Below are 230,686 nucleotides of genomic sequence, written 5' to 3'. Positions count from 1 at the left end.
GCGCCAGCAGCCAGACATAGCCGTTTGTCAGCATCGCCTTCAGGCTGCTGTCAACTTTTCCCTGACCCGAACGCGCGCGGTTGGCCGCGTCTTTTGCCAGATCGTTGATCACGACTTGTTTTTCAGCCTCGCTCAGCCAGCGGGCCGATTTGACATCGTTATCGAGGTAGCGCAGCACGACAAAAGCCAACAGGAAAGAGGGGATAGCCTCCACCAGGAACAGCCACTGCCAGTTATGCAGGCCGTCTACGCCTTCAAATACTTTAAGGATCAACCCGGAGAGTGGACTGCCAATAATGGTCGAAAGAGGGGTAACCAGAATAAACAGGCCCAGCGTGCGGGCCGAACGCCAGGACGGGAACCACAGGGTGAGATAAAACACGATGCCCGGGAAGAAACCCGCTTCCGCCACGCCCAGCAGAAAGCGCAGTACGTAAAACTGATTCGGCGTGGAGACAAAAACCATCGCCGCAGAGAGTAGCGCCCAGGTGGCCATAATCCGCGCGATCCAGAAGCGAGGCCCGAAGCGCTGCATCAGCAAATTGCTGGGCAACTCAAACAGGAAATAGCCAATAAAGAAGATCCCGGCCCCCAGGCCATAAACCGTATCGCTAAAGTTCAGCGCATCCTGCATATGTAATTTGGCAAAACCGACGTTGACGCGATCCAGATAGGCAAAGAAATAACAGAGGATCAAAAACGGGATCAGGCGTCGGGTGATCTTGCCATAGACCAGACTCTCCAGACCTGAACCAGTCGGGCTGTTTTTTGTGAGCTTATTCATAGCATTGCCTCCAGGGTAAGGGACCTGCGCGGTGGCAGGTCACATCAGCTCAGTGTGCGGTGAGGGGATCTTCTGAACGCGGATCGTGGCTGCGCAGGCCAATATCGCGTAGCGCTTTGCCGCGCATCAGATTGCGCTCGATGTTTTCCAGAGAGATGTTTTTGGTTTCCGGTACAAACAGAATGGTCAGCACGATACACAGGAGATTCAGTGCGCCGTAAAGCCAGAAGGTATTGGGGCTGCCGATGGTGTCGATCAGCGTCAGGAAGGTGGCGCCGATGATCATATTGGCGATCCAGTTCGCCATGGTGGAGCAGGTGACGCCAAAATCACGCCCGGCCAGCGGCTGGATCTCAGAGCATAAAACCCAGATCAGCGGGCCGGCACTCATCGCAAAGCCGGTGATAAAGATCAGCAGCACGATAACGGCAACGTACTGTTCGGTCGGGCTGGTGATGCCGCTGTGGAACATGTAGCCCAGTATACCCATGCACACCGCCATGCCGGCAAAGCCCAGCTTGAGGATCGGTTTACGTCCCCAGCGATCGACCAGACCAATCGCAATAAAGGTGGCCAGTACGTTAGTCAGACCGGCAATCACCGTGCCCCACATCTGTTCATGGGTGGTAGAGAAACCGGCAATTTCGAAGATTTTCGGCGCGTAATACATGATCACCGTCATGCCGGTGAACTGCTGCATAAACTGCAACAGCACGCCCATGTAGGTGGAGCGGCGGAAGTTCGGGTTGTGGCGGAAGAGCTGCCAGCCGCGCTGCTTCATCTTGACGCTTTCGCGGATCTGATTCAGCTCGTCCTGCGCTTCTTTATCGGAATTACGCAGCAGCTGTAAAACTTTACCTGCCAGTTCGTGACGATCTTTCATCGCCAGCCAGCGCGGGCTTTCCGGCAGCGTTAACACCCCGATAAAAAGGATCAGGGCCGGGAAAGTGATGATACCCAGCATCCAGCGCCAGTGTCCGCCTGTGCTGAATGCGGTGTCGGATAAGAAAGCCGCGAAAATACCGATGGTAATCATCAGCTGATACAGCGAGATCATGCTGCCGCGAATGCGTTCCGGGGCAATTTCCGACAGGTAGAGTGGGGCCGTAAAGGACGCCATGCCAACCGCCAGGCCAAGAATAAAGCGAAACACCGTCAGCGCGATGATGCCGTCGGCAAAGGCACAGCCCACGGAGCCGATCACAAACAGAATCGCCCCCAGCAGCAGGCTTTTGCGGCGCCCCAGGCTGGAGGACATCGGCCCGCTACACAGCGCGCCAAGCGCCGCGCCGAACATCATCACGCTGACCACCATCTCCTGATGGTGGCTACTTAGCTGAAATTCACTGGCAATAAACGGCAGAGCGCCGGCAATCACCCCCATATCCAGGCCAAACAGCAGGCCGGCAAGGGCGGCAAGAAAGCAAACAAGGAATGTTTGCCGGTTCGTTTTTGTAGGGTTCAACGCTGTGTTCATCATGACACCTTTTTTTATGTTGACGTTGTTATAAGCGCAAAAGAGCGGCGTGAAGCGCAGCAGGCGCGGTTACGCGCGATCATGGCCGATAGTTTTCACACCCGAGGTGACGAGGTGTTTCATCAGCGAGATTCCGCGCACTCACGCCAGGCCTGCTGATAAGCCCGCGCGCGTTCACGGAGAACACTCATACTCATTCCCGCCTGATACAGTCCTCCGCCCAGGCCAAACCCGTTCGCACCGGCACGGATATAGCTGCGCATTTGCCCGGCATCAGGCTGAATACCGCCCACCGGCAGGCAGATCACATCCGGTGGAACCACGGCGCGAAAGGCTTTGGTGATAGTCGGGGTGACGTGTTCGGCAGGGAAAAGTTTCAGCGCGCTGGCCCCAGCGCTAATCGCGCTGAAGGCTTCCGTCGGCGTCATCACCCCCGGCATACTGATTAAACCCAGCTGGCTGGCGCGGCGGATCACCGCCGGGTTGCAGTTCGGGGCGATAATGAGCTGTCCACCCACCTCGGCGACGGCATCGACCTGTTCGGGTTCCAGTACCGTACCCGCTCCCACGTAACCGCGTTCGCCCACCACTTCGCGCATGATGCAGATAGATTTCAGCGGAGATGGGCTATTGAGCGGCACTTCCAGATAGTGAAAACCGCATTCCAGCAGGAGTTCTGCGGCCTCGACGGCCTGTTCCGGCCCAAGGCCACGCAGAATGGCCACCAGCGGTAGCGGCTCGTCTTGCCAGCAAGTTAAAAATTGTTGCCGATTCATTGCGCTGCTCCTTGAAGAAGAGAATAGAGATGGCTAAGGCCATGGATAAAGCAGTCGTCACCGTTGACCGGCGTAAGTTGCAGATCCAGCAGCGTTGACGCCAGCCGGTAGCGCTCCGTCAGGGTGGGACTTCCTACCACCCAGGCCTGCTGCCCGGCAGGTATCGCCAGCATTTCAGCGCCAATCGTCAGGCCGGAGAGATAGCTGTGGATATGCGCGGGCGCGATTTCTCCCGCCAGGCGGCGGGTACGGGCGGAGAAGATAAGGTGGGTAAATGGCGCACCGCGAAGGGCGGTTTTCACGCCGAGTAAAAAGGTGGGTTTATCGTCCTGCTGTTCGGGTAACCCCTTGCCGAGGAGGGAGTGCTGGCTCAGGAGGGAGAACACTTCACCGCTCATAAAGGTTGAGAAGTCAGTGATGTTGCCCCCTGCCAGATGGGCATGTTTGCTGTGCGTGCCGGGAAGCAGGGCAAAGTGCTTCTCTGCCGGATGCAGTTGGCTCAGCCCTAAAAGCTGCACTTCTTCGCCACGCATCACGTCCGGCTGACCGAACGGGCTGGTGCCGCTGACGCCAGGGATAATCCAGGCCGGGCTTCCCCAGGTGGTAGTAAAGGAATACGTTCCGCCGAGCAACGCACGCGCGGTGCAGGGGAGTGGCGAGTAAGGGACTTCATGCCAGCCCTGCTGCGATCCCACCATCCCGGCCATCACCACGGGTAACACTCCATGCTCCTGAAGCCAGGGCTGCAGGAGGTGATAAAGGGTGGCGGCAAACTCTGTTTTTTCTACCGAGAGCAACCCGCAGGCGTGATGAATGTGATCGAGGCGCTGCGCGTTATCCATCAGAAAAGCGCGGAAATTGGTGGTTCCCCAGTCAACGGCAATCCAGTATTTTTTCATTTCAGGTAATACAACCTAATCAATCTTGTAATACAAGATAAGTTAGGGCAAAAAATCCCCACGAACTGTGAGGCGGATCGGAATTATTTTAAAAGGGGATCAGGCGATAAAGCTGAAGAGTTCCGGGAGGTCTTTCCAGATGTGTTTACGGGCTGCATTAATCAGGATGGTGCGCATTTGCTTGCGGGCCTCTTCCGGGCGTTTTAAGCGAATGTTTTCAAACAATAAAAAATGATCATCAACGGCGGCATGCGACTCTCGCACATCTTTTTCCAGCGTCTGGCGGAATGAAAGAACCATCGCGGCGGAAAGCGCATTACCCAGAGCCAGCAGGAAAGGGTTATGGGTCGCGCGTAACAGCGCCTGATGAAAAGCGAGATCGCCCTCTTCAAACAGGGCCCGTTTTGCTTCTGTCTGCCCCTGGCGCATCAGACTGAGCGCATCTTCCAGCGCGGCAAGATCGTGACCCGTGGCATTCAGCGCGGCAAGGGTGGCCACATCGGGTTCAAAAATCAGCCGTGCAACCATCAATTGCTCTACCAGTTCCGGCCCGACGTCGCCTTCTGCGAGCCAGTTCAGTACATCTGCATCCAGCAGATTCCACATTTCGCGGTTATTGACCGTCGTGCGTTTTTTGGGCTGGATGGTGATAAGCCCCTTGGCGGCCAGGAACTGTAGCGCATTGCGCACCGACGTGCGGGAAACGCCGTATTCCGCTGCCAGTTCATTTTCGCCGGGCAGCGAGCGTCCTGGGTGGAGGTCACCGTGAAGAATACGGCAGGCGATATTCTGCGTGACGGATTCGGCAAGTGTGGTTTGCGGTAGGCTCATGGTATTCCGACATAAATAATGAATGACAATATAGTACGGTATCCTGGAAGGGGGGACCAACAAAGAGTGCGGCGATGCCTGCTCAAAGCGTTGATTCAGGCGGAAAAGCCAGCGTTGCGCGTTTTTCCTGCACCGGATAAGCGTTAAAAGGGCAGCGGAGCTGTCGTCATCAGGTGCGGGTAAGGCCCGCTCATTCTATTCGATATGGCTAAACACAGCTGTTCGCATCTTTTCTCGCTAATAAAGCGTTTTCGTGGAGCTAGCCCAGCATTGTTGGGGGTAAGCAACGGCGCTATCGTAGCTGTCCTGATTGGCGGAACGTTTTGTAGCTGTGTTAAAGAGGGGGGAGTAATTAGCCAATACCCGTTACATCAGGATCCACTTAGGGCCAACCTATGGGGGAGGTAAACAGCAATTTTTAGGATTATTTAAACGTTATGGCTCAATTTGGGATTGATTATCCCTCTGTGTTTTAAACTGCTGCTATATACTTACAGATATGAAATGGCTGGTTTTTTACATTTTATTAATCACAAGTTCTTTTAGATATCACTATCCTATTTTCTATAGGATATTCAGTATGTCACAGATGGTTTTTTATGAGGTAGCAGGGGTTTTAATTGAAAATAACAATAATGAATATTTAAATAATTCAACGTCATTAATGTGATGAATTATACTTTTATCTAAAAATATATAATTGTTAGGTTTTTTGTGCTGTGTTTGTTATTGCTTATAGTCATAAAGGTTGATTACTGCATGTCCTACGAATTAAACAAGCCAGAAACGACGTTTTCTGGCTGATGCGCTGATGATTTCTGCCATCAGTGAAGCATACTTGTTAGTTGGTGTGATAAAAGATCTTTAAAATCAGAATGATACATAATTGTCTAAAAGTGTATTTCTTTTCATTTGGTTTTTTTTACTACATATAATAAATTACTCGAAGTTCGATTTAGATAACAAATTAATGTTAATCTTACTGGAACTAAATCATGTGAAAAATTTGCAAACTGCATTCAGCTTGAAATAGTTTGTTTAGGCTATGTTCTTGCACTTGTGCATTTATGCCCTTATTTATAAGTGACACAGATAGAACTATGCAGGATGCAGGTTATTTTTAGCAAGGTATTAACTTAAATTCAGAATCACAAGAAGTGGTTCTCGCAGGAGTTTTCCAAATGAAAAAAACAGTACTGGCCATGATGGTCGCAGGTGTTTCTTTAATGGCTGGCATGTCTGCTGCTAACGCGGCGTCTACTACTACTGTTTCTGGTGGTACCGTGCAGTTCCAAGGTCAGGTTGTTGACGCAGCATGTGCTGTATCTTCTGATTCCGTTGATCAGGTTGTTACTATGGGCCAGGCGCGTACCGCAAGACTGAGCACCGTAGGCGAAGCCGCAGGCCAGCCAGAGGATTTCACTATCATACTGGAAGATTGTGACTCAACTGTTAGCCAGAATGCTGCAGTCATGTTCAATGGTCAGGGTGATGCTACTCTGGATGGCGTGCTGGCTAACACTGCAGGTGCTGGTGCAGCGAAAAACGTAGCTCTGCAGCTGTACGGCCCGGACGGTAATATCCTGGCGATGGGTGAAACTTCGTCTAAAATTATCCTTGTAGACGGCGAAAATATCATTCCATTGAGCGTTGATTATATTGCTACCGGTGAAGTTACTCCAGGTAAGGTAGAAGCCACCGCTACATTCAATATGATTTATTCCTAATATATTTGTAGTGTGTATTCCCTCCTCCTTGCAGCAGTGTGAGGAGGGGATTTTACTAGCTAAGTGCAAAGGAGTGTGCATGCGCCGTAATGCGCGTAACGGATCTTATTGTGCGCTTGTGCTTTTTGTATCAGCTTTTTTTATTTCTCCCGTACAGGCCAAAAAACCTTTCGTCAATGTTTATGGTGGTGACGTGCACTTTTACGGTCAGGTTGTACATGCAGCTTGCTCAGTCAGTGCAGACAGTCGTAACCAAATAGTGCAAATGGGGCAGGTACGCAGCAATGAATTTCAAAATTCAGGGGAATGGGAAGATCCCGTATCATTCCAGATAAAGCTTGAAGACTGTAGCGCGATGGTCAGTCAGTCAGCGGGGGTTATTTTTACCGGTCAGTCGGACGGCAAGGACCCGCAAGTTTTTAGAGCAGGGGATGGAGCCGGTGCTGCCCAGGGTATCGGAATAGGCATCTTTGATGCAGCAGGACATTTATTAGTGCCAGATTCACAGCCTCTGTGGTTTGCCCCATTGCAGGATGGTGAAAGCGTGCTGAGTTATATCGCTAAATACCGCGCAACCAGTACGGTAGTAAAAGCTGGTGATGCAGGAGCACAGGTGTGGTTCAACGTGGTGTATCAGTAAATTGATGATTAACCCATTCGGGTTGTGAACGAGTGAAAAGTGAAAACGTATGAACACTGAAAATAATCTTATGAAATCAGTAACCCCGATGGCGTCTATGATACGTCGCTTGCTGCCTATTATGGTCGCAGGAGGAATGGCAATAAGTGCCTCAATGCCGACCTACGCTGGCGGTGTTGCGCTGGGTGCGACCCGCGTCATTTATCCACAGGGTGAAAAACAAGTTTCGCTGCCGATTACTAACTCATCTGAAAGTAATTCGTTTCTCATTCAATCCTGGGTAGCCAATGTTGATGGAACTAAATCATCTGATTTTATTCTGACACCACCGTTATTTGTTATACATCCAAAGAAAGAAAATACGTTGCGTATTATGTATGTCGGCCCGGCATTAGCAGCGGACCGTGAAAGTGTCTTTTACCTGAACAGTAAGGCTATACCGTCAGTAGATAAAAGTAAGCTTCAGGGCAATACATTACAGATTGCTACACAGAGCGTTATAAAATTATTTATTCGACCGAAAAACTTGCCAACACCTTCGGTTCAGGCTCCAAACACGCTACGCTGTAATGTTTCTAATGGCAAACTGACAGTTAATAATCCATCACCTTACTATGTTTCATTGATTCAATTATTTGTTAATGGAAAGAAATTGCCAAATTCCATGGTAGCACCTAAAGGTAGCCTAACTGTCAATGTGCCGGGTGGCGGCAGCGGTAAAGTCACCTTGCAAACGGTTAATGATTACGGTGCAAATACGGCAACACAGACCTGTTCAGGTTAAAATAACGCAGGATAACATGATGTGCCTGTAATATCCGGTGACGAAGAAAGTGAATTTAGTAAGGTAGGGAATGCATGAAGTCTAAAAATCTAATAATAAAGCATCCGACCGCCTGTACCCGGTTGACTCAATTGGCATTTGCTTTGTGTGGAATTCTGGGCGCCCATGACGCCTGGGCGGATAACTATTTCAACCCGGCATTTCTTTCATCCGATCCAGCTGGCGTAGCGGATCTTAAACGGTTTGAAAGTAATGGGCAGGCGCCTGGCAATTATCGCGTCGATATTTACATGAACGGCAATTTCGTGGCGACACGTGATATCACTTTTAAAGCCGCAGATAAAGCAGCAGATAATACCGCTGAAGATAAATCCTTGCCCTCCGTGTTGGAAAGCACTCCAGAATCAGTGACCACGACTGCGGAATCCACGGAAAAGTCCTCAGTGCCAAACGTATCGCAATCAGCTAATAAGGATGATACTGGGCTATTTGCGTGCCTGACCCCCAAATCTCTGGAGGCCATGGGCGTCAATCTTCAACCTTTTGTAGCGTTGGCAAAAAGCGATCCTGACGGTTGTATCAATATTGCAACTGTTATTCCTGCGGCTTCTGCCATATTTGATTTTGAGCAGCAGCGTCTGGATATTAGTATTCCTCAAGCGGCTATGCGAAATAGTGCTCGCGGTTATATTTCACCAGAACAATGGGATGAAGGAATTAACGCGCTATCCTTAAACTATAATTTGACTGGCTCCAACAGTAAAGATCATAGTGAGGGTGGAACGACGGATAATAGCGACTTTCTTGGTCTAAATAGCGGACTCAATTTGGGGCCGTGGCGTTTACGTGATTATTCTACCTGGGCCTATAACAGCAATGCTGAAGGCAATAAGAGTAGCGTCCAACATATTAGTACTTATGTTGAGCGAGCTATTACTGTATTAAAAGCTGAGCTAACCGTTGGTGATAGTTATACGCCATCTGAAGTCTTTGACTCTGTTAGCTTCCGTGGTGTGCAGTTGGCTTCTGATGACAATATGGTGCCAGACAGCATGAAAGGGTTCGCACCAACTATCCGCGGTATAGCCAAAAGTAACGCTCAGGTAACGATTAAGCAAAACGGCTACATCATCTATCAAAGTTATGTACCGCCAGGTGCGTTTGAAATTAACGATTTATTTCCAACGTCATCAAGTGGTGACCTGACGGTTGAAGTGAAAGAGTCTGATGGAAAGATTAATAGTTATAGTGTGCCTTATTCAGCTGTACCACTTTTACAGCGCGAAGGTCGTCTGAAGTATGCCGTTACGGCGGGGCAATATCGTAGTAATGGTGGTGCTCAGGAGGATGTCGATTTTGGCCAGGCCACACTTTTATGGGGCTTGCCACATGGCTTCACCGTTTACGGCGGAACACAGGTTTCAAATGATTACACCGCAGTTGCGCTGGGGACAGGCCTCAATATGGGAAATCTTGGCGCCGTCTCGGTGGATGCTACCCAGGCAAGAAGTACTTTGGCGGATGGCAGCACACATGAGGGACAATCTGTTCGTTTCCTGTACGCAAAATCTCTGAACAGCGTGGGGACCAACTTCCAACTGCTGGGCTATCGCTATTCTACCTCAGGGTTTTATACCCTGGATGAGACCGCGTATAAGCATATGGACGGTTACACGACGGAGCCGGAAAGTGGTAAGGATGGCGGCAAGCCGGACTGGAGTGATTATTACAACTTGTACTACACCAAACGAGGTAAGGCGCAGGTCAACATTTCACAACAGCTCGGAGAATATGGGTCACTTTATCTCTCAGGTAGTCAGCAGACTTACTGGCATACGGATGAAAAAACCACGCTCTTGCAGTTGGGATACAGTGGAACGGCTGCCGGTATTTCGTACAGCCTGAGTTATAATTACAATAAATCTCAAGGGCAGCTCGAAGGTGATCAGATTTATGCTTTCAATATTTCCCTGCCACTTAGCCAGTGGATGCATCCTAATGGCGACGTGATGCAGCAGAACAATAATGCTTACGCGACTTATAGCGCCAGTACTGATAAGCACGGGAATATGAACCAGAACGCGGGTCTGAACGGCACCTTACTGGAAGATAACAACCTGAATTACAGCGTACAGCAAGGTTATCAGAACCATAATGAGGGCGGTGCCAGCGGTAACGTCAATATGCAATATAACGGCAGTTACGGTAATGCTAATGCCGGTTATAACTACAGTGATAACGGTGATTATCAGCAGTTTGTCTATGGCCTGAGCGGCGGGATTATTGCCCATCGCAATGGTATTACCTTTGGTCAACCGCTGGGAGACACGAACGTGTTGATCGCGGCGCCGGGCGCTGATGGCGTTAAAGTAGAAAATGAAACCGGAATTCATACTGACTGGCGGGGTTATGCGGTAGTGCCTTATGCTTCTACTTATCGTATGAATCGTATGGCCCTGGACACGAATTCGTTGAACGATGAAACCGATATTGATGATGCGGTGGTCAATGTGGTGCCGACTCAGGGGGCGATTGTACGTGCCAACTTTAAGGCTCATGTTGGTAAGCGAGCCCTCTTGTCTCTTACGCACAATGGCAAGGTCGTGCCGTTCGGCGCAACGGTCAGCCGTAGCGACAATGGCGGAGACAGCATTGTCGGTGATGATGGTGAAGTGTACCTGTCGGGTCTGGCACTCACGGGAATTTTGAACGTGCAGTGGGGAGAAAGTGATGATCAACAATGTCAGGTTAAGTATCAGATCCCTTATAGCGAACAGCCGCTGATTCGTCAAAAAATGGAGTGTACAGCAAAATGAAATGGCTCAACTATAACTGTCTGATACTACTTATTAGTGCGCTTTGGTGTTCTTTCGGGTGGGCAGGTAGCTGCACTTCTAATGGGGGTACGCATGTATTTAGCTATGATTTTGGCGTCAAAACCGTGACCGATCCTGACGACAATGCCGCGGGGACAATATATAAAAATGCTTACACGTGGGATCTGAGTAGTCGGTATGACGCAACCTGCTCCTGTAGTGGCACTTATAAAGGTGTTTATTTTACTACAGTAACTAACCTCGCCCCCGGACATAATGACGGAACCAGCCAGTTTTATAAAGTTAACGACTATCTGGAAGTCTCAACACAGGTGTACATTGGCGGCGGACTGAATACCTATGTCAACACGCCTATCACTGCTCTGTATAATAATGATACTGCGAAAACTAATTGTGGTACCACAACACAGTTTGCTGCAGGAGCGAAAGGAAAACTTTCTTTATATATCGCCAAGCCATTTGTTGGTGAAACGCGTATTTTGGGCGCAACGGTTTTCTCTTTGTATGGAACGTCTGCGTCCGAGGACTCTTTACCAGCTACGGCTCTGAGTAGTGTCAATTTATCAGGCACAGTCATTGTCCCGCAAAACTGTACTATTCAGGCTGGCCAGGTCATCGCGATTGACTTTGGCACTTTGTATAGCGGAGATTTCAAAGCGGCCAGGCAGAAACCTGATAATGCCAGGGTTAGAACCTTTATTGTTCCCATCAAGTGTACCAATATCGATGCTCCGTCAAATCTGACGCTGCGCTTGCAGGCCACGGCAGACACTCATTACCCGCAGTCTATTGCAACGGATAATCCGGATGTTGGCGTGGTGGTCACCGACAGCCAGGGATCGATTTTGAACCCAAATGACACTACCAGTGTGATCCCATTTGCCACAGATACTTCCGGGAATGCGAATGTGACGTTGCAGGCTTATCCGGTTAGTACGACGGGTGAAGAGCCAGCTGAAGGCGTGTTCACCGCACTGGCCTATCTGCGTGTGGATTTTGCATAAGGAGCAACGGCGATGACGAAAAAGTATCTCAGTGCTCTGCTGGCGTTTGTACTAGTAGCTATGTGTTCCGTATGCTCAGATGTGGCTGCTGCAGAAACCCCTTATAACCTGAAGTTTACCGGCAAGATTACAGCCCAGACCTGTGACGTTGATAGCAATAGCCTTCAGCAAACGGTTGAAATCGGTCAGTTTTCCACATCTGACTTCCCGACCGTAGGCAGTGTGACAAGTGCTGAATCCTTTGACATTAACCTGAAAAACTGCACGAAGAACAGCGTTGGCTCCAAAGTCTGGTTTTCTGGGGTTGCAGATAATGACAATCCTGCACTGTTGAAACTAACGAATACCGGTATGGGGTCGTCAGGTATTATTGCTACCGGAATTGGTGTGGAGATTTTGGATAATAACCAGTCTCCAATTGCAATTAATAACAGTGATTCGACGGTGTTTCCACTCAAGGCAGGGGCCAATACGTTGACGTTCTATCTGCGTTATAAGTCCACGCTAGAGGCGGTAACAGAAGGGGATGCCACAGCGGTGATGTATTTTGACCTTGAATACCAGTAGGAGCGAAGATGAAACTTATTACAATTATGGCTTGTACTGGTGCTCTGATAGGCTGTTTGGCTGGTGGCGCGTGGGCCTCAGGCACAGTGCAAATTACCGGCACCATCACGGGGAAGAGTTGCACAGTTTCGCCTGAGTCTAGTGACTTTACGGTAGAAATGGGCAATGTGAGTAGCAAGGATTTTGCTCGAGCTGGGGATGGAACACGTTATGAACCTTTTGTGATTAATCTGGAAAAATGCGGTGGTTCGGCAAGCGGGGTCACAGTCAGCTTCCAGGGGAACCAGAATAGTTTAAATCGAGATTTGCTGGCGCTTGATGGTGGTACCGGCTACGCAGCTGGAATGGGAGTGGGTATTTACAACGCTGACAAAAGTCTGATCCCGTTGGGTGAGGAAAGTGGGCTGGCAAAACTGACACCAAATCAGATGGCGGTTAAGATTAACTTTTATGCTCGCTATATTGCTGACGGGGCAAAAGTAAGTCCCGGGAATGCCAATGCCTCTGCCACTTTTATGCTCACATATGCTTAACGACAAATCTTGCCTGTTCCGCCGGCTAATGATGCCAGCAGTGCTTTACTCTGCTGCGGTACTCATGCTGGTTAATGTCACTATGGTGCATGCTGGTGTGGTCATCGGCGGAACCCGGTTTATTTACGGTGAACAACTGCGAAGTATTACGTTTTCTGTTCGTAATACATCTGAAACGGCATATCTGCTAAATACGAAAGTATTCTCAGGTGGTGCCTGGGCAGGATCGGATCGGCCGATAACTGCACCAGCGCCATTTATTGCCACACCGCCATTATTTCCCCTGGCGGGAGGGCGTGAAAATAGCATCAGGATTGTTCGTACCGGTGGTGAGCTTCCGGCAGATCGTGAAAGTTTGTTTACGTTGAGCATTTCCTCAATTCCATCTGGCAGAGGTGGACCGGACTCAATACAAATGGCGGTGCGCTCCAGCCTGAAATTATTCTATCGACCTGCGGGTTTGAAAGGTGATCCGGAAAACGCATATAAACAACTGAAATGGTCGCGCGCAGGCAAACACGTTATTGTTGAAAACCCAACCCCTTATTACGTGACATTATTTCAATTAAAAGCCAACGGTCGCGAATTTGACAACGCGGGTCTGGTCGCGCCTTTTTCCCAGAGAAAAGAAAGCTGGTGTGGTGAGACGGCAAGCTGTCAGCTGTATTGGCAGACCATTAATGATTATGGCCGTGTGATGCCTGCAGTCTCACTAATGGTTGAGACGGGAAAAGCGAACAGCGTGGTCGAACACAAATAGTAACCATCTGAATAGCAATGAAATTTTGAAATATTCATTCTTCTTTACTCTCGGCTCGTTCTTCGGAAATTAGATGTTAATCCGGAACGAGAATTAACTGTATTAAATCAAGTGAGAATAAAATAATGTTATTACAATCCTCTTTAAAATCGCCATTGTCCCGTACCGGTTTGGCACTTTTAATGACATTGAGTGGCTTTATGTCAGTGATGTCCACCGCTAGTGCGGCAGATGCCGCTCCTGTCGCGGATACTGCTCCTGCATCAGGCGCATTAACCCCCACTCAGATTGGTCAGATTGCCGAAGAGTATCTGGTTGCGCATCCTGATAAACTGGGGGAAGTCATGGCGACCTATCTTGCTGAACACCCTGAGTTCCTGGTCGCTGCTGGAGAGAGTCTGCGTCAACGTCAACAGATCTCGCAACAGCAAATGTTTGTACAGATGGCAGTGACTAAGCAGGCCACTTTGCTGGATTCACAAAGTCCTTCTGTAGGGCCTGCCGATGCGAAAGCAGCTGTTGTCATGTTCTTCGATTATCAGTGCTCCTATTGCGGCAAGATGGCTCCGGTGGTAGAGGCGCTGATCAAAGCCAATCCGGATGTACGCTTTGTTTTTAAAGAATTTCCAATATTTGCTTCTCGCTGGCCGGTATCAGCCCTGGCTGCGCGTGTTGGCGAGCAGATTTGGCTGAACAAGGGCGGAGCGGCGTATCTGGCCTATCATAATGCGCTCTATGCTACTGGCCATGTAGAAGGGCAAATGACGGAAAAAGATGTGCAGGAAGCGGCAAAACCTTATCTGAACGAACAGGCCCTTAAGGCTATCGAGCTGGCGCAGAATGAAGGCCCGGTTCATGACGCACTACAGGCGAATGCCGATCTTGCTAAAGAGATGAATTTTACGGGTACTCCGGCGTTCGTGGTCATGCCGCAGGCCCAAAATCCAGATGCGCAACGTATTTCCGTAGTACCAGGCAGCACTTCGCAGGAAATGCTGCAGATGGCTATTCAGAAAGCCAGAGGCTGAGTTGATGGGCTTGTCTGCCATTCCGGCCATCTTCAGATCTGAAAAGTCGTCACTGGCGTCGCTTTGGCTCATAGGTGGTTTAGCAATCTGGTGGCTGTGTCTAGTACATCTTCCCTGGAATTATAACGGCGGATGGGGAACGGATTTACCTTTTAATCTGCTGGCTTGCGCATTTGTTTGTGTAGTGATCGCCGTTTGTTGGGTTTTTCTACCAGCTCGCGGGATACCGTTGAGTAGCATCGGTGGGTTGTTCCTCGCCGGTGCTATTCTGATGACGCTACCACTACTGTGGTCCCCTTCGGCTTTAGCACGTGCAATTACCTTTCCACGTGTAGCCGGGATGTGGGGAGGAGTACTGTTTTACCTGACTTTGCGTCAATGTCGAATATCCGGGCGAAACACGCTACTACTGGCGTCGTTTCTTGCCATGGCGGGAGGAATCCAGGCAACTTATACAATTGTTGAGCTGTTTGCTCCACGCTCCTGGTTACCAGAAATTTCCCAGCTGTTGCTGGATAAATATGGGCGTATTGGCGCCGGTATTTTCGGGCAGGCTAATGTTACTTCCAGCTTCATTGCGATGGCCCTGGGCGCGATGTTGTTCTTGTTGGGACTGCGTAGCGCGGCACTCATCTCGTCTAAGGCAGAATGGATTCGCAGGGGAGCGCTTGCTGCGGGGATTATCCTCTCTTGCGTGAGTCTGGTGTTGCTAAAATCCCGTACAGGGTGGTTAGGTGGTATTACCGTTATTGGCGGCATATTTATATTACTGAGACTTTCACACTTTCGTTTTGCCGGGTGTCATCAGCGGGCCTTATTAATACTTCCCCTTATTGGTATTTTGATCGGAACGTGGCTGATGAATGTTTCACCGATCGAGACATTGCGCGAGCATGCAGGTTCTAATCATCAACGGCTGTTAACGTTGTATCACACGTTAATGATGATGAAAGAGCACCCGCTTGTTGGTTTTGGTGCCGGGACGTATGAAGCAGTATACCAGGACTATGTTGCCTCTTTACCTGGCGGTAATCCTGGGCTTGAAATGATGAACCATCCTCATAATGAAGTGTTGTATCAATATGCGGAGGGAGGCATTCCGGCGTTAACCGGCATCTTAATTTGGGGTCTGGCCTGGCTGCTACTCTGGAGACGGGCACGCAATGTTCGCCAGCTTGGTATGTTGCTCTGTACTCTACCTGTTTTGCTGCATAGCCAATTTGAATTCCCATTTTATTATTCGGTATCGCATGGAATGGCTGTACTTCAGTTTGTGGCATTGGCTGAACAACCGGAAAAGCTGAGACAACGATCGACTGAAAAATCGACCGAGCGAGTGGGTCGAGGAATTGTGGCGAACGTTATGCTTAAACTGCTCATTGTCTTCACTATGGTGTATGGCGCTATTGTGGCATGGCAGTCCCTGCGCGCCGCCCAGGTCATGGATAAATTCGAAGCATCCACTCTTTCTGATCCGGAAAGTATTACTCAGCTGGACGTTCCATGGGTCGTTCAGCCACGTTTTCAGCATGATTTGAGTTTGTTGCGGCTGATACGCTTCAGGACGGTCCCGGATACTGACTCTCTGCGTCAGTTTACTGTTGAAAATGCAAAATGGTTGTCGGTTTATGCTGATGATGACATGTATCGCAATCAGATTTCGGTGCTGAATTATTTACAGGACTCGCAGCAGGCAGCGCTCTGGCGCGAGAAAGCAGAGAAAATGTTCCCGTGGAAATGGCAGAGTTTTGAACAATAATATTAATCTGACGTTCTACTTTATTTCTTAGCAACAGGTTTCAGGTTTTTCAGCAAAATGTTGTTAATTCAATCCGCGATCGTTGCATTAACGCAGTTGGGGTTAACTGATATCTTCGCGTCATTTAAATAACCTTCAACAAACCAAAAAACGGACAGACCGCACGCACGAAAATAACGATTTCTAGGGTGCAGCTGTCCGCCATTATCCCGTTATTCGTGAACGATAGCTCCGGCATCTTTTTTAATCGCCGGGCCTTCTTTCACTTTCAAATTGAGGCCTTTGGCCTCCAGTTCGGCGTTGCGAATGCGCAGACCCTGAGCGGCTTCGATATTGACGTTGGTAAAGTGGAATCCGTTGAGTGGTGCTTCCGGGGTGCCAATGATATAGGCCGCCGCTTTGCTGTCGCCGGTGGAGGTCAGGTTCTCCACGGTAATATTACTGAAGTGTGGCGTGGTGTGTTTGTCGAATGGCTGTTTTGGATCGCTGTCCGGCGGATAGATCTGCTCGCCGAGGGTAAAACCGCCCGCCTGAAGCAGCTTGTCGACTTCAGCCTCGACAATTGGCGCGGCCTTATAATAAGCGGAGAACACCAGCGGTACCTCGACGTTATGCATTTTGGTATTGCGGTAAACGATGTTTTTTACCTCGCCCCCTTTTCCTCGCGGGCTTTTAATACGGATGCCGTACATCGAACCTTCAAAGGTATTATTTTCTACCAGCACGTTATTAACCCCGCCCGCACTTTCACTGCCGATCGAGATCCCGCGCCCCTGTTTCAGGGTGTTATTGGCAATATAAATATTATCCACCACACCCTCAGGGAAACGTGGATCCGCTTTTTCAGCTTTGATCGCGATATGATCGTCGTTGCAATCAATGTAGTTGTTGGTGATCCGAATATTCTGGCTGTCGATAGGATCGATGGCATCGGTATTGGGCGCATGCCACGGCGAGAGAATACGCGTGCCGTTAATATCAACATCATGCGCATAGCGGGTCACCACGTGAAAACTTGGCGAATGAGTCAATGTGACGCCGTCGATAAGCACGTTGTTTGAACGGGTGATGTAGATCAGTCGTGGCCTGTCTGTACCGCCTTTCTTTCCGGTCGCGCGGATATTTTCCCTCCACCGTTCCCACCAGACTGCGCCCTGACCGTCGATAGTGCCTTCGCCGACGATAGCGACGTTTTGTGCATCCGCGATGCTGATAAACGGCAGCCAGCCATTTTCCGCTTCGGCATATTTCGATTTTTCATCTGCACGATAGGCGGTGACTTCGGTTGACGCGACCAGGGTGGCGTCTTTCTCCAGCTTCAGCTGGATATTGTTTCTCAAAAACAGTGGATTAGTTAAAAAATTGCCCTTGGGTATCAGTACCGTTCCCCCTCCGGCGGCGGCACAGTCGTCTATCGCCTTTTGAATGGCCTCGGTATTGAGAGCAATTTGCAACCGATGGCCTTCTGCGCCGTACTGCGTGATATTGCAGACTTTATCGGGAAATTTAACTGAACTCGCAGCCTGTGCGAAGTGAAGGGGAACTATGCCAACCACAGCCGCGGCGGCCCACAGAGGAAGAGTGCGGGGTGTCATCATTTTATCCTTTTTATGGTATATCGTTTTGTAAAATTAGCACCGTCGTTTCTTTTCTGTGAGTGTGGCGATCACGGTTTACAGGATGTCGTTCTTTTGCCTAAGAATAGTGGTGAAATTTTGGGCAGATGAACAGTTAAGCTTTCAGGCGTAAGAATCTCAATCGCTGAACAGATAGCGGGCGGTTTGAGGAAGCAGGGGCGTTACCAAAACGGTTACGGCTCTGGTCTGTAAAGCTCTCCGTTCTGGATTTTCAGCATAACCTTAAGGCAAATCGGGTCTTGTTCGACCAGGCTTATCCCTTTTGTTCAGAGGGATACAAGATGATGAAACGTTTGTTTATGTCGATTTTTGCCAGTCCGGAATCGTTGCTGCAGGTGATGAGTCAGCAGGAAATCATTGAGGCCGTGGAGGATGGCGATCGGATTATTATCGATCAGGATGGTAACGCCTCCGTCAACTATAAAAGCAACGAGGTGCGACAGGACTTCCTGCGCCATGTTAATGCGCTGAAGAGGGCATAATATGGGCACGGCGATATTTATGGTGCTAATGGTTTGCGGGTACTGGTACACCAGTCGCGACCTGTCTACCCGTTTTAAAATTAAGCGATCGTTTGGCTGGGATGTCTATTTTCTCGTCGCGCTTTATGGCTGTATCTTCGTCTTGCAGGGCGTGTTCGCCACCGGGCTGCTCTGGCTGCTCCTGCTTGCGCTCTCTTTCGCCGACAACACCTTCCATCTGACATCACAGAACTACGCCAACTGGCAAATTGACTTTATGAACTGGAGCTTTCTGGGTATTCAGGCTCCGGTGGTGGTGATGCTGGCCTTTGCCATATTGTTTTGTCTCTATCGTTCTAACTGGGCGGGTAGCGCGAGGCTGGATGGCGAGGGCCGGAAACTGCTTTATAAGCGCCTGGCGCGATCGAGCGGGATTGAGCAGTTACTTTACCAGTGTATGGAAGAGGGCGAACTGGCGTTGGTGACGCTTAAGTCGAGGCGGATATATGTTGGGATGATACATACCGCGTCGCTGGAATACGAAAAGACGGCAAATATCGTCCTCATCCCGATGCTAAGCGGCTATCGCGACGGCAAGGAAATGAGTCTGTGTATCGAGCATAATTACAGCAGGTGGTATGCCGAACATGACATTACTCTCGATTCGGAACCCAGGAGCGCAATGGCCTTCAGACGGGTCATTATGCTGGATCAGATTGAGAGCCTTTCACTCTTTGATCCCGCCAGCGCCAGCGCGCTGGCCATGGAGCAGCGTTCCGAGAAAGCGGAGTAAACCTGTCATGTCTTACTCGTATCAGCCATCCAGATAGCGGGTAACCTGTTCCTGACAGAAATCGAGATACGCGCGGATAATACTCGAGGGATGACGATGTGAGGGATAGACCAGGTGAAGCGTTTGCTCAGGCAGCGGAAAGGCAGGAAGCACCGCACGTAATCTTCCTGCCGCCATCTCTTTTTTTGCCAGAAAAGGGGGAAGTTCGGTAAGGACCTGGCCCGCCACGGCGCGTTGACACAGCAGAAAATAATCGTTGGCCACAAGAACCGGTTTGGGTTCAAAAAGCTGTTCTCCAGTCTGCCAGACGCGGCGAGTGCCGGGAATGGCCGCCCAAATGGCACAAGGAAATTTCTCCAGATCCGCCACCGTCGTGGGTTCTCCAACGTGCTCCAGCAGCGCGGGCGATGCCACCAGCATATGGCGGTAAGTGAATATACGGCGCGCAACCATTGATTCATGCAGAATATTGCCCACCCGCAGGGCAACGTCGACGCCATCCTGGATGAGATCCACCCGGCGATCCGTCGAAAAGATGCTCACGTCAATCTCCGGATAGCGCGCCTGAAACGCACCAATCAGCTCCCACCACGGCTCAAAAGCCGGGGGCATCGACAGCCGCAAGCGACCTTTTAGCCGGATCTGGTCATCCATCAACGACTTCTGCGCCTCGTTGAGATCCTCAATGGCGCGGCTGGCCTGTTCGTACAGCCGGTTTCCCGCACTGGTCAGCCTGATACCCTGGGAGGAACGCTCCATCAGCTGCACGTTTAACTCCCGCTCAAGCTCACGAATGCGCCGACTGAGCGTCGGTAGAGGAACGTTGATCTTCTCCGCCGCGGCGGAAAGACTGCCAGCCTGTGCGACAGCAACGAACATTTTCGTGGCGTTCAGATCCATATCATCACTCTTCTCATTTTTGAGAGTCAGATTATCAATTATGCGTATTCCGCAGCAATATTGGTAGGCGTAAGGTTTGAGCTATCAGCGATGTTTGAGCGCTGACTCACTCAACAACACATCTGGAGAACCCTCATGAGAGCCTACGTTATTGAACAAGCGGGTGGACCTGAAGTCATGACCCTGCAAAACATCCCCTCCGCTGCGCCTCAGGCGGATGAAGTCCGCATTAAAGTGCGCGCCTTTGGTCTTAACCGTGCCGAAACCTATCGCCGTGCAGGGAAAATGGGGCCGATTACCGCGCCAGTGGTCCCCGGAATTGAAGCCGTCGGAGAAATCCTGAACGATCCTTCAGGGACATTCCGGCCCGGTCAGCGAGTGGCCACCGCCATGGGCGGGCTGCAGTTTACGCGTAATGGCAGTTATGCCGAAGAAGTCACGGTGCTACGCAGCAATGTCATTAACCTCGAGGGGGTGACGCTGTCATGGGAAGAGCTGGCTGCTCTGCCTGAAAGCTATCTGACCGTGTGGGGCGCTCTCGGTAGGTTGATTGATACCACGCCCGGCCAGACGGTGCTGGTGCGCGGCGCGACCTCTTCCGTAGGGCAAGCGGCGGTGGTTTACGCAAAAGCGCGCGGACAGCGCGTGATTGCTACCACCCGCTCAACCGAGAACAGGGCCCGACTTTTACAGATTGGCGCGGACGCTGTGGTGATTGATAGCGGTGAAATAGCAAAGCAGGTGCGCGCCGTATCACCAGAGGGGATTGATGTTGTACTGGAGGTTGTCGGTGCCGCAACGGTGCTGGATAGCCTCAGGTCGCTCAAACCTTTCGGGACGGTGGTCGTGATTGGCCTGCTCGGCGGAGCCCCGGTGCTGGAGAATCTGCACCTGATGAACGACCTGCCCAATGCCACCCGGCTGGCCTTTTTTGGCAGCGGGCTGTTGGGAACCCCGGCATTACCCCTCACCGACGCCCCGCTGAAATGGATTGCGGAGCAGGTGGCGAGCAAGGCCATGCCTTCACTCCTGGTGAAAACGCTCACGTTTGATGAGTTACCACAGGCTCACCGCTTGATCGAAAATAATCAGGCGCAAGGTAAGCTGGTGGTTCGTCTTTGACTGAATGACGCGCGGCTCCCGGTATGGGGGCCGTTTGCTAATTCTACTTTTCGGCTTCAGCGCTCACGCTTTCCTGTCACGCCCCACGAGAATCGTGCTGGTCACCTTATCTTCGGAAGGCGTTATAACTCACTTTCGGTTTAAGAACCGGCCTCCCTGTGTCGCTTTTACTCCACGTTGAAGATGCAGGGCAGGGAAGATAACTCTCTTTCGCCCCGCATTTCGTGGATGGCCAGGGAGGGGAAGGGTTATGAAAAATGACGTAACGTGCAGCATTATCATTAATAAAATTATTCAGGATAAATTTACGGCGGTGGTCGATTTTTATCTGCAACCTGTCTTTGATCTCTCTTCTTTTCAGTGTGTGGGCGCAGAAGTATTAATGCGAGGCGTTCACCGGCATCACATTGTTTCTCCGGGGCTTTTCCTGCCGCAGCTGGGATCGTCCGAGAGTATTATTCATATCGGCCAGCATATCATCCGCGAGGCCTTTCAGTTTTTGCATGAAAAAATTCTGCCGCTAAAACCCGATTTCTTTTTATGCATCAATATGGCAACGCATCAGTTAAACGCCCCGGGATGCGCGGAGCATATTATTCAGCTACAGACGCAATTACAGATCCCGGCGTCGGCGCTTATTTTTGAAATTACCGCCTCGGAAGAGGCGCTGGATGATACCGGAAAACACAATATCGCCGCGCTGCAGGACGCAGGGCTTGGCATCGCCTGGGATGATGTGGCCACCACTGAAAACGTCATGGAAAATATGACGTCTGTCGCCAGCGATTACATCAAGCTCGATCGCAGCTGTCTCAATCCAAACAAGAAAGAGAGCACTTCAGCGGTTATTTCACTGATCCAGAACCATCAGGTGTCGATTATTGCGGAAGGGGTCGAGACGATGGCGCAAACCTCTATGTTGCTCAAACACAATGTCAAACTGGCGCAAGGTTTTCTTTTCTCCAGACCCATTAAGAAAATGGAATTTATCAATAGCTTTTTAACGGCTCGCTAAAAATGGAAATGAATACAAAAAAAAGGACTGTTAAACCCGTGGCGATTCAGGACGACGTCTTCGTAGATAATCTAAAAAAACTGTTATTAGTAGCAGCCAAAATCAAGGTTCGCTTCTGGCACGGAACGCACCTTCATTGACGCTATACCAGACCTAAATTAATGCTCAGCAGGGATATTAACGCCTCCATTAACTTCACTTAATGGAGGCGTAGCAGTCGCTGGGAAAAGTTGGTTGGTGGAGAGTTGATAACCGATTTTATTGAGAACCGTGAGCAAGGCCTGGAATCTTTTCCAGGATTGTGAGCGGTTGAGCAAGCCTACCGGCGTGGTAGAGTTTTGCACATATCAGAATCGAAGCGATGACACTTTCCCACTCCAGACCGGACAAAGACCGGATTCTGCCTTGCTGTGATGAATCCATCAGACAGATATACAAGCCGGAATAGTGTTTATTGACCGTTTGAAGCCGAACAGACAACGACACAGTGACCGGAAGGGCAGGGAGTAACTAAAGAGATATGCTCAGGCTGGATGGGAGAGGTAAAGCAGCAGCATCAGTGGCTAAGACAACCAGAAATCTACCGGAATCCTGAAAAGCAAAAACCCGCCTTTTGGGCGGGTTCTTTAAATAGTGGTGCCCGGACTCGGAATCGAACCAAGGACACGGGGATTTTCAATCCCTTTAAAAAAGGCCAAATGATCCAGCAGAACTAACAGTCTTTTACTGGTTAACCTTGAGATAAAATTTTAGTTGAGTGTCATATACCTAAACTCACACTCAAAAAAAGGCATTCGAGACTACCAGATCTCTACCATTGATTACGAACCATTTTTAAGGCCCCTTCATTCTTAGTCATTCTCTTTATTATTGAGATAAAATATAGGATTTTATTCTGAGAAAGTAAGGCGATTACATACCATTTATGGTTGGCCGTTCAAGGGGGGGGATATATGGCATAGACAGTAACAGTTAATTTTTAGTGATGAAAGAAGCTGGGGGAATTGGTTATAAATTATTAAAAAAAACGTTTAGCTTGATGTTACAGTGTCCTCTGTTGCCACTACTATTCTAGCGACCCTAAGTAGTTTATCGATATTTTGTAAATACGTACTGGGTGTTTAAGAAACTAGATCATAACTATAAATAGCCGAGTTATGATTTTTTAATTACATTCAAAGCTATGAGAGTAAATTTACTCTCATAGCTTTACTAACATTTCACCTTGAGCTACTCGTTGTTTTTGGTAGAGTCATTCAATGATTCCTTAATGAGCGATGAGATCATTGCTAAAGTGGATTTTTTGCTATTTCTATTTGATAATTCCATTCTTTCCTTTGAAATTATCGCATTTTGAGTTTCGGTAACAATTTCCATTACAGTACTCCAGTCATCAGGGACTGGTATAATTATATTTTGTATATGACGAGCTTCTAAATGTTGTTGGATGGTTCCATATTCATTTTTTAACATTTGCTGATAGGCAAAATTACTTTGTAAATATGCGTAAACATAAAAGCGTAAATTTTCTTCAGTAATGCGAACTCGAATCATATCATCCGATAAAATTTTTCCTGCAATGCGTTTGGTGGCGTAAGAAACACGACCAATAGTTCCTGAACGTGTTATTAATATATCACCATGTTGTACACGTAAATCTCTAATTGCCGCTATTTGCTTCTTGTTAGCCTTACTAATATCGAGGATTTTGGACGCATCCCCTTTCTCTTGTAAAACTGATGATGGTGTATTATAAGTCTCACACCATTCATTGATGAAATCCTCAACAATTAAATTTTCCGTTTTCATCCTTGGAGCTTTGAATATTTTTATACCTGTTGATGAGACTTGGCTTAATGTTGTTACTGACCAGCCTTCATGTTGGTCGATTGACTCAATTTCTTTGATTGTATTATTAATGCTTGGTAGATAAAATTGTGGATTAATATTTAAATCAGTTGAGCTAATATCATCACTACTTACGGAAAAACGATATTCAGATTCAGTTAGTTCGTTAGCTTTGAATTTAGTCCAATCATTAAGAATATCAGACAAATCTTCATCTAATAGTTCCGTTTGCTTATTGTTGCTATCGAATTTGAATATAGGCACCCCTTCACTGTCTTGTCCTATTTTTCTAGATAAAGCCATGTAAATAGGGTAGGGCTTTGCATATTTAGTCTTTTTTTCCGGTTTTTCTATAAAGAGAATACAAGTTCTTACACCTGTATGAGGTTGAAAAGTATTTTTATTACATATAATTACGGACAATAGCTTATAATCGTTTAAAAGAATACTTCTTGCAGGAAGATATGTTTTTGTATCTAAAAAAGACTTAGGCATTACTATGCCAATTTTTCCGCCAGGAGCGATCCAATCTAAGCATCGCTCAAAAAATAACATTTCTGGTGGCACACCATCTTCATAAATTTCGGAAGCTTCCAGCTTTCCATCACGAGATGTCCATTTCATGCCACAGCTATAATTATTTAGTATTTTTTCGTCGGTAATACGTCCTTGACCAATACCGGCAAATGGTGGGTTAGTTAAAATGATTGTGGGCATACTCTTTCCTGAGTATGCTTGTAATGATTTATCTAAATCATCATAATTAGATAAACTATTCCCATGAGTAATTCCGGCATGACCATCTCCGTTCAAAATCATTGCCGTCTTAGCTATTTTCACTAATCTTTTATTTATTTCAACCATGAATAATTTAGTTCTATGGTTATCTAATTGACGTTGACTGGCAATTTTATTTTGATGTCCTTCCTTCAATCGTTTAAGTATTTTCCTTCTAACATAACGCATTGATGACGTTAAAAACCCTCCAGAACCACCGGCCGGATCAAGAATAATATCATCATAGTCAGGGTCTAAAAATCTAACCATAAAATCAGTCACAAGTCTGTTTGTGAAAAATTGCCCCTGTTGTCGTTTTAAGTATGAAGCGGTGTATTGTTCGTAAGCATTCCCCATAATATCCCAATCATCGGAGGAATATAAATCTGACAGCAAACGATAATGTTGCAACTCGATGATAACATCACAAATTAATTTGTCACTAATTGCTATTTTTTCGTGTTCGCTAAATACGCCTTTATTATCGTTTGCAACCTCCTTGAAAAGTTTTTTTACTCGATCTGCGGCATTCTTTGAGCCTGTCTCAGTAAGATATTCTTCTGGCGTGCAATAAAATAAGGCTTTGTTACCTATTTTTTCTTCATCGCGTGCTTTTGCTAAGATAATCCTAACAATATCCATTGTTAAGTCAGATTCATCACTATCATTACCTTTAGCATGAATTTTATTGTGGCACCGTCTTAAAATCCCTTTAATATCTTTTGGCCTAATTAACTTTGATTTTGAAATAAAACCTAATGAATCCCAACTCTCTCCACTGTGAGGAATTCCAACCCATGATACAAGTTTATTTTCTGGTGAAGAAAATCTTCTAAAGTATTCTGGATCGTCGATATTGTTACACCATACTGCGCCATTGGCACTTGTGTTAAATATATATGATGCTAATTGGTCCATTCCATCCTTCTTTGATGGAGCTTTGCATTCTACAATCAATGAAATTTTGTGTTGTAATCTATCCTTACAAGATTTTACATCCTCGTAAACTACAATGTCAGCTCTTACATTCTTACCAGTATAATCTTCTGACTTTCTTCCATAATATATTGCAACCTCTGTCGCCATTCTGTTTTTAGGATATCCATACTCAAAATGGAGTTTTTTTAGATATTGTTGCCTAACAATTTCTTCTGGTTTAGTTAATAGCGTGTTGCCGGTTAAAAAATCAATGATTTTGCCTTCTTCATCGTAATCAACATCAAATAGTTCATCGAAGTAACCTGTTCTATTTTCTAGTAACAGATCACTAGAGCTTTTTTCTACTGAAACTGCCATAACTAAACCCTTATACACATGAAATAAATAGCTATTTTATCATTTATCCCATGTGTAGTAAATAATCAATTCATTGGTAATTAAAATAATGAATTCAACTTGTCATTTGTTGACAATGTTTTAGAAGTTAGCGTGTTTTATGATAATGCCCCATTACTGAAAAGATAGTTATGTGACATAAGTTATCCCAATAAATATGCTGAGAGTATGGAGGTTAAAAAATTCTTTTATTGGCGGATATTATAAAGGGTAGGTTTTTTAGTTAATGCATCTAAATAATTGGTAACTTGGTTTGTGATTTGCATTCGGATACATTCTCATCGCTGATAAACAAAGAGATGAAACCTGTTTTGCTATATTTTTACCAAAATTAATAAGAAGACCATGCTTGATCTTTTCGCTATTCGTTCTGACTTTGATGACAAAGCTGAACTGATATACGATTACCTCAATGAGGTCATTGCCAAACGTCACGCTGGCAGCCTTGTTTATCTCACTTTCATAATCTCTCAGGTCAGTGTTAAGTCTTGCTGTTGCATCTACAAGTGCGTATTCTTTATCGATAATCATAACTTTCTAACTTATCATGTTAATGTGATTTAATCATCACTAATAATATGTTGTGATTTTAATTTCGATTATTCGTCTGTTTGCTTCCGTAATGCATTATCTGATGAATAATGTTCATGTGGGGTAACGCTTCCATAAATTCAGACTGTTCAATCAGCGAAATGAGCGCATTATCGATTTCAAAGATTGTATCCGGTAATACCTCAATCAGCCTGATTCGGGACAGGGAAATAACGAACACGCCCGATAAAGCACACCCGGCAAGAAACCACTCCGCATGGCTGCAAAGCAGACGATAGGGATGAACGGTATGGCTGACGTTTTCGTCGGTTTTGATACGCACCTTGGTCTGGTTAAGTATGGCGAGCGTTAGTCTGCTGAAATCACCGAACAGCGTGGGTTTCTGGCGCGGCTCCGGAAGCATAATCCTGTAGGGCGAGGGGCGTTCCCCGTCAAGCATCAGGCTCAGCAGTTTGGCGTCCATCGCGGGTAACAGACGGTCAAGATGTAGCAACCTCGCCAGTATCTTCATATCCCGTTCCGTGCGGCGGCGAAAGTAATGCGAAGCAAGCTGATACACGCCGTTGCTCTGTTCAATATCAAGGTACGTCAGACGGACATTGAAATCCCGCCGCAGCGTTCGCGTTGTCACCCCGAATTCTTCTGCCAGCGTCCCGATATGCAGCTTTTCACCCTGAAATAAACGGCTCAGTATGATGGAAAGGCGGGTTGCCAGTCTGTCATGTTCGTTTTCTTGTGTTATCAGTGTCATACATCGTTCCCGAATTTTGCCGGGAAATGATGCCAGCAGTAGCGGACAGGATTTGTCCGCCCTCTGAAGTTTTTTTTAAAGCCTGAAAATCTTAAATGTAAGTGCTAAACGTCAGTATTCTCAGGTGAATAAAGATGCTTCTGGCGCATGTAGGCAATAAAAATACAGGATGGTAGCGTCACCCGGTATGCGGGACCGGCTAAATCTATCAGCAGCCAGAGAGAACTGAGCACCCAGCCCACGGGACCGGCAAAAGCGCCCATAGTCCGCGTCAGCATGGCATTTCCTGCAACGGTCAGCCCTCTGCCTAACAGAGCTTTTGCCACACCATTCGTCACCACAAGCGCCATCTGATAGGCTGCAAAACCGGATGTTTTGATCCCAGCCTGTATTGCCATGGTCAGCAGCTCCGGCGTGGGATTGCTGTAGCCTGTCTGCAATTCTTCCGCCACGGTCTTTAGCTGATCGGGCGTCATCTTCTCAAGGCTTTTCTCCAGGATCTTCATCAGCAGATTCATTTCAATGGTTTCAACACTGGATTTGCTGTTGTAGTTCACCTTCATTTTATCGCAGGCATCGGTAAGAATTTCACGGTACAGCACCCCTTTACCCCAGCGGAGCAGCGTGGCGAAGCTGTTCGCCCCAAATGTCTGAACCTCAGCGGCAATGGCATCCCAGTAGCGCGGATGGTTGGGCTTGTGTTTTTTATATTGAGGATCGTAAGTCAGCGTTTCCGTAATACGTGCCAGCCCGTCTTTCGGATCGCAGATAAGCACAGAAACCAGTAAATCCAGATCGTCACGATGGCAGTGGCGCAGAAACTCAAGGTCAGGGTCGTGTCGGTAGGTAGCCATATTTCACCTCATTGCAGATATTGGACCTGACAGTTTAAGGAAGCCCCCGGACAGGGTCTGTCCGCCTGAAAAACAAAAAAGTAAAAAAAAACCTGCCCGGAAGCAGGTTTCTGTTCACCGGATGGAGGTATAACGCGTCGGGATTACTTTCCGCGCCATTCCTTTTCCACTTTATCCGCAAAGGCATCGCACTGCCGGGCATATTCCGGGTTATAGAGCAGCTCCGACTGCGAAAGCTGCATGGCGGTCATGCTGCCGTTACGGGCATTTGATTCGAGCCAGGTTCTGCCATAGGTTTTGTTCATCACCTGAAGTACCCTGTTGAATACCGGTCCGTTGATGCGGGCATTGAGATTGACGCCTTTTACCTGAAGGCCGCTGTCACTGGTCTGGGTCAGGCGGGTGGAGTACATCGCACAGAAGGTAGAGTTGGTTATCATCTGAGCGTCAGCCTGCTCGTCGGCAAATGCGCTGTGGCTGAAGGCTGAAAGCAGAAGTGTGGCGGTTAACAGTTTAGAAATTTTCATTATGTTCCCTTATGGATTGAAAAGCGGAGACAGCCTGCCATACGGGGTGGTCAGGATATGTCCGGCAGAGAAAAAAGTCAGGGTTTCAGAGAGGGAGCCAGTCGCCAGAGGTGAGGGCCAGCGGATTCCAGCACAAAGGCCAGATGGGTGAGGTCCCGTCTTGCTGTACGGGGAGACACGTCAAACTGCCGGATGATGTAGCGAACAGATATTGTCTGACCGTAAAACAGGGCCATGGTCAGTCGGATAAGCCGTTCGCCCTGTCCGGTGACACGTTGCCTGCAACGGCTGGCTTTCATCGTTGCCATACGCGCCATCGGTCCCCTTTCTGAAAAGAATCGAGGTGTCTGGCAAGCCAGATATCAGGGCACGAATCGCCGGTAACGCAGCGGGCAGTAAACCGGTGGCAGTTAAAGTCGAGCAGGCTATAAGGATAGCGCTGACCCACTGCCGCCTTTGCCCGTTCAGCGGCACGCGCACAACCCTGAGGCGTCAAATCCATACAGTCGGTATACACCGAGATAGCGGAGTTCCAGCCATCGAGCCGGTCAAGAAACCCTTTGGCCTTACTTTTGATAACGGTTCCATCTCCATCAAGATGAACAATATCGCCGTTACCCACATAGATACCGCTGTGTGCGGCAAGGCCAAAAAGCAGTTCGCACTGCACGATACCGCCGTAAGCCGGTTCATCGACGCAGGACAGAATGCAGTTATTGATAAATGAATCCACGAAGTTAAGCAGCAGAAGCCGGTACATAATATTCAGTTCCTTACTACGGGGGAGAGGGGGGATGCGGGGAAACGTAGTGAATACTCAGCTTTCCCACAAAATACGGACCGTGAAAACCCCCATCTCGTGGTAAGCCATAAAGTTACTTTCCCATAGCGACCAGAACTCACGGGCGTCGATATGAGAGATATCGCCACAGCGGGAAAGCCACGTGTACTGATGCGCCCAGCTCATATCGACATCTTTTTCAAGCTCAGGCCACGGATGCCCTGCATAGTGAAAATCGGTGACGTAATCGAGCTGCCAGTTTTCTCCGGCAGGGATGAGGCGTATTTCTACCGGATGCCAGCCGCCCTTTTCCGGTGAGTATTCAGGGTCACGGAAGTTAATGGTTAATCCGGTGATGGGGTGACGATGAGGCGGTTTTTGCGCGACGATGTCTAGAAGCATTTGGGTGAACGACCGGGAGAGCGGCAGCACATAGCCGCCCTGCAATATTGCGGGTGATGACATAGTGAATATCCTGATTTTTGGTTAATGGAACACAGAAAAAGCGGGGATTAGCCCTGGCTGAGCGTAGCAAGCTGCGTCATACGATGTTGCCAGTCGGCATAACAACGGTGCATAAAGAGTCTGCTGCTGTCCGCTTCAATAAGGCAGATATCCGGGCTTCTGAGTACGGCGGCAAGAAACCCGGCGTTGTTGGTGCTGCCCTGACCAAACAGCGGGCGGAAGACACGGGACGGAAAGCTGTCCTGCTGCTGTTGCAGAATGGTGTGAATCGCATCAAGCGTTATCCATTCACGGGAGAACAGGCCTCCTTCGCCATTGGCGGTTAAGCGCAGGGCAAGGCTTCTGGTTTCATCCTCTTTACCCAGCTCATACGCCAGCAGTCCCTTGCTGTGGGGGCTGATTTTCTCGGCTTCACCACTGTAGAACACGGCATAGTTTTCGCTGACAGCAACTTCGGTAGCGGCTTTTTTCTTACTCATGGTTCAGTGCCTCAATCAGATTCTGTAGCTCAGTGATAACGGTTGTTTCCGGGAAAACCAGATAGATACCCTGACCGTTATCACAGACGATACCGAGCAGGAGATACCAGCCATCATCAAGTGCGGTGACGTATTCCGGGTTAGCCAGTGCCACTGCCAGCAGCGGGTCTTCGGGGAGTGAGTCATCGTGGTTGAGATGCCAGAGCAGGGTTCCCGTCTCGTTCCAGAAGGCGGTAAACAGGTCGATATCATCGACGGGGCCAAGAATTTCATTGCTGAGGGCTTCCAGTGCGGAGGCGGGCAGATTGAGGAGAGGGATACTGGTGGGGGTAGTGAGTTTAAACATGGTTTTCTCCACATATTATTGATATTCAATGAAATAATATATTTCCCATGCTGTTGTAATTACGGATCTTAATTAACCAGATAATTTTTTTGAGTACATGAAAAAAAACGATGAATATTCTGGAGGCCATATTTTTGGAAAACGAACACGATCCGTTTTGACAAGGTTCTTCAGGGCGAAAACGATCTCACAAGGATTTCCCCCCCGAACTTCAGGATATTTATACGGAAATCAATTTAACTGATTGATTTTAATAGAAAATAAATTAATGAAATTAATTGTCATTTTGTTTTTTTATTCTATTAATCAATGGTTTTAGTGGTTGTTGGCAGAATATTACGCTGCCACATCAATTTGCTGTAGCAATTAGTCATGAGTAGTATTGCATCATCGCTGGCCAGCGTCTCATGTGACTTTTTTCTGACGATTTTTAATGAGATGAACGCGATATGAAGTTATATCCCTCCACAAAAAAGGCGAATCAGCCATTAACTAAATCCGTGATTGCGGAAAGCTGTGCCCGTGCGTTGCATGAAGGCCGGGCAGTCGAAGTCAGTGATACTAAACTGACGGGTCTGAAGATAATTGCCTCTCCTGTTAGTAGAGGTGAAGCCACTTTTATCGTTCGCAAAAGTATCTGTGGCGAAAATATCTATGTGCGTATTGGACGATATCCTGAGATGTCTGTTGCAGAGGCTCGTGAAACTGCATCTGAAGTTATGACCAGCCTGAAAGATGACCGTAAAAAGCACGGTAAAGATTACCGTAAGATTAAAAAAATGGACTTTAATGGCCTGCTGAAAAAGTACGTTGACGGGGTTCTGAACAAAGGTATTAAGCGCTCAGCCAGGACCGATCTGTCTAAAATTCATAAGTATCTGCTCCCCCGTCTAGGCGACAAAAAAATCGCTGATATGACGGAGGCGGACATTGTGGCCTATCTGTGTGATCTCGATCTCAAGCCTGCCACACGCAACCGCCATCTGGCGCTCATTAAAGCTGTGTTTACCTGGTCTACACGCATGGGATACATCAGCCGCTCTCCGGCGCTTTATATCAAGGCGCTGCCTGAAGTGACGTCAGATCGCCGCGCCATGGATGACTCACAGCTTCAGCGCTGGATGGAAGTCTGTGAGAACTGGCGTAATGCTAAACCCGATCATGAAGCCCTTGCTTTGCTCAGGTTCCTTGCCCTGACGGGGCTGCGTCTGGGGGAAACCCGTCATCTTCGCCTTGAGGATGTGGACTGGAGCCACAAGATGATTACCCTTCGGCATACCAAAAACGGCAAACTCCGCCGTGTACCGGTATGTGATAAGGCATTTGTTCTTCTGACAGAACAGCATCAGCATCTGGGTGATAAGGGCTGGGTATTTCCGGGTAATGGGACCGACAATCCGGTTTCTGAGCCGCGTCGACTGCAAAAACGGCTTTGTGAGGCTGCGGGTATTCCACCGTTCACCATCCATGAGATGCGTCATACCTTTGCGACAAAGCTCATTGAGAGCGGCGCCGACATAAATATCGTAAAAGACTTACTGGGTCACAGCACGATAAAAGTTACGGAGCTTTATGTGCACAGTTCGCCCGCGCGTTACCACGAAGCCGTTAATCACGCGATGGCAAATTTGAACCTTTAACAATGACTCAATGCAAGCATTCATAGAGCAGGACATGGCTTATACCGTTATATATTTTACAGGACAGAATTAATGACAATTGAAACTAAAACATTATCAACGCTACCACCTGGGCTTTCACCACTCGCGAAAATTATGTCAAATATGCATCGTGAAAAAACCGACAGGTCAGATGTAAAGAAGCTGCTGAGAAAAGCTTCACAACATAAAGATATCGATCTTTCCGTTATCAAAGAAATGGTATTCCGTGAGGGATTGCCGGAGGGTTATGGAGCCAGTGCAGAAGCGCTTTATTCACTCTCAGGTAAGGTCCCGGTACAGTTTACGTTTACACCTGTATTTCCTTATGCGAAATGCTTTTCTGCTGATAGTCAGTCTGATATGCAGCTATTGCTGGTTGCAAGGAATCAGGCTGGAAAGATTATTTCTATTCGCATCAAAATGGATGAAATGTATGCCGATATTGATCGGGTAATGGCCTCTCTCGCTCACAAAGGCGTTGCGATTGATCCTGCTCGTAAAAATGAACTGATTAGATTCATTCTCAAGTGCATGGATATGACGTTACCGTGTTATCTGGTGACGCCATCTATGGGGATGATCGATAAAAAAGCTGCCTTTTTGCACGGAAAAACCCCTATTTTCTGTGACCTTGACGGATTTGAAAATATTATCCCTGCTTCTGTAAAGCGTATCCCCGAAGGGATTAAGGAATACGGTGAGTTAGATCAGTGGCAGGAACTTATTGTTGAACATGCCAAAGGTGATTATCAAATTTTTGCCATCATGCTCTCTCTTGCATCCCCTTTGCTTGGGCTTGCCGGGCAGGATATTGCTATATTCCATTTCTATGGTCTTTCCACTACAGGAAAAACAATCCTGCTGCAACTGAGTGCATCGTGTCACGGGTATGGAGGAGATGCCGGAAGTAACGGCCCGTCGCTCATTGCCCGGTGGAATGCCACAAGCAACGGTATCGAGAGTCATGCTGCTTTACAATCCGGTACTGTGGTATGTCTTGATGAATTAGGAGCATTTTCCGGAAAAGAGCTTTCCTCCCTGATCTATAACCTGACATCCGGTGTCTCAAAAATTCGTATGGATAAAACGCAGGAGATGCGCGAACCGTTAAGGTGGAACTCGTTCTTTGTGTCTTCCGGCGAGATATCATTTTCCCATAAGCTGCGAGAAAAAAAACAAAACCTGCAGGGCGGTCATGAGCATCGGGTTATCAATCTCCAGATTTTCCCGGAAGATGCCGGAGCTCCCGGAGAGGGACCGGAAATTATTCGTCAGCATGCTGACAAACTTAAATCGGGACTTGAGCACTTCTGTGGGACGGCTGGACCCGCTTTTCTCCGTAGTCTGCTTTCTCAGACTGATGAAGAGGGGCTTCCCGTGAGTTATCAATGGTTACATGAATCCGTTAAAGCTAGGATATCAGAATGTGAAGGCCTGCTTCTGGCTGAGCTGGTTGATGAACGGTATCTCCTGACGGATGTTCAACTCCGTGCGCTTCGACGCTTTTCTTTCGTAATGGCTGTAGGTCTGATGGCGCAGGAACTGGGTATATTGCCTTACTCTCCGGAACGAATTGCGACCGCCGTCTGGGAAATAGTTATTCGTTGGCTGAGTGATACCTCTGTGCAATATAACCCGGTCCAGCAAGCATTGGTTGATATTCAGCGTGATCTTGTAAAAAGGGAAGGGGCACATTTCATCGGCCTGAAAGATCGTGAGAGCCGTAAACCCGGAAACCACTGGGGATATATCCATCATACTAATGAGGATTTTTTAATCTTTGCTCCTGTCTTTGAAGAGTGGTGCCAGAAACATTCATTAAGCGCTCGAGAAGTCGCTAAGGAGCTGGTACGTCGAAAACTTCTGCGGGTAGAAAGTAAAGGGCATTACAAAAAGCGTCCTCTTACTGGTATGGATAAGTGTTACTACCATATTAAGCGGGAGTTTATCAGTGCTGATTTGAATTGTGCTTAGAGCATTATCTGAATGTAGTTAACTAACTTATCTTTAAACTTATCATTCTGAATAAATTAACAGAAGGGGAACCCCATGACTGAATTCTGCGAATTAAATGAGACTCACACTTTTCCTGGTGCTATTACAGACTGTGAAACTATTCGCCCACCATTTACGCTTTATGGTCTTATCATGACGCAGGCTAAATGCAATTTCTATGATATCTGTAGGGAAGTGACAGACAGTGAGTATCCTGAATTAAAAGCAATGATTAACCGGAATGAAAATATTCGTTTCTTTGCCAGTTATATTTTCAAAGGTAACGTTCGTTATGATTATCTTGGCGAATTTCCAACACTATCAATCGATCAGGCTCGCAATAAAGCCCGATATCTTGCCAGAAGTAATGAGGATGAGACCGCTTATGAATACATCCCATTCTGATTGATAAGTTTACCCTCAAAAAAAGCAGGGGCATTTGCCTCTGCTTTTCATTTATCGCAAAGAAGATAGCTGAGCTGTTATCCTTTCCGCCAGAAGTTGGCTGGTGTTCTGTAAGCGCTGAGGATGAAGGTGCGCATAACGCTGTGATGACTGACTACTGCGATGACCTAACTGCGCCTGAACGTCATACAGCGTTCCACCATGGGAAACGATGAGCGCCGCAACCGAATGGCGGCAGGTATGAATACACACTTCTTTGTCGAAAATTCCCGCCCGACGCACGATACGCTGAAAGGCTTTGACCGGATTGTTCAGCGGCATTCCTTGTTTTTTACCGATAAACAACCACGGATTTCCACGCTGTGTTGGCAGCGTTCTGATTACGTCCATCGCCAGTGAGTTAAGATGAACAATCCGTCCATAGCCATTCTTGGTTTCCGGGAGCCACAGGGTGCGTTTAACCGGGTCAACATGCTCCCACCTTCCCAGACGCAGCTCATCACGACGAAGGCCGGTCAGTAACAGCAGCTTGACATAGCGGGCAGCGACGGGGCTTGTATCATCATCGGCGGAGAGAAAAATACGACGAATTTCGTCTTCTGTGAAATAGCGCTGTCGGGCGTTGTTCTCCCTGAGAAGCTGTACCACTCTTGCCGGATGGATAGAGGTAATGCCTTGCCTTCCAGCCCAGGTAAACACCGCTTTAATCAGTACGATGACACGATTACAGGTTGCTGCTGACAGTGAAATGCTTAACGTCTGCTGGAGGCGGAGAATGCTGGCTGGTGTGATATCACTCAGTAGCATCTGACCTAAGGCGGGACGTATATGATCCCGGTAGCGCTGGAAATCCTTTCCCCAGCTACGTTTAGCAGATTTTGCCCATACCAGATAATGCTGGTTAAAGAGTTCATCGAATGTCATTTCTTGTCTCTTGTTTTCACGTTCCTGCTTAGGGTCAGTTCCGGTGGCAAGTGAGCGTTTATGCTCCATGGAAATCTTACGGGCTAAGGTGACATCCACCTCAGGCCAGTGACCAATAGCTATGGCGCGTTTTCGTCCATGATAGAGGTAGCGGAGCAAAAATTTTTTACGTCCTTCCCCTTTGCTGACCAGACACTTCAGGCCAGAAATCTCGGTATCGCTGTATTCGGCATCGGTGCTGCGTGAATCTGATGTGTTAGGGGGCAGGGATTTAATGAGCTGATTAGTAAAACGGAAGCGTTTCGGGCTGGACATATTACCTCCAGTGACTGGTGTAAAGAACGTCAGGGTTGACCCATCCCCGGCACGGCACTTTTTTATTGGGGAATTGATTTTCTGGTGTGGCGAAGGGAATGCTGGTGCCACATGGTATGAATTAATACGGGAAATGCAGAAAGAGCAGGCTTTACGGTCTGGTTCTGGTCTTAAGAGGAAAGGACTGCCGTTGGGGGGAGTTCACAGAAATAATATGTGTTTAAGTCTGATACAATTACCTGCCATCAGGGCAGGGACCGTTGTCCATATGTTGCTGGTTTTGGTGTCGGCTATGTGCCAGGAGGGACGTGACGAGTAGTTTTTTATTTTCGTTTGGAGTCTGGAAAAATCTCTCAGGTTGAGATAATTTTTAATTGGTAGCCGGTGGCATCATTTGCCTTTAAGCGATGTAGATAAATTAAAATGGAATGAGCTTTATGAAATTAATCCAGAAACACTTAAAAAACCATACGGCATCTTTGGTTTCAGCATTTAATTTGTCATCCATAACGACGAACGGGAGTAGCAAAGGAAGTGCTAGAGAAATTGTAATAAGGGAATTTTTAAAAGCAAATCTCCCTAGTAATTTAGATATTACATCAGGACAGGTTTTTGACTCTAAGGATAATCTCTCAAGTCAGATGGATATTATCATATACTCGAAACACTCTTTAAAACTTAGTTATGATAAAGATCAGTGTATGGTCCCTGTCGATTCAGCTTTAGCGTTAATTGAATGTAAATCTTCATTAAACACTGGCTCAATGACCGAAGGAGCTTCAAACCTTAAGACAACCTTAGATGCTTGCGTTAGGTCAAAAGGTTTGGTAAGAATCAATCCAATCGGTATTGACGATGGTTATTTTATGAAAGAAAATATTCCCCAAAATACAGTGCAATTAGTAGAGGAAATCTCAGGGATGTGTGCAACCTTGAGAAAAACACCATTCTTACTACTAGCCTTCCAAGGTCCAGAGGAAAGTACCTTACGAGATTCGCTGTTTAATTACATGACTGGAAATAATATCGATTTAGATGATATGCCTGATGTAATTACAATTTTAGATAGAGGGTATTATTTGGTAAAAAATAATGGTTTCCTCATCCGGAAGGTGCCTGGGCATGTTCACTATTCGAGAGGGGAAAGCGAGAACAGTGCTCTGTTGGGATTCTATATTTATTTGGTTAAAATTGCTGAATCCCAAAAGTTGTCAAAAAATTTCTTTCCTTTAGGGGAATACTTGAAACCCTAGCAACAGGGTAGCTACGAAGAAATCTGGCTCCGTGTTTTGAAGGTTCCCCAGTAAAAACAAAAATATTGATTTAAAATAGCATAATCGCAAGTGATCTTGTTATTTTAATTCCTAGAATATTTGCTTTTAATTTAAGTAAAATACACTATGGACTGAGAATTAATTGACTTGTGCTGGAATGTTAGGGAAATTATGGCATTACATTCAAGAACATCTTTGCTGGAGGGTTTGATACACTTAAAGCAGAACTTCCGCTCCTCGCTCATAAGGGACAACCATACTCAAATCTCCCACATTTCAGGATATTTGAGTATGAAAACGTCACCGTGGACACTTACTGTTAGATTGAAACTACTAACCTAAACTGTCATGTCAGATATAAGCCACTACTTATAACACTACTAAAAATTAGTTAAGTTAATTAACTTTGCCAATCATCAGCTATTGGTTGCCAATTAACTTCGCGAGGCTCTTCTGTAGTGTTAGACCACACATCCCAAAAATCGGGATCGTCAGATTGTGGTCTTTGTTTTTCAGTAAGCTCTTTCATTCTAACTAAAACCGGAAGTTCAGAAGCCCATCCTAGTAGAATGGCATGCCGAGATGGTAGCGATGGCAACTCCCTCAACAACCCCCTCATGTTATCGGGAACAAGTCTATGGACTTGCTCTTGATCTCTATCATTACTAATCCTGTGCAACAAAAAAGTATTACATTGAGATAACACAGTCGGAGATAGCTCTGAGGGTCGTTGGGAAGAAACTACAAGACCTAACCCAAATTTCCTGCCTTCACGTGCGATCTTTTCAAACACTTTGCAGCATACGTCAGAGACTGACTGACCCTCACTATCTTCTTTGTAGCGTTTAATAAATGTATGCGCTTCTTCTGCAACCATAACTGTTGGTAGTGGTTTCCCCTTAAGTCTTCGATAACGTTGTAATGCTTCAAAAGTTACTCTGGAAATTACAGCAGTTACCAAATGTATTATTTCATTAGGGACTAGCGATAAATCGATAACAGTTATGGAACCTTGTCCATCTCTACCGAGAAAAGTGTCTAACCAATTAGTTAAACTGATAGGCTGTTCCGAATCATTTGTTACTGCACTTATACGGGTGTCACCTAGCATTGTTCGAATACGAGTCAAAAGGAATTCAACGAATTGCTCTGTGCCTGTCTCTTGAGCTAGAGCTTCTAGGTATGCGACAAAATCATCCCCTTTAAAACGAATAGGCGAATCTTCACTTTTTGGAAGAAGTCCTTGTTCATCACCTCCAAGCGTTTCATATGCATTTTTTAATTCATTAATCAACTGATCAGTATCTGAAACTTCAGGTTTTTCAGGCCATTTTATTCCTATACGAGAGGAAAGATACACATTCATCGTGTTTATTAGATTATCGAAAGGTTTGTTATCGATTTTGTCGTTTAATGTGGACAGACTATTATTCCAAGACGTTAAACTATCAACGAAACCTTTGGCATGGCCGCCATTCACATATATCTGGCCTTGGCTTGATAATTGTCGTATGGATACGAGGAGGATACCGCAGAAGTGTTTCGCTTGGATTGTCACATCATCTTCTGATAAAACATCATTTCTCATCGCCCTCAAAGCTCGGCGTAGTAAAGGAAGTTGAACTTTTGAACTCGCTTGAGTGAAAGCACCCCACTCAGAGCTATTCCATAACCATGACGGAACTTTAAGATCTATCTCTCCAGCACCAGTGTTAGCTTCTACACGTAATAGCTTACCCTTGTATTTTGATTCTGGGCCGAATGCCCTACTGTATTCTCCATTTGGATCAAGTATTATGAACCGAGCATTTGGAGTTTGTCCCTGTTGTAAAACAGCATCTAAAGACCATTGAATTAACCCCGCAACCGAGCATGATTTACCACTACCTGTATTGCCCAAAACAGCTAAATGTCGTCCAAAAAGCCTATCAGGGTCCACTTTTATTTCCGCATTGTTAGCTAGGGGGCTGTCCCCTATTTTTACTCTTCTATTGTCACCTGATTCTATTATTGATTTTAATTGCCGGTCAGTAGGCAGGAGCACGGAGTCACCAACCGAGGGAAAAGCATCTGTTCCTCTTGTGAACTTGTAATCTTCGTTTTTTCTATCGACTCTCAAAGTACCAACGGGATTGATATTGAAGTGGAATACTAAATCTGGCCACCTGAATAGAGGTGATATCATCACCTCATAGTCAAAACAGGTGACATTATGACCGGACGTAACAGACGCAATTTTAGCCCCGAGTTCCGACTTGAGGCTGCCCAGCTTGTACTCGATCAGCACTACACCGTTGCCGCCGCTGCAACGGCAATGAATGTCGGTAAATCCACGATGGATAAATGGGTTCGCCAGCTTAAAGAAGAACGCGCAGGTAAATCCCCAAAGGCCTCTCCGATGACGCCTGAGCAACTTCGCATTCGTGAATTAGAAAAACGACTGCAACGTGTTGAAATGGAAAACAATATATTAAAAAAGGCTACTGTAGATTCAATTGGTCAACGCAACAGTCATGTGAAAACATGGGGTTGCGGAGGGTTTTTGAATGAGACGGACATTTACAGCAAAGGAAAAAGCATCTGTTTTTGAACTGTGGAAGAACGGAACAGGCTTCAGTGAGATAGCTAATATCCTGGGTTCGAAACCAGGAACAATCTTCACCATGTTAAGAGATACTGGCGGCATAAAACCCAATGAGCGCAAGCGGGCTGTAGCTCACCTGACGCTGTCTGAGCGCGAGGAAATACGAGCTGGTTTGTCAGCCAAAATGAGCATTCGTGCGATAGCGACTGCGCTGAATCGTAGTCCTTCGACGATCTCACGTGAAGTCCAGCGTAATCGAGGCAGGCGCTATTACAAAGCTGTTGATGCTAATAACCGGGCCAACAGAATGGCGAAAAGACCAAAACCGTGCTTACTGGATCAGAATTTACCGTTGCGGGAGCTTGTCCTGGAAAAGCTGGAGATGAAGTGGTCTCCAGAGCAAATATCAGGATGGTTAAGGCGAACGAAGCCGCGTCAAAAAACACTGCGAATATCACCTGAGACAATTTATAAAACCCTGTACTTTCGTAGCCGTGAAGCGCTACACCACCTGAATGTACAGCATCTGCGCCGGTCGCATAGCCTTCGTCATGGCAGACGCCATACCCGCAAAGGTGAAAGAGGCACGATCAACATAGTGAACGGAACGCCAATTCACGAACGCTCCCGGCATATCGATAACAGACGCTCTCTGGGGCACTGGGAAGGCGATTTAGTATCAGGCACAAAAAACTCGCATATAGCCACACTTGTAGACCGAAAATCACGTTATACGATCATCCTTAGGCTCAGGGGCAAAGATTCTTTCTCAGTGAATCAGGCTCTTACCGACAAATTCCTGAGCTTGCCGCCTGAACTCCGGCAATCACTGACATGGGACAGAGGAATGGAGCTGGCCAGGCATCTGGAATTTACTGGCAGCACCGGAGTTAAAGTTTACTTCTGCGATCCTCAGAGTCCCTGGCAGCGGGGAACAAACGAGAACACTAATGGGCTAATTCGACAGTACTTTCCTAAAAAGACATGTCTTGCCCAATATACTCAACATGAGCTGGATCAGGTTGCAGCTCAGCTAAACAACAGACCGAGAAAGACACTGAAGTTCAAAACACCGAAAGAGATCATTGAAAGGGGTGTTGCGTTGACAGATTGAATCTACAACCGCGCTCTTGATGTCAGACTCTCTGAACAATTCTCGTTAGTTGAGAAACTCAGGACGCGGTTTCCTGTTGCCTTTATTTGCAATGTGTTCGGGATCCATCGCAGTAGCTATCGGTACTGGCTAAGCCGACCGCAGAAACCTGATGCAAAACATATCGTTATACTTAGCCTGGTTCGTGAAGTTCATCATGCCAGTAATGGCTCTGCGGGGGCCCGGAGCATTGCCGATATGGTCGGCGCAAAAGGTGTTCCGTTGAGTCGCTGGCGGGCCAGTAAGATAATGAAAGAGCTGAATATTGTTAGTTGCCAGCAACCGGAGCATCGCTACAAAAAAGCCACAAAAGAGCATGTGGATATCCCTAATCATCTGGATCGCCAGTTTGCAGTAACGGAACCTAATCAGACCTGGTGCGGCGACGTGACCTACATCTGGACGGGCAAACGGTGGGCTTATCTGGCGGTTGTTCTGGATTTATTTTCCCGCAAGCCAATAGGCTGGGCGATGTCGTTTTCTCCGGACTCAGCCCTGACAGGAAAAGCATTAACGATGGCCTGGGAAGCCAGGGGGAAACCGGCTGACGTTATGTATCATTCTGACCAGGGAAGTCACTATACCAGCAGGGAATTCAGACGGTTACTGTGGCGTTATCGTATAAAGCAAAGCATGAGTCGACGTGGGAACTGCTGGGACAACAGCCCAATGGAACGATTTTTTCGCAGCCTGAAATCAGAATGGGTACCGAACTGTGGATACGCTAATTTTAGCGAAGCAAATAGATCAATAACGAATTACATCATTGGTTATTACAGCCAGCTCAGACCCCACCAATATAACGGTGGCTTAACACCCAATGAATCAGAGCGATTGTTCTGGAAAAACTCTAAAGCCGTGGCCAGTTTTTGTTGACCACTTCAGTGACACTGAATCAGGGGAGTCAATCTCTAAAGAAACTCTAATTTCATTAGGTGATACAAATCCAACAGATCCAATTCTTAATTGCTCTAATCTTTCTATTGGTAAGTAACTCATTGTGATACCTCGGAGCCAGTTGAATTACCTAATTCTTTAGGCTGGATAAATCCTCTTTGCTTAAGCAATTCAGTCATTTTTATTGATGCTTTATCAATAGCTGGTTTAGGTAAATAGTTATCAACTAAAGTCTTGAGGTCTCCTAAATGGTCTCCCATTAATAGGGTGATCTGTGCTTTTCTTCCACTCTTACTAATGAAATTTATGATTCTTCCAAGCGGATCTCCGAAGGCAATTATGACTACATGAGTCGAAGGCACTGTAAGCATGTCTTCAATTACCCTGTTGATATGCTCATCACCAAAGCTATAGCCATAGGTGACTAATGTGCTATTTGGACGGCTAGTTGCTGCGGCTAGATCTCGAAATAGCTCAACATAAGGGTACTCGGCAGTTTCTCTATCTTTTACTGAGTTAGGGTAAATCATAAGTTGTTCAAAGCTGTTGCTTTGATGGCCTTCAGCTTCTAAAAAAGGTTCAACAGAACGTGCTCCAAAAGGTAAACCAAAGCGCCTAATCGCGCTATTTTGTTCATGCCAATCAAGGGATCCATGAAGCTTAGTAAAACGCGCTACGCCTTCTAAATATCTTGGTTCGCCACGAATTCCTGGAGGATTATAGTGATAATCAACCTCCAATCTTGAAGATCGAAACACTGGAGCGATACTTCCTACAAAGCGATCTATAAGTCTCAAACCAGCAAGCTCAGCACCTACTTCAATAATGCGATCATAGTTTGTTGTAAAAATATGCAACCTATCGCGAGTAGCGGTCCTACTTGCAAAGCTCATCAAGAAACTAACTAGATAGTTGAAAGTTTCCTCTTTACGCTTTGGTTCAGCAGTTTTAATCAAGTATTCTCCGGCACTCACAGATCTTGAAAACTCACCTAGGCAGCGAGAAAGCTCTCCCTTGAGTATTTCTAAATCCGTTTTTAGATTCCTATAAGCAGCATGAGGAGCTGGAGGATTTTCAGGTTGAGGGGTATTCAACACAGTCAGAATTTCAAGCCCTTTAATAAGTTCATTAATAGCTCTAATTTGATCTTCTATATTTCCGTTATCGCGACCTGCAGCTTTGGCAGCCTGAGTAGAAAATGCATCTATTTCACTTTTACATACGGCTAGATCGCTGATCCAACCCATTCCAGCTGGAGGTGAATCTGTAGCCGATATTTGAATAGATGTGCTTAAACCCGCACCTATCAATAAATTTAAATGTTCGGATTGGAAGAGAGCTGTTAGCCAAGGCTCGATATTTTGGCGTAATCTCTCTATTGATATTTCTGCTCCCTGTTCTCCCCATGCACTGTTTGCCGATAGGATGAAAGGATGAGAATCAGCCTGCTCGCTAGAGTTTGGTAATAGCTCAATAATTTCAGGTACACTGCCAACCTTAATTTGCTGAGTATTCATAAATACACTTCTTTTATTTGTATGAAAAATATAGGTTTGTAGGCGAAAACTAGAGCCACTTGCGTGACTATCAATAAACTATTGGCTTTGAACCTTACGCCTCACAAGCCTCCAAGATCCTTAGAGTATCATCGATACGATCCTAAGGTACTCAATGCTTTTTCTAACTTAGCATGGCTAAATTGTAATCGGAAAGCACATAAATTCTTGGGATTCTACGTAGATGGAAGAGGAAAGCGGTTCGAGTCCTCTGACCTGCTCTTCGTTGATTAGTACACCCTGACGTTAGGAAACGCTTCATTACCTATGTGAGAAGTTCCGCTTTTCGCTCACAGCGGACACTCAGGTTCAACAGTCCATTACGTTAAGCTTACGGATAAATCATTTTATGATGGCGTGGAGAACGGGGGATTCTGAAAACGGTAAGAAGTGAAAGGGCAAGAAGAGCTTGTTGTAGGTGGACGGACTGGTGAAGATCCCCATGTGAATGGTGGAGGGGGTATGCTGCCAGATTTCCCCGCTTGCTATTGGGGATTTCCCCACCTTATTCCCCGCGACAAAATCACGTTAAGACCAGCGGATTAGGGCGAAATGATAATTCCCCCGTTTTCCCCGTATTTTCTACTTCATTATGAATGCTATGAGAGAAAGGAATCGTAGAGGACCGTAGAAAGACCGTAGCTGTGAGGTTAGGAAAAGGTACATCAAAGGATGTTGAGGTGTCTAAAAGTAACGAACAACTGCGAAAATGGCGAGAAATCCAGCAAACAAATAACGTGTTGCAACGACCAGAAGTCAACCGTAGCCAGAAAAGGAAAAAGCCCCGCTTTGCAGCGAGGCCTTATGAATAGTGGTGCCCGGACTCGGAATCGAACCAAGGACACGGGGATTTTCAATCCCCTGCTCTACCGACTGAGCTATCCGGGCAACGGGGCGCATTAAACCCGATCACGCTTCTGGCGTCAATGAAATTTATTGTTTTCGCTACGGACTGCACACTCTCTCGCCAGTTTGCTGTCAACTCAGGCGAAAAAGTGCGTCCACAGGGCTGACAGCGGCATCGCCAGCACCAGCGCTGGCAGCATATTCACCACCGCAAACATCTTTATGCCGCAGATTCTCAAGCCTGTCGCCAGCAACAGCAACCCGCCCACAGCCGTAAAGTCTGCCATCATCGCGGGAGTGGTCAGCGGTAAAATCAGCGTGGCGCAGGTGGCAAGTGCAAGTTGAATCATCAGCATCGGGACGCAAATCGCCGCTACGGCAATACCCAGCGTTGTGGCGAAAATCGTCGCGGTGAAGAAATCCAGAAATGCCTTAGCAATCAGAATACTGGGATCGCCCGTCATCCCTTCCTGCATCGAACCAAAAATCCCCGTCCCGCTGGCGCAAAACAGAATAATGATGGCGACATAGTTTTGGATAAACGTCTCGTGGGAGCCGCTTGCCGCTTTGCCAGGACGTGAGATGAGATTTTTGGCTCTGCTCACCGCGCGGTTAATCCCTTTTTCCAGATAACAGAATTCACCAATCAGCGCGCCGAGCAGCGTTGCCAGTACCATCACCGGTAAATTGGCGCATTTGATGACCAGCAAAATACCGATGCCTAGCGACGCAAGGCCAAAAATTGAGGGCATGGAAGTGCGAATACGCTCAGGTAAGCGCTGACTTAATACAGCGCCCAGTACGCCGCCCAGCAGCACGGCACCGGCATTAATAAACGGTCCAATTACCACAATTCACTCCCGCTATTTAATCATTGATATTGCATTATTATTGCACGCATAAGCCGATAAACGGTCTGGTCTGTGCAGAAAAAATGCATAAAGATTCTTTCTTGCGCCTAAAAATAAAAGGTGACATTATTGCGCGAAATTTCCCCTACGGATAACGGAGCCGCCAAAGATGATGAAGTCTGCCACTGTGCGAAAACCTGTCCGTATCTCCGCTTTCTATTCTACGCTCACCATGCGGTGAGGGTAACGCAGGTTCATTGCAGGACATCATTAAAACCAGACGCGTTCTGCTTTTACTGATGTCTGGCGATCGGAGCTGAAATCCCGTCAGACACATTCGTTGGGCAGATTGCGACGCTGTCCGGGGCTTTTTACTCCCCTGAAACGGGTATGTGTGCATATGAAATCATTAAAAATTGCCGCCAGCCATGAGCTGGTTTCCGCTCTTTCCACACACCGGGAAGTGGTGATGCTGGATGACACCGATTTTACGGATGTGGCGGCAGTCGTCATTACCGTGGCTGAGAGCCGCAGTGGGATTCTGACACTCTTAAAACGCTCGGGATTCCAGCTGCCGGTGTTCATCTTCTCGCAGGAAAAGACCGACGCACCCGAAGGTGTGACGGCGGTGATAAGCGGTAAAGCGCAGGAGTTGCTGGAACTGGAAGCGGCGGCCTGTCGCTATGAAGAGAACTTACTGCCTCCCTTTTTTGACACCCTGAGCCAGTACGTGGCGATGGGAAACAGCACCTTTGCCTGTCCCGGACATCAGCACGGTGCGTTCTTCAAAAAGCATCCGGCGGGGCGACAGTTCTATGACTTTTTTGGTGAGAACGTGTTTCGTGCCGATATGTGCAACGCCGATGTGAAGCTGGGCGATTTGCTGATCCATGAGGGTTCTGCCAAAGATGCGCAAAAGTTCGCGGCAAAAGTGTTTAATGCCGACAAAACCTACTTCGTACTCAACGGCACTTCTGCGGCGAATAAAGTTGTCACTAACGCGCTGCTGACGCGTGGCGATCTGGTGCTGTTTGACCGCAATAATCACAAATCTAACCATCACGGGGCTCTGATTCAGGCTGGCGCGACGCCGGTTTATCTGGAGGCGGCGCGTAACCCGTTTGGTTTTATCGGCGGGATTGATGAGCACTGTTTTGACGATACGTATCTGCGCAATCTGATCCGCGATGTCGCTCCAGACAAGGCTAACGATGCTCGCCCGTTTCGGCTGGCGGTGATCCAGCTCGGCACCTATGACGGGACGATCTATAACGCCCGGCAGGTGATCGACAAAATCGGGCATCTGTGCGACTACATTTTGTTTGATTCCGCGTGGGTGGGCTATGAGCAGTTTATCCCGATGATGGCGGACAGTTCGCCGCTGTTGCTGGAGCTGAACGAGAACGATCCGGGCATTTTCGTGACGCAATCGGTGCATAAGCAGCAGGCCGGATTCTCGCAAACGTCGCAGATCCATAAAAAGGATAACCACATCCGTGGACAGGCCCGTTTCTGCCCCCACAAGCGTCTGAATAATGCTTTCATGCTTCACGCCTCTACCAGCCCGTTTTATCCGCTGTTTGCCGCGCTGGATATCAATGCAAAAATTCATGAAGGCGAGAGCGGGCGCAGGCTGTGGGCGGAGTGTGTCGAGCTGGGGATTGAAGCGCGTAAGGCGATTATCGCCAACTGTAAGATGATCAAACCGTTTATTCCGCCTGTTGTGGCGGGGCGACCGTGGCAGGACCATCCGACTCACGCGATTGCCAGCGAGCGTCGTTTCTTCAGCTTCGAGCCGGGTGCGAAGTGGCACGGTTTTGACGGTTATGCCGATGAGCAATATTTTGTCGATCCGTGCAAGCTGCTACTCACCACGCCCGGGATCAACGCGGAAACCGGTGACTACACCGCGTTTGGTATTCCGGCAACGATCCTCGCTCACTATCTGCGTGAAAATGGCATTGTGCCGGAGAAGTGCGATCTCAACTCGATCCTTTTCCTGCTGACGCCTGCCGAGAGTCCAGAGAAAATGGCGCAGCTGGTGGCCATGCTTGGCCAGTTCGAACAGCATATCGAAAATGACACGCCGCTTGCGGAGGTATTGCCGACCATCTTCAATAAATACCCGGTGCGCTACCGCGATTATACCCTGCGTGAACTGTGTCAGGAGATGCACGATCTGTACGTCAGTTTTAACGTGAAAGATCTGCAAAAAGCGATGTTCCGTCAGGAGAGTTTCCCGCCCGTGGTGATGAACCCGCAGGATGCGAACCGGGAGTACATTCGCGGTAACGTGGAGCTGGTGCGCATCAGCGAAGCCGAAGGCCGTATCGCCGCGGAAGGGGCGCTGCCCTATCCGCCGGGCGTGCTGTGCGTTGTGCCGGGCGAAGCCTGGGGCGGGGCGGTCCAGCGCTATTTCCTGGCGCTGGAAGAGGGCGTGAATCTGCTGCCGGGCTTCTCACCGGAGCTGCAGGGCGTCTACAGCGAGAAGGATGCAGATGGGATTAAGCGGTTGTATGGCTATGTTTTGACGTAAGGGCGACTGCTTTTCCCCTCACCCCGGCCCTCTCCCCACAGGGGCGAGGGGGAAGATGAGTCCCCAAAGGGGTGAGTGGGAAGAGACCGCACCGGGACGTTCCGTCTCCCCAAAGGGGTGAGTGGGAAGAGACCGCACCGGGACGTTCCTTCTCCCCAAAGGGGCTGGGGTGAGAGGGATTAACTGGCACTGCGCCGGTACATCCGCCGGGGATGTCCAATCTTGCCGTACAGCATTTCCACGCTCAAAAAACCGGCCTCTACGCAGTGCTCCAGATAGCGCCGGGTCGTCGTTTTACTCAGCCCGGTTTCACTCACCACTTCATCCACCGAAAAACAGTGTGACGCCTTTTCGTTGAACAGCGTCTGCACCCGCGCCAGCGTGTTCTCTTCAATTCCTTTACTGCCGCTATCCTGACGGTAGTTTTTAGCCTGTAGCTGATAGAGCGAATCCACGTTCTGCTGGTCAACAATTTTCCACACCCGCTGCTGTTCAGCAAACTGCACAAAGCGCTCAAGGGACTGGCTAAGCCGTTTCCAGGAGACCGGCTTGAGAATGTAGTCAAACGCGCCGTTGCGAATAGCCAGACTACAGGTATCCATATCGCTGGCAGCCGTAATGAAAATCACCGAGCAGTTTGCGTGCACCAGCAGCGGATTACTGATCAGCGTAATCCCTTTACCGTCGGGTAAATAGTTATCCAGCAGAACGAGCTGCGGCTGCAGGCTGGAAAGCATGGCCTGCGCTTCAGCCAGGGACGAAGCAATGCCCACCAGTCTCAGACGGGGATGTTTACTGATAAGCTCTGCGTGAAGTTGCGCCAGCTCGTTCTCGTCTTCAACAATCAGTACGTCGATATGTTCATGTTGCATAGTCAGTCTCTTCGAGTTCCTGAACGGGACGCCGGAGGGGTCCCGTGGTGGGAATAAATAGCGAGAAAATCGCGCCCCGTGGCATGTTATCGGCAACTTCTACGCAGCCGCCAGCCTGGGTGACATAACTGTCGATCAGGTACAGGCCGATACCGTGATCGCCATGCGTTTTGGTGGTGATGCCGCGTTCAAATATACGCTCGCGGATTGCCGGATGAATGCCGACGCCCTGGTCTGCCACTTCAATAATCAGCTCACGTTCGTTGAGTTTGATCAGCACTTCCACCGGTTGATGCGGGAGCGGGGCGCGCTGCGTGGCTTCAATGGCGTTATCCAGCAGATTCCCAATGATCGAAATCAGTTCAGCTTCCGAAAGCGAGGTAAAGGCGTTGTCCATGCGACAGGCGGGATCAAAACTCAGCGCGACGCCTTTCTCACGCGCTCGCGCAGCTTTACCCAACAGCAAACCGCACAACGTAGGCGAGCTAAACCGCGCGGAGATAAAGTCCAGCAGCTCCTGGGCATGTTCAGACTGGGCCTGAATATAGCCAATCGCCTCCTCGTAACGCCCCATATGCAGCAGGCCGGAGAGCGTTGTCATCCGGTTTAGCTGCTCGTGGCGCATAATACGCAGATTATCGACATAGCGTTTTACCTGGCTCAACTGGGCGCTAAGCGAGTCGATCTCATTACGATCGCGGAAGGTGATCACCCAGCCCTGAAGCAAATCCTCCAGCATGATCCGTACGCGGCTGGCGATCACCGTCAGATCGTTAAAGCGGCAGATCTCATCGTGGGTATCTTTAGCCAGCATGGTTTTTGGCAAGAAAAAGGCAACGGGGTTAATGACCTGGCCAATCAACTGCCCGCGCAGTTCGCGGGCGGGCTGGGATAACCCGAGCAGCTTGCGGGCCGCCTGGTTGATCACCTCGATCCGCAGGTTATCGTCGATGGCGATCACGCCTTCGTAGATCGACTCCATCATCGCTTTTTGCTGGCGCACCAGCAGGCCAATTTCGCGCGGCTCCAGCGAAAAGATCTGCTTCTTAATGCTGCGGGTGAAAAACCACGAAAAAACGAACAGCGCGATAAGCAACAGCACGGCGGCAATCAGGATATTGACCACTTTATTGACGGTGATGGTATCAAGATAGCTGGTGAGATAGCCCACCGAGACAATGCCCACCACCTGCCCGGCATCGTTGAAAATAGGCGCTTTACTGCGCAGCGAGATGCCCAGCCCACCTTTGCGGATGGTGGTGATACTTTTGCCGTGCAGCACCGCGTCGTTGTCGCCGCCGATCAGCGTTTTGCCTGTGCGGTCCTCAAACACCGAGTGAAAAAGATGCAGACCGTGATTGTCGCCAATCACAATAAAACTCGCGTCGCTGTGGGACGCTATTTGATGCATGAAGTCATGGATTGCCTTGATATCTTTTTCTTCAACTTTTTTCCGTAAATCAGGAATAAGTGCAATCTCTTCCGCCTGTATTTTGGCGCGGGCACTCATTTCCTGATATAGCTGTTTGCCCACATCGACATAATAATATCCGCCGAGTAATGTGAAGAGCACGGAGAAGAAAGCGACGAGGGAAATAAATAATTTAATTTGAAATGACACTTTCATGACTGGCACGCACGGTATCAACGGATTATGACAATATATCATCTTTTCCCCGCCTGGCAGCGGGTTTGCCTGAAACTTGTGATCCTTTGCACAGCGCGCTTCACAAAAGAATTATCTGAATAACAGGTACGCTGAACGAAAATGAATAAATGTTATTTTTTATGTTGCATCTGGAAAAGAAACCATTAAAACCACGCAAATAAATAAGGCATTAATCACATTAAATAAAAGAAACCATTAAAACCATAGAGGCCATTAAAACTTCGGTTTTAATATGCCTTTCCTCACATAAAGTAAGCCTTTGTGACTCTACGCTGAAAGCACAAATAACCAAGAGGCTTAATTATGAGCACTACTGACGATTCTTTCTCTGTGACCCACGACCCGATAGATATTCAGCGTCCATCGTTCAAAGAACGCTGGTGGCACATTATGGATACCTGGAAAGTCGGCATTATCCCCCTGCCATTGTTTGTCCTGGCGGGAGCGTTGATCGCGATTGATTGTCTGGGCGGCAAGCTGCCGAGCGACATCGTGGTGATGGTCGCGACGCTGGCGTTTTTCGGCTTCGCCTGTGGTGAGTTCGGCAAACGTCTGCCGATTATTGGCAAGCTCGGTGCGGCGGCGATTTGCGCCACTTTTATTCCGTCAGCAATGGTTTATTACGGCCTGCTGCCGGACGTCGTCGTGGAGTCCACCACCAAATTCTATAAATCGACCAACATTCTCTATCTCTACATCTGCTGCATTATCGTTGGCAGCATCATGAGCATGAATCGCACCGTGCTGATTCAGGGCTTCTTACGCATTTTCTTCCCGATGCTGTGCGGCGAAATTGTCGGCATGCTGGTGGGAATGGGCGTCGGTCTGGCGCTCGGTCTTGAGCCCTTCCAGATCTTCTTCTTTATCATTCTGCCGATCATGGCGGGCGGGGTAGGCGAAGGGGCGATTCCGCTCTCCATCGGTTACGCCACGCTGTTGCACATGGATCAGGGGGTGGCGCTGGGCCGCGTACTGCCGATGGTCATGCTCGGTGGTTTGACCGCCATCATCATCTCTGGCTGCCTGAATCAGCTCGGTAAACGCTATCCGCACCTGACCGGCGAAGGTCAACTGATGCCAAACCGCGCGAATGCTGATGCAGGCACTTCTCAGCCGGCTTTCTCGGGCAAAGCGGATGTGACCACTATTGCCTCCGGGGCGCTGCTGGCGGTGCTGCTCTACATGCTGGGCATGCTCGGTCACAAGCTGATTGGCCTGCCTGCACCGGTTGGCATGCTGTTTGTGGCGGTGCTGGTCAAGCTGTGTAACGGCGCATCCCCACGTCTGCTGGAAGGCTCGCAGGTGGTGTACAAATTTTTCCAGACCTCCGTGACCTATCCGATTCTGTTTGCCGTTGGCGTCGCGATCACCCCGTGGCAGGAGCTGGTGAACGCTTTCACCGTCAGCAACCTGCTGGTGATTGTCAGCACGGTTTCCGCGCTGGTGGCCACCGGTTTCTTCGTCGGTAAAAAGATTGGTATGCATCCGATTGATGTCGCCATCGTCTCCTGCTGTCAGAGCGGGCAGGGCGGTACCGGCGACGTGGCGATTCTGACCGCAGGCAACCGCATGAGCCTGATGCCATTCGCCCAAATTGCTACCCGTATCGGCGGCGCGATTAACGTCTCCGTCTCGCTGCTGGTTCTGGGCAACTTCCTCGTCTAAGTCTTCAGGAAAGAACAATGAAACTCGCAAGTTTTCTGTATCAGGGTCAACGCAGCTACGGCATCGTCAAAGCCGAAGGTGTGGTGGATTTAGGTCGCCGCTTGGGCGACCGCTACAGCGACCTCAAAGCGCTGTTAGAGGGTAACGGGCTGGCGGATGCCACCCGCTATCTCAACGATACCGTTGATGTACCGATGGAGGCCATCACCTTTTTACCGGTGATTGAGCACCCGGAAAAAATTCTCTGTGTGGGCATGAACTACGCCGACAAACGCAAAGAGTTTGACCAGCACAATCCGGCTCCAACGCTGTTTGTTCGCTTCCCGGACTCGCAGACCGGCCACAACTCACCGGTCTTAAAGCCGCGCCACTCCAGCGAGTTCGATTATGAAGGCGAGCTTGCGGTGATTATCGGCAAAGGCGGCGAGAACATTTGCCGTGAAGAGGCGCTGGATCATGTGGGTGGATACAGCTGTTATATGGACGGCTCCGCTCGCGACTGGCAGCACACCTGGTTTACCGCCGGTAAAAACTGGCGGCAGACCGGCGCGTTTGGCCCGTGGATGGCGACCGCCGATGAGATCCCGGATCCGCATCAGCTGGCGATCCGCACCTGGCTGAATGGCCGCATGGTGCAGGACGATAACACCAGCAGCATGATCCATAAGGTGGCGGAGCTGATCGAGTACATCAGCACCTTTACCCGCTTAAGTCCGGGCGATGTGATCATTACCGGATCGCCGGGCGGCGTAGGCAAAAAGCGTAACCCACCGCTGTTTATGCAGGAGGGGGATCGCATTGAGGTCGAGATCGAAAACATCGGCCATCTGAGCAATGTGATCATGGAAGCGCCAGCGCAAACGCTGGCCGCAGCGCACTAAGGAAGGCGGCATATGCACTCGCAACCCACTATCGACTTTCGCCTCACGAACGTGGTGAAACAGCCGGAACGGTTAAGCCAGATTCGCTACCTGCTGGCCGATAGCGGGCTGGGGCTGGATAGCGACATCACGCTGTTTGTTGAAGCCTGGTCCGGCTTGCAGCTGGTGGGATGTGCGGGGCTGGCCGCCAATGTCATCAAATGCGTGGCGGTTGATGAGCAGCTGCGGGGGGCGAATCTTAGCGCACGCCTGCTGGCAGAAGTGGAAAATGCCGCGCTGGCTCGCGGTCATTTCCACCTTTTCCTCTGCACGCGGCCCTGCAACAAAGAGCGCTTTGCCCGCAGCGGCTTCTGGCCGATTGCCCAGAGCGGGAACAATGCGGTACTGCTGGAAAACACCCCGCAGGGGATAGAGCGTTACTGTCGTTCGCTGCAACGACTGCGCCAGCCGGGCGAGAAGATCGGCGCAATAGTGATGAATGCCAACCCGTTTACGCTTGGGCATCGTCACCTGGTCGAGCAGGCAGCAAAACAGTGCGACTGGCTGCACCTGTTTGTGGTGCGCGAGGACGCGTCTTTTTTCCCGTTCTCCGGCCGTCTGGAGATGGTGCGCGCGGGCGTGGCGCATTTGCCGAATGTGACGGTGCATGAAGGATCGCAATACATTATTTCGCGTGCGACATTTCCGGCCTATTTCCTCAAAGAAACGGGAAAAGTGCAGCAGGCATGGAGCGAAATCGACGTGCTGGTGTTTCGCGATTTTATCGCTCCCGCGCTTGGGGTAACCCACCGGTTTATCGGCTCTGAGCCGTTTTGCGATATTACCCGCCAGTACAACCAGATGCTGCATCAGCTGCTTGCCACGCAAATCGCGGTGATGGAAATGCCGCGCATCAAGGCGACAGGAAACGCCATTTCGGCGTCGGAAGTCCGCCGCTTACTCAAAACAGAGCAGTTTTCTCGCATTCGGGAGATTGTCCCGGAATCCACTTTCGCGCATCTCGAAGCGCACTATTTTGAAGCGCACCAAAACACTCGCGCAGAAGTGGCATAACGATCAGGAATTTATCATGAAAATTGTAAGGGAGTCGCTGGCCGGAACGCAGGAGTCCAGCGACCTGATGGTGAAAATCGCCCCCGCCGACGGCGAGCTGGAGATTGTCATCCACAGCGAAGTAATTAAGCAGTTTGGCGAGCAAATCCGCCAGGTCGTCGACGAAACGTTACGCGCAATGGACGTGCGCCAGGGGTTAATTATTGTCGAAGACAAAGGGGCGCTGGACTGTGTGATCCGCGCGCGTTTGCAAAGTGCGCTGCTCCGCGCGGCAGAAGATCAGGCGATCGACTGGAGAAAATTATCATGAACAAACTCCGTCGCAGCATGCTGTTTTTACCCGGTGCGAACGCCGCCATGCTCTCTACCGCGTTTATCTATCGTCCGGACTCCATCATGTTTGACCTCGAAGATGCGGTTGCCTTGCGCGAGAAAGATACCGCGCGACTGCTGGTCTTCCACGCGCTACAGCATCCGATGTATCAGGATATCGAAACCGTCGTGCGCATTAACCCGCTCAGTACGCCGTTTGGTCTGCTGGATCTGGAAGCGGCGGTCCGGGCGGGCGTGGATGTAATACGTCTGCCGAAGACCGACACCCCGGACGATATTTTTGAACTGGAAGGACATCTTGAGCGCATTGAGCGTGAATGTGGCCGGGAAGTGGGCTCGACCCGCGTGATGGCCGCCATTGAATCAGCGATCGGCGTGATTAACGCCGTGGCGATTGCCCGTAGCTCTCCCCGCCTGATCGGCATCGCGCTGGCGGCGTTCGACTATGTGATGGACATGCAAACCGAACGCGGCGATGGCACCGAGCTGTTTTATGCCCGCTGTGCGGTGCTGCACGCCGCACGCGCCGCCGGGATCGACGCCTTTGACGTGGTGTGGTCAGACGTAAACGATGAAGCCGGATTCCTGCGCGAAGTCGAATTGATTCGCAAGATGGGCTTTAACGGTAAATCGTTGGTTAACCCGCGCCAGATAGATCTCCTGCATAACGCCTATGCGCCAACTCAGCACGAAGTGGATCATGCAAAACGGGTGATCGAAGCCGCGGAAGAGGGCGAACGCAACGGCCTGGGCGTGGTGTCGCTCAACGGCAAAATGGTGGATGCCCCGATTATTAACCACGCGCAGATGGTGCTGGAACGCGCGGCTGCCTCCGGCGTGCGTCGTTAAGGATAAAAAATGAATCAGACAGAACTGCTCCACGTTAACTTTCCCCATTTGCGGGATTTAAAACCGTTTGATAGCGCCCACAGCGCGACCCCGTGGCTGGCTGACGCCGGGACAAAACAGCACCGTAAACTGTGCGAATCGCTTGAAGATGCCGTTGTGCGAAGCGGTTTGCAGGACGGAATGACCATTTCATTTCATCACGCCTTTCGCGAGGGCGACCGGGTGATCAACAACGTCGTCGCGCTGCTGGCGAAGATGGGCTTTAAGAATCTCACCCTGGCGTCCAGCTCGCTGATGACCTGTAACGACGCGCTGATCGAACATATCGAAAGCGGCGTGATTGCACGCATTTACACCTCCGGCATGCGCGGCAAGCTGGCGGATGCCATCTCCCATGGCCTGATGGACGAGCCGGTGCAAATCCACTCCCACGGCGGGCGCGTAAAGTTATTGCAGGATGGCGAGCTGAATATCGACGTGGCGTTTCTCGGCGTACCGTGCAGCGATGAGTTTGGTAATGCCAACGGTACGCACGGCGCCTCCTGCTGCGGTTCGCTGGGCTATGCGATGGTTGATGCCCACTTTGCCCGTAAGGTGGTGCTGCTGACGGAATCGCTGGTGCCGTTTCCCAATATGCCCGCCAGCCTGGTACAGGATCAGGTGGACTTTGTCGTCCAGGTGGAGAGCGTGGGCGATCCGGCAAAAATCAGCGTCGGGGCGGCTCGCGTCACCAGCAATCCGCGTGAATTGATGATCGCTCGCGATGCGGCGGAGGTGATTGAGCATTCGGGCTACTTTAAAAACGGCTTCTCAATGCAGACCGGATCCGGCGCCGCGGCCACCGCCTGCACCCGTTTTATGGGCGAAAAAATGGCGCGTAGCGGTATAAAAGCGCGTTTTGCGTTGGGCGGGATCACCGGTAGCCTGGTGGATCTGCACGAAAAAGGGTTGATCGAAAAACTGCTCGATACCCAGTGTTTTGACGGCCAGGCGGCCGCTTCGCTGGCGCGTAACCCGAACCATGTGGAGATCTCAACCAACGTGTACGCCAATCCGGGCAGCAAGGCCGCCAGCTGCGACCAGCTCGACGTGGTGATTTTGAGCGCGCTGGAGATTGACGTCGATTTCAACGTTAACGTGATTACCGGTTCTGACGGCGTGATGCGCGGCGCCTCTGGCGGGCATTGCGATGTGGCGGCGGCGGCCAATCTGACTATTGTCGTCGCGCCGCTGCTGCGTAGCCGTATTCCGACGGTAGTGAAACGGGTCACCACCCGCTTAACGCCGGGTGAGAGCATTGATGTGCTGGTGACCGATCACGGCATTGCGGTGAACCCCGCTCGCCCGGAAATACGCGAGCGCCTGACGGCGGCCGGGCTGAAAATTGTCGATATCGACGCGCTTTATACGCGGGCGGTATCGCTGACCGGAATGCCAAAACCCATCGAATTTACCGACAAAATCGTCGGGGTGATCCGCTACCGAGACGGCAGCGTGATCGACACCGTTCGCCAGGTAAAGGAGTAAGAAACATGACGACTGCGACACCCGTGCGTGCGGGTGTCAGCCTCGAAGCGATGTTAGCGGCGAAAGAGAGCCGCGCGGCGCGTCAGGCTGGCTGGCTCACGCATTATCAACAACCGGTGATCTCACTCACGCTGGTTACGCCCGGTGAAATCAAAGACAGCCTGCGCTATCGCAACACGATGGCTGTGGCCTTGCAGATGGGCGATCAGCTGCTGTGGGAACACCGCTGGCAGGTGCTGGACCGTCAGGTTATGTGGCTGCCAACGGGACCCGAGGCGCTGTGGTGTGTGGCGCATCCGGCGACGGAAATCAAAGCGCACTGCGCAGCGCTGGAGCAGTCGCATCCGCTTGGCAGGCTGTGGGATCTGGATGTGATCTGCCCGCATGCGGGCCATGTCGGGCGACGCTCGCTGGGCGACAATCTGCGCCGCTGCCTGCTGTGTGACGAGCCCGCGCACGCCTGTTCCCGCTCGCGTGAGCATCCGGTGGAGCAGGTGGTCGCCTGCGTGGAGAAGATGATCGATGACTGGTTTGCTCGCGACTAAAACGCGCTCCGCTAATGTGCCGCAGCTGGCCGAAGAGGCGCTGTGGCTGGAGCTGGCGCTCACGCCAAAGCCTGGGCTGGTGGATAAGCATAATAACGGCGCTCATCGGGATATGGATCATGCGATGTTTGCCCGCAGTATCGCCGCCATTGCCCCGTGGTTTACGCGCTTTGCGGAACTGGGCGCGGAACAGGCCGGAAAACCCGCGGCGGAACAGTTGCATCTGATTCGCCCGATGGGAATCGCCTGCGAACAGGCGATGTACGCGGCGACGGGAGGCGTTAATACTCACAAAGGCGGGATTTTCGCGCTCGGGCTGCTTTGCTTTGCTGCCGGGCGCGTTGACCATGTGACTTCACACGGTCTCTGTTGTGAAATTAGTCACATCTGTCGCGGACTGGTGGCGCGCGAGCTGGCAGGCCGAAGCGGCAGAGCGACGGCAGGCGAACGACAGTATCAGCAGTTGGGCTTAGCGGGTGCGCGAGGGGAGGCCGAAAGCGGGTTTGCCACGGTGCGCCAGGTATTGCCGCAGTGGAATGGCTATCAGCTACATGACCTGTTGCTGCGCTTAATGGCGGTAAATCAGGACAGTAATCTGGTGTCGCGCGGCGGGATGGACGGGCTGCGCTATGTACAGGGATACGCAAAAGATTTGCTGGCGAACGGCTGGGATCGGCAGGCGCTGGCAGTGATGGATAACGCCTTGATAGCCCGTAATTTGAGTCCGGGAGGCAGTGCGGATTTACTGTCGGTGGGGATTGTGCTGAAGGCGTGCGGCTGAAAAGTAACAGCAGGCCGGGTGAGGCGAAGCCGCCACCCGGCACAAAAACATCACATCTTAGTGCGCAACAGGCTGTGCGCCATTTGGCACGCGAACGTGTTTGTATTTGAACAGCGCGATGAAGGCAAAGAACAGCACCAGCGAGTAACCGGCAAAGATCAGCCATACTGGCTGCCAGTCGGTAATCCCGTTCGTGGTATACATTTCAACGACTTTGCCGCTCACGATACCGCCCAGGATACAGCCGAAACCGTTGGTCATCATCAGGAACATACCCTGAGCACTGGCGCGAATTTCTGGATTCACCTCTTTTTCGACAAACACCGAACCGGAGATGTTGAAGAAGTCGAAGGCGCAGCCGTAAACGATCATCGACAGAACCAGCAGCACAGTACCGAACGGCGTTGGGTCGCCGTAGGCAAACAGCCCGAAGCGCAGCATCCACGCAAAGATACTGATCAGCATGACGTTCTTAATACCGTAGCGGCTCAGGAAGAACGGAATGGTCAGAATGAACAGCGTTTCAGAAATCTGAGAAATCGACATCATCACCGACGCATGCTCAACGATGAAGCTTCCGGAGAACAGCGGATTGTTATCGAAGCTGTGCAGGAAGGTATTCCCGAACATGTTGGTGATTTGCAGCTCAGCGCCCAGCAGCATGGAGAAAATAAAGAAGATCGCCATACGTTTGTTTTTAAACAGCGCGAAAGCATCCAGACCCAGCATGGTGCTCCAGCTCTGTTTTTTCTGCTGATTAGAGACCGGGATATGCGGCAGCGTCAGGGTGAACAGCGCCAGCACAACCGACAGCGCGGCACCGATGTAGAGCTGCATATGGCTCAGCTCGAATCCTGCGAAGCTCACGCCCCACATCGCCATGATAAAGCCGATGGTGCCCCAGATACGAATCGGCGGGAAATCAGTCACGATATCCAGACCCGCAGATTTAATGCGGTAGTAAGAGATGGTGTTGATCAGGCCCAGGGTTGGCATATAAGCCAGCGAGTTAAGCAGGATCACCATGAACATCGCTCCCGGCGTGGTAACACCGGCCGCCAAAAATAGCGTACCCGCGCCGACCAGATGGCAAAGCGCGTAGAGCCATTTCGCGCTTATCCATTTATCCGCGACTATCCCCAACAGCGTCGGCATAAAGACCGCTGCAATACCCAGTGAGCTATACACTGCACCGATAGACGCGCCATCGAACTTGAGCGTCACAAACATGTAGGAGCCGAGCGTGGTTAGCCAGCTCCCCCACAGACAGAACTGCAGAAACGACAATATTTTAAGCTGCAGCTTAAGGTTCATGTTACTTTCCTCACAATTGAGCGGGAGATATGTTGATATGGGAACATTCAGGGTTGTTATTTGATGCAATTCTACCAGCAGGCAACGTTATGTTTTGTTACCTCCCGCAAAAAAATGCAATCCACATTAATTTGCAGTTTGGATTGTGATGCAAATAACATTTTCGTATGGATGGGGTGGCCTGATGCCCTCACCCCGACCCTCTCCCACGGGGAGAGGGAGAAAACACTAAAAAAAGGTCACTGGCGTGGCCGTTTTGCTTTTGCCTTGTGGGGCCTGATGCCCTCACCCTCTCCCGCAGGGAGAAGGTGAGGGGAGGGGAAAACTATCGGCGACGATAATTCTTTTGCGCCGTATTCACCTTATACAGGTAGCGACGGGATTCAGCGGACGGATGGCGAGTGGTCAGGGTTGAGTAAACGTCACCCGGCGCCATGCTATTGATAATGCTTGCGGCCTTAATTTTATCGCTGGAGAACACGCGCAGCACGCTGCCTGCACCGCCGTTGTACGCGGTGATCACCGCATAACGCCGTGACGTTGGGTTATCAATGCCGCCCAGGTAAACGTTGTTCAGCATCGCCAGATAGGCGGTGCCGGTATCAATATTGCTGGCCGGATCGAACAGGAAGCTGCGGCTAGGCATTCCGGATCTGCCCTGCGAGCGGAACACATCTTTGCCCGCGCTGTGCTGAACCACCTGCATCAGGCCTAACGCGTCGGAACGGCTCACCGCATACGGGTTAAAGGACGATTCGGTCTGCATAATGGCCAGGATCAGCGATTCGTCCACGCCATATTTGCGCGAGGCCTGGCGCACCATGCCAATATATTTATGCGCACGCTTGTCGAGGTGGTTCGGAACCAGATTAATGGTCACGCTGTAAATGACCCGCAGACCGTTGCTGCGGCTTTTAAGACGTGTTTGCAGCAGATAGTCGGCGAAGCTGGTGGCTCGTCCTTCCCAGCGAATTGCCTGACCCGTCTGATCCACCACCTGGCCATACAGGAACGGCTCTTTGGAAATGGTGACATCGTCGGCGTCGGAATAGAGATCGATAGAGCCAGGATCGTCACCCATCAGCAGGGTTTTGACGATCGCCTGACGCAAATGCGCCGCCGGTTCGGTGCCTGCGATGGTTTCGATCGTGATCGTACCGTCATCAAAGTTGATGTGGCTACGCGTCTGGTAAGCGTCGGTATATTTAACGTAGTCCTTCGGTCCCGCGATAAGAACTTCGTTAAATCCCCAAATGTTTTCGATGTTGTGGGCAAACTGCCCCATCAGAATGTCAAAACCGTTTGTGTCCTTAACCCAGGCTTCGTTATAGCTATCGCCTTTTTTACTGGAACAAGACACAAGCAACGGCGCAACAATGGCTAGCGCTAATAATTTTTTCATCATTCCGGGAGTGCGTGTTGTGTTTGCTGGAACGGCGGGGTCACCCCCGCACGAGATTATTTTTCGGGCGGCGTATAGCCTTCAATGTGGACATCTTTGCCTTCAAACAGGAAGTTCACCATCTCCTGTTCCAGCAGCTTGCGGTGTTCCGGGTTCATCATCGTGAGTTTTTTCTCGTTGATGAGCATGGTCTGCTTCTGCTGCCATTGGGCCCACGCCTCTTTGGAAATCTCGTTATAAATGCGTTTTCCCAGGTCGCCCGGATAGAGCTGGAAGTCCTGCCCTTCGGCGTCGCGCTGCAGATAAGTACAAAAAATTGTTCTGGCCATTCTCATTCCTCATTGTCTGACCGAAGCTAAACCACCGCTCCGGCGCGTAATTGCTGTAACAGGCGCTCCACGGGAGCCGCCAGCCCGACTGATGGCGGTTGCGCTAAGTTATACCAGAGACCCGTTCCTTCATCCATGCATGAGGCAAAGGAGGACACAGGAAGCCACATTGGCACAATATCCAGATGGAAATGGCTAAACGTGTGGCGAAACGCGGTCAGTTGCGTCAGGTTGTCGGCGTTAATCTGCCGCTGCGTCAGCCACTCCCGGAGGGCTTCTTCCGTTTCAAACTGCGGAAAACAGAACAGCCCTCCCCATAATCCGCTCGGCGGACGCTGGGACAAAAACACCTCATCGCCATGCTGCATCAGCAATAAAATGCCCGTGCGTTCGGGGATCGTCTGCTTCGGTTTTTTACCCGGATACTGCGCCCAGGAGTGGTTGGCATACGCCACACATAGATTGTTCACCGGGCACAGTTCGCACTTGGGCTTAGAGCGTGTACAAACGATAGCACCCAAATCCATCATTGCCTGGTTGAATCGTTCTACGCCTTTGGCGGGCGTCACGGCCTCGCTAATTTCCCACAGCCGTTTCTCGACATCTTTTTTGCCCGGCCAACCGCCCACCGCGTAACAACGCGCCAGTACGCGCTTAACGTTGCCGTCGAGGATCGGGAAATGTTTGCCTAAAGAGAGGGACAGAACGGCCCCCGCAGTGGAGCGACCGACTCCAGGCAGCGCCGCCACTTCGTCGAAGGTTTCGGGGAATTTGCCCTGGTGAAGTGTCGCCACCTGCTGCGCGGCTTTGTGCAGATTGCGCGCACGGGCGTAATACCCAAGCCCTGTCCACAGATGCAGCACTTCATCTAAAGGCGCATTGGCGAGATCGGTAATGGTCGGGAAGCGCGCCATAAAGCGCTCAAAGTAGGGGATCACTGTCGCGACCTGCGTTTGTTGCAACATCACCTCGGAGAGCCATACTTTATAAGGCGTTTTTTCAATTTGCCAGGGCAGGGTTTTACGCCCGTATTTGTCGTACCAGTCCAGCACCTGGGCTGAAAATTGAGAGGCTTGCATGGTCATCGATTCGCTTAATCAGGGACGCCGATTGCAGCACAGCGTCATGCGACTGTAAACCGGATCTTTCCCATGCTTGCATACAGGGCTTAACTTTGGATAATGCCCGTTTCCCGAACACTCTCACAAGCAGACTACTCTTTTATGAAAAACGACGTCATTTCACCGGAATTTGATGAAAACGGTCGCCCGCTGCGCCGTATTCGCAGCTTTGTCCGCCGTCAGGGCCGCCTGACAAAAGGGCAGCAACACGCGCTGGATAACTACTGGCCGGTGATGGGCGTTGAATTCAGCGAACAGCCGCTCGACTTTGTCGAACTGTTTGGCCGCGAGGCGCCGATCACGCTGGAGATCGGTTTTGGCATGGGGTCATCGCTGGTGACGATGGCGAAAGCGCGTCCGGAGCAGAACTTTATCGGCATCGAGGTTCACTCGCCTGGCGTAGGCGCATGCCTTGCGACAGCCCATGAAGAGGGCGTAGAGAACCTGCGCGTGATGTGCCACGATGCGGTGGAAGTGCTGCACAAAATGATTCCTGACAATTCTTTAAACATGGTTCAGCTCTTTTTCCCTGACCCGTGGCACAAAGCACGTCATAATAAGCGCCGTATCGTTCAGGCAGAATTTGCTGAGCTTGTGAAAAGTAAGCTTAAACTGGGCGGTGTCTTCCATATGGCAACCGACTGGGAACCTTACGCGGAACATATGCTGGAAGTCATGTCGTCGCTTGATGGCTATAAAAACCAGTCAGAAAGTAACGACTATGTACCGCGACCGGATTCACGTCCGGTAACGAAATTTGAACAGCGTGGCCATCGTTTGGGTCACGGTGTATGGGACTTAATGTTCGAGAGGGTGAAATAATGGCAAAGAACCGTAGCCGTCGTCTGCGTAAAAAAATGCACATCGAGGAATTCCAGGAAGTCGGTTTTTCCGTCGCATGGCGTTTCCCCGAAGGCACCAGCGTAGAAACCATTGATAAGGAAGTTGACGCCTTTATCGATGAAGTGATCGAGCCAAACAAACTGGCGTTTGATGGCAGTGGTTACCTCTCCTGGGAAGGTCTGATCTGTAAGCAAGAAATCGGCCAATGCACCGAAGAGCAGCAGGCAGCAGTGCGTAAATGGCTGGAAGACCGCAAATTCGAAGAGGTCCGCGTCAGCGAACTTTTCGACATTTGGTGGGACTAACTAGCAAAGGGCCGGCAATTGCCGGCCCGTTTTGTCTTGAGGGATATTTATGATGCGCAAAACGCTGCTGGCTGTGGCATTGATGACCACCGCGTTAACTGCCCATGCAGAGTACAAATGTGAAGTCACACCGCGCGACGATGTGATTCTGAGCCCGCAAACCGTTCAGGTAAAAGGTGAGAACGGTAACCTGGTTATCACGCCTGATGGCAATGTGATGTACAACGGCAAACAATATACCCTGAGCGCCGCACAGCGCGAGCAGGCGAAAGATTACCAGGCGGATCTGCGCTCGGCGCTGCCGTGGATCGACGAAGGTGCCCTGACCCGCGTCGAGAAAGGCCGCGTGGCGCTGGATAAAATTATCGCCAAAGAGGTGGGTGAGAGCAGCAATATGCGTACCCGCCTGACCAAGCTGGATGCCCAACTGAAAGAGCAGATGAACCGCATTATCGAGCATCGTACCGATGGCCTGACGTTCCACTATAAAGCTATCGATCAGGTGCGTGCCGACGGACAAAACCTGGTTAACCAGGCGATGGGCGGCATCTTGCAAGACAGCATCAATGAAATGGGTGCGAAGGCCGTACTGAAAGGCGGCGGTAACCCGTTGCAGGGCGTGTTAGGCAGCCTGGGCGGATTACAGACTTCGATTCAGAATGAATGGAAGAACCAGGAAGCGGATTTCCAGAAATTCGGCAAAGACGTGTGTAAACGTGTGGTCACCCTGGAAGACAGCCGTAAGGCACTGGTCAGTACGCTGAAATAATTATCACTGATCTTCTGCGCGCAGTGCCCCTCACCCTGGCCCTCTCCCCAAAGGGGAGAGGGGATAGATAGAAGCCTCTTCAGGCGTGAAGTCGGTTGAGTGTCTTCACCCCCTGGAAGACAGCCGTAGGGCTCTGGTCAGTATGCTGAAATAATTATTACTGATCTTCTGCGCGCAGGGCCCCTCACCCTGGCCCTTTCCCCAAAGGGGAGAGGGGAGAGATCGAAGTCTTTTCAGGCGTGACGTCGGTTGAGTGTCTTCACCCTCTGGAAGACAGCCGTAGGGCTCTGGTCAGTACGCTGAAATAATTTTCACCGATCTTCTGTGTGCAGGGCCCCTCACCCTGGCCCTCTCTCCAAAGGGGATAGATCGAAGCCTCTTCAGGCGTGAAGTCGATTGAGATTCTTCAGGCGCTGGAGAACAATTGAGTGCTCCAGACACTGCCGCTTTTCCCCCTCTCCCTTTTAGGGAGAGGGCCGGGGTGAGGGTAGATGTGTTTGCAGTGTCTCAAGTATTCTCTCTAACACCGCCTCTTCGTTATTCAAGAGTTCATTGTTCCAGAACCGAAGTACACGCCAGCCTCTCTTATTCAGCCAGAGAGTCCTTCGGCGATCATATTCCTGACGCTCATCATGCTGCCCGCCATCCAGTTCAACCGCCAGCCGAGCTTCGCAGCAGGCGAAATCCAGAATGTAGTTATCCACGGGATGCTGTCGGCGAAATTTATACTGAGAGAGCCGACGGCTGCGAAGCAAGGTCCAAAGGCGCCTCTCTTCCCTTGTCAGTTGGCGTCTGAGCTGTTTTGCATGAGAACGAATCATTTCCATCCCCACACTCTGCCAGCCTTTCTCTTAGCTGGCAGAACGGGATGCAAAATCCTGAATCTGTCTTCAGGACTCTTCGGCGAGGAACAGTTCGAGGAGGGAGTTGAGGAATAATTTACCGTGTTCGGTTATCTGCCAGAACGCCTCACATTCCGTCAAATACCCTTGCGCCAGCGCTTCATCAATTTGCGGACGAATCACGCTTTCCGGCAAGCCGGTAAACAGTGCAAACTCTGCACGCGGCGCGGCTTCCAGCAGACGGAAGCGGTTCATGAAGAACTCAAACGGTTTATCTTCTACTGCAACATCGTGCTGACGCTCCAGATAGCGGCCTTCCATATACCCGCGCGGATGACGGGTTTTGGCGGTGCGCAGAATACGCCCGTCCGGGAATGTCACTTTGCCGTGCGCGCCGCAGCCAATACCCAGGTAATCGCCAAAACGCCAGTAGTTCAGGTTGTGCTGACACTGATAGCCCGGCTTTGCGTAGGCGGACGTTTCGTACTGCTGATAACCCGCCGCCGTCAGCAACTGATGCCCCTGCTCAAAAATATCCCACAACGCATCGTCATCTGGCAGCTTAGGCGGACGTGAACCAAACAGCGTGTTGGGCTCAATGGTCAACTGATACCATGAGAGATGCGGGGGATTCAGTTCGATAGCCTGACGCAGATCGTCCAGCGCCTCTTCCAGCGACTGATCGGGCAAACCATGCATCAGATCGAGGTTAAAGCTACGCAGCCCCAGACCGGTCGCCAGCCTGGCGGCACGTTTAGCCTCTTCGGCGCCGTGGATCCGCCCCAGACGCTTCAGCTTTGGTTCACTAAAACTCTGCACGCCGATAGATATGCGGTTCACACCAGCGCGCTGGTACTCCACAAAACGATCGGCCTCAACGGTGCCGGGGTTGGCTTCCATTGTAATTTCAGCATCGGCTGCCAGATTCAGACGCGCACGCACGCCATCAAGCAGGGTCTGCATTGCCGGACCAGAAAGCAGGCTCGGCGTACCGCCACCAATAAAAATGGTCTTAACTTCACGTCCCTGTGCGTAAGGTACGTCTGCATCCAGATCGCTTAACAGATGCTGAACGTAGTCGTCATGCGGCACTTCGCCTTTCAGCGCGTGCGAATTGAAATCGCAGTACGGACATTTCTGCACGCACCACGGGATGTGAATATAAAGACTCAGGGGTGGCAAATTAGCCATTACGTAATGCTTCCAGTAACAGTTTCAACGCGCGTCCACGGTGGGAGATCGCGCTTTTTTCTTCACGGGTGAGTTCCGCTGCGGTTTTACCCTCAGACGGGACAAAGAAAATCGGATCGTAGCCAAAGCCGCCATTACCCGCTGATTCGCGCGCAATCACGCCCGGCCAGCTGCCGTGGCAAACAATCGGCGTCGGATCTTCTGCATGGCGCATATACACCAGCACGCAATGGAACTGCGCCTGACGCTGTGCGTCCGGAACGGATTTGAGTGCTTCCAGCAGCTTTTCCAGATTCTGCTGGTCGGTGGCGTCTTCGCCGGAGTAACGCGCAGAATAGATGCCTGGCGCGCCGCCCAGCGCATCGACCGCCAGACCGGAATCATCCGCAATAGCCGGAAGACCGGTGATCTGTGCTGCATGACGCGCTTTAAGAATCGCGTTCTCAATAAACGTCAGGCCCGTTTCTTCAGCAGAATCCACGCCCAGCTCGGTCTGTGCGACCACCTCCAGACCAAAATCATTTAATAGCGAGGCCAGCTCACGCACTTTACCGGCGTTACCGGTCGCGAGAACAACTTTTTGCATCATTTAATCCTGTTGTGTCAGTGCCGCGACTTCCGTCGGGATGTGTTGCGGATTGAGGATTTTTACCTGTTTGTGACGCCCCAGTTCACCTTTTTCAATGATGACCTGGCTTTTCGCCACGCGAAACTGTTTTGCCAGATATTTGGTCAAATGCGCGTTTGCCTGGCCGTCTACGGGTGGGGCGGTAATGGCGACTTTAAGCTCGTCGCCATGTAATCCAACAAGGCTATCGCGGCTGGCTTTAGGCTGGATATACAGCCGTAAAACCAGCCCGTCGGCGCAGGTGCTGACGGCACTCATAGCGCCATCCACAGCCCCGGCAGCAGCATGTTGCCTGTTGACTGCAACAGCTCTGCGATACCCATATTCAGGACGTACAGCAACAGAACCAGAATCATCGGCGAAAAATCAATTCCGCCCATTGAAGGCAGCAGGTTGCGAATAGGGCGCAGCAGCGGCTCGGTCAACTGAATCATGGCGTACTCGACCGGACTACGGCCACGGCTCACCCAGCTCATCACTGCCATCACCAACAGCACCCAGAAGATGAGCAACCCGATGGTTTTCAACAGGATTAATACCGCCGCGATCCAGATAATCGGCTGGAACGTGACCACCATAAACAGCACGATGGCTTTGATCACACTCAGTACAAAGGCGATCAGCAGAGAGGCGCTGTCAATCGGCCCCATCGGCGGGATAACGCGGCGCAGCGGCCCAATGACAGGTTGCGTGATTTTGACGACAAACTGCGAGAAAGGGTTATAAAAATCACAACGAGCCCACTGCATCCAGACGCGTAATAGCAGCGCCATCGTATACAGTTCAATGACCGTTGAGAGCAGGAAAGTCAACGTCTTCATGGCGTTCCTCAGGTTTCCTTATTTTTTGGTGTAATCGCGCGCACCGAAAATTGCTGTGCCGATGCGCACCATAGTGCTGCCTGCCGCAATTGCGGCTTCCATATCGTCCGACATGCCCAGTGAAAGCGTGTCCACGGTTTTATAGCGCGCTTTAAGCGCCTCAAATGCTACAGCCATTTGCTGTGCCACGGCAAACTGCCTGTCGTAATTTGGTTCCGGAGCCGGAATTGCCATCAGTCCGCGCAGAGTCAGACCGGGCAGTTCCGCAACCTGTTCCGCTAGCGCATCCAGATCCGCAAGAGCGATACCTGACTTGCTGTTCTCATCACTAATATTGATTTGAATCAGAACGTTAAGTGGATCTTTGTCGGCAGGGCGCTGCTCGCTCAAACGCGTGGCGATGCGCAGGCGATCGACGGTATGGCACCAGTCAAAATGCTCGGCAACCAGACGACTTTTGTTCGACTGCAACGGGCCAATAAAGTGCCATTGAAGATTCGTCTTCTCCGTTTGCTGGAAATAACGAATTTTGTCCACTCCCTCCTGAACGTAGTTTTCGCCAAACGCACGCTGTCCTGCCTCGATGGCTTCTGCGATGGCGCTCGCAGGCTTAGTTTTGCTGACTGCAAGCAACGAAACTTCTTCTGAAGCACGGCCGCAACGTGTTGCAGCGGCTGAGATTTTATCCCTGACCTGTGCCAGGTTATGCGCAATGTCGTTCATGAGTCCGAGGATGGTTGTATGGATATGGAAGAAATTGTGGCCCTTAGTGTAAAGCATAATGTCTCGGATCTACACCTGTGTAGCGATGCGCCGCCGCGCTGGCGTCGATTAGGTCAGCTGGAACCCGCCCCCTTTCCGCCACCCGATGTCGCGCAGTTACTCAAAAAATGGCTGAACGACGAACAGCAAACCGCCTGGTGGACGAATGGTCATGTGGATTTTGCCGTTGCATTGAGTGGCGGAGAGCGCTTACGCGCCAGCGCATTCTCCCATATTCATGGCGTCTCGCTGACGCTCAGACTTTTGCCCGTCTCGTGCCCACAGCTTTCCGGACTAGGCGCTCCACGGTTAATCCCTGAACTGCTCTCCAGCGACAATGGACTGATTTTGGTGACAGGCGCAACCGGTAGCGGCAAATCCACGACGCTTGCGGCCATGGTCGATTATCTCAACGGCCACTCAAACGGGCATATTCTGACGCTGGAAGACCCCGTGGAGTACGTTTATCAAAGTCATCAGTGTTTAATTCAGCAGCGGGAAATCGGTTTGCACTGCCGCTCATTTGCCCAAGCGCTCCGTGCCGCTTTGCGGGAAGATCCGGACGTGATACTGCTGGGGGAATTGCGTGATAGCGAAACTATCCGGCTTGCGCTCACGGCCGCAGAAACCGGTCATCTGGTGCTGGCAACATTGCATACTCGCGGAGCCTCTCAGGCTATAGAGCGCCTGGTCGATACGTTTCCGGCCGAAGAAAAGGATCCGGTACGCAACCAACTGGCTGGCAGCTTGCGGGCGGTGCTGGCGCAAAAACTGCTGCGCGATACGCAGGGCGGACGAGTTGCACTTTTCGAACTGCTGGTGAACACGCCCGCATCGGCTAACCTCATCCGCGAAGGCAAAACCTGGCAGCTGCCCGGCGTCATTCAAACCGGGCAGCAGTCGGGGATGCAGAACTTTGAGCAAAGTCTTGCGGAGCGAAAGGCGCAGGGACGGCTTTAGCGAATATTCAACGCATAAACCGCAGGCCGCGCGCCCGCCGTATCCAGAATTTCTAGTTTGATTGCCCTGGTGCAGAGCGGGGAGGCAAAGCGATGTTCACACACGGAGTGGTGATTATGCTCAACGTCCGCAATGATCTGGTCGTCGGCCCACAGTCGATAGCGGGTAATACAGTGCGGAGTGACGGCCCTGTGATGGCCCATCTGCACGGTCTCCATTGCATTGTCGAAGTCGTTATCCTGCACCAGCGTCAGGCTGTGAATAGTTTGCGGCGTTTCCCAGCGCCAGATCACCTGCGGCGCCGGGTCGTCATCCGCGGGGCTCCATGCATTGGTTTGCTGTTCAGGGCGCAGACGGCCATTGAGCAGATTGTCCGGGGCATAACAGTGCAATGGCCTGTCCAGTCGCAGAGCCGGGAAAACCTGGTGTGGGTGTCGGCGCGGCAACCAGAAATCAAATTCGTCAACGCCGTAATCGCCGTCAACGATTTGCCGGGTGTGTTTCGCCACCCGTTCATTCAGACGATTAAATACGGTCATCATTCCCGGCAGGCGGGATTCGGTAAGTGCAATCTCCATGTCATCGCAAGCGTCAAAAGCGATAAACACATACTGGTCACGGTCGCATTTCCAGCCAAACGTGCTGCGATATTCCTTCTCGCCGTTAACATCCAGGATGCATTCATCGTACTGAATATCAGGGGTGAAATTCCCCGCTTTTTCACTGCCCAGCAGCGAAATCGTCAGTCGGTGAGGTTTGCGCGAACGCAGGCGGAAGGTGATTTCTGGCAGCGTTTCGCCCCTTTTTACAGGCAAAAGCACAGCCATACGGGCGTCAAGCGCCAGCCATTCGCCATTAGGCTCAAGCGATGTCAGGACATACTCACTGCTGGTGGAGACGGTGGCATTGAGCGCCGGATTGTCGAGCCACTGGCGGGGAATGTAACACCCGTGTACCTGCAACTGCTGTTGAAGAGCACCAATTTGGCTTGGCTGTGCCAGGGTTTTTGGGGAGAGGCGCTGCATGTGGCAGAGCGCCGCGGCGCGTCCGACGATTTCCCCCAGCAGACCGCAGGTACACATTACGCGTGCGCTGCCAAAGGCGACGTGCGAGGCGGAAATCAGTCTGCCCGTCAGAAACAGGTTATCCAGCGAGCGGCTATAGAGCGAGCGGAAGGGAATGGTGTAAGTGCCTTTGCTGTGAAACTGACGGCAGCCATCATGGGTGCTGTAGACACCGTCGGCAGGATGCAGATCAATCGACCAGCCGCCGTAGGCAACCGCATCGTAGTGGTCGCGTTGTTCGATAATATCTTGCTGGCACAGCAGATGATCGCCGATAAAACGCCGACTTTCACGCTTGCCAGGAATCGCACCCACCCACTCAATGGTCAGGTTTGCGGCATCCGGAAATTCACCCGAATTTTTGATGTAATTCCAGACGCCCCAGACAATTTTCCACAGCTCCCATTTGATCTCTTCACTCTGATGAACGGTATCAAGGCGACCTCCCCATTCCAGCCACCACAGGTCACAGCCGTTCAGCGTCGAGGTCAGGCGTTTGTAGCGAGGGATCTCCGTGATGTCGTCGAGCGCAAAAGAGGGGGCCACAAAATTCACCGGCTCGGCGGTGCGCTTGGTATAGAAATAGATAGAGTGCCCGAGCTTGTGCCCAAACTGATCGCCAGGGGCCATTTTCTCGCCCAGTTCGTCAATCTCTTCTGCCCCTTCGCGATACTCCGCACCGGCCAGAAAACCGAGCACGCCGTCGCCAGTGGCGTCGCAAAACTGCGTCGCCTGCACGTGATAAAATGTCTCGTTGATCGCGTTAAAAGCGCTGACGGCGGTAATGCGCGAAGCCGTTTTCTCAACGTCATAGACGGCAGTATTGAGCAGCAGGGTAAGGCCGGGTTGGCTTCTGGCGAGATCGAGCAGCACCAGGTCAAACATCACCGGGTTGCCCTCTTTATTACGCCAGAGATTCTCTTCAAGGATCTCCCCCATAATGCCGCCTTCGCGCGCCCAGCGGTTGTTATTACCCATGTGTGACGTTGCCCCGTTGGCCCACAGCCGCACTTCGCTGGAGGCATTGCCGCCGGGAACGGGCCTGTCCTGAATCAGCACCACTTTCAGCCCATCGCGGGCCGCCGCCAGGGCGGCGCATAATCCGGCAAGACCTGCGCCTGCAACAACCAGGTCGGCTTCGAGTCGTGACACGGGAAAGGCTCTGGCATCATTTTGGGGATAGATTTTCATTACCTTGTATCCTTTTGAACTGGCGGTAGAATCGAGTCATTCATCTCTTAAACGAACGAAGCTTGCTATGTCATCACAACCTAACCAAAGCTTGATCGACGGTATTCGCTGTTTGCAATATCTGGTTTCCAGTGACCGGGCTATTGGATGCCGCGAGCTATCGCGCCTGATGGGCATCAACACCACCCGTGTAAACCGTTTGCTGATGACGATGGCTTCTATCGGCCTGACGATGCAGGACGAACAGCGTCGCTACTTGCCCGGACCCGGTATCCACGCTTTGGCCGCACAGGCCATTCGCGGTTCCGAGCTGTTTTCTCGCGCGTTGCCGATGCTGGAGCGTCACGCGCCACGCGATATCGTTGTGGCACTGGGTGTGCTCTGGGAAGACCAGGTCATCTACATCTGGCACTCCGTTCCCGGCAGCCCTACCAGTCAGGCGCTGGCCGGTTTTCATATGTTGCCTGCCTGGCGCTCGGTGATCGGCATGTCACTGCTGGCTGCCGAGAGCGATGAACAGCTGATGGCACGATTCGCGCCTGAACAGTGGGCTGACCTTGCTCCACACATTACTCAGCAGCGCGAGCGCGGGCATGTCATCTGGCATCACGCAGACGGTGAAGTCTCCATGGCGCAGCCGGTCGGTGCTCATCACGCTGCACTGGCTTTTGCCGGTATGTGGCAAATTGATGACAACGCGTTGCAGGCTCGCCTGAAAGAACTCACGACGCTGAATGCCAGGCTGCTTGAAAAAGCATAATCACACATGTTTCTTTTATAGAAACACTCGTTAAAATGCAAAAAACGTCATAGTGAAATGTGAACGGGATCGAGAGATAAGAAGATTTTGCCCGACGGAGCGGGCAAATCAGAAGGGCGTTAGAAACCCTGTTCGAAGAAACTTTCGAGAATAATCACTGCGGAAGCTGAGTCGATGCTGCCTTTGTTGAGGGCGCGAAAACCACCATTTTGAAACAGACCCGCGCGGGCTTCCACGGTGCTCAGGCGCTCGTCGTGGAGTTTTACAACCACGCCAAAACGTCCGTGGATCTTGTTGGCAAATTTACGCGCTCGCGCGGTGAGCGGCTGTTCGGTACCGTCCATATTGAGCGGTAGCCCAACAATTACGGCTTCGGGTTGCCACTCTTTTAGCAGGCGTTCAATGATCGTCCAGTCTGGAGTGCCATCCTGCGCTTTCATCGCGGTGAGCGGGCGCGCCGTGCCAGTAATGCGCTGACCAATCGCCACACCAATACTTTTGGTACCAAAATCAAAGGCCAGAAGCGTTCCGCTCATTATGCGTGCCCCGCAACGCCAGGCATGGTCTGGATGTCGATTCCAATCAGCTTCGCCGCATCGCGCCAGCGATCGGCAATCGGTGTTTTAAACAGAATATTTAAATCGGCAGGGGCAGTGAGCCACGCATTATCAAGGATCTCCTGCTCCAGCTGGCCTTTCTCCCAGGAGGAGTAGCCCAGCGCAACCAGCACTTCCGAGGGCTGATTATGCGTACCCAGCGTTTCGAGCACATCACGCGATGTGGTGATCACCGTGTTATCGGAAACGCGAATACTGGAAGAGAACCCCGGAGGGGTATGCAGGATAAAACCGCGATCTTCCGCCAGCGGGCCACCCAGCATCACTGGCTTATCGAGTCGGATTTCAGGCGCACGTTCTTCTGGCGTGATCTTGAGTTTTTCAAGAATGCCTTCAATTTGCAGATTTTCCAGTGGCTTGTTGATGATAATCCCCATCGCGCCGTCTTCACTGTATTCGCAGATATACACTACGGAGCGGCGGAAAATCGGGTCCTGGAGAGCAGGCATGGCAATTAGAAAGTGATGCTGTAAATTCATTGTCAGAGGTTCTGTTTCCTGGTTTAAAAAGCAACAGCGGCCAGTATGCGTAGAAACCAGGCCGCTGTCACTAAGCGTCAGGCTCATTAAGCTATTTAGCGTGCCATTTAGAACCCGAGCGGGTCGTGTCCAAACGGTCTGCGCCCATTAAGCCTGATGAACCTGCCTTAACAGATGTGATCATTATTGCTGCAGGCGCTTTTCAATCGCATCCATCAGCATGCCGGTAATGGAAACCGGGAATTCCGCTTCGATCTCGCGGATGCATGTTGGGCTGGTGACGTTAACTTCCGTCAGGCGATCGCCGATGATATCCAGACCGACGAAAATCAGCCCTTTGGCTTTCAGCATCGGGCCGACGCGGCGCGCAATTTCCCAGTCGCTTTCGGTCAGTGGACGCGGCTCACCGCGGCCACCGGCTGCCAGATTACCGCGGGTTTCGCCACCCTGCGGAATACGCGCCAGGCAGTAAGGCACGGGCTCGCCATCGACAACCAGCACGCGCTTGTCGCCATCGACAATGGCGGGAATGTAGTTCTGCGCCATGCAGTAGCGAGTGCCGTGCTCGGTCAGCGTTTCTGCGATAACGCCCAGGTTTGGATCGCCTTCTTTCACGCGGAAGATCGACGCACCGCCCATACCATCCAGCGGCTTCAGAATGATATCGCCATGCTTCTGCCAGAACGCTTTCAGCTGCGCTTTGTTACGCGTTACCAGCGTGTCAGGCGTCAGGTCGGAGAACCAGGCGGTATAGAGTTTCTCGTTACAGTCGCGCAGGCTCTGCGGTTTGTTGACGATAAGCGTGCCTTTCTCTTCTGCGCGCTCAAGAATATAAGTGCAGTAGATAAACTCGGTATCGAACGGAGGATCTTTACGCATCAGGATCACATCAAGTTCGGCGAGCGGTAAATCCTGCTCAGAACCAAACTCATACCATTTCTCGTAATTTTGCTCGACGTTAACGATTCGGGTACGCGCCCGCGCTTCACCGTTGTTCAGGTAAAGGTCGGCCATTTCCATGTAATGAAGCTGGTAGCCGCGACGCTGTGCTTCCAGCATCATAGCGAAGCTGGAATCTTTCTTGATGTTAATGCTTGCGATGGGGTCCATCACGATGCCGAGCTTAATCATTGTTCTTCTCCGTTAATGCTTCAACCCAGATCGCCAAAACGCACCTGAAGCGCAGTAATGGCAGTGAGTGCAGTCGTCTCAGTACGTAGAACGCGAGGTCCCAACAGAATATCAGTAAATTGATAGCGCGCCGTCATGGCGATTTCATCCGCCGAGAGTCCGCCTTCCGGGCCAATCAGCAGACGCACGCGCTCAACCGGCAGCGGCAGCGTATTAATGCTGGCACTGGCGCGAGGGTGAAGATTGAGCTTTAGCCCGTTCTCTTCTTCGGCACACCATGCTTCCAGATCCATCGGTGGGCGGATCTCCGGAATGCGGTTGCGGCCGCACTGTTCACACGCCGCAATGGCGATTTTTTGCCACTGCTGGATCTTTTTGTTCAGACGTTCAGCATCCAGTTTAACGCCACAGCGCTCAGAAAAAAGTGGCGTAATGAGGCTTACACCGAGTTCGATCGATTTCTGGATGGTGAATTCCATTTTTTCACCGCGTGACATCACCTGGCCCAGGTGAATATGCAGCGGGGATTCACGGTCATCCACTTCGCCGCGTAGCACGTTAACCTGCACACTTTTTTTGTCCGCGCGGGTGATTTCAGCGTCAAAGACCTGGTTGCTACCGTCAAACAATTGAATCGCCTGGCCGGTTGCCATGCGCAGTACGCGACCGACGTGGTTTGCGGCTTCATCGGACAGGGCGATTTCACTGCCTGCGGCAATCGGTTCCGGGTGGTAAATGCGAGGGATGCGCATAGTCAGTATTCCATCTCAGGCGGAGGCCCTGGCTCGTTCTTTTTCCTCTCCCTGTGGGGGAGAGGGGTTGGGTGAGGGGCGTTTATCAGTTGCCGCTAGTGTAGGTTAGCTCTTTTGCGCCTGGCAAGCCCGCTGCACGTATGGGTTGTGATTCCCCTGTACTTTCGCGATACGGGCATCGCGTTCGCATTCCCACTCCGTCACGGGATACTGTTTATCCCAGGCGTTGAAAAGCTGCGTTTGCTGACGAGAAAGAGTCAGATCGTAGCGATCGCGCATATAGAAGTAAGTGCGGGCAATACTGCCGCGCGCGCGGGTTGGCGGCTCGGCGACTTTCTCTTTGAAATCGACTTTCATTGCGCACTGGCCGTACTGGCCTTCGCCGCCGTTCCACTGGCTGTACATAAAGTTGCCGCGGTCGCCATTGACCTCGCCAACCGCAGGCTGCAGGTTGTGCATATCGCTTTCTATCTGACGATATACCGGATCTTTGGCGCAGTTTTTACGCCCGCCATCCTGCCAGCACTGGCGCTGATGGCCAAACTGCCACGCCGGAACCACGTGTTCCCATTCGATACGGTTGGCGCGGTTTTCATTTTTACGCACTTTGTAGCCGCAGGATTCGAGATCAACGACCCCTTTTTTGCCCTGCCAGTTAATTTTACAGCCGCAGTAGAAATCACCCGGTACATCGGCGTTGATTTTGACTCCCGCGGCCTTAGCCTGGGAAAAACTGTTGATACCCTCGGCCAGCAAAGGGCCAGAAAGCGTTGTCGCCAGAAAAACGACAGCAAAAGAAAAATAACGGGACATCTCGGACTCCGTGTCAAAACGAGCCCGCAACGTAGCGAAAGTTGTTCTTGTATGCAATCAGGATGATCAGGAAAGTTCCTGATTGTGCTGTTAATTATTCTGCGACTAACGGCTCGCCGCATTTGACACAGCGGTAGGTGGCTTCGCCGCGTACCACGCGATTGTGGCGTCGGACGGTTAGCTGATGTTGCTGACACTGGCAACGATAGGGGAAGGTGTTGCGTCGTACCGATTCCAGCTCAAACTGATGCGTGCGTCGGGCCGGAACGCCGAGCACGCTTTCCATCATCCACTTCCACTCTTTGCCGTGCGGCGCAACGCGGCCAAAGTGTTTCCAGACCAGAAGATGCGCCAGCTCATGAGGCACCACTTCGTCGATAAAGGCCTGCTGATTTTCCATCATCAACACCGGGTTAAGCCTGATTTCGTAAGATTCAAGCCAGGCTGTGCCTGCCGAGGTGCCACGCTGTTGATAGGCCAGTTTGGGTTCAGGGTAGTTACGCCCCAGTTTCAGGTTCGCTTGCGCGAGTTTATCCCGCAAAGTGCGCATAACGGCTTGCTGAATGGCGATGGGAAGACGGGGTGTTTTCATAGCGCAAAAGGATAGTGGAAGCCGGGGTAAACAGTAAAGCCTTCTTGAGGTAAACACCGAACCAGACAGTCCCCTCTCCCTTGAGGGAGAGGGTTAGGGTGAGGGGGAGTCTTGTGCGGTCTGATGCCCTCACCCCCGGGGAGAGGGAGAACACCGCTGAAACTAACCGCTTAGTTCTGCGCACCAATCTCGCGCAGCGGACGACCTTTCATCAGGTTACGTTCGATGTGTTCCAGCGAGACATGCTTGGTTTCAGGAACAAGCCAGAGCGTCAGAACAATAAAGAACAGGTTCAGACCGCCGTAGACCCAGAAGGTGTTGGCGTTGCCCAGCGTATTCAGCATGGTCAGGAACGTTGCACCGACAATCATGTTGGCGATCCAGTTGGTGGCGGTGGAGCAAGTGATACCGAAATCACGCCCTTTCAGCGGCTGGATTTCAGAGCACAGTACCCAAATCAGCGGACCGGCGCTCATCGCGAAACCGACGATAAACATCAGCAGCATTGCGACGGCAAAATACTGTGCGGTTGGTGAGTGAATGCCCACATGCATCATTGTGCCCAGCACGCCCATACCGATCGCCATCACCAGGAAACCGAGCGTGAGCGTAGGTTTACGACCCCAGCGGTCCACGAGTCCGATGGCAATGAAGGTCGCCAGCACGTTGGTTAAGCCCACGATGACCGTACCCCACATCTGCTCGGTGGTGTTGGTATACCCGGCCAGTTCAAAGATTTTTGGTGCGTAATACATGATGACGTTCATCCCGGTGAACTGTTGCATTACCTGCAGCAGCACGCCAAGAAACACCGCGCGACGGAAGTTGCTGTTCTCTTTGAACAGCGCCCAGCCGGTCTGTTTGACCTTCAGGCTCTCGCGGATTTCATCCAGCTCATGTTTGGCCTCTGCGCTGGTGTCACGCAGGCGCATCAGTACACGTTCTGCGTCGTTAAAGCGTCGTTTGGCTGCATACCAGCGCGGGCTGTCTGGCAGGAAGATGACGCCAATCAGCAGCAGAATTGCCGGGATGATGATAACGCCAAGCATCCAGCGCCATGCGCCGCTGTAGCTAAAGGCGGTGTCGGACAGATATGCGCCAAGAATACCGATGGTGATCATCAGCTGGTACATTGAAATCATGCTGCCGCGAATTTTTTCCGGCGCAATTTCAGACAGATAAAGAGGTGCAGTATAAGACGCCACGCCGACCGCCAGGCCAAGCAGGACGCGGGATATGATCAATACCTCAACGTTTGGCGCGGCGGCGGAGCAGAGCGAGCCGGCAACAAACAGAATGGCACCAATCATCAGGCTCTTTTTACGCCCGAGGCGATAAGAGAGCCAACCACTGCCGACGGCACCGACAGCCGCCCCGAACATCATGGAGCTGACCACCCATTCCTGGGTGTGAGCGCTAATCTGGAATTCGTCGGTGATGAAGGGTAAAGCACCGGCGATGACGCCGATATCCAGGCCGAAAAGAAGTCCTGCCAGGGCCGCGAGAAAGCAGACAAAGAAGGTCATGGCCTTGTTGGACGTACGCCCCTGTTTTTTATTGTCAGGCATTCTGCCCTCCAGTTGGGTTATCAGTTTTTTCAATGTAAAGGGTAGGTTAGTACAGCGTAAAAATATGTGATGGATCTCACAGTGGTGTAATCGGTTACACTGGTGCTGTACTGTAAGTTTTATTAAAGCTCTGAAAATATAGTGATAAATTCATTGAAGCGCATCCCGTTTGCTGCAGTTTCAGACTTAACTGAAATGAAATGTAACAGCAAAAAAAGTCGAAACATGCAAAGAGATTATTCTGAAAGCGTATGCTGAATATGCTCGTGTAAGCGCTTTCATTGATAGCCGATTGGTACGAAAAGTGAAGAGAACAGCGGGCGGGGGAAGCGTTGGCAGAAAAGCAAAAGGCCAGCGCGAGGCTGGCCTTTTCTCAATGCATGACAGTCTTTTATTTCAGACCGGCAGCTTCACGCAGCAGATCGGCTTTGTCGGTCTTTTCCCATGGGAAATGTTCACGACCAAAGTGACCGTATGCAGCGGTTTCTTTATAGATTGGATGCAGCAGATCCAGCATCTGGATCAGGCCGTATGGACGCAGGTCGAAGAACTCGCGCACCAGCAGGGTCAGTTGCTCCGTTGGCACTTTTTCAGTACCAAAAGTTTCCACCATGATGGAGGTCGGTTCTGCCACGCCGATAGCGTAGGAGACCTGAATTTCACAGCGATCGGCCAGGCCTGCTGCGACGATGTTTTTCGCGACATAACGTGCAGCGTAAGCAGCAGAGCGGTCCACTTTAGACGGATCTTTACCGGAGAACGCGCCGCCACCGTGACGAGCCATGCCGCCGTAGGTATCAACGATGATCTTACGACCGGTCAGGCCGCAGTCGCCCATTGGGCCGCCGATAACAAAACGCCCTGTTGGGTTGATGAAGAATTTGGTCGACGCGCTCAGCCATTCGGTCGGCAGAACCGGCTTGATGATCTCTTCCATCACCGCTTCTTGCAGGGATTTCTGGTCGATATCTTCAGCGTGCTGGGTGGAGAGAACCACGGCATCAATACCGACAATTTTGCCGTCATCGTACTGGAAAGTGACCTGGCTTTTCGCATCCGGGCGCAGCCACGGCAGCGAGCCATTTTTACGAACTTCAGCCTGACGCTGCACCAGACGGTGCGCGTAAGTGATCGGCGCTGGCATCAGCACGTCGGTTTCATTGGTCGCGTAGCCAAACATCAGGCCCTGGTCGCCCGCGCCCTGTTCCAGCGGATCGGCACGGTCAACGCCCTGATTGATATCCGGAGACTGTTTGCCAATGGCGCTCAATACGGCGCAAGAGTTGGCATCAAAGCCCATATCAGAATGCACATAGCCGATTTCACGCACGGTATTACGGGTGATCTCTTCGATATCAACCCATGCGCTGGTGGTGATTTCGCCGCCCACCAGAACCATGCCGGTTTTGACGTAGGTTTCGCATGCTACGCGTGCTTTCGGATCCTGTTCGAGGATTGCATCCAGGACCGCATCGGAGATTTGGTCAGCGATTTTATCAGGATGTCCTTCTGATACAGACTCGGACGTAAACAGGTGTTTTGCCATGTTTTATTTCACCTAAGGAGAATTTGGTTAGCTCAAACTGCTGTGTGGGGTAGCCATAGAAGATAATTCCACCAGGACCAGCAGGTAAATAACCACTGGCAGTCTGAGTGTTAATCAGTATGGATGGATTAACATCTGGATGGCTATTTTAGGTCACTTCTTCGCCCGATTTCCAGTTTTTTTTGACTGTGCTCTCACTGTGTTGAAAACAGGGGTGGAAATTTTTCCTGACGGGGGTGGCAAGGCGTGCAATTTTGCTTTGCAATTTGCCGTTCATATCGGTATAAAACGCGGCGCGCGGCTCACACAAAAAAGCGTCCGATGATCTCATCGTGTCGCCACTTCCAGCCGGGTTGAGCAGTGAATACTTAGCTTTGGCTTGAGGTTCGTCTTCTGAAGGCGACCGTGGAGGTGATATCCGATAATGAACCATTGTTTTCCGCTAACTCAGTTACGCCGTTCTGGCGTGCGTCTGTTTCCCGCAACCCGCATTTCTAATCTGCAAACCTGCCGATGTTATACCCATTTCGGTGCTTCTCAGGATTCCAGGGCTGGTCATCCGCTTGGTGAAAACTGAACAAGGGCGCTCTTGTTAATTCAGGAGTTATCTCGTGGTTTCGCCGAACCTTGCCATACAGAGTTCGGATACGTGTTTTACAATGATATGAATAAGAAACCGGTCGCGCGGTCTGGATTTCAGCATACTCTGCTGGAAGATGGGGCCGTTTATGGGTTGTTATCGCAGTATGAGACTGCGATAGTAGTCAACTGTTTTACACTTAATACAAAGAGTTGAGGTTCGCTATGTCTGACGACATGTCTTCGGTTTCGCCTTCGTCAGCGGGCGGACAGGGTGTACTACGTTCTATGCAGGAGGTTGCGATGAGCTCCGAAGAGGCCAGCAAGATGCTGCGCACATACAATATTGCCTGGTGGGGTAATAACTATTACGACGTTAATGAGCTGGGCCACATTAGCGTTTGCCCCGATCCTGACGTACCGGAAGCTCGCGTTGATCTTGCCAAACTGGTGAAAGCGCGCGAAGCGCAAGGGCAGCGTCTGCCTGCATTGTTCTGCTTCCCGCAGATCCTGCAACACCGTTTGCGCTCAATTAACGCCGCGTTTAAACGCGCGCGTGAGTCCTATGGTTATAAGGGTGATTACTTCCTGGTTTATCCGATTAAGGTGAACCAGCATCGTCGCGTCATTGAATCACTGATCCACTCCGGTGAACCACTGGGTCTGGAAGCCGGTTCAAAAGCGGAGCTGATGGCGGTACTGGCTCATGCTGGTATGACCCGTTCGGTGATCGTCTGTAACGGCTATAAAGACCGCGAATATATTCGTCTGGCACTGATTGGCGAGAAGATGGGCCACAAGGTCTATCTGGTCATCGAAAAGATGACGGAAATTGCTATCGTGCTGGAAGAGGCCGAGCGCCTGAATGTGATCCCACGCCTGGGCGTGCGTGCGCGTCTGGCGTCGCAGGGCTCCGGTAAATGGCAGTCCTCCGGCGGTGAAAAATCCAAATTTGGCCTCGCGGCGGGTCAGGTACTGCAGCTGGTGGAAATGCTGCGTGAGCGCGGTCGTCTGGATAGCATTCAGCTTCTGCACTTCCACCTCGGTTCGCAGATGGCCAATATTCGCGATATCGCTACTGGCGTGCGCGAGTCCGCACGTTTTTACGTGGAACTGCATAAACTCGGCGTGAACATTGAGTGCTTCGATGTAGGCGGCGGTCTTGGCGTGGATTATGAAGGGACGCGTTCGCAGTCTGACTGCTCCGTAAACTACGGCCTGAATGAGTACGCTAACAACATTATCTGGGCAATCGGCGATGCCTGTGAAGAAAACGGTCTGCCGCATCCGACGGTGATTACCGAGTCTGGTCGCGCAGTGACGGCGCATCACACCGTGCTGGTTTCTAATATTATCGGTGTTGAGCGTAGCGAAAACACGGAAGCCACACCGCCGCAGGATGATGCTCCTCGTGCCCTGCAAAATATGTGGGAAACCTGGCAGGAGATGAACGAACCGGGCACCCGTCGTTCATTGCGTGAGTGGCTGCACGATAGCCAGATGGATTTGCATGACATTCATGTCGGTTATTCATCAGGAACCTTTAGCCTGCAGGAACGTGCCTGGGCTGAACAGCTGTATCTGAACATGTGCCACGAAGTTCAGAAACAGCTCGACCCGAGCAACCGTGCGCACCGTCCGATTATCGACGAGCTGCAGGAACGTATGGCGGATAAAATTTACGTCAACTTCTCGCTGTTCCAGTCGATGCCGGATGCCTGGGGTATCGATCAGCTGTTCCCGGTTCTGCCGCTGGAAGGGCTGAATCATGCGCCGGAACGCCGCGCGGTGCTGCTGGATATTACCTGTGATTCCGACGGTGCAATCGATCACTACGTCGACGGTGACGGGATTGCCACGACGATGCCAATGCCGGAGTACGATCCAGAAAACCCGCCGATGCTGGGCTTCTTTATGGTCGGTGCATATCAGGAAATTTTAGGCAACATGCACAACTTATTCGGTGATACCGAAGCGGTTGACGTGTTTGTCTTCCCTGACGGCAACGTGGAAGTAGAGCTTTCCGACGAGGGCGACACCGTGGCGGACATGCTGGAGTACGTGCAGCTGGATCCGAAAAAACTGCTGACGCAGTTCCGCGATCAGGTGAAAAACACCGATCTGGACGCTGCCCTACAGCAGCAATTCCTTGAAGAGTTTGAAGCAGGGCTATATGGCTACACTTACTTAGAAGACGAGTAATTAGCGCACTGGGGTTGAGGACCGATTCGGTTCTCAACCTTTTTTATTGCTTATAAAGCCGCTGACAGTGTTTTCCTGATAATCCGTATTTCATCATTCTTTTTAAAATCAGTGTTATACAATATTATATTCTTATAAGTAGCCCCCTTTACGGTTACTCTGGTAATGGCTGTTGATGAGTGCAGATCAGCCAGTTTACGGGGTAATATGAGCATTCCTTTCTTTTGTAATACCGAATAAAACATAGTGGAAATATCAGCTTCAACTTCTTTAAAAAAGATAAGAGGCAGAGTGTCTTTTAATAGTTCAGAAACTCTGGATTTAATTTCTGGAACATAACTACATGGACGGATAAGTATTGGTATGTTTCTCATCAATTCGACATCATGAAAATCGTCCTGAGTCACTGAGGCTGCCATTATAACTTCTATGGTATCTTCATTGATGGTTTCTTTAGTGACCCCGTCAATCGTTTTGAAATCTCTCATCGAAATAATAATGGTTGAATTGCTGTTTTTTACTCGCAATATAATGTCTTGATCGACCAATACCCGCGAGTGAGTAAAATTCAAATCATCCTCTTGTAGTGAATAGATGATGGATTTATAAAAATTGTAAGGGAAAGAAATGTCAAAGATAAGTTCAGGGTTTTTTCTTTTTCCGTACAGATGAAAACGACTCTCAATTAATGACATGCTTTCATAAATTGGCTTTAATTGATTGTAAAGCTGAGTGGCAATAGTTGTTGGGATTAATTTATTGTAGTTTCGGTCAAAAAGCTTACAACCGATTAACTCTTCAAGCTCGCCAATTATCTTGATTAATGGTGAACGCGTGATAAATAATTTCTCCGCAGCGGTGTTAATACATCGTTCTTCCACTGTTACGATAAAATATTTCATCTTCTTTGATAACAAAAAATTCATTAGAACTCCTTTTCCTGTATCCATTATGCGGTGTGCATAATGGATGGCTGTGTTCAAGAATAATAGTGGTCACAAACAAGTAGACGTTTATTTTTCCTTTATGTTTTAGCTGGTGTTATCTACTTTTAACATTAGACCGGTTTTTCACAAAGACTATTAAATACCTAATAACGATTCAACTAATAGACAATCATTCGGGAATTACGCTGTAGATTAATCCGTGCCAGCAAACGATGGCTGGTCACTAACTTTAATTTTCTACGGAGTCATTATGTGTACGAAATATCCAGTGGTATTGGTTCATGGTGTATTAGGTTTTGATAAAATATTGGGCTATCCCTATTTCTTTGGTGTGAAAGAGGCACTAGAGCGTAAGGGCGCAGAGGTTTATACGGCTTCCCTTTCCGGCGTTAATTCTGATGATGTCAGGGGCGAGCAGCTCTGGGACTTTATTAAGGATGTAAAACGTAAAAGCCGAAAAGATAAAGTTAACCTGATTGGCCACAGTCAGGGCGCTCTGGACAGTCGTTATGTCGCTGCCAATTATGCTGACAGCGTTGCCTCTGTGACTTCCGTTGATGGCGTTAATTTTGGTTCAGAATCGGCAGATGCATTGCGTGCCGCTCTTGAACCGGGAAGTTGCAAGGAGGGCGCGGTTGCACTGGCATTCGAAGCATTTGAAAAAGCCATCGCTTTTGTAACGGGTCACCCATTTGAACCGGAAGATGCTGTTGCTGCACTCGATGCGTTGACGACGGCAGGTGTAGAGGAGTTTAACAAGAAATACCCGCAGGCGCTGCCAGACGTATGGGGAGGCGAAGGTGCCGAAATTGTCAATGGTGTGAATTATTATTCATGGAGTGGGATCATCAAAGATGGTCTTTGCGAACAAGGTTTAAATGAACTGGACCCTCTTCACCTGTGGATGAAACATAGTTCGAAAACGTTTGTGAAAGAAGCCGACCAGAATGACGGGCTGGTGGGGCGTTATAGTTCGCATTTAGGCAAAGTGATTTGCTCAGATTATTCGATGGACCATCTGGATGCGATTAATCAGATCGCAGGCATCCGCACGAATACCGTCGATCCTATCGAACTTTATACTGACCACCTTGAATTTTTACGTTCAAAAGGTCTGTGATTCTTCAGGGCTAAATGAATTTTTTAAAATTATATTAATTTTCAGGAGAATAATATGTGTACTCAATATCCCGTTGTGCTGGTTCATGGGTGGTCGGGTTTTTCTACTATCTTAGGTTATCCTTATTTTTTCGGCGTGAAAGAGGCGCTGGAGAAAAAAGGGGCTGATGTTTATACCGCTTCACTGTCAGGTGTAAATACCGACGATGTTCGGGGTGAGCAGTTGTGGGATTTTATTCAGGACGTTAAAAGGAAAAGTGGCAAAGAGAAAGTTAATTTAATTGGCCATAGTCAGGGGGCGCTGGACTGCCGCTATGTTGCTGCAGTCTATCCGGAGAGCGTGGCGTCCGTGACATCGGTTGATGGTGCAAACCATGGCTCGGAATCCGCCGACGCATTGCGCGCATCTTATGAACCGGGCAGTTGCAAAGAGGGCATCGTTGCCCTTGCTGTCAACGCGTTCGAAAAAGCCATTGCTTTCATGAGCGGCCATCCTTGTGAACCCGAAGATTTTATTGCCTCTTTAGATGCTCTCACGACAGAAGGCGTGCAGGCATTTAATCAAAAATATCCACAAGGTTTACCGGAAGTCTGGGGCGGGGAGGGGCCGGAAAATGTTAATGGTGTTTATTACTATTCATGGAGTGGAATTATTAAAGACGGAATTTGTGAGCAGGGGTTAAATGAACTGGACCCTCTCCATTTGTGGATGAAACACGGCGCTAAAACATTCGTCAATGAGGTTGACCAAAATGATGGACTTGTGGGGCGATATAGCTCTCACCTTGGTAAGGTTATTCGCTCAGATTATTCTATGGATCACCTCGATGCTATTAATCAACTAGCGGGCATTCGGACAAACACGGTAAATGTGATTGATCTTTACACCGAACACCTGGATTTTTTACGCTCGAAGGGCGTCTAGTATTTATGTATCGAGTCATTTCAGACATCGTGTTCTATACTGTTTTGTATGTAGCCCAGGCTATTGAACCCGAGCGAAATTAAGGCGATAATCTGCGCCAACAAGCAGTCTGAATGAATACAATCCCTTCCTCGTCGGGTTTAACGACGCGGAAGGGATTTTTTTTCATTTTTTTTTAATACATCGACTCTGAAAGAGGTCAGGACATGAGCACTTTAGGTCATCAGTACGATAACTCTCTGGTATCTAACGCGTTTGGTTTTTTACGTCTTCCGATGAACTTCCAGCCGTACGATAGCGACGCGGATTGGGTGATCACCGGTGTTCCGTTTGATATGGCCACTTCTGGTCGTGCCGGTGGCCGTCACGGTCCGGCGGCGATCCGTCAGGTTTCCACTAATCTGGCCTGGGAACATAACCGTTTCCCGTGGAACTTCGACATGCGCGAGCGTCTGAACGTCGTTGACTGCGGCGATCTGGTGTATGCCTTCGGCGATGCGCGTGAAATGAGCGAAAAATTGCAGGCACACGCAGAGAAACTGCTGGCGGCAGGTAAGCGTATGCTCTCTTTTGGCGGTGACCACTTTGTGACGCTGCCGCTGCTGCGCGCGCATGCGAAGCACTTTGGCAAAATGGCGCTGGTGCATTTCGATGCCCATACCGACACCTACGCGAACGGCTGCGAGTTTGATCATGGCACCATGTTCTACACCGCACCGAACGAAGGCCTGATCGATCCAAACCACTCGGTGCAGATTGGTATCCGTACTGAGTTTGATAAAGACAATGGCTTTACCGTGCTGGACGCAGGTCAGGTGAACGATCGCGGCGTGGACGATATTATTGCTCAGGTTAAACAGATCGTCGGTGATATGCCTGTCTATCTGACTTTTGACATTGATTGCCTGGATCCGGCGTTTGCTCCGGGTACCGGTACACCGGTTATCGGCGGCTTGACCTCCGATCGCGCAATCAAACTGGTTCGCGGTTTGAAAGATCTGAATATCGTCGGGATGGATGTTGTGGAAGTGGCTCCGGCCTACGACCAGTCTGAAATTACTGCGCTGGCCGCTGCGACGCTGGCTCTGGAAATGCTCTATATCCAGGCGGCGAAGAAAGGCGAGTAATCAGGGCCATTTGATTCGCCATTTTGAATCCGGGCAGCGCTCGCCATCCTCACGTACTCTCTGTACGCTCCGCTGGCTGCGCGCTGTCCGTGTCCAAACTGACTTCGCCAATAACCTCTAATTAATTATTGGCGTTGCTTTTCACTTAATCCCATCTGCCGTCATGCGATCGCGAATATGCTGCGCGCGTTCAGCCGAGGCTGGGTGATCGTCAAACATCGAGCTTTGACGGCCTGCTTCCAGTTTCGCCAGTTTCTCGAAGCTGGTTGCTAAACCTGACGGATTAATTCCGCGTTTGCGCAACAGATCGTAAGAGTAGTCATCTGCTTCGGATTCCTGACGCTGGGAGAACTGGGAGTTGACCAGCTTTTCGCCCACATCGCCAAGCTGGGATTGCGACAGACTGCCGACGATACCGCCAGCGGACGCTGCTGCTGCACGTACAGCGTTAGTGCCTAACGCAACCTGCATCCCTTTCTTCACGTGACCGAGTGCGACGTGGCCCATTTCATGGCCGATTACCGCTTCGACTTCGTTATCCGTCATCATATCCATCAGCCCGCTGTAGACGCGGATACAGCCGTTGGCCATCGCAAACGCGTTGACATCTTTCGCCATGTAGACTTTGTAATTGACGGGCTGACCGTTGATGTTATCGCCAAGCGCGGCGGCAATCTTATTCAGACGTTGCGCATACGTACTGTTGGCGGGGGCAATGGTCGCTTTGCCGTCCATCTCTTTACAGGCCTGATCGCTGAGCGCTTTGACCTGTTCGTCGCTCAGGGAATACGCCTGGAAAGCTTCCGCGCCGGAACTCATAAGACCGTTAGAATCCATATTCTGACAGCCGCTAAGCAGGATCGTCGTACCTAAGGCCAGCGCTATTGCTCGCATTTTCATGATGTTGCTTCCGCACCCGTTGATCTGAAAAAAGTCTGAAAAATTTACGGCAGCGAAGCCGTAGTCGGGCTAAGTATAAGGAATATCGGGAGGCGCGGGCGAGTAGATTGCGCAACATGCGAGCATGATCCAGAGATTTCTTAAACGGCAAAAGAATGCTCCATGTACATGCTTTGTCGCTTGGGTTACATTGTTGGCACTTTTTTCTGGCATAGCCCAAAACGCGCTGTCGTCAAGGGCATGGCCTTTAACAGTCCGATCTGGAGTTTAAATGTCCTCACGTAAAGAGCTTGCTAATGCCATTCGTGCGCTGAGCATGGACGCAGTACAGAAAGCCAAATCCGGTCACCCGGGTGCCCCTATGGGTATGGCTGACATTGCCGAAGTCCTGTGGCGTGATTTTCTGAACCATAACCCACAGAATCCGTCATGGGCTGACCGTGACCGTTTCGTGCTGTCCAACGGCCATGGCTCCATGCTGATCTATAGCCTGCTGCACCTCACTGGCTATGCGCTGCCAATCGAAGAACTGAAAAACTTCCGTCAACTGCACTCCAAAACTCCGGGTCACCCAGAAGTGGGATACACCGCTGGCGTTGAGACCACTACCGGTCCGCTGGGTCAGGGTATTGCGAATGCGGTTGGTATGGCGATTGCTGAGAAAACGTTGGCGGCGCAGTTCAACCGTCCTGGCCACGACATCGTTGACCACTTCACCTATGCATTCATGGGCGACGGTTGCATGATGGAAGGCATTTCTCACGAAGTGTGCTCCCTGGCAGGGACTCTGAAGCTGGGTAAACTGGTCGCATTCTACGATGACAACGGCATCTCCATTGATGGTCACGTTGAAGGCTGGTTCACTGATGACACCGCTAAGCGTTTTGAAGCTTACGGCTGGCACGTAGTGCGTGGCGTTGATGGCCACAATGCTGATTCGATTAAACGTGCAGTTGAAGAAGCGCGCGCGGTTACCGATAAACCGTCCCTGCTGATGTGCAAAACCATCATTGGTTTCGGTTCCCCAAATAAAGCGGGTACGCACGATTCTCACGGCGCGCCTTTGGGCGATGCAGAAATTGCACTGACCCGCGAACAGCTGGGTTGGAAACACGCGCCATTTGAAATTCCGTCTGAGATTTACGCTCAGTGGGATGCGAAAGAAGCGGGTCAGGCGAAAGAGTCCGCCTGGAACGAGAAGTTCGCTGCCTATGCCAAAGCCTTCCCTCAGGAAGCGGCTGAATTCACCCGTCGTATGAAAGGTGACATGCCGGAAGATTTCGATGCGAAAGCGAAAGAGATCATCGCGAATCTGCAGGCTAACCCTGCAAAAATCGCCAGCCGTAAAGCGTCTCAGAATGCAATTGAAGCGTTCGGTCCGCTGCTGCCAGAATTGCTGGGCGGTTCCGCTGACCTGGCTCCGTCTAACCTGACTATCTGGTCTGGTTCTAAAGCGATCAACGAAGATACCGCTGGCAACTACATCCATTACGGTGTGCGCGAATTCGGTATGACCGCGATCGCGAACGGTATCTCTCTGCACGGTGGTTTCCTGCCGTACACTTCTACCTTCCTGATGTTCGTCGAATACGCACGTAACGCTGTTCGTATGGCTGCGCTGATGAAACAGCGTCAGGTGATGGTCTATACCCACGACTCAATCGGTCTGGGTGAAGACGGCCCGACTCACCAGCCGGTTGAGCAGGTGGCTTCTCTGCGCGTGACGCCAAACATGTCCACATGGCGTCCATGTGACCAGGTTGAGTCTGCGGTGGCGTGGAAATATGGCGTTGAGCGTCAGGACGGTCCTACCGCGCTGATCCTCTCTCGTCAGAACCTGGCACAGCAGGATCGTACCGAAGAGCAGCTGGCTAACATCGCTCGTGGTGGTTATGTGCTGAAAGACTGCGCGGGTCAGCCACAGCTGATTATCATCGCGACCGGTTCTGAAGTGGAACTGGCTGTGGCATCGTGGGATAAACTGTCTGCCGAAGGCGTGAAAGCGCGCGTGGTCTCCATGCCGTCTACCGACGCGTTCGACAAACAGGATGCGGCATACCGCGAATCCGTACTGCCGAAAGCTGTTTCTGCTCGCGTGGCAGTGGAAGCGGGTATCGCTGACTACTGGTTCAAATATGTCGGTCTGAACGGCGCGATCGTTGGGATGACCACCTTTGGTGAATCTGCACCAGCAGAACTGCTGTTCGAAGAGTTCGGCTTCACCGTTGAGAACGTCGTCGCGAAAGCCAAAGAGCTGCTGTAATTGCGCTCATGCCCGCTGGCGATTTGCTGCGCGGGTAAATGAAATTCAAGCCGGACATCTGTCCGGCTTTTTTGTGTCCGCTATTCCAGGACAGTGTAAATCCATTGTGAATTATTCCATCAAAAATGTGACGCATGTCATATAGCTGGCTTATTGGGTGGGACGAACATTCCTTTTATTTCCCGTTTCGCTTATTCTTGCTGAAGCGTTTCAGTCGATTATTTGTTCGACAATTGACCAATCAGTCGCAGTTTGTGACAGGCGAGGATTCCCCTCTGAGCGTTGCTGCATTACTCTTTCAGCCACCTCAACTCAGGGATAGCCTTGCAGGAGACCTATGACCGTACGCGTAGCGATTAATGGCTTCGGTCGCATAGGACGCAACGTGGTTCGTGCTTTATATGAATCCGGGCGTCGTGCGGAGATCACCGTAGTGGCAGTCAATGAACTGGCGGATGCTGCGGGTATGGCGCATTTATTGAAATACGATACCAGCCACGGACGCTTTGCCTGGGATATTCGCCAGGAGAGAGAACAGCTGTTCGTGGGTGACGATGTCATTCGCGTATTGCATGAGCCCAGCATTGAACATCTGCCGTGGCGCGAATTGGGTGTGGATGTGGTTCTTGACTGTACCGGCGTCTACGGTAACCGCGAACACGGTGAGGCGCATCTGGCTGCCGGTGCGAAAAAAGTTCTGTTTTCCCATCCCGGCGGTAACGATCTTGATGCGACGGTCGTCTACGGCGTAAATCATCAAGAACTGCAAGCCGAACACCGTATTGTCTCCAATGCTTCCTGCACCACCAACTGCATTATTCCGGTCATTAAACTGTTAGACGATGCCTATGGCATTGAATGGGGCACCGTCACCACGATCCACTCTGCGATGCACGATCAACAGGTCATTGATGCCTATCACCCGGATCTGCGTCGCACGCGCGCGGCGAGTCAGTCCATTATTCCGGTGGATACCAAACTGGCGGCGGGGATCACCCGTATTTTTCCGCAGTTTAACGACCGATTTGAAGCCATTGCGGTTCGCGTGCCGACGATAAATGTCACCGCAATTGACCTTAGCGTGACGGTCAAAAAACCGGTAAAAGCTAGTGAAGTCAACCTGTTGCTGCAAAAAGCGGCACAGGGTGCATTTCATGGTATAGTTGACTATACGGAATTACCGTTGGTCTCAGTAGATTTTAACCACGATCCGCACAGTGCCATTGTCGATGGCACGCAAACGCGGGTCAGCGGTGCTCACCTCATCAAAACGCTGGTGTGGTGTGATAATGAATGGGGTTTTGCTAACAGAATGCTCGACACCACGTTAGCAATGGCCGCGCAAGGTTTCAGGTAGAGCGCAGAATGCGCTTGCAAAACTTTAAGAATCAACGAGAGGATTCACCATGTCTGTAATTAAGATGACCGATCTGGATCTGGCAGGTAAACGCGTTTTCATCCGTGCTGATCTGAACGTACCCGTTAAAGATGGCAAAGTGACCAGCGACGCGCGTATCCGTGCTTCCCTGCCAACCATCGAACTGGCACTGAAGCAAGGCGCGAAAGTGATGGTTACGTCTCACCTGGGTCGTCCGACCGAAGGCGAGTACAACGAAGAATTCTCTCTGCTGCCGGTTGTTAACTACCTGAAAGACAAACTGTCTGCTCCGGTACGCCTGGTGAAAGATTACCTGGATGGCGTAGAAGTCGCTGCAGGTGAACTGGTGGTTCTGGAAAACGTTCGCTTCAACAAAGGCGAAAAGAAAGACGACGAAACGCTGTCCAAAAAATACGCGGCACTGTGTGACGTGTTCGTAATGGATGCGTTCGGTACGGCTCACCGTGCTCAGGCTTCTACCCACGGTATCGGTAAATTCGCAGACGTCGCTTGCGCAGGTCCACTGCTGGCTGACGAACTGGAAGCACTGGGTAAAGCACTGAAAGAACCTGCTCGTCCAATGGTTGCCATCGTCGGTGGTTCTAAAGTTTCTACCAAACTGACCGTTCTGGATTCTCTGTCCAAAATCGCTGACCAGCTGATCGTTGGCGGCGGTATTGCGAACACCTTCGTTGCCGCTCAAGGCCACAACGTAGGTAAATCCCTGTACGAAGCAGACCTGGTTGACGAAGCAAAACGTCTGCTGACCACTTGCGATATCCCGGTCCCGACTGACGTTCGTGTAGCGACTGAGTTCTCTGAAACGGCGACCGCAACCCTGAAATCTGTTAACGACATCAAAGATGAAGAGCAGATTCTGGACCTGGGCGACGTGTCTGCACAGAAACTGGCAGACATCCTGAAAAACGCGAAAACCATTCTGTGGAATGGCCCGGTTGGCGTGTTCGAGTTCCCTAACTTCCGTAAAGGGACTGAAATCGTGGCTAACGCTATCGCAGACAGCGAAGCGTTCTCCATCGCTGGCGGCGGCGACACTCTGGCAGCTATCGACCTGTTCGGTATTTCCGACAAAATTTCCTACATCTCCACTGGTGGCGGCGCATTCCTCGAATTCGTGGAAGGCAAAGTCCTGCCAGCAGTAGCAATGCTCGAAGAGCGCGCTAAGAAGTAAGCCATTCATGGGCAGGGAAACCTGCCCAAATTTCAGCGTGCTTTTTAGAGCTCGCACCTTTTCTAACGGCCGAAGATACAGGACTACGTAACATGTCTAAAATTTTTGATTTCGTAAAACCTGGCGTGATCACTGGTGATGACGTTCAGAAAGTGTTCCAGGTAGCTAAAGAAAACAACTTTGCTCTGCCGGCAGTTAACTGCGTGGGTACCGACTCCATTAACGCCGTACTGGAAACCGCTGCAAAAGTTAAAGCTCCGGTTATCGTACAGTTCTCCAACGGTGGCGCAGCATTCATCGCGGGTAAAGGCGTGAAAACTGACGTTCCTCAGGGCGCGGCAATCCTGGGCGCTATCTCTGGTGCGCATCACGTACACCAGATGGCTGAGCACTACGGTGTTCCGGTTATCCTGCACACTGACCACTGCGCGAAGAAACTGCTGCCGTGGATCGACGGTCTGCTGGACGCAGGTGAAAAACACTTCGCTGCAACCGGTAAGCCACTGTTCTCTTCTCACATGATCGACCTGTCTGAAGAGTCACTGCACGAAAACATCGAAATCTGCTCCAAATACCTGGCGCGCATGTCCAAAATGGGCATGACCCTGGAAATCGAACTGGGTTGCACCGGTGGTGAAGAAGACGGCGTGGACAACAGCCACATGGACGCTTCTGCACTGTACACCCAGCCAGAAGACGTTGATTATGCGTACACCGAGCTGAGCAAAATCAGCCCGCGTTTCACTATCGCTGCGTCCTTCGGTAACGTTCACGGCGTTTACAAGCCAGGTAACGTTGTTCTGACCCCAACCATCCTGCGCGATTCCCAGGAATATGTTTCTAAGAAACATAACCTGCCGCACAACAGCCTGAACTTCGTCTTCCACGGCGGTTCCGGTTCTTCTGCTCAGGAAATCAAAGATTCCGTAAGCTACGGTGTAGTGAAAATGAACATTGATACCGACACCCAATGGGCAACCTGGGACGGCATCCTGCAATACTACAAAACCAACGAAGCTTACCTGCAGGGCCAGCTGGGCAACCCGAAAGGCGAAGACCAGCCGAACAAGAAATACTACGATCCACGCGTATGGCTGCGTGCTGCACAGACCTCTATGATCACCCGTCTGGAGCAGGCATTCAAAGAGCTGAACGCGGTTGACGTTCTGTAATTTGAGCTGCTGGTAGCTTGAGAAAGGTCCGCATTTGCGGGCCTTTTTTTATGGTTTTCAATAAGCTGTCTGCGCAGATTTTGTGATCTGTTTGGCATAATCCGCGCTTTTTGTTTACCCTTTACTGACCTGCCTGTCTCCCTGTGGGATGGTTTTTTTTGGTTTGCATTAGCATAAGGAAGGATAAATGGAAGATCTCGGTGTTGTAGATGGCATAAATAATGCGGGTACCTGGCTGGTGCGTAACCAGGCGCTGCTGCTGAGTTATGCGGTGAATATCGTGGCGGCGATCGCGATTATTATCGTGGGGATGATCGTGGCGCGTATTGTGTCCAATGCGATTAACCGTGTGATGCTCGCCCGCCATATTGATGCCACGGTTGCAGATTTCCTCTCCGCGCTCGTGCGCTACGGCATTATCGCTTTTACGCTGATTGCCGCGCTGGGCCGAGTGGGTGTACAAACCGCGTCGGTGATCGCTGTGCTGGGTGCTGCCGGCCTGGCCATTGGTCTGGCACTGCAGGGTTCATTGTCGAATCTGGCGGCCGGCGTGCTGCTGGTCACCTTCCGCCCGTTCCGTTCCGGTGAATATGTTGATTTGGGCGGCGTTGCCGGGACCGTATTGCAGGTGCAGATTTTCTCCACCACCATGCGTACCGTCGATGGCCGTATCGTTGTCATCCCGAACGGTAAAATTATCGCGGGCAATATCATCAACTTTTCCCGCGAACCGGTGCGCCGTAACGAGCTGATTATTAGCGTGGCCTATGATTCAGATATCGATCAGGTGAAAGCGCTTATCACCCGGATTATCGAGTCGGACGAACGCATTATCAAAGATCGCGAAATGACCGTTCGCCTGAACGAACTGGGTGCCTCCTCGATCAACTTTGTGGTGCGTATCTGGAGCAAAAGCGGTGATTTGCAGAATGTGTATTGGGACGTGCTGGAGCGTATCAAACGCGACTTCGACGCACACGGCATTAGCTTCCCGTATCCGCAGATGGACGTTAACTTCAAACGTGTGAAAGAGACTGAAGCATAAGTTTCCCCGGCCCGGCAGGCGACAACGTCGCCGGGCATTTTCATTATTAGCATGGCTAATTGCCAATTAATATTATCCATTTCCTCTAATGAAGATCCTGCAGTATAGTCTCGCCTAAACGACAACTGTGTGAGATGTTTCCCATGTTATCCTACTATTTTCAAGGTCTTGCATTAGGCGCGGCCATGATTTTACCGCTCGGTCCGCAAAATGCGTTCGTTATGAATCAGGGCATTCGTCGTCAGTATCATCTGATGATTGCTCTGCTTTGCGCGGTCAGCGACCTTTTGCTCATTTGCGCCGGGATTTTTGGTGGCAGTGCACTGCTGATGCAGTCCCCGTGGCTGCTGGCTTTGGTGACCTGGGGAGGCGTGGCATTTCTGCTGTGGTATGGCTTTGGTGCGTTGAAAACGGCTATGGGCAGCAATATTGAACTGGCCAGCGCTGAAGTCATGAAACAGGGGCGCTGGAAAATCGTTGCCACTATGCTGGCCGTGACCTGGCTGAATCCGCATGTTTATCTCGACACCTTTGTGGTGCTGGGCAGTCTCGGCGGTCAGCTGGATGTGGAGCCTAAGCGCTGGTTTGCTCTGGGCACGGTGAGTGCTTCATTCCTGTGGTTCTTCGGCCTGGCGTTGCTGGCGGCATGGCTCGCACCTCGTTTACGTACCGCCAAAGCGCAGCGGATTATTAACACGCTGGTGGGCCTGGTGATGTGGTTTATCGCTTTCCAGCTAGCGAAAGAGGGCATCAATCACGTACAGGTATTGTTCAACTAAGCGTTGTCTTATGGACAACTGAACCAGACCCGCTAAGCTTGCTGGCATGCGCCCCGTTAATGGGCACTCTTCGCAACATGGAGGAATAACAGTGAAGTTTAAAGTGATGGCCCTGGCGGCATTAGTGAGTGTTGGCGCAATGTCGGTACAGGCAAACGAATTGCCAAACGGACCGCACATTGTCACTTCCGGTACGGCGAGTGTGGATGCGGTACCTGATGTCGCAACGCTCGCGATTGAAGTGAATGTGGCCGCGAAAGATGCCGCGTCAGCCAAAAAGCAGGCGGACGATCGCGTTGCGCAATATCTCTCCTTCCTTGAGCAAAATAGCGTAGCTAAAAAGGACATTAACTCGGCTAATTTGCGCACTCAGCCGGATTATGATTACCAGAACGGCAAAAGTATTCTGAAAGGCTATCGCGCGGTTCGTACCGTTGAAGTGACCGTCCGTCAGCTTGATAAGCTGAATTCCCTACTGGATGGTGCACTGAAGGCTGGCCTGAACGAAATCCGTTCGGTGTCACTGGGCGTTGCGCAACCAGAGAAGTACAAAGACGAAGCGCGTAAAGCGGCGATTGACGATGCCGTGCGTCAGGCTCAGCAGCTGGCTTCTGGCTTTAACACCAAACTGGGGCCGGTCTATAGCGTGCGCTATCACGTCTCTAACTATCAGCCAAGCCCGATGGTTCGCATGATGAAGGCGGACGCAGCACCGGTTTCTGCACAAGAAACCTACGAGCAGCCGACGATTCAGTTTGACGATCAGGTGGATGTGGTGTTCCAGCTTGAGCCTGCTCAGGGCCAGCAAACGCAAGCACCGGCGGCAGATAAAGCGCAGTAATTCTGACGTCGTAAAGGTTAAAAAGCCGGGGATGCGAACGCGCGACCCGGCTTTTTTATTAATCCTGTCTCAACACCTTATGCCCGTATGCCAGCAGTGCATCGGTGACGTTACGCATCATGCGGCTCTCTGGCGCAAAACGATGCCAGTACAACATCCTGCGCTGATACAAGCCGGGCGTGAGATCGATAAGCTCACCGCTCTTCAACTCTTTCTCAATCTGCAAATGCGGGATCATGCAGCAGGTAGTGCCCTGGCGCGCCAGTTGCACAAAGGCTTCCGACGAGTTGACGATATGGCACGGCACGCTACCCGGCGGCAGATCGAAGTTTTGCTGTAAGAATGCCTGATGCATATCGTCGAGATGGTCGAACGCTACGGCTGGCGCTTTTAGCAGCGCTGCGCGGGTCACGCCATTCGGGAAATAACGGTCGGCAAACTCTTTTGAGCCGACAAACAGATAATCCAGCGCGCCAAGCTGATCGACCAGACAGCTGGGTAGCGCTTGCGGCTGGATACTGACAGCTCCCACCACTTCGCCCCGACGCAGTCGTTCCTGGGTGCGGGTTTCGTCCTCGACCTGGAGATTGAGGCGGATAGGCGAGTCAGCCAGCACGGTCGCCAGGGCTGGCAGCAACCAGGTGGCCAGACTGTCGGCGTTGACGGCCAGGGAGAGTAGCAGCGGCGTGGAGCCGGTTTGTTCATCGCCGAGCCACTCTTCTTCCAGCAGCTCAACCTGACGTAGCAGCGCGAGTAACTTCTGCCCTTGCTCAGTGGGACGCGGTGGCACGGTACGCACCAGCAGCGGTTGTCCGAACATATTCTCAAGCTGTTTGATACGTTGTGACACGGCAGATTGAGTGATGCACAGCTTTTGCGCTGCGCGCTCAAAACCTCGTTCACGAATGACGGCATCAAGCGCCTGTAGTGTTCTGTAATCCGGACGTTTCATTGCGGGGCAGCACTCCTGAAATTTGCTTATTCTGCACTATGACACAAATTTATCTTTGTGGCAGACGAAATCCGACCACATCGGATCTGTCAGCGCTTTACGCGGTAATGTGACACTGGTCACAGGGACATTTCGGGTCTCCGTGTTCTATAATGCGGCCTGAGTTATCACACCACAGGCAAAACGATCATGACGCAGGATGAACTGAAAAAAGCAGTAGGATGGGCCGCTCTCCAGTACGTGCAGCCAGGCACGATTGTTGGCGTGGGGACAGGATCAACCGCCGCACACTTTATTGATGCGCTTGGGACGATGAAAGGGCAGATTGAGGGCGCCGTTTCCAGCTCCGATGCCTCTACGGAAAAGCTGAAAAGCCTCGGTATCACTGTCTTCGATCTTAACGAAGTCGATCGCCTCGGGATTTATGTGGATGGTGCCGACGAAATTAACGGTCATATGCAGATGATCAAAGGCGGTGGCGCGGCCCTGACGCGTGAGAAGATCATTGCCTCCGTAGCGGATAAATTCATCTGTATTGCCGATGCTTCCAAGCAGGTTGATATTCTGGGTAATTTCCCGCTGCCGGTAGAGGTCATTCCGATGGCGCGTAGTGCCGTCGCTCGCCAGCTGGTGAAGCTGGGGGGACGTCCGGAGTACCGTCAGGGCGTGGTGACTGACAACGGTAATGTGATTCTGGATGTGCATGGCCTTGAGATTCTGGATGCGGTGGCGATGGAAAATGCCATTAATGCCATTCCAGGCGTAGTGACAGTAGGGTTGTTCGCCAATCGTGGCGCGGATGTGGCCCTGATTGGGACTGCTGACGGTGTGAAAACCATCGTAAAATGATCTGACGGGGGGAGCTCTCCCCCCACGAAATATTTTTCAAAAGCTAAATTCGGTGACTTGTGTCACGTTTTTCACCCTGTCCTGACGATCCTGCCGCTTTCCCAATTATCCACAGCATTTTCCTCTGACATTTCGCCCTGGATGACTTTTCTTCAGAGTGCCGACGCAAACGTTCATATTGCTGCAATAGTTTTTTTTGATATGTTGGCTGGAGCGGATTCAAATCCAGCACAACATCAGTTCAGACAAAACAGGGTCGGGTAAATGGCAAAGGTATCACTGGAGAAAGACAAGATTAAATTTCTGCTCGTCGAAGGGGTGCATCAGAAAGCACTGGATAACCTTCGTGCAGCAGGTTACACCAACATCGAATTTCACAAAGGCGCGCTGGATACTGAACAACTGAAAGAATCCATCCGTGATGCCCATTTCATTGGCCTGCGATCCCGTACCCATCTGACTGAAGACGTCATTGCAGCCGCGGAAAAGTTGGTGGCTATCGGCTGTTTCTGCATCGGTACCAACCAGGTTGATCTGAATGCAGCGGCTAAACGCGGTATTCCGGTCTTTAACGCGCCGTTCTCGAACACCCGTTCTGTTGCGGAACTGGTCATTGGCGAACTGTTGCTTCTGCTGCGTGGGATTCCGGAAGCCAACGCCAAAGCGCACCGCGGCGTGTGGAACAAACTGGCGTCAGGCTCTTTTGAAGCGCGCGGTAAAAAACTGGGAATTATCGGCTACGGCCATATCGGCACCCAGCTTGGCATTCTTGCTGAATCGCTTGGGATGCACGTATTCTTTTACGATATCGAAAACAAACTGCCGCTGGGGAATGCTACCCAGGTTCAACACCTTTCTGACCTGTTGAACATGAGCGATGTGGTCAGTCTGCACGTGCCGGAAAATGCCTCCACCAAAAATATGATGGGCGCAGAAGAGCTGGCGCTGATGAAACCTGGCTCACTGCTGATCAACGCCGCTCGCGGAACCGTTGTCGATATTCCTGCGCTGTGTGATGCCCTGAAGCGTAAGCATTTGGCAGGGGCGGCCATCGACGTCTTCCCGACAGAACCGGCCACTAACAGCGATCCGTTTACCTCTCCGCTGTGCGAGTTCGATAACGTGATTCTGACGCCGCACATCGGTGGCTCGACTCAGGAAGCACAGGAAAATATCGGCCTGGAAGTGGCGGGTAAACTGAGCAAATATTCCGATAACGGTTCAACACTTTCTGCGGTGAATTTCCCGGAAGTGTCTCTGCCGCTGCACGGGGGGCGTCGCCTGCTGCACATCCACGAAAACCGTCCGGGTGTTCTGACTGCCATCAACCAGATCTTTGCAGAGCAGGGCGTAAACATCGCCGCACAGTATTTACAAACGAACTCTCAGATGGGTTACGTGGTGATTGATATTGAAGCGGATGAAGATGTTGCCGAGAAAGCGCTGCTGAGCATGAAGGCGATTCCAGGAACGATTCGCGCGCGTCTGCTGTACTAATTGTGTCGCGGCTTCGGCCCACTCTCACGTGAGACGATGAATCACTAAAAACGGTAACCCGCGTTACCGTTTTTCTTTTACCGCCACTCCCACACCTTCGATGGCGTAACCACCGCAGGCAGCGGAATATCCCATTTCTCAACAGGTAGCGTCTCTACGCCCTGACAATCATGCGCATATCCCACCGGATGTAAGCCGTACTGCTGCCATTTTTGCAGTGTACGATCGTAAAAACCGCCGCCCATGCCCAAACGCTGACCGCTCTGGTCGAATGCCACCAGCGGGGTGATGAGCACATCCAGATCCGGCAACGGCAGAACATCGCGAACGTCCAGTTTTGGCTCGGTGATTTTCAGGCGATTCACCACCACTTCGCTGTGCGGATGATAGTGTAAGAACAGCAGATGACCGGGGCTGAACGGATGTAACACCGGCAGATAGACTTTTTTTCCTGCCCGCCAGAGTTGTTCGATCAATGGCTGGGTGTCGAGTTCGCCATCAAACGACAGAAACAGCGCGACCGTATGGGCCATTACCACAGGGGAATAAGCCATCATGCGGGCAGCCGCCTGTTGGGCAAAATGAGTCTGTTGTTCGGGCGAGAGCGCGCGACGTTGCTGGCGAATTAACTGGCGGATTTGTTGCCGGGATGCAGGAACTTCAGGAAGTTGCGTCATGATGCTTGAGGGTAGAAAAGAAGGGGAATCTCCGAGATGCCGCCGCAGGCTGTAACCCTTGAACCCTTGGTTCAAGGTGAATGTGTCGTCATAGTCTTAAGGCTTCTCGGACGAACCGAGCATGCTCACCGACCATGGAGCGCCACATTCTTGTGGTATGAAATATCGGCTCAGGGGACTGGCCCGCTTGCGAACATCTCAGAGAAATTTTGTCTTCACAGTCACTCTACCATAGTCAACTGCAAAGTGTTATTCAAACTTTGGTCCCGGTCTTTCGGGACTGCGACCCTGATCAAGCAACGCTTGTTCAATGGTCTGCTGAAGCATTTTAATGCGCTGCTCCATGCTCGCCGCATAGTCGCGGGTCTTCGCTTTTTCCTGAGTTAATTCATAGCTGATGTTCAACGCGGCGATGAAAACCAACTGCTCAGTATTTGTGACTCTAGTGCGTTCTTTTAGATCTTGCAACCGCTGATTCAAATCATCCGCTGCCTGATTCAAAGCATCTCTTTGTTCAGGCGGACAATTCACTCGCAGCGAACGGCCAAAAATTTGGAGATCGACGGGTTGTGCAGACATGCCACCTTCCTGCTGATTAACTGCGCTGCCTTCGCACACGGCCCGGGGGCGGCGAAGGGGCGACACTATAGCTACCATGATATGAAGATACAAGCCCTTTTCTGGTATCTCCAGGGTCCAAAGTGGTAGCATATCATGAATATTCCTCCCAACGATGACGAATGCGCATGTCTATACAGAACGAAATGCCTGGTTACAACGAAGTAAGCCAGTTACTTAACCAGCAGGGCGTAGGTCTGACCCCTGCTGAAATGCACGGTCTGATCAGCGGGATGCTGTGTGGTGGAAACAGCGACAGCTCATGGCAGCCGCTGCTTCACGACCTGACGAACGAAGGTCTGGCATTCGGTCACGAGCTGGCTGAAGCACTGCGTAAAATGCACTCGACGACCAGTGATTCTCTGGAAGACGATGGGTTCCTTTTTCAGCTTTATCTGCCTGATGGTGATGACGTTAGCGTCTTCGATCGCGCTGATGCGCTGGCGGGATGGGTAAATCACTATTTACTCGGTCTTGGCGTCACGCAGCCTAAACTCGATAAAGTCACCGGCGAAGCGGGTGAAGCTATCGACGATCTGCGGAATATCGCGCAGTTGGGTTACGACGAAGACGAAGACCAGGAAGAGCTGGAAATGTCCGTCGAAGAGATCATCGAGTACGTCCGCGTTGCGGCGCTGCTGTGCCACGATACCTTTACGCGCTCACAGCTGACCGCGCCGGAAGTTCGCAAACCGACTTTACATTAATAATAAGAACGCACAGGAGGGTGTCATGACTCAGCAAGAGTATTTTCGCCGTCGCCAGGCTTTGTTGGCAGAAATGCAGCCGGGAAGCGCTGCACTGATTTTTGCCGCCCCGGAAGCCACGCGCAGCAATGACAGCGAATATCCGTATCGGCAGAATAGCGATTTCTGGTACTTCACTGGCTTTAATGAGCCAGAAGCGGTGCTGGTGCTGATCAAAAGCGATGACACCCACAATCACAGCGTTCTCTTTAACCGCGTTCGCGATCTCACCGCCGAAATCTGGTTTGGTCGCCGCTTAGGGCAAGAGGCCGCGCCAGAGAAACTTGGCGTCGAACGCGCGCTGGCGTTCAGCGAAATCAACGAGCAGCTCTATCAGCTGCTTAATGGCCTGGACGTGATCTATCACGCGCAGGGTGAATATGCCTGGGCCGATGAGATTGTTTTTGCGGCACTGGATAAGCTTCGCAAAGGATCGCGTCAGAATTTATCCGCGCCTGCATCGCTCATCGACTGGCGGCCCATTGTCCATGAAATGCGCCTGTTTAAATCGCCGGAAGAGCTGGCTGTCATGCGTCGCGCCGGTGAAATCAGCGCGCTGGCCCACACGCGTGCGATGGAAAAATGCCGCCCTGGGATGTTTGAATATCAGCTTGAAGGCGAAATCCTTCACGAATTCAGTCGTCACGGGGCGCGCTTTCCGTCCTACAACACCATTGTGGGGGGTGGGGAGAATGGTTGCATCCTGCACTACACCGAGAATGAAAGTGAGCTGCGCGATGGCGATCTGGTGCTGATTGATGCCGGATGTGAATATCAGGGTTACGCGGGCGATATCACCCGCACCTTCCCGGTGAACGGCAAATTTACCCCTGCGCAGCGCGCAGTTTACGACATCGTGCTGGAATCGCTGGAGACCGCGTTGACGCTGTTCCGTCCAGGCACATCCATTCAGGAAGTGACGGGTGCGGTGATCCGCATTATGGTCACCGGGCTGGTGAAACTGGGTGTTCTGAAGGGTGACGTTGAAGAGTTGATTGCCGACAACGCTCACCGCGCGTTCTTTATGCATGGTCTGAGCCACTGGCTGGGGCTGGATGTCCACGATGTCGGCGGCTACGGTCCGGATCGTTCGCGCACCCTTGAGCCGGGCATGGTGTTAACCGTCGAACCGGGTCTGTACATCGCCCCTGATGCGGACGTACCCGCAGAGTATCGTGGGATTGGGATCCGTATCGAAGACGATATTGTGATCACCCAAACCGGTAACGAAAACCTGACGGCGATGGTGGTGAAAAAGGCGGACGATATCGAAGCACTGATGGCGGCGGCGCGGGCATGAGTATCATCATCGTTGGCGGTGGCATGACCGGCGCAACGCTGGCACTGGCTGTCTCGAAGCTGACAAACGGACAGCTGCCGGTTCATCTGATTGAAGCCGTTGCTCCGCAGGCGTCTGAGCACCCTGGTTTCGATGCCCGGGCCATTGCGATAGCCCAGGGCACTTGCCAGCATCTGTCACGCGTCGGAATTTGGCAGGCGCTGGCAGAGTGTGCAACGCCTATCGATACCGTTCATGTCAGCGATCGCGGTCATGCCGGGTTTGTGACGCTGGATGCGCAAGATTATCGTATTGATGCGCTCGGTCAGGTGGTCGAACTTCATGACGCAGGGCTGCGTTTATTCCGCCTGCTACAGGACGCCCCCGGCGTGACGCTGCACTGTCCGGCTCGCGTTGTTCACTTCACCCGGCGTGAAGAGGGCGTGAGCGTTGAGCTTAACGACGGTGAGGTGATTGACGGAAAGCTGCTGGTCGCCGCTGACGGCTCACGCTCCGCGCTGGCGACCCAGTGTGGAGTGGAATGGCATCAGCAGCCCTATCATCAGGCGGCCGTGATTGCCAATGTCTCGACATCGGTGGCGCATGACGGACGGGCGTTTGAGCGTTTTACCGAGCACGGTCCGCTGGCGATGTTACCGATGTCTAAAGGACGCTGTTCTCTGGTCTGGTGTCATTCGCTGGAAAAAATTGATGAGGTCATGGCCTGGTCCGACGCCCGTTTTTGTGACGTGCTGCAAAAAGCCTTTGGCTGGCGGCTGGGGCGGATCGTTCATGCGGGACAGCGATCCTCCTATCCGCTGGCGCTGACCACGGCATCGCAGTCGGTTTCTCATCGCGTGGCGTTGGTCGGTAACGCGGCGCAGACGCTGCATCCCATCGCCGGACAAGGGTTTAACCTTGGGTTACGCGATGTGATGACCCTGGCAGAGATCCTGGCGCAGGCGTGGCAGGAGCAAAAAGATTACGGCGCCTATTCGCTGCTCAGTTATTACCAGAAGCGTCGTCAGGCAGATAAAGACGCGACGATTGGCGTGACTGACGGCCTGGTTCATCTTTTCGCGAATCGCTGGGCACCGCTGGTTGCCGGGCGTAACGCGGGGCTGATGGCGATGGAACTATTTATTCCGGCACGCGACGTGCTGGCGCAGCGGACTCTCGGTTGGGTCGCTCGTTAAGGAGTTAACTAAGTGCAGAATGTGGATGTTGCCATTGTTGGCGGCGGAATGGTTGGACTGGCGCTCGCCTGCGGTTTGCAGGGGAGCGGTCTGCGCGTCGCGGTCCTGGAGCAAAAGCAGCCTCAGCCCGTTGCGCAGGATGCGCCGCCGGAGCTTCGCGTCTCCGCCATCAACGCCGCCAGCGAAAAGCTGTTAACGCGTCTTGGCGTCTGGTCTGATATCACGGCTTTTCGTGCCAGTTGTTATCACGGAATGGAAGTGTGGGACAAGGACAGCTTCGGCCATATCGCGTTTGACGACGAAAGCATGGGGTACAGCCATCTGGGCCATATCGTCGAGAACGCGGTCATTCATCACGCGCTGTGGCGCAAAGCGCAAGCGTGCTCTGACGTTACCCTGATGGCACCCGCTCAGGTGCAGCAGGTTGCGTGGGGCGAAAACGAAGCGTTCATCACTCTGCAGAGCGGCGATATGCTGACCGCCCGGCTGGTGGTGGGGGCCGATGGCGCAAACTCCTGGTTACGTAACAAGGCGGACATTCCGCTGACTTTCTGGGATTATCATCATCATGCGCTGGTGGCGACTATTCGCACCGTCGAGCCGCATGGCGGCGTGGCGCGTCAGGTCTTCCATAATGATGGCATCCTGGCGTTTCTGCCGTTGAGCGATCCGCATCTGTGTTCCATCGTCTGGTCATTAGTACCGGAAAAAGCGCAGCAGATGCAGGGATCCACTCCAGAGGTGTTCAATCAGGCGCTGTGCATGGCGTTTGATAATCGTCTGGGGCTGTGCTCGGTTGAGAGCGAACGCCAGCTGTTTCCGTTAACCGGTCGGTATGCGCGTCACTTCGCTGCGCACCGGCTGGCGCTAATGGGAGATGCGGCGCATACCATCCATCCGTTAGCCGGGCAGGGCGTTAACCTGGGCTTTATGGATGCCGCTGAGCTTATTGAAGACCTGCGTCGATTACATCGCGAAGGAAAAGACTTTGGTCAGCATCTCTATTTGCGTCGCTATGAGCGAAGCCGTAAACACAGCGCCGCGATGATGCTGGCGGGCATGCAGGGTTTCCGCGAGCTGTTTGCCGGAAGCCACCCCGCCAAAAAACTGCTCCGCGATCTGGGACTCAAACTGGCGGATACGCTTCCGGGTGTTAAGCCGCAACTCCTTCGTCAGGCGATGGGTCTTAACGACTTACCGGACTGGCTGCGTTAATTAGACCCCTGTCACACTTTCCTTTCCCGGCCTTTGTGCCGGGATAATTCCCTCGTTTGAAATATTCTAATTTCACCTCACTTTTCGCATTAGATTATCTCATGTCACGTTTTTAGCATGACGGAAATTTGGCGCGTTTTTCCGCAGTAAATATCAGCCTGTGCTAAATTTTGTGAGTGGAATGTTAATTATCTGCGGTATAAATCGCATTTTCCCAGTGAATAACTCTGTAGGCTTTTTAGCGTTTTTTGGTCATAAGCTAATGTGATGACCCGTTTTACCTTATGGTTAATCGCCGGTTTCGGTGGTAAGTTCAGGTAAAAGAGAACGTTTGCGTCGACGTCCAGGAGTGATGCCGATGCCGGGTTTCGCGGTGAGATTTCAGTGCGAAACGCAAGATAGCCCTGCTCTGATTATTCAACGAGGAAAAGATGGCTCAACAGACTCCTTTGTACGAACAACACACGTTATGCGGCGCGCGCATGGTCGATTTCCATGGCTGGATGATGCCGCTGCATTACGGCTCGCAGCTCGATGAGCACCACGCGGTGCGCACCGATGCCGGTATGTTCGACGTGTCACACATGACTATTGTCGATCTGCGCGGCAGCCGCACCCGGGAGTTTTTGCGTTATCTGTTGGCTAATGACGTTGCAAAACTCAAGACGCCAGGCAAAGCGCTTTATAGCGGAATGCTAAATGCTTCCGGCGGCGTGATTGATGACCTGATTGTCTATTTCTTTACTGAAGATTTCTTCCGCCTCGTTGTTAACTCCGCTACCCGCGAAAAAGACCTCTCCTGGATTTCCCAACACGCCGAAAAGTTCGCCATTGATATCACCGTGCGTGATGACCTTTCGCTTATCGCCGTGCAGGGACCGAATGCGCAGGCTAAAGCCGCGTCCCTGTTTACTGACGAACAGCGCAAGGCGACCGAAGGGATGAAACCATTCTTCGGCGTTCAGGCGGGCGATCTGTTTATCGCGACCACGGGTTATACCGGCGAAGCCGGATATGAAATCGCCATGCCGAATGAAAAGGCCGCTGATTTCTGGCGCGCACTGGTTGAAGCCGGAGTGAAACCAGCAGGACTGGGCGCGCGCGATACGCTGCGCCTGGAAGCGGGTATGAACCTGTACGGCCAGGAAATGGACGAAGGGATTTCACCGCTGGCAGCCAATATGGGCTGGACCATCGCGTGGGAACCTGCGGATCGTGATTTTATTGGTCGTGAAGCGCTGGAAACGCAGCGTGAGAAAGGCACCGAGCAGCTGGTGGGGCTGGTGATGACTGAGAAAGGCGTGCTGCGTAATGAACTGCCAGTGCGTTTCACGGATGCCAACGGCAACCTGCAGGAAGGCATCATTACCAGCGGGACATTCTCGCCTACGCTGGGTTATAGCATTGCGCTGGCGCGCGTACCCGCGGGGATTGGCGACACAGCCGTCGTGCAGATCCGTAACCGCGAAATGCCGGTCAACGTGACGAAACCGATTTTTGTTCGCGCCGGTAAGCCGGTCGCCTAATCATTTTTATCAGGAGAATTCCAATGAGCAATGTGCCAGCAGAACTGAAATACAGCAAAGAACACGAGTGGCTACGCAAAGAAGCTGACGGTACTTATACCGTGGGGATCACCGAGCATGCGCAAGAGCTGCTGGGCGACATGGTATTTGTGGATCTGCCGGAAGTGGGCGCGACCGTTAGCGCAGGCGACGACTGTGCCGTGGCGGAGTCTGTGAAAGCGGCTTCCGATATTTATGCGCCAGTGGGCGGTGAAATCGTGGCCGTGAACGATGCGCTGAGCGATTCACCGGAGCTGGTGAACAGCGAACCGTACACCGGCGGCTGGATCTTCAAAATCAAAGCCAGCGACGAGGCCGAGGTTGCCGCGCTGTTAGATGCTACGGCGTATGCAGCACTGCTGGAAGACGAATAAGCCTTTTCCCTCTCCCTGTGGGAGAGGGGAGGGTGAGGGGGAACAGACGACGCTCTCACCCCAGCCCTCTCTCTAAAGGAGAGGGAGAAAACACATTCACCGCACGTTTCAGGAACCATCGCTCATGACACAGACTTTAAGCCAGCTTGAAAACCGTGGCGCTTTCATTGAACGTCACATCGGGCCGGATGCTCAGCAACAGCAGGAGATGCTGAAGACAGTTGGCGCGGATTCGTTAAACGCCCTGATCGGCCAAATCGTGCCTAAGGACATCCAGCTCGCGACACCACCGCAGGTCGGTGAAGCGACCACCGAATACGCCGCGCTGGCGGAGCTGAAAGCCATTGCCGGCCTCAACAAGCGCTTTAAGTCTTACATTGGCATGGGATACACCCCTGTACAATTGCCGCCGGTGATTCTGCGCAACATGCTGGAAAACCCAGGCTGGTACACCGCGTATACCCCGTATCAGCCGGAAGTGTCGCAAGGCCGTCTGGAAGCGTTATTGAACTTCCAGCAGGTGACGCTGGATCTGACGGGTCTGGATATTGCCTCCGCTTCTCTGCTTGACGAAGCCACCGCCGCCGCCGAAGCAATGGCGATGGCGAAACGCGTCAGTAAGCTCAAGAACGCCAATCGCTTTTTTGTCGCCGCTGACGTTCATCCGCAAACGCTGGACGTGGTGCGCACGCGTGCAGAAACCTTCGGCTTTGAGGTGATTGTCGATGAAGCGGATAAAGTGCTGGATCACCAGGATGTTTTCGGCGTGCTGCTGCAGCAGGCAGGAACGACCGGTGAAGTCCACGATTACAGCAGTCTGATTGCTGAACTGAAATCGCGCAAAATTGTGGTCAGCGTGGCGGCCGATTTTATGGCGCTGGTGCTACTCACCGCACCGGGCAAGCAGGGCGCGGATATTGTATTTGGTTCGGCCCAGCGCTTCGGCGTGCCGATGGGTTACGGCGGACCACACGCCGCATTCTTTGCGGCGAAAGATGAATTCAAACGCTCCATGCCTGGCCGTATTATCGGTGTGTCGAAAGATGCCGCCGGTAACACCGCGCTGCGCATGGCGATGCAGACGCGCGAGCAGCATATCCGCCGCGAGAAGGCGAACTCCAACATCTGTACCTCGCAGGTACTGCTGGCAAATATCGCCAGCCTGTATGCGGTGTTCCATGGTCCGGCTGGCCTGAAACGTATCGCCACCCGCATTCACCGTTTCACTGATATCCTGGCTGCCGGTTTACAGCAGAAAGGACTGAAGCTGCGTCACGAGCATTATTTCGACACCTTGTGTGTGGAAGTGGCCGATAAAGCGGGCGTTCTGGCGCGTGCCGAAGCGGCAGAAATTAACCTGCGCAGCGATATCCTCAACGCTGTGGGTATCACACTTAATGAAACCACTACCCGCGAAGACGTTAACGCGCTGTTTGCCGTTTTGCTGGGTGATGCTCACGGTCTGGATATCAACACCCTGGATAAAGACGTGGCGCACGACAGCCGCTCCATTCAGGAAAGCATGCTGCGTAACGACGCAATCCTGACCCATCCGGTGTTTAACCGTTATCACAGCGAAACCGAGATGATGCGCTATATGCACTCTCTGGAACGCAAAGATCTGGCGCTGAACCAGGCGATGATCCCGCTGGGCTCCTGCACCATGAAGCTGAACGCGGCGGCGGAAATGATCCCGATTACCTGGCCGGAATTCTCTGAGCTGCACCCGTTCTGCCCGGCAGATCAGGCGGAAGGCTATCATCAGATGATCAACCAGCTCTCCGACTGGCTGGTGAAACTGACCGGTTATGACGCGCTTTGCATGCAGCCAAACTCCGGCGCGCAGGGTGAATATGCGGGTCTGCTGGCGATTCGTCACTACCATGAGAGCCGCAATGAAGGGCATCGTGATATCTGCCTGATCCCAAGCTCCGCGCACGGTACTAACCCGGCATCAGCGCAGATGGCAGGGATGGAAGTGGTGGTTGTGGCCTGTGATAAGAACGGCAACATCGATCTGGCCGATCTGCGTGCGAAAGCAGAACAGGCGGGCGATAAGCTCTCCTGCATCATGGTCACTTACCCGTCCACCCACGGCGTATACGAAGAGACAATTCGTGAAGTGTGCGAAGTGGTGCATCAGTTCGGCGGCCAGGTTTACCTTGACGGCGCGAACATGAACGCGCAGGTGGGCATTACCTCTCCGGGCTTTATCGGCGCGGACGTCTCGCACCTGAACCTGCACAAAACCTTCTGCATTCCACACGGCGGTGGCGGTCCGGGTATGGGCCCAATCGGCGTGAAAGCGCATCTGGCACCGTTTGTTCCTGGCCACAGCGTGGTGCAAATTGAAGGCATGCTGACCCGCCAGGGCGCGGTCTCTGCTGCACCGTTTGGCAGTGCGTCTATTCTGCCGATTAGCTGGATGTATATCCGCATGATGGGGGCCGAAGGGCTGAAGCAGGCCAGTCAGGTAGCGATTCTGAATGCAAACTACATCGCGACCCGTCTGAAAGAAGCGTATCCGGTGCTCTACACCGGGCGTGATGGCCGCGTGGCGCACGAATGCATTCTGGATATTCGTCCCCTGAAAGAAGAGACGGGCATCAGCGAACTGGATATTGCCAAGCGTCTGATCGATTACGGATTCCATGCGCCGACGATGTCGTTCCCGGTGGCGGGTACGCTGATGGTTGAACCGACCGAATCAGAAAGCAAAGTAGAGCTGGACCGCTTTATCAATGCGATGCTGGCGATTCGCAGTGAAATTACCCGTGTGAAACAGGGGGAATGGACGCTGGAAGATAACCCGCTGGTGAATGCGCCGCACACCCAAAACGAGCTGGTGGCTGAGTGGACCCACGGCTATACCCGCGAAGAAGCCGTCTTCCCGGCGGGGATGGCAAACAAATACTGGCCGACCGTGAAACGTCTCGACGATGTGTATGGCGACCGCAATCTGTTCTGCTCTTGCGTGCCAATGAGTGAATATGAGTAATACTCAATGATATGACCTAAGCCGGGTGATGATCGCCCGGCTTTTTTATTGGGGAATGGTTTATGGCTATTGCACTTGTTACTGGTGCCAGCCGCGGTATCGGTAAGGCTACTGCGCTTCAACTGGGCCGCGAAGGATTCACCGTCGCCGTCAATTATCATCACAACATCAAAGCCGCGACCAGCGTGGTTGAGGATATTATCGAAGCAGGCGGCAAAGCGTTTGCGCTGCGCGCCGATATCAGCGATGAAGCCCAGGTGTTGGCGATGTTTGAGAGCATCGATCGGGAAGGCGAACCGTTAACGGCTCTGGTGAACAACGCCGGCATTTTGTTCGAGCAAAGCACGATTGAAAATCTCAGCGCCGAGCGGATCAACCGCGTGCTGGCAACTAACGTCACTGGCTATTTCCTCTGCTGCCGTGAAGCGGTGAAACGTATGTCTCACAAGCACAGCGGCAAGGGCGGGGCGATTGTGAATGTTTCGTCGGCGGCATCGCGTCTTGGCGCACCGGGCGAATATGTCGATTATGCGGCGTCGAAAGGGGCGGTCGATTCATTGACGACCGGTCTGGCGCTGGAAGTCGCAGCGTACGGCATTCGGGTGAACTGTGTGCGTCCCGGTCTGATCTATACCGACATTCACGCTTCCGGCGGGGAACCAGGCCGGGTGGATCGGGTGAAATCCGCCTTACCGATGCAGCGTGGCGGACAGCCGGAAGAAGTGGCGCAGGCGATTGTCTGGCTGTTGAGTGAGAAAGCGTCGTACGTGACCGGGAGCTTTCTCGAGTTAGCGGGTGGGAAGTGAGTTGTCACCCCTCACCCCGGCCCTCTCCCCCGAGGGGAGAGGGAGAAACCAGACGGTGACTTACAAGGGAAAAACAAGACAGTTCCCTCTCCCCTATGGGGAGAGGGTTAGGGTGAGGGGAACTATTCCTCAGAGATTTTCGCCGTTGCTGGCGATCACTTCTTTGTACCAGTTAAAGCTCTTCTTACGGGAGCGGGACATGTCGCCTGTACCGTCGTCGTGCTTGTTCACATAGATAAAGCCGTAGCGCTTGCTGTACTGACCGGTAGTGAATGACACGCAGTCAATGCAGCCCCACGGAGTGTAACCCATCAGATCCACGCCGTCGTAAGTGACTGCCTTAATCATCTCTTCCACATGGGCACGCAGGTAGTCGATGCGGTAGTCATCGTTGATACTGCCGTCTTCTTCGACTTTGTCATACGCGCCAAAGCCATTTTCGACAATAAACAGCGGCTTTTGATAGCGCTCATACAGCTCGCACAGGGCAAAGCGCAGCCCCACCGGATCAATCTGCCAGCCCCAGTCGGAGGCTTTAACGTGAGGGTTCGGTACGCTGCCTTCGAAGCCAGAAATCGCGTCGCCGGTGCCGCCTTCAGCTTTAACAGCGTTGGTCATGTAGTAGCTGAACCCTAAATAATCACAGGTACCTTCGCGCAGGATTTGCTCGTCGCCCGTTTCCATCTGAATGGTAAACCCACGGCGCTCCCACTCGTTCAGCACATAGGACGGGTAATAACCGCGCAGCTGTACGTCGGTAAAGACATAGCGCTCACGCATAGATTCCTGAGCAAACATCACGTCTTCCGGTTTACAGGAGAACGGATAAAGCGCCACCATCGCCAGCATGCAGCCGACTTTCATTTCCGGGTTAATGCGGCGCGCGGCTTTCACCGCCAGAGCGCTGGCAACGAACTGGTGATGGAGAACCTGGTACATGGTCTCTTCCGGGTTTTCGTGTTCGGTATAGACCACGCCGGAGCAGCAATAACCAAACAGTGGCGCACGCCAGTTACGCTGGTTGTTAATTTCGTTGAAGGTCATCCAGTATTTGACCTTGCTTTTGTAGCGCTCAAAGACCACTTCGGCAAAACGCACAAAGAAATCGACAACGTGACGATTGGTCCAGCCGCCGTATTCCTGTACCAGGTGCAGCGGCATCTCGAAGTGAGAAAGGGTAATCACGGGTTCAATGTTATATTTCAGCAGTTCGTCGAACATATCGTCGTAGAACTGCAGCCCTTCTTCGTTCGGCTGCGTTTCGTCGCCTTTCGGGAAGATTCGCGTCCAGGCGATAGAGGTACGGAAACATTTGAAGCCCATCTCCGCAAACAGCTTGATGTCTTCTTTATAGTGGCCGTGGAAGTCGATAGCTTCGTGGTTTGGATAGTACTTGCCCGGTACCACTTCCTGCGTGATTTCGCGCGGTACGCCGTGTGCGCCGCCCGTCAGTACGTCACAAATGCTCGGCCCTTTACCGCCTTTGTTCCAGCCGCCTTCGACCTGGTGCGCCGCAACCGCGCCGCCCCATAAAAAATCATTTGGTAAAGTCAGTTTTTTCATGTTTGCTAATCTCGTCTTATTACATTTGTAATCGAGTCTAGCAAAGAGGAATTAAATGTCACGATATAACAATTCACGCTTAATGTGATTTGTTACATCGAAAAAACAGGTTGTTTTATTCTGCCAGTTTCTTCGCCAGTTTACGGCCTAATGATTCGAGAATATAAATAACCGGGATCTGCGTGGTAATATCGTACACGCCGCCGATACGTGTTTGTGGCACATGCCATGAGAGATTAAAATCGGCAAGCTTAGCCAGACGCGAGTGCTCGTGGCTGGTGATGGACAGCACTTTGCAGTGATGCAGGCTGAACTGACTGGCGAACCGCAGGATCTCTTCGGTTTCGCCGGAGACCGAAAGTACAATCGCCAGCGCATTTTTTGCCATGTCATTGGTGACGGGAAAATAAGGGTCATCAATATGGTTGCTAAATTTACCAATATTAGAAAAGAAACGCGCGCCATATTTCGCCAGAGAACCTGAGGTCCCCGCGCCGACAAATATAATACGTTCGGATGATAATATAATATCAACCGCCTGCGCTAATAAAAGGTCAAATTCTTCGTTGTTAACGCTTCGGAAAAAACTAATAATTTCACTGGCACCAAAATTTGCCTGCTGCGGTTCATTTTGTTCTAAGTACAATTTAAACCGGACGCGAAACTCCGAATAGCCATCGCAGTTGAGCTTGCGGCAGAAGCGCAGCACCGTGGTCGTGGAAACGCCTGCTGCGTCTGCCAGCTCGCGAATGGTCATGTACGTCACTTTGTCTCGGTTTTTAACGACATAGTTGTAGACCATCATTTCCAGATTGTTGAGACTGGCAATGGCGGAATGGGAGAACATGCTCACAGTGGCTAAACTCACTCATCAGACTTCATCTACAGGGAATAATAACATGCAGCCTAACGACATCACTTTTTTTCAGCGTTTTCAGGACGACATTCTGGCAGGGCGTAAAACCATCACCATCCGTGATGAAGCCGAATCGCATTTCAGGGCAGGTGACATTTTGCGCGTTGGCCGTTTTGAGGATGATGGCTATTTCTGCACGATTGAAGTGCTCGGTACCTCAACCGTCACGCTGGACACTCTGGCAGAGAAACACGCCCAGCAGGAGAACATGACGCTGTCCGAACTCAAACAGGTGATTAGCGAGATCTACCCCGATCAGACGCAGTTTTATGTGATTGATTTCAAATGCATATAATTTAAAACTAACATGTGTTAGGTGAAAATTTATTTCAAATTTATGATTTATAGGGATTAATCCGGAATTGAAATTAATTTTAGCTAACATGTGTTCACTGGAATCATTCTCAGTTAGCATAGTTAAGCGATACATTATGATCTTATCTTCTTCCGGAGTTTCCTATGGGTAGCAAGCCACTCATTGAACAGGGATATTCATTGGCTGAGGAAATAGCCAATAGCATCAGCCATGGTATTGGCCTGGTTTTTGGCATTGTCGGGTTGGTTCTACTGCTGGTTCAGGCCATAGACACTAACGCTAACGCAATGGCTATCACCAGCTACAGCTTGTACGGCGGGAGCATGATTCTGCTCTTTCTCGCCTCAACCCTCTATCACGCCATTCCGCATCAGCGGGCGAAGCAATGGCTCAAGAAGTTCGATCACTGCGCTATCTATGTTTTGATCGCTGGCACCTATACACCGTTTTTACTGGTGGGATTAAACTCTCCGCTGGCGCGTGGCCTGATGATTGTGATCTGGAGCCTGGCGCTGATAGGTATCTTGTTTAAGCTTATTTTTGCTCATCGCTTTGAAGTGCTGTCGCTGGTGACGTACCTGACGATGGGCTGGCTGTCGCTGATTGTGATTTATCAACTGGCTATCAAGCTCTCTGCGGGGGGCGTAACGCTGCTGGCGCTGGGCGGGATCGTCTACACGCTTGGCGTGATTTTTTACGTTTGCAATCGCATTCCCTACAACCATGCTATCTGGCACGGCTTTGTACTGGGCGGCAGCGTGTGCCACTTCCTGGCGATCTATTTGTACGTTGGGCAGGTTTGATAGCGAGCGGCCTGATGCTCTCACCCCAAACCACTCTCATAGGGAGAGGGCGCAAAAACTAAAAACGGTAACCTTTGGGTTACCGTTTTGCTTTTGCCATTCGCCACCCGGCGATTCACAACGCTAATAAGATTACTCTTCTAACGAATACGGCAGCGGCTCAATGCTCAACGTGCTGGCATCGTCGCGTACGCGGAATACGCTGTTCGCTTCCATGTCATTATTCATCACAACCTGTACCAACAGACGACCATCGTCGAGCTGAACGGCAGCCAGTACCGTGCCGGTGCGACGCCAGTTGTCACCCATTTTCAGCTCCAGATCTTCACCGGCTTCCGGTACCCGGCTGGCATGACCCGCCAGATACCAGAGCGCACGTTTATTCGCGCCACGGAATTTCGCCCGCGCCACCATCTCCTGACCGGTATAACACCCTTTTTTAAAGCTGATGCCGCCGAGTGCCTGCAGATTGGTCGCCTGTGGAATAAACTGCGCACTATTAACCGCATCAATGACCGGTAACCCGGCTTCGATGTTCAGCGCTAACCACTGCTGGCTGTTGTTGAGCTGCGCTTCGCCGCGAAGCGCTTCAGTGATGCGTTCCGCGGTAGCGACATCGGTGACCAACAAAAAGTGTTCCGCAGGATGTTCAAACCACAAGATTGACGTGACGCCATCATTGATTAGCTGTTTATCGGCATCCGGCAGTTCGCTGAACAGATTTTTTAACGCAGCGCGAGCCTGAAAACCGGCCACACCCAGCAGCACATGTTCATCATCCGCAGAGATGGTGACTTTTGAGAAAACCGCGTACTTTTTCAGTTCAGCCAACTGCGCATCGCGCAGGCTACGACGCTCAATTAAAGCGAAGCCACCCTCACGACGGAACAGACGCAGATTGCTCCACATCTTGCCCTTCGGATCGCAGTGCGCGGCCAGCAGATGCTGGTGTTCGTTCATCTGCCCGACATCAGCCGTGACCTGGCCTTGCAGATACTTTTCGCTATCGGCTCCGGTGAGCGTCGCCAGCGCCCAGTCATCCAGAGAAATCAGCGTCAGCGGCAGACGCGTTGAGGCGACGGGCTGGCGAGGAGGAAATGGAGTAAAAGCCATGTTTATGTCCTGAATTGCTTAACGCTTCGATAATGCCTAATGGTAAAAGAGACTGTAGTCATTGCAAGCGCTTTCAGCAGCCCAATTGTGCCTTATTACCAATCTGCGCAGCGCCACGCATAACAGAGTAATCCCCTGACTTGTTGTGGTTTTTTCTTGAAGCATGCTTCCAGTCCGTGATATTCCAGTAATTAAACAGCAAAAAACACGTTACACTAGAAATCGTCCCTCTTAGAGGTAGAAGAAACGTAAAGCAGGAAATCGACATGGACATTAACAACAAGGCCCGAATCCACTGGGCGTGCCGTCGCGGCATGCGTGAACTTGATATTTCCGTCATGCCATTCTTCGAGTATGAGTACGACAGCTTGAGCGATGACGATAAGCGTCTGTTTATTCGCCTGCTTGAGAGTGACGATCCTGATTTATTCAACTGGCTGATGAATCACGGCAAACCCGCCGACACCGAGTTGCAACGGATGGTGCAATTAATTCAAACACGGAATCGGGAACGTGGTCCTGTGGCAATCTGATCTGCGCGTCTCGTGGCGCTCACAGTGGATGTCTTTATTGCTCCACGGAATGGTTGCGGCTTTCATTTTGTTGATGCCGTGGCCACTCAGCTATACCCCGTTATGGATGCTTTTGCTGTCATTAGTGGTGTTCGACAGCGTTCGCAGCCAACGGCGCATTAACGCCCGTCAGGGTGAAATTAAACTGATGATGGATTCTCGTCTGCGCTGGCAAGGCAAAGAGTGGGAAATCGTCGGCACACCCTGGATGTTAAATTCCGGGATGATGTTTCGTTTGCGCAAAGAAAACGGTGGGCGCTGCCAGCATCTGTGGTTGTCCGCGGACAGTATGGATGCCAGTGAATGGCGGGATTTGCGTCGGATGATCTTGCAGCAACCGACGCCGGGACGGTAGCGGATTAACCAAATTTTTCCGCCATTTCGCCAAGAATTTGCTCGCACCAGTTCTGCAACCGCTCTTCGCTGAGATCGTATTGATTGGTCTCATCGAGGGCCAGTCCGACAAACAGTTGGCCATCGGCAATGATCGGTTTTTGACTGGTAAACTCATAGCCTTCGGTTGGCCAGTAACCGATAAAGGTGACCCCTTTCGGTGCGAGCTTATCATGCAACATACCGAGTGCATCGAGGAACCACTCGCCATAGCCAAGCTGATCGCCCATGCCATAGAGCGCAATGATTTTGCCTTCAAGATTGAGCGAATCGAGCTGATCCCAGATGGCTTCCCAGTCTTCCTGTAACTCGCCAAAATCCCAGGTCGGGATGCCAAGAATCAGAACGTCATACTGTTCCATCTCTGTGGGGGCATCGTCTTTAAGATTGTGCAGTGTGACCAGTTCAGGGCCGATGATGTCACGAATTTTCTCCGCGGCCATCTCGGTGTAGCAGGTGCTGGAACCATAAAACAGACCTATATTCATCGCGTAAACTTCTCAATACTTGCTATGACGTTGCGCGTAGTGTACCAGAAACCTGTACCATTACGTCATAATGGCCGATTGCAGAAACACAGGAGCAGACGTGGAAAAGGATCTCGCACTCATCGAACAGTTTCTCGATGCGCTCTGGCTGGAGAAAAACCTGGCGGAAAATACGCTTAGCGCTTATCGCCGGGATCTGACAATGCTGGTGGAATGGCTTGCGCATCGCGGTCTTACGCTTGAGCAGGCGCAGAGCGACGATCTGCAAGCCCTGTTAGCAGAGCGGATGGATGGCGGCTACAAAGCGACCAGCTCCGCGCGACTGCTGAGCGCGATGCGACGGCTTTTTCAGCATCTTTATCGGGAAAAGCTTCGCAGTGACGATCCCAGCGCGCTGCTGGCGTCGCCTAAGCTTCCACAGCGTTTACCTAAAGATCTCAGCGAAACGCAGGTTGAGCGGTTATTACAGACGCCAGCGGTTGACCTGCCGCTGGAGTTACGCGATAAAGCCATGCTTGAAGTGTTATATGCCACCGGGCTGCGCGTTTCGGAACTTGTCGGTTTGACGATGAGTGACATCAGCCTGCGTCAGGGCGTGGTACGCGTGATTGGTAAAGGCAATAAAGAACGTCTTGTGCCGCTGGGCGAAGAGGCGGTGTACTGGGTCGAGTCCTATCTTGAACACGGGCGGCCGTGGTTGTTGAATGGGGTCTCTATTGACGTTCTGTTCCCGAGCCAGCGCGCCCAGCAAATGACGCGTCAAACCTTCTGGCATCGCATTAAGCATTACGCCACACTGGCGGGTATCGACAGTGAAAAACTTTCGCCGCACGTTCTGCGTCACGCTTTTGCGACACATTTGCTCAATCATGGCGCCGATTTGCGCGTGGTGCAGATGCTGCTTGGGCATAGCGATCTCTCGACGACGCAAATCTACACTCATGTAGCCACGGAACGACTGCGGCAGCTACACCAACAGCACCACCCACGAGCGTGAGTGCCGACCAATTGTTATAGGATCGAAAATGAAAAAATCTTTAGCGCTGTTCTCTCTGCTGGCCGCGTCGTTTGCCGGCTTTGCTCATGCTGACGATGCAGCAATCAAACAGTCACTGGCCAAGCTGGGCGTATCGAGCAGTGATATCCAGTCTGCACCGATCGCGGGCATGAAAACGGTGCTGACTAACAGCGGCGTTCTGTATGTGACCGAAGACGGTAAACATATCATTCAGGGACCGATGTACGACGTGAGCGGCGCCCAGCCGGTTAACGTGACCAACCAGTTGCTGATGAAAAATCTTAATGCGCTGGAAAAAGAGATGATCGTCTACAAAGCGGCGCAGGAAAAACACGTTATTACCGTTTTCACGGATATCACCTGTGGCTACTGCCACAAGCTGCATGAAGAGATGAAAGACTACAACGCGCTGGGGATCACCGTGCGTTACCTGGCGTTCCCGCGCGCTGGCGTACAGAGCCAGCCTGAACAGGACATGAAAGCCATCTGGTGTGCCAAAGACCGCAATAAAGCCTTTGATGACGCGATGAACGGCAAGGGGGTAAAACCTGCATCCTGTGATATTGATATCGCCAATCATTATGCGTTAGGTGTGCAGTTTGGTGTGACCGGAACCCCCGCTATTGTGCTGAACAGTGGCTATGTTGTTCCGGGTTATCAGGGGCCAAAAGAGATGAAAGAGTTTCTCGACGCGCACCAAAAACAATTTGGCGGTAAATAATTCGCGTGAAATCAAAAACACAATTGCGCCGCCGTGAGGTCGACGACAGCGTTGATTTACCTGACGATCTGACGCCACTTTTGCGCCGGTTATATGTCGGGCGCGGCGTTCATACAGCCATCGAGCTTGAGCGCAGCGTCAAAGGTATGTTGCCGTGGCAGCAGCTCAGCGGCGTCGAAAAAGCCACGGAGCTCCTCTATAGCGCCTTCCTCGAAGGCACGCGGATTGTCGTGGTAGGTGATTTTGATGCCGATGGCGCCACCAGCACCGCGCTGAGTGTGCTCAGCCTGCGTGCGCTCGGCTGCGATAACGTCACCTATCTGGTGCCGAACCGCTTTGAAGATGGATACGGACTCAGCCCGGAAGTGGTCGATCAGGCTCACGCCCGTGGCGCGCAGATGATCTTGACCGTCGATAACGGGATCTCTTCGCATGCCGGAGTAGAGCGTGCGCACCAGCTCGGGATCCCGGTGCTGGTGACGGATCACCACTTACCCGGCGACACGCTGCCTGCCGCTGAAGCCATCATCAACCCGAATCTGCGCGATTGCGACTTCCCGTCGAAATCGCTCGCGGGGGTCGGGGTGGCATTTTATCTGATGCTGGCGTTGCGCGCACTTCTGCGTGATAAAGGCTGGTTTGAAACGCGCGGTATTGCCGTGCCAAATCTGGCTGAATATCTCGATCTGGTGGCGCTGGGAACGGTGGCAGATGTGGTCCCTCTCGACACCAATAACCGTATTTTGACCTGGCAGGGACTGGGACGTATTCGGGCGGGAAAATGCCGTCCCGGAATTAAAGCGCTGCTGGAAATTTCCAATCGCGATCCGCTTAAGCTGGCGGCAAGCGATTTAGGTTTTGCTCTTGGACCGCGTCTGAATGCCGCCGGACGGCTGGACGATATGTCCGTGGGTGTGGCGCTCTTGTTGTGCGATAACATTGGTGAAGCGCGCGTCCTGGCTAATGAACTGGATGCGCTGAATCAGACGCGCAAAGAGATTGAGCAGGGAATGCAGGCAGAAGCGCTGATCCTGTGCGAAAAGCTTGAACGTAGTAGCGACACGCTGCCCGGTGGGCTGGCGATGTATCATCCGGAGTGGCATCAGGGCGTCGTTGGAATTCTGGCATCGCGCATCAAAGAGCGTTTTCATCGCCCGGTGATTGCCTTTGCTCCGGCGGGTGACGGAACGCTAAAAGGTTCTGGCCGTTCCATTCAGGGACTGCACATGCGAGACGCGCTGGAGCGTCTGGACACGCTATACCCGGGGCTGATGATCAAGTTTGGTGGCCATGCCATGGCGGCCGGTTTATCGCTGGAAGAGGCGAAATTCGACGAATTTCAGCAGCGCTTTAGCGAACTGGTAACCGACTGGATTGACCCGTCGCTGCTTCAGGGCGAAGTGATCTCCGATGGGCCACTTTCTGCATCTGAGATGACGATGGAGGTTGCGCAACTGCTGCGCGACGCCGGTCCGTGGGGGCAAATGTTCCCGGAGCCGCTGTTCGACGGGCGTTTCCGCCTGCTGCAACAGCGTCTGGTGGGCGAGCGTCATCTTAAGGTAATGGTCGAGCCGGTGGGCGGCGGTCCGCTGCTGGATGGGATTGCTTTTAACGTCGACACCTCGGTCTGGCCAGATAACGGCGTGCGCGAAGTCGAACTGGCCTACAAACTGGATATTAACGAGTTTCGTGGTAATCGCAGTTTGCAAATCATCATCGATCATATCTGGCCAATTTAGCGTCACTATTTCCTATAAAAAAGAGCGTGGATTCGGTACAATCCCGCTCTTATCACCGCATTTTGACTAGTCCAATAAAGAAAACGACCATGTTTGAAATTAATCCGGTAAAAAACCGCATTCAAGACCTCACGGAGCGCTCCGACGTTCTTAGGGGGTATCTTTGACTACGATGCCAAGAAAGAGCGTCTGGAAGAAGTAAACGCCGAGCTGGAACAGCCGGACGTCTGGAACGAACCTGAACGCGCACAGGCGCTGGGTAAAGAGCGTTCCTCACTCGAAGCCATCGTCGAAACGTTGGATCAAATGTCTCAGGGGCTGGAAGACGTTTCCGGTCTGCTGGAGTTAGCCGTCGAAGCCGACGACGAAGAAACCTTCAACGAAGCTATCGCCGAACTCGACGTGCTTGAGGAAAAGCTGGCACAGCTCGAATTCCGCCGCATGTTCTCCGGCGAATACGACAGCGCCGATTGCTATCTCGATATTCAGGCCGGTTCTGGCGGTACAGAAGCTCAGGACTGGGCGAGCATGCTTACGCGCATGTATCTGCGCTGGGCTGAAGCGCGCGGCTTTAAAACAGAAATTATCGAAGAGTCTGAAGGCGAAGTGGCGGGTATCAAATCCGTGACCATCAAGATCATCGGTGATTACGCTTACGGCTGGCTGCGTACCGAAACCGGCGTTCACCGCCTGGTGCGCAAAAGCCCGTTCGATTCCGGTGGCCGTCGTCATACCTCTTTCAGCTCCGCGTTTGTCTATCCGGAAGTGGAAGATGATATCGACATCGAAATCAACCCGGCCGATCTGCGTATCGACGTATACCGCGCATCTGGTGCGGGTGGTCAGCACGTTAACCGTACGGAATCCGCGGTGCGTATCACGCATATTCCGACCGGTCTGGTGACACAGTGTCAGAACGACCGTTCGCAGCATAAGAACAAAGACCAGGCCATGAAGCAGATGAAAGCGAAGCTTTATGAGCTGGAGATGCAGAAGAAAAATGCTGAGAAACAGGTGATGGAAGATAACAAATCTGACATCGGCTGGGGCAGCCAGATTCGTTCTTACGTCCTCGATGACTCCCGTATCAAAGATCTGCGTACCGGGGTTGAAACCCGTAACACGCAGGCGGTGCTGGACGGCAGCCTGGACCAATTTATCGAAGCAAGTTTGAAAGCAGGGTTATGAGGAACCAACATGTCTGAACAACAAGCACAGGGCACTGACGCGGTAGTCGATCTTAATAACGAACTGAAAACCCGTCGCGAGAAGCTGGCTGCACTGCGTGAGCAGGGTATCCCATTCCCGAACGATTTTCGTCGCGATCATACCTCAGACCAGCTGCACGCTGACTTCGACGCGAAAGAAAACGAAGAGCTGGAAGCGCTGAACGTAGAAGTGTCCGTTGCAGGCCGCATGATGACCCGTCGTATCATGGGTAAAGCGTCTTTCGTGACTTTGCAGGACGTCGGTGGCCGTATTCAGCTGTACGTTTCCCGTGACGATCTGCCAGAAGGTATTTATAACGAGCAGTTCAAGAAGTGGGATCTGGGCGATATCCTCGGCGCGAAAGGCAAGCTGTTCAAGACGAAGACGGGCGAACTGTCGATTCACTGCACCGAACTGCGTTTGCTGACTAAAGCACTGCGTCCGCTGCCGGATAAATTCCACGGTCTGCAGGATCAGGAAGCGCGCTATCGTCAGCGCTACCTGGATCTCATCTCTAACGATGAATCGCGCAAAACCTTCAAAATCCGTTCCCAGATTATGGCGGGTATCCGTCAGTTCATGGTTGGCCGTGATTTTATGGAAGTGGAAACCCCGATGATGCAGGTGATTCCTGGCGGTGCGTCTGCGCGTCCGTTCATCACCCATCATAACGCTCTGGATCTGGACATGTACCTGCGTATCGCGCCGGAACTGTACCTGAAGCGTCTGGTGGTTGGCGGCTTCGAACGCGTGTTCGAGATTAACCGTAACTTCCGTAACGAAGGCATCTCCGTTCGCCATAACCCAGAGTTCACCATGATGGAACTCTACATGGCGTACGCGGATTACAAAGATCTGATTGAGCTGACCGAGTCGCTGTTCCGTACCCTGGCGCAAGATATTCTCGGTACCACCGAAGTGCCTTACGGCGATGAAGTCTTCGACTTTGGTAAGCCGTTCGTCAAACTGACCATGCGCGAAGCGATCAAGAAATACCGTCCGGAAACCGAAATGGCCGATCTGGATAACTTCGATTCCGCTAAAGCGATTGCTGAAAGCATCGGGATCAAAGTTGAGAAAAGCTGGGGTCTGGGCCGTATCGTGACCGAGATCTTCGAAGAAGTGGCCGAAGCGCACCTGATTCAGCCAACCTTCATCACCGAATATCCGGCAGAAGTTTCTCCGCTGGCTCGTCGTAATGATGAGAATCCGGAAATCACCGATCGCTTTGAGTTCTTCATCGGCGGCCGTGAAATCGGTAACGGCTTTAGCGAGCTGAACGATGCGCAGGATCAGGCGCAGCGTTTCCAGGATCAGGTTGATGCGAAAGCAGCAGGCGACGACGAAGCTATGTTCTTCGACGAAGACTACGTCACTGCCCTGGAGCATGGCTTACCGCCAACGGCGGGCCTGGGGATTGGTATCGACCGCATGGTGATGCTGTTCACTAACAGCCACACCATCCGCGACGTGATCCTGTTCCCGGCGATGCGTCCGGTAAAATAAGTCGTTGAGAAATAAAAAAAGCCCCGGTGTATACGCCGGGGCTTTTTTATTTCTGTTATTCACTCGCCACTCGCAAAGAGCCTGAGCTTTTCATGCGCGCTGGCGGCTTCTGAAACCATCCACGGACTAAACGCCCAGGGCGTTGCTTTAAGGGCGCGTAATAATGGATCCAGCTGAACCCACTGATACTGCATCACTTCATCAGGATTAATCATCAGCGGGCTGATTATCTTTGCGGCGTAAACCGGGCAAATTTCATTTTCAACGATCCCGGAAGGATCGATTTCACGGTAGCGAAAATCCGTGGCGATCGGCGTGATGTCGGCAATCTCGACACCAATTTCATATCGGCAGCGTCGGACAATGGCGTGTTCGGTGCTTTCATTGAGTTGGGGATGCCCACAGACGGAGTTCGTCCAGACACCGGGCCAGGCTTTTTTACTCAGGGCGCGACGCGTAACGAGGCATTCGCCCTGTGAATTAAACAGCCACGAAGAGAAGGCCAGATGCAGCGAAGTGTTTGAGGTGTGCGCGGCATATTTCTCCTGGGTGCCAATCACCTCTCCCAGGTCGTTGACCAAAAGGACATGTTCTTGTTTGTTCATTCCTGCTCCACTACCCGAACAGCGGGAAGGCGATTATATCGCACTCTCAGGCAGACGGATTGTCTCCCTGAGCTGAAAAGAGTATTTGCGGCAAAGATTGGCAACAGAATTCAGGCTGCTATCATAGGACGCCATTTACGCTGACCGAGGATCTGTTTTGTTTGCAGGAAGCCTGAAGATAAATCCCCTTATTGCTATTTTCTGCCTGACGCTGGCACTGCTGCTCGCGGGCTGTTCAGGGAGCAAATCATCGGATACGGGTAGCTATTCCGGTTCGGTCTATACCGTTAAGCGCGGTGATACCCTGTATCGTATTTCTCGTGCGACGGGGACCAGCGTTAAGGATCTGGCGCGTCTTAACAGCATCTCTCCACCCTACACCATCGAAGTGGGCCAGAAGCTCAGGGTCAACAGCAGTTCTTCTGCGACAAAAAAATCATCCTCAAAGAGCGGTAAAACTGCTGCGGTCACGCCTTCATACGCGGTGCCAAAATCGTCATGGCCACCGGTTGGGCAGCGTTGCTGGGTATGGCCTGCCAGCGGAAAAGTGGTGGTACCTTACTCGACGGCAGAGGGGGGCAATAAAGGTATTGATATCGCGGGTACGCGAGGTTCGCCAGTTTATGCCTCGGGCGCGGGAAAAGTGGTTTACGTCGGCGACCAGCTTCGTGGCTACGGTAATTTAATCATGATCAAGCATGGTGAGGATTACATCACCGCTTATGCTCACAATGACTCTCTGTTGGTGAACAACGGGCAGAACGTTAAGGCGGGGCAGAAGATCGCGACGATGGGGAGCACAGGAGCCAGCTCTGTCGCCCTGCATTTCCAAATCCGCTATCGTGCGACGGCTATCGATCCGCAGCGATATCTGCCAGCACAGGGCAGTAAACCGAAGTGTTAAACGGTTAATTATTCACCGGTTAACCATCGGGAGGCTTGTTTGAAGAAGCGTAAGGTCTATAATGCCTTACGCACCTCAAAGCGGGCGTAGTTCAATGGTAGAACGAGAGCTTCCCAAGCTCTATACGAGGGTTCGATTCCCTTCGCCCGCTCCAGTTTCCCCCCTTGCGTAAAAGTCACAAAAGCCTCCTCTTCAAGCAACTTAAATAATTATCTATTTTGATCTCCTCTGAGTTCTACCGTTGTGATCCGCCCTTAGTGACGGTTGCGCTAAGTGACATGATGAGATGACGGTATACGTCAGCGTTGGCGGCCTCTGCCAGCACTTCGCTCACACTCTTGGCGGTACACGAGCACCCTTATGAGGTGTGAATCTTCTGACAATTTGATGAAGTCGCGTCGCTCCGCTTGTCTCCTTACCACTAACGGGCTTTATGGCTTCTGTTGCCTGAAATCATGGAGTTAGATCGTAGGCTGTGTGTAAAGTAGTCGTTATAGTTGCATTTCACACAAAACTAATAAGGACTTTAGAGGATGGAAAGCGCAAAGGACCTGGCAAGGGAGATGCTCTCCGCACTGGATCTACAAGATGAAGGAATGTTGGTTGCATACGTTAAGGGCTTTGTTCACTTCCCGGTTAACCTGTATTTCCTCGCTTATGATTTCATCCATACCGATGACAGGCGGCAAAACATGGACGATAACATGAGGCTTGCGGAGTTAGTCGAGCGTGCAACTTCAAAGAAGCACATCAACTTAGTTGCAAGAGCGGTAAACGTGTTCATTGATGATTTTATGAAGCACGTCAACATGGCTGATATTGCAAAGGAAGTGGCAGAGAACACGATCGCCTCAACACTGGGGAGCTATACCTTTGGCGAGCTTACCGGATTAAAAATCGGCAAGCTGATTTCTTCACGTATCACCGTATCAATCGCCTTTAGCATGTCTATCAGCACGTTGTTAATGATTGGCGGTGGTGCATCCAGAGCTATCCATGCTTCAAGATTCCTTAAAACGACCAATTACGGCGTATACCGTAAGCTGAAAGATCTCGGTGATCTGGATCTACTCTATTTTGCCATTCAAGATCGGGTTAAGCCTTTTGAGAAAGCAACTAAACTTTCGGAGGAGAATCCCGTGCTCTTTAATCAGGCGGCAGAGTATTTTTTCAAAGGCTTGTGAGCGCTCATTTTTTTGTTTTCCGATACAGTAGCCAGAAAATCAACCCCATGACGATAGTGAACGTCCAGCGCCCTAACATGAACATATAAGCGTATTTATCCCCAATAGATTCGGGGAACGCGCTGAACATCAGGATCACGTTAGAGATTGCTGACGTTATAGCGAAGAATGCTGAGACTATGATCCCTGTCCAAATTAGGAAGGTAAGCAGTTTTTTCATTCGTGATTTCCTTATCAATCATCTGGTTAATTTCTCCGCAAGTGTACTTAATCGACAATAGCGAGTAAACGCGCGGATATAACTAAACCATTATCGTAGTTGCCCATAAATCAGGATGCCGGATATCAGAACCATGATGGCTCCGGAGCTTATACTGACCCACCGCGCAGCCTGCGGGCGCGTGGCTAATAACGCTCTCGAACCGTAGCCGACCAGCAGATAGATCGCCGTACAGGTGATTAAGTGCAGCAGTGCAAGGGCCGACATCTGCACGGTCACCGACCAGTTTCCTCTGGGATCGGTAAATTGCGGCAGCAGTGCCAGAAAGAGAAGAAACACTTTTGGGTTTAGACCACTGATGCACAACCCCTTTAACGCCCACTGATTCCAGCCTCCCGCCTGCTGCTGCGCGGCATTCACCGTTGCGGGATGGCGTAAAATAGCGATTCCTAACCACAGCAGATAAACAGCTCCCAGCATTGTCAGTAGCGACAGCGCCAGCGGGTGTCCGGCGATCAGCACCCCGACTCCGGCGACCACAATTACCGTTGCCAGTAAATGTCCTGACATCAGCCCCAGCACCGCCGGGAGTACGCGGCGACCGTTGATCCCGGCGCTGATGGCGTAAGCCCAGTCGGCACCGGGGGTCATAATAAGCAGGAAAGAGACTACCCAGAATCCCACGACAAAGCTCATTTCCATTTTCTGATAATCCTTCGATGGTTCAACTTCAGGGAGAGAAAGAATACCGATGTCGAAGCGAAATGGGCTTTCAATGTTATGCTGAAAAAAGGTCTTAACGGGGAGAATCTTCCAGATGGATAGCATAGATCGAAAAATACTTGCTGAGTTGCAGTTGGATGGACGCCTGTCGCTGACTGAACTGGCGGAGCGCGTTAATTTGAGCCTGTCTCCCTGCCATCGGCGGGTGCGCGCGCTGGAACAGAGCGGAGCAATAACCGGATACCGCGCCAGTCTCGACCCCGCGAAAATGGGATTTAATTTTGTGGCGATTGTCTTTGCCACTCTCAAGGAGGGCGACAAAAAGGCCGTGAGTGCTTTTGAAATAGCCGTCGAGGAGATTCCGCAAATTGTCCTGGCGCAGCGTCTGTTTGGCGATCCTGATTATCTGATGCATGTGGTCACCCGCGACCTCTCCGCTTTTCAGAAACTGTATGATGAGAAGCTATCTGCGATGCCGGGTGTGCAACACCTGCGTTCAACGCTGGTGATGAAAACCGTGGTGCAGGACAGGCCATTCCCACTTGAGAGCCTGAAGCAGGGGCAAACGCTATGATTGAAACCTCACGACTTATCCTTCGGCAGTGGAAGCCAGAGGATTTTGCACCTTTTGCGGCTTTGAATGGCGACGGGGAGGTGATGCGCTATTTTCCGGCCCTCCTCACACGGGATGAGAGCGACAATCTTGCCACTCGCTTTAGCGAGGGGATTGCCGAACGTGGCTGGGGCTTTTGGGCCGTAGAATCGAAAAAGAGCGGTGAGTTTGTCGGCAGCGTGGGTTTGCATCCGCAGCCGGACCGATTTGATTTCTCGCCGTGCACCGAAATTGGCTGGCGTCTGGCAAAAAAATTCTGGCAGCAGGGCATGGCGAAGGAAGCGGCTGAAGCCGCGTTGCGCTATGCATTTGAAGAGCTGGCCCTGCAGGAGGTTGTATCATTTACGTCGGTACTGAATACGCCTTCTGAAAATCTGATGAAGCGGCTGGGGATGACCAAAGACACGACGTTTATGCATCCCGCTCTGCCGCCTGACCATAGGCTGGCCGGGCATGTGCTTTATCGGCTGTCGGTGGCGCACTATGTCACAAAGCTGGCTACTGCACCCGGAAGCGCGCAGTAGCAGGCTTGTCAGTTATCAGGCGTTCACGCGCGTGAATTCGGCATCAATTGCTTCTGCCTGTTCACGCCATTTCGCAAACTGCATCTGGCGCTCCTTGCTGTGGCGCAGCGTCTGCTCCAGCCCTTCAAGCTCGTCGTTCATTAAGACGTACCCGGAGAAGAATCGCTCGACGTAGTCGGGCGCGTTCAGTACACCTAGCAACTCTTCACGCTGGGTGCGGAAGTTAGCCACCATTTTCTGAATGTTTTCAGCAAATTGTTTCTCACGTTTCGCCTGCTCCAGCGAATCCCAGGCTTCCAGTGCCAGCCCGACAACGGAGAGCGCGCCGTTCAGCCCTTTAGCTAAATTAACCGCACCCCAGGGTTTGAATTTCAGCAACTTACCCAGATCCAGTCCGACCATTTTCGCCAATGACACCACGCCATCGCGAGCGGCGATGACGGTAGTGTTGTTGATCACTTTGCTTTTCACCACATAGTCCAGGCCCTGTTTGCCCATCGCGGTCAGGGTGCCATTGTAATGGCTAATTTCAGCATTGTAGCCAATCTGCATCTTCTCCAGAGCCTGAGACACGGACTGTAACCGGCGATCGAACTCATTTTGCAGACGAGTCGATATGATGATGCCATTGTCGCCCACCTCGCGTTCGAAAAACGGCAGGTAAGTTTCCATGCTCAGTCCTTCAGCCTGAAGGATCAGTTCGGAGAAGTATTCGGTGACAAAGGAGCGCAACGCTGTGCGGGTGTCGCTCATGTTGGCCTGCATCGCGGTCATTTCTTTGCGCATACGCTGGTGGATGACGGCCAGTTCCGCCACCTCTTCTTTGATGCGCTCGTCCTTCTCAACGGCCACCGGAAGTTTGCGCGTAAGAATGTCACGGATAACGCTTTTTTTCGTCTCTTCGCTCAGGGCCTGAATACCGCCACTCAGCGCAATTTTTTCACTGGTCGCGTTTTGCAGAGTACCGATGTGCGACAGCGCACGGAACTTGTCGGGGTTTTCGAGCCAGTAGTCGGTCCCCATATCAAATGGGTTAGCGGCGACCGCAACAATGCTTAACGCATCGCGCTCTTGCGGGGTGAGGGCGATCAGATCCTGCAGGCGTGACGCGACATTCTGGCACTTCACGCGGGCATTGGACTGGTAATCGTCTTCGTCTTCGACGTCGGCTACTTCATCAAAGCGGCTAAGGACGAACACCGTGCGATCCAGCAAATTGAGGGTGCGGAATAGCCATTCCAGATCCTGTTTATGGCTCTCTTTAATCGGATTGGTGGAGTTCATGACATACAAGACAAGATGCGCTTCGCTGACGTATTTCTTCGTCATGTCTTTGTATTTTTCCATCGACTGCGTCCCTTCGTCGAACTGCTCTTTAAAACCGAACAGCCCTGGGGTGTCAATCAGGACAAAATCAGACCCCACATCATACACTTTGACCTCATTAGACGATTCCTGGTGGCTGATATTCATGCTCGCCTTATCCAGTTTCTCCATCCAGGCCGCGGCAATGGAGGTTTTACCTTCCGAGAAGCCACCAATCAGGGCGATATGCAGTTTCCCATTGGATGCATTCTCTTTTGCCATCTGCAATTTGTGCAGCAAATGCGGGTCCATCTGAATGCCAAATGCTTCACCCTGCTGTAAAAACGCGTTCAGGTTGTTCAGGATTTCGAGATTTTTCGCTTGTTGCGATTTAAAAATATCCAGAGTCTTTTCCATTATTTATCTCCTGAAGCCTCAAGGCTGAGTGAAAGATGGCGTAAATTTTTTGTAGCGTTAATCAGGATCTTATTGATCTGAGAGGCCTGGCGGGTTGGTTCTTCCAACATCGCTTTCAGCTGTACGACTTTTTGTTCCAGCTCAGGGAACACCTTGTCGATGCCCTCTTCGATTGCTGATTTCATATTTCTGGCAATCTTGTTGAGGTTGTCATCGGCAGACTGTTTCTGCTGCGAGATTTTATAAGAAGAACTGAAGAAGCTGCGCACGGCTTTGTAGACCGCGAAAACCATGCCAGCTAATGCCGGAGCCAGAATCAGCCATCCGGCCGGGTTCCAGAACAGTAAGGCACCGCCAGCGAGGGTCGCCAGTAAGCTGGTGACTTTCAGGCCATTATCAATATCAATTTTCAGTTCGAACTGATTATCGAATTTATTTTTCTGCAACTTCGAGTAAGTTGCCAGAATTTCCTGAGCATATTTCTGGAAACGCTGCACGATATCTTCGATTTCATCTTTGAACTTATCGAGTTCATTTTTGAAAATATCCGGGAGGTTTTTTTCCAGCTCCGCGTGTTGCTGTTTGATCGTGCTCTCCAGCTCATCCTTAAAGCGATCGTTACTGATATCGTCTTCGATTTCGCGATAGATCTGTTTTCTGGCGCGGCTACGGAAAGCATCAACGGCGTCCTCACCCTGATTAATCAGACGGGTCTTTAAAGATGCCAGCGCAATATCCAGCAGCTGATGAGCGTTGATCGTGTCGTGATGCAGTTGTTTTGCCAGTTTGCCGTAGCTCTCTTTTTGCAGGCAGGTCAGCTCGGAAGTCACATCATCGACGGTGGTACGGGCTTTATTAAAGTTTGAGCGGGTGATCTTGGCTTTGCTGTCAGCTACCAGCTGTTTGGTCAACAGGGATAAGAATCCTTTCAGACCTGTTTTTTCCAGAATCTCTTCAGGATCTAACTTTTCTAATAACTTGCCGCGTTTTTTAGCGTTTTCTGAACCGGGAACCAGATGTTCAGCCACGCTTAAAAACGCAGGCATCGCGCTGACTGACCAGGTATCGCGATAATTATCCCCCAGCTGCTCGCTCATTTTTTTATTCAGATCGTCGAGGCTGAGTTGTTCGTCATCGCTGATTAAAGCCGGGCGGTTTAACTGCAGCGGGTTGGTAATACGTTTATTAAATAGCGTCCAGACTTCGGTCTGCGCATTCAAATGGGCTTTGATTTTCTCCAGCGTACCAGGCGTTTTATCATCCCCTTTTTGCGGAGCCGTTGGCTTACTGGTGACATAGAAAACGGCGTGAGCCTTCTCGACGGCATGCTGTATTTGCGTCAGGACTTTACTCTCTTTTCCTTCGATTCCCGGCACGTCCAGCAAGGCAAAGCGTTGGGCGTCAGCCTCGAAGGGATAAAGCGTGGTGTCCATTGTGAAGTCAGAGACGCCGGTGCCGATAATTTCACCATCCGCCAGCAGTGACAGCTCTTCCAGTTTGCTCTTCTGTACGGTCTGTAACTGGCGGAGCGAAGCGGCGTGTGAATCGCACTCTGCTTTTTGCGTCTGAAGCGATTTCAGCGCTGCTGATTTTTCGTGTTCCAGCGCCTGCTTCAGTATCTGCTGGCTCTCTTTCTCTTTTTGTTCGGCGGTTTTCACCCACAGATGAATGAATTTACGCCACAGTGAAAACTGTTGACGTTGCGCGGCAATGAGCGCGCTAAGGGCGTCAATCTGGCTCTGAAAAGCATTCTCGCGCTCGACATACTCCAGGTTGATTGCCTCAATCGCCTGAGCCAGCTCGTGGGCGCGTTTTTCGTTTTCACTGAGAGCGTGCTGCAATGTTTCGATGTCACTTTCAGTGAGCTGATGCTGTTGCTGAAATTCTTTGAATGCCTGCTGGCGCGAGCGCTTGCTCTGTTCATTCAGCAAAATACGCAGGGTTTCGATAATGGTTGATTTTCCTGCGTTCGTTTCGCCATAGAACGCAATCGTAAACGTATTCCACTCGGCATTTTTTTGCAGACTTTCGATATTCTCGTTCAATTTTTGACGAAAGGCGTCCAGCTGCTGGCGCGCATTTTCATTGGCTTGCTGCAGGGAAGGATCGGTTGTGGTCTGGGTAAGATTTTGCAGAATGCGATCAACTTCCAGTGATATTTTTTGGTAGACCCCGCCAGGAGTCACAGCTTCAACTGACATATTACTTCCCTTGAAATGACATCCGCGGACCAGATGCCTCAACGATGTGTGTGCCGTATTGTGAAAAACGGGACTGACAAATTTTGTCAGTATAAATACGAGAATTGCCTTTAAATAAACGGCAAATATAAGCTTTTCTTTAATGATGTGATTCTTTTTTTAGATTAATTTTATTTAATAATTTCAGATGGATGTAATTTTTAGTTTCCATAAAAAACTACAAGGTATGATAGTTGTTCACAGAATATTTATTCTTTATTCTCGAGGAGAACCGCGTTCCTGAATAATACTGAAAGTGACGGGCTTTAAACGATGCGGGAAGAGGATGTAAGCGCACCGGGAGAGCCCGGTGCGAAGTGCGTCACTAGCCGACAAACATCACCGATACACACATTATGCCGACAATCAGCGTCAGCAGATTGCCGACCGAGCGATACGGTTTCAGCGCCGGAATCAGATACGTTGAGAGCGTTGGCATAATAAACAGAATCATCGCGATGAGCGGCCCGCTGATCGCGTAAATCATCGAAATGGCATTTGGGTTGATGCAGCACACCACGAAGGTGATCAACGACACGGCCATAATCGACAATGCGCGGTTAAAGGCGCGACTTTTCTTGATTCCCACCTGATTCAGCGACGATTTGACGATCTCCGTCGCCCCTTCAATTACGCCAAAATAGGTGCCGAGGAACGATTTCGACATGGCGATAATCGCCACAATAATGCCCGAAACGCCCAGCCAGGATGGAGAAGACGGCATCATGGAGAGCGCAGAGAGGATCGTTACCCCTTCTTCTTTTGCCGCCACGATATACGACGGCGGAATCGACAGCAGGCAGCTGAACACAAAGAACAGAACGCTCAGACAAATAATCAGGTACGCGACTTTCATGATTTTTTTGCATTTACCCATGGCCTCATCACCGTACTTTTCACGTCTGTCGACGGCAAAAGTAGAGATGATAGGCGTATGGCTAAAAGCGAAAACCATCACCGGAATAGAAATCCATACCTGGTGCAGCGTGTGCCGATCAAACGCCATCTGGCTGGTGAGTAACGACGGCTGCCAGCTTGCGGTCAGATACAGCGAGACGAACAGGAAATAAGCAATGAGCGGGAATACCAGAAAACCCATCACCTTGATGGTGATATGGCGGCCGGTTAAGAAGATCAGGTTCAGCACCATCACCACTCCCAGACTCACCAGAACGCGCACGGTAGTATCGACGTTCAGATGCCTGGCGAGCTGTTCGGTAATCGAGTTAGTGATCGCTACCGCGTAAATCAGCACCACCACGAAAAAGGCGACGAAGTAGAGCGTGGTGATCAGATTGCCGATCTTTTTGCCGTAGTAGTGAGTGACTGCGCTGGTGATCCCTTCGCTGCCTTTCGCCTTTGACGACAGGATAAACTGGGCCAGCGCTTTGTGCGGCCAGTAGGTTAACGGATAAGCCACAAGGGCAGTAATAAGCAGAACAATGGCACCCGCAGAGCCGAGTTGTATGGGCAAGAACAGGGTTCCTGCGCCCACGGCGGTGCCGTACAGGGCGAAACTCCACAGAGTCTCTTCTTTTGACCAAATTTTCGACATTAGAACAACGTATCAACTATAAAATCAACAAAAAGGAGCGTAATTTACCATAATTATGCGCTGAAGGCGCAGAGGACGTTGCGGGAAGGGGCCGGAAAGCGCTTCCGGCCAGGCGGGATTAGTTGGCCAGGGCGCGTCGTTGCTGGCGTCGTTTGATGATTTTTTCGCGCAATGTGTCGTAAGCCCAGTTATAGAACATGGTGTACGGCAGGAAGAACAAGAAGAAGCCAATCTCAAGGGTAAAAGCCTGAAGTAACGTCACTCCAAGCACCGCCGAAACGATTGAAACCCCGATCACAATAAAGCCGCACTCAAAGCCCAGCGCATGTAACGCCCGCACCTTTGCGGTACGTGTCACGCGATGAACTGGCCAGAAGCGATCAAAGCCAAAGTTGTAAATAATGTTCCAGACCATCGCCGTCGTGGCCAGAATGATGGTCAGTCCGCCCATTTCCATCACCGAGCGCTGCATGAGCCAGGCGGCGGTTGGAGCAAGAATGGCGGTCGCAATTCCCTCGAAGCATACCGCGTGGAAAATACGCTCCGGCAGTTTTCGTTGTTGGATGTCGTGTTGCATAGTCTGAACCTCTGTAATACGCCGGAATGGGCGTTGATGCGGACTATTTTCATCGCTAAAGATGATATATAAAAGATAGTTACCATCTATAAAGTAGATACTTCACCATGCGCTATTCTCCCGAAGCCCTGACCGCATTCGTTGAAACGGTTGCGACCGGCTCCTTTTCTGCCGCGGCCCGACGCCTGCGTAAAAGCCAGTCAACGGTCAGTACTGCCATTGCAAATCTGGAGGCAGATTTAGGATTCGCGCTTTTTGATCGCTCCGCCCGTCAGCCGGTGCTGACCGAGCAGGGAGAACAGGTGCTGGGCTATGTGCAGTCCATTCTGGCCGCCAGTGCGCGCCTCGATGAACTGGCGGTTTCCCTGACCGCGCAAACGGAAGCGCGGCTGACGTTTGTGCTTTCGGACACGCTCAACCCGGACGTACTGGAAGATATGATGATCCAGTTCGATAAGCGCTTCCCGCACACCGAGTTTGAATGCCTGATTGGTGAGGAAGAGGACGTCATCGACCTGCTGCAAAAAGAGCGCGCGCAGATTGGCCTGACGGAAGCACGCGAAGTCTATCCCACCGGGATCGGCGTTATCAGACTTGCCATGCAAACCCAGATGGCGATCTATGTCGCCACAACCCATCCTCTGGCTGCGCAGGGAAGGGTTGAAGTGGATGAGTTGCACGGCTGGCGCGAGCTGCGTCTGAGTACCTATCTGGAACGGGAAACGGCGCTGGCGCGCGGGCCGATGTGGTCGGCACCGAACTACCTTTTGCTGCTCAGCATGGCAGTACAGGGTTTTGGCTGGTGCGCGTTACCCTGCGCGCTGGTGGACGAGTTTGCCGCAGCCAAAGCGCTGGTTCAGCTTAATGTTCCCGGCTGGCCGCGCTCCATTGCCATTGATCTGTTATGGAATAAACGCAGCCCGCCAGGCGTGGCCGGAAGCTGGCTGCGACAATATCTTCAGGACGCCCGCTAATCATGTGACTAAACTCACTTTTTTTAAACAATTACGTTAATAGTTGATAACAATGCATCTACTATCTGCGGTGTCAATTTGCGCAGAGGTACAGATGAAAGACGTCGTTATCGTGGGGGCATTGCGTACAGCTATCGGCTGTTTCCAGGGCGCGCTGGCACGCCATTCCGCGGTTGAACTGGGCAGCGTGGTCGTTAAGGCGCTGGTAGAGCGCAGCGGAATTGCCACGCACGAAATAGATGAAGTGATCCTGGGTCAGGTGCTTACCGCGGGCGCCGGGCAAAACCCTGCGCGTCAGGCAGCGCTGAAAGGCGGACTGCCAAACACGGTTTCGGCGATCACCATTAACGACGTATGCGGCTCGGGGCTAAAGGCTCTCCATCTGGCGACACAGGCGATTCAGTGCGGTGAAGCGGATGTGATTATTGCCGGCGGCCAGGAAAATATGAGCCGCGCGCCGCATGTTCTGACCGACAGTCGCACAGGCGCGCAGCTTGGCAACAGCCAGCTGATTGACAGCCTGGTACACGACGGACTTTGGGACGCGTTCAATGATTATCACATGGGCGTGACGGCAGAGAATCTGGCGCGCGAGTACGGTATCAGCCGTGAGCTGCAGGATGACTATGCGCTGAGCTCTCAACAAAAGGCGCGCGCGGCGATCGATTCCGGGCGTTTTCGCGATGAGATTGTGCCGGTGAATACACAGCGTCAAAACGGCGAACTGTTGATCGTGGATACCGATGAGCAACCGCGCACGGATGCCAGCGCTGAAGGGCTGGCGAAACTCAATCCCGCTTTCGAAACGCTGGGCTCGGTGACAGCGGGTAATGCCTCCTCTATTAATGACGGCGCGGCTGCCGTGATGATGATGAGCGAAAGTAAAGCTGAAGAGCTTAATTTACCGGTGCTGGCACGTATCAAAGCGTTTGCCAGCGTGGGCGTCGATCCGGCGTTAATGGGGATCGCACCGGTGTATGCCACGCGCCGCTGTCTGGAGCGTGCCGGCTGGCAGCTTGAGGATGTCGATCTGATTGAGGTTAACGAAGCGTTTGCAGCTCAGGCGCTGTCGGTAGGAAAAATGCTGGAGTGGGATCCCCGTCGGGTGAATGTGAACGGGGGTGCGATTGCGCTTGGCCATCCGATTGGCGCATCCGGCTGTCGTATTTTAGTCTCTCTGGTTCACGAAATGACGAAACGTAATGCACGAAAAGGTCTGGCGACATTGTGTATTGGCGGCGGGCAGGGAGTGGCATTAGCGATCGAAAGATAGACAGCAGCAAAAACGTTTTCCCGAGAAGCCTCCTTAACCGGAGGTTTTTTTATGGGCGAAGAGAATTATATTTTTACGCTTATCAGTACATTCTAATGCCTCCTGTTATTTCCTGATGCTTCACATTATTCCTGCCTGCGATCGTTATGTGATCTTAAACATGAAATTTACCCTTAAACCCCTGCGTTTGTTGATGCCTGTCACGTCGATCCTTGCCAAAAAAAATGAAACAAATAATTACGATCTCGATCACTAAAATGTCGTTATTTAAAAAATAAAATGCAATTCCATAAAAACGAAACGTTATTTTAATTGAGGGTTTTTTCATGTTAAAGAAATCTCTGGTCCTTGCGTCTCTCGTTGGTGCGTCTTTCGCTGCTCAGGCTGTCACCGTTGATTTACGTCACGAATATATTGATAGCGGCTCAAACGCCGACCGCGTTTCTGTCTCGCATCGCTTCGCAAATGGCTTAGGTTTTTCCGTTGAAGCAAAATGGAAATCAGGCGGCGACAAAGCTGACCAGCCTTTTGCTGACGTTGTGGGTAACGGCCATGAAGACCAGATCAGCTGGCGCTGGAAAGCAAATGACAATATTGCATTGACGCCGGCATTTACGATTGAAAGTAACGACAGCCGTACCATCTATAAGCCAAATTTACATTTGCAATATAGCTTCGACAGTGGATTCTACGTTGCAGCGCGTTACCGTTATGAATATACCCGCTACCCGTCAAGCTCAAATAAAGACGACGATAAAGTAAACCGTGGTGATGCGTGGGTGGGTTGGGTGATGGGCGATTTCCGTACCGAGCTGAACTATGTTTATGCGAAGAGTTCAGAAGGTATGATTCGTAATAACAACAAAGACTATTCCAACGAATATAATGCGAAGCTGGCATACAAATGGGATAAAAACTGGGCACCGTATGTTGAAGTGGGTAACGTCGGCGTGAAAGAAACCGATGAGCGCCAGACCCGTTTCCGTTTAGGTGTAGCCTACTCGTTCTAATAACCGTTTCTGCAAAAAAAAGCCGGCTCTTTATGAGCCGGCTTTTTTATATCCGCTATTTGCCGGTCATTTGCAAAACCACGGCCAAAAAAAAGCCCCCCAGGAGGAGGGCAAGGCCAGTTACAGAAACACTAACTTAAATCACGCATGCAACATTTCAGGTTGCTCGGGGAGTTTCGCGATATAGAGAGCCGGTTTGCCATCTTTATCGGAACTGAACAGTACCGCTTTATCATCCGGGGTGAAGGAAGGATGCGGATGGGTCACCTGACGGCTGTTTGCCACGGTGGCCCAGGATGTGTCATGACGGGCGATGCGGAAATAGGCTTTCTTCGCCACATCAAACGCATAAAGATAAGGGTCGTTATCGATCGTATAACCGCTGGTGTCTTTTACGTCCACCGGCGTACCTGAGCCATCGCCTACCAGCAGTGTGCCGTCGAAGTTGCTCATCAGGTGCGAGCAGGCCGGCATTTGCATGACCGCTTCGTTCACCCCGGTATCCGGGTTGAAGCTGTAGATGGTGCGTCCCTGTTTGCCTTTCAGATAAGAGACATAAACCAGCGCGGAGCCGTTCGGTACCCAGAATTCGTGCGTGCAGCTTTCGCCTTCCGCGTGTTCTTTGACTTTACGCACGTGGCTACCGTCTTCGTTAACCATCCACATACGCGCATCGACCAGATCGTGAGGACCTTCGTGGCAGAAGGCGACGGTGTTGTCGTCGAACGGGCGATAAATCGGATGGCCCAGCCAGTTTTTCTCTTCGTGGATCGTGGCGCTTTCGCCTGTTTTCAGATCAACGCGCAGCAAACGACAGTGCGGGCCTTTATGGAAGAAATCGTGGAAAATCTTCCAGTCGTTCAGCGGCGTCCAGTCGCTCTTCGCAATCTCGATCCCCACCAGTTTGGTGCAGTCGCTGTTTGCGACCCAGGTCCCGTAGCCGACCCAGTCATCCGAAACGCGATACACTTCGCGCTCGGCCAGCGTTTGCAGATCCACTTCCAGAAGGGTGCGATCGTTTTTGACATAATAGAGGGACTTATCGTCAGGGGATAAGAAGCCGCCAAACGTATTGTCTCCCGCGCCTTCGGTCAATTGCACCGCTTCTGCTTTTTGCAGATCCAGCAGGTAGTAGTTCCAGTGACCGTCAAACTCACCGGCGAACAGCAGGTGGCTACCATCATTAAAGAAGCACTTCTGATAAAAGTAGTTACGATGACAGGTTACTTCCGGTGGGGTCAGGCGGGTGATCTCCACGCCTGTATCCGGATCGCGGCTGACGTCATAGTTCAGCTTGACCCGCATACCTTTAGCCATGATGCGCTCCTTTATATTGACGGCTGGAGACGATTCCGGCAGTCAATTCTGAATGTAAGATAAGTTAAAAACTGAGTGTTAAATTATCAAAACATCGTTTCAATGTGTGTGACTGATGGCGCACTTTGTAAGATTTATTGTCGACAGTGATGATTATCTTTGATTTTTAACGCTGAATGTTTTCTCTGCGGTCAAATCTTAAAGGTTTTATAATTGACTGTTTACTATGATAAATATGGTTTTCCGTTTTTTTCGCTTCGATCTTCTCTCCAGCGTCAACTCTCAACAATCGTGATCCGAACTACACTTCTGTCATTAAGATGCAGAAAAAGTGAAACATCGTTTTAAATGTAATTGAAAACCCATTTCGCAGAAGATACTATGTGCCCATAAAGAAAACAGAACGTTGTTTCGTTAATTATCCTTGCCCTTGGGCACGACCAATTCTGGAGGTAAATGTGGACATCAGACAAAGCATCCACAGCGCGCACGCCAAAACACTGGATACTCAGGGGCTGCGTGAAGAGTTTTTAGTTGAGAAGGTGTTTGTTGCTGATGAATACACCATGGTGTACAGCCACATCGACCGCATCATCGTCGGCGGCATCATGCCGACCACCAGGACCGTGTCCGTGGGTGGTGAAGTGGGCAAACAGCTTGGTGTCAGCTACTTCCTCGAGCGTCGTGAACTGGGTGTGATTAACATTGGTGGTCCGGGCACGATTACCGTTGACGGTCAGTGTTTTGAGATTGGCCACCGCGATGCCCTGTATGTTGGTAAAGGCGCGCAGGAAGTGGTGTTCGCCAGCATTGATAGCAGCAAACCGGCAAAGTTCTACTATAACTGCGCACCGGCTCACACTACCTATCCGACCAAAAAAGTGACGCCTGCGGACGTCTCTCCGGTCACGCTCGGTGACAATCTCACCAGCAACCGTCGCACCATCAACAAATACTTTGTTCCGGATGTGCTGGAAACCTGCCAGCTGAGCATGGGGCTGACCGAACTCGATCCGGGCAACCTGTGGAACACCATGCCGTGCCATACCCATGAGCGCCGCATGGAAGTGTACTTCTATTTCAATATGGACGAAGACGCCTGCGTGTTCCACATGATGGGGCAGCCGCAAGAAACTCGCCACATCGTGATGCACAACGAGCAAGCTGTGATTTCACCAAGCTGGTCGATTCACTCAGGCGTTGGAACCAAAGCCTACACCTTCATCTGGGGTATGGTCGGTGAAAACCAGGTCTTTGATGACATGGACCACGTCGCTGTTAAGGATCTGCGCTAGTCGCGGGCAGTTAAGCATAAATTGGCCTGTTCGTGACAGGCGCTGAAAGATAAAGGAACAAACATGATTCTGGATGCATTTTCTCTGCAAGGTAAAGTAGCGGTCGTAACCGGTTGTGACACCGGTCTGGGCCAGGGTATGGCGTTAGGTCTGGCTGAAGCGGGCTGCGACATCGTTGGGATCAACATTGTTGAACCGACCGAAACCATCGAGCGTGTCACCGCGCTGGGTCGTCGTTTCCTGAGCCTGACTGCCGATCTGCGTAAAATTGACGCGATCCCTGAGCTGCTGGATCGCGCAGTGGCAGAGTTTGGTCATATTGATGTGCTGGTGAACAACGCGGGTCTGATTCGTCGTGAAGACGCGATCAACTTCAGCGAGCGTGACTGGGATGACGTCATGAACCTGAACATTAAGAGCGTATTCTTTATGTCTCAGGCGGCGGCAAAACACTTTATCGCACAGGGTAATGGCGGCAAGATCATCAACATCGCCTCCATGCTCTCTTTCCAGGGTGGCATCCGCGTACCGTCATACACCGCTTCCAAAAGCGCCGTTATGGGCGTGACCCGTCTGCTGGCGAACGAGTGGGCGCAGCACAATATCAATGTCAACGCGATTGCACCGGGTTACATGGCAACCAACAACACCCAGCAGTTGCGTGCAGATGAAGAGCGTAGCGCGGCAATTCTTGAGCGTATCCCTGCGGGTCGTTGGGGTCTGCCAAGCGACCTGATGGGACCGATTGTGTTCCTGGCCTCGCCGGCATCTGACTATATCAATGGTTACACCGTGGCCGTTGATGGTGGCTGGCTGGCGCGTTAATTCCCGCCGCCAACAGCAAAACCTCTGCCCTGTGCGGAGGTTTTTTTTGCCAAAAAATCAGCTTGTCCATATTCATAAAGTCATAAAATCCATAGTGAAAATACATTATGGATACAAGTCACAACTTTATTGCTTATAAATTAATGTATTAATAATAAATGGTGATTATTTACCCTGAGTTGAAAGTGTAATGTCCATCACAGAACGATGCCTGCCAGCTCATTAATCCATATCTTCACGTATTACAGCCTGACACTTTTTTTGCCTTTCTCGTAATTTCATTAAACGTCTTACGCTGTTCAGGCAGGAAAAAATGACATCTATTAATGACTCGACCCTAATGCCCCGCGCGCTTCGCGATACCCGACGAATGAACCAATTCGTTTCCGTGTCGGCTGCGGTGGCTGGTTTACTGTTTGGATTAGACATTGGCGTTATCGCCGGTGCGCTCCCGTTTATTACCGATCACTTTTCATTGAGCAATCGCCTGCAGGAGTGGGTGGTGAGCAGTATGATGCTTGGCGCTGCGCTCGGCGCGCTGTTTAACGGCTGGCTCTCTTTCCGTCTTGGACGAAAATACAGCCTGATGGTCGGGGCAATCCTGTTTGTGGCAGGCTCGCTCGGATCGGCTTTTGCCACGGGAGTGGAGGCATTATTGCTTGCGCGAGTCTTACTGGGCGTGGCAGTGGGGATTGCCTCATATACGGCGCCGCTCTATCTCTCTGAAATTGCCAGCGAAAATGTGCGCGGCAAAATGATCAGCATGTATCAGCTGATGGTGACGCTAGGGATTGTGTTGGCTTTCCTCTCGGACACCTGGTTTAGCTACAGTGGTAACTGGCGCGCGATGCTTGGGGTACTGGCACTCCCCGCCGTATTACTGATCGTGCTGGTGATTTTTCTCCCCAACAGCCCACGCTGGCTGGCGCAAAAAGGGCGGCACGTTGAGGCGGAAGAAGTGCTGCGGATGCTGCGTGATACCTCCGAAAAGGCGCGCGAGGAGCTGAACGAAATCCGCGAAAGCCTGAAGCTCAAACAGGGGGGATGGTCGCTGTTTAAAGCGAATCGTAATGTGCGTCGCGCGGTGTTTCTTGGCATGTTGTTGCAGGCGATGCAGCAGTTCACCGGAATGAACATCATCATGTACTACGCCCCGCGCATTTTTAAAATGGCCGGGTTTACCACCACCGAACAGCAGATGGTTGCCACGCTGGTGGTGGGGCTGACCTTTATGTTCGCCACGTTTATTGCGGTCTTTACCGTCGATAAAGCGGGCCGTAAGCCAGCGCTGAAGATTGGTTTTAGCGTAATGGCGCTAGGCACTTTGATCCTGGGTTACTGCCTGATGCAGTTCGATAACGGCACGGCATCCAGCAGCCTTTCGTGGCTTTCCGTCGGCATGACCATGATGTGCATTGCGGGCTATGCGATGAGCGCTGCGCCGGTGGTTTGGATCCTGTGCTCGGAAATTCAGCCCCTGAAATGCCGTGACTTCGGTATTACCTGTTCTACGACCACGAACTGGGTATCCAACATGATTATTGGTGCCACCTTCCTGACGCTACTCGACTCTATCGGCGCCGCGGGAACATTCTGGCTCTATACCGTTCTCAATATCGTCTTTATTGGCATCACTTTCTGGCTCATTCCTGAAACCAAAAATGTCACGCTGGAGCATATTGAGCGCAGACTGATGGCGGGGGAAAAGTTACGCAATATCGGGGTCTGATTATTGCTGCCCGGTGGCGCTACGCCTGCCGGGCTTTTTTTACACTCGCGCCAAATACAACGCCGGCATCCCTTCTGCGTCCGAGGTATACAACACCCACTGATTATCCGGCGAAAATGACGGATGCGGGTGCGTCACCTGACGGTCGCCATCCAGCACTTTCCAGCTGGTATTGTGCTGGCAGATGGCTTTCTGGCTCCCGGCATTGATATCAAAAACCCAGATAAACGGATCGTTCAGGCTGATATCGCCGGTATTATGCGGCGCGCCATCGCCGACAATCAGCGAGCCGTCATGGTTACTCATCAGATGCGAACACGGCGGGATCGCCATTAACTCACGGTTTTCCAGCGTCAGCGGATGGGCGCTAAACAGATAGCGTTGCGGATCGTTTTCTTTGTGCGCGACGTAATAGAGCGCAGAACCATCCGGAACCCAGAACTCGTGAGTAAAGCTCTCTCCCGGAGCATGCTGGCGCACTTTACGCAGATGGCTGCCGTCCGGATTGATAAGCCACATCCGGGCATCAATGGCATCGCGCGGTCCTTCGTGGCAAAACGCGACGGTGTTGTCGTCAAACGGGCGATAAATCGGATGTCCCAGCCAGCGTTTCTCCTGCAAAATCACGCTCTGCTCGCCGGTCTGTAAATCAATATTAATCAGGCGGCATTCCGGGTGGGTGAAGTAAAAGGCGCGGAATTTACTCCAGTCGGTTAGCGGCTGCCAGTCGCTTTTTTTAATCTCAATGCCCACCAGTTTTGAACAGTCGGAATTGGCGACCCAGGTGCCGTAGGCCACCCATTCATCGTCAACCTCATACACCACATGTTCTTCGAAGCTCTCCAGGCAGACGCGGCGTAATTCGCGACTGTTTTTCACGTACCACACCGATTTATCGTCACTCGATAAAAAACCGCCAAAGGTATTATCGCCAGCCCCTTCGGTCAGCTGAGTCGCGTGTTGCTGTTCAATGTCTAACAGGTAGTAATTCCAGTGCCCCTCGAACGCGCCGCCAAACAGAATTTTGCTGCCGTCCTGAGTGAAACACTTTTGGTAGAAGTAATTGCGGTGGCAAATGATGTGCGGGGGCGTCATCCGTATCACGTCGTGTCCTGTTTCACGGTCCTGACGCGTGAGAAAATTAAGCGGGATGATTTTGCCTTTCATGGTGAATTCTCCGGATAAAAAAATACCCTGCCACAGCGAGTGGCAGGGTAGGGATCGGACGAGTTGATTAGCGCATTGCGCGTTTCAGGATACGTTCCGCCTGACGCTGGAAGTCAGCGGCAGTCTCTTCCACGGTTTTCTGACCGTAGTCGATGTATTGCAGAGAAGTCCCGAACTGCGCCACGATCTGTGGATCGTCGAAGTATGGCGATACGGAGAGTTTGGCTGGCAGAGACTGAGCCAGACGCAGGCCCGCCACCGCCGGATCGTTTTCTTTGATCGTGCCGTCTTCGGTCAGGTATTTCACCGCCACTTTGCTCAACGGAACGCCGCGCTCCAGGCCCAGCGTATCAACGCCTTCTTTACTGTTCAGCAGGAAGTTAATCAGTTTCGCTGCCGCTTCCGGATTTTTACTGGTTTTACCAATCGACAGCATCTGTGCTGGTTTGAAGAACAGACCCGCATCGGTTGCGCCTGGCAGCATTGGGTAGTTACCCAGTTCCAGTTTTGCCGGTGGCTTCAGGTTATCGGAATACTTGTTGATCGTGGAGTTCCACATGTATGTGCCGCCCCATTCGCCCTGAATCCACGGCTTCATTTCGTACATATTGCTCTTGCCGAATGACGCGTAGTATTTGGTGTCCGGCATCACGTGGCTATCCACCAGATCTTTGTAAGTCTGGAAGAATTCCACCCACTGCTCTTTGCTGTAGGAGAATTTCTTCGCCTTCTCATCGACCGCCGGAATGTTGTACTTCTGAATCATGTAGGAGTTGAGCAGCGCCAGCGTATCCTGATGTTCCAGAACCACCGGGTAATACTGTTTGCCCAGTTTGCTCTCAAAGGCTTTACCGGCGGCTTTCAGCTCGTCCCAGGTTTTCGGGTACTCAACGCCCGCTTTTTCCCAGGTTTCATCGTTAAAATAGAAGACACGCGCCGTCACGGAGATCGGGATCCCGTTCAGCTTGCCGTCAACCGTTGTCGATTGCAGCTCTTTCGCATCGAACTGCGTTAAATCGATCACGTCCTTCATTTTGTTCAGGTCGTAGAAACCGTCGCCTGTTTTCGAGAAGATCGGCAGCCAGTTCCAGTTGGTCTGCATGACGTCCGGTTCGGTGCCGCCCGCAATTTGCGTAGTCAGTCGCGATAAGTGACCGTCCCAGCCGGTGTATTCTGCTTTGACGTTGATATCCGGGTTCTGTTTATGGAACTCTTCAATCGCCTTCAGTGTGACCTGATGGCGGCCATTACCGCCCCACCAGGACATACGTAAATCAACATCTTTTGCCATCGATGGCAGCGCGGTAAGGCCCAGGGTAGCGGAGATTGCTGCGCTTAAAAGCACTTTTTTCATTCTTATAACTCCAGTCAGATTGAGATGTTCAGTTCAGTTTTTGCATCAAAAATGTGGCACTTATTCATATCAAACTTAAAATACACCTTACGATGAAGGCCTTTATCAATCATAGGTTTAGCTTCATCGGAAGGAATTCGGGCTGTCAGTTCGTAATCTGACACTTTCAGGTAGACAAAGAATTCGTGACCCATGTTCTCGACGCGCACCAGCTCGCCGCTACAGCCGCCTTCTGCGAAAGGCTCGTCGGAGACGGACACGAATTCCGGGCGGATGCCATAGAACAGCTCTTGCGCCTGGTGGCCGACCACTTTGTCATGCAGCTTCTCGTTTAACGGCATCGTTTCGTTGCCGATAGACAGCGCCAGACGACCCGCCTGATCCACCAGTCGGGTGGCGCGGATATTCATCTCTGGCGCACCGATAAAGCCCGCAACAAACATGTTTTTCGGTTTGTGGTACAGGTTGTCCGGCGTATCTACCTGCATGATATGACCGAGCTTCATCACGCAGATGCGGTCGCCCATGGTCATCGCTTCCGTCTGGTCGTGAGTGACGTAAACGGTGGTGGCAGGTTTACCGGATTTCTTCAACTGCTTGTGCAGGTCAGAAATACGGATACGCATGGAGGCACGCAGTTTGGCGTCGAGGTTCGAAAGCGGTTCATCGAACAGGAACACGTCAGGTTTTTTCACAATCGCGCGGCCCACGGCCACACGCTGTGCCTGACCACCGGACAGCTGGCGCGGCAGGCGGTCCAGCAGCTCTTCCAGTTCGAGGATTTTCGCCGCTTCATTGACCTGTGCTTCAATCTGATCTTTCGGCATTTTGCTTAGCTTCAGACCGAAGGCCAGGTTTTCACGCACCGTCATATGCGGATAGAGCGCGTAGTTCTGGAACACCATCGCAATCCCACGCTCTTTTGGCGCGAGGTTGTTGACGATCTTCTCGCCGATACGAACTTCACCGCCGCTGATGGTTTCGAGCCCTGCCAGCATACGCAGCGTGGTCGATTTGGCGCAGCCGGACGGCCCGACGATAACCATGAACTCACCTTCCGCGATTGAAAGGTCGATAGCATGTACCGCTTTGAAGCCGTTGGAGTAAACCTTTTCCAGTTTGTTGAAAATAACTTCAGCCATGATATTTCCCTCTTAACCTTTAATTCCGCTGCTGGTTACGCCCTGTACGAAGTAGCGCTGTGCCAGGAAGAAGACAATGATGGATGGCAGAATGGAGATGCTCGCCATTGCCAGAATTTCGTTCCACGGCGCACCTTCGGTGACGTCGATGGACATTTTCAGAGCCAGTGCAATCGGGTATTTATCCACGCTGTAGACATAAATCAGCGGCCCGATAAAGTCGTTCATTGACCACATGAACTGGAAGAGTGCGACGGAGATGATGGCCGGTTTCAGAATCGGCACGACCACGTACCACAGCACCTGCAGAGAGTTACAGCCGTCGATTTGGGCGGCTTCTTCCATGTCACGCGGCACACCGCGCAGGAACTGAATCAGCATGAAGACGAAGAATCCCTGGGTGGCAAATGCCAGCGGCAGATACAACGGCATATAGCTGTTCAGCATGCCCATTTCGCGGAACATCAAATACTGTGGAATCAACAGTACGGTGCTCGGCAGCAGCATGGTGGTGATGAGCGTGGCGAACCAGAATTTCTTCCACGGGATCTCGAAGCGGGCAAAGCCGTACGCCACGATGGTGGAGGAGATAATGGTCAGAATCACTTTCGGGATCACATACTTAAAGGTGTTAAGCATGTAATGACCGAAGTTGTATTCGGTACCGGTTTTCCAGCCGTTCACAAAGCCATCCCAGGTGGCGTGTGCTGGCCACAGGCTCAGGGTAGTGAAGATCTCGTGGTTCGGTTTGAACGACGCCGAGAACATCCATACCAGCGGGTAGAGCATCAGCAGGCCAACAAACAGCAGGATCACGTAGCGAATACTGGCGTTGATCTTCTCTTTGCGCAGCGTGCGGGCAACTTCGCGATCGGCGATGCTTCTTGCCGTAGAGATTTGTTGAATATCAGCCATTTTTGCCTCCCTTATCGGCGGAGTAGAACACCCAGTATTTCGAAGACTTAAAGGCGATAGCAGCAAAGACAGCAACTACCAGGAACAGGACCCAGGCCAGTGCGGCGCCGTAACCCATGTCAAAGTACTTGAATGCGGTGTCGTAGATGTAGAGCGAGAACAGATACGTTGAGTAAGTCGGCCCACCGCCCGTGATGACATACGGCCCGGTAAATTCCTGGAACGCCTGGGTGGTCTGCATAATAAAGTTGAAGAAGATCACCGGCGTAATCAGCGGCACGGTCACTTTCATGAACATCTGCCATTTTGATGCACCGTCAATCATCGCCGCTTCATACTGAGATTGCGGAACGTTTTGCAGTGCGGCCAGGAAGATGACCATCGCAGAACCAAACTGCCAGACGCGCAGTAATGTCACCGACATCAGCGCCAGAGACGGTTCGCCGAGCCAGTTCACCGGGTCGAGGCCAAATACGCCAATAAAGCTGTTCAACAGGCCATCAATGGCAAACAGCGCACGCCACAGAACGGCAATCGCAACCGAGCTGCCGAGGATGGAGGGAATGTAATAAGCCGTACGGAAGAACCCAATTCCGCGTAATTTAAAGTTCAGTACAAACGCAATACCCAGCGCGAAGGCAAGCTTCAGTGGGATGGTTAAAAAGACATACGCAAAGGTCACGCCCATGGATTTCCAGAAGAGGGTATCTTCGGTAAACATGTAACGATAGTTTTCAATGCCGTTAAATACCGGCGGGCTCATCAGATCGTAATCAGTAAAACTGAGAAAGAACGATGAGACGAAGGGAAACGCGGTAAAGATTATCAACCCAATTATGTAGGGTGATATCCACGCTAGCCCCAGCATTTTGTTTTCATTCATACATACCTACCTGGCAATCAATGGTTAAAACGGAATCTGCTCGTGATGCAGCTGCCCGCGCATTTTTTACGAGACGGGGAAGCGTGTGTTCTGGGTGAGGCTCAAATCGGTTACTCCATTTACCTGCTGATTTATAAGATTTTTAACGTGTTCCATTGACTTGCCTTTCTGGAGTTTTAAAACACGTGAACTGCTGTTCTTGATTTGTAAAACGACGTTTTAATTTATTTTATTGCTATTTATTTCTGCGTCATTCTATAAATGGTGGAAATGTGATCGCGGTCGAAACGCTGTTTCAATAAGGTGAAGTGGCGGGCATTTTTGACTTTTAACAGAAGTTGGTAGGGGTAGGTATATCTGGGGTGAATGAAACTGATCTTAATCATTTGTAACACTGATTAAACATAAAGAACTAACTACCAAATTTCATGGCAACCACCTCATTTTCAAGAATTATTAGTTCAGAAAATTCTTATTTTACAGTATCATCGCCCCCCCTTAAGTGTTATTGGCAAGATTTCACTGCAACATCAACCAGAAGAAATAAGTATGTCAGCAATGGATTTCAAGAAGAACACGGACCTGGATTTTGCAAACTACGCTTCCCCCGCGACACCCTCAAAAGAGATTGATCTCCTCGGACTCCTGGAAGTCTTGTTAGCCGCCAAAAAACGCATCATCGCGATCGTCTTTGCCTTTGCGCTGCTGGGCGTTGCGGTGTCATACCTGATGCCGCAGAAGTGGACCAGTAAAGCGGTGGTGACCCCAGCCGAACAGATTCAGTGGAGTAAGGTACGACAGATGTTGGTTGCGCTTCAGGTTCTTGATGCCGACGTCAGTGTAAAACGCTCGGACGTCTTTAATCTGTTTATCAAAAAGTTCAAGTCACAGACGCTGCTGGAAGACTACATAAAATCGTCGCCGTATGTGATGGAGCAAATGAAAGGGGCGCAGATGGACCCTGATGAGCTGCGTCGTGCGGTTGTGAACGTGGCAGAAAGAATGAAAGCCGCAGATAACGCGCTTGCGAAAAACGCGGATAAATCGCCTTACGACTCCTGGACACTGAGCTTTACCGCACCCACCGCGCAAGATGCACAGGTCGTGCTCAATGGGTACATTGCCTATATCTCCGCTATCGTTGAAAAAGAGACGATGCTGAACGTGCGCAATGCGCTGGCGCTGAGAACACACCTGGAAAAAGAGCGCCTGGAGCTGGATCGCGTTCGTCTGACCACAATCCATAACACCAATCTTCAGCGTCTTAACTACTCGCTGGAAGTGGCGAATGCGGCGGGCATCAAAAAGCCGGTTTACAGCAACGGTCAGGCGGTGAAAGATGACCCTGACTACTCCGTCGCGCTGGGTGCAGATGGTATTGCGCAAAAGCTGCAGATTGAGAAATCATTAAAAGATGTGGCGGAGCTGAATGCTGATTTTCAGAACCGTGAATATCATCTTGCACAGCTGCAAAAGCTGTCGATCGACGATGTGAGTTTTGAACCATTTAAATATCAGCTTGAGCCGTCGATGCCCGTGAAGAAAGACGGTCCCGCTAAAGCGCTGATTGTGATTCTTGCCGCGCTGGTCGGCGGCATGTTCGCCTGCGGGAGCGTACTGCTGCGTGCGGCCATGTTGTCCCGTGAACCGCTAGCGGAACCGCGAAATGTACCGGTAACGAATTAAGTAAGGCGTAAGAAAAGGGCGGATGGAAACACCGCCCTTTTTGTCTATTTGAGGAAGTCTTCGCGGACTGGCGTAAAGGTATCCAGCAGGGTGCCGGGCTTCAGGCAGACGCAGCCGTGCATCACATGCGGCTCTTTATAAAGCGTATCGCCCGCCGTCACCACATGCTTTTCTTCGCCGATTGTAAATTCGAATTCGCCCGACAGCACATAGGTCAGCTGTTCGTGCGGATGGTTGTGCATCGGGCCAATAGCGCCCTGCTCAAAGTTCACTTCAACGGCCATCATTTTGCCGTCATGTGCCAGGATCCGGCGCGTGACGCCATTCCCCAGATCCTCAAGCGTAGTCTCTTTATGGAAAATAAACATATCTGCTCCCTGTTCTGTAGTGAAACATTGTTTTAATTAATTTATAGCACTACAGGTCAAAAAGAAACGGCAAGCCAAATAACTGGAAACAGGATCACAAGTTTGCTTCACTGGAAGAAACATAAAGGAGGGGACATGAAAACGATGGGTCTGCTGGGGGGAATGAGCTGGGAATCCACTATTCCTTATTATCGCCTGATTAATGAAGGCATCAAACAGCGTTTGGGCGGCCTGCATTCGGCGAGCCTGGTGCTACACAGCGTCGATTTCCATGAGATTGAGGCCTGCCAGGCCAGCGGCGAGTGGGACAAGGCGGGAGATATCCTTGCGCAGGCAGCCGTCGGGCTGGAACGAGCGGGGGCGGAGGGTATTGTGCTGTGTACCAATACCATGCATAAGGTGGCCTCGCGGATCGAGGCCCGTTGTGCGTTGCCTTTCCTGCATATTGCCGACGCCACCGGACGGGCGATAACGGCCAGCGGAATGAAGCGCGTCGCGCTGCTGGGAACGCGCTACACCATGGAACAGGATTTTTATCGTGGTCGGCTGGACACGCAATTTGGTATTGAAAGCCTGATTCCAGCCGAGGCGGACAGGGCGCGTATCAACCAGATCATCTTTGATGAACTGTGCATGGGGACGTTTAGCGACACTTCACGGCACTATTATCTGAGCGTTATCGACCAGCTGGCGAAGCAGGGAGCCGAAGGGGTGATTTTCGGCTGCACGGAGATCGGTCTGCTGGTTCCCGCGCAAGAAAGCGCGATCCCGGTCTTTGATACCGCGGCGATCCATGCCGCCGACGCTGTGGAATTTATGCTGTCGTAATGGCTGGTTCACGCTTGTAACAGGTCGGGCAGGCGCGATGCCACCCGACGTGAATGTTCACTTAAATGATGTGTAAAGGCGTCTACCAGCGCAGACGCCGGGCGATGCAGCGGACGAATCAGGCTCACCGTAAACGGCACTGAGACGCTGAAACGGCGGATCGTAATCCCGCTATCGGCATAGTCGAGCGCGGTTAACGGATTAACGACGGCAATTCCCACTCCCGCGCGAACCATGGCGCAAATCGACGCGGCGCTGTGCGTTTCCACCACCATTCTTCGTTTCACCTGATGCTCGGCAAAGAGCGTATCCAGCAGCTGCCGGTAACTGTCGGTCTGCGAGAGGCTGATGTAGTTTTCGCCCTGAAAATCCGCCGGTGTTAAGACCTTTTTGCGGGCTAAAGGATGGTCCTTGGGCAGCACGCAGACTTCATCAAGCGACAGCAGCTCCGTGCGCGCCGTGCCAGCGGGGGTCACCAGCGTCTCGGTTAAGCCTAAATCGTGGCGTTGCGCCGAGAGCCACTCTTCGAGCAGAGGGGATTCCTGCGGCACGATGGTAAGGTTGACGTCCGGATAACGGGCAAGAAAAGGCTGCATCAGCGGCGGCAGGAAAGACTGGGAGAAGACCGGCAGGCAGACAATCGACAACTCCCCCTGGCGGAATTCACGCAGGCTCTCTGCGGCGCTGATAATGCGGTCCAGACCGTACCAGGAGCGCTGAACTTCCTCAAACAGCCTCAGGCCTTGTACCGTTGGATGAAGCCTGCCGCGTGCGCGTTCAAACAGCGTCAGCCCCAAAACCTTTTCAAAGCGCGCCAGCTCACGGCTGACCGTAGGCTGCGAAGTGTGCAGCATCTGCGCGGCTTCGGTCAGATTCCCGGCGGTCATCACCGCGTGAAAAATCTCAATATGACGTAAGTTAACGGCGGGCATCGGGCACCTGTTTTGTCAGTTATCCATATCATTTTTGCATAAACTCTGGATAAAACGATATTTTTTATTCTCTTTGCCCTGTGGCGTAATAACAAAAAACAGAGCTATCCGGAGAACGCCATGCCACGCCCGCTTAACAGTACCGATACCGATCTCAACGCCGAAAATTTGCTGCGCTTGCCCGCGGAGTTCGGCTGCCCGGTCTGGGTTTACGACGCACAGATCGTTCGCGAAAAGATCGCGGCGCTGCACCAGTTTGACGTGGTCCGTTTTGCCCAGAAGGCGTGCTCGAATATTCACATTCTGCGCCTGATGCGTGAGCAGGGCGTCAAAGTGGATTCCGTATCGCTGGGCGAAATTGAACGTGCGTTGGCCGCGGGCTACGATCCGCAGGCAGACAGCGACGCCATTGTCTTTACCGCCGATCTGATCGATAGCGCGACGCTTTCACGCGTGAAAGAACTGCAAATCCCGGTCAACGCCGGGTCGGTTGATATGCTGGAACAGCTTGGACAGGTTTCGCCGGGCCATCGCGTGTGGCTGCGCGTTAATCCGGGCTTTGGTCATGGTCACAGTCAAAAAACCAATACCGGCGGTGAAAACAGCAAACACGGGATCTGGTATAGCGATCTGCCCGCTGCGCTGGACGTTTTACAGCGCTACAACCTGACGCTGGTGGGCATTCATATGCACATCGGCTCCGGGGTCGATTACGCGCATCTTGAGCAGGTGTGCGGCGCGATGGTGCGCCAGGTGATCGAATTCGGTCAGGATCTGGAGGCGATCTCCGCCGGTGGCGGCCTGTCGATCCCGTATCGTGAAGGGGAAGAGGCGATCGATACCGATCACTATTTTGGCCTGTGGAGTGCGGCACGCGACAAAATTGCGGCTCATCTGGGACACCCGGTCAAACTGGAAATCGAACCGGGCCGTTTCCTGGTGGCGGAATCTGGCGTGCTGGTGGCGCAGGTGCGCAGCGTGAAAGCGATGGGCAGTCGTCACTTCGTGCTGATTGACGCCGGGTTTAACGATCTGATGCGCCCGGCGATGTACGGCAGTTATCACCATATCACTGCGCTTGCCGCTGATGGCCGCGATTTAACGCAAGTGCCGCAGGTCGAGACCGTCGTGGCGGGACCGCTGTGTGAATCGGGTGACGTCTTTACGCAGCTTGAGGGGGGAAAAGTCGAAACCCGCACGCTGCCAGCCGTTCAGACCGGCGACTACCTGGTGCTGCATGATACCGGGGCTTACGGTGCGTCGATGTCATCGAATTACAACAGCCGTCCGCTGCTGCCAGAAGTGCTGTTTGATAACGGCGTGGCGCGACTGATTCGTCGTCGCCAGACCATTCAGGAACTGCTTGCGCTTGAGCTATTTTGAGGCGTAATACGGTCCGGTGGTAATGGAGTCACGCAACATTAGCGTACCGGTGAACGGCGGGATCGTCTCGATCGGCTGGTGATTGGCCAGCCGAACGGCCTGATCGATGGCGGTGGTAATCATGTTGTCGATCGGCAGGTAAACCGTTGAGAGCGCCGGTTCCAGCCACTTTGCGCTCGGCGCATCGTCAAAACCAAACAGAGAAATATCCTGCGGGATCCGCAGCCCGGCCTGATGCAACGCCTTAGACGATCCCAGAGCCATATCATCGTTACAGGCAAAGAGGGCGCTGAACGCCACCTTTTCGCTGAGTAACTCCCGACACAGTTCATAACCCCGCGTCATTCCCGCATCGCCATATTTCACCCGGCGATCGTCCCAGACAATCCCATGTTTCTCCAGCGCCTGGCGATACCCCATCAGCCGCGCTTTACCGGTTGGCGTATGGATAGGGACGGTAATACAGGCGATCTCTCTGTGGCCCTGGCTTATCAGATAATCGACGGCTTTAAACGCGGCGTCCTGCTGTTCGAAAAACACGCAGCGATCGCGCGCCAGGCTGACGTCGCGGTTGATCACGACCAGCGGCATAGGGACGCTGTTAATCAGCTTCATGATCGCTTTTTCGCTCATGTAGCGTGTGTACAGCACGATGGCGTCGCACTGGCGATCGGCCAGCATCTGTACGGCTTGCTCTTCCCGCTCGGGCGCGTCGTGGCCATCGGTGACAATCAACTGCTTGCCGTGGCTTTCGGTCTGGCGGGATGCCTGCTGGAGCAGGCGGCCAAAATAAAAACCATCAAAAGTGGAGACCACCAGTCCAATGCTGTTGCTGGTACGGTTGGCGAGCGATTGCGCGAGAAAGTTCGGGCGATAACCCAGCTCTTCCATCGCATTAAACACTTGCTGACGCGTACTCTCTTTTACCTGTCCTGTGCCGTTCAGCACGCGCGAAACGGTGGCTTTCGACACCCCTGCGCGTAGTGAGACATCCAGCATTGTTGCCATGAGAAATTCCTGCATTCACGTAATCGCGTGCAGTTTATCACAGACCCTCAGGCGCATAAGCGCAACGGGAAGGGGAAAAGCCCCACCACGATCACGCTTTTTGGCAACGGCAGGTCGCGACAGGATAAATGAGGGTAAGTGGCATGCCAAAGTGGTGATAAATCATGATTTGGAATACCTCTGGTCGCATTGAGAGCTTAATCACAGAACGAATAGCAGCCGAAAGCTATTTTTGGTATGCCAATAGTATCCGGCTGTACACCTTATTCATTATCCAGGCGACTTCAGGATGCAGGCAGGCAGCCATTGAGCGGATCCCGTTAAGCATACTCTGGTAAGTGATTCGGGTGAGTGAGAGCAGCCGACGACCCTGCAACCTGAAAAGTGAAGGATATAAAAGCCCTTTTACTGAGGTATTACCTTATGGCATTACAGGAAAAACTGATCGACTCTCTGGGCAGTTTCGCCACCAAATTCAACAGCTATCGCTATATCATGGCGATTAAGTCCTCCTTCATTACCTTAATGCCGGTCATCATTGTTGGCGCATTCTCTGTGCTGATCTCCAACATGGTGCTCGATCCGAAAAACGGCCTCGCCAGTTTTGAATCGTTATCCTTCCTGGCCGCGCTAAAACCGATCACCAGTGCCATTAACTACGCCACGCTGAATTTTCTCAACATTGGCGCGGTATTTTTAATTGGTATCGAACTGGGGCGTATTAACGGCATTAAATCACTCTTCCCGGGCCTGCTGGCGGTGATCTGCTTTATCTGCGTGACGCCGACGACCGTTGAAATGCTGGTCGACGGGCAGATGCATGTAGTTAAAGACGTTCTGCTTCGCCAGTTCTCGGATACCCGTAGCCTGTTCCTCGGCATGTTCATTGCCATTTTGTCGGTCGAGGTCTATTGCTGGCTGGAAAATCGTCCGGGGCTAAAAATCAAAATGCCGGACACCGTCCCGCCTAACGTTTCGGCGTCGTTCTCGGCGCTGATCCCGGCGATTATCACCACTACGGCCATTGCTACCTTTGGTTTTGTTTTCCATCAGATAACCGGCCTATATCTTTACGATGCGGTCTATCAGGTGGTGCAGCAGCCGCTTGAACGTGTCGTGCAAAGTCTGCCGGGCATCCTGTTGCTGATGTTTGTTGCGCAGCTTTTTTGGGTGATCGGTATTCACGGTAACCAGATGATCAAACCGATCCGCGAGCCGCTGCTGCTGGGGGCGATCACTGTCAACATGAGCGCATTCGAGCAGGGAAAAGAGATCCCCAACATCATTACCATGCCGTTCTGGGATGTGTACATGAGCATTGGCGGATCGGGGTTAACCATTGGTCTGCTGATCGCGGTGATGATCGGCACAAAGCGTAAAGAGATGCGCGAGATCGCCAAGCTCTCCATCGGCCCTGGCCTTTTTAATATCAACGAGCCGGTGATCTTCGGCATGCCAATCATGCTGAACCCTATCCTTGCCATTCCGTTCATCATTACGCCGCTGGTGACGGGGTCGATTGGCTATTTTGCCACGGTGACGGGCTTTGCGGGCAAAGCGGTGGTCATGGTGCCGTGGACCACGCCGCCGCTGATCAACGCCTGGCTCTCAACGGCGGGATCGATGGGTGCGGTGGTCACGCAGCTGATTTGTATCGTCACCGCGGTTCTGATCTATCTGCCGTTTGTGAAGATAGCGTCTCGCCGTGCGGAACAGGCTGCCCTTCAGGCGCAAAGTCAGCAAGCGGCCAACAACGCGTGAGGATCTCATGAGCACAAAACACATTTCGATACCGCAGGATTTTATTCTGGGCGCGGCGGCCTCCGCCTGGCAGACAGAAGGCTGGAGTGGCAAAAAAGAGGGGCAGGATTCGTGGATCGATCTCTGGTACAAAAACGACCGTCACGTCTGGCATAACGGCTATGGCCCGGCGGTGGCGACCGATTTTATCAATCGCTTTCGTGAAGATGTGGTATTGATGAAAGAGGCCGGACTGACGCATTACCGCACCTCCATCAACTGGTCGCGTTTTCTGACCGATTATGAAAATGCGACCGTCGATGAGGAGTATGCGGCGTATTACGATGCGCTGTTTGACGAAATGCAGCGACAGGGCATCGAACCGATGATCTGCCTGGAACACTACGAGCTGCCTGGCGTTTTACTGGAAACCTACGGCGGCTGGGCCTCTAAGCATGTCGTCGAGCTGTTTGTTCGCTATGCCGAAAAGGTATTCGAACGATACCACCGCAAAGTGACGCGCTGGTTTACCTTCAACGAGCCGATTGTGGTGCAGACCCGCGTCTATCTGGATGCGCTTCGCTGGCCCTACGAACAGAACACCAACACCTGGATGCAGTGGAACCACCACAAAGTGCTGGCGACGGCGAAAGTGGTGAAGCTATTCCGTGAGCGGGATTACCGTGGAACGGTAGGCTGTATTCTCAATCCGGAAGTGACGTATCCGCGCTCTCGCGCCGCGCACGATGTCCGGGCGGCGGAAATCTACGATCTGTTCTACAACCGTGTGTTTCTCGATCCCATGGTCCACGGCTGTTATCCGCAGCAGCTGTTCACTCTGCTTGAGCAACATCAGGTGCAGTGGGACTACAGCGCGGAAGAGCTGGCGCTGATTGCGGAAAACACCGTCGATGAGCTGGGGATCAATCTTTATTATCCGCATCGGGTGAAAGCGCCATCGCGGGCCTGGCATCCCGAGACGCCTTTCCATCCGTCGTACTACTACGAGCCGTTCGAGCTGCCAGGCCGCAAGATGAACAGTTCGCGAGGCTGGGAAATTTACCCGCGCATCGTTTATGACATGGCGATGCGCATTAAAAATGACTATCGCAATATTTCGTGGTTTGTGGCGGAAAGCGGTATGGGCGTGGAGAACGAAGCACAATTTCGCCATCGCGACGGTTTCATCGAAGATGATTATCGAATTGCTTTTATCAGTGAGCACCTCTGTCAAACGCTCCTGGCGCGCGAAGACGGAGCGAACTGCCACGGCTACATGCTGTGGGCGTTTACCGATAATGTTTCGCCCATGAATGCCTTTAAAAATCGCTACGGTCTGATTGAAATCGATCTGGAGAATGACCGTGCCCGCAGGCCGAAAAAATCGGCCTCGTGGTTCCGTCGGCTGCGCGATGAACGGACGCTGACGCTCACCGTCGATGATGAATGGAAATAGGCTAAAACCGTACGGGTTCTGGTAAAATAGTCGTCAACTGGCCGGGAGGATGCCCGGCCTGCGCATTAACTGATAAGCACAGGTGATCACGTGGATAAGGCAGTCGTCCCGCCGGAAAAAAAACAGTACCAGGAGATTGGCGAGGATTTGCGTGCGCAAATCATCCAGGGTCACTATCCCGTTGGCTCACGTCTGCCCCCGGAGCGTAACATTGCCGAGACGTATGGCGTCAGCCGCACCATCGTGCGCGAAGCGCTGTTGATGCTGGAGTTGCAGGGAACGGTGGATATCCGCCAGGGCTCCGGCGTCTATGTCATGCGTATTCCGGAAGAGCATGAAAACGAAGAAGAGCGTTTCTTAAACAGTGACGTCGGGCCGTTTGAAATTTTGCAGGCGCGCCAGCTGATCGAAAGCAACATTGCCGCCTTTGCGGCCAAAATGGCAACCCGCGCCGATATTGATAATCTGCGTCGCATCATTGAGCAGGAACAGCGGGCCATCGCCGCCAACGATAACAGCCAGGATAACAACAAGATGTTTCATCTGGTGCTGGCTGGCGCCACACAGAACCAGATGCTTTTGGCAACGGTTGAGAGCGTCTGGCATCACATGGACAGCAGCCCGCTGTGGCAGCAGTTTAATGTTCATATCGCCAGCCGCGCCTACAGGCTCAAGTGGCTGGGCGACAGGCAAACCATTCTGGCGGCTCTGCGTCGCCGGGATGTGATGGGCGCGTGGCAGGCGATGTGGCAACATCTGGAAAATGTTAAAAAGAGCCTGCTTGAACTGTCTGATGAAGACGCACCCGATTTTGACGGCTATCTTTTTGAGTCAGTGCCCATTTTCCAGGGAAAACCGGTGTGAAAATTCAACCGCTGTACGCCGTTCCACACCATGCGGAGCGTGTCACCGACTGGCTTTGGCAGGCTTTTGGTGATGGATTACCGCGCGAATTCTTTGCCAGCATTATTACCCACAGCCAGAAACCCGACGCATTGCCTGTCACTTTTGTCGCCCTTGAAGACGGACAACTGCTGGGAACGGTCGGGCTGTGGCGCTGTGATTTAATCACCCGTCAGGATATTTATCCGTGGCTGGCAGCGCTGTACGTGGATGAAGCGGCTCGCGGCAAAGGGCTGGCGGGCCAGTTACAGGATTACGTGATGGCGTATGCCGCGCGGGCCGGCTATTCCGAGCTGCATCTGTGGTCAGCCTGCCGTGACTTTTATGAACGCTACGGCTGGCATTACATCGGGGATGCGCTGGAATACCCGAATAAAACGGTTCATCTCTATCGCTATTCGCTGACTGATTCTGTCGGGGCGATGACCGAGTGACGACGCACCAGCGTCGGGCTAAATAAATGCGTGATATCCGGCGGCGGGCGTTTTTCGGCCAGCGCCAGCGCCAGTTCGGCGGCCTGGGTGGCCATCGTCACAATCGGATAGCGCACGGTTGTCAGGCGTGGACGCACGTAGCGTGCAACCAACACATCATCAAATCCAATCAATGAAATCTCTGCCGGAACGTCAATGCCGTTGTCGTTAAGCACCCCCATCGCGCCTGCGGCCATTGAGTCGTTATAACAGGCCACAGCGGTAAAATTGCGCCCGCGTCCCAACAGCTCGGTCATGGCTTGTTCGCCGCCGCTTTCGTCCGGTTCGCCATACGTGACAAGACGATCGTTGCAGGGTAAACCGCTTTCTCGCAGTGCGTCGTAGTACCCGCGCAGCCGATCCTCGGCATCAGAAATCTGGTGGTTCGAACAGAGATAGCCAATCCGGGTATGACCCTGCTGAATCAGATGGCGAGTGGCGAGCCAGGCACCGTAGCGGTCGTCAAGGGCAACGCAGCGGTCCTCATAGCCAGGGATGATGCGATTAATGAGCACCATACCGGGGATCTGCTTCATCAGATGGAGCAGTTCGGCATCGGGCAGCACTTTGGCATGGACAACCAGGGCGGCGCAGCGATGGCGAATCAGCTGTTCAATCGCCTGGCGCTCTTTCTGTTCGTTATGGTAGCCGTTGCCAATCAGTAAAAAATTGCCGGTCTGATAGGCCACCTGTTCCACCGCTTTTACCATCGCCCCGAAAAACGGGTCTGAGACGTCGCCGACGACCAGTCCTACCGTCTCCGTTGACTGCTGTGCCAGGGCGCGGGCGTTGGCGTTGGGATGGTAGTTCAGGGTTTCCATGGCACTCTGTACTGCCTGACGGGAGGCGTCGCTGGCTTTTGGAGAGTGGTTAATGACGCGCGAAACGGTCGCGACAGAAACACCAGACAGACGGGCCACATCCTTAATTGTCGCCATTCAATACCTTCTTTTGGGGGTAAGCGGTTACACACACAGTAGTGTTGCGGAAAAGCGAGGTGCATTCAAGGGCCAGCCGGGAATGCTACTCGCAAACGTGATACAGAACATGCGAACCCGTGTAATGGTTACACCACGAAGCGTGTCAGATGCGTGTCAAAATGAACCTTTCGTTACACTTTGCCGAAGGCTGTTGCGATTGTCAGCTGGTGAGAGAGGAGAGTGGATTGCTACAGTCGAGATCCCAGAGGTATTGATAGGTGAGATCAGCTCCGGTTGATTAACACGAATTACACCAACCTGCGTTTATACGCAGGTTTTTTTTTGCCATTAACTTCAACATGTAACAGCAATCAATAATTTTCACACCTGGTTGCACTTAGGCTCATTCGCTTGCGTTTTCCTGCTGGCGAAGCGAGCGGGCTACAGCCACAATCAAGATCCCAGAGGTATTGATTGGTGAGAATTCCTGGTACGTTTTCGTACTCATCTCTTGCACCAGCCTGCGCGGATGCGCAGGTTTTTTTTCGCCTGAATAAGCTGTCGCTCCCCCTGCACTTCTCGTGTAATCTGCCACAATTTAGCGTAACCCTAAAATTTGACAGGCAAAGGGAGTTGAAATGCTATTTGGGTTTTTCCGTACCTTATTCCGTATCCTCTTTCGCGTCCGCCTCACCGGCGACACCCAGTCGCTACGCGGTGAGCGTGTTCTTATCACTCCAAACCATGTTTCCTTTATCGACGGCATCTTGCTGGCGCTTTTCCTGCCTGGCCGCCCGGTATTTGCGGTGTACAGCTCTATAAGCCAGAAATGGTTTATGCGAAGGCTCGCATCGCTGATTGATTTTGTCCCTCTCGATCCCACCAAACCGATGATGATCAAACACCTGGTGCGTCTGATCGAGCAGGGGCGTCCGGTGGTTATTTTCCCGGAAGGGCGGATCTCGGTGACTGGCTCGCTGATGAAAATCTATGACGGGGCGGGTTTTGTCGCCGCAAAATCCAGGGCTACGGTAGTGCCGCTGCGCATTGAAGGCGCTGAGTTGACCCACTTCAGTCGCCTGAAAGGGCTGGTTAAGCTGCGCCTGTTCCCCAAAATCACGCTGCACATTCTCCCGCCGACAACGCTTCCAATGCCTGAAGCGCCGCGCGCGCGGGATCGTCGCAAGATGGCCGGCGAGATGCTTCATCAGATTATGATGGAAGCACGAATGGCGGTGCGTCCGCGCGAAACCCTGTATGAATCGCTACTCTCTGCGCAGTATCGTTTTGGGGCCAACAAAAACTGTATTGAAGACATCAATTTCACGCCGGATACCTATCGCAAGTTGCTAACCAAGACGCTCTTTGTCGGGCGTATTCTGGAGAAATACAGTCAGCAAGGTGAAAAGATCGGCCTGATGCTGCCGAACGCGGGCATCAGCGCGGCCGTCATTTTTGGCGCCGTTTCCCGGGGGCGCATTCCGGCGATGATGAACTACACCGCGGGTGTCAAAGGGCTGACCAGCGCGATTACCGCAGCAGAGATCAAAACCGTCTTCACATCGCGCCAGTTCCTCGACAAAGGCAAACTCTGGCACTTGCCGGAGCAGCTCACGCAGGTGCGCTGGGTGTTTCTTGAGGATCTTAAAGCTGTTGTTACGACCAGCGACAAACTGTGGATTTTTGCACACTTGCTCGCTCCACGTCTGGCGCAGGTAAAACAGCAGCCGGAAGATGCCGCAATGATTCTCTTCACCTCGGGATCCGAGGGGAATCCAAAGGGCGTGGTTCATAGCCACAAAAGCCTTCTGGCAAACGTTGAACAGATTAAAACCATTGCCGATTTTACCGCTCACGACCGCTTTATGTCGGCGCTGCCGCTTTTCCACTCTTTCGGCCTGACGGTAGGGCTATTTACGCCGCTGTTCACGGGCGCAGAAGTGTTTCTCTATCCTAGCCCGCTACACTATCGCATCGTGCCGGAACTGGTGTATGACCGTAACTGTACGGTGCTTTTCGGTACATCAACGTTCCTCGGAAATTACGCGCGCTTTGCCAATCCGTACGACTTCTACCGCGTGCGGTATGTGGTGGCCGGGGCGGAAAAATTGCAGGACAGCAACCGTCAAATCTGGCAGGACAAATTTGGTCTGCGCATCCTGGAGGGCTACGGCGTAACGGAATGCGCGCCGGTGGTCTCCATCAACGTACCGATGGCCGCAAAGCCGGGTACGGTTGGACGTATTTTACCCGGCATGGACGCGCGTCTGCTGGCTGTTCCGGGTATTGAAGACGGTGGTCGCCTGCAGTTGAAAGGACCGAACGTCATGAACGGCTATCTGCGCGTGGAAAACCCGGGCGTGCTGGAAGCGCCTACGGCGGAAAATGCGCAGGGCGAGCTGGAAACGGGCTGGTACGACACCGGCGATATTGTGCGCTTTGATGAGCAAGGTTTTGTGCAGATCCAGGGGCGCGCCAAACGCTTCGCCAAGATTGCCGGAGAAATGGTGTCACTGGAGATGGTGGAGCAGTTCGCCAGTGCCGTTTCTCCTGAAAAAATGCACGCAACGGCCATTAAAAGTGATGCCAGTAAAGGCGAGGCGTTGGTGTTATTTACCACCGACAATGAACTCAAACGTGAACAGTTGCTGCAGTATGTCCGCACCCATGGCGTTCCTGAGCTGGCTGTTCCCAGAGATATTCGCTATCTGAAGCAGTTGCCGGTGTTGGGGAGTGGTAAACCCGATTTCGTTGCGCTTAAGGGGCTGGTTGAAGAGGCAGAAAAACATAATGCGTGAGTCAGTACACACTAACACGTCAATCTGGTCGAAAGGCATGATGGCGGTGACCGCCGCCCAGTTTCTTTCCGCTTTTGGCGATAACGCGCTGTTATTTGCCACTCTGGCACTGCTGAAAGCGGAATTTTATCCGGACTGGAGCCAGCCCATCCTGCAGATGGTGTTTGTGGGTGCTTACATCATCTTTGCTCCCTTCGTGGGGCAGGTCGCGGACAGCTTTGCAAAAGGCCGTGTGATGATGTTTGCCAACGGGCTCAAACTGCTGGGGGCGGCGAGTATCTGTTTCGGTATCAATCCCTTTATCGGCTATACGCTGGTGGGGATCGGCGCGGCGGCCTATTCTCCGGCGAAATACGGTATCCTGGGGGAACTGACAACCGGAGACAAACTGGTCAAAGCCAACGGTCTGATGGAATCTTCAACGATAGCGGCAATTCTGCTGGGCTCGGTAGCGGGTGGTGTGCTGGCCGACTGGCACGTTCTGGCGGCGCTCGGGGTCTGTGCCCTGATGTACGCCGGCGCAGTGGTCGCTAATTTGTTTATCCCGACGCTCCCCGTGGCACGTCCTGGCCAGTCCTGGCGCTTCACGCCAATGACCTCCAGCTTCTTCAACGCCTGCCGCGTGCTGTGGCGTAATGGCGAAACGCGTTTCTCGCTGATGGGCACCAGTCTTTTCTGGGGCGCGGGTGTGACGCTGCGATTCCTGCTGGTGCTGTGGGTTCCGACGGCCTTAGGCATCACCGATAATGCCACGCCAACTTACCTGAACGCGATGGTTGCCGTTGGGATTGTGGTCGGGGCCGGGGCTGCGGCGAAACTCGTCACCCTGGAAACTGTTGCGCGCTGTATGCCTGCGGGGATTTTGATTGGTGTCGGCGTGTTGTTCTTCTCACTCCAGCATGCGCTATTGCCGGCCTATGCGCTGTTGATTCTGATTGGGGTACTGGGTGGGTTCTTTGTGGTGCCGCTGAATGCCCTGTTGCAAGAGCGTGGTAAACAGACCGTTGGGGCGGGTAACGCGATTGCGGTACAGAATCTGGGCGAAAACACGGCCATGCTGCTGATGCTGGGGCTTTACTCGCTGGCGGTAAAAGCAGGATTTCCCGTGGTAGGGATTGGCGTTGGATTTGGTGGGCTGTTTGCGCTGGCTATTGCCGGACTCTGGCTCTGGCAAAGACGTCGTTAGAGTAAAAATGCCCGGCGGACGATGGCCGCCGGGTGATTTCATTAGGGTGCAGGATAGGTGTAAACCTGATGCACGGCTTCGATCTCCGCTAACACCTCTTCGCTCAACTCCAGATGGAAGCTTTCAACGTTGGTTTTTAGCTGCTCCAGCGTGGTTGCTCCCAGCAGGGTGCTGGCTACGAAGGGTTGACGGCGCACGAATGCCAGCGCCATTTGCGCCGGATCCAGACCGTGGCGACGGGCGATGTCCACATAAGCGGCAACCGCTTTTTGTGTCTGCTCACCGCTGTAACGCGTGAATCGGCTGAACAGAGTGTTTCGCGCACCCGCCGGTTTGGCGCCGTTGAGATATTTGCCCGTCAGCGTACCAAAAGCCAGGCAAGAGTAAGCCAGCAACTCGACGCCTTCATACTGGCTCACTTCGGCCAGACCGACTTCATAGCTCCGGTTCACCAGACTGTACGGATTCTGAATCGTCACAATCCGCGGAAGGTCATGCTTATCCGCCAGATGTAAATAACGCATCACGCCAAAAGCGGTTTCATTCGAGACGCCAATATAGCGAATTTTACCGGCGCGCTGGCACTCGGTCAGTGCTTCCAGCGTTTCGAGCAGCGTCACAACGGGCGCACTGTCGCTCCAGCTATAGCCCAGCTTACCAAAGCAGTTGGTCGGACGCTGTGGCCAGTGAACCTGATACAGATCGAGATAGTCGGTCTGCAGGCGTCTGAGGCTGTCATCCAGCGCGGCACGAATGTTTTTGCGGTCCAGAATTTGGTTCGGGCGGATGCCCGTGTCGTTATTACGCGACGGGCCGCTCACTTTAGAGGCAAGCACCAGTTTTTCACGATTACCGTTTTTCGCCAGCCAGTTGCCAACGTAAGTTTCGGTTAATCCCTGAGTCTCCGGGCGCGGCGGCACCGGGTACATTTCCGCGACATCAATCAGATTAATGCCCTGACTGACGGCGTAATCGAGTTGCGCATGGGCATCGGCTTCGCTGTTTTGTTCACCGAATGTCATCGTGCCCAACCCCAGTTGACTGATTTCCAGAGTGCTGTGGGGGATACGGTGATAATGCATAGCCGGTTTCCTGAAACGAGAATAATTAAGGGTCTATAAACATGGCAGAGGGGAAGCAAAAGGGGAAGAGAAAAATCAAAAAGGTCAGTAAGCAACTGACCTTCATCTGTTTATCGTTCGATAATCTGAGAAACTTCGTCGCGGTTGATCTGCATCTTATTGCCTTGCTGGTCGCTGTAACTCACAAGGCCGGTATCGTCATCGACTTCGGGTTTGCCGTCGGTCAAAATCATTCGTCCATCTTTTGTGGCCATCACGTAATCGCTACTACAGCCTGAAACAGCAAACGCTAAACCGACCGCTGAGATTATCACTGCCCATTTTTTCATCGTTATCATCCTCACCTGGCTCGTATCCAATCATAGTGTAGTAATAACCTGGTAATTCGTTACATGAAAGTAGCAAAATCTTAAAAAGCCGGTGATCGCGTTTGATTGAGTTCAAACTTCACAGAAAAACTATGTTTTGAGCAAGAAGTGGCGAGCCAGCAGTGCGCCCGTGAAGTTCTTTTTTAAATAAAAGCCGCGCGGTAGCGTCAGTATGGGCTCGCCATTGGCGCCTATGGCCTCGGTTAACGCTTTGCTGTTGGCCGCTTTTGGACGCAATTGCATGACTTCACCGTGACGTGCCGTAATCCGCTCCACTTGTCCCAAAACAATCATATCCATCAACTCTTCCCAGTCCTGGCAAAGCTGACGTTCTTCTTTATCGTCAGGACTCCATAGCAGCGGCGCGCCCACCCGGCGATCGGCCAGGGGGATTGTTCTCTCGCCTTCAACGGGCACCCACAGCACCCGCTTGAGTTTATGACGCACATGGCTGGTTTCCCAGCTGACGCCACTATTCCCTGTCAAAGGGGCGACACAAACAAAGGTGGTTTCCAGCGGTTTGCCCTGGCTGTCGATGGGAATGGTTTTGAGCTCAACGCCAAGTGCCGCAAAATCTTGCTCAGGTTTACTGCCCGCACTCGCGCCAAGCCACAGCTCCAGCAGCACGCCAATCCAGCCTTTATCACGTTTGAGATCGTGGGGTACAGGCAGACCCGCCATCGCGGCCAGCTCTCCAAGCGTGTAACCCGCCACGCGTTGTGCCTGGTACAGCAACTGCTCTTCAGTCGAGGGGGGAGAGGTCAGCGGAAGGAGCGGAAGCATGAATATCAGCCTTTGATTAAAAAATGAACGGTAAATGAGGTCCTTGTGGATAGAGTTTAACGATTTCTGAAGCGATATGGCAGGGTTATGATTTATATGTCTTTTTAACAAAAATCATCATTTTTAAAAATGATGAAAAATGGGTTGTTCAAAACTGGTCACTGACAATGAACAGGATCTTACACCATGTTATCCACAGAAAAGTGGGATAACTGGGAATAACCCTCACTACTGGTTCAATTTACAGCCTTGACGTGCGACGAAAATCGAATTTTTACACAAAATGTGTCTAAGTTATTGGCACAATCTGTGGATAAAACCGATGCTGTTCGATCTTTCATCAGTACCAGGATCTCATGTGTGATGATCGTCACGTTATAGGCGTCAGTAGGCAAGATCTTGCGATTAATTGCATGAAAAATAGAGTTTTATTTGTGGTGGGTAAAGGCGAGGTTTTCTCTCTGAGAAATGTTGTCCATCGGTAATTCCATACTTCTTCACAACTATATCCACAGAAAAAGTGAATAAAATGGCTCATCTGCACCCTCATCTGTTTATAACTTGAGTGAAAATTGTGAGTTATTCAAATGTTATTCGTTTGCAGCCTTGTAAGAGAGTGGTTTACCGCCTTACAGGAGTATGAAACAATCGTTCATATATCAGGTTTAGTTTGAGGTAGTCCGGTGATTGATGACGATGGCTACCGCCCGAACGTAGGTATCGTAATTTGTAATCGTCAGGGCCAGGTTATGTGGGCAAGGCGATATGGTCAGCACTCCTGGCAATTCCCGCAAGGCGGGATCAATCCTGGAGAGTCCCCAGAACAAGCGATGTATCGGGAGTTGTTCGAAGAAGTCGGCTTAAGCCGAAAGGATGTTCGCATCCTTGCTTCGACCCGCAACTGGTTGCGTTACAAGTTACCGAAACGTTTGGTGCGTTGGGACACAAAGCCGGTTTGTATCGGCCAGAAACAGAAATGGTTTCTTCTGCAATTGGTGAGCAACGATTCGGAAATCAATATGCAAACCAGCAGTACGCCAGAGTTCGATGGCTGGCGCTGGGTAAGCTACTGGTATCCCGTTCGTCAGGTCGTGTCGTTTAAGCGCGATGTTTACCGTAGGGTGATGAAAGAGTTCGCAAGTGTTGTGATGGCGATTCAGGAGGCACCTCCTAAACCACAAAGCACACCTGCCTGGCGACGTAAAAGAGGTTAAGCAACGCAAATCATGCTCACCCGCTTGCGAGAAATAGTCGAAAAGGTTGCCAGTGCTCCGCGCCTCAATGAGGCGCTGGACATCCTGGTCACTGACATCTGCCTTGCGATGGAAACCGAAGTTTGTTCGGTGTATCTGGCCGACAACGATCGGCGTTGTTACTACCTCATGGCGACGCGTGGGTTAAAAAAACCCCGTGGTCGCACTGTTGCACTCGCTTTTGATGAAGGTATCGTTGGCCTCGTAGGACGGCTGGCAGAGCCTATCAACCTTGCTGATGCGCAAAAACACCCCAGCTTTAAATACATCCCCTCTGTAAAAGAAGAGCGTTTTCGCGCGTTCCTGGGGGTGCCTATCATTCAGCGCCGCCAACTGCTTGGCGTGCTGGTTGTCCAGCAGCGCGAGCTGCGTCAGTTTGATGAAAGCGAAGAGTCATTCCTCGTCACGCTGGCCACGCAAATGGCCGCGATCCTTTCCCAGTCGCAGTTAGCGGCCCTGTTTGGCCAATATCGTCACACGCGTATCCGCGCGCTGCCGGCATCACCCGGCGTGGCGATTGCTGAAGGCTGGATGGATGCCACGCTGCCGCTGATGGAGCAGGTGTATGAGGCCTCAACGCTTGATGCGGCGCTCGAGCGAGAGCGTCTGACAGGCGCCTTGGAAGAAGCCGCAAACGAATTTCGTCGCTACAGCAAGCGTTTCTCCGCTGGCGCACAAAAAGAGACGGCAGCGATATTCGATCTCTATTCACACCTGCTGTCTGATGCTCGTCTGCGTCGCGAACTGTTTGCGGAAGTTGACAAAGGGTCGGTGGCTGAGTGGGCGGTCAAAAAGGTCATAGAGAAATTCGCCGAGCAGTTTGCGGCGTTAACCGACGGTTACCTGAAGGAACGCGCCGGCGATTTACGTAGCCTCGGGCAACGGCTGTTATTTCATCTCGATGATACTAATCAGGGCGAAAACGCCTGGCCGAAACGCTTTATTCTGGTCGCTGATGAACTGTCGGCGACGACGCTTGCCGAGCTGCCGCAGGACCGACTGGCTGGCGTGGTAGTGCGCGATGGTGCAGCCAACTCCCATGCGGCCATTATGGTGCGTGCATTGGGGATCCCCACCGTGATGGGGGCTGATATTCAGCCCTCAGTGCTGCAACGACGCACGCTGGTGGTGGATGGCTATCGCGGTGAGTTGCTGGTCGATCCTGAACCCGTGCTGCTGCAAGAGTATCAGCGGTTAATCAGTGAAGAAAATGAGTTAAGCCGCCTTGCGGAAGACGACGTCAACCTGCCTGCGCAGCTGAAAAGCGGCGAGCGTATCAAAGTGATGCTCAACGCTGGACTCAGCCCGGCGCATGAAGAAAAGCTCGGGAGCCGCATTGATGGCATCGGTTTGTACCGCACCGAAATACCTTTCATGCTGCAAAGCGGCTTTCCGTCGGAAGAGGAGCAGGTCGCCCAGTATCAAGGCATGTTGCAGATGTTCAACGACAAACCCGTGACACTGCGCACCCTGGACGTCGGAGCGGATAAACAACTGCCGTATATGCCGATCAGCGAAGAGAACCCGTGTCTTGGCTGGCGAGGAATACGTATTACGCTCGATCAGCCGGAGATCTTCTTGATCCAGGTGCGCGCGATGCTACGTGCCAATGCGGCGACGGGCAATCTCAGTATCCTGCTGCCGATGGTGACGAGCCTGGATGAGATCGACGAAGCGCGCCGTCTCATCGAACGCGCGGGCCGTGAAGTGGAAGAGATGATCGGTTACGCCATCCCGAAACCGCGCCTGGGAGTCATGCTCGAAGTGCCTTCGATGGTCTTTATGCTGCCGCACCTGGCGACCCGCGTCGATTTTATCTCTGTGGGCACTAACGATCTTACCCAGTACATCCTGGCGGTGGATCGCAATAACACGCGGGTGGCCAGCATCTACGATAGTTTGCATCCGGGAATGTTGCGGGCATTGGCGATGATCGCGCGTGAAGCAGAGCAGTACGGCATCGATCTGCGGTTATGCGGCGAAATGGCGGGAGACTCCATGTGTGTGGCGATTCTCATTGGTCTGGGTTTCCGCCACTTGTCCATGAACGGTCGCTCGGTTGCACGCGTTAAATATCTGTTGCGTCATATCGACTACGAAGAAGCCCAGGAGCTGGCGAGGCGCAGCCTTGAGGCACAGCTGGCGACAGAGGTCCGTCACCAGGTCGCAGCCTTTATGGAGCGTCGTGGCATGGGCGGTCTGATTCGCGGCGGCCGTTAGCCTTATACATATCTTTTACATCTCAGGCGCATCCTCTGCGCCTGCCTTGTGCTATGATTCGCAACTTTGGAGCGCTGGCTAACCCCATGCGCGCTTATTTGCCGCTGTCCACTTTCAGCGGAATAACAACATCTTGTGGTGACAGATGAACAGTGGTTATCTGCATTTTCCGGAATTTGATCCGGTCATTTTCTCAGTGGGTCCCGTTGCACTTCACTGGTATGGTCTCATGTATCTGGTGGGCTTCATCTTCGCGATGTGGCTGGCAAGTCGTCGCGCCGGTCGTCCAGGCAGCGGATGGACAAAAAACGAAGTTGAAAACCTGCTTTATGCGGGCTTCCTGGGGGTCTTCCTGGGCGGCCGTATTGGCTATGTGCTGTTCTACAACTTCCCGGTATTCCTGAACGATCCGCTGTACCTGTTCCGCGTCTGGGATGGCGGGATGTCCTTCCACGGTGGCCTGATTGGTGTCATCCTGGTCATGGTCATTTTTGCCAAACGCACAAAGCGTAACTTCTTCCAGGTCGCTGATTTTATTGCTCCTCTGATCCCGTTTGGCCTGGGTGCGGGTCGCCTCGGTAACTTCATCAATGGGGAGTTGTGGGGGCGTGTCGATCCAGGCGTTTCGTACACGATGCTGTTCCCGGGATCGCGCGCAGAAGACATTGCGCTGTTGCCTTCCCACCCGGAGTGGCAGTCCATCTTCGATACCTACGGCTCGTTGCCGCGCCATATGTCTCAGATTTATGAGCTGGCGCTGGAAGGGGTCGTGCTGTTTATCATTCTGAATCTCTTTATTCGCAAACCGCGCCCAATGGGATCGGTCTCCGGTCTGTTCCTGATTGGCTATGGTGCTTTCCGTATCATCGTTGAATTCTTCCGCCAGCCGGACCAGCAGTTCACCGGTGAATGGGTACAGTACATCAGCATGGGGCAGATTCTCTCTATCCCGATGATTGTCGCGGGTGTCATTATGATGATCTGGGCGTATCGTCGCCGTCCACAGCAACAGCTCTCTTGAGGAACCATGAAACAGTATCTTGAATTGATGAAAAAAGTGCTCGATGAGGGCACGCCAAAAAACGATCGTACCGGTACCGGGACGACTTCTATTTTTGGCCACCAGATGCGCTTCAATTTGCAGGACGGTTTTCCTCTGGTGACGACGAAGCGCTGCCATTTGCGCTCGATCATTCATGAACTGCTGTGGTTTCTCCAGGGCGATACAAACGTTGCTTATCTGCACGAAAATAACGTGTCGATTTGGGACGAATGGGCAGATGAGAACGGCAACCTGGGACCGGTATATGGTCAACAGTGGCGCGCATGGCCAACGCCTGATGGCCGCCATATTGACCAGATCACCACCGTGCTCAACCAGCTGAAAAACGACCCGGATTCTCGCCGGATTATCGTTTCAGCCTGGAACGTCGGTGAGCTGGATAAAATGGCGCTGGCTCCTTGCCACGCCTTCTTCCAGTTCTATGTGGCTGACGGCAAGCTTTCATGCCAGCTTTACCAGCGTTCTTGCGATGTATTCCTCGGTCTGCCGTTCAACATCGCCAGCTACGCTTTACTGGTCCATATGATGGCGCAGCAGTGTGATCTCGACGTCGGTGATTTTGTCTGGACGGGTGGCGATACCCATCTATACAGCAACCACATGGAACAGACTCATCTGCAGTTGAGTCGCGAACCCCGTGCGCTGCCGAAGTTGATCATCAAGCGCAAACCGGAGTCTATTTTCGACTATCGCTTCGATGATTTCGAAATTGAGGGCTACGATCCGCACCCCGGCATCAAAGCGCCCGTTGCTATCTGACTTCACTTATCCTCACACAACCGGTGCTTTTTAGCGCCGGTTTTTTTTGCCCAGATTTCACGTTTACGAGCGGCTTTCCAGCGTTTTTGCAACGCAATGCAAGTGATGATATTTATTGGACAACGTCTCGTAACTTTCTCTTTCGCCAGTCGTTTTTCCCCGTTTATCTCGCCACACTGTCGTCATGAAAAAAGAACGCGGCTTCACGCTCATCGAAACGATGGTGGCAATCTCGCTGGTCATCATTCTTAGTGCCACCGGGTTGTATGGCTGGCAAAGCTGGCAGCAACAGCAGCGCCTTTGGCAAACAGTACATCAGGTAAGGGACTACTTAGTGCTATTGCGGGACGATGCGAACGGCCATAACCGGGACCATATCATCACGCTCAAAGCGTGGGGGCAAAGTTGGTGTCTCTTAACAACAAAGAGTGCTGATTGTCAGGCCGAAGGTGACCTGGTGCTCAGGCCGTTATGGCCTGACGTCACCATTGCGGAAATAACGCCTTCACTGGCGTTTTATGGACTCAGGGATACCGCATGGGCTGGTCGAATACGCCTTAAAAGCCGTGCGGGGGAGTGGCTGGTTATCGTTTCGAACGGGGGACGCATCAGAATGTGCAACAGCACGGGAAAAGGGACATGTTGACAAAATCACGCGGTTTTTCGCTGACCGAAGTGCTGATTGCCATGGCGATTGGCAGTATTTTACTGCTTAGCACCGCGCGGTTTTTACCCGGTTTACAACGGGCTATCCTGAATCAGGAAATGCAGCAAGAGCTGGAAGAAGAGGTGTGGCTAAGGGTCTCTGCAATAGGAAAGCAGCTACAGCGGGCCGGTTATTGCGCCGGAGATTGTCAGGGACAGGCATTGATAATCAGCAAAGAGGGGAGCTGCGTGATCGTCCAGTGGGATGCCAACAGCAACGGTCGCTGGGAAAATGCATCGCAGGCTGAGGCTGAACAAACAGGTTTTCGCCTGGAAGCCGGGGCGCTTGAAACGCAGCGTGGAGCCACGAGTTGCACAGGAAAAGGCTGGGATAAATTAACCGATCCTGGCAGCATTATGATTACGCGATTCTCGGTGAGCAAAACCCAGCGATCCGGCTTCGCTCCTGAGCTTAACATTGAACTTGCAGCCTCCCGCGTTGGGCTAAAAGCCACGCCCTGGCTGGCTACGTATCGCGTCACCGGGTTCAATTTATGAAGCGCCAAAAGGGGATGTCCTCGCTTGCTCTGGTTCTGCTACTGCTTGTCATTGGTGGCCTGATTCTGACGGGGCTGAATCAACAGCTCGACTCCTTTACCCGGATCGTCAGCCGCGAACGTCAGTCGGTACAACAACGGGCCACTGTGCAATCGGCGCTGGAGTGGGGGAAGCGCCAGCTGTGGTCGGTGGTGACAAATATTCAGTGTAAGAAAGTGTCACAGGGACGAGTGTGTCTGCGGTTACTTGCAGAGGACCGCGTCCTGCTGATCGCAGGCAACGGCGATATGCTCTTGTGGCGGAGGGGGGAAATCCAGGAAGGACGCATTGTCTTTTCTCCTCATGGCTGGAGCGATTTCTGTCCACTGAAGCAGGGGGATTTGTGTCAGCTGCCTTAAACAGACAACAGGGATTTAGCATGGTGGAAGTGTTGTTAGCAATGGTGTTGCTGGTGATGATTGTCACCGCGCTATCCGGCTATCATCAGGCGCTGGCAAACCGGCATGCCATATTCAGCCAGTATCGCCAGCTCTGGCATTACGCCTGGAATCAGGCGCAATTATCCGCGGATACATTGCCACAGGGATGGCGGACAAACCGGGTGGAGACAACGCAAGCCGGATGTGTCAGCATCACAGTTACTATTATTTCTCCTCTGGGGCGGCAGGGTCAGATGACACGCCTGCATTGCCCGGTAAGTCATTAGTCGGGAGCGTTTATGTTAAGGGTCTATCACTCAAATCGTCTGGATGTGCTGGAAGCGCTGATGGAGTTTATCGTCGAGCGCGATCATCTTGCCGATCCCTTTGAGCCGGAAATGGTGCTGGTGCAAAGTACGGGGATGGCCCAGTGGCTGCAAATGTCTCTTGCGCAAAAATTTGGTATTGCGGCCAATATCGAGTTCCCACTTCCCGCGAGTTTCATCTGGGATATGTTTGTCCGCGTGTTGGCGGACATCCCTAAACAGAGTGCTTTCAATAAACAAAGCATGAGCTGGAAGTTGATGACGCTTCTGCCAGAGATGTTGCAGAAAGATGAGTTCGTCATGCTGCGGCACTATCTGAGCGATGATACTGATAAACGTAAACTGTTCCAGCTTGCTTCCCGTACTGCCGACCTTTATGACCAGTATCTGGTTTATCGTCCAGAATGGCTAACGGCATGGGAGTCCGGTGCGCTTATTGACGGTCTACCAGAAGCGCAAATCTGGCAGGCACCGCTCTGGAAAGCGCTGGTTGAGCATACCGAAAAGCTAGGTCAACCGCAGTGGCACCGTGCCAACCTTTACGATCGCTTTATTTCGACACTGGATGCGGCTTCTGAACCGCCCGCGGGGCTTCCTTCTCGCGTCTTTATCTGCGGGATTTCAGCATTGCCTCCGGTGTATTTGAAAGCGCTGGAAGCGCTGGGCAAGCATGTCGATATCCATATTCTGTTTACCAACCCTTGCCGTCATTACTGGGGGGATATTCAGGATGCTCGCTGGCTTGCAAGGCTTGTTACCCGACAACGACGCCGGATATTTGAAGAACGTACTGTTCCGCTGTTTAAAGACAGCGCCAGCGCGGCACGACTTTTTGATGAAGAGGGTATTCAAAACTTACCGAACCCTTTGCTGGCATCCTGGGGGAAGCTGGGGCGTGACTATATTCATATGCTGTCTGATATTTCTTCATCAGGAGAAGGCGATGTCGATGCGTTCGCGGATATCACGCCAGACAGCCTGTTACACAACGTCCAGCTTGATATTCTCGATCTTGAAAACCGCGCAATAGCGGGAATGACCGCCGAAGAATTTGCTCGTAGCGATAATAAACGCAGGCTGGATCTTAAGGATCGCAGTGTGACCGTTCATGTTTGCCACAGTCCGCAGCGCGAAGTCGAAGTGCTGCATGACAAACTACTGGCGATGCTTCAGGACGATCCGGACCTTACGCCGCGTGATATCGTCGTGATGGTTGCGGATATCGACAGTTACAGCCCCTATATCCAGGCAGTGTTTGGTAGCGCGACTGGCGATCGTTATCTTCCTTATGCCGTTTCTGACCGCCGGGCGCGTCAGTCGCATCCGGCTCTGCAGGCTTTTGTCAGCTTACTCTCCCTGCCGGACAGCCGCTTTATTTCAGAAGATGTTTTGGCCCTGCTGGATGTCCCGGTCCTTGCCGCACGCTTTGACATTGATGAAGAGGGCTTGCGCTATCTGCGGCAATGGGTGAACGAATCGGGTGTCCGCTGGGGTATCGACGATGATAACGTCCAGGAGTTCGAACTCCCGCCGACAGGGCAACACACCTGGCACTTTGGTCTGACGCGTATGTTACTGGGCTATGCGATGGAGAGCAGTCAGGGTGAGTGGAATGACGTCCTCCCGTACGATGAATCGACAGGGCTGATCGCCGAGCTTGTCGGTCATCTGGCATCGCTTCTGATGCAACTCAACCGCTGGCGGCGCGAGCTGAGACAGTCTCGTCCCCTTGAAGAGTGGTTACCTGTCTGTCGGGAAATGCTGAATGACTTTTTCCTGCCGGACAGTGAAACAGAAGGGGCAATGGCGCTTATTGAGCTGCAATGGCAGGCGATTATTGATGAAGGCCTTTCATCACATTATGGCGAGGCTATTCCGCTTTCGTTGCTGCGCGATGAATTGACGCAACGCCTTGACCAGGAACGTATCAGTCAGCGTTTCTTAGCCGGCCCGGTGAACATTTGCACCTTAATGCCCATGCGTTCAATCCCTTTCAAAGTGGTGTGTCTGCTGGGGATGAACGACGGAATTTATCCTCGCGCACTGGCGCCACTCGGTTTTGATCTGATGAGCCAGCAGCCAAAACGTGGCGATCGTAGCCGACGCGATGATGACCGATACCTCTTCCTGGAGGCATTAATTTCCGCCCAGGATAAGCTCTATATCAGCTATATCGGCCATTCAATTCAGGATAACAGCGAACGCTTTCCTTCGGTGCTGGTGCAGGAACTGGTGGATTACATCGGTCAAAGCCACTATCTGCCAGGGGATGAGGCGCTGAACTGTGACCAAAGTGAACAGCGGGTCAAAGACCATATCACCCATCGCCATAGTCGTATGCCGTTTGACCCGACCAATTACGTCAACGACGAGCAACAAAGCTACGCCCGTGAATGGCTACCGGCAGCAAAGAGAGAGGGAATTGCACAAACAGCTTTTATTCAGACGCTGGAGCCTCTCCCTGTTGAGACGATCGCCTTTGAACAGTTACAGCGATTCTGGGCTCACCCGGTACGCGCATTTTTCCAACAGCGCCTTCAGGTCCATTTCCGCTCTGAAGAGAGCGAAATCCCCGATGCAGAACCTTTCATCCTCGATGGGTTAAGCCGTTACCAGCTAAACCAGCAGTTGCTCAATGCGCTGGTCGAGCAGGAGGATGCGCAAACGCTGTTCCGTCGTTACCGGGCTGCGGGCCAGCTGCCTTATGGTGCATTCGGCGAAATAGCCTGGGATACGCAGTTTCAGGAGATGCAGGTACTGGCTGACAGAGTCATTGAATGTCGTCAGCCGGGAAAAAGCCTCGAAATTGATCTGACCTGCAACGGTATTCAGCTCACTGGCTGGCTCCAGCATGTGCAGTCAGATGGGCTCCTGCGGTGGCGTCCCGCTATGCTCAGTGTTTCACAAGGTTTGCAACTCTGGCTCGAACACCTTGTCTACAGTGCTGGCGGTAATGAAGGTGAAAGCCGGTTGTTTGTACGTAAAGAGGGCGAATGGCGTTTCCCTCCTATGGCCTCAGATCAGGCATTAGCGTATCTGACCCTGTTTATCGAAGGTTATCGGCAGGGCATGAATAAACCGCTGTTGCTGCTGCCAGAAAGTGGGGGGGCGTGGATAAAAGCCTGTTACGACGCGCAGAATGATGCCATGTTAACGGATGAAGTCTCATTACAAAAAGCCCGCAGCAAGTTTATGCAGGCTTATGAAGGAAACATGATGGTGCGGGGCGAAGGGGAGGATGTCTGGTATCAGCGCTTATGGCGAACGCTGGAGCCAGAATACTTCGAGGCAATCACGGAAGAGGCGCAACGCTACTTGTTACCGTTGTTTAAATTTAATCAGTCCTGATGATTGTATAAAAATTGCGCAGATTAGAGCGTTCATTTATTATGCCCAACTTGTCACGGACTGATGTCACCACAGAAAGAGATGCTGGTTCGTCCAGCACGCAGTTTGTTAATGATGTAGCCGTGATGAAGAGGTAGTGAATGCCAGGCAGCACCTTGTTGAAAGCGTTTGTTTTGTTCGTCGCCCTTTGGGCTCCCCTCAGTCAGGCAGACACCGGTTGGCAACCCGTTCAGGAAACAATCCGTAAGAGCGAAAAAGACACCCGGCAATATCAGGCGATTCGTCTTGATAATGGCATGACCGTGCTGTTGGTTTCCGACCCGCAGGCTGTGAAATCACTCTCTGCGCTGGTAGTGCCGGTTGGATCGCTGGAAGATCCGGATTCGCATCCGGGTCTCGCTCATTATCTGGAGCACATGACCCTGATGGGGTCTAAAAAATATCCGCAGCCGGACAGCCTCTCCGAGTTCCTGAAAATGCACGGCGGTAGCCATAATGCCAGCACGGCGCCGTACCGCACTGCGTTTTACCTTGAAGTCGAAAACGATGCGCTTGAAGGCGCGGTCGATCGTCTGGCCGATGCCATCGCCTCGCCTTTACTGAATAAAAAATACGCCGATCGCGAGCGTAATGCGGTGAATGCCGAACTGACAATGGCACGCACCCGAGACGGTATGCGGATGGCGCAGGTGAGTGCCGAAACCATCAACCCGGCCCACCCTGGCTCACGTTTTTCCGGTGGTAATCTGGAGACGCTGAGCGATAAACCGAACAGCCCGGTGCTCGACGCGCTGCATGCCTTTCGCGATAAATTCTATTCTGCCAATCTGATGAAAGCAGTGGTTTACAGCAATAGGCCTCTTCCTGAACTGGCGAAAATTGCCGCAGAAACTTATGGCCGCGTGCCAAATAAAAATATTGAAAGGCCAGAGATTACAGTCCCCGTGGTGACTGATGCGCAGAAAGGCATCATCATTCACTACGTCCCCGCGCAGCCACGTAAAGTGCTGCGCGTTGAGTTCCGCATTGATAACAACACGGCACAATTTCGCAGTAAAACGGATGAGCTGGTGACCTATCTCATTGGCAATCGTAGTCCGGATACCCTCTCCGACTGGCTCCAGAAACAGGGGCTGGTAGAAGGCATTCGTGCCGATTCCGATCCTGTCGTCAATGGTAATAGCGGTGTTCTGGCGATTTCCGCGACATTAACCGACAAAGGCCTCGCGCATCGTGATGAAGTGGTCGCTGCGATTTTCAGCTATTTATCTCTGCTGCGCGAAAAGGGCGTGGATAAACGTTATTTCGATGAGCTGGCGCATGTGCTGGATCTCGACTTCCGCTATCCCTCTATCACTCGCGATATGGACTATGTCGAGTGGCTGGCAGATACCATGATCCGCGTTCCGGTTGAACATACCCTGGATGCGGTGAACATTGCCGATAGGTATGATGCCGATGCGATAAAAGCGCGTCTGGCGATGATGACGCCGCAAAACGCCCGTATCTGGTATATCAGCCCGAAAGAGCCGAATAATAAAAAGGCATACTTTGTTGATGCTCCTTATCAGGTCAATAAAATCAGCGAGCAAACGTTCGCTGACTGGCAGAAACACTCCGCAGAAATTGGGCTGAAATTGCCTGAACTGAACCCGTATATTCCTGATGACTTCTCGCTGATTAAGCCTGCGAAAGAGTATCCGCATCCCGAACTGATTGTTGATGAGCCAACGCTGCGGGTGGTCTACACGCCGAGTCGCTACTTTGCCAGCGAGCCAAAAGCCGATGTGAGCGTTGTGCTGCGTAATCCGCAGGCCATGGATAGCGCGAAAAATCAGGTTATGTTTGCGCTGAATGACTATCTGGCAGGGATTGCGCTGGATCAGCTCAGTAATCAGGCGGCAGTCGGGGGCATCAGTTTTTCAACGAATGCCAACAACGGCTTGATGGTTAATGCCAACGGTTACACTCAGCGTTTGCCACAGCTTTTCCAGGCGTTGCTCGAAGGTTATTTCAGCTATACGCCAACGGAAGAACAGCTTGAGCAGGCCAAGTCATGGTATGCCCAGATGATGGATTCAGCTGAAAAAGGGAAAGCCTTTGATCTGGCGATTATGCCTGTGCAGATGCTGTCGCAGATCCCTTACTTCCAGCGTGAAACCCGTCGTGCTCTGTTGCCGTCGATCACCCTGAAAGAGGTGATGGATTACCGTGAAGCGCTGAAAACCCACTCCCGTCCTGAGTTTCTGATTGTGGGGAATTTGAGCGAAGAACAGTCGAAAACCCTTGCGCAGAATGTCCGTAAACAGCTGGGTGCTAACGGTAACGAATGGTGCCGTAACCAGGATGTGTTTGTGGATAAAAAGCAGAACGTGATCTTTGAAAAGGCAGGCAGCAGCACGGATTCTGCGCTGGCCGCGGTGTTTGTTCCTGTCGGGTATGATGAGTTCGCCAGCTCAGCCTATAGCGCGGTGCTGGGACAGATCATTCAGCCGTGGTTCTACAATCAGCTGCGCACCGAAGAACAGCTTGGCTATGCGGTCTTTGCCTTCTCGATGAATATCGGGCGTCAATGGGGGCTGGGCTTCTTGCTGCAAAGCAGTGATAAGCAGCCTGCGTATCTCTGGCAGCGTTATCAGGCTTTCTTCCCTCAGGCTGAAGAGAAGCTGCGGGCGATGAAGCCGGAAGAGTTTGCCCAGATCCAGCAGGCCGTGATCGCTCAGGTGCAACAGGCGCCGCAGACGTTAGGGGAAGAGGCGTCACAGCTGAGCAAAGATTTTGATCGCGGTAATATGCAATTCGATTCGCGTGATAAAGTAGTGGCCGAAATAAAACAGCTGACGCCTCAAAAGGTTGCCGACTTCTTCCACCAGGCGGTGGTCAAGCCGCAAGGTATGTCGTGTTTATCTCAGGTTTCCGGCAGCCAGAATGGGAAAGCGGACTATGTTCATCCGCAGGGCTGGAAAGTCTGGGAGAGCGTCAGCGCACTGCAGAAATCAATGCCATGGAGTAAGTAACAATGACCGATACCGCTGAATCCCTTGATCCCTTACGCTTGCCGTTACAGGGTGAGCGATTGATTGAAGCTTCAGCGGGAACGGGAAAAACCTTCACCATTGCCGCCCTCTATTTGCGCCTGTTACTGGGGCTTGGCGGTCAGGCGGCGTTTTCTCGTCCACTCAGCGTGGAAGAGCTGCTGGTGGTCACCTTTACCGAGGCTGCCACCGCAGAGTTGCGTGGACGTATTCGCTCGAATATCCATGACTTACGTATCGCCTGCCTGCGTCAAACCACCGACAATCCCCTCTATGCCCGTCTTCTGGAAGAGATAACCGACAAACAGCAAGCCGCGCAGTGGTTATTGCTGGCCGAGCGGCAGATGGACGAGGCTGCCGTATTTACTATCCACGGTTTTTGCCAGCGCATGCTCAGTCTGAATGCGTTTGAGTCAGGCATGCTCTTTGAGCAACAGCTCATTGAAGATGAATCAGAACTGCGTCACCAGGCCTGTGCCGATTTCTGGCGGCGTCATTGCTACCCGTTGCCTCGCGATATTGCCGAGGCGGTGCATTCGCTCTGGAAGGGACCTGAAGCGCTACTTCGCGCCATCGAACGCTATCTGCAAGGAGAAGCGCCGGTCATCAAATCCCCCCCTCCGGCGGATGAAACGCTGGTTGCGCGCCACGAGAAGATCATTTCCCTGATTGCCGCGCTGAAGCAAAAGTGGTGCGACTCGGTGGGTGATATTGATGCGATCATCGAAAACTCCGGTATCGACAGACGCAAGTTCAACCGCGGAAACCAGGCGAAATGGATCGAAAAAGTCAGCGCATGGGCGGAAGAAGAGACGCGCAGCTATCAGTTGCCTGACGCTCTCGAAAAGTTTTCGCAAAATTTCCTGGCAGAACGGACCAAAGCGGGTGGCGTGGTACCTGAACATCCGCTGTTTATGGCCGTTGATGAGCTGTTGGCTCAGCCGCTCACTCTTAATGATTTGATGATTACCCGCGCGATGGCGGAGATCCGTGAAACCGTGGCTCGCGAGAAACGTCGGCGCGGTGAGCTTGGCTTTGACGATATGCTCAGTCGTCTGGATGCTGCCCTGTGTAGCGAAAATGGCGAAGCGCTGGCTAAGGCTATTCGCACCCGTTTTCCGGTGGCGATGATCGATGAATTCCAGGATACCGATCCGCAGCAATATCGTATTTTCCGTCGAATATGGCAAAAACAGCCGGATACGGCTCTGTTGCTGATTGGCGATCCTAAGCAGGCCATCTACGCCTTTCGTGGTGCGGATATTTTTACCTACATGAAAGCCCGTAGCGAGGTGGCAGCGCACTACACGCTGGATACGAACTGGCGATCGGCATCGGGCATGGTCGCAAGTGTGAATGCGCTGTTCGAGCGGATGGATGCGGCCTTTATGTTCCGGGAAATTCCGTTCTCACCGGTGAAGGCCGCGGACAAAAATAGCGGGCTGCGCTTTGAGTTTGCGGGCGTGGATCAGCCAGCGATGAATTTTTGGCTGATGGAGGGCGAAGGCTGCGGCGTCAGTGACTATCAGAACTTTATGGCGCAGCAGTGTGCGGCGCAGATCCGCGACTGGCTCAGTGCCGGTGCGCGTGGTGAAGCGCTCCTGTGGAGAGGTGAAGCCTCGAAGCCGGTGACGGCATCGGACATTAGCGTGCTGGTGCGCAGTCGCCAGGAAGCGTCGCTGGTTCGTGATGCGCTCACGTTGCTTGCTATTCCTTCGGTCTATCTGTCAAACCGCGACAGCGTATTTGAAACTCTTGAAGCGCAGGAGATGCAGTGGCTGCTGCAGGCCGTGCTCACCCCTGAGCGAGAGAGTACGTTACGGAGTGCGCTGGCAAGCTCGATTCTTGGCCTCAATGCTCGAGACATTGACGCTCTGAATAATAATGAGCATCAATGGGACGTGGTCGTGGAAGAGTTTGCCCGCTACCGCGAACGCTGGCAAAAGCGTGGCGTAATGGCGATGCTGCGCGAACTCATGGCGCAGCGCCACGTTGCTGAGAATTTGCTGGCCACGCCCGGCGGCGAGCGCCGTCTTACCGACATTTTGCATATCAGCGAGCTGTTGCAGGAGGCGGGATCGCAGCTGGAAAGTGAGCATGCGCTGATCCGCTGGTTATCGCAGCAAATCGCCGATCCCAACAGCAATGCCTCAAGCCAGCAGATGCGCCTTGAGAGCGATAAGCATCTGGTGAAAATCGTCACCATCCATAAATCAAAAGGGCTGGAGTATCCGCTGGTTTGCCTGCCTTTTATCGCCGATTATCGCGCGCAGGATCAGGCGTTTTATCACGATCGCCTCTCGTTTGAACCGGTACTCGATCTGAGTAAAGCGGACGCCAGTATTGAACTCGCCGAGGCGGAACGCCTGGCGGAAGATTTACGGCTGCTGTATGTGGCGCTCACGCGATCTATTTGGCATTGCAGCCTGGGCGTTGCACCGCTTTTCCGCCGCCGTGGAGAGAAAACGGGCGAGACAGACGTTCACCAAAGCGCGCTGGGGCGACTGGTTCAGCAGGGCGAGGCAAAGGATGCCGCAGGCCTGCTTCAGTGCCTGGAGGCGTTATGCGATGAGAATATCACGCTGCAGACCCCAGGCCTTCCCGATCGTTCCCGTTGGCAAATGCCTGAGCTGGCGTCACCCGATCTGGGCGCACGGCAGATTACGCGTGCGTTAGTTGATGAGTGGCGCGTGACCAGCTATTCCGGCTTACAGCAGCACGGGCAGAATATTGCACAAGATTTAATGCCTAAACTCGATGTGGACGCGTCGGGTGTGGGGGAGGTGGTCGAACAACCTGAACTCACGCCGCATCAGTTCCCACGTGGCGCATCGCCTGGGACATTTTTACACAGCCTGTTTGAAGAGCTGGACTTTACGCAGCCGATCTCCGCGGAATGGGTGCTGGAGATGGTGCAAAAGGGCGGTTATGACGCGCACTGGCAGCCGATTCTCAGTGAATGGTTAACGTCAATTTTGCAGGCACCGCTAACGCCCTCAGGCGTGTCTCTTAGCCAGCTCACCGCCAAAGAAAAGCAGGTGGAGATGGAGTTTTATCTCCCGATTGCCGGGCCGTTAACGGCGGAGGCTCTGGATGCGCTTATCCGGGAATATGATCCGTTGTCGGCGCAGTGCCCACCGCTTAATTTCCGCCAGGTGAGCGGGATGCTGAAAGGCTTTATCGATCTTGTTTTCCGCCATGATGGCCGCTACTACCTGCTGGATTATAAATCCAACTGGCTCGGTGAAAACAGTGAAGCCTATACCCGGCAGGCGATGGCTGCAGCCATGCAGTCGCACCGCTACGATCTGCAGTATCAGCTGTACACGTTAGCCCTTCATCGCTATTTGCGTCATCGCCTTCCAGGTTATACCTATGACGACCATTTTGGTGGCGTCATTTATCTGTTTTTGCGTGGCGTCGATGGCAACGATCCGCAGTCGGGGATCTTTACCACGCGCCCTGATCCGGAACTGATCGATAAAATGGACCGGCTGTTTGCGGCAAGCATGGACGAGGTGGCTTGATGACGATGCAACAACTCTTACTCGAGGCGGTAGAGCAGCGCGTGCTGCGCCGTCTGGATGCGCAGTTTGCCATGATGGTCGCGAGCGACGATGAACCTGCCGTTATGCTGGCTGCGGCGCTTCTGAGCCGGGATGCCGGAGAAGGGCACGTTTGCCTGCCGCTCTCCCGTTTGACCGTGGATGATAAAACGGCGGCCCCGCTCCAGGCCTGCTTTGCCCTGCTGGGCGACGCCGTGGACTGGGCGCACGAGTTGCGGCGCTCACCTGCCGTCAGCACCGGTGATACCCCGTCTCCTCTTATCCTGTGCGCGGAGCGACTGTATCTTAATCGGATGTGGCGCAATGAACGGGCTGTTGCGCGTTTCTTCACTGACATAAACCAGCCGTTACCTTATGACGCGGAGCTGCTCAGGCAAACGCTGAATGCCCTGTTTGGTTGTGCTGAATCGGTAAACTGGCAAAAAGTGGCGGCGGCAGTGGCGCTGACGCGGCGTATTGCGGTGATTTCGGGCGGGCCGGGGACGGGTAAAACCACCACCGTGGCAAAATTGCTTGCGGCGCTGATCCAGATGCAGGGAGAGCAAAAAGTCCGCATTCGTCTTGCCGCGCCGACCGGAAAAGCGGCGGCGCGCTTAACGGAGTCTTTGGGCGGAGCCCTGCAAAAACTCGGGCTTACCGACGATCAGCGCAAGCTGTTCCCCAGCGAAGCCAGCACGTTACACCGTTTGCTGGGCGCGCAGCCGGGCAGCCAGCGCTTGCGTTATCACGCGGGCAATCCGTTGCACCTTGACGTGCTGGTGGTGGATGAAGCCTCGATGATCGATTTAACGATGATGTCGAGACTGATTGACGCGTTGCCACCGCATGCGAGAGTCATTTTCCTCGGCGACCGCGATCAGCTGGCTTCCGTAGAAGCGGGCGCTGTGCTGGGGGACATCTGTCACTATGCCAGTCAAGGCTATACCGCCCAACGCGCGCACGAGTTGTCGCAACTGACGGGCTGCGTGATTGAAGGCAATAACGATGCTCTGGCGGGGGCATTGCGCGACAGCCTTTGCCTGTTGCAACAAAGCTATCGCTTCGGCACCGACTCGGGTATCGGGCAGCTTGCCGCGGTGGTTAACCGCGGCGATCGCCAGGGGATCAGGGCGGTATTGAGCGGGGCTTTTGAAGATATCGAGAAAAAACAGCTGCAAACGGGTGAAGAGTATCTTGCGATGCTCAATGATGCCTTACAGGGCTATCAGCGTTTTCTGCTCAGTGTTCAGCAACATGATGCGCCGGAAGCGGTCATTGCCGCTTTCGGGGAATATCAGCTGCTGTGTGCCTTGCGGGAAGGCCCGTTTGGCGTAAAAGGGCTGAATGAACGGCTGGAACAAACGCTGGCGCAGAGGCGTAAAATTGTCCGTCAGCCGCATTCGCGCTGGTATGAAGGCCGCCCGGTGATGATTTCCCGGAATGACAGCGCGCTCGGACTGTTTAACGGCGATATTGGCATTGCGCTCGATCGCGGTCAGGGGCTACGTGTGTGGTTCCAGATGCCGGATGGCAGTGTGAAATCGTTTCTTCCTGGCCGTCTGCCGGAACATGAAACGGCATGGGCAATGACGGTGCATAAATCCCAGGGCTCTGAGTTTGACCATGCGGTGCTGATTTTGCCGGCCCAGCTCTCGCCGGTTGTCACCCGCGAGCTGGTGTACACCGCCATCACCCGCGCCCGTAGCCGTTTATCGCTGTACGCCGACGATCGTCTGCTGGCGCAGGCCGTTACCACCCGTACCGAGCGTCGTAGTGGATTAAGCGCGATATTTGAATCAGCGTAATGCTGTTTGCCTTCTCCATTATGGAGAGGGCAGCAGGAAAAACTTCATGAAATTCAGGTGTGACAGCGATGCGCAGGCCCGGCCATAAATCGTCTGGCGTTTTCTGAAGGCCGGATCGCCGTGCGGTCAGGGCAGGTTTAAAGAGATATTACACCTGCCCGTCCCTGATAAAGCGGAAGCAATAAGACTCAAGCACCGTCCTAAAACCTTAACTCAAATCCGCCATCAGCACTTTTGAGCGGCGCTGATAGTTGTACATCTCTTTTTTACTCTCTGGCAGAGAATCAATATCCACTGGCGTAAAGCCCCGCTCCTGGAACCAGTGAATGCTGCGCGTCGTCAGTACAAACAGTTTACTCAGGCCGCTCTGACGCGCCTGGGCTGCAATGCGTTCAAGCAGGACTTCTCCGCGCGAGGAACTGCGATAATCCGGATGAACGGCCACGCAGGCCATCTCACCAATTTTCTCTTCCGGGAAAGGATAGAGCGCCGCACAGGCGATCGTCAGGTTGTCACGCTGGATGATGGTAAATTTATCGATCTCCATTTCCAGCTGCTCGCGTGAGCGACGGACCAAAATTCCTTGCTGCTCCAGTGGGCGAATGAGCTCCAGGATCCCGCCGATATCGTTGATCGTTGCGCGACGGATCTGTTCCGCGCTCTCCATGACAATCTGCGTACCAATCCCGTCGCGGGAGAACAACTCCTGCAGCAGGGCACCATCTTCCTGATAACTGATTAAATGGCTACGGCGTACACCGCTGCGACAAGCTTTTACGGCCCCACGCAGGAAACGCACGGTGCCGGAGTGATAATCACCTTCTGCTTCAAGCGATTCGACGCGCGCCTGGGCTTCGTTCGGGAAGAGCTCGGAAACAATATCGCCCTGTTCATTAAAGACGCCCTGAGAGGAGCAAAAACCGATCATCTTCTCGGCTTTCAGTTTAATGGCCAACTGAGTGGCGACCTCTTCGGAAGTAAGGTTAAAACTTTCGCCCGTCACGGAGACGGCCACCGGCCCCATCAGCACAATCGCACCGCTGTCCAGTTGACGATGAATGGCCTCTTCATCAATACGGCGGATACGCCCGCTGTGGCAGTAATCCACGCCATCGTCCACGCCCAATGGTTGCGAGATAATAAAATTACCGCTGACCACGTTGATATGCGCCCCTTGCAACGGCGTGTTGTTGAGACTCATCGACAGACGGGCGGTGATATCTAACTGCAAAAGCCCGGCTGCCTGCTTAACCAGTTCCAGCGTTTTGGCGTCAGTCACACGGGTGTGCTTATGATAAATCGGTTCGTGATGGTGAGCGGCGAGATTGGCGTCAATTTGTGGACGGGCACCGTAGACCACAACCAGACGGATCCCCAGGCTGTGCAGCAGGCCGATGTCATTGACAATGCTGGAAAAATTCTCGTGTTCAATGGCTTCGCCACCCAGCATGATGACAAACGTTTTTCCCCGATGGGTATTGATGTAGGGAACCGAATGGCGGAATCCCTGGACCAGTTCGGTTCTACGTTCCTTTACCACGGCACAACCCCTCAATGAATGTTTATTCGTATTTTGTGTATTTTTATTCGATTATTGCCACCTGCGCAAGTCTAAATTCTCTGCAAACCTGAGAATTTAATAAGTGATGCGAACGTTAACGTATGATTGTTTACCCTTTTATAGATGACAGGTTATGCGTCATTCGTTAAAGTTTTCGGTCAATTTGGACGTTTTGTATATAAATTAGATTTCTTGCTCGGGAGAGGCATGTCGGGATCCAAATCAGCAATAAGCCGCCGCCGTTTGTTACAAGGGGCCGGGGCAATGTGGTTGCTTAGCGTCAGCCAGGTTGCACTCGCCGCTGCCAGCCAGGTCGTGGCTGTGCGCGTCTGGCCGTCTTCGACCTATACGCGCGTGACGGTAGAATCCAGTCAGGTACTGAAATACAAGCAGTTTGCTCTCAGTAATCCTGAACGTGTTGTGGTGGATATCGAAGGTGTCAATCTGAACTCCGTGCTGAAAGGTATGGGAGCGCAGATCCGTGGCGATGATCCTTTTATCAAATCAGCCCGCGTTGGTCAGTTTGATCCGCAAACCGTGCGGATGGTGTTTGAGCTGAAGCAGAACGTTAAGCCGCAATTGTTTGCGCTGGCGCCGGTGGCTGGTTTCAAAGAGCGTCTGGTGATGGATCTCTATCCGGCAAATGCGACGGATATCCAGGATCCGCTGCTTGCGTTGCTGGAGGATTACAACAAGGGCGATCTCGAAAGACAGGTTCCGCCAGCGCAAAGCGGTCCCAAGCCTGGCAAAGCCGGGCGCGATCGTCCGATTGTGATCATGCTCGATCCGGGGCACGGTGGGGAAGATTCAGGGGCGGTGGGCAAATATCGCACGCGCGAAAAAGACGTGGTGCTGCAAATTGGCCGACGGCTCAAGGCGCTTATTGATAAGGAAGCCAATATGCGGGCCTATATGACGCGTAATGAAGATGTGTTCATTCCGCTGAAAGTCCGCGTTGCAAAAGCGCAGAAACAGCGCGCTGACCTGTTTGTCTCCATTCACGCGGATGCGTTCACCAGCCGGCAACCGAGCGGTTCATCGGTCTTTGCGCTGTCGACCAAAGGGGCGACCAGTACCGCGGCGCGGCTGCTGGCGGATTCGCAGAACGCCTCTGACCTTATTGGTGGGGTGAGCAAGAGCGGCGATCGCTATGTTGATCACACCATGTTCGATATGGTGCAGTCCCTGACCATCACCGACAGCCTGAAATTTGGTAAGGCCGTGTTGGGCAAACTCGGCAATGTAAACAAACTGCATAAGAATAGCGTTGAGCAGGCGGGGTTTGCGGTGCTGAAAGCGCCGGATATTCCGTCGATTCTGGTCGAGACGGCGTTTATCAGCAATGTGGAAGAAGAGCGTAAACTCAAAACGGCGAAATTCCAGCAGGAAGTGGCGGAGTCGATTCTGGCAGGGATAAAGGCGTATTTCTCGGATGGCGCGACGCTGGCCCGCAGAGGATAGTTTCATCAGCCGGGTTTACGCCCGGCCAATTCACAAACTGCAGATACAAAAAAACACCCCTGAGGGTGTCTAATGTTGTTCGAAGAATTGGTTGCGGGGGCCAGATTTGAACTGACGACCTTCGGGTTATGAGCCCGACGAGCTACCGGGCTGCTCCACCCCGCGTCCGTCTTTCTTCATTTTTACATCTACTTCTTAAAACTTGATTGGTTGCGGGGGCCGGATTTGAACCGACGACCTTCGGGTTATGAGCCCGACGAGCTACCAGGCTGCTCCACCCCGCGTCCGTCTTTCTACTGAGCAAAAACATCGTAGAAATTTACTGCATCAAATTTTAATTGGTTGCGGGGGCCAGATTTGAACTGACGACCTTCGGGTTATGAGCCCGACGAGCTACCAGGCTGCTCCACCCCGCGTCCGTGGATGCGCACTATACTCGGATGACTTTTTGATGCAACCCTTTTTCACGTAAATAGCTAAATTAGTATGTAAATTGAACGACATCGTGCCAAATGGTCTATTTCTTGCGCAAAATGAGCCTTAGGTTGCGCTATCAGATTTCATTAGCCCTGGCGGTTTGTTATCTTCTTGATGAAGAACCGGGCAACTTAAAGACGAGATATAATGAAAGGACGTTGGGCGAAGTATCTGATGGCGGGCGCAATGGTAGCGATTCTTGCGGCTTGCACCTCTAAACCGACCGATCGCGGTCAACAGTATAAAGACGGGAAATTCAACCAGCCTTTCTCTTTAGTTAACCAGCCCGATGCCGTTGGTGCGCCTATTAACGCAGGCGACTTTGCTGAACAGGTGAGTCAGATCCGCACCGCCTCTCCTCGTCTGTATGGCTCGCAGAACAGCGTTTATAACGCGGTACAGGACTGGCTCCGCGCCGGTGGCGATACGCGTACCATGCGCCAGTACGGGATTGACGCCTGGCAGATGGAAGGGGCCGATAACTACGGTAACGTCCAGTTTACAGGCTACTACACGCCGGTGGTTCAGGCGCGACACACCCGCCAGGGCGAGTTCCAGTATCCTATTTATCGCATGCCGCCAAAACGTGGCCGCCTGCCGTCTCGCGCTGACATCTATGCTGGTGCGCTGAACGAAACCTATGTGCTGGCCTACAGTAACTCGCTGATGGACAACTTCATCATGGATGTTCAGGGCAGCGGCTACATTGATTTTGGTGATGGTTCCCCGCTCAACTTCTTTAGCTACTCCGGTAAGAATGGCCATGCTTATCGCAGCATTGGCAAAGTCCTCATCGATCGCGGTGAAGTGAAAAAAGAAGATATGTCGATGCAGGCGATTCGTGAGTGGGGCGAAAAACATAGCGAAGCCGAGGTACGCGAACTGCTGGAGCAGAACCCGTCCTTCGTGTTCTTCAAGCCGCAGAATTACGCCCCGGTGAAAGGGGCAAGCGCCGTGCCTCTGATTGGCCGTGCGTCGGTAGCCTCCGATCGTTCTATTATTCCGCCGGGCACCACGCTGCTGGCAGAAGTGCCGACCCTGGACAACAACGGCAAATTCAGCGGTCAGTATGAGTTACGCCTGATGGTCGCCCTTGATGTCGGCGGAGCGATTAAAGGCCAGCACTTCGATATCTATCAGGGGATTGGAGCTGATGCAGGACACCGTGCGGGTTGGTACAACCATTACGGGCGCGTGTGGGTACTGAAGGCGGCGCCAGGCGCTGGCAACGTATTCAGCGGCTGATTATGGTATTCTGAGCGTCTTGTGACCCGGTAGCGCGATGCCTGCCGGGTCTGAAATAGTTGAGCAGGGGTGAGGGAAAACTCTCACCCTTTTTACATCTGAGGTCTTATGTCTGCGGTTATCAGCGATACCTGGCGTCAACGCTTTGGCGGCACAGCGCGTTTATATGGTGAAAATGCCCTGCAACTGTTTGCGGATGCACATGTCTGCGTCGTCGGCATCGGCGGTGTTGGCTCGTGGGCGGCTGAGGCTCTGGCGCGCACGGGTATTGGTGCCATCACGCTTATTGATATGGATGATGTTTGCGTCACTAACACTAACCGCCAGATCCATGCCCTGCGCGATAACGTTGGCCTGGCGAAAGCGGAAGTGATGGCGGAGCGAATCCGTCTGATTAACCCGGAGTGTCACATCACGGTGATTGATGATTTCGTCACTGTCGATAATGTGGCGCAATATATGAGCGCAGGATTTAGCTACGTGATTGATGCCATCGACAGCGTGCGCCCGAAAGCGGCCCTGATTGCCTATTGCCGTCGCTATAAGATCCCATTAGTGACCACGGGCGGGGCGGGCGGTCAGATCGACCCGACGCAGATCCAGGTGACCGATCTGGCGAAAACGATCCAGGATCCGCTGGCGGCGAAGCTGCGAGAAAGGCTGAAAAGTGACTTCAACGTGGTGAAAAACAGTAAAGGCAAGCTGGGCGTGGATTGTGTTTTCTCGACCGAGGCGCTGGTCTATCCGCAGGCTGATGGCTCCGTCTGTGCGATGAAAAGCACTGCCGAAGGGCCCAAACGAATGGATTGCGCATCCGGTTTCGGCGCGGCAACGATGGTCACCGCGACCTTTGGCTTTGTTGCCGTCTCACACGCCCTGAAGAAAATGATGGCGAAAGCGAACCGTCAGGGCTAAATCTGACGCGCTGCATTCAGCACCGCTTCGCTGAGTGCGGCAAGCCCCTGGCTGCGTGACGCGCTTAACTGGCCACGGAGCCCCAGCTCATCAAACAGCGCCAGCGGATCGCTCTTCAGCAGTTGCTCCGCGCTTTTCCCTTCCACCGCGGTTAACAGGACCGCCAGCAGCCCCCGAACGATGCGTCCTTCGCTGTCGCCAAAGAAATGAAGCTTATTGTCAGCCCGCGTGACGCCAAGCCAGACGCGATTTTCGCAGCCTGGAATCTCTTTCGCCTGCGCTTTTAGCTCGTCTGAGAGGGCCGGGAGCTGCTTGCCCAGTAGAATAAGCTGGCGATATTTATCCTCCCACTGGGTCAGCGGCAGGAAGGTTTTTCTTAACGTCTCTTCAGTGATAACGCTGCCGAAGGGATGTCCGGCCAAAGCTGCACTTGTCATTAATCCACCAAAAGTTCGAGAGCGCGATCGACGGCGGCAACCAGAGCTGCGACGTCGTTTTGCGTGTTGTAAGGGGCAAAAGAGGCGCGAAGAGTTCCACTCACACCGAGTGCGGCGAGTAGCGGCTGTGCGCAATGCTGCCCGGCACGCAGGGCGATACCGTATTCCGCCAGCAGGGTAACCATATCGCTGTGATGCACACTGGCGAAATCAAACGCCAGCAGGCTGGAATCCTGTACCCGGAATGAACGGAAACCCGGTCGTTTTTTCAACTCTTCTTCCGCGAGTGTAGCCAGTCCACGGCTCCAGCTTTCCGCTTGTTCGACGTCAGTGTCAGCCAGCCACTCCAGCGCGGCGCTCAGCCCTATCACGCCCGCCACGTTTGGCGTACCGGCTTCGAGGCGGTACGGGATCTCCTGGGTTTTGAAACCGTCGAAGGTGACCTCGGTGATCATCTTTCCACCGCCCAGCCACGGGGTCATTTGCGCCAGGAGCTCTGCTTTACCATACAGCGCGCCAATTCCGGTTGGCCCATAGAGTTTATGTCCGGAGAATGCGTAAAAGTCGATATCCAGCTTGCGGACATCGGCCGGGAAATGCACCACGCCCTGTGCCCCGTCCACAACCACTACCATGCCGTTCGCATGAGCGATATCAATGGCGCGGGCGAGATCCGGACAACCGCCGGTGACGTTGGACATCTGACCAAGCGCCAGAATTCGGCTGCGTGGGGTGATCACATCCGCTAAAAGTGCTACATCGGGGAGTAAATCGGCGCCCAGCGGCAGCTTAACGATTTGTGCGCCCGTTTGTTCCGCCACCATCAGCCACGGCACTAAATTGGCGTGATGCTCCGCTTCGCTGACAATAATTTCGTCACCGGCCTGCAGGCGAGGGCGAGCGTAGCATTGAGCGACCATGTTGATGGCCTCTGTCGTGCCGCGCGTCCAGACGATGTTTTTACCGCTTTCGGCATTCAGCAGGTGGGCCACCTGATCGCGGGCGGCCTCATAGCGTGCGGTTAAACGCTGAGCTTGCGCAAACTGGCTGCGATGGACATTGCCAGCGCTCAGGCTATAGAACTGCGCCGTCGCGTCGATAACCGCCAGAGGCTTTAGGGCTGTAGCGGCGCTATCAAGATAAACACCGGCATCGGCAAGCGCCGGAAACTGTGCGCGAAAATGCGCAGGACTGAAAGCGTTCATGGAATTCCTCATCTCTGTTCAGGGATCGTCGCGCAATTTTGGCGGCAGGGCAAGGTAGTTGATCGCTATCGGAATTGTCTGTTTATCCTGGCAACCTGGCAGAAGCAGGTTATGCTGAATAGTGTTAGGAGAATGATTTAGCCTGTTCTAAATCGAGATTTGAATAGCATTAATTGCTAAAGGAGAAAATTATGAATAAGACTGCCGCAATCATTTCTGCCTGTGTTTTTACTTTCGCACTGAGCGCCTGTTCCGGTAATAACTATGTTATGCATACCAATGATGGTCGAACCATCGTGTCAGACGGGAAACCTAAAACTGACGATGAAACCGGGATGATTTCTTACAAGGATGCGAACGGGAACAAGCAGCAGATCAACCGGACCGATGTGAAAGAGATGGTTGAACTGGATAAGTAACAGATTTTTGACCAAAAAAAAGCACCGCAAACAGGCGGTGCTACATTAATCACTATGGACAGACAGGGTAAATGTACAGGAAGTGAAAAAAGGGTAGCTTCGCTACCGCGATCTGAATAGCAGACCAATTGCAAACACAACAACACAACATCACAACCGTAAGCCAAAAGCCCTTCAGAACACGCATTCCAAAAAAAGCTTTTCGTTCCGGCTCAGGAAGTGCCGCCACTATAGGTATTTGCTGGTAGTTCCTCAACGGACAAATTATAATGGCTCAGATAAAAAAAACTAATAGGTTAAGCGTTGTTTCCTATCTGTTAAACGCCGTTAACATCTAAGCCAGATAACCATGTCTAAGCGATTACCACCCTTAAATGCATTACGTGTTTTTGACGCTGCAGCGCGCCATCTGAGTTTCACTCGGGCGGCCGATGAGCTTTTTGTGACACAGGCCGCAGTAAGTCATCAAATCAAGTCTCTTGAGGATTTCCTGGGGCTTAAGCTGTTCCGTCGCCGTAACCGTTCGTTGCTTTTGACGGAAGAAGGGCAGAGCTATTTTCAGGATATCAAAGATATCTTTTCCCAGCTGACGGAAGCCACTCGCAAACTTCAGGCCCGCAGTGCCAAAGGCGCGCTGACGGTCAGTTTATTGCCCAGTTTTGCCATTCACTGGCTGGTACCGAGACTCTCAAGCTTTAACTCAGCTTATCCGGGAATTGATGTCCGAATCCAGGCGGTCGACCGTCAGGAAGACAAACTGGCTGACGATGTCGACGTGGCGATTTTTTATGGTCGCGGCAACTGGCCGGGCTTGCGTGTTGAAAAATTATACGCAGAATATCTCCTGCCCGTCTGTTCACCGCTACTGCTGACGGGAGACAAAGCGTTGAAAACGCCTGCTGATCTGGCGCAACATACGCTTTTACACGATGCTTCTCGCCGTGACTGGCAAACTTATACCCGCCAGTTAGGTCTAAATCATATTAATGTGCAGCATGGCCCCATCTTTAGCCACAGTGCGATGGTGTTACAGGCTGCCATTCACGGACAGGGCGTGGCGTTGGCGAACAACGTCATGGCGCAGTCCGAAATTGAGGCAGGCCGCCTGGTCTGCCCGTTTAATGATGTTCTGGTCAGTAAGAATGCGTTTTATCTGGTTTGTCATGACAGTCAGGCAGAACTGGGTAAAATAGCCGCCTTCCGGCAGTGGATACTGGCCAAGGCGGCGCATGAGCAAGAAAAATTCCGCTTTCGGTATGAGTAATCATTTTTTTTGTGTGCCGGGCACGCATAACTTTAGGACAGATACATGACCAGCCGTTTCATGCTGATTTTTGCCGCAGTGAGTGGCTTTATTTTTGTCGCACTGGGTGCTTTTGGCGCACATGTGCTGAGTAAGACGTTAGGGGTGGTTGAGATGGGCTGGATCCAGACTGGCCTTGAATATCAGGCGTTCCACACGCTGGCCATCTTTGGGCTTGCCGTCGCGATGCAGCGCCGAATCAGCATTTGGTTTTACTGGAGCAGCGTTTTCCTTGCACTGGGGACCGTTCTGTTCAGCGGCAGTTTGTACTGCCTCGCACTTTCACATTTACGCCTGTGGGCGTTTGTTACACCGGTCGGCGGCGTCAGTTTCCTCGCCGGGTGGGTATTGATGTTTATCGGAGCTATCCGTCTGAAACGCAGGGGCGTTGTTCATGAGTAAGGTTGTTTTATATTGTCGCCCGGGGTTTGAGAAAGAGTGTGCCGCGGAAATTACTGACAAAGCGTCACGTATGGAAGTCTTCGGATTTGCCCGTGTCAAAGAGCACTCGGGCTATGTGGTGTTCGAATGCTATCAGCCTGACGATGCGGATAAGATCGTTAGCAAGTTACCGTTCAACTCGTTGATTTTTGCGCGTCAGATGTTTGCAGCGGGCGAACTGCTGACCGATTTGCCGCCGGAAGACCGTATTTCACCTGTCTCCGGCATGCTGCAGGGCGTCGTGGAGAAGGGCGGTGATTTACGCGTAGAAGTGGCCGACACCAACGAAAGCAAAGAGCTGATGAAGTTTTGCCGCAAATTCACCGTTCCGCTGCGCGCTGCGCTGCGTGAAGTGGGCGTGCTGACCAACTACGAAACGCCAAAGCGTCCTGTCGTGCATGTCTTCTTTATTGCACCAGGCTGCTGCTACACCGGTTATTCTTATACGACGAACAATTCGCCGTTTTATATGGGTATCCCGCGTCTTAAATTCCCGTCCGATGCGCCAAGCCGTTCTACGCTCAAACTGGAAGAGGCGTTCCATGTCTTTATTCCGGCTGACGAGTGGGATGAGCGTCTGGCAAACGGGATGTATGCCGTTGATTTAGGCGCTTGCCCTGGCGGCTGGACCTATCAACTGGTGAAGCGCAACATGTGGGTTTCGTCTGTCGACAATGGCCCAATGGCGCAAAGCCTGATGGATACCGGGCAGGTCACCTGGCTGCGTGAAGATGGTTTCCGCTATCGCCCAACCCGTAATAACATCACCTGGATGGTGTGCGATATGGTGGAGAAACCGGCGAAAGTGGCTGCGCTGATGGCAACCTGGCTGGTGAACGGTTGGTGCCGCGAGACGATTTTCAACCTTAAGCTGCCGATGAAAAAGCGCTATGAAGAGGTGTCGCAAAACCTGGCGTATATTCAGGAACAGCTGAACGCGCAGGGGATTAACGCGGAAATTCAGGCGCGTCAGCTTTATCACGATCGTGAAGAAGTCACGGTGCATGTTCGTCGCTGGTGGGCTGCCGTCGGTGGCCGCAGAGACGAGCGATAAACGATCGGCCTCTCATCCTTCAGGGATGAGGGGCGATTACTGCCCCAGCCTTAGCTGCTGTAAATTCCCGTCCAGTTGTAAATCAGTCTGCAATCGCGCCACGTCCCGACAGATAAACGCCATTTCCTTGTGAGCTTCCAGTTTCTTGCGCCATTTCTCCGGGATGTTATCCAGATGAGCGTAAATCCCTTCCAGATCCTGAAAATCAGTCAACAGTTGCGCCGCGCTTTTTGGTCCGATGCCCGCCACTCCCGGTATTTTTGAACTGCTGATCCCGGCAAGGCCCCAGTAGTCAGGAAGCTGCTGTGGCGAAACGCCAAACTCATTTGCGATAAAAGGCGCATCCAGCCAACGTTTCTGGAAATAATCGCGAATGCGAATGGTCGGGGAGAGCAACTGGCAGTAGCCCTTATCCGTCGAAACAATGGTGGCCTGATGCCCGGCACTTGCGACCTTCATCGCCAGGGTGGCGGCCAGATCGTCGGCTTCGTGACTGTGTGAGCCCCAGCAGGGAACGCCGCGCTGCTCAAAGGATGCGCGAATGGTGGGCATCTCTGCGTGCAGATCATCTGGCATCGGCGCACGTCCCGCTTTGTAATCCGCTAAACGCTGATGGCGCCAGCCTGTGTTGCGCGCTTCGTCGTCGAACACCGCCACCACGTGGGTCGGTTCGCTATGGCGAATCAGCTGTTCCAGCGCGTGCAGGCAGGTGTCCTTACAGGGTGTGCCCTGTACCGCATGAATACGGCGAATGAGGTTTAACGCGTCAACAATCAGCAAATGAACAGCCACAGACAATCTCCCTAATATCCTGTTGAATAAGGGTAACACTGCAGACAGGTGGAAACTATCAAAGGCGGGGGAAATGGGAAGAAGCCTCGCAAAACGAGGCTTCTTTGTACGGTTAATCGCAGGTGACGATCTTCATTGCCAGTCCGCCGCGTGATGTTTCGCGGTATTTGGCGTTCATATCTTTGCCGGTTTCGTACATCGTCTCGATTACTTTATCGAGGCAGACGCGCGGCTCGCTGGTGCGTCGCAGGGCCATACGCGCGGCGTTTACCGCTTTAACGGAAGCGATGGCATTACGCTCGATGCATGGCACCTGAACCTGTCCGGCAACCGGGTCGCAGGTGAGGCCAAGGTTGTGCTCCATGCCGATTTCAGCCGCGATACAGACCTGCGTTGGGCTTCCGCCCAGCAGTTCCGCAAGCCCAGCCGCAGCCATTGAGCAGGCGACACCCACTTCACCTTGACAGCCGACTTCCGCGCCTGAAATGGAGGCATTCATCTTGTAAAGAGAGCCTATGGCGCTGGTCACAAGCATATAGCGAGCCAGCGAATTGGCATTCACTTCGCGGATGAATTTATCGTAATAAGCGAGAACCGCCGGAACGATACCGCATGCCCCGTTGGTTGGCGCGGTGACGACGCGTCCGCCAGCGGCGTTTTCTTCGTTTACCGCCAGGGCGAACATGTTGATCCAGTCAACCACAGCCATCGGATCGGTAGTCGTTTTATCCGCGCTCACCAGCATGCGACGCAGCGCTGCGGCACGGCGCGGAACGCGCAGTTTGCCTGGCAGTACGCCTTCCGTGGTGATACCGCGCTCGATACCGCCGCGCATCACATCCCAGACGTTTTTGAAGTGCTGTTCCAGCTCTTCTTTGCTGTGCAGCGCCAGCTCGTTTTTCATCATCAGGCCGGAGAGTGACAGACCGGTTTCCTGACAATGTCGCTGTAAATCTGCCGCGTTTTTATACGGATAGGGCACCGCAACGGATGAGTCGCTGGCCTGACCAAAGTGGTCTTCGTCGACGATAAAACCGCCGCCAATGGAGTAATAGGTTTGGCTGTAGATCGCCTTTTCGCCTGCCAGCGCGGTGATACGCATTCCGTTCTCATGCAGGGAGAGGTTGTCAGCATGGAAATTCATGCATTTATCAACCGGGAACTCGACCTCATGTTCACCGTTTGCCAGCAGCAGACGGCCATGAGTATTTACGTCCTGAATGAATCCAGGGATCGCGTCAATATCAACGGTGTCCGGCAGGTTCCCCGCCAGGCCCATAATAATGGCGATGTCAGTATGGTGGCCTTTACCCGTCAGCGACAGGGAGCCGTACACATCGACAACCACGCGAGTGACGTCGTGCAGAATGCCGCGTGAAATCAAGTCATCCGTGAATTGTTTACCGGCTTTCATTGGCCCGACAGTATGAGAGCTGGAAGGACCAATACCGATTTTAAAGATATCGAATACGCTAATCATGATGCGTCCATTGCTATCAGTCAGAGGAGGAGTGCGCCGCCCGAAGACGGCGCAGGAGGTATTAGCTGAACAGGGAGAAGAAAATAGCGGAGATGGCAATCAGACCCATAATCACAACGAATACGTTGCTGATATGGCCGCTGTACTTACGCATCGCCGGGACTTTCTGAATCGCATACATCGGCATCAGGAACAGAATCATCGCGATAATCGGGCCGCCCAGCGTTTCGATCATGCCGAGGATGCTCGGGTTCATGGTCGCGACCGCCCAGGTGGTCACCAGCATAAACAGCGCAGTGATTTTATTCAGTTTGTTGATTTCAATGCTTTTGCCTTTACCGCGCAGAGATTTAATCACCATACCGTTGAAGCCTTCACGTGCGCCCAGATAGTGGCCCAGGAAGGATTTGGTGATAGCGATAATCGCGATGATCGGTGCCATCCAGGCAATGACCGGTGCGTTAAAGTGGTTAGCCAGGTAAGACAGAATCGAGATGTTCTGATCTTTCGCTGCTGCCAGGTCCACCGGGGACAGGCTCAGTACGCAGCTGAAGACGAAGAACATTACGGTCAGAACCATCATGATGTGAGCGCGAGCCAGAATGCTGGAGCACTTCTTCTCTGCGTCCTGACCGTACTCTTCACGCTTCGCCACGGCGAAGGAAGAGATGATTGGGGAGTGGTTAAAGGAGAACACCATCACCGGAATCGCCAGCCACAGGGTCATCCACAAACCGTTACCGGTAGCCGATGCGCTGCTGAAGGACAGAGTTTCCAGCGCTGCGCCGTTCCACTGTGGGATCAGATAGCACGCCAGCACCATCAGGGCAATCACGAACGGGAACACCAGAACGCTCATCGCTTTAACGATCATCTGCTCGCCAAAACGCACGATGGTCATCATGCCGACAATCAGAATCAGAGACAGAATGGCGCGCGGTGGAGGCGTCATGTGCAGCTGGTGCGCCATGAAGCTCTCAACGGTGTTGGTAATCGCCACGCTGTAAACCAACAGAATCGGGTAGATCGCGAAGAAGTAGAGCAGGGTAATCAGTTTACCTGCGCCCACGCCAAAGTGTTCTTCAACAACTTCAGTGATGTCTTCGCCTGGGTTTTTACCGGACAGCACAAAACGGGTTAAACCGCGGTGTGCAAAATAAGTCATCGGGAAAGCAATGATTGCCATGATGATCAGCGGAATCAGACCGCCTACACCGGCGTTGATTGGCAGGAAAAGAACGCCCGCGCCGATCGCTGTACCGTACAGGCCCAGCATCCACATGGTGTCCGTTTTGCGCCATCCACTTCGGGATTCTGTCGAAGCAATGGTGCTGGTTTGAGTGGTTTCCATCTATTTCTCCTGGAGGAAGCAATTTGTCAGGTTTCTGGTCAATTCTGATGAAAAAAGGCCTGACGGTAATATGAAATTCGTTTAGAGACGGTTTTTTTATAATTTTTCCCCGTAACTATTTGCGGGCGGAAAGATACATTTAAGTAATGAATGTATCAGTGATCCTGATCCCAAATGCAATAATCCACTTTCGATGTGGGCATTATTAGACCAAAAAACTGTTAATAAAACGTCAAAGCGAATTTACGGGCGCGAAGGCTATCATTAACGACATGCGACCTGAAAGATCAGACAGCGAGATACGTGAGTTTGGCTGTAAAGATGGCGGTTTTTAGTTTTTTCTGGTGATTAATTTCGATTAAGGCTGATAAATCACGGTTAGAAAAAGCAGGTAATCGTTTGCGTGTGGGCGGGAAATGTAAATAACATAAATAAGATCTATGATTTGTCAGCGGAAATTAAAAAGCCGGGTTAAACCCGGCTTGAGAGGGGAAGCGAAGAGGCCGTTAAGCGCAAATCTCGTAACAAGGAATGTAAGCTGAGCCGGGAAGTTTCATACGATGCTGCGCGACAAAGCCCTGCAACAGGTCGTCCATACGGCGCATCATCTCGCTGTCGCCGTGAATCTTATACGGGCCGAACTCTTCAATGGCACGAATGCCAACTTCTTTGACGTTCCCGGCCACGATACCCGAGAACGCGCGACGCAGATCGGCGGCCAGCACTTCAACCGGTTGATCCGGGTACAATTTCAGGTTCGCCATATTTTCATGCGAAGGCTCGAACGGTTTCTGAAGGTCCGGCGTAATGCGAATTGACCAGTTGAAACTGTAAGCGTCGCCCGTATCACGACGATTCTCTTTCACCAGCGGCATCGCTTTTTTCATCTGGCGCGCCACTTCAGCCGCATCGTCAATGATAATGCGGTAGTGGCTGCGGGCCGCTTCACCCAGGGTATGAACAATAAACTCGTCCAGTACGCGGAAGTAATCTGCGCTCTCTTTTGGACCGGTCAGGATCAGGGGGAGTACCTGATTTTTATTTGCCGGATTCATCAGAATGCCCAGCAGGTACAGCAGCTCTTCTGCCGTGCCGACCCCGCCCGGGAAAATGATGATCCCATGTGCGATACGAACAAATGCTTCGAGACGTTTTTCGATGTCCGGCATGATGATCAGCTCGTTCACCAGCGGGTTAGGTGGTTCCGCTGCAATGATCGATGGTTCAGTCATACCAATGAATCGGCCTTCTTTATAACGCTGCTGGGCATGACCCACTGCAGCGCCTTTCATTGGCGCCTCCATGGCGCCTGGGCCGCAGCCGGTACAGATGTTCAGCTCGCGCAGACCTAGCTGGGTTCCTACACGGCGAGCATACAGATATTCGGTTTCGTTAATAGAGTGACCGCCCCAGCAGACCACCATGTTTGGCGCTTCACCCACGTGCAGGGCGCGGGCATTACGCAGAATGGAGAACACCAGGTTGGTCATATGCGCCGAGCTTTCCAGATTCAGGTGCTGGAAACGCCCTGCGTTGTGAATTTGACCGTTTACAAACAGGATGTCGCGCAGAACGGCGAACAGGTTTGCCTGCAGTGAGCGAATGATTCGCCCATCGACAAAGGCATCTTCCGGCGGATTGATGACTTCAAGCTTTACGCCACGCTCACGGCGCAGCACGTTGATATCAAAGCTTTCGAAGCGAGACAGTAACTCTTTACTGTTATCGGTCAGACTTCCGGAGTTCAGAACGGCAAGTGAACAGTTGCGAAACAGTTGATAAAGGTCACTGCTGGCCGTGCGTTTAAGCATGTCCACTTCCAGCTGCGACAACATATCCATTGAGCCAAGCGGGCTAATATGTGTAATCAAGTGAGCTCCTTACGGGATAAAGATCTTCTTTCCCTGTTGATTACAATAGCCCTGGCTTATGACGTTTCACAACCTCAGAGGCGGAATACCGCCCGCATATTGTGAAAATATTTATATATCTCATCCTTTATGCTGTCACTGCGTTGGCTGCACCTGCTCACCTTGATGCAGCCCAAATGATGTTATCTATTGATTACTGACGAACCAGGCGCCCTGTCGCCGGAACAAAGTCCGTATTGGTCCGCCACGGGTTGATGTCTAATCCGCCGCGACGGGTGTAACGCGCGTAGACACTCAGTTTCTCGGGCTGGCAGAAACGCTGGATATCATTAAAGATGCGCTCCACGCATTGCTCGTGAAACTCATTGTGATGACGGAAGGAGACCAGATAGCGCAGCAGTTTTTCCCGATCGATTTTCGGTCCGCGATACTGGATCTGCACCGATCCCCAGTCGGGCTGGTGCGTGATAAGACAGTTAGACTTCAGCAGATGACTCACCAGCGTCTCTTCAACCACTTTGCTGTCAGTGGCCTGTTCAAGATATGTCGTGCTGAATTCATAGCTCTCAATGGTGATATCCTGGTCATCAATACAGGTGCCGTGGAAATGGGCGACAGGCTGGCCTTCCAGTTCGTTCAGACGGTACAGGGCCACCGTGACTTTCCCTTGCGCGCAGGCGCTTAAATCACGTTCAAGCGTGCTTTGCACATCTTGCCAGCTGTCGAAGCGGGTCTGGTTAAAGCTGTTGAGGTAAAGCTTAAAGCTTTTGGACTCCACCAGATTCAGGCTGGCGTAATCAAGTTCAACATGACCCACCGCAACCTGCGGCAGTCCGCGGGCGTTGAGCCATGAGAGTTCGTACAGCGTCCAGATATCACCGCCGGTGAAAGGCAGCGCGTCGGCGTGCAGTCCGAGCGGATCACGGTTAAGGCTGCGGGGAACGCCTTGCAGCAGGCTTGCGTCATAGGTGTCGCAGTAATCGACAGATTTGCCAAGCGTTAAGCCTGTTAACGCCTGATGGTTTTCGTAAGACATGTTTCGTTGCCACTTTGCAGGTACACTATAGGCAGAGTTTATCCTGTCTTACGTGAAGAGAGAAATCGGTGGATATTGAGACTGCAAATGCCCTGACGGCGTTCACGACGCGCTACTGCGATGCATGGCATCAACAGAATGAGACCTGGCCGCAAAGTGAAGAGTTATACGGCGTGCCGTCACCGTGCATCATCACGACGCTGGACGACAGGATTATCTGGCAGCCTCAGCCATTTACGGCCGGGCAGAATGTAAATGCGGTTGAACGCGCAATGGACATCGTGGTACAACCAGCTGTTCATGCCTTTTACACCACACAGTTTGCCGGGGATATGCGCGCCCGTTTCGCGAGTGAAACGCTGACGTTGCTCCAGACCTGGAGTGAGCAGGATTTCCAGCGTGTACAGGAAAACCTGATTGGCCATCTGGTGACGCAAAAACGCCTGAAACTTTCGCCGACGCTGTTTATCGCTACGCTCGACAGCGAACTCGACGTGATCGCTGTCTGTAATTTGCATGGCGAAGTCATTAAAGAGACGCTCGGTACCCGCAAACGCGACGTTCTCGCGCCCTCACTTGTGGAATTCCTCAATCAGCTTGAACCCGATTTGTAATCCATCACGCAACAACGCTTGTGAGAGATCTCTTACATGTTTGTGAGAGATCGCCGCAACACATAGCGAGAAGCTAACTATTTAGTTATTCTAAAAACTAATTATTTCAAATGGTTAACTTGATTATTTCTTATTTTTATTCAGCGTGAGACTGTTGTAAGCCTGCACCAGTGGGTTGTAAGACGGAGCGGAATAGCGGATTCTATGTCCGTCGACAGGATGCTGACACGAGAGACGAACATCAGGATGATGACGCTTCTCACACAGGATACGTCAGGATGGCGCTGCAGGAAGGCTTCAGGATGAAGCAAAAGGATAACGCAGGACGCGTAAGGGACACCTCCAGGAAGGAGAAAGAGAGCCGGTCAGGATGCCCGGTGGGTCAGGAAGGCCAGGACGTTTCAGGATGAAACAATCACATCAGGGCGATGTGAGCAGGATGCGCGGTTACGGATAACCAGACCCTTGGGTCGCAGGAAAAGTTGTCACGGACGAGCAGGGAGCACAAATTGTAGCTGGATTGCTGCGGAACGAACCGGGAGCACTGTTTATACAGTGCTCCCTTTTTTTATTTCTGCGTCCCGCAATGCTATGCTGCGCGCCTTTCAGTTTCTCAGGTGAGGTTTTTATGACGCATAACGATAGCGTTCGTGCTCAGTTGCACGCCATCGAAGCACTATTGCGCAAACATCAGCTGTGGCAAGAAACCGCGCCGCAGCCTGAGGCTTTAGCAAGCACCCAGCCCTTCTGCCTGGACACCCTTGAACCTTTCGAGTGGCTGCAATGGGTGCTGATCCCACGTCTGCATGCGCTGCTGGATGGGGCATATCCTCTGCCGCACGATTTTGCGGTCACGCCTTATTATGAAATGGCGCTTGATGCGCAGCACCCGGCGCGCGATGTGGTGCTGATTGAACTGCAGCGGCTGGACACGCTGTTTGCCGGTGATAAAGCATGACCATTGAGATCCTCTATCAGGATGAATGGCTGGTGGCGGTGAATAAACCGTCTGGCTGGCTGGTTCATCGCAGCTGGCTGGATCGTGACGAGAAAGTGGTGGTGATGCAAACCGTGCGCGACCAGATTGGTCAGCACGTTTATACCGTTCACCGTCTGGACAGGCCGACTTCCGGCGTATTGCTGATGGGGCTGTCGAGTGAAGCGGGGCGGTTATTGTCGCAGCAGTTTGAACAACATCAGATTCAAAAGCGTTATCACGCCATTGTCCGTGGCTGGCTGATGGATGCAGCGACGCTCGATTATCCCTTGGTTGAAGAGCTGGATAAAATCGCTGATAAATTCGCCCGCGATGACAAAGAACCGCAGCCGGCGGTCACCGACTATCGCGGTCTGGCGACTGTTGAAATGCCTGTTGCGACCAGTAAATTTCCAACCACCCGCTATGGGCTGGTTGAGCTGGAGCCAAAAACCGGACGCAAACACCAGCTGCGTCGCCATCTCTCCCATCTGCGTCATCCTATTATCGGCGACAGCAAGCACGGCGATTTACGCCAGAACCGCAGTGCGGCGGAGCATTTCGGTTGTAACCGTCTGATGCTGCACGCCAGCCAGCTTAGCCTGACCCATCCTTTTACCGGTGAACCGCTGGTGATCCGCGCTGGGCTGGATGAGGTGTGGATGCAGGCGCTGTCACAGTTTGGCTGGACGGGACAACTCCCCGAAAATGAAAGGGTTGAGTTTGAGGCGAGCAACGGTCAGGATGATCGGCAATAGCGATAACAGAGGGCGTTAAGCATGGCTGAAGTGGGAATTTTTGTCGGCACGATGTACGGTAACTCGCTGCTGGTGGCCGAAGAAGCCGAGGCGATCCTGACCGGCATGGGCCATAAAGCGACAGTTTATGAAGATCCTGAACTGGCTGACTGGGAAAAATACAAAGATCAGTACGTGCTGGTGGTGACCTCGACAACGGGACAAGGCGATCTGCCGGAGAGTATTGTTCCGCTCTATCAGGGTATTAAAGACACCTTAGGTTACCAGCCCAATGTTCACTATGGCATCATCGCCCTCGGTGACAGTAGCTATACCCATTTCTGCGGTGGGGGTAAGCAGTTCGATGCGCTCCTGCAGGAGCAAAGCGCCCAGCGTGTCGGCGAAATGTTGATGATTGACGCCAGCGAGCATCCTGAACCGGAAAGCGAGTCTAACCCCTGGGTTGAACAGTGGGGCGCGTTAATCAAATAATCTCCCGCCCTCCTTTCGCGGAGGGCGTATACCCCGGCGTCAAGCGACCTGTCTCACACTCTTTTGTTTCATCTCCCCGGCTTCGACCCGTCATCACGTTTTCGTGAAGTACCTTCCACTTGTCTGGGCTTATGCCAGAAACAACCTTAAACCGCTCTCACAATGTTGTGTTCCTGCACAGTGAGGCGCTGTTGATCCCTTTCTTATACTTTTCCGGTCAGTTGCTACAAAGGCAGTCAAAAACATAAAACGGCATCCATCCGTACCAGAAATGCCGTACTAAAACTGCAAAACACTAACCGCTCATTCTGATTACCCTACAGGTTGTGCCGTACAGAATGAACCTGGCGAAAGCTATGATTCAGGAGTGCAACAATGAGTACATTAAGCCACGCGGCGAGCAGCGCTGAGAAGCGCACGAATGCTCGCTACTGGATAGTGGTGATGCTGTTTATCGTCACATCCTTCAACTATGGTGACCGCGCCACGCTGTCGATTGCTGGTTCAGAAATGGCGAAAGACATTGGCCTCGATCCGGTCGGCATGGGGTACGTTTTCTCCGCATTTTCATGGGCCTATGTGATCGGCCAAATCCCCGGCGGCTGGCTGCTAGACCGCTTCGGATCCAAACGTGTCTATTTCTGGTCCATCTTTATCTGGTCCCTGTTTACGCTGTTGCAGGGCTTTGTCGATATCTTTAACGGTTTCGGCATTATCGTGGCGCTCTTCACATTACGTTTCCTGGTTGGGCTGGCAGAAGCGCCTTCGTTTCCAGGTAACAGTCGCATTGTTGCGGCCTGGTTCCCGGCGCAAGAGAGGGGCACCGCTGTCGCCATTTTTAACTCCGCGCAGTATTTCGCCACGGTTATCTTCGCACCGATCATGGGCTGGCTGACGCATGAAGTGGGCTGGTCGCATGTCTTCTTCTTTATGGGGGGGCTTGGGATCGTCATCAGTTTTGTCTGGCTGAAAGTGATCCACGAACCGAACCAACATCCTGGCGTTAACAAGAAAGAGCTTGAGTACATCGCAGAGGGCGGTGCGCTGATCAACATGGATCAAAAGAGTGACAAAGCAAAAGTGCCTTTCAGCCAGAAGTGGGGCCAAATCAAGCAACTGGTGGGCTCGCGCATGATGATCGGTGTGTATCTCGGTCAGTACTGCATCAACGCTTTGACTTATTTCTTTATCACCTGGTTCCCGGTTTATCTGGTTCAGGCGCGCGGGATGTCGATTTTGAAGGCGGGCTTTGTGGCCTCTGTCCCGGCGGTATGCGGCTTTATTGGCGGTGTGCTGGGAGGCGTGATTTCCGACTGGCTGATGCGGCGGACCGGCTCGCTCAATATCGCACGCAAAACGCCGATTGTCCTTGGGATGCTGCTCTCTATGTCGATGGTGTTCTGTAACTATGTGAACGCGGAGTGGATGATTATCGGCTTTATGGCGATGGCCTTCTTCGGCAAGGGAATTGGCGCATTGGGCTGGGCGGTGATGGCGGATACCGCACCGAAGGAGATAAGCGGCCTGAGCGGTGGACTGTTCAATATGTTCGGTAATATCTCGGGCATTGTCACTCCGATTGCTATCGGCTACATCGTCGGCACGACGGGATCCTTTAACGGCGCGTTGATCTACGTTGGAGTCCACGCGCTGGTGGCCGTTCTGAGCTATCTGGTGCTGGTAGGCGATATCAAACGTATTGAGCTGAAACCCGTCGTGGGGGGCGCAGGATGAATACACAATCGAGTCCGATCATTACCGATATGCAGGTCATTCCGGTCGCCGGCTTCGACAGTATGCTACTTAATATTGGCGGCGCACATAACGCACATTTTACCCGCAATATCGTGGTGCTCACGGACAACTCCGGGAACACCGGTGTCGGTGAGGCCCCCGGCGGCGAGGTGATTTATCAGACTCTGCTGGACGCGGTGCCGATGGTCATCGGCCAGCAGATCGCTCGTCTGAATAGCGTGGTGCAGCGCGTTCATAAAGGCAACCAGGCGGCTGACTTCGACACTTTCGGCAAAGGCGCCTGGACATTTGAGCTGCGGGTAAACGCCGTGGCGGCGCTGGAGGCCGCCCTACTTGATCTGCTCGGTAAGGCGCTGAACGTACCGGTTTGCGAATTGCTCGGTCCAGGCAAACAGCGCGATGCGGTGACGGTTCTGGGTTATCTGTTCTACATAGGCGATCGCAAGAAAACCGATTTGCCCTATCTGTCCAGCACGTCGGGCAATCATGACTGGTATCACTTGCGTCACCAGGAGGCGCTCACCGGCGAAGCGATTGTCCGGCTGGCTGAAGCCGCACAGGATCGATACGGTTTTAAGGATTTCAAACTCAAGGGGGGCGTCTTGCCGGGCGAGCAGGAGATCGACAGCGCCAGAGCGCTCAAAAAACGTTTCCCGCAGGCAAGAATCACCGTCGATCCGAATGGCGCATGGCGACTGGACGAGGCGATTTCACTCTGTAAAGGGTTGAACGACGTCCTGGCCTACGCGGAAGATCCGTGCGGGGCGGAGCAAGGCTTCTCCGGTCGCGAAGTGATGGCCGAATTTCGCCGCGCCACAGGCCTGCCGGTGGCGACCAATATGATTGCCACCAACTGGCGAGAAATGGGACATGCGGTGATGCTTAATTCCGTGGATATCCCGCTGGCGGATCCCCACTTCTGGACACTTTCCGGCGCAGTGCGAGTCGCGCAGCTATGTGACGACTGGGGCTTAACCTGGGGATGCCACTCCAACAATCACTTCGATATCTCGCTGGCGATGTTCACCCACGTTGGTGCTGCTGCGCCGGGTACCCCCACCGCTATCGACACCCACTGGATCTGGCAGGAAGGCGACTCACGCCTGACCAAAAATCCGCTTGAAATTAAGAACGGTCAGATTGCCGTTCCGGATGCGCCGGGACTGGGCGTTGAACTGGACTGGGATCAGATCCACAAAGCGCATGAACTGTACAAGACGCTGCCTGGCGGTGCGCGAAATGACGCCGGTCCGATGCAGTATCTTGTGCCCGGTTGGACATTTGACCGTAAACGCCCGGCGTTCGGTCGCCACTCATAAAAAAGGATTGAACGATGAGCACTTTCTCTACCCCGATCGTGACCGCCATGCAGATTATTCCCGTCGCCGGTCACGACAGTATGCTGATGAACCTCAGCGGAGCGCATGCTCCCTTCTTTACCCGCAATATCGTGATCATTAACGACAACTCCGGCCATACCGGCGTGGGTGAAATTCCGGGCGGCGAAAAAATCAGAAAGACGCTGGAAGAGGCGATTCCGTTAGTGGTCGGTAAACCGCTGGGCGAATATAAAAACGTACTGAACAGCGTGCGCCACACGTTTGCCGATCGTGATGCGGGGGGCCGGGGTTTGCAAACCTTCGATCTGCGCACCACCATCCATGTGGTGACCGGGATCGAGGCTGCGATGCTGGATCTTCTCGGGCAGCACCTCGGGGTCAATGTCGCCTCGCTGCTCGGTGAGGGCCAACAGCGTAGCGAAGTGGAAATGCTGGGGTATCTGTTTTTTGTCGGCGATCGCAAACTCACGCCGCTGGAGTACCAGAGCCAGCCGGACGAAAAATGCGACTGGTATCGAATCCGTCACGATGAAGCCATGACGCCGGATGCGGTCGTGCGCCTTGCTGAAGCGGCTTACGAAAAATACGGTTTTAACGATTTCAAACTGAAGGGCGGCGTGCTGGCGGGTGAAGAAGAAGCGGAGTCGATTGTCGCATTGGCGAAGCGCTTCCCGCAGGCGCGGGTGACTTTGGATCCGAACGGCGCGTGGTCGCTCGAAGAAGCGATTCGTATCGGCAAACACCTCAAAGGGGTCCTGGCGTATGCCGAAGATCCATGTGGTGCCGAGCAGGGGTTCTCGGGCCGCGAAGTGATGGCGGAGTTCCGCCGTGCAACGGGCCTGCCGACGGCCACCAACATGATTGCCACCGACTGGCGTCAGATGGGCCATACGCTCTCTCTGCAATCTGTCGATATTCCGCTGGCGGATCCGCACTTCTGGACGATGCAGGGCTCGGTACGCGTGGCGCAAATGTGTCATGAATTCGGGCTGACCTGGGGTTCGCACTCCAATAACCACTTTGATATTTCACTGGCGATGTTCACCCATGTGGCCGCCGCCGCGCCGGGCAACATTACCGCCATTGATACCCACTGGATTTGGCAGGAGGGTAATCAGCGTCTGACCAAACAGCCGTTCGAAATCAAAGGCGGAATGGTCCAGGTACCGACCACGCCGGGTCTGGGCGTCGAGCTGGACAGGGATCAGCTGATGAAAGCGCACGAGCTGTATCAGAAGCATGGCCTGGGCGCGCGCGACGACGCGATGGCGATGCAGTATTTAATCCCGGAATGGACCTTCAACAATAAACGTCCTTGCATGGTGCGATAAGCATCAATGCCGGTTCCTGCGGGAGTCGGCATTTTTGCAATCAATGCGGGTGTATGCTCAATGTAGTCAACAGGCGTAAGGATGGCTTATGAAAATTGTAATCGCACCAGACTCCTATAAAGAAAGTTTGAGTGCGCTTGAGGTAGCAACAGCGATCGAGCAAGGATTCAGCGAGATCTTCCCTTCAGCGCACTACGTGAAACTGCCGGTGGCCGACGGTGGTGAAGGTACGGTTGAAGCAATGGTTGCTGCCACGCAGGGCGGAATAGTTAAGGTCAGGGTCACGGGGCCGTTAGGCGAAAATGTCGAAGGCTTCTATGGGCTATCCGGCGATGAGCAAAGTGCATTTATCGAAATGGCGGCGGCCAGTGGCCTGGAAATGGTCGCGCCTTCCTTACGCAATCCGTTAAAAACCACCTCCTGGGGCACGGGAGAACTGATTCGCCATGCGTTGGATGCGGGTGTGCAGCATATTATTATTGGGATTGGCGGCAGCGCCACCAACGACGGTGGAGCCGGGATGGTGCAGGCGTTGGGTGCAAAGCTGCTGGATAACCAGGGCCATTCCATTGGGCAGGGCGGCGGTGAGCTGGAAAAACTGGCGCGGATTGATATCAGCGAGCTGGATAAGCGTCTGGCGGACTGCCGGATTGAAGTGGCCTGCGATGTCACCAATCCGCTCATCGGCGAAGAAGGCGCTTCGGCGGTGTTTGGCCCGCAAAAGGGGGCGACGCCAGAGATGATCGCCCGGCTGGATCGGTCGCTGGAGCACTATGCGCAGATTATTGCCCGCGATCTGGATATTGATGTCCTCAATCTTGAAGGAGGCGGTGCGGCCGGCGGGATGGGGGCGGCGCTCTATGCGTTTTGTGGCGCGCAGCTGCGTCAGGGGATCGAGATTGTGACGGACGCCTTGCAGCTGGACAAGCACGTCGCTGATGCCGATCTGGTGATTACCGGTGAAGGACGCATTGATAGCCAGACGATCCACGGCAAAGTTCCCGTTGGCGTCGCAAAGGTCGCTAAACGCTACAATAAACCGGTCATCGGGATTGCGGGCAGCCTGACGGCGGATGTTGGCGTGGTACACCATCACGGCATCGACGCGGTGTTCAGCGTGATCTACACCGTCTGTTCTCTGGAAGAGGCGTTAGACAACGCCGCAGAAAACGTGCGTATGGCGGCGAGAAATATCGCGGCGGTTTTGAAAATGGGAATGAACACCTAACTTCCCTTCACCCTCGCCCCTTTGGGGTGAGGGGCCAAGGCCGCCCTTAGCCTCCCAGTATTTTTTGCGCCTCACGCGCCACGTTATCCATCTCATCGAGCAGCTCCAGAAACTCCGGTTCGAGTTCCGACTCCGGCGTTCCCGCACGCAGCTGCTGTTCCAGTATATGACACAGGTTTTTCAGGCGCGGAACCCCGCTGTAGCTACAGCTGCCGTGCAGTTTATGGATGGCCTCCACCAGCTCGTCCGGATTTTCACCCACCAGCTGTTCTTCAACTTTATTGCGAATATCCGGCAGGAAGGCGACCAGCATTTGCAACATTTCGCGGGCTAAATCGGTTTTACCGGCGGCCTGGCGCAGGGCCAGCTGCCAGTCGAGCGTCGCGTTCGGGTTGACGGTGATTTCCACTGGCTCTGGTGGGGTGAGGTAGTTCGCGAGAGTGAAACCGGGCCTATAACGCAACAGCAGACTGTGGAGTTTCTCTTCGTCGATCGGTTTAGCCAGATAGTCATTCATTCCGGCGCTCAGCAGTTTCTCTTTCTGCCCCGCCATAGCATGGGCCGTTACGGCAATCACCGGTGTTTGCTGCTGGTGCGGGAGCTGGCGAATGAGCTCGCAGGCGCGGATGCCGTCCATGCCGGGCATCTGAATATCCATCAGAATCAGATCAAACTGCATTTGTTTAGCATGCTCAACCGCCTGCGGACCGCTACTGCACAGCTCCACATATTGCACCTGATCTTCCAGCAAGACGCCGATAAGCTTCAGGTTTGCCGGATTGTCATCCACGGCCATAACGCTCATGGGCAGTTTATGGTCCTGACTATCAAACGGCAGCGCCTGATGATTAAGCCGGCAATACTCTGTTAGCGCAGGCAGCAGACGCGTGGCGGTGAGCGGTTTTAACAGGCAGGCCGCCGCGCCGTCGTGTTTAAGCTCTTCAGCGTTAAGCTGCGCGTGGCACGGCAAGGCTAACAGCAGGAAATCGGTCATGGACGCGGCTTTCGCCAGCCGCTCCTGCTGCATCGTCAGCTCACCGGTAAAGGTCACCGGAATACCCATCAGTAAAATGTCGTAATGATCGACTGCCAGCGCAGAGAACGTCGGGCTGTAAATGACCTCAAGCGGCGTGGTGCTAAGCACATCCAGGGTGCTCTGTGCCGCAGCCGCATTGGGCTCAACGTACGCCAGGCGCTTGCCACGCAGACAGTCCGTTATCGGGCCGTCGGTCACCACGTTGGGATTCAGATCCAAATTGATGTGGAACCAGAAGGTCGAGCCGCGATTAGGCTGACTGTGGAAGGAAATATCGCCGCCCATCTCTTTGACCAGCTTCTGGGTAATGACCAGTCCCAGACCCGTTCCGCCGTGGCGGCGAGAGATACTGGCGTCCGCCTGTCGGAATGCCTGGAACAGTCGCGACTGATCGCGTTCAGGTATCCCGATGCCGGTGTCGCGGATCTGCACTTCAATTTGTACTTTGTTATTACTGATCGCACGCCTTTCGACCACAACGTCAATGTTGCCGCTTTCGGTAAATTTAATCGCATTGCCGACCAGATTGGTAATCACCTGTTGCAGACGCAGCGGGTCGCCGATGACGTTATCCGGCACATCGTTCTTGATGTTCAGCGTAAGCTCCAGCCCTTTGTCGTGCGAAGAGTGGGCCAGCAGAGTCACCACTTCATCCAGCGTGCTGCGCAGGGGGAACGGAATACTTTCGAGGATTAACTTACCCGCTTCCAGTTTTGAGAAGTCGAGGACGTCGTTAATAATCGCCAGCAGGTTATTGGCGGAGCGCTCAATGGTGTGCAGATGGTCGCGCTGCGTAGGATTAAGCTCTGATTTTAGCGTCAGCCGCGTGAAGCCAATCACTCCGTTCAGCGGGGTGCGCAGCTCGTGAGACATATTGGCAAGGAATTCAGATTTGATGCGTGCCGCTTCCTGAGCGCGTTTTTTCGCCAGATCCAGCTCAACGTTCTGGATCTCCATCTGCTCCAGCGTTTCGCGCAGATCGGAGGTGGCCTGGTCGACGTTATGCTGCATCTCTTCGTGGTACGCCGCCAGCGACATCGCCATTGAGTTGATGCCGTTTTTCAGCATATCCAGCTCGCCGAGCATGAACCCTTCGACGCGGCTGTCGAGCTGACCGCGCCGGATGCGGTCAACGGTATTCACCATGTTGCGAATCGGGCCGGTGACGTCACGCATTAATCGCCAGCCGAAGATCAGCGCAATGCCAACGCAGAACAGCATCATCACGCTGGAGATAAAAATCTCTTTGTACTGCTGTAATCGCACCGACTTGAGATCCAGCTCCAGCGCCACATATCCCAGGATATTGGTACTGGCCTTGGCATCGGAGGTGGCCGATTCATCAGGTGAATAACTCTCCGACAGAATCGGCGTGCGCAGAATCATAATATCGCCATGCCTGAGCACGCTCAGGCGACGCGGGAAGGGCGCGCCATCGGGAATTTTCAGCCCGGTCGGATCGAGATGAAAATTCGACGTGACAAACAGGCGATTATTTTCGTCATATACCGAGATGGCACGCACGATATCTGAATGACGCCGATGCAGAACGCTAATTAATTGTCCCAGAGGATCGCGGTTTTGCAGGTTCATCCCGTATTCGCTGGCGACGGCGAGCGGTTCGATGATGCTGGCTCCCGCATCTTCCAGTTGACGCTGCAAGTCGTTGTAACGGTGCACAACAAAGAAGATGCTCAGCAGTAAACCGATAAGAACGGTTGGGGCGAGGATCAAAATCATCATGCGCGCGCGCAGGCTGTAGTTGGTCATGGAGTTCCGTTATGGGACAATTAGGGTCATTATGTTTATTTGAGAAAATTCTCGGCGATGGCGCAATTCTACTCTGCAAAGCGACGCGTGACGACGCGTCAGATCATAACTGTTGATGTCACAGACCTGGATCCGTTTGGCCAGGGCGTTGCACATCACAATGGCAAAACGTTGTTTATCCCCGGATTATTACCCAATGAGCGCGCCGAAGTCACCTTAACGGAAGATAAACGTCAGTATGGGCGTGGGCTGGTAAAACGCCGTCTTAATGATAGTGCCGAACGCGTGGTGCCTGGATGCCCGCATTTTGGCGTCTGCGGCGGATGCCAACAGCAGCACGCCAGCGTTGCCCTACAGCAGAGCAGTAAAAGCACCGCTCTGGCACGTCTGATCAAGCATGATGTGAACGAAATCATTTCTGGTGAACCCTGGGGTTATCGCCGCCGGGCGCGCCTGAGTCTCAACTATCAGCCTAAAACGCGCACGCTGGAGATGGGCTTTCGTCAATCCGGCTCAAATGACATTGTGAATATCAAACAGTGCCCCATTTTGGTGCCCCGTCTTGAGGCGCTGCTCCCGGAAGTGCGCCGTTGCCTCGCCGATTTACAGGGGGCCCGATCGCTGGGACATGTGGAGCTGGTGCTGGCCGACAATGGCCCGCTGATGGTGCTGCGCCACACTGCGCCTCTCTCTGTCAAAGATCGCGAAAAACTGGAACGCTTTTCGCATTCTCATGAGCTGGCGCTTTTCCTCGCGCCACAAAGCGAGATACTTGAGCAAGTGACGGGAGACGCGCCCTGGTATTTGTCTGACGGGCTACGCTTAATGTTCAGTCCGCGCGACTTTATCCAGGTGAACGATGGTGTAAACCAGCAGATGGTGGCCAAAGCGGTGGAGTGGCTCGATGTTCAACCTGGCGACCGGGTGCTCGATCTGTTTTGTGGGATGGGAAATTTCACTCTTCCACTGGCGAAACGAGCCCAAAGCGTTGTCGGGGTTGAAGGGGTTGAGGCGCTGGTGGCGAAAGGCCAGCAAAATGCGCTTCAGAACGAATTGCACAATGTGACATTCTTTCATGAAAATCTGGAGGACGATGTCACTTTGCAATCGTGGGCAAAGCATGGGTTCGATAAAATTCTGCTCGATCCTGCACGCGCGGGTGCGCCTGGCGTAATGCAGCATATAATTAAACTCGCCCCAAAACGTGTGGTCTATGTTTCCTGTAACCCTGCCACGCTTGCGCGGGACAGCGAAGCATTATTGCGCGCGGGTTACCAGATTCAGCGTCTGGCAATGCTGGATATGTTCCCGCACACTGGGCATCTGGAATCAATGGTGTTGTTTGAGCACATCTAATTAGTTTTGGCTTGTCGAATTCGACAGGCCCTGGTCCCTAAAGGAGAGGACGATGGTTGCGGTAAGAAGTGCACATCTGAATAAAGCTGGTGAGTTTGACCCACAAAAATGGATCGTAAGTCTGGGGATTTCCAGCCAGCAGTCGTGTGAACGCTTAACCGAAACCTGGGCCTATTGTTTGCGTACCACGAAGGGCCATGCGGATGCCGATCTGCTGCTTTGGCGCGGTATCGAGATGGTCGAAATCCTCTCCATGTTAAATATGGATATCGAAACACTGCAGGCGTCGCTGCTGTTCCCACTGGCGGATGCGGAAGTGGTGAGCGAAGATGTCCTGCGGGAAAGCGTGGGCCAACCCGTCGTTTCGCTGATCCACGGCGTACGCGATATGGCCGCCATTCGTCAGCTTAAAGCCGCCCAAACGGATTCGGTCTCCTCCGAACAGGTTGATAACGTCCGCCGTATGCTGCTGGCGATGGTCGATGATTTCCGCTGCGTGGTCATCAAACTGGCAGAGCGCATTGCGCACCTGCGCGAGGTGAAGGATGCGCCGGAAGACGAGCGCGTACTGGCAGCGAAAGAGTGTACCAATATCTATGCGCCACTGGCCAACCGCTTAGGTATTGGTCAGTTAAAATGGGAGCTGGAAGATTACTGCTTCCGCTACCTGCATCCGGCTGAATACAAACGCATTGCCAAACTCCTGCACGAGCGTCGTATCGATCGCGAACACTACATTGATGAGTTCGTGGGCGGATTGCGCAAGTCGATGAAAGAAGAAAATGTGCGGGCTGAAGTCTATGGGCGTCCGAAGCACATCTACAGCATCTGGCGCAAAATGCAGAAAAAACATCTCGCGTTTGATGAGCTGTTTGACGTGCGCGCAGTACGAATTGTTGCCGACCGTCTTCAGGATTGCTACGCCGCGCTGGGGATAGTGCATACTCACTTCCGCCATTTACCGGATGAATTCGACGACTACGTCGCGAACCCAAAACCGAACGGCTATCAGTCGATCCACACCGTAGTCTTGGGGCCCGGCGGTAAAACGGTTGAAATTCAGATTCGTACCAAACAGATGCATGAAGACGCGGAGCTGGGCGTCGCGGCACACTGGAAGTACAAAGAAGGTCCATCGACCGGAACGCGTACCGGGCACGAAGATCGTATCGCCTGGCTGCGTAAACTCATCGCCTGGCAGGAAGAGATGGCCGATTCGGGCGAACTGCTCGACGAAGTGCGTAGCCAGGTCTTTGATGATCGGGTCTATGTCTTCACCCCGAAAGGGGATGTGGTGGACTTGCCGGCGGGATCCACGCCGCTTGATTTTGCTTACCACATCCACAGCGATGTCGGGCATCGCTGCATCGGGGCGAAGATCGGCGGACGCATCGTACCCTTTACCTATCAGCTGCAGATGGGAGACCAGATTGAAATCATCACCCAGAAACAGCCGAACCCAAGTCGCGACTGGCTAAACCCAAACCTGGGCTACGTCACAACCAGCCGTGGACGCTCCAAAATTCACGCCTGGTTCCGTAAACAGGATCGTGACAAGAACATTCTTGCCGGTCGCCAGATTCTGGATGATGAGCTGGAACATCTGGGTATCAGCATTAAAGAGGCGGAAAAACATCTGCTGCCACGCTACAACTTTAATGAGCTTGATGAGTTGTTAGCAGCAATTGGTGGCGGTGATATTCGTCTCAACCAGATGGTGAACTTCCTGCAGTCGCAGTTTAATAAACCGAGTGCGGCGGAACAGGATGCGGCGGCGCTGAAACAGCTTCAGCAGAAAACCTATACGCCGCAACACCGCAGCAAAGACAATGGCCGTGTGGTCGTCGAAGGTGTCGGTAACCTGATGCACCATATTGCCCGTTGCTGCCAGCCCATTCCAGGTGATGATATCGTCGGCTTTATCACTCAGGGGCGAGGGATCTCCATTCACCGCTCCGACTGTGACCAGCTCGCCGAGCTGCAATCCCATGCCCCGGAACGCATCGTGGATGCCGTCTGGGGGGAGAGCTATTCAGCCGGTTATTCGCTGGTGGTGCGCGTGACCGCCAACGACCGTAGCGGTCTGCTGCGTGATATCACCACCATTCTCGCCAATGAGAAAGTGAACGTACTGGGCGTGGCCAGCCGCAGCGATACCCGTGAGCAGCTTGCCACCATTGATATGACCATTGAAATCTACAACCTGCAGGTGCTGGGCCGCGTGCTCGGTAAACTGAATCAGGTGCCAGACGTGATTGACGCACGCCGTCTGCACGGCGGCTAAATACAACCCCCCTCTTTACCCCTCTCCGGTACCGGAGAGGGGGCTTACCGCAAGGAATTCCCATGACTCAAATCGACCGCCTGCTCGGCATAATGAAACGTCTGCGAGACCCGGAAAACGGCTGTCCGTGGGACAAAGAGCAGACATTCGCCACCATCGCGCCTTATACCCTTGAAGAGACTTACGAAGTGCTGGATGCCATCTCCCGGGAGGATTTTGACGATCTGCGCGGAGAGTTGGGTGACCTTCTGTTCCAGGTCGTGTTCTATGCCCAGATGGCGCAGGAAGAAGGGCGTTTTGATTTCAATGATATTTGTGCGGCGATCAGCGACAAACTTGAACGCCGTCATCCGCACATTTTTGCCGATGCCACGGCGGGTAACAGTGAAGAAGTGCTCGTGCGCTGGGAACAGATCAAAAGCGCTGAGCGGGCTGAAAAATCACAGCATTCAGCGCTGGATGATATTCCTCATAGCCTGCCGTCACTCATGCGCGCGCATAAAATCCAGAAACGTTGCTCGACCGTAGGGTTTGACTGGACATCGCTTGGCCCGGTTCTGGACAAAGTGTACGAAGAGATCGACGAAGTCATGGACGAAGCAAAACAGGCCGTTGTGGACCAGGCCAGGCTAGAAGAGGAGATGGGAGATCTGCTTTTTGCAACCGTGAATCTTTCTCGTCATTTGGGCGTCAAAGCCGAAACGGCGCTGCAAAAAGCGAACCTGAAATTTGAGCGTCGGTTCCGCGAAGTCGAACGCATTGTCGCCGCACGGGGCCTGGAAATGACCGGGGTTGACCTCGATTTGATGGAGGAAGTGTGGCAGGAAGTAAAACGCCAGGAACATGATCTCTAACGGATTTTTGCGATCAAGCGCAATTTGTGTGATTTTTTAAATGACAAGCGCTTGATTTGCGTCAAAAACATTTACCCAAAAGGGGCTATTTTCTCACTCCCTATGTTTGTCAAAGCCTGAGTCAGGAGACGGAGAATGAAAGTTTGTGGCGCTCGCCGTGTTCGGGTATACTACTTTCCCGTCCTGGTTATTCCATCATTCCAACCTAACTTCTCAGGTTCAGCATGACAACGAACTATATTTTTGTGACCGGCGGGGTTGTATCCTCTCTGGGTAAAGGCATTGCCGCAGCCTCCCTCGCGGCCATTCTTGAAGCCCGTGGCCTCAATGTGACCATGATGAAACTGGATCCGTACATCAACGTCGATCCGGGTACCATGAGCCCAATCCAGCACGGTGAAGTGTTCGTTACAGAAGACGGCGCTGAAACCGATTTGGACTTAGGCCACTACGAGCGCTTCATTCGCACCAAAATGAGCCGTCGCAACAACTTCACTACGGGTCGTATTTATTCTGACGTTCTGCGTAAAGAGCGTCGTGGCGACTATTTAGGCGCAACCGTTCAGGTTATCCCGCACATCACTAACGCTATCAAAGAGCGCATCATCGCTGGTGGCGAAGGCCATGATGTTGTGCTGGTTGAAATTGGCGGCACGGTGGGTGATATCGAATCCTTGCCATTCCTGGAAGCGATTCGTCAGCTGGCGGTTGATATTGGCCGTGAACATGCGCTGTTTATGCACCTGACGCTGGTGCCGTACATGGCCGCTGCCGGTGAAGTAAAAACCAAACCCACTCAGCACTCCGTTAAAGAACTGCTCTCTATCGGTATCCAGCCAGATATCCTGATCTGCCGTTCCGATCGTGCCGTACCGGCCAACGAACGCGCGAAAATTGCTTTGTTCTGTAACGTTGCTGAAAAGGCTGTTATTTCTCTGAAAGACGTCGATTCCATATATAAAATCCCGGGCCTGTTGAAATCACAGGGTCTGGACGATTATATTTGTAAACGATTCAGCTTGAACTGTCCGGAAGCTAATCTGTCAGAATGGGAACAGGTTATCTACGAAGAAGCGAATCCGGCAGGCGAAGTGACTATCGGTATGGTCGGCAAGTACATTGAACTGCCGGATGCCTACAAGTCAGTTATCGAAGCGCTGAAACACGGTGGTCTGAAGAATCGCGTTACCGTCAACATCAAGCTGATTGATTCGCAGGATGTTGAAACGCGCGGCGTTGAAATTCTGAAAGATCTGGATGCAATTCTGATCCCGGGTGGCTTCGGTTACCGCGGTGTAGAAGGTAAGATCGCTACCGCACGCTTTGCGCGTGAAAACAATATTCCTTATCTTGGCATTTGCCTGGGTATGCAGGTGGCGTTGATCGAGTTTGCTCGTAACGTAGTCGGGATGGAAAACGCGAACTCTACGGAATTTGTGCCAGACTGTAAGTACCCTGTTGTAGCGCTTATTACAGAATGGCGTGATGAAGACGGCAACGTCGAAGTCCGTACTGAGAAGAGCGATCTGGGTGGCACGATGCGTCTTGGCGCACAGGCTTGCCAGGTTTCTGACGATAGCCTGGTTCGCAAGATGTATGGCACACCAACCATCACTGAGCGCCATCGTCACCGCTACGAAGTCAACAACATGCTGTTGAAACAAATTGAAGCTGCGGGTCTGCGTATTGCGGGCCGTTCCGGGGATGATCAGTTAGTCGAGATCATTGAGGTGCCAAACCATCCGTGGTTCGTTGCCTGCCAATTCCACCCGGAATTTACTTCAACGCCGCGTGATGGACATCCGCTGTTTGCAGGCTTCGTGAAAGCCGCCAGCGAGTACCAGAAGCGTCAGGCGAAGTAAAAAAAGTTAGAACGGCAACGCGTACCATCGGTACGCGTTGTTTGTCTGGAGTTTTAGTTTAACTTGTACTGAGGAAAATCTAATGTCCAAAATCGTTAAAGTCATCGGTCGTGAAATCATCGACTCCCGTGGTAACCCGACCGTTGAAGCCGAAGTTCACCTGGAAGGTGGTTTCGTTGGTATGGCTGCTGCTCCGTCAGGTGCTTCTACTGGTTCCCGCGAAGCGCTGGAACTGCGCGATGGCGACAAATCCCGTTTCCTGGGTAAAGGCGTAACCAAAGCTGTTGGCGCGGTTAACGGTCCTATCGCTCAGGCAATCCTTGGCAAAGACGCCAAAGACCAGGCTGGCATCGACAAAATCATGATCGACCTGGACGGTACTGAAAACAAATCTAACTTCGGTGCGAACGCAATCCTGGCTGTGTCTCTGGCTAACGCCAAAGCCGCTGCTGCTTCTAAAGGTCAGCCGCTGTATGAGCACATCGCTGAACTGAACGGCACCCCAGGTAAATACTCTATGCCGGTTCCGATGATGAACATCATCAACGGTGGTGAGCACGCAGACAACAACGTTGATATTCAGGAATTCATGATTCAGCCAGTTGGCGCGAAATCCCTGAAAGAAGCGGTACGTATGGGTTCTGAAGTGTTCCACAACCTGGCTAAAGTTCTGAAAGCTAAAGGTATGAACACTGCTGTTGGTGACGAAGGTGGCTATGCGCCAAACCTGGGTTCCAACGCTGAAGCACTGGCTGTTATCGCTGAAGCTGTTAAAGCGGCTGGCTACGAGCTGGGCACTGACATCACTCTGGCGATGGACTGTGCAGCTTCTGAGTTCTACAAAGACGGTAAATATGTTCTGGCTGGCGAAGGCAACAAAGCATTCACCTCCGAAGAGTTTACTCACTTCCTGGAAGACCTGACCAAACAGTACCCAATCGTCTCTATCGAAGACGGTCTGGACGAATCTGACTGGGATGGTTTCGCATACCAGACTAAAGTTCTGGGCGACAAAATCCAGCTGGTTGGTGACGATCTGTTCGTAACCAACACCAAGATCCTGAAAGAAGGTATCGACAAAGGCATCGTTAACTCCATCCTGATCAAATTCAACCAGATCGGTTCTCTGACCGAAACTCTGGCTGCGATCAAAATGGCGAAAGACGCTGGCTACACTGCCGTTATCTCTCACCGTTCAGGCGAAACTGAAGACGCAACCATCGCTGACCTGGCGGTAGGTACTGCGGCTGGCCAGATCAAAACCGGTTCTATGAGCCGTTCTGACCGCGTTGCTAAATACAACCAGCTGATTCGTATTGAAGAAGCTCTGGGCGAAAAAGCACCGTACAACGGTCGTAAAGAGATCAAAGGTCAGTAATTTACTGAGCTTTCACTCTTAAGAAAAAACCCGCTTCGGCGGGTTTTTTTATGGCAGATTTACAGCAGTAAGGGGAGTGTTGCGCTCGCCGTTTGTTGGCTGATATCGCTGTACCGATCGTCAAGGGTAAGCAGAGTTGTGGCGAGAAGCTCCACCAGCAACATGACGCCAACTTTTGTGTTAAGCGCCCCGGCACTGAGTGGGCCTTCGGGTTTCGCTGCTACCAGCAGCATTTCGCTTATTGATGCCAGCGGGCTGCGCGGCGTGTTGCTCAGCGCCAGCACTTTGACCCCGCGTTTGCGCGCCAGCTTCACCACATGCAATAAATCCCGGGTCGAACCCGAACTTGAAATAGCCACCACCAGGTCATCGGCTGTTAGCGTTGCGGCGTTCATCGAGGCCCGATGCATATCGCTAAAAAGCTGCGCAGGTTTACCGAGACGAAGCAATTTGTAGTGTAGATAGTCGCCAACGATCGCGCTGGCCGCGACGCCGTAGATAAAAACCGAGCGCGACTGGTGGAGCGCTTTTGCCGCTTCCAGCAAAACTGCTCTGTCGAGCAGTCGGGCGGTATCCTGCAGCGCCAGTACGGACTCTTCTACTACCTCATCTGTCTGATCCCCTTTTCGTGACGGGGCCTGTTTACGCTGAACATCCATCGCCAGCGCCATTTTAAATTCTGTGTATCCCTTACATCCCAGCGTGCGGCAAAGCCGCGTTACGCTTGCCTCACTGGTGTCGCTTTCGCGTGCCAGTTCGGTGATGGTGAGGTAGAGCACTTTCTCAGGATCGTTGAGGACAAACTCTCCCAGTTTTTGGTGTGTTGGGCTGTATCCAGAGACGCCCTGGCGCAGCCTCAGCAGCAGATTTTTATTGTCTGACATGCAAGATCCTTAATGCGTTTCTCTGCCGGCTAGTGTGGCGGAAAGCAGGGGAGAGATACCAGTCATTTTAAAAAAGTATGATCCGCTTCCGGAATTTTGGTGATAATTTTCAGTTTTAATTAATAATATGGTAAAAATTTTCATTATTAGCGAGAGGACGGAAAATATGATGCCAATGTTCAGCGATGCCTCTTCAGGAGCGTGGTTTGAAAAGGCTCAACGATTTGGTAAATCGTTTATGTCGCCTGTCGCGGTATTGCCTGCTGCGCGACGCGCTTGCGTGCGAGGGTCAAAGGTGGCGGCAAGGTCAATGAAGCGGCACTGAAAGCGATCGTGTGTGGCAACGGGGGCCGGGTAATTGACGGCCCACGCGCCACCATCATTCAAACGAAGTCGAAGAGAGTTTAGCGTAATGAAAACGATACTGAATGTATTGAAAGGCAAATTGATCGTCTCCTGTCAGGCGCTGGAAAACGAACCGCTGCACAGCCCGTTGATTATGTCGCGCATGGCGCTGGCGGCGGCGCAGGGTGGCGCGGCTGGCATTCGTGCTAACAGCGTTGTCGACATCATCGCCATCAAAGAGAGCGTCTCTCTGCCGGTGATTGGTATCATTAAGCGTGATTATCCGGACAGCGAGGTGTTTATCACCGCCACCATGAAAGAGATCGACGAACTGATGACGGTGAAGCCGGAAATTATCGCCCTTGACGCCACCGCACGCCCGCGTCCGGGCGGAGAAACGCTGGAGACCCTGGTTGCACAGATTCGCGCCCGATATCCGTCGGTACTGCTGATGGCGGACATTGCCACGCTTGCCGAGGCAAAAACAGCGCAGGCCCTGGGATTTGATTGCATAGGAACCACACTTTACGGTTACACCGCGGATACAGCTGGTCATTCGCTTCCTGAAAACGACTGCGAGTTTTTGCGCGCGGTGGTGGCCGCCGTCACTGTTCCCGTTGTGGCCGAGGGCAATGTCGAAACGCCAGAACTGGCTGCGCGATGCCTGGCGTTGGGTGCTCACACGGTGGTTGTCGGGGGCGCGATCACCCGTCCACAGCAGATCACGGCACGCTTTGTGGCGGCAATGGGGGCGTAAAGCACCGATCGGGCATGATACTTGGGCGGGGATCTGCGATAATTAACGTTTATCCCTAAATTGAGATGACTATGCAGTACCCGATTAACGAGATGTTCCAGACCCTGCAAGGCGAGGGTTACTTCACCGGCGTTCCTGCTATTTTTATTCGTTTACAGGGATGTCCGGTCGGCTGTGCCTGGTGTGATACCAAACATACGTGGGATAAACTCGCAGATCGGGAAGTGTCGCTGTTTAGTATTCTGGCTAAAACGAAAGAGAGCGATAAGTGGGGAGCCGGGAGCGCAGAAGACCTGCTGGCGATCATTGGTCGTCAGGGCTGGACGGCCCGCCATGTGGTCATTACCGGCGGTGAACCCTGCATTCACGATTTGACTTCCCTGACCGATCTGCTGGAAAAGAACGGCTACAGCTGTCAGATTGAAACCAGCGGCACGCATGAAGTGCGGTGCTCGCATAGCACCTGGGTGACGGTATCGCCGAAAGTGAATATGCGTGGTGGATATGATGTGCTGTCTCAGGCGCTTGAACGTGCCGATGAGATTAAACATCCCGTCGGGCGAGTGCGTGATATCGAAGCGCTGGACGAATTACTGGCGACGCTGACGGATGAAAAGCAGCGCATCATTGCCCTGCAGCCAATCAGTCAAAAAGATGACGCGACGCGTCTGTGCATCGAAACCTGTATCGCGCGCAACTGGCGTTTGTCGATGCAGACGCACAAGTATCTGAATATTGCCTGATATAAAAAAGCCCGGATATCCGGGCTTTTTTGTCTTATTCGCCGCGATAAACGCAGCCTGCCGTACAGGTCTCTTTGATCATCACTGCGCTCAGCAGCGGTACCAGCGGTTTCATCTGATCCCAGATCCATTTTGCCAGCACTTCGCTGGTCGGATTTTCCAGCCCAGGGATGTCATTCAGATAGTAGTGATCCAGACGATCGTAGGTCGGCTTGAAGGCCGCTTTTAGCTCGGAAAAGTCCATGATCCAGCCCGTATGCGGATCGACTTCACCGGTAATTTCAAGACGCACCATGAACGAGTGTCCGTGCAGACGACCGCATTTATGTCCTTCTGGAACATGCGGCAGGTGATGGGCGGCTTCGAAGATGAAATCTTTAAACAGTGTGGTGGACATCATGTGCTCTCAGTCATGCGGAAAAAACCGCCGCATAGTACCGGAAAGTACATTTTTTAGCATTAACTAAAACGGCCCTCTGCTTGTGTCAGGCTATTTCAAAAGAATTTGACTGGTTTAATTGTTAATATTCAACAGGTTGCTTTATCGGTTTTGTTGTTAAGAACCATGACTAAAACAGGTTAGTTCTTTTGGTTATTTATTATTTCCATCCCTTCTTTAATTGTTATTATCCCCGCCGTTAACCTTATCTCTAGTTTGGTCTTTTTGCATAAATTCCGCTTTGCTACTGGAACATAACAACGCATGACAACACAGGCCCCACCTTCAAATTTGCTTCCCCTGAACCCGGAGCAACTGGCGCGCCTTCAGGCGGCCACCACTGATTTTTCACCCACCCAGCTTGCCTGGGTCTCCGGCTATTTCTGGGGAATGCTCAACCAACAGCCAGGGGCTGTGGTTGCAGCAACGCCTGCCGCCGTTGAAATCCCGGCTATTACGCTCATTTCCGCCTCTCAGACAGGAAATGCGCGCCGCGTGGCGGAAGCGCTGCGTGACGATCTGCTCGCCGCCAAACTGAACGTGAACCTGGTAAACGCCGGGGATTATAAATTTAAGCAAATCGCGTCAGAAAAACTGGTGGTTGTGGTGGCCTCGACGCAGGGTGAAGGTGAACCAGCGGAAGAAGCGGTCGCACTGCATAAATTCCTGTTCTCGAAAAAAGCCCCGAAACTCGATGGCACAGCATTCGCCGTATTCGGCCTGGGCGATACGTCCTATGAGTTCTTCTGCCAGTCCGGTAAAGATTTTGACAGCAAGCTGGCAGAGCTGGGCGCAGAGCGCCTGCTGGATCGCGTCGATGCGGACGTTGAATACCAGCCTGCCGCCGCAGAATGGCGGGCGCGTATTGTCGAGGTTCTGAAAGCACGCGTACCGAAAGATTCCCCTGCACAGGCGGCTGTGACCGCATCAGGGGCGGTCAACGAGGTTTTCACCAGCCCGTATACTAAAGAAGAGCCGCTAACGGCGAGCCTTTCCGTTAATCAAAAAATCACCGGTCGTGATTCTGACAAAGACGTGCGTCACATCGAAATCGATCTCGGCGATTCCGGTTTGCGCTATCAGCCCGGTGATGCGCTGGGCATCTGGTATCAAAACGATCCTCAGCTGGTGAAAGAGCTGGTTGAGCTGTTGTGGTTAAAAGGCACCGAGTCCGTCACCGTCGACGGCAAATCGCTGCCGTTGTCTGAGGCGTTGCAGTGGCACTTTGAACTGACGGTGAACACCGCAAACATTGTTGAGAATTACGCCACGCTGACCCGCAGTGAATCCCTGCTGCCGCTGGTGGGCGATAAAGCCAAACTGCAACACTACGCCGCGACTACGCCGATTGTGGATATGGTCCGTTTCGCCCCCGCGCAGCTGGATGCGGAGGCGCTCATCGGCCTGCTGCGTCCGTTGACGCCGCGCCTCTACTCGATTGCCTCGTCACAGGCGGAAGTGGAAAGCGAAGTGCACATTACCGTCGGTGCGGTACGTTATGACATCGAAGGCCGCGCGCGCACAGGCGGTGCATCTGGTTTCCTCGCTGACCGCGTGGAAGAGGAAGGCGAAGTGCGCGTCTTTATCGAGCACAACGACAACTTCCGTCTGCCAGCCAACCCCGAAACGCCGGTGATCATGATTGGCCCGGGAACGGGTATCGCCCCGTTCCGCGCGTTTATGCAGCAACGAGCGGCAGATGATGCGTCAGGTAAAAACTGGCTCTTCTTCGGCAATCCTCACTTCACAGAAGATTTTCTCTACCAGGTTGAGTGGCAACGCTACGTTAAAGAGGGCGTGCTGAACCGTATCGATCTGGCCTGGTCACGTGACCAAAAACAAAAAATATACGTACAAGACAAACTGCGCGAACAGGGCGCAGAGGTGTGGCGCTGGATCAATGAAGGTGCCCACATTTATGTCTGCGGCGATGCAAATCGCATGGCGAAAGACGTCGAGCAGGCTTTGCTGGAAGTGATTGCCGAATTCGGCGGTATGGATGCCGAAACGGCGGACGAATTTTTAAGTGAGCTGCGCGTAGAGCGCCGTTATCAGCGAGATGTCTACTAATGAGCGAAAAACATCCTGGCCCCCTGGTGGTCGAAGGCAAACTGACTGATGCCGAGCGCATGAAGGTGGAGAGTAACTACCTGCGCGGCACTATTGCCGAAGATTTAAATGACGGTCTGACCGGCGGTTTCAAAGGCGACAACTTCCTGCTGATCCGTTTTCACGGTATGTACCAGCAGGACGATCGCGATATCCGCGCCGAGCGTGCCGAGCAAAAGCTGGAGCCGCGTCACGCGATGCTGCTGCGCTGTCGTCTGCCGGGTGGGGTGATCACCACCCAACAGTGGCAGGCGATTGATAAATTTGCTCATGACAACACGATCTACGGCAGCATTCGTCTGACCAACCGTCAGACATTCCAGTTCCACGGTATTCTGAAGAAGAACGTGAAGCCGGTTCACCAGATGCTGCATTCCGTCGGTCTGGACGCGCTGGCGACCGCCAACGACATGAACCGTAACGTGTTATGTACCTCTAACCCGTACGAATCAGAACTGCACGCCGAAGCCTACGAATGGGCGAAAAAGATTTCTGAACATCTGCTGCCGCGCACGCGCGCCTATGCGGAGATCTGGCTCGATCAGGAAAAGGTCGCGACCACCGACGAGGAGCCGATCCTCGGTCAGACCTATTTGCCGCGTAAGTTCAAAACCACGGTAGTGATCCCGCCGCAGAACGATATCGATCTGCATGCCAACGACATGAACTTTGTGGCGATTGCTGAAAACGGCAAGCTGGTGGGCTTTAACCTGCTGGTGGGCGGTGGACTTTCCATCGAACACGGCAACAAAAAAACCTACGCCCGCACGGCGAGCGAATTTGGTTATCTGCCGCTGGAGCATACGCTGGCAGTGGCTGAAGCGGTGGTAACCACGCAGCGCGACTGGGGCAACCGAACCGATCGTAAAAATGCGAAAACCAAATATACCCTTGAGCGTGTCGGCGTCGAGACGTTCAAAGCAGAAGTGGAGCGTCGCGCGGGCATTAAATTTGAGCCGATCCGCCCGTATGAATTCACCGGTCGCGGCGATCGCATTGGCTGGGTGAAAGGGATTGATAATAAATGGCATCTGACGCTGTTTATCGAAAACGGTCGTATTCTGGATTATCCGGGCCGTCCGCTGAAAACCGGTTTGCTGGAAATTGCTAAGATCCATAAAGGTGAATTCCGCATTACCGCCAATCAGAACCTGATTATCGCCGGCGTGCCGGAAAGCCAGAAAGCGAAGATTGAAAAGCTGGCTCGCGCGCATGCGTTAATGGATGCGGTGAAACCGCAGCGCGAAAATTCGATGGCCTGTGTTTCATTCCCGACCTGTCCGCTGGCGATGGCCGAGGCCGAGCGTTTTCTGCCTTCCTTCACGGACAAAGTGGAAGCGGTGCTGGAAAAACACGGTATCGGCGAAGAGCATATTGTGATGCGTGTGACGGGCTGTCCGAACGGCTGTGGCCGCGCGATGCTGGCGGAGCTGGGACTGGTGGGTAAAGCGCCAGGCCGCTACAACGTTCATCTTGGTGGCAATCGTAGCGGGACGCGTATTCCACGCATGTATCGCGAAAATATTACAGAACCTGAAATTCTCGAGTCTATCGACGAGCTTGTCGGGCGCTGGGCGAAAGAGCGTGAAGCGGGTGAAGGCTTCGGCGACTTTACGGTGCGTGCGGGCATCATTCGGCCAGTGCTCGATCCCGCGCGGGATTTCTGGGAGTAACACTATTCCCCTCACCCTAACCCTCTCCGTGTGGGGGAGAGGGGACTATTGGTTTTCCCCCTCGCTCACAGGGGAGGGAGCCGGGGTGACGGGAAACACACAAACGAGGTCTTTATGTCCGTACTCGATCTGAACGCCCTTAACGAACTACCAAAAGTCGAACGCATTCTGGCACTGGCGGAAACCAACGGCCAACTGGAAAAGCTGGACGCCGAAGGGCGTGTGGCGTGGGCGCTGGAAAACCTGCCGGGAGAGTACGTGCTCTCGTCGAGTTTTGGTATTCAGGCGGCGGTGAGCCTGCATCTGGTGAATCAAATCCGACCGGACATTCCGGTCATCCTCACCGATACCGGCTACCTGTTCCCGGAAACCTATCAGTTTATTGACGAGCTGACGGATAAGCTCAAGCTGAACCTGAAAATTTACCGCGCGGAGCAGAGCGCGGCCTGGCAGGAGGCGCGCTACGGCAAGCTCTGGGAGCAGGGCGTTGAGGGCATTGAGAAATACAATGAGATCAACAAAGTCGAGCCAATGAACCGCGCGCTGAAAGAACTGAATGCGCAGACGTGGTTTGCTGGTCTGCGCCGCGAGCAATCCGGCAGCCGGGCGAGTTTACCGGTGCTGGCGATTCAGCGCGGCGTATTTAAAGTGCTGCCGATTATCGACTGGGATAATCGTACCGTTTATCAGTATCTGCAAAAGCACGGGCTTAGCTATCATCCGCTGTGGGATCAGGGCTATCTGTCGGTCGGTGATACTCACACCACGCGGAAATGGGAACCGGGAATGGCGGAAGAAGAGACGCGATTCTTTGGTTTGAAGCGTGAGTGCGGGCTGCACGAAGGGTAAGGTTTTCTCCTGCCGGAGAGGGGCGTGAAAACAGGCGGCTGCATACACCTCGTGAGCCGCATACAGCCCGTCGCCCCGGCAGGGGAAAGAATCAAAACGTGTATTACACTTTCCCCGCTTTCGCCAGCTCCTTCACCAGCGGCAGCATCACTTTCACGACGTCACGGCTGCGATGCTCAATGCGTTGCGGCAGTGCTTTATCAATGTGCTGCTGGTTATCCAGTCTCACATCGTGCCAGCTTGTTCCCTCCGGAAACGCTTTGGATTTGGCGCGCTGCTGATAGCCATCTTTTTTGCCTAAAGACCAGTTGGTGGCCTCGACGTACAGCACCGGAATACCCGCTTTATCAAACGTCTCGCCGTCATTACAGCAGCCGGTGCCTTTTGGATAATGAGGGTTACGTCCGGGGTTGATGGCCGCCTGAATACCCTGGCTGCGCGCAATCGCCAGCGCCCGATCGCGGGTGAGTTTGCGTACCGGATCGGGTGTGGTTTTGCCGCTGTTAAAATAGAGTTTGTCGCCCACGATCAGATTGTCGAGATTGATCACCAGCAGCGTGTTTTTCTTTTCCGCCGCACTCATGCGGTTAAGCAGGTTTTCTGCGCCGAGCACCCCTTCTTCCTCGCCGCTGGTGGCGACAAAACGAATGCCGTATTCCGTCGGGATATCTTTCAGCCGTTCAGCCAGTTCAAGCATCACGCCCAAACCTGCCGCATTGTCGTCTATACCCTGTAGCGTCAGACCGCCAAGATTGTTGTCGGTATCCGCATCGCTCATCGGCGCATAGGTATCGAGGTGCGCCATAATAATAATCTGCTGGGCTGTTTTGCCTTCATGCGCGGCGATCACCGTACTGCCCGTCACGTTATGCCAGTTTTTACTTTTATTGCGCGAGGTATAAATGTAGCGGCTGTGAAAGGTGCGGATATCGCTCTGGTAACCCATATCGGCAAACTGCTGGCGCAGATAATCAGCCGACAGCATTTCTGCTGGCGTACCGGTCATCCTTCCCGGAAAAACGGTAGCGATATGGCGGGCCTGAGTATTTGCGATGTCACCAAGGGGGTGATCTTTTGCCTGAACCGGCAGGATAAAGCAAACGCCGAACGCCAGGGCAGCGATACGGTGGCGCATTGCGCGAAACATAGTGAGTCCTTAAAAACGGAGCATAATTTTAGCTCGCCTAGTATGAAACTGTGACCGCGCTTACACAATTTCATTTGCTCTTAAATGCCCGATATTTCGCGCGTTAAGCACTTTTTGTCATTTGCTTTTTCAGGCCGTTATTCCATTGAGTAACTACTCATTCCAATTCGTAATTTCATTCACTCTAAGCCGCCCCCTATAGTCCCACTATTCCTGCTTGTTAGAGAGTTGTAGCCACGTGGACTATCTGCCGCTGTTTGCTTCCTTAAAAGACCGTCCGGTGCTGGTTGTGGGGACGGGTGAGATCGCCGAGCGCAAAATGGTATTTTTGCGTCGTGCAGGGGCGCGCGTGCAGGTCGTGACCGGGGAAGCCTTCGACGAATCGCAGCTGGATCACGTTGTGCTGGCGATTGCCGCAA

The 230,686-nt window shown here is 52.3% G+C and carries 206 protein-coding genes, 5 tRNA genes, 1 other RNA gene and 3 pseudogenes (2 of these 215 only partly in view); 125 read left to right on the top strand and 90 right to left on the bottom strand.

The window, feature by feature from the left end; translation table 11 throughout:
• The 5 genes from SOM82_RS17205 to SOM82_RS17185 form a co-directional block, all read right to left on the bottom strand.
• Positions 1-784, bottom strand: partial view of an MFS transporter gene (locus tag SOM82_RS17205; protein ID WP_320461374.1) — the 5' portion only. It extends 617 nt beyond the left edge of the window; only the first 784 of its 1,401 coding nucleotides appear in the window; it begins with the start codon at positions 782-784; the stop codon falls past the left edge of the window.
• Between the two features lie 49 nt (positions 785-833).
• Positions 834-2,261: a sugar porter family MFS transporter gene (locus SOM82_RS17200; protein WP_320461417.1), complete on the bottom strand. Its 1,428-nt coding sequence runs from the start codon at positions 2,259-2,261 to the stop codon at positions 834-836.
• Between the two features lie 122 nt (positions 2,262-2,383).
• Complete coding sequence (locus SOM82_RS17195; protein ID WP_320461373.1) at positions 2,384-3,037, bottom strand: 2-dehydro-3-deoxy-6-phosphogalactonate aldolase; 654 nt, start codon at positions 3,035-3,037, stop codon at positions 2,384-2,386.
• Positions 3,034-3,936: a 2-dehydro-3-deoxygalactonokinase gene (locus tag SOM82_RS17190; protein ID WP_320461372.1), complete on the bottom strand. Its 903-nt coding sequence runs from the start codon at positions 3,934-3,936 to the stop codon at positions 3,034-3,036. Before SOM82_RS17190 ends, SOM82_RS17195 begins: the two co-directional genes overlap by 4 nt.
• Before the next feature lie 99 nt (positions 3,937-4,035).
• Complete coding sequence (locus SOM82_RS17185; protein ID WP_154126244.1) at positions 4,036-4,767, bottom strand: FadR/GntR family transcriptional regulator; 732 nt, start codon at positions 4,765-4,767, stop codon at positions 4,036-4,038.
• Positions 4,768-5,948: 1,181 nt separating this feature from the next.
• Between SOM82_RS17185 and SOM82_RS17180 the strand changes: the two genes are divergently transcribed.
• The 10 genes from SOM82_RS17180 to SOM82_RS17135 all read left to right on the top strand — a co-directional run bounded on the left by SOM82_RS17180 (position 5,949) and on the right by SOM82_RS17135 (position 16,406).
• On the top strand, positions 5,949-6,494 hold the full coding sequence (locus SOM82_RS17180; RefSeq protein WP_320461371.1) for a fimbrial protein BcfA: 546 nt from the start codon (positions 5,949-5,951) through the stop codon (positions 6,492-6,494).
• A gap of 79 nt (positions 6,495-6,573) precedes the next feature.
• Positions 6,574-7,134, top strand: a complete 561-nt coding sequence (locus SOM82_RS17175) for a fimbrial protein (RefSeq protein ID WP_320461370.1) — start codon at positions 6,574-6,576, stop codon at positions 7,132-7,134.
• Between the two features lie 121 nt (positions 7,135-7,255).
• Positions 7,256-7,918, top strand: coding sequence for a fimbria/pilus periplasmic chaperone (locus SOM82_RS17170; RefSeq protein ID WP_414672133.1), 663 nt, complete (start codon positions 7,256-7,258; stop codon positions 7,916-7,918).
• A 74-nt stretch (positions 7,919-7,992) separates the two neighbouring features.
• On the top strand, positions 7,993-10,734 hold the full coding sequence (locus SOM82_RS17165) for a fimbrial biogenesis usher protein (RefSeq protein ID WP_320461369.1): 2,742 nt from the start codon (positions 7,993-7,995) through the stop codon (positions 10,732-10,734).
• On the top strand, positions 10,731-11,759 hold the full coding sequence (locus SOM82_RS17160) for a fimbrial protein (RefSeq protein WP_320461368.1): 1,029 nt from the start codon (positions 10,731-10,733) through the stop codon (positions 11,757-11,759). Before SOM82_RS17165 ends, SOM82_RS17160 begins: the two co-directional genes overlap by 4 nt.
• Positions 11,760-11,819: 60 nt before the next feature.
• Positions 11,820-12,326: a fimbrial protein gene (locus SOM82_RS17155; protein WP_414672132.1), complete on the top strand. Its 507-nt coding sequence runs from the start codon at positions 11,820-11,822 to the stop codon at positions 12,324-12,326.
• An 8-nt stretch (positions 12,327-12,334) separates the two neighbouring features.
• Positions 12,335-12,859 (top strand): fimbrial protein, encoded by a 525-nt coding sequence (locus SOM82_RS17150; protein ID WP_320461366.1) that lies wholly within the window; start codon positions 12,335-12,337, stop codon positions 12,857-12,859.
• Between the two features lie 31 nt (positions 12,860-12,890).
• Positions 12,891-13,619: a fimbria/pilus periplasmic chaperone gene (locus SOM82_RS17145; RefSeq protein WP_414672131.1), complete on the top strand. Its 729-nt coding sequence runs from the start codon at positions 12,891-12,893 to the stop codon at positions 13,617-13,619.
• A 200-nt stretch (positions 13,620-13,819) separates the two neighbouring features.
• Entirely contained in the window at positions 13,820-14,647 is an 828-nt protein-coding gene (locus tag SOM82_RS17140) for a DsbA family protein (protein ID WP_414672128.1), read from the top strand.
• A gap of 4 nt (positions 14,648-14,651) precedes the next feature.
• Positions 14,652-16,406, top strand: a complete 1,755-nt coding sequence (locus SOM82_RS17135; protein ID WP_320461363.1) for a PglL family O-oligosaccharyltransferase — start codon at positions 14,652-14,654, stop codon at positions 16,404-16,406.
• A 212-nt stretch (positions 16,407-16,618) separates the two neighbouring features.
• Here the strand turns inward: SOM82_RS17135 and SOM82_RS17130 are convergent, their stop codons facing one another.
• Entirely contained in the window at positions 16,619-18,001 is a 1,383-nt protein-coding gene (locus SOM82_RS17130; protein ID WP_320461415.1) for a glycoside hydrolase family 28 protein, read from the bottom strand.
• Positions 18,002-18,327: 326 nt separating this feature from the next.
• On the opposite strand from SOM82_RS17130, the gene SOM82_RS17125 reads away from it, so the two are divergent.
• Together SOM82_RS17125 and SOM82_RS17120 are read left to right on the top strand one after the other, a co-directional pair.
• Positions 18,328-18,525 (top strand): hypothetical protein, encoded by a 198-nt coding sequence (locus SOM82_RS17125; protein ID WP_154126512.1) that lies wholly within the window; start codon positions 18,328-18,330, stop codon positions 18,523-18,525.
• 1 nt (position 18,526) lies between these two features.
• Positions 18,527-19,297, top strand: coding sequence for a hypothetical protein (locus tag SOM82_RS17120; RefSeq protein ID WP_320461362.1), 771 nt, complete (start codon positions 18,527-18,529; stop codon positions 19,295-19,297).
• Positions 19,298-19,318: 21 nt separating this feature from the next.
• On the opposite strand, the gene SOM82_RS17115 is transcribed toward SOM82_RS17120, so the two are convergent.
• Positions 19,319-20,197 (bottom strand): LysR family transcriptional regulator, encoded by an 879-nt coding sequence (locus tag SOM82_RS17115; RefSeq protein ID WP_320461361.1) that lies wholly within the window; start codon positions 20,195-20,197, stop codon positions 19,319-19,321.
• A 135-nt stretch (positions 20,198-20,332) separates the two neighbouring features.
• Between SOM82_RS17115 and SOM82_RS17110 the strand changes: the two genes are divergently transcribed.
• Both SOM82_RS17110 and SOM82_RS17105 read left to right on the top strand, forming a co-directional pair.
• A complete protein-coding gene (locus SOM82_RS17110; RefSeq protein WP_320461360.1) occupies positions 20,333-21,319 on the top strand; it encodes a zinc-binding dehydrogenase in 987 nt (328 codons plus the stop codon).
• Between the two features lie 250 nt (positions 21,320-21,569).
• Entirely contained in the window at positions 21,570-22,334 is a 765-nt protein-coding gene (locus tag SOM82_RS17105) for an EAL domain-containing protein (protein ID WP_154126240.1), read from the top strand.
• 1,230 nt (positions 22,335-23,564) lie between these two features.
• Here SOM82_RS17105 and SOM82_RS17100 read toward each other — a convergent pair.
• The 10 genes from SOM82_RS17100 to SOM82_RS17055 form a co-directional block, all read right to left on the bottom strand.
• A complete protein-coding gene (locus SOM82_RS17100) occupies positions 23,565-26,255 on the bottom strand; it encodes an N-6 DNA methylase (protein WP_320461359.1) in 2,691 nt (896 codons plus the stop codon).
• A 258-nt stretch (positions 26,256-26,513) separates the two neighbouring features.
• Positions 26,514-26,825 carry a hypothetical protein gene (locus SOM82_RS17095; RefSeq protein WP_320461358.1) on the bottom strand — a complete coding sequence of 104 codons (312 nt, stop codon included), beginning with the start codon at positions 26,823-26,825 and terminating at the stop codon, positions 26,514-26,516.
• A gap of 58 nt (positions 26,826-26,883) precedes the next feature.
• Positions 26,884-27,597: a helix-turn-helix transcriptional regulator gene (locus tag SOM82_RS17090; protein ID WP_320461357.1), complete on the bottom strand. Its 714-nt coding sequence runs from the start codon at positions 27,595-27,597 to the stop codon at positions 26,884-26,886.
• Positions 27,598-27,701: 104 nt separating this feature from the next.
• Entirely contained in the window at positions 27,702-28,451 is a 750-nt protein-coding gene (locus SOM82_RS17085) for a YaaW family protein (protein ID WP_032165641.1), read from the bottom strand.
• A 143-nt stretch (positions 28,452-28,594) separates the two neighbouring features.
• Positions 28,595-28,978: a hypothetical protein gene (locus SOM82_RS17080; protein WP_048227221.1), complete on the bottom strand. Its 384-nt coding sequence runs from the start codon at positions 28,976-28,978 to the stop codon at positions 28,595-28,597.
• 77 nt (positions 28,979-29,055) lie between these two features.
• A complete protein-coding gene (locus SOM82_RS17075; protein WP_071977973.1) occupies positions 29,056-29,295 on the bottom strand; it encodes a DeoR family transcriptional regulator in 240 nt (79 codons plus the stop codon).
• Positions 29,274-29,738, bottom strand: coding sequence for a lecithin retinol acyltransferase family protein (locus tag SOM82_RS17070; RefSeq protein WP_320461356.1), 465 nt, complete (start codon positions 29,736-29,738; stop codon positions 29,274-29,276). The genes SOM82_RS17075 and SOM82_RS17070 overlap by 22 nt, the downstream gene beginning before the upstream one ends.
• Positions 29,739-29,795: 57 nt before the next feature.
• Positions 29,796-30,224, bottom strand: coding sequence for a DUF2787 family protein (locus SOM82_RS17065; RefSeq protein WP_320461355.1), 429 nt, complete (start codon positions 30,222-30,224; stop codon positions 29,796-29,798).
• Positions 30,225-30,271: 47 nt separating this feature from the next.
• Positions 30,272-30,703: a hypothetical protein gene (locus SOM82_RS17060; protein WP_320461354.1), complete on the bottom strand. Its 432-nt coding sequence runs from the start codon at positions 30,701-30,703 to the stop codon at positions 30,272-30,274.
• Entirely contained in the window at positions 30,696-31,049 is a 354-nt protein-coding gene (locus SOM82_RS17055) for a hypothetical protein (protein WP_320461353.1), read from the bottom strand. The genes SOM82_RS17060 and SOM82_RS17055 overlap by 8 nt, the downstream gene beginning before the upstream one ends.
• Positions 31,050-31,498: 449 nt before the next feature.
• Here SOM82_RS17055 and SOM82_RS17050 point away from each other — a divergent pair, with 449 nt between their 5' ends.
• The 3 genes from SOM82_RS17050 to SOM82_RS17040 all read left to right on the top strand — a co-directional run bounded on the left by SOM82_RS17050 (position 31,499) and on the right by SOM82_RS17040 (position 35,110).
• Positions 31,499-32,689, top strand: coding sequence for a site-specific integrase (locus SOM82_RS17050; RefSeq protein WP_320461352.1), 1,191 nt, complete (start codon positions 31,499-31,501; stop codon positions 32,687-32,689).
• A 72-nt stretch (positions 32,690-32,761) separates the two neighbouring features.
• Positions 32,762-34,684, top strand: a complete 1,923-nt coding sequence (locus SOM82_RS17045; RefSeq protein ID WP_320461351.1) for a DUF927 domain-containing protein — start codon at positions 32,762-32,764, stop codon at positions 34,682-34,684.
• 75 nt (positions 34,685-34,759) lie between these two features.
• Positions 34,760-35,110, top strand: coding sequence for a hypothetical protein (locus SOM82_RS17040; RefSeq protein WP_320461350.1), 351 nt, complete (start codon positions 34,760-34,762; stop codon positions 35,108-35,110).
• Positions 35,111-35,161: 51 nt separating this feature from the next.
• On the opposite strand, the gene SOM82_RS17035 is transcribed toward SOM82_RS17040, so the two are convergent.
• Positions 35,162-36,349 carry a site-specific integrase gene (locus SOM82_RS17035; protein WP_320461349.1) on the bottom strand — a complete coding sequence of 396 codons (1,188 nt, stop codon included), beginning with the start codon at positions 36,347-36,349 and terminating at the stop codon, positions 35,162-35,164.
• A 437-nt stretch (positions 36,350-36,786) separates the two neighbouring features.
• On the opposite strand from SOM82_RS17035, the gene SOM82_RS17030 reads away from it, so the two are divergent.
• Positions 36,787-37,602, top strand: coding sequence for a DUF6602 domain-containing protein (locus tag SOM82_RS17030; RefSeq protein WP_057060182.1), 816 nt, complete (start codon positions 36,787-36,789; stop codon positions 37,600-37,602).
• Positions 37,603-38,023: 421 nt separating this feature from the next.
• Here the strand turns inward: SOM82_RS17030 and SOM82_RS17025 are convergent, their stop codons facing one another.
• Positions 38,024-39,808, bottom strand: coding sequence for an ATP-binding protein (locus SOM82_RS17025; protein ID WP_320461348.1), 1,785 nt, complete (start codon positions 39,806-39,808; stop codon positions 38,024-38,026).
• 27 nt (positions 39,809-39,835) lie between these two features.
• On the opposite strand from SOM82_RS17025, the pseudogene SOM82_RS17020 reads away from it, so the two are divergent.
• The 3 genes and pseudogenes from SOM82_RS17020 to SOM82_RS17010 form a co-directional block, all read left to right on the top strand.
• A pseudogene (locus SOM82_RS17020) lies at positions 39,836-40,102 on the top strand (transposase); the annotation flags it as partial.
• Positions 40,103-40,169: 67 nt separating this feature from the next.
• The gene (locus SOM82_RS17015; protein WP_064562008.1) at positions 40,170-41,321 is read left to right on the top strand and encodes an IS30 family transposase; all 1,152 of its coding nucleotides are present in this window, start codon (positions 40,170-40,172) and stop codon (positions 41,319-41,321) included.
• A gap of 12 nt (positions 41,322-41,333) precedes the next feature.
• Positions 41,334-42,236: pseudogene (locus SOM82_RS17010) on the top strand (IS3 family transposase); the annotation flags it as partial.
• 119 nt (positions 42,237-42,355) lie between these two features.
• Here the strand turns inward: SOM82_RS17010 and SOM82_RS17005 are convergent.
• From SOM82_RS17005 to SOM82_RS16995, 3 genes are all read right to left on the bottom strand, one after another.
• Positions 42,356-43,774: an SIR2 family protein gene (locus SOM82_RS17005; RefSeq protein WP_320460579.1), complete on the bottom strand. Its 1,419-nt coding sequence runs from the start codon at positions 43,772-43,774 to the stop codon at positions 42,356-42,358.
• An 851-nt stretch (positions 43,775-44,625) separates the two neighbouring features.
• A tRNA-Phe gene (locus SOM82_RS17000) sits at positions 44,626-44,701 on the bottom strand.
• Between the two features lie 95 nt (positions 44,702-44,796).
• A complete protein-coding gene (locus tag SOM82_RS16995; RefSeq protein ID WP_320460578.1) occupies positions 44,797-45,510 on the bottom strand; it encodes a DUF554 domain-containing protein in 714 nt (237 codons plus the stop codon).
• A gap of 400 nt (positions 45,511-45,910) precedes the next feature.
• On the opposite strand from SOM82_RS16995, the gene SOM82_RS16990 reads away from it, so the two are divergent.
• Entirely contained in the window at positions 45,911-48,046 is a 2,136-nt protein-coding gene (locus SOM82_RS16990; protein WP_320460577.1) for an ornithine decarboxylase, read from the top strand.
• Positions 48,047-48,225: 179 nt separating this feature from the next.
• Here the strand turns inward: SOM82_RS16990 and SOM82_RS16985 are convergent, their stop codons facing one another.
• Together SOM82_RS16985 and SOM82_RS16980 are read right to left on the bottom strand one after the other, a co-directional pair.
• A complete protein-coding gene (locus SOM82_RS16985) occupies positions 48,226-48,918 on the bottom strand; it encodes a response regulator (protein WP_320460576.1) in 693 nt (230 codons plus the stop codon).
• Complete coding sequence (locus SOM82_RS16980; protein ID WP_320460575.1) at positions 48,908-50,545, bottom strand: ATP-binding protein; 1,638 nt, start codon at positions 50,543-50,545, stop codon at positions 48,908-48,910. Before SOM82_RS16980 ends, SOM82_RS16985 begins: the two co-directional genes overlap by 11 nt.
• 345 nt (positions 50,546-50,890) lie before the next feature.
• On the opposite strand from SOM82_RS16980, the gene SOM82_RS16975 reads away from it, so the two are divergent.
• Genes SOM82_RS16975 through citG form a run of 8 tightly spaced genes read left to right on the top strand, consistent with a single transcriptional unit; the run spans position 50,891 to position 58,221 of the window.
• A complete protein-coding gene (locus SOM82_RS16975) occupies positions 50,891-52,252 on the top strand; it encodes a 2-hydroxycarboxylate transporter family protein (RefSeq protein WP_154126167.1) in 1,362 nt (453 codons plus the stop codon).
• A gap of 17 nt (positions 52,253-52,269) precedes the next feature.
• Positions 52,270-53,133 carry a fumarylacetoacetate hydrolase family protein gene (locus SOM82_RS16970; RefSeq protein WP_320460574.1) on the top strand — a complete coding sequence of 288 codons (864 nt, stop codon included), beginning with the start codon at positions 52,270-52,272 and terminating at the stop codon, positions 53,131-53,133.
• Positions 53,134-53,145: 12 nt separating this feature from the next.
• A complete protein-coding gene (citC, locus tag SOM82_RS16965; RefSeq protein ID WP_320460573.1) occupies positions 53,146-54,186 on the top strand; it encodes a [citrate (pro-3S)-lyase] ligase in 1,041 nt (346 codons plus the stop codon).
• A 16-nt stretch (positions 54,187-54,202) separates the two neighbouring features.
• Positions 54,203-54,496, top strand: coding sequence for a citrate lyase acyl carrier protein (gene citD / locus SOM82_RS16960; protein ID WP_320460572.1), 294 nt, complete (start codon positions 54,203-54,205; stop codon positions 54,494-54,496).
• A complete protein-coding gene (citE, locus tag SOM82_RS16955) occupies positions 54,493-55,368 on the top strand; it encodes a citrate (pro-3S)-lyase subunit beta (RefSeq protein ID WP_154126163.1) in 876 nt (291 codons plus the stop codon). Before citD ends, citE begins: the two co-directional genes overlap by 4 nt.
• Before the next feature lie 9 nt (positions 55,369-55,377).
• Positions 55,378-56,895 (top strand): citrate lyase subunit alpha, encoded by a 1,518-nt coding sequence (gene citF, locus SOM82_RS16950; protein ID WP_320460571.1) that lies wholly within the window; start codon positions 55,378-55,380, stop codon positions 56,893-56,895.
• A gap of 5 nt (positions 56,896-56,900) precedes the next feature.
• On the top strand, positions 56,901-57,440 hold the full coding sequence (gene citX / locus SOM82_RS16945) for a citrate lyase holo-[acyl-carrier protein] synthase (protein WP_320460570.1): 540 nt from the start codon (positions 56,901-56,903) through the stop codon (positions 57,438-57,440).
• Positions 57,418-58,221, top strand: a complete 804-nt coding sequence (gene citG, locus SOM82_RS16940; RefSeq protein ID WP_320460569.1) for a triphosphoribosyl-dephospho-CoA synthase CitG — start codon at positions 57,418-57,420, stop codon at positions 58,219-58,221. Before citX ends, citG begins: the two co-directional genes overlap by 23 nt.
• Before the next feature lie 57 nt (positions 58,222-58,278).
• Here the strand turns inward: citG and SOM82_RS16935 are convergent, their stop codons facing one another.
• The 4 genes from SOM82_RS16935 to mutY form a co-directional block, all read right to left on the bottom strand.
• Entirely contained in the window at positions 58,279-59,535 is a 1,257-nt protein-coding gene (locus SOM82_RS16935; RefSeq protein ID WP_154126159.1) for a nucleoside permease, read from the bottom strand.
• A gap of 325 nt (positions 59,536-59,860) precedes the next feature.
• Positions 59,861-60,937 (bottom strand): membrane-bound lytic murein transglycosylase MltC, encoded by a 1,077-nt coding sequence (gene mltC / locus SOM82_RS16930; RefSeq protein WP_154126158.1) that lies wholly within the window; start codon positions 60,935-60,937, stop codon positions 59,861-59,863.
• A gap of 56 nt (positions 60,938-60,993) precedes the next feature.
• The gene (locus SOM82_RS16925; protein ID WP_154126157.1) at positions 60,994-61,266 is read right to left on the bottom strand and encodes an oxidative damage protection protein; all 273 of its coding nucleotides are present in this window, start codon (positions 61,264-61,266) and stop codon (positions 60,994-60,996) included.
• Positions 61,267-61,292: 26 nt separating this feature from the next.
• Complete coding sequence (gene mutY, locus SOM82_RS16920; RefSeq protein WP_320460568.1) at positions 61,293-62,351, bottom strand: A/G-specific adenine glycosylase; 1,059 nt, start codon at positions 62,349-62,351, stop codon at positions 61,293-61,295.
• A gap of 138 nt (positions 62,352-62,489) precedes the next feature.
• Here mutY and trmB point away from each other — a divergent pair, with 138 nt between their 5' ends.
• Genes trmB through SOM82_RS16905 form a run of 3 tightly spaced genes read left to right on the top strand, consistent with a single transcriptional unit; the run spans position 62,490 to position 64,304 of the window.
• Complete coding sequence (gene trmB, locus SOM82_RS16915) at positions 62,490-63,209, top strand: tRNA (guanosine(46)-N7)-methyltransferase TrmB (protein WP_154126155.1); 720 nt, start codon at positions 62,490-62,492, stop codon at positions 63,207-63,209.
• Positions 63,209-63,535 (top strand): YggL family protein, encoded by a 327-nt coding sequence (locus SOM82_RS16910; protein ID WP_154126154.1) that lies wholly within the window; start codon positions 63,209-63,211, stop codon positions 63,533-63,535. Before trmB ends, SOM82_RS16910 begins: the two co-directional genes overlap by 1 nt.
• A 49-nt stretch (positions 63,536-63,584) precedes the next feature.
• Entirely contained in the window at positions 63,585-64,304 is a 720-nt protein-coding gene (locus SOM82_RS16905; protein WP_154126153.1) for a YggN family protein, read from the top strand.
• A 464-nt stretch (positions 64,305-64,768) separates the two neighbouring features.
• On the opposite strand, the gene SOM82_RS16900 is transcribed toward SOM82_RS16905, so the two are convergent.
• The 6 genes from SOM82_RS16900 to SOM82_RS16875 form a co-directional block, all read right to left on the bottom strand.
• A complete protein-coding gene (locus SOM82_RS16900; RefSeq protein WP_320460567.1) occupies positions 64,769-65,131 on the bottom strand; it encodes an endonuclease domain-containing protein in 363 nt (120 codons plus the stop codon).
• A 63-nt stretch (positions 65,132-65,194) separates the two neighbouring features.
• The gene (gene hemW / locus SOM82_RS16895) at positions 65,195-66,337 is read right to left on the bottom strand and encodes a radical SAM family heme chaperone HemW (RefSeq protein ID WP_320460566.1); all 1,143 of its coding nucleotides are present in this window, start codon (positions 66,335-66,337) and stop codon (positions 65,195-65,197) included.
• Positions 66,330-66,923 carry an XTP/dITP diphosphatase gene (locus SOM82_RS16890; RefSeq protein WP_320460582.1) on the bottom strand — a complete coding sequence of 198 codons (594 nt, stop codon included), beginning with the start codon at positions 66,921-66,923 and terminating at the stop codon, positions 66,330-66,332. The genes hemW and SOM82_RS16890 overlap by 8 nt, the downstream gene beginning before the upstream one ends.
• Before the next feature lie 3 nt (positions 66,924-66,926).
• The gene (gene yggU, locus SOM82_RS16885; RefSeq protein ID WP_154126149.1) at positions 66,927-67,223 is read right to left on the bottom strand and encodes a DUF167 family protein YggU; all 297 of its coding nucleotides are present in this window, start codon (positions 67,221-67,223) and stop codon (positions 66,927-66,929) included.
• Positions 67,220-67,786: a YggT family protein gene (locus tag SOM82_RS16880; RefSeq protein WP_154126148.1), complete on the bottom strand. Its 567-nt coding sequence runs from the start codon at positions 67,784-67,786 to the stop codon at positions 67,220-67,222. Before SOM82_RS16880 ends, yggU begins: the two co-directional genes overlap by 4 nt.
• Positions 67,787-67,804: 18 nt before the next feature.
• Positions 67,805-68,509, bottom strand: coding sequence for a YggS family pyridoxal phosphate-dependent enzyme (locus SOM82_RS16875; RefSeq protein ID WP_154126147.1), 705 nt, complete (start codon positions 68,507-68,509; stop codon positions 67,805-67,807).
• A gap of 18 nt (positions 68,510-68,527) precedes the next feature.
• Between SOM82_RS16875 and SOM82_RS16870 the strand changes: the two genes are divergently transcribed.
• Positions 68,528-69,508: a type IV pilus twitching motility protein PilT gene (locus SOM82_RS16870; RefSeq protein WP_320460565.1), complete on the top strand. Its 981-nt coding sequence runs from the start codon at positions 68,528-68,530 to the stop codon at positions 69,506-69,508.
• On the opposite strand, the gene SOM82_RS16865 is transcribed toward SOM82_RS16870, so the two are convergent.
• Positions 69,505-71,763, bottom strand: coding sequence for an FAD-dependent oxidoreductase (locus SOM82_RS16865; protein WP_320460564.1), 2,259 nt, complete (start codon positions 71,761-71,763; stop codon positions 69,505-69,507). The genes SOM82_RS16870 and SOM82_RS16865 overlap by 4 nt on opposite strands.
• A gap of 67 nt (positions 71,764-71,830) precedes the next feature.
• On the opposite strand from SOM82_RS16865, the gene SOM82_RS16860 reads away from it, so the two are divergent.
• Positions 71,831-72,523, top strand: coding sequence for an IclR family transcriptional regulator (locus tag SOM82_RS16860; RefSeq protein ID WP_154126144.1), 693 nt, complete (start codon positions 71,831-71,833; stop codon positions 72,521-72,523).
• Positions 72,524-72,642: 119 nt separating this feature from the next.
• Here the strand turns inward: SOM82_RS16860 and ruvX are convergent, their stop codons facing one another.
• From ruvX to SOM82_RS16815, 9 genes are all read right to left on the bottom strand, one after another.
• Positions 72,643-73,059, bottom strand: coding sequence for a Holliday junction resolvase RuvX (gene ruvX / locus SOM82_RS16855; RefSeq protein WP_320460563.1), 417 nt, complete (start codon positions 73,057-73,059; stop codon positions 72,643-72,645).
• A complete protein-coding gene (locus tag SOM82_RS16850) occupies positions 73,059-73,619 on the bottom strand; it encodes a YqgE/AlgH family protein (RefSeq protein WP_186752210.1) in 561 nt (186 codons plus the stop codon). The genes ruvX and SOM82_RS16850 overlap by 1 nt, the downstream gene beginning before the upstream one ends.
• Positions 73,620-73,802: 183 nt before the next feature.
• Entirely contained in the window at positions 73,803-74,750 is a 948-nt protein-coding gene (gshB, locus tag SOM82_RS16845; RefSeq protein ID WP_320460562.1) for a glutathione synthase, read from the bottom strand.
• Between the two features lie 20 nt (positions 74,751-74,770).
• Positions 74,771-75,502, bottom strand: coding sequence for a 16S rRNA (uracil(1498)-N(3))-methyltransferase (gene rsmE / locus SOM82_RS16840; protein ID WP_320460561.1), 732 nt, complete (start codon positions 75,500-75,502; stop codon positions 74,771-74,773).
• Between the two features lie 105 nt (positions 75,503-75,607).
• Entirely contained in the window at positions 75,608-76,315 is a 708-nt protein-coding gene (gene endA, locus SOM82_RS16835; RefSeq protein WP_320460560.1) for a deoxyribonuclease I, read from the bottom strand.
• A gap of 94 nt (positions 76,316-76,409) precedes the next feature.
• Positions 76,410-76,907 carry a SprT family zinc-dependent metalloprotease gene (locus SOM82_RS16830; RefSeq protein ID WP_154126138.1) on the bottom strand — a complete coding sequence of 166 codons (498 nt, stop codon included), beginning with the start codon at positions 76,905-76,907 and terminating at the stop codon, positions 76,410-76,412.
• A 170-nt stretch (positions 76,908-77,077) separates the two neighbouring features.
• Positions 77,078-78,475 (bottom strand): sugar porter family MFS transporter, encoded by a 1,398-nt coding sequence (locus SOM82_RS16825; RefSeq protein ID WP_154126137.1) that lies wholly within the window; start codon positions 78,473-78,475, stop codon positions 77,078-77,080.
• 391 nt (positions 78,476-78,866) lie between these two features.
• Positions 78,867-80,021, bottom strand: coding sequence for a methionine adenosyltransferase (gene metK, locus SOM82_RS16820; protein WP_320460559.1), 1,155 nt, complete (start codon positions 80,019-80,021; stop codon positions 78,867-78,869).
• A 148-nt stretch (positions 80,022-80,169) separates the two neighbouring features.
• Complete coding sequence (locus SOM82_RS16815; RefSeq protein WP_320460558.1) at positions 80,170-80,454, bottom strand: hypothetical protein; 285 nt, start codon at positions 80,452-80,454, stop codon at positions 80,170-80,172.
• Here SOM82_RS16815 and yqgG point away from each other — a divergent pair.
• From yqgG to speA, 3 genes are all read left to right on the top strand, one after another.
• Positions 80,446-80,598: a small protein YqgG gene (gene yqgG, locus SOM82_RS16810; RefSeq protein WP_422655528.1), complete on the top strand. Its 153-nt coding sequence runs from the start codon at positions 80,446-80,448 to the stop codon at positions 80,596-80,598. The genes SOM82_RS16815 and yqgG overlap by 9 nt on opposite strands.
• An 87-nt stretch (positions 80,599-80,685) precedes the next feature.
• A complete protein-coding gene (gene yqgB, locus SOM82_RS16805; RefSeq protein WP_154126503.1) occupies positions 80,686-80,817 on the top strand; it encodes an acid stress response protein YqgB in 132 nt (43 codons plus the stop codon).
• Between the two features lie 8 nt (positions 80,818-80,825).
• Positions 80,826-82,802, top strand: coding sequence for a biosynthetic arginine decarboxylase (gene speA, locus SOM82_RS16800; protein WP_154126134.1), 1,977 nt, complete (start codon positions 80,826-80,828; stop codon positions 82,800-82,802).
• Between the two features lie 50 nt (positions 82,803-82,852).
• Here speA and SOM82_RS16795 read toward each other — a convergent pair whose 3' ends face one another.
• Positions 82,853-83,728, bottom strand: a complete 876-nt coding sequence (locus tag SOM82_RS16795; protein WP_320460557.1) for a LysR family transcriptional regulator — start codon at positions 83,726-83,728, stop codon at positions 82,853-82,855.
• Positions 83,729-83,999: 271 nt separating this feature from the next.
• On the opposite strand from SOM82_RS16795, the gene SOM82_RS16790 reads away from it, so the two are divergent.
• The 3 genes from SOM82_RS16790 to speB all read left to right on the top strand — a co-directional run bounded on the left by SOM82_RS16790 (position 84,000) and on the right by speB (position 86,920).
• Positions 84,000-84,869, top strand: coding sequence for an esterase/lipase family protein (locus tag SOM82_RS16790; RefSeq protein WP_320460556.1), 870 nt, complete (start codon positions 84,000-84,002; stop codon positions 84,867-84,869).
• A gap of 54 nt (positions 84,870-84,923) precedes the next feature.
• Complete coding sequence (locus SOM82_RS16785; RefSeq protein ID WP_320460555.1) at positions 84,924-85,793, top strand: esterase/lipase family protein; 870 nt, start codon at positions 84,924-84,926, stop codon at positions 85,791-85,793.
• Positions 85,794-85,999: 206 nt separating this feature from the next.
• Complete coding sequence (speB, locus tag SOM82_RS16780) at positions 86,000-86,920, top strand: agmatinase (RefSeq protein WP_015960333.1); 921 nt, start codon at positions 86,000-86,002, stop codon at positions 86,918-86,920.
• Positions 86,921-87,061: 141 nt separating this feature from the next.
• Here speB and loiP read toward each other — a convergent pair whose 3' ends face one another.
• On the bottom strand, positions 87,062-87,820 hold the full coding sequence (gene loiP / locus SOM82_RS16775; protein WP_154126133.1) for a metalloprotease LoiP: 759 nt from the start codon (positions 87,818-87,820) through the stop codon (positions 87,062-87,064).
• A gap of 271 nt (positions 87,821-88,091) precedes the next feature.
• Here loiP and tkt point away from each other — a divergent pair, with 271 nt between their 5' ends.
• From tkt to SOM82_RS16740, 7 genes are all read left to right on the top strand, one after another.
• Complete coding sequence (tkt, locus tag SOM82_RS16770) at positions 88,092-90,083, top strand: transketolase (protein WP_320460554.1); 1,992 nt, start codon at positions 88,092-88,094, stop codon at positions 90,081-90,083.
• A 337-nt stretch (positions 90,084-90,420) separates the two neighbouring features.
• Positions 90,421-91,440: an erythrose-4-phosphate dehydrogenase gene (epd, locus tag SOM82_RS16765; protein WP_320460553.1), complete on the top strand. Its 1,020-nt coding sequence runs from the start codon at positions 90,421-90,423 to the stop codon at positions 91,438-91,440.
• 49 nt (positions 91,441-91,489) lie between these two features.
• Entirely contained in the window at positions 91,490-92,653 is a 1,164-nt protein-coding gene (pgk, locus tag SOM82_RS16760; protein ID WP_320460552.1) for a phosphoglycerate kinase, read from the top strand.
• A gap of 92 nt (positions 92,654-92,745) precedes the next feature.
• The gene (fbaA, locus tag SOM82_RS16755) at positions 92,746-93,825 is read left to right on the top strand and encodes a class II fructose-bisphosphate aldolase (protein WP_100779014.1); all 1,080 of its coding nucleotides are present in this window, start codon (positions 92,746-92,748) and stop codon (positions 93,823-93,825) included.
• A gap of 187 nt (positions 93,826-94,012) precedes the next feature.
• Entirely contained in the window at positions 94,013-94,870 is an 858-nt protein-coding gene (locus SOM82_RS16750) for a small-conductance mechanosensitive channel MscS (protein ID WP_320460551.1), read from the top strand.
• Positions 94,871-95,013: 143 nt separating this feature from the next.
• Positions 95,014-95,649 carry an arginine exporter ArgO gene (argO, locus tag SOM82_RS16745; RefSeq protein ID WP_154126128.1) on the top strand — a complete coding sequence of 212 codons (636 nt, stop codon included), beginning with the start codon at positions 95,014-95,016 and terminating at the stop codon, positions 95,647-95,649.
• A gap of 91 nt (positions 95,650-95,740) precedes the next feature.
• Positions 95,741-96,490: an oxidative stress defense protein gene (locus SOM82_RS16740; protein ID WP_320460550.1), complete on the top strand. Its 750-nt coding sequence runs from the start codon at positions 95,741-95,743 to the stop codon at positions 96,488-96,490.
• Between the two features lie 58 nt (positions 96,491-96,548).
• On the opposite strand, the gene argP is transcribed toward SOM82_RS16740, so the two are convergent.
• Complete coding sequence (gene argP / locus SOM82_RS16735; protein ID WP_320460549.1) at positions 96,549-97,442, bottom strand: DNA-binding transcriptional regulator ArgP; 894 nt, start codon at positions 97,440-97,442, stop codon at positions 96,549-96,551.
• A 189-nt stretch (positions 97,443-97,631) separates the two neighbouring features.
• On the opposite strand from argP, the gene rpiA reads away from it, so the two are divergent.
• Positions 97,632-98,291: a ribose-5-phosphate isomerase RpiA gene (rpiA, locus tag SOM82_RS16730; protein ID WP_181620687.1), complete on the top strand. Its 660-nt coding sequence runs from the start codon at positions 97,632-97,634 to the stop codon at positions 98,289-98,291.
• Between the two features lie 264 nt (positions 98,292-98,555).
• Positions 98,556-99,788 (top strand): phosphoglycerate dehydrogenase, encoded by a 1,233-nt coding sequence (serA, locus tag SOM82_RS16725; protein ID WP_154126124.1) that lies wholly within the window; start codon positions 98,556-98,558, stop codon positions 99,786-99,788.
• A gap of 77 nt (positions 99,789-99,865) precedes the next feature.
• Here the strand turns inward: serA and SOM82_RS16720 are convergent, their stop codons facing one another.
• From SOM82_RS16720 to zapA, 3 genes are all read right to left on the bottom strand, one after another.
• Complete coding sequence (locus SOM82_RS16720; protein ID WP_320460548.1) at positions 99,866-100,465, bottom strand: 5-formyltetrahydrofolate cyclo-ligase; 600 nt, start codon at positions 100,463-100,465, stop codon at positions 99,866-99,868.
• A 24-nt stretch (positions 100,466-100,489) separates the two neighbouring features.
• Positions 100,490-100,673, bottom strand: a non-coding RNA gene (gene ssrS, locus SOM82_RS16715) — 6S RNA.
• Between the two features lie 41 nt (positions 100,674-100,714).
• Positions 100,715-101,044 (bottom strand): cell division protein ZapA, encoded by a 330-nt coding sequence (gene zapA / locus SOM82_RS16710; RefSeq protein WP_003860096.1) that lies wholly within the window; start codon positions 101,042-101,044, stop codon positions 100,715-100,717.
• 167 nt (positions 101,045-101,211) lie between these two features.
• On the opposite strand from zapA, the gene SOM82_RS16705 reads away from it, so the two are divergent.
• The 8 genes from SOM82_RS16705 to SOM82_RS16670 all read left to right on the top strand — a co-directional run bounded on the left by SOM82_RS16705 (position 101,212) and on the right by SOM82_RS16670 (position 111,262).
• On the top strand, positions 101,212-101,790 hold the full coding sequence (locus SOM82_RS16705; RefSeq protein ID WP_154126122.1) for a YecA/YgfB family protein: 579 nt from the start codon (positions 101,212-101,214) through the stop codon (positions 101,788-101,790).
• A gap of 25 nt (positions 101,791-101,815) precedes the next feature.
• Positions 101,816-103,129 carry a Xaa-Pro aminopeptidase gene (gene pepP / locus SOM82_RS16700; protein ID WP_320460547.1) on the top strand — a complete coding sequence of 438 codons (1,314 nt, stop codon included), beginning with the start codon at positions 101,816-101,818 and terminating at the stop codon, positions 103,127-103,129.
• The gene (gene ubiH / locus SOM82_RS16695) at positions 103,126-104,304 is read left to right on the top strand and encodes a 2-octaprenyl-6-methoxyphenyl hydroxylase (RefSeq protein ID WP_320460546.1); all 1,179 of its coding nucleotides are present in this window, start codon (positions 103,126-103,128) and stop codon (positions 104,302-104,304) included. The genes pepP and ubiH overlap by 4 nt, the downstream gene beginning before the upstream one ends.
• A 12-nt stretch (positions 104,305-104,316) precedes the next feature.
• Positions 104,317-105,519, top strand: coding sequence for an FAD-dependent 2-octaprenylphenol hydroxylase (gene ubiI / locus SOM82_RS16690; protein ID WP_320460545.1), 1,203 nt, complete (start codon positions 104,317-104,319; stop codon positions 105,517-105,519).
• Positions 105,520-105,950: 431 nt separating this feature from the next.
• Complete coding sequence (gcvT, locus tag SOM82_RS16685) at positions 105,951-107,045, top strand: glycine cleavage system aminomethyltransferase GcvT (protein WP_320460544.1); 1,095 nt, start codon at positions 105,951-105,953, stop codon at positions 107,043-107,045.
• A gap of 23 nt (positions 107,046-107,068) precedes the next feature.
• Positions 107,069-107,458 carry a glycine cleavage system protein GcvH gene (gene gcvH / locus SOM82_RS16680; protein WP_154126118.1) on the top strand — a complete coding sequence of 130 codons (390 nt, stop codon included), beginning with the start codon at positions 107,069-107,071 and terminating at the stop codon, positions 107,456-107,458.
• A 124-nt stretch (positions 107,459-107,582) separates the two neighbouring features.
• Entirely contained in the window at positions 107,583-110,456 is a 2,874-nt protein-coding gene (gcvP, locus tag SOM82_RS16675; protein WP_320460543.1) for an aminomethyl-transferring glycine dehydrogenase, read from the top strand.
• 62 nt (positions 110,457-110,518) lie between these two features.
• The gene (locus SOM82_RS16670; RefSeq protein WP_320460542.1) at positions 110,519-111,262 is read left to right on the top strand and encodes an SDR family oxidoreductase; all 744 of its coding nucleotides are present in this window, start codon (positions 110,519-110,521) and stop codon (positions 111,260-111,262) included.
• A gap of 129 nt (positions 111,263-111,391) precedes the next feature.
• Here the strand turns inward: SOM82_RS16670 and bglA are convergent, their stop codons facing one another.
• Both bglA and SOM82_RS16660 read right to left on the bottom strand, forming a co-directional pair.
• Positions 111,392-112,825 (bottom strand): 6-phospho-beta-glucosidase BglA, encoded by a 1,434-nt coding sequence (bglA, locus tag SOM82_RS16665; RefSeq protein ID WP_320460541.1) that lies wholly within the window; start codon positions 112,823-112,825, stop codon positions 111,392-111,394.
• A 115-nt stretch (positions 112,826-112,940) separates the two neighbouring features.
• Entirely contained in the window at positions 112,941-113,672 is a 732-nt protein-coding gene (locus tag SOM82_RS16660; protein ID WP_154126501.1) for a MurR/RpiR family transcriptional regulator, read from the bottom strand.
• A gap of 52 nt (positions 113,673-113,724) precedes the next feature.
• Between SOM82_RS16660 and yqfB the strand changes: the two genes are divergently transcribed.
• Positions 113,725-114,036, top strand: a complete 312-nt coding sequence (gene yqfB, locus SOM82_RS16655) for a N(4)-acetylcytidine aminohydrolase (RefSeq protein ID WP_320460540.1) — start codon at positions 113,725-113,727, stop codon at positions 114,034-114,036.
• Positions 114,037-114,200: 164 nt separating this feature from the next.
• Complete coding sequence (gene trhA / locus SOM82_RS16650) at positions 114,201-114,860, top strand: PAQR family membrane homeostasis protein TrhA (protein ID WP_154126113.1); 660 nt, start codon at positions 114,201-114,203, stop codon at positions 114,858-114,860.
• Positions 114,861-114,992: 132 nt separating this feature from the next.
• Here trhA and ygfZ read toward each other — a convergent pair whose 3' ends face one another.
• A complete protein-coding gene (gene ygfZ / locus SOM82_RS16645) occupies positions 114,993-115,973 on the bottom strand; it encodes a tRNA-modifying protein YgfZ (protein WP_320460539.1) in 981 nt (326 codons plus the stop codon).
• A 266-nt stretch (positions 115,974-116,239) separates the two neighbouring features.
• On the opposite strand from ygfZ, the gene sdhE reads away from it, so the two are divergent.
• Complete coding sequence (gene sdhE, locus SOM82_RS16640; RefSeq protein WP_095283258.1) at positions 116,240-116,506, top strand: FAD assembly factor SdhE; 267 nt, start codon at positions 116,240-116,242, stop codon at positions 116,504-116,506.
• A complete protein-coding gene (locus tag SOM82_RS16635; protein WP_320460538.1) occupies positions 116,487-116,900 on the top strand; it encodes a protein YgfX in 414 nt (137 codons plus the stop codon). Before sdhE ends, SOM82_RS16635 begins: the two co-directional genes overlap by 20 nt.
• 4 nt (positions 116,901-116,904) lie before the next feature.
• Here SOM82_RS16635 and fldB read toward each other — a convergent pair whose 3' ends face one another.
• Positions 116,905-117,426, bottom strand: coding sequence for a flavodoxin FldB (gene fldB / locus SOM82_RS16630; RefSeq protein WP_320460537.1), 522 nt, complete (start codon positions 117,424-117,426; stop codon positions 116,905-116,907).
• 100 nt (positions 117,427-117,526) lie between these two features.
• Here fldB and xerD point away from each other — a divergent pair, with 100 nt between their 5' ends.
• The 5 genes from xerD (at position 117,527) to lysS (ending at position 123,619) form a co-directional block, all read left to right on the top strand.
• Positions 117,527-118,423 carry a site-specific tyrosine recombinase XerD gene (gene xerD / locus SOM82_RS16625; RefSeq protein ID WP_320460536.1) on the top strand — a complete coding sequence of 299 codons (897 nt, stop codon included), beginning with the start codon at positions 117,527-117,529 and terminating at the stop codon, positions 118,421-118,423.
• A 28-nt stretch (positions 118,424-118,451) separates the two neighbouring features.
• Positions 118,452-119,165 (top strand): bifunctional protein-disulfide isomerase/oxidoreductase DsbC, encoded by a 714-nt coding sequence (gene dsbC, locus SOM82_RS16620; protein WP_320460535.1) that lies wholly within the window; start codon positions 118,452-118,454, stop codon positions 119,163-119,165.
• A 5-nt stretch (positions 119,166-119,170) separates the two neighbouring features.
• Entirely contained in the window at positions 119,171-120,904 is a 1,734-nt protein-coding gene (recJ, locus tag SOM82_RS16615) for a single-stranded-DNA-specific exonuclease RecJ (protein ID WP_320460534.1), read from the top strand.
• Between the two features lie 89 nt (positions 120,905-120,993).
• Positions 120,994-122,092 (top strand): peptide chain release factor 2 gene (gene prfB / locus SOM82_RS16610; RefSeq protein WP_154126108.1). Its coding sequence is split into 2 segments (ribosomal slippage): positions 120,994-121,068 and positions 121,070-122,092, totalling 1,098 coding nucleotides; the frame shifts between segments, so codons are not numbered across the junction.
• 9 nt (positions 122,093-122,101) lie between these two features.
• The gene (lysS, locus tag SOM82_RS16605; RefSeq protein ID WP_154126107.1) at positions 122,102-123,619 is read left to right on the top strand and encodes a lysine--tRNA ligase; all 1,518 of its coding nucleotides are present in this window, start codon (positions 122,102-122,104) and stop codon (positions 123,617-123,619) included.
• A 59-nt stretch (positions 123,620-123,678) separates the two neighbouring features.
• Here lysS and idi read toward each other — a convergent pair whose 3' ends face one another.
• Positions 123,679-124,224, bottom strand: coding sequence for an isopentenyl-diphosphate Delta-isomerase (gene idi, locus SOM82_RS16600; protein ID WP_320460533.1), 546 nt, complete (start codon positions 124,222-124,224; stop codon positions 123,679-123,681).
• Positions 124,225-124,381: 157 nt separating this feature from the next.
• On the opposite strand from idi, the gene actS reads away from it, so the two are divergent.
• The 3 genes from actS (at position 124,382) to SOM82_RS16585 (ending at position 126,312) form a co-directional block, all read left to right on the top strand.
• Positions 124,382-125,128, top strand: a complete 747-nt coding sequence (gene actS / locus SOM82_RS16595; protein WP_320460532.1) for an amidase activator ActS — start codon at positions 124,382-124,384, stop codon at positions 125,126-125,128.
• 80 nt (positions 125,129-125,208) lie between these two features.
• Positions 125,209-125,282, top strand: a tRNA-Gly gene (locus SOM82_RS16590).
• A 379-nt stretch (positions 125,283-125,661) separates the two neighbouring features.
• Positions 125,662-126,312 carry an Ssp6 family T6SS pore-forming effector gene (locus tag SOM82_RS16585; protein ID WP_320460531.1) on the top strand — a complete coding sequence of 217 codons (651 nt, stop codon included), beginning with the start codon at positions 125,662-125,664 and terminating at the stop codon, positions 126,310-126,312.
• Between the two features lie 4 nt (positions 126,313-126,316).
• Here SOM82_RS16585 and SOM82_RS16580 read toward each other — a convergent pair whose 3' ends face one another.
• Together SOM82_RS16580 and SOM82_RS16575 are read right to left on the bottom strand one after the other, a co-directional pair.
• The gene (locus tag SOM82_RS16580) at positions 126,317-126,532 is read right to left on the bottom strand and encodes a hypothetical protein (protein ID WP_320460530.1); all 216 of its coding nucleotides are present in this window, start codon (positions 126,530-126,532) and stop codon (positions 126,317-126,319) included.
• A 90-nt stretch (positions 126,533-126,622) separates the two neighbouring features.
• Positions 126,623-127,234 carry a LysE family translocator gene (locus tag SOM82_RS16575; RefSeq protein WP_320460529.1) on the bottom strand — a complete coding sequence of 204 codons (612 nt, stop codon included), beginning with the start codon at positions 127,232-127,234 and terminating at the stop codon, positions 126,623-126,625.
• Positions 127,235-127,349: 115 nt separating this feature from the next.
• On the opposite strand from SOM82_RS16575, the gene SOM82_RS16570 reads away from it, so the two are divergent.
• Complete coding sequence (locus tag SOM82_RS16570; protein ID WP_320460528.1) at positions 127,350-127,829, top strand: Lrp/AsnC family transcriptional regulator; 480 nt, start codon at positions 127,350-127,352, stop codon at positions 127,827-127,829.
• Positions 127,826-128,392, top strand: coding sequence for a GNAT family N-acetyltransferase (locus SOM82_RS16565; protein WP_320460527.1), 567 nt, complete (start codon positions 127,826-127,828; stop codon positions 128,390-128,392). Before SOM82_RS16570 ends, SOM82_RS16565 begins: the two co-directional genes overlap by 4 nt.
• Before the next feature lie 15 nt (positions 128,393-128,407).
• Here the strand turns inward: SOM82_RS16565 and SOM82_RS16560 are convergent, their stop codons facing one another.
• The 4 genes from SOM82_RS16560 to SOM82_RS16545 all read right to left on the bottom strand — a co-directional run bounded on the left by SOM82_RS16560 (position 128,408) and on the right by SOM82_RS16545 (position 134,486).
• Positions 128,408-130,114, bottom strand: a complete 1,707-nt coding sequence (locus tag SOM82_RS16560) for a LeoA/HP0731 family dynamin-like GTPase (protein WP_320460526.1) — start codon at positions 130,112-130,114, stop codon at positions 128,408-128,410.
• A complete protein-coding gene (locus SOM82_RS16555; RefSeq protein ID WP_154126098.1) occupies positions 130,114-132,315 on the bottom strand; it encodes an AAA family ATPase in 2,202 nt (733 codons plus the stop codon). Before SOM82_RS16555 ends, SOM82_RS16560 begins: the two co-directional genes overlap by 1 nt.
• 364 nt (positions 132,316-132,679) lie before the next feature.
• Positions 132,680-133,909: an amino acid permease gene (locus SOM82_RS16550; protein WP_320460525.1), complete on the bottom strand. Its 1,230-nt coding sequence runs from the start codon at positions 133,907-133,909 to the stop codon at positions 132,680-132,682.
• 118 nt (positions 133,910-134,027) lie between these two features.
• On the bottom strand, positions 134,028-134,486 hold the full coding sequence (locus SOM82_RS16545; protein WP_154126096.1) for a multidrug/biocide efflux PACE transporter: 459 nt from the start codon (positions 134,484-134,486) through the stop codon (positions 134,028-134,030).
• 107 nt (positions 134,487-134,593) lie between these two features.
• On the opposite strand from SOM82_RS16545, the gene SOM82_RS16540 reads away from it, so the two are divergent.
• From SOM82_RS16540 to SOM82_RS16530, 3 genes are all read left to right on the top strand, one after another.
• Positions 134,594-135,460, top strand: coding sequence for a LysR family transcriptional regulator (locus tag SOM82_RS16540; RefSeq protein WP_154126095.1), 867 nt, complete (start codon positions 134,594-134,596; stop codon positions 135,458-135,460).
• A gap of 94 nt (positions 135,461-135,554) precedes the next feature.
• Positions 135,555-136,733 carry an acetyl-CoA C-acetyltransferase gene (locus SOM82_RS16535; RefSeq protein WP_154126094.1) on the top strand — a complete coding sequence of 393 codons (1,179 nt, stop codon included), beginning with the start codon at positions 135,555-135,557 and terminating at the stop codon, positions 136,731-136,733.
• Between the two features lie 326 nt (positions 136,734-137,059).
• Entirely contained in the window at positions 137,060-137,743 is a 684-nt protein-coding gene (locus tag SOM82_RS16530; RefSeq protein WP_154126093.1) for an oligogalacturonate-specific porin KdgM family protein, read from the top strand.
• A 141-nt stretch (positions 137,744-137,884) separates the two neighbouring features.
• On the opposite strand, the gene SOM82_RS16525 is transcribed toward SOM82_RS16530, so the two are convergent.
• Complete coding sequence (locus tag SOM82_RS16525; RefSeq protein WP_320460524.1) at positions 137,885-139,060, bottom strand: oligogalacturonate lyase family protein; 1,176 nt, start codon at positions 139,058-139,060, stop codon at positions 137,885-137,887.
• 458 nt (positions 139,061-139,518) lie between these two features.
• Between SOM82_RS16525 and kduI the strand changes: the two genes are divergently transcribed.
• The 3 genes from kduI to araE all read left to right on the top strand — a co-directional run bounded on the left by kduI (position 139,519) and on the right by araE (position 142,909).
• On the top strand, positions 139,519-140,355 hold the full coding sequence (kduI, locus tag SOM82_RS16520) for a 5-dehydro-4-deoxy-D-glucuronate isomerase (protein ID WP_320460523.1): 837 nt from the start codon (positions 139,519-139,521) through the stop codon (positions 140,353-140,355).
• Between the two features lie 63 nt (positions 140,356-140,418).
• Positions 140,419-141,180 (top strand): 2-dehydro-3-deoxy-D-gluconate 5-dehydrogenase KduD, encoded by a 762-nt coding sequence (gene kduD, locus SOM82_RS16515; RefSeq protein ID WP_015960287.1) that lies wholly within the window; start codon positions 140,419-140,421, stop codon positions 141,178-141,180.
• A 313-nt stretch (positions 141,181-141,493) separates the two neighbouring features.
• Positions 141,494-142,909, top strand: a complete 1,416-nt coding sequence (gene araE, locus SOM82_RS16510; RefSeq protein WP_501083534.1) for an arabinose-proton symporter AraE — start codon at positions 141,494-141,496, stop codon at positions 142,907-142,909.
• Positions 142,910-142,948: 39 nt separating this feature from the next.
• On the opposite strand, the gene SOM82_RS16505 is transcribed toward araE, so the two are convergent.
• From SOM82_RS16505 to SOM82_RS16485, 5 genes are all read right to left on the bottom strand, one after another.
• Positions 142,949-144,076, bottom strand: a complete 1,128-nt coding sequence (locus SOM82_RS16505; RefSeq protein WP_320460522.1) for an oligogalacturonate lyase family protein — start codon at positions 144,074-144,076, stop codon at positions 142,949-142,951.
• A 67-nt stretch (positions 144,077-144,143) separates the two neighbouring features.
• A complete protein-coding gene (locus SOM82_RS16500) occupies positions 144,144-145,430 on the bottom strand; it encodes an ABC transporter substrate-binding protein (protein ID WP_320460521.1) in 1,287 nt (428 codons plus the stop codon).
• A 14-nt stretch (positions 145,431-145,444) separates the two neighbouring features.
• Positions 145,445-146,572, bottom strand: coding sequence for an ABC transporter ATP-binding protein (locus tag SOM82_RS16495; RefSeq protein WP_154126088.1), 1,128 nt, complete (start codon positions 146,570-146,572; stop codon positions 145,445-145,447).
• Positions 146,573-146,584: 12 nt separating this feature from the next.
• Entirely contained in the window at positions 146,585-147,487 is a 903-nt protein-coding gene (locus SOM82_RS16490; protein ID WP_154126087.1) for a carbohydrate ABC transporter permease, read from the bottom strand.
• Positions 147,480-148,370: a carbohydrate ABC transporter permease gene (locus SOM82_RS16485; RefSeq protein WP_095283226.1), complete on the bottom strand. Its 891-nt coding sequence runs from the start codon at positions 148,368-148,370 to the stop codon at positions 147,480-147,482. Before SOM82_RS16485 ends, SOM82_RS16490 begins: the two co-directional genes overlap by 8 nt.
• 549 nt (positions 148,371-148,919) lie before the next feature.
• Between SOM82_RS16485 and wzz(fepE) the strand changes: the two genes are divergently transcribed.
• Positions 148,920-150,056, top strand: a complete 1,137-nt coding sequence (wzz(fepE), locus tag SOM82_RS16480; RefSeq protein ID WP_320460520.1) for an LPS O-antigen length regulator Wzz(fepE) — start codon at positions 148,920-148,922, stop codon at positions 150,054-150,056.
• A 44-nt stretch (positions 150,057-150,100) separates the two neighbouring features.
• Here the strand turns inward: wzz(fepE) and SOM82_RS16475 are convergent, their stop codons facing one another.
• Positions 150,101-150,424 (bottom strand): cupin domain-containing protein, encoded by a 324-nt coding sequence (locus SOM82_RS16475; protein WP_154126085.1) that lies wholly within the window; start codon positions 150,422-150,424, stop codon positions 150,101-150,103.
• A gap of 135 nt (positions 150,425-150,559) precedes the next feature.
• Between SOM82_RS16475 and SOM82_RS16470 the strand changes: the two genes are divergently transcribed.
• Positions 150,560-151,252, top strand: a complete 693-nt coding sequence (locus tag SOM82_RS16470) for an aspartate/glutamate racemase (RefSeq protein WP_320460519.1) — start codon at positions 150,560-150,562, stop codon at positions 151,250-151,252.
• A gap of 8 nt (positions 151,253-151,260) precedes the next feature.
• On the opposite strand, the gene SOM82_RS16465 is transcribed toward SOM82_RS16470, so the two are convergent.
• Positions 151,261-152,184, bottom strand: coding sequence for a LysR family transcriptional regulator (locus SOM82_RS16465; RefSeq protein WP_320460518.1), 924 nt, complete (start codon positions 152,182-152,184; stop codon positions 151,261-151,263).
• A gap of 120 nt (positions 152,185-152,304) precedes the next feature.
• Here SOM82_RS16465 and lysA point away from each other — a divergent pair, with 120 nt between their 5' ends.
• Positions 152,305-153,567, top strand: a complete 1,263-nt coding sequence (gene lysA, locus SOM82_RS16460; RefSeq protein ID WP_154126082.1) for a diaminopimelate decarboxylase — start codon at positions 152,305-152,307, stop codon at positions 153,565-153,567.
• Here the strand turns inward: lysA and SOM82_RS16455 are convergent.
• A complete protein-coding gene (locus SOM82_RS16455; protein WP_154126081.1) occupies positions 153,559-154,575 on the bottom strand; it encodes a LacI family DNA-binding transcriptional regulator in 1,017 nt (338 codons plus the stop codon). The two genes, lysA and SOM82_RS16455, sit on opposite strands and share 9 nt — an antisense overlap.
• 423 nt (positions 154,576-154,998) lie before the next feature.
• On the opposite strand from SOM82_RS16455, the gene SOM82_RS16450 reads away from it, so the two are divergent.
• From SOM82_RS16450 to SOM82_RS16435, 4 genes are all read left to right on the top strand, one after another.
• Positions 154,999-156,336: a PTS sugar transporter subunit IIC gene (locus SOM82_RS16450; protein ID WP_154126080.1), complete on the top strand. Its 1,338-nt coding sequence runs from the start codon at positions 154,999-155,001 to the stop codon at positions 156,334-156,336.
• A gap of 7 nt (positions 156,337-156,343) precedes the next feature.
• Positions 156,344-157,771 (top strand): glycoside hydrolase family 1 protein, encoded by a 1,428-nt coding sequence (locus SOM82_RS16445; RefSeq protein ID WP_320460517.1) that lies wholly within the window; start codon positions 156,344-156,346, stop codon positions 157,769-157,771.
• A gap of 90 nt (positions 157,772-157,861) precedes the next feature.
• Positions 157,862-158,635, top strand: a complete 774-nt coding sequence (locus tag SOM82_RS16440) for a GntR family transcriptional regulator (RefSeq protein WP_320460516.1) — start codon at positions 157,862-157,864, stop codon at positions 158,633-158,635.
• The gene (locus tag SOM82_RS16435) at positions 158,632-159,108 is read left to right on the top strand and encodes a GNAT family N-acetyltransferase (protein WP_320460515.1); all 477 of its coding nucleotides are present in this window, start codon (positions 158,632-158,634) and stop codon (positions 159,106-159,108) included. Before SOM82_RS16440 ends, SOM82_RS16435 begins: the two co-directional genes overlap by 4 nt.
• Here SOM82_RS16435 and galR read toward each other — a convergent pair.
• A complete protein-coding gene (gene galR, locus SOM82_RS16430) occupies positions 159,069-160,085 on the bottom strand; it encodes an HTH-type transcriptional regulator GalR (RefSeq protein ID WP_320460514.1) in 1,017 nt (338 codons plus the stop codon). The genes SOM82_RS16435 and galR overlap by 40 nt on opposite strands.
• Positions 160,086-160,705: 620 nt before the next feature.
• On the opposite strand from galR, the gene aas reads away from it, so the two are divergent.
• Together aas and lplT are read left to right on the top strand one after the other, a co-directional pair.
• Positions 160,706-162,865 carry a bifunctional acyl-ACP--phospholipid O-acyltransferase/long-chain-fatty-acid--ACP ligase gene (gene aas, locus SOM82_RS16425; protein ID WP_320460513.1) on the top strand — a complete coding sequence of 720 codons (2,160 nt, stop codon included), beginning with the start codon at positions 160,706-160,708 and terminating at the stop codon, positions 162,863-162,865.
• Entirely contained in the window at positions 162,858-164,051 is a 1,194-nt protein-coding gene (gene lplT / locus SOM82_RS16420; protein ID WP_320460512.1) for a lysophospholipid transporter LplT, read from the top strand. The genes aas and lplT overlap by 8 nt, the downstream gene beginning before the upstream one ends.
• Positions 164,052-164,092: 41 nt before the next feature.
• Here lplT and SOM82_RS16415 read toward each other — a convergent pair whose 3' ends face one another.
• The 4 genes and pseudogenes from SOM82_RS16415 to SOM82_RS16400 form a co-directional block, all read right to left on the bottom strand.
• Entirely contained in the window at positions 164,093-165,133 is a 1,041-nt protein-coding gene (locus SOM82_RS16415) for an NADP(H)-dependent aldo-keto reductase (protein ID WP_154126074.1), read from the bottom strand.
• 110 nt (positions 165,134-165,243) lie between these two features.
• Complete coding sequence (locus SOM82_RS16410; RefSeq protein WP_095283212.1) at positions 165,244-165,462, bottom strand: YgdI/YgdR family lipoprotein; 219 nt, start codon at positions 165,460-165,462, stop codon at positions 165,244-165,246.
• A 129-nt stretch (positions 165,463-165,591) separates the two neighbouring features.
• Positions 165,592-166,284 (bottom strand): DNA mismatch repair endonuclease MutH, encoded by a 693-nt coding sequence (mutH, locus tag SOM82_RS16405; protein WP_320460511.1) that lies wholly within the window; start codon positions 166,282-166,284, stop codon positions 165,592-165,594.
• A gap of 85 nt (positions 166,285-166,369) precedes the next feature.
• Positions 166,370-166,525 (bottom strand): annotated as a pseudogene (locus SOM82_RS16400) (hypothetical protein).
• 442 nt (positions 166,526-166,967) lie between these two features.
• On the opposite strand from SOM82_RS16400, the gene rppH reads away from it, so the two are divergent.
• The 12 genes from rppH (at position 166,968) to recD (ending at position 185,260) form a co-directional block, all read left to right on the top strand.
• Positions 166,968-167,498, top strand: a complete 531-nt coding sequence (gene rppH / locus SOM82_RS16395) for an RNA pyrophosphohydrolase (RefSeq protein ID WP_320460510.1) — start codon at positions 166,968-166,970, stop codon at positions 167,496-167,498.
• A 12-nt stretch (positions 167,499-167,510) separates the two neighbouring features.
• Positions 167,511-169,757, top strand: a complete 2,247-nt coding sequence (gene ptsP, locus SOM82_RS16390) for a phosphoenolpyruvate--protein phosphotransferase (RefSeq protein WP_154126072.1) — start codon at positions 167,511-167,513, stop codon at positions 169,755-169,757.
• Between the two features lie 145 nt (positions 169,758-169,902).
• The gene (lgt, locus tag SOM82_RS16385; RefSeq protein ID WP_154126071.1) at positions 169,903-170,778 is read left to right on the top strand and encodes a prolipoprotein diacylglyceryl transferase; all 876 of its coding nucleotides are present in this window, start codon (positions 169,903-169,905) and stop codon (positions 170,776-170,778) included.
• Between the two features lie 6 nt (positions 170,779-170,784).
• Positions 170,785-171,579, top strand: a complete 795-nt coding sequence (gene thyA, locus SOM82_RS16380; RefSeq protein WP_154126070.1) for a thymidylate synthase — start codon at positions 170,785-170,787, stop codon at positions 171,577-171,579.
• 184 nt (positions 171,580-171,763) lie between these two features.
• Positions 171,764-172,225: a prepilin peptidase-dependent protein gene (locus SOM82_RS16375; RefSeq protein WP_320460509.1), complete on the top strand. Its 462-nt coding sequence runs from the start codon at positions 171,764-171,766 to the stop codon at positions 172,223-172,225.
• The gene (locus SOM82_RS16370) at positions 172,219-172,782 is read left to right on the top strand and encodes a prepilin peptidase-dependent protein (RefSeq protein WP_320460508.1); all 564 of its coding nucleotides are present in this window, start codon (positions 172,219-172,221) and stop codon (positions 172,780-172,782) included. Before SOM82_RS16375 ends, SOM82_RS16370 begins: the two co-directional genes overlap by 7 nt.
• Positions 172,779-173,180, top strand: a complete 402-nt coding sequence (locus SOM82_RS16365) for a DUF2509 family protein (protein ID WP_320460507.1) — start codon at positions 172,779-172,781, stop codon at positions 173,178-173,180. Before SOM82_RS16370 ends, SOM82_RS16365 begins: the two co-directional genes overlap by 4 nt.
• Positions 173,165-173,488, top strand: a complete 324-nt coding sequence (locus SOM82_RS16360) for a prepilin-type N-terminal cleavage/methylation domain-containing protein (RefSeq protein WP_320460506.1) — start codon at positions 173,165-173,167, stop codon at positions 173,486-173,488. The genes SOM82_RS16365 and SOM82_RS16360 overlap by 16 nt, the downstream gene beginning before the upstream one ends.
• A 12-nt stretch (positions 173,489-173,500) precedes the next feature.
• A complete protein-coding gene (gene recC / locus SOM82_RS16355; protein ID WP_320460505.1) occupies positions 173,501-176,875 on the top strand; it encodes an exodeoxyribonuclease V subunit gamma in 3,375 nt (1,124 codons plus the stop codon).
• Positions 176,876-177,015: 140 nt separating this feature from the next.
• Positions 177,016-179,892, top strand: a complete 2,877-nt coding sequence (gene ptrA / locus SOM82_RS16350) for a pitrilysin (protein ID WP_320460504.1) — start codon at positions 177,016-177,018, stop codon at positions 179,890-179,892.
• Between the two features lie 2 nt (positions 179,893-179,894).
• Complete coding sequence (gene recB / locus SOM82_RS16345; RefSeq protein WP_320460503.1) at positions 179,895-183,437, top strand: exodeoxyribonuclease V subunit beta; 3,543 nt, start codon at positions 179,895-179,897, stop codon at positions 183,435-183,437.
• A complete protein-coding gene (gene recD, locus SOM82_RS16340; protein ID WP_320460502.1) occupies positions 183,437-185,260 on the top strand; it encodes an exodeoxyribonuclease V subunit alpha in 1,824 nt (607 codons plus the stop codon). Before recB ends, recD begins: the two co-directional genes overlap by 1 nt.
• 208 nt (positions 185,261-185,468) lie before the next feature.
• Here the strand turns inward: recD and argA are convergent, their stop codons facing one another.
• Entirely contained in the window at positions 185,469-186,800 is a 1,332-nt protein-coding gene (gene argA / locus SOM82_RS16335) for an amino-acid N-acetyltransferase (protein WP_320460501.1), read from the bottom strand.
• Positions 186,801-187,028: 228 nt separating this feature from the next.
• Between argA and amiC the strand changes: the two genes are divergently transcribed.
• Positions 187,029-188,282, top strand: coding sequence for an N-acetylmuramoyl-L-alanine amidase AmiC (gene amiC / locus SOM82_RS16330; protein ID WP_154126061.1), 1,254 nt, complete (start codon positions 187,029-187,031; stop codon positions 188,280-188,282).
• Positions 188,283-188,370: 88 nt separating this feature from the next.
• On the opposite strand, the gene SOM82_RS16325 is transcribed toward amiC, so the two are convergent.
• The 3 genes from SOM82_RS16325 to SOM82_RS16315 form a co-directional block, all read right to left on the bottom strand.
• Positions 188,371-188,447 (bottom strand) — tRNA-Met (locus SOM82_RS16325).
• Positions 188,448-188,489: 42 nt separating this feature from the next.
• Positions 188,490-188,566: transfer RNA gene (locus SOM82_RS16320), tRNA-Met, on the bottom strand.
• A 55-nt stretch (positions 188,567-188,621) separates the two neighbouring features.
• Positions 188,622-188,698, bottom strand: a tRNA-Met gene (locus SOM82_RS16315).
• 208 nt (positions 188,699-188,906) lie between these two features.
• Between SOM82_RS16315 and mltA the strand changes: the two genes are divergently transcribed.
• Positions 188,907-190,004: a murein transglycosylase A gene (mltA, locus tag SOM82_RS16310; RefSeq protein ID WP_154126060.1), complete on the top strand. Its 1,098-nt coding sequence runs from the start codon at positions 188,907-188,909 to the stop codon at positions 190,002-190,004.
• Positions 190,005-190,112: 108 nt separating this feature from the next.
• The gene (gene tcdA, locus SOM82_RS16305; protein ID WP_320460500.1) at positions 190,113-190,919 is read left to right on the top strand and encodes a tRNA cyclic N6-threonylcarbamoyladenosine(37) synthase TcdA; all 807 of its coding nucleotides are present in this window, start codon (positions 190,113-190,115) and stop codon (positions 190,917-190,919) included.
• On the opposite strand, the gene csdE is transcribed toward tcdA, so the two are convergent.
• Together csdE and csdA are read right to left on the bottom strand one after the other, a co-directional pair.
• Complete coding sequence (gene csdE, locus SOM82_RS16300) at positions 190,916-191,356, bottom strand: cysteine desulfurase sulfur acceptor subunit CsdE (protein WP_320460499.1); 441 nt, start codon at positions 191,354-191,356, stop codon at positions 190,916-190,918. The two genes, tcdA and csdE, sit on opposite strands and share 4 nt — an antisense overlap.
• Entirely contained in the window at positions 191,356-192,561 is a 1,206-nt protein-coding gene (csdA, locus tag SOM82_RS16295; RefSeq protein WP_320460498.1) for a cysteine desulfurase CsdA, read from the bottom strand. Before csdA ends, csdE begins: the two co-directional genes overlap by 1 nt.
• A gap of 191 nt (positions 192,562-192,752) precedes the next feature.
• Between csdA and SOM82_RS16290 the strand changes: the two genes are divergently transcribed.
• From SOM82_RS16290 to rlmM, 4 genes are all read left to right on the top strand, one after another.
• Entirely contained in the window at positions 192,753-192,980 is a 228-nt protein-coding gene (locus SOM82_RS16290; protein WP_095283192.1) for a YgdI/YgdR family lipoprotein, read from the top strand.
• A 349-nt stretch (positions 192,981-193,329) separates the two neighbouring features.
• Positions 193,330-194,244: a glycine cleavage system transcriptional regulator GcvA gene (gene gcvA, locus SOM82_RS16285; protein WP_095283191.1), complete on the top strand. Its 915-nt coding sequence runs from the start codon at positions 193,330-193,332 to the stop codon at positions 194,242-194,244.
• 45 nt (positions 194,245-194,289) lie between these two features.
• Positions 194,290-194,685 carry a DUF423 domain-containing protein gene (locus SOM82_RS16280; RefSeq protein ID WP_100779102.1) on the top strand — a complete coding sequence of 132 codons (396 nt, stop codon included), beginning with the start codon at positions 194,290-194,292 and terminating at the stop codon, positions 194,683-194,685.
• On the top strand, positions 194,678-195,778 hold the full coding sequence (rlmM, locus tag SOM82_RS16275; RefSeq protein WP_154126056.1) for a 23S rRNA (cytidine(2498)-2'-O)-methyltransferase RlmM: 1,101 nt from the start codon (positions 194,678-194,680) through the stop codon (positions 195,776-195,778). The genes SOM82_RS16280 and rlmM overlap by 8 nt, the downstream gene beginning before the upstream one ends.
• A 36-nt stretch (positions 195,779-195,814) precedes the next feature.
• Here the strand turns inward: rlmM and xni are convergent, their stop codons facing one another.
• The 5 genes from xni to queF form a co-directional block, all read right to left on the bottom strand.
• Positions 195,815-196,570, bottom strand: a complete 756-nt coding sequence (gene xni, locus SOM82_RS16270) for a flap endonuclease Xni (RefSeq protein ID WP_320460497.1) — start codon at positions 196,568-196,570, stop codon at positions 195,815-195,817.
• A 112-nt stretch (positions 196,571-196,682) separates the two neighbouring features.
• Positions 196,683-198,050, bottom strand: a complete 1,368-nt coding sequence (locus SOM82_RS16265) for an L-serine ammonia-lyase (protein WP_154126054.1) — start codon at positions 198,048-198,050, stop codon at positions 196,683-196,685.
• Between the two features lie 61 nt (positions 198,051-198,111).
• The gene (locus SOM82_RS16260; RefSeq protein ID WP_154126053.1) at positions 198,112-199,401 is read right to left on the bottom strand and encodes an HAAAP family serine/threonine permease; all 1,290 of its coding nucleotides are present in this window, start codon (positions 199,399-199,401) and stop codon (positions 198,112-198,114) included.
• A gap of 506 nt (positions 199,402-199,907) precedes the next feature.
• Positions 199,908-201,272 carry a nucleotide 5'-monophosphate nucleosidase PpnN gene (gene ppnN, locus SOM82_RS16255; protein ID WP_154126052.1) on the bottom strand — a complete coding sequence of 455 codons (1,365 nt, stop codon included), beginning with the start codon at positions 201,270-201,272 and terminating at the stop codon, positions 199,908-199,910.
• 193 nt (positions 201,273-201,465) lie between these two features.
• A complete protein-coding gene (queF, locus tag SOM82_RS16250) occupies positions 201,466-202,308 on the bottom strand; it encodes an NADPH-dependent 7-cyano-7-deazaguanine reductase QueF (RefSeq protein ID WP_320460496.1) in 843 nt (280 codons plus the stop codon).
• Between the two features lie 68 nt (positions 202,309-202,376).
• Here queF and syd point away from each other — a divergent pair, with 68 nt between their 5' ends.
• The 8 genes from syd to SOM82_RS16210 all read left to right on the top strand — a co-directional run bounded on the left by syd (position 202,377) and on the right by SOM82_RS16210 (position 210,781).
• A complete protein-coding gene (syd, locus tag SOM82_RS16245; protein ID WP_320460495.1) occupies positions 202,377-202,922 on the top strand; it encodes a SecY-interacting protein in 546 nt (181 codons plus the stop codon).
• Between the two features lie 628 nt (positions 202,923-203,550).
• Positions 203,551-203,880, top strand: a complete 330-nt coding sequence (locus SOM82_RS16240) for a YqcC family protein (RefSeq protein WP_320460494.1) — start codon at positions 203,551-203,553, stop codon at positions 203,878-203,880.
• Positions 203,877-204,656: a tRNA pseudouridine(65) synthase TruC gene (truC, locus tag SOM82_RS16235; protein WP_154126049.1), complete on the top strand. Its 780-nt coding sequence runs from the start codon at positions 203,877-203,879 to the stop codon at positions 204,654-204,656. Before SOM82_RS16240 ends, truC begins: the two co-directional genes overlap by 4 nt.
• Before the next feature lie 21 nt (positions 204,657-204,677).
• On the top strand, positions 204,678-205,127 hold the full coding sequence (locus SOM82_RS16230; protein WP_320460493.1) for a flavodoxin: 450 nt from the start codon (positions 204,678-204,680) through the stop codon (positions 205,125-205,127).
• A 375-nt stretch (positions 205,128-205,502) separates the two neighbouring features.
• A complete protein-coding gene (gudP, locus tag SOM82_RS16225) occupies positions 205,503-206,861 on the top strand; it encodes a galactarate/glucarate/glycerate transporter GudP (protein WP_320460492.1) in 1,359 nt (452 codons plus the stop codon).
• A complete protein-coding gene (locus SOM82_RS16220; RefSeq protein WP_320460491.1) occupies positions 206,858-208,201 on the top strand; it encodes an enolase C-terminal domain-like protein in 1,344 nt (447 codons plus the stop codon). Before gudP ends, SOM82_RS16220 begins: the two co-directional genes overlap by 4 nt.
• 14 nt (positions 208,202-208,215) lie before the next feature.
• Positions 208,216-209,553, top strand: coding sequence for a glucarate dehydratase (gene gudD, locus SOM82_RS16215; RefSeq protein ID WP_320460490.1), 1,338 nt, complete (start codon positions 208,216-208,218; stop codon positions 209,551-209,553).
• A gap of 88 nt (positions 209,554-209,641) precedes the next feature.
• Positions 209,642-210,781 carry a glycerate kinase gene (locus tag SOM82_RS16210; RefSeq protein WP_320460489.1) on the top strand — a complete coding sequence of 380 codons (1,140 nt, stop codon included), beginning with the start codon at positions 209,642-209,644 and terminating at the stop codon, positions 210,779-210,781.
• 46 nt (positions 210,782-210,827) lie between these two features.
• Here the strand turns inward: SOM82_RS16210 and barA are convergent, their stop codons facing one another.
• A complete protein-coding gene (gene barA / locus SOM82_RS16205; protein WP_320460488.1) occupies positions 210,828-213,587 on the bottom strand; it encodes a two-component sensor histidine kinase BarA in 2,760 nt (919 codons plus the stop codon).
• A 57-nt stretch (positions 213,588-213,644) separates the two neighbouring features.
• Here barA and rlmD point away from each other — a divergent pair, with 57 nt between their 5' ends.
• From rlmD to eno, 5 genes are all read left to right on the top strand, one after another.
• Entirely contained in the window at positions 213,645-214,943 is a 1,299-nt protein-coding gene (gene rlmD, locus SOM82_RS16200; RefSeq protein ID WP_320460487.1) for a 23S rRNA (uracil(1939)-C(5))-methyltransferase RlmD, read from the top strand.
• A gap of 52 nt (positions 214,944-214,995) precedes the next feature.
• Positions 214,996-217,227 carry a GTP diphosphokinase gene (relA, locus tag SOM82_RS16195; protein ID WP_320460486.1) on the top strand — a complete coding sequence of 744 codons (2,232 nt, stop codon included), beginning with the start codon at positions 214,996-214,998 and terminating at the stop codon, positions 217,225-217,227.
• A gap of 62 nt (positions 217,228-217,289) precedes the next feature.
• Complete coding sequence (mazG, locus tag SOM82_RS16190) at positions 217,290-218,081, top strand: nucleoside triphosphate pyrophosphohydrolase (RefSeq protein WP_154126040.1); 792 nt, start codon at positions 217,290-217,292, stop codon at positions 218,079-218,081.
• 224 nt (positions 218,082-218,305) lie between these two features.
• On the top strand, positions 218,306-219,943 hold the full coding sequence (gene pyrG / locus SOM82_RS16185) for a glutamine hydrolyzing CTP synthase (protein ID WP_320460485.1): 1,638 nt from the start codon (positions 218,306-218,308) through the stop codon (positions 219,941-219,943).
• Between the two features lie 82 nt (positions 219,944-220,025).
• Positions 220,026-221,321 (top strand): phosphopyruvate hydratase, encoded by a 1,296-nt coding sequence (gene eno / locus SOM82_RS16180; protein WP_154126038.1) that lies wholly within the window; start codon positions 220,026-220,028, stop codon positions 221,319-221,321.
• Between the two features lie 59 nt (positions 221,322-221,380).
• Here the strand turns inward: eno and SOM82_RS16175 are convergent, their stop codons facing one another.
• The gene (locus SOM82_RS16175; protein ID WP_320460484.1) at positions 221,381-222,205 is read right to left on the bottom strand and encodes a MurR/RpiR family transcriptional regulator; all 825 of its coding nucleotides are present in this window, start codon (positions 222,203-222,205) and stop codon (positions 221,381-221,383) included.
• Between the two features lie 412 nt (positions 222,206-222,617).
• On the opposite strand from SOM82_RS16175, the gene SOM82_RS16170 reads away from it, so the two are divergent.
• Both SOM82_RS16170 and queE read left to right on the top strand, forming a co-directional pair.
• A complete protein-coding gene (locus SOM82_RS16170) occupies positions 222,618-223,307 on the top strand; it encodes an N-acetylmannosamine-6-phosphate 2-epimerase (RefSeq protein WP_320460483.1) in 690 nt (229 codons plus the stop codon).
• A gap of 71 nt (positions 223,308-223,378) precedes the next feature.
• Complete coding sequence (gene queE / locus SOM82_RS16165; protein WP_154126034.1) at positions 223,379-224,050, top strand: 7-carboxy-7-deazaguanine synthase QueE; 672 nt, start codon at positions 223,379-223,381, stop codon at positions 224,048-224,050.
• Between the two features lie 34 nt (positions 224,051-224,084).
• Here queE and queD read toward each other — a convergent pair whose 3' ends face one another.
• Positions 224,085-224,450: a 6-carboxytetrahydropterin synthase QueD gene (gene queD / locus SOM82_RS16160; protein WP_320460482.1), complete on the bottom strand. Its 366-nt coding sequence runs from the start codon at positions 224,448-224,450 to the stop codon at positions 224,085-224,087.
• Between the two features lie 303 nt (positions 224,451-224,753).
• Here queD and cysJ point away from each other — a divergent pair, with 303 nt between their 5' ends.
• From cysJ to cysH, 3 genes are all read left to right on the top strand, one after another.
• The gene (gene cysJ, locus SOM82_RS16155; RefSeq protein ID WP_320460481.1) at positions 224,754-226,559 is read left to right on the top strand and encodes an NADPH-dependent assimilatory sulfite reductase flavoprotein subunit; all 1,806 of its coding nucleotides are present in this window, start codon (positions 224,754-224,756) and stop codon (positions 226,557-226,559) included.
• Positions 226,559-228,271: an assimilatory sulfite reductase (NADPH) hemoprotein subunit gene (gene cysI / locus SOM82_RS16150; RefSeq protein WP_154126032.1), complete on the top strand. Its 1,713-nt coding sequence runs from the start codon at positions 226,559-226,561 to the stop codon at positions 228,269-228,271. The genes cysJ and cysI overlap by 1 nt, the downstream gene beginning before the upstream one ends.
• 114 nt (positions 228,272-228,385) lie before the next feature.
• Entirely contained in the window at positions 228,386-229,120 is a 735-nt protein-coding gene (cysH, locus tag SOM82_RS16145) for a phosphoadenosine phosphosulfate reductase (RefSeq protein WP_154126031.1), read from the top strand.
• 103 nt (positions 229,121-229,223) lie between these two features.
• Here cysH and SOM82_RS16140 read toward each other — a convergent pair whose 3' ends face one another.
• Entirely contained in the window at positions 229,224-230,267 is a 1,044-nt protein-coding gene (locus SOM82_RS16140) for an aminopeptidase (RefSeq protein WP_154126030.1), read from the bottom strand.
• A 238-nt stretch (positions 230,268-230,505) separates the two neighbouring features.
• Between SOM82_RS16140 and cysG the strand changes: the two genes are divergently transcribed.
• A protein-coding gene (cysG, locus tag SOM82_RS16135) for a siroheme synthase CysG (RefSeq protein ID WP_320460480.1) crosses the window boundary here: on the top strand, positions 230,506-230,686 show its start. It continues 1,178 nt past the right edge of the window; the window shows 181 of its 1,359 coding nt (coding positions 1-181); the start codon lies at positions 230,506-230,508; the stop codon falls past the right edge of the window.

Origin of the sequence: Lelliottia sp. CFBP8978, assembly GCF_034046055.2 — a bacterium.
Taxonomy (GTDB): domain Bacteria; phylum Pseudomonadota; class Gammaproteobacteria; order Enterobacterales; family Enterobacteriaceae; genus Enterobacter.
The sequence above is the reverse complement of the archived record's forward strand: the minus strand, read 5'-3'. Positions and strand labels throughout refer to the sequence as shown.

What these genes read in the sequence shown, in the direction of transcription:
- SOM82_RS17200 (WP_320461417.1), bottom strand. Translation starts at nt 2,261, where the DNA reads ATGAACACAGCGTTGAACCCTACAAAAACGAACCGGCAAACATTCCTT.
- SOM82_RS17195 (WP_320461373.1), bottom strand. Translation starts at nt 3,037, where the DNA reads ATGAATCGGCAACAATTTTTAACTTGCTGGCAAGACGAGCCGCTACCG.
- SOM82_RS17190 (WP_320461372.1), bottom strand. Translation starts at nt 3,936, where the DNA reads ATGAAAAAATACTGGATTGCCGTTGACTGGGGAACCACCAATTTCCGC.
- SOM82_RS17185 (WP_154126244.1), bottom strand. Translation starts at nt 4,767, where the DNA reads ATGAGCCTACCGCAAACCACACTTGCCGAATCCGTCACGCAGAATATC.
- SOM82_RS17180 (WP_320461371.1), top strand. Translation starts at nt 5,949, where the DNA reads ATGAAAAAAACAGTACTGGCCATGATGGTCGCAGGTGTTTCTTTAATG.
- SOM82_RS17175 (WP_320461370.1), top strand. Translation starts at nt 6,574, where the DNA reads ATGCGCCGTAATGCGCGTAACGGATCTTATTGTGCGCTTGTGCTTTTT.
- SOM82_RS17170 (WP_414672133.1), top strand. Translation starts at nt 7,256, where the DNA reads ATGGTCGCAGGAGGAATGGCAATAAGTGCCTCAATGCCGACCTACGCT.
- SOM82_RS17165 (WP_320461369.1), top strand. Translation starts at nt 7,993, where the DNA reads ATGAAGTCTAAAAATCTAATAATAAAGCATCCGACCGCCTGTACCCGG.
- SOM82_RS17160 (WP_320461368.1), top strand. Translation starts at nt 10,731, where the DNA reads ATGAAATGGCTCAACTATAACTGTCTGATACTACTTATTAGTGCGCTT.
- SOM82_RS17155 (WP_414672132.1), top strand. Translation starts at nt 11,820, where the DNA reads ATGTGTTCCGTATGCTCAGATGTGGCTGCTGCAGAAACCCCTTATAAC.
- SOM82_RS17150 (WP_320461366.1), top strand. Translation starts at nt 12,335, where the DNA reads ATGAAACTTATTACAATTATGGCTTGTACTGGTGCTCTGATAGGCTGT.
- SOM82_RS17145 (WP_414672131.1), top strand. Translation starts at nt 12,891, where the DNA reads ATGCCAGCAGTGCTTTACTCTGCTGCGGTACTCATGCTGGTTAATGTC.
- SOM82_RS17140 (WP_414672128.1), top strand. Translation starts at nt 13,820, where the DNA reads ATGTCAGTGATGTCCACCGCTAGTGCGGCAGATGCCGCTCCTGTCGCG.
- SOM82_RS17135 (WP_320461363.1), top strand. Translation starts at nt 14,652, where the DNA reads ATGGGCTTGTCTGCCATTCCGGCCATCTTCAGATCTGAAAAGTCGTCA.
- SOM82_RS17130 (WP_320461415.1), bottom strand. Translation starts at nt 18,001, where the DNA reads ATGACACCCCGCACTCTTCCTCTGTGGGCCGCCGCGGCTGTGGTTGGC.
- SOM82_RS17125 (WP_154126512.1), top strand. Translation starts at nt 18,328, where the DNA reads ATGAAACGTTTGTTTATGTCGATTTTTGCCAGTCCGGAATCGTTGCTG.
- SOM82_RS17120 (WP_320461362.1), top strand. Translation starts at nt 18,527, where the DNA reads ATGGGCACGGCGATATTTATGGTGCTAATGGTTTGCGGGTACTGGTAC.
- SOM82_RS17115 (WP_320461361.1), bottom strand. Translation starts at nt 20,197, where the DNA reads ATGGATCTGAACGCCACGAAAATGTTCGTTGCTGTCGCACAGGCTGGC.
- SOM82_RS17110 (WP_320461360.1), top strand. Translation starts at nt 20,333, where the DNA reads ATGAGAGCCTACGTTATTGAACAAGCGGGTGGACCTGAAGTCATGACC.
- SOM82_RS17105 (WP_154126240.1), top strand. Translation starts at nt 21,570, where the DNA reads ATGAAAAATGACGTAACGTGCAGCATTATCATTAATAAAATTATTCAG.
- SOM82_RS17100 (WP_320461359.1), bottom strand. Translation starts at nt 26,255, where the DNA reads ATGGCAGTTTCAGTAGAAAAAAGCTCTAGTGATCTGTTACTAGAAAAT.
- SOM82_RS17095 (WP_320461358.1), bottom strand. Translation starts at nt 26,825, where the DNA reads ATGATTATCGATAAAGAATACGCACTTGTAGATGCAACAGCAAGACTT.
- SOM82_RS17090 (WP_320461357.1), bottom strand. Translation starts at nt 27,597, where the DNA reads ATGACACTGATAACACAAGAAAACGAACATGACAGACTGGCAACCCGC.
- SOM82_RS17085 (WP_032165641.1), bottom strand. Translation starts at nt 28,451, where the DNA reads ATGGCTACCTACCGACACGACCCTGACCTTGAGTTTCTGCGCCACTGC.
- SOM82_RS17080 (WP_048227221.1), bottom strand. Translation starts at nt 28,978, where the DNA reads ATGAAAATTTCTAAACTGTTAACCGCCACACTTCTGCTTTCAGCCTTC.
- SOM82_RS17075 (WP_071977973.1), bottom strand. Translation starts at nt 29,295, where the DNA reads ATGGCGCGTATGGCAACGATGAAAGCCAGCCGTTGCAGGCAACGTGTC.
- SOM82_RS17070 (WP_320461356.1), bottom strand. Translation starts at nt 29,738, where the DNA reads ATGTACCGGCTTCTGCTGCTTAACTTCGTGGATTCATTTATCAATAAC.
- SOM82_RS17065 (WP_320461355.1), bottom strand. Translation starts at nt 30,224, where the DNA reads ATGTCATCACCCGCAATATTGCAGGGCGGCTATGTGCTGCCGCTCTCC.
- SOM82_RS17060 (WP_320461354.1), bottom strand. Translation starts at nt 30,703, where the DNA reads ATGAGTAAGAAAAAAGCCGCTACCGAAGTTGCTGTCAGCGAAAACTAT.
- SOM82_RS17055 (WP_320461353.1), bottom strand. Translation starts at nt 31,049, where the DNA reads ATGTTTAAACTCACTACCCCCACCAGTATCCCTCTCCTCAATCTGCCC.
- SOM82_RS17050 (WP_320461352.1), top strand. Translation starts at nt 31,499, where the DNA reads ATGAAGTTATATCCCTCCACAAAAAAGGCGAATCAGCCATTAACTAAA.
- SOM82_RS17045 (WP_320461351.1), top strand. Translation starts at nt 32,762, where the DNA reads ATGACAATTGAAACTAAAACATTATCAACGCTACCACCTGGGCTTTCA.
- SOM82_RS17040 (WP_320461350.1), top strand. Translation starts at nt 34,760, where the DNA reads ATGACTGAATTCTGCGAATTAAATGAGACTCACACTTTTCCTGGTGCT.
- SOM82_RS17035 (WP_320461349.1), bottom strand. Translation starts at nt 36,349, where the DNA reads ATGTCCAGCCCGAAACGCTTCCGTTTTACTAATCAGCTCATTAAATCC.
- SOM82_RS17030 (WP_057060182.1), top strand. Translation starts at nt 36,787, where the DNA reads ATGAAATTAATCCAGAAACACTTAAAAAACCATACGGCATCTTTGGTT.
- SOM82_RS17025 (WP_320461348.1), bottom strand. Translation starts at nt 39,808, where the DNA reads ATGATATCACCTCTATTCAGGTGGCCAGATTTAGTATTCCACTTCAAT.
- SOM82_RS17015 (WP_064562008.1), top strand. Translation starts at nt 40,170, where the DNA reads ATGAGACGGACATTTACAGCAAAGGAAAAAGCATCTGTTTTTGAACTG.
- SOM82_RS17005 (WP_320460579.1), bottom strand. Translation starts at nt 43,774, where the DNA reads ATGAATACTCAGCAAATTAAGGTTGGCAGTGTACCTGAAATTATTGAG.
- SOM82_RS16990 (WP_320460577.1), top strand. Translation starts at nt 45,911, where the DNA reads ATGAAATCATTAAAAATTGCCGCCAGCCATGAGCTGGTTTCCGCTCTT.
- SOM82_RS16985 (WP_320460576.1), bottom strand. Translation starts at nt 48,918, where the DNA reads ATGCAACATGAACATATCGACGTACTGATTGTTGAAGACGAGAACGAG.
- SOM82_RS16980 (WP_320460575.1), bottom strand. Translation starts at nt 50,545, where the DNA reads ATGAAAGTGTCATTTCAAATTAAATTATTTATTTCCCTCGTCGCTTTC.
- SOM82_RS16975 (WP_154126167.1), top strand. Translation starts at nt 50,891, where the DNA reads ATGAGCACTACTGACGATTCTTTCTCTGTGACCCACGACCCGATAGAT.
- SOM82_RS16970 (WP_320460574.1), top strand. Translation starts at nt 52,270, where the DNA reads ATGAAACTCGCAAGTTTTCTGTATCAGGGTCAACGCAGCTACGGCATC.
- citC (WP_320460573.1), top strand. Translation starts at nt 53,146, where the DNA reads ATGCACTCGCAACCCACTATCGACTTTCGCCTCACGAACGTGGTGAAA.
- citD (WP_320460572.1), top strand. Translation starts at nt 54,203, where the DNA reads ATGAAAATTGTAAGGGAGTCGCTGGCCGGAACGCAGGAGTCCAGCGAC.
- citE (WP_154126163.1), top strand. Translation starts at nt 54,493, where the DNA reads ATGAACAAACTCCGTCGCAGCATGCTGTTTTTACCCGGTGCGAACGCC.
- citF (WP_320460571.1), top strand. Translation starts at nt 55,378, where the DNA reads ATGAATCAGACAGAACTGCTCCACGTTAACTTTCCCCATTTGCGGGAT.
- citX (WP_320460570.1), top strand. Translation starts at nt 56,901, where the DNA reads ATGACGACTGCGACACCCGTGCGTGCGGGTGTCAGCCTCGAAGCGATG.
- citG (WP_320460569.1), top strand. Translation starts at nt 57,418, where the DNA reads ATGACTGGTTTGCTCGCGACTAAAACGCGCTCCGCTAATGTGCCGCAG.
- SOM82_RS16935 (WP_154126159.1), bottom strand. Translation starts at nt 59,535, where the DNA reads ATGAACCTTAAGCTGCAGCTTAAAATATTGTCGTTTCTGCAGTTCTGT.
- mltC (WP_154126158.1), bottom strand. Translation starts at nt 60,937, where the DNA reads ATGAAAAAATTATTAGCGCTAGCCATTGTTGCGCCGTTGCTTGTGTCT.
- SOM82_RS16925 (WP_154126157.1), bottom strand. Translation starts at nt 61,266, where the DNA reads ATGGCCAGAACAATTTTTTGTACTTATCTGCAGCGCGACGCCGAAGGG.
- mutY (WP_320460568.1), bottom strand. Translation starts at nt 62,351, where the DNA reads ATGACCATGCAAGCCTCTCAATTTTCAGCCCAGGTGCTGGACTGGTAC.
- trmB (WP_154126155.1), top strand. Translation starts at nt 62,490, where the DNA reads ATGAAAAACGACGTCATTTCACCGGAATTTGATGAAAACGGTCGCCCG.
- SOM82_RS16910 (WP_154126154.1), top strand. Translation starts at nt 63,209, where the DNA reads ATGGCAAAGAACCGTAGCCGTCGTCTGCGTAAAAAAATGCACATCGAG.
- SOM82_RS16905 (WP_154126153.1), top strand. Translation starts at nt 63,585, where the DNA reads ATGATGCGCAAAACGCTGCTGGCTGTGGCATTGATGACCACCGCGTTA.
- SOM82_RS16900 (WP_320460567.1), bottom strand. Translation starts at nt 65,131, where the DNA reads ATGGAAATGATTCGTTCTCATGCAAAACAGCTCAGACGCCAACTGACA.
- hemW (WP_320460566.1), bottom strand. Translation starts at nt 66,337, where the DNA reads ATGGCTAATTTGCCACCCCTGAGTCTTTATATTCACATCCCGTGGTGC.
- SOM82_RS16890 (WP_320460582.1), bottom strand. Translation starts at nt 66,923, where the DNA reads ATGCAAAAAGTTGTTCTCGCGACCGGTAACGCCGGTAAAGTGCGTGAG.
- yggU (WP_154126149.1), bottom strand. Translation starts at nt 67,223, where the DNA reads ATGAGTGCCGTCAGCACCTGCGCCGACGGGCTGGTTTTACGGCTGTAT.
- SOM82_RS16880 (WP_154126148.1), bottom strand. Translation starts at nt 67,786, where the DNA reads ATGAAGACGTTGACTTTCCTGCTCTCAACGGTCATTGAACTGTATACG.
- SOM82_RS16875 (WP_154126147.1), bottom strand. Translation starts at nt 68,509, where the DNA reads ATGAACGACATTGCGCATAACCTGGCACAGGTCAGGGATAAAATCTCA.
- SOM82_RS16870 (WP_320460565.1), top strand. Translation starts at nt 68,528, where the DNA reads ATGGATATGGAAGAAATTGTGGCCCTTAGTGTAAAGCATAATGTCTCG.
- SOM82_RS16865 (WP_320460564.1), bottom strand. Translation starts at nt 71,763, where the DNA reads ATGAAAATCTATCCCCAAAATGATGCCAGAGCCTTTCCCGTGTCACGA.
- SOM82_RS16860 (WP_154126144.1), top strand. Translation starts at nt 71,831, where the DNA reads ATGTCATCACAACCTAACCAAAGCTTGATCGACGGTATTCGCTGTTTG.
- ruvX (WP_320460563.1), bottom strand. Translation starts at nt 73,059, where the DNA reads ATGAGCGGAACGCTTCTGGCCTTTGATTTTGGTACCAAAAGTATTGGT.
- SOM82_RS16850 (WP_186752210.1), bottom strand. Translation starts at nt 73,619, where the DNA reads ATGAATTTACAGCATCACTTTCTAATTGCCATGCCTGCTCTCCAGGAC.
- gshB (WP_320460562.1), bottom strand. Translation starts at nt 74,750, where the DNA reads ATGATTAAGCTCGGCATCGTGATGGACCCCATCGCAAGCATTAACATC.
- rsmE (WP_320460561.1), bottom strand. Translation starts at nt 75,502, where the DNA reads ATGCGCATCCCTCGCATTTACCACCCGGAACCGATTGCCGCAGGCAGT.
- endA (WP_320460560.1), bottom strand. Translation starts at nt 76,315, where the DNA reads ATGTCCCGTTATTTTTCTTTTGCTGTCGTTTTTCTGGCGACAACGCTT.
- SOM82_RS16830 (WP_154126138.1), bottom strand. Translation starts at nt 76,907, where the DNA reads ATGAAAACACCCCGTCTTCCCATCGCCATTCAGCAAGCCGTTATGCGC.
- SOM82_RS16825 (WP_154126137.1), bottom strand. Translation starts at nt 78,475, where the DNA reads ATGCCTGACAATAAAAAACAGGGGCGTACGTCCAACAAGGCCATGACC.
- metK (WP_320460559.1), bottom strand. Translation starts at nt 80,021, where the DNA reads ATGGCAAAACACCTGTTTACGTCCGAGTCTGTATCAGAAGGACATCCT.
- yqgG (WP_422655528.1), top strand. Translation starts at nt 80,446, where the DNA reads ATGAACCATTGTTTTCCGCTAACTCAGTTACGCCGTTCTGGCGTGCGT.
- SOM82_RS16815 (WP_320460558.1), bottom strand. Translation starts at nt 80,454, where the DNA reads ATGGTTCATTATCGGATATCACCTCCACGGTCGCCTTCAGAAGACGAA.
- yqgB (WP_154126503.1), top strand. Translation starts at nt 80,686, where the DNA reads ATGAATAAGAAACCGGTCGCGCGGTCTGGATTTCAGCATACTCTGCTG.
- speA (WP_154126134.1), top strand. Translation starts at nt 80,826, where the DNA reads ATGTCTGACGACATGTCTTCGGTTTCGCCTTCGTCAGCGGGCGGACAG.
- SOM82_RS16795 (WP_320460557.1), bottom strand. Translation starts at nt 83,728, where the DNA reads ATGAATTTTTTGTTATCAAAGAAGATGAAATATTTTATCGTAACAGTG.
- SOM82_RS16790 (WP_320460556.1), top strand. Translation starts at nt 84,000, where the DNA reads ATGTGTACGAAATATCCAGTGGTATTGGTTCATGGTGTATTAGGTTTT.
- SOM82_RS16785 (WP_320460555.1), top strand. Translation starts at nt 84,924, where the DNA reads ATGTGTACTCAATATCCCGTTGTGCTGGTTCATGGGTGGTCGGGTTTT.
- speB (WP_015960333.1), top strand. Translation starts at nt 86,000, where the DNA reads ATGAGCACTTTAGGTCATCAGTACGATAACTCTCTGGTATCTAACGCG.
- loiP (WP_154126133.1), bottom strand. Translation starts at nt 87,820, where the DNA reads ATGAAAATGCGAGCAATAGCGCTGGCCTTAGGTACGACGATCCTGCTT.
- tkt (WP_320460554.1), top strand. Translation starts at nt 88,092, where the DNA reads ATGTCCTCACGTAAAGAGCTTGCTAATGCCATTCGTGCGCTGAGCATG.
- epd (WP_320460553.1), top strand. Translation starts at nt 90,421, where the DNA reads ATGACCGTACGCGTAGCGATTAATGGCTTCGGTCGCATAGGACGCAAC.
- pgk (WP_320460552.1), top strand. Translation starts at nt 91,490, where the DNA reads ATGTCTGTAATTAAGATGACCGATCTGGATCTGGCAGGTAAACGCGTT.
- fbaA (WP_100779014.1), top strand. Translation starts at nt 92,746, where the DNA reads ATGTCTAAAATTTTTGATTTCGTAAAACCTGGCGTGATCACTGGTGAT.
- SOM82_RS16750 (WP_320460551.1), top strand. Translation starts at nt 94,013, where the DNA reads ATGGAAGATCTCGGTGTTGTAGATGGCATAAATAATGCGGGTACCTGG.
- argO (WP_154126128.1), top strand. Translation starts at nt 95,014, where the DNA reads ATGTTATCCTACTATTTTCAAGGTCTTGCATTAGGCGCGGCCATGATT.
- argP (WP_320460549.1), bottom strand. Translation starts at nt 97,442, where the DNA reads ATGAAACGTCCGGATTACAGAACACTACAGGCGCTTGATGCCGTCATT.
- rpiA (WP_181620687.1), top strand. Translation starts at nt 97,632, where the DNA reads ATGACGCAGGATGAACTGAAAAAAGCAGTAGGATGGGCCGCTCTCCAG.
- serA (WP_154126124.1), top strand. Translation starts at nt 98,556, where the DNA reads ATGGCAAAGGTATCACTGGAGAAAGACAAGATTAAATTTCTGCTCGTC.
- SOM82_RS16720 (WP_320460548.1), bottom strand. Translation starts at nt 100,465, where the DNA reads ATGACGCAACTTCCTGAAGTTCCTGCATCCCGGCAACAAATCCGCCAG.
- zapA (WP_003860096.1), bottom strand. Translation starts at nt 101,044, where the DNA reads ATGTCTGCACAACCCGTCGATCTCCAAATTTTTGGCCGTTCGCTGCGA.
- SOM82_RS16705 (WP_154126122.1), top strand. Translation starts at nt 101,212, where the DNA reads ATGTCTATACAGAACGAAATGCCTGGTTACAACGAAGTAAGCCAGTTA.
- pepP (WP_320460547.1), top strand. Translation starts at nt 101,816, where the DNA reads ATGACTCAGCAAGAGTATTTTCGCCGTCGCCAGGCTTTGTTGGCAGAA.
- ubiH (WP_320460546.1), top strand. Translation starts at nt 103,126, where the DNA reads ATGAGTATCATCATCGTTGGCGGTGGCATGACCGGCGCAACGCTGGCA.
- gcvT (WP_320460544.1), top strand. Translation starts at nt 105,951, where the DNA reads ATGGCTCAACAGACTCCTTTGTACGAACAACACACGTTATGCGGCGCG.
- gcvH (WP_154126118.1), top strand. Translation starts at nt 107,069, where the DNA reads ATGAGCAATGTGCCAGCAGAACTGAAATACAGCAAAGAACACGAGTGG.
- gcvP (WP_320460543.1), top strand. Translation starts at nt 107,583, where the DNA reads ATGACACAGACTTTAAGCCAGCTTGAAAACCGTGGCGCTTTCATTGAA.
- SOM82_RS16670 (WP_320460542.1), top strand. Translation starts at nt 110,519, where the DNA reads ATGGCTATTGCACTTGTTACTGGTGCCAGCCGCGGTATCGGTAAGGCT.
- bglA (WP_320460541.1), bottom strand. Translation starts at nt 112,825, where the DNA reads ATGAAAAAACTGACTTTACCAAATGATTTTTTATGGGGCGGCGCGGTT.
- SOM82_RS16660 (WP_154126501.1), bottom strand. Translation starts at nt 113,672, where the DNA reads ATGTTCTCCCATTCCGCCATTGCCAGTCTCAACAATCTGGAAATGATG.
- yqfB (WP_320460540.1), top strand. Translation starts at nt 113,725, where the DNA reads ATGCAGCCTAACGACATCACTTTTTTTCAGCGTTTTCAGGACGACATT.
- trhA (WP_154126113.1), top strand. Translation starts at nt 114,201, where the DNA reads ATGGGTAGCAAGCCACTCATTGAACAGGGATATTCATTGGCTGAGGAA.
- ygfZ (WP_320460539.1), bottom strand. Translation starts at nt 115,973, where the DNA reads ATGGCTTTTACTCCATTTCCTCCTCGCCAGCCCGTCGCCTCAACGCGT.
- sdhE (WP_095283258.1), top strand. Translation starts at nt 116,240, where the DNA reads ATGGACATTAACAACAAGGCCCGAATCCACTGGGCGTGCCGTCGCGGC.
- fldB (WP_320460537.1), bottom strand. Translation starts at nt 117,426, where the DNA reads ATGAATATAGGTCTGTTTTATGGTTCCAGCACCTGCTACACCGAGATG.
- dsbC (WP_320460535.1), top strand. Translation starts at nt 118,452, where the DNA reads ATGAAAAAATCTTTAGCGCTGTTCTCTCTGCTGGCCGCGTCGTTTGCC.
- lysS (WP_154126107.1), top strand. Translation starts at nt 122,102, where the DNA reads ATGTCTGAACAACAAGCACAGGGCACTGACGCGGTAGTCGATCTTAAT.
- idi (WP_320460533.1), bottom strand. Translation starts at nt 124,224, where the DNA reads ATGAACAAACAAGAACATGTCCTTTTGGTCAACGACCTGGGAGAGGTG.
- SOM82_RS16585 (WP_320460531.1), top strand. Translation starts at nt 125,662, where the DNA reads ATGGAAAGCGCAAAGGACCTGGCAAGGGAGATGCTCTCCGCACTGGAT.
- SOM82_RS16580 (WP_320460530.1), bottom strand. Translation starts at nt 126,532, where the DNA reads ATGAAAAAACTGCTTACCTTCCTAATTTGGACAGGGATCATAGTCTCA.
- SOM82_RS16575 (WP_320460529.1), bottom strand. Translation starts at nt 127,234, where the DNA reads ATGGAAATGAGCTTTGTCGTGGGATTCTGGGTAGTCTCTTTCCTGCTT.
- SOM82_RS16570 (WP_320460528.1), top strand. Translation starts at nt 127,350, where the DNA reads ATGGATAGCATAGATCGAAAAATACTTGCTGAGTTGCAGTTGGATGGA.
- SOM82_RS16565 (WP_320460527.1), top strand. Translation starts at nt 127,826, where the DNA reads ATGATTGAAACCTCACGACTTATCCTTCGGCAGTGGAAGCCAGAGGAT.
- SOM82_RS16560 (WP_320460526.1), bottom strand. Translation starts at nt 130,114, where the DNA reads ATGGAAAAGACTCTGGATATTTTTAAATCGCAACAAGCGAAAAATCTC.
- SOM82_RS16555 (WP_154126098.1), bottom strand. Translation starts at nt 132,315, where the DNA reads ATGTCAGTTGAAGCTGTGACTCCTGGCGGGGTCTACCAAAAAATATCA.
- SOM82_RS16550 (WP_320460525.1), bottom strand. Translation starts at nt 133,909, where the DNA reads ATGTCGAAAATTTGGTCAAAAGAAGAGACTCTGTGGAGTTTCGCCCTG.
- SOM82_RS16545 (WP_154126096.1), bottom strand. Translation starts at nt 134,486, where the DNA reads ATGCAACACGACATCCAACAACGAAAACTGCCGGAGCGTATTTTCCAC.
- SOM82_RS16540 (WP_154126095.1), top strand. Translation starts at nt 134,594, where the DNA reads ATGCGCTATTCTCCCGAAGCCCTGACCGCATTCGTTGAAACGGTTGCG.
- SOM82_RS16535 (WP_154126094.1), top strand. Translation starts at nt 135,555, where the DNA reads ATGAAAGACGTCGTTATCGTGGGGGCATTGCGTACAGCTATCGGCTGT.
- SOM82_RS16530 (WP_154126093.1), top strand. Translation starts at nt 137,060, where the DNA reads ATGTTAAAGAAATCTCTGGTCCTTGCGTCTCTCGTTGGTGCGTCTTTC.
- SOM82_RS16525 (WP_320460524.1), bottom strand. Translation starts at nt 139,060, where the DNA reads ATGGCTAAAGGTATGCGGGTCAAGCTGAACTATGACGTCAGCCGCGAT.
- kduD (WP_015960287.1), top strand. Translation starts at nt 140,419, where the DNA reads ATGATTCTGGATGCATTTTCTCTGCAAGGTAAAGTAGCGGTCGTAACC.
- araE (WP_501083534.1), top strand. Translation starts at nt 141,494, where the DNA reads ATGACATCTATTAATGACTCGACCCTAATGCCCCGCGCGCTTCGCGAT.
- SOM82_RS16505 (WP_320460522.1), bottom strand. Translation starts at nt 144,076, where the DNA reads ATGAAAGGCAAAATCATCCCGCTTAATTTTCTCACGCGTCAGGACCGT.
- SOM82_RS16500 (WP_320460521.1), bottom strand. Translation starts at nt 145,430, where the DNA reads ATGAAAAAAGTGCTTTTAAGCGCAGCAATCTCCGCTACCCTGGGCCTT.
- SOM82_RS16495 (WP_154126088.1), bottom strand. Translation starts at nt 146,572, where the DNA reads ATGGCTGAAGTTATTTTCAACAAACTGGAAAAGGTTTACTCCAACGGC.
- SOM82_RS16490 (WP_154126087.1), bottom strand. Translation starts at nt 147,487, where the DNA reads ATGGCTGATATTCAACAAATCTCTACGGCAAGAAGCATCGCCGATCGC.
- SOM82_RS16485 (WP_095283226.1), bottom strand. Translation starts at nt 148,370, where the DNA reads ATGAATGAAAACAAAATGCTGGGGCTAGCGTGGATATCACCCTACATA.
- SOM82_RS16475 (WP_154126085.1), bottom strand. Translation starts at nt 150,424, where the DNA reads ATGTTTATTTTCCATAAAGAGACTACGCTTGAGGATCTGGGGAATGGC.
- SOM82_RS16470 (WP_320460519.1), top strand. Translation starts at nt 150,560, where the DNA reads ATGAAAACGATGGGTCTGCTGGGGGGAATGAGCTGGGAATCCACTATT.
- SOM82_RS16465 (WP_320460518.1), bottom strand. Translation starts at nt 152,184, where the DNA reads ATGCCCGCCGTTAACTTACGTCATATTGAGATTTTTCACGCGGTGATG.
- lysA (WP_154126082.1), top strand. Translation starts at nt 152,305, where the DNA reads ATGCCACGCCCGCTTAACAGTACCGATACCGATCTCAACGCCGAAAAT.
- SOM82_RS16455 (WP_154126081.1), bottom strand. Translation starts at nt 154,575, where the DNA reads ATGGCAACAATGCTGGATGTCTCACTACGCGCAGGGGTGTCGAAAGCC.
- SOM82_RS16450 (WP_154126080.1), top strand. Translation starts at nt 154,999, where the DNA reads ATGGCATTACAGGAAAAACTGATCGACTCTCTGGGCAGTTTCGCCACC.
- SOM82_RS16445 (WP_320460517.1), top strand. Translation starts at nt 156,344, where the DNA reads ATGAGCACAAAACACATTTCGATACCGCAGGATTTTATTCTGGGCGCG.
- galR (WP_320460514.1), bottom strand. Translation starts at nt 160,085, where the DNA reads ATGGCGACAATTAAGGATGTGGCCCGTCTGTCTGGTGTTTCTGTCGCG.
- aas (WP_320460513.1), top strand. Translation starts at nt 160,706, where the DNA reads ATGCTATTTGGGTTTTTCCGTACCTTATTCCGTATCCTCTTTCGCGTC.
- lplT (WP_320460512.1), top strand. Translation starts at nt 162,858, where the DNA reads ATGCGTGAGTCAGTACACACTAACACGTCAATCTGGTCGAAAGGCATG.
- SOM82_RS16415 (WP_154126074.1), bottom strand. Translation starts at nt 165,133, where the DNA reads ATGCATTATCACCGTATCCCCCACAGCACTCTGGAAATCAGTCAACTG.
- SOM82_RS16410 (WP_095283212.1), bottom strand. Translation starts at nt 165,462, where the DNA reads ATGAAAAAATGGGCAGTGATAATCTCAGCGGTCGGTTTAGCGTTTGCT.
- mutH (WP_320460511.1), bottom strand. Translation starts at nt 166,284, where the DNA reads ATGCTTCCGCTCCTTCCGCTGACCTCTCCCCCCTCGACTGAAGAGCAG.
- ptsP (WP_154126072.1), top strand. Translation starts at nt 167,511, where the DNA reads ATGCTCACCCGCTTGCGAGAAATAGTCGAAAAGGTTGCCAGTGCTCCG.
- lgt (WP_154126071.1), top strand. Translation starts at nt 169,903, where the DNA reads ATGAACAGTGGTTATCTGCATTTTCCGGAATTTGATCCGGTCATTTTC.
- thyA (WP_154126070.1), top strand. Translation starts at nt 170,785, where the DNA reads ATGAAACAGTATCTTGAATTGATGAAAAAAGTGCTCGATGAGGGCACG.
- SOM82_RS16375 (WP_320460509.1), top strand. Translation starts at nt 171,764, where the DNA reads ATGAAAAAAGAACGCGGCTTCACGCTCATCGAAACGATGGTGGCAATC.
- SOM82_RS16370 (WP_320460508.1), top strand. Translation starts at nt 172,219, where the DNA reads ATGTTGACAAAATCACGCGGTTTTTCGCTGACCGAAGTGCTGATTGCC.
- SOM82_RS16365 (WP_320460507.1), top strand. Translation starts at nt 172,779, where the DNA reads ATGAAGCGCCAAAAGGGGATGTCCTCGCTTGCTCTGGTTCTGCTACTG.
- recC (WP_320460505.1), top strand. Translation starts at nt 173,501, where the DNA reads ATGTTAAGGGTCTATCACTCAAATCGTCTGGATGTGCTGGAAGCGCTG.
- ptrA (WP_320460504.1), top strand. Translation starts at nt 177,016, where the DNA reads ATGCCAGGCAGCACCTTGTTGAAAGCGTTTGTTTTGTTCGTCGCCCTT.
- recB (WP_320460503.1), top strand. Translation starts at nt 179,895, where the DNA reads ATGACCGATACCGCTGAATCCCTTGATCCCTTACGCTTGCCGTTACAG.
- recD (WP_320460502.1), top strand. Translation starts at nt 183,437, where the DNA reads ATGACGATGCAACAACTCTTACTCGAGGCGGTAGAGCAGCGCGTGCTG.
- amiC (WP_154126061.1), top strand. Translation starts at nt 187,029, where the DNA reads ATGTCGGGATCCAAATCAGCAATAAGCCGCCGCCGTTTGTTACAAGGG.
- mltA (WP_154126060.1), top strand. Translation starts at nt 188,907, where the DNA reads ATGAAAGGACGTTGGGCGAAGTATCTGATGGCGGGCGCAATGGTAGCG.
- tcdA (WP_320460500.1), top strand. Translation starts at nt 190,113, where the DNA reads ATGTCTGCGGTTATCAGCGATACCTGGCGTCAACGCTTTGGCGGCACA.
- csdE (WP_320460499.1), bottom strand. Translation starts at nt 191,356, where the DNA reads ATGACAAGTGCAGCTTTGGCCGGACATCCCTTCGGCAGCGTTATCACT.
- csdA (WP_320460498.1), bottom strand. Translation starts at nt 192,561, where the DNA reads ATGAACGCTTTCAGTCCTGCGCATTTTCGCGCACAGTTTCCGGCGCTT.
- SOM82_RS16290 (WP_095283192.1), top strand. Translation starts at nt 192,753, where the DNA reads ATGAATAAGACTGCCGCAATCATTTCTGCCTGTGTTTTTACTTTCGCA.
- gcvA (WP_095283191.1), top strand. Translation starts at nt 193,330, where the DNA reads ATGTCTAAGCGATTACCACCCTTAAATGCATTACGTGTTTTTGACGCT.
- SOM82_RS16280 (WP_100779102.1), top strand. Translation starts at nt 194,290, where the DNA reads ATGACCAGCCGTTTCATGCTGATTTTTGCCGCAGTGAGTGGCTTTATT.
- rlmM (WP_154126056.1), top strand. Translation starts at nt 194,678, where the DNA reads ATGAGTAAGGTTGTTTTATATTGTCGCCCGGGGTTTGAGAAAGAGTGT.
- SOM82_RS16265 (WP_154126054.1), bottom strand. Translation starts at nt 198,050, where the DNA reads ATGATTAGCGTATTCGATATCTTTAAAATCGGTATTGGTCCTTCCAGC.
- SOM82_RS16260 (WP_154126053.1), bottom strand. Translation starts at nt 199,401, where the DNA reads ATGGAAACCACTCAAACCAGCACCATTGCTTCGACAGAATCCCGAAGT.
- queF (WP_320460496.1), bottom strand. Translation starts at nt 202,308, where the DNA reads ATGTCTTACGAAAACCATCAGGCGTTAACAGGCTTAACGCTTGGCAAA.
- SOM82_RS16240 (WP_320460494.1), top strand. Translation starts at nt 203,551, where the DNA reads ATGACGCATAACGATAGCGTTCGTGCTCAGTTGCACGCCATCGAAGCA.
- truC (WP_154126049.1), top strand. Translation starts at nt 203,877, where the DNA reads ATGACCATTGAGATCCTCTATCAGGATGAATGGCTGGTGGCGGTGAAT.
- SOM82_RS16230 (WP_320460493.1), top strand. Translation starts at nt 204,678, where the DNA reads ATGGCTGAAGTGGGAATTTTTGTCGGCACGATGTACGGTAACTCGCTG.
- gudP (WP_320460492.1), top strand. Translation starts at nt 205,503, where the DNA reads ATGAGTACATTAAGCCACGCGGCGAGCAGCGCTGAGAAGCGCACGAAT.
- SOM82_RS16220 (WP_320460491.1), top strand. Translation starts at nt 206,858, where the DNA reads ATGAATACACAATCGAGTCCGATCATTACCGATATGCAGGTCATTCCG.
- gudD (WP_320460490.1), top strand. Translation starts at nt 208,216, where the DNA reads ATGAGCACTTTCTCTACCCCGATCGTGACCGCCATGCAGATTATTCCC.
- SOM82_RS16210 (WP_320460489.1), top strand. Translation starts at nt 209,642, where the DNA reads ATGAAAATTGTAATCGCACCAGACTCCTATAAAGAAAGTTTGAGTGCG.
- barA (WP_320460488.1), bottom strand. Translation starts at nt 213,587, where the DNA reads ATGACCAACTACAGCCTGCGCGCGCGCATGATGATTTTGATCCTCGCC.
- rlmD (WP_320460487.1), top strand. Translation starts at nt 213,645, where the DNA reads ATGGCGCAATTCTACTCTGCAAAGCGACGCGTGACGACGCGTCAGATC.
- relA (WP_320460486.1), top strand. Translation starts at nt 214,996, where the DNA reads ATGGTTGCGGTAAGAAGTGCACATCTGAATAAAGCTGGTGAGTTTGAC.
- mazG (WP_154126040.1), top strand. Translation starts at nt 217,290, where the DNA reads ATGACTCAAATCGACCGCCTGCTCGGCATAATGAAACGTCTGCGAGAC.
- pyrG (WP_320460485.1), top strand. Translation starts at nt 218,306, where the DNA reads ATGACAACGAACTATATTTTTGTGACCGGCGGGGTTGTATCCTCTCTG.
- eno (WP_154126038.1), top strand. Translation starts at nt 220,026, where the DNA reads ATGTCCAAAATCGTTAAAGTCATCGGTCGTGAAATCATCGACTCCCGT.
- SOM82_RS16175 (WP_320460484.1), bottom strand. Translation starts at nt 222,205, where the DNA reads ATGTCAGACAATAAAAATCTGCTGCTGAGGCTGCGCCAGGGCGTCTCT.
- SOM82_RS16170 (WP_320460483.1), top strand. Translation starts at nt 222,618, where the DNA reads ATGAAAACGATACTGAATGTATTGAAAGGCAAATTGATCGTCTCCTGT.
- queE (WP_154126034.1), top strand. Translation starts at nt 223,379, where the DNA reads ATGCAGTACCCGATTAACGAGATGTTCCAGACCCTGCAAGGCGAGGGT.
- queD (WP_320460482.1), bottom strand. Translation starts at nt 224,450, where the DNA reads ATGATGTCCACCACACTGTTTAAAGATTTCATCTTCGAAGCCGCCCAT.
- cysJ (WP_320460481.1), top strand. Translation starts at nt 224,754, where the DNA reads ATGACAACACAGGCCCCACCTTCAAATTTGCTTCCCCTGAACCCGGAG.
- cysI (WP_154126032.1), top strand. Translation starts at nt 226,559, where the DNA reads ATGAGCGAAAAACATCCTGGCCCCCTGGTGGTCGAAGGCAAACTGACT.
- cysH (WP_154126031.1), top strand. Translation starts at nt 228,386, where the DNA reads ATGTCCGTACTCGATCTGAACGCCCTTAACGAACTACCAAAAGTCGAA.
- SOM82_RS16140 (WP_154126030.1), bottom strand. Translation starts at nt 230,267, where the DNA reads ATGTTTCGCGCAATGCGCCACCGTATCGCTGCCCTGGCGTTCGGCGTT.